This window comes from Ruegeria sp. YTSA075, from assembly GCF_059610245.1.
Window position 1 is genome coordinate 110,053 of the sequence record NZ_JBXWNG010000001.1, and the last position, 222,938, is coordinate 332,990.

Annotated in this window: 226 protein-coding genes, 1 tRNA gene and 2 pseudogenes (2 of these 229 only partly in view); 111 read left to right on the forward strand and 118 right to left on the reverse strand. The window is 58.3% G+C overall.

All coding sequences use genetic code 11. The features are described 5' to 3' along the window. Positions 1-235, reverse strand: the 5' portion of a protein-coding gene (locus AC2FGE_RS00575; protein ID WP_496817276.1) for a primase-helicase family protein. Its footprint begins 107 nt before the window's first position; the window shows 235 of its 342 coding nt (coding positions 1-235); it begins with the start codon at positions 233-235; its stop codon lies off the left edge, out of view. Between the two features lie 40 nt (positions 236-275). Next, positions 276-349: transfer RNA gene (locus tag AC2FGE_RS00580), tRNA-Cys, on the reverse strand. Between the two features lie 227 nt (positions 350-576). Here AC2FGE_RS00580 and AC2FGE_RS00585 point away from each other — a divergent pair. The 3 genes from AC2FGE_RS00585 (at position 577) to AC2FGE_RS00595 (ending at position 3,663) form a co-directional block, all read left to right on the forward strand. Beyond that, entirely contained in the window at positions 577-1,230 is a 654-nt protein-coding gene (locus tag AC2FGE_RS00585; protein WP_496817277.1) for a protein-L-isoaspartate O-methyltransferase family protein, read from the forward strand. A gap of 94 nt (positions 1,231-1,324) precedes the next feature. Next, the gene (locus tag AC2FGE_RS00590; protein ID WP_496817278.1) at positions 1,325-2,743 is read left to right on the forward strand and encodes a TolC family outer membrane protein; all 1,419 of its coding nucleotides are present in this window, start codon (positions 1,325-1,327) and stop codon (positions 2,741-2,743) included. A 74-nt stretch (positions 2,744-2,817) separates the two neighbouring features. Further along, the gene (locus tag AC2FGE_RS00595) at positions 2,818-3,663 is read left to right on the forward strand and encodes a hypothetical protein (RefSeq protein ID WP_496817279.1); all 846 of its coding nucleotides are present in this window, start codon (positions 2,818-2,820) and stop codon (positions 3,661-3,663) included. Positions 3,664-3,667: 4 nt separating this feature from the next. Here AC2FGE_RS00595 and AC2FGE_RS00600 read toward each other — a convergent pair whose 3' ends face one another. Continuing rightward, positions 3,668-5,125 carry a cobyric acid synthase gene (locus tag AC2FGE_RS00600; protein WP_496817280.1) on the reverse strand — a complete coding sequence of 486 codons (1,458 nt, stop codon included), beginning with the start codon at positions 5,123-5,125 and terminating at the stop codon, positions 3,668-3,670. A gap of 59 nt (positions 5,126-5,184) precedes the next feature. Between AC2FGE_RS00600 and AC2FGE_RS00605 the strand changes: the two genes are divergently transcribed. Beyond that, positions 5,185-5,754 carry a cobalamin biosynthesis protein CobQ gene (locus AC2FGE_RS00605; RefSeq protein WP_496817281.1) on the forward strand — a complete coding sequence of 190 codons (570 nt, stop codon included), beginning with the start codon at positions 5,185-5,187 and terminating at the stop codon, positions 5,752-5,754. 79 nt (positions 5,755-5,833) lie between these two features. On the opposite strand, the gene AC2FGE_RS00610 is transcribed toward AC2FGE_RS00605, so the two are convergent. Continuing rightward, entirely contained in the window at positions 5,834-6,154 is a 321-nt protein-coding gene (locus AC2FGE_RS00610) for a DUF6280 family protein (protein ID WP_037310273.1), read from the reverse strand. A gap of 218 nt (positions 6,155-6,372) precedes the next feature. Between AC2FGE_RS00610 and efp the strand changes: the two genes are divergently transcribed. After that, entirely contained in the window at positions 6,373-6,936 is a 564-nt protein-coding gene (efp, locus tag AC2FGE_RS00615; protein WP_480542209.1) for an elongation factor P, read from the forward strand. A gap of 62 nt (positions 6,937-6,998) precedes the next feature. Here the strand turns inward: efp and AC2FGE_RS00620 are convergent, their stop codons facing one another. Continuing rightward, positions 6,999-7,940: an ABC transporter transmembrane domain-containing protein gene (locus AC2FGE_RS00620; RefSeq protein ID WP_496817282.1), complete on the reverse strand. Its 942-nt coding sequence runs from the start codon at positions 7,938-7,940 to the stop codon at positions 6,999-7,001. A 111-nt stretch (positions 7,941-8,051) separates the two neighbouring features. After that, the gene (gene ygfZ, locus AC2FGE_RS00625; protein WP_496817283.1) at positions 8,052-8,789 is read right to left on the reverse strand and encodes a CAF17-like 4Fe-4S cluster assembly/insertion protein YgfZ; all 738 of its coding nucleotides are present in this window, start codon (positions 8,787-8,789) and stop codon (positions 8,052-8,054) included. A 73-nt stretch (positions 8,790-8,862) separates the two neighbouring features. Between ygfZ and AC2FGE_RS00630 the strand changes: the two genes are divergently transcribed. Further along, the gene (locus AC2FGE_RS00630; protein WP_496817284.1) at positions 8,863-9,537 is read left to right on the forward strand and encodes a TIGR04283 family arsenosugar biosynthesis glycosyltransferase; all 675 of its coding nucleotides are present in this window, start codon (positions 8,863-8,865) and stop codon (positions 9,535-9,537) included. Positions 9,538-9,544: 7 nt separating this feature from the next. Here the strand turns inward: AC2FGE_RS00630 and AC2FGE_RS00635 are convergent. From AC2FGE_RS00635 to AC2FGE_RS00650, 4 genes and pseudogenes are all read right to left on the reverse strand, one after another. Then, positions 9,545-10,291: pseudogene (locus tag AC2FGE_RS00635) on the reverse strand (hypothetical protein); the annotation flags it as partial. Positions 10,292-10,583: 292 nt separating this feature from the next. Then, on the reverse strand, positions 10,584-11,315 hold the full coding sequence (locus AC2FGE_RS00640) for a hypothetical protein (RefSeq protein WP_496817285.1): 732 nt from the start codon (positions 11,313-11,315) through the stop codon (positions 10,584-10,586). Next, entirely contained in the window at positions 11,316-13,274 is a 1,959-nt protein-coding gene (parE, locus tag AC2FGE_RS00645; protein WP_496817286.1) for a DNA topoisomerase IV subunit B, read from the reverse strand. Between the two features lie 156 nt (positions 13,275-13,430). Further along, the gene (locus AC2FGE_RS00650) at positions 13,431-14,423 is read right to left on the reverse strand and encodes a Hint domain-containing protein (protein WP_496817287.1); all 993 of its coding nucleotides are present in this window, start codon (positions 14,421-14,423) and stop codon (positions 13,431-13,433) included. A gap of 168 nt (positions 14,424-14,591) precedes the next feature. Between AC2FGE_RS00650 and AC2FGE_RS00655 the strand changes: the two genes are divergently transcribed. Then, entirely contained in the window at positions 14,592-15,200 is a 609-nt protein-coding gene (locus tag AC2FGE_RS00655; RefSeq protein WP_496817288.1) for a carboxymuconolactone decarboxylase family protein, read from the forward strand. A 4-nt stretch (positions 15,201-15,204) separates the two neighbouring features. On the opposite strand, the gene AC2FGE_RS00660 is transcribed toward AC2FGE_RS00655, so the two are convergent. Further along, positions 15,205-16,080: an alpha/beta fold hydrolase gene (locus tag AC2FGE_RS00660; protein WP_496817289.1), complete on the reverse strand. Its 876-nt coding sequence runs from the start codon at positions 16,078-16,080 to the stop codon at positions 15,205-15,207. A 123-nt stretch (positions 16,081-16,203) separates the two neighbouring features. Here AC2FGE_RS00660 and ppk2 point away from each other — a divergent pair, with 123 nt between their 5' ends. Together ppk2 and AC2FGE_RS00670 are read left to right on the forward strand one after the other, a co-directional pair. Continuing rightward, positions 16,204-17,124, forward strand: a complete 921-nt coding sequence (ppk2, locus tag AC2FGE_RS00665) for a polyphosphate kinase 2 (RefSeq protein ID WP_496817290.1) — start codon at positions 16,204-16,206, stop codon at positions 17,122-17,124. A gap of 122 nt (positions 17,125-17,246) precedes the next feature. Next, positions 17,247-18,611 carry an MATE family efflux transporter gene (locus AC2FGE_RS00670; RefSeq protein ID WP_496817714.1) on the forward strand — a complete coding sequence of 455 codons (1,365 nt, stop codon included), beginning with the start codon at positions 17,247-17,249 and terminating at the stop codon, positions 18,609-18,611. Between the two features lie 3 nt (positions 18,612-18,614). Here AC2FGE_RS00670 and AC2FGE_RS00675 read toward each other — a convergent pair whose 3' ends face one another. Together AC2FGE_RS00675 and AC2FGE_RS00680 are read right to left on the reverse strand one after the other, a co-directional pair. After that, positions 18,615-19,016, reverse strand: coding sequence for a hypothetical protein (locus AC2FGE_RS00675; RefSeq protein WP_496817291.1), 402 nt, complete (start codon positions 19,014-19,016; stop codon positions 18,615-18,617). Between the two features lie 12 nt (positions 19,017-19,028). Further along, the gene (locus AC2FGE_RS00680) at positions 19,029-20,231 is read right to left on the reverse strand and encodes a pyridoxal phosphate-dependent aminotransferase (protein ID WP_496817715.1); all 1,203 of its coding nucleotides are present in this window, start codon (positions 20,229-20,231) and stop codon (positions 19,029-19,031) included. Positions 20,232-20,321: 90 nt separating this feature from the next. Here AC2FGE_RS00680 and AC2FGE_RS00685 point away from each other — a divergent pair, with 90 nt between their 5' ends. The 3 genes from AC2FGE_RS00685 (at position 20,322) to AC2FGE_RS00695 (ending at position 21,544) form a co-directional block, all read left to right on the forward strand. After that, positions 20,322-20,714: a helix-turn-helix domain-containing protein gene (locus tag AC2FGE_RS00685; RefSeq protein WP_496817292.1), complete on the forward strand. Its 393-nt coding sequence runs from the start codon at positions 20,322-20,324 to the stop codon at positions 20,712-20,714. Beyond that, positions 20,711-20,968 carry a succinate dehydrogenase assembly factor 2 gene (locus tag AC2FGE_RS00690; RefSeq protein ID WP_496817293.1) on the forward strand — a complete coding sequence of 86 codons (258 nt, stop codon included), beginning with the start codon at positions 20,711-20,713 and terminating at the stop codon, positions 20,966-20,968. The genes AC2FGE_RS00685 and AC2FGE_RS00690 overlap by 4 nt, the downstream gene beginning before the upstream one ends. 78 nt (positions 20,969-21,046) lie before the next feature. After that, positions 21,047-21,544, forward strand: a complete 498-nt coding sequence (locus tag AC2FGE_RS00695; RefSeq protein ID WP_480826752.1) for a MarR family winged helix-turn-helix transcriptional regulator — start codon at positions 21,047-21,049, stop codon at positions 21,542-21,544. Here AC2FGE_RS00695 and AC2FGE_RS00700 read toward each other — a convergent pair. Further along, a complete protein-coding gene (locus AC2FGE_RS00700) occupies positions 21,483-22,286 on the reverse strand; it encodes a DUF1194 domain-containing protein (RefSeq protein ID WP_496817294.1) in 804 nt (267 codons plus the stop codon). The two genes, AC2FGE_RS00695 and AC2FGE_RS00700, sit on opposite strands and share 62 nt — an antisense overlap. After that, complete coding sequence (locus tag AC2FGE_RS00705; protein ID WP_496817295.1) at positions 22,283-22,711, reverse strand: VOC family protein; 429 nt, start codon at positions 22,709-22,711, stop codon at positions 22,283-22,285. The genes AC2FGE_RS00700 and AC2FGE_RS00705 overlap by 4 nt, the downstream gene beginning before the upstream one ends. 176 nt (positions 22,712-22,887) lie before the next feature. Here AC2FGE_RS00705 and thyX point away from each other — a divergent pair, with 176 nt between their 5' ends. Together thyX and AC2FGE_RS00715 are read left to right on the forward strand one after the other, a co-directional pair. Then, on the forward strand, positions 22,888-23,799 hold the full coding sequence (gene thyX / locus AC2FGE_RS00710) for an FAD-dependent thymidylate synthase (RefSeq protein ID WP_480546638.1): 912 nt from the start codon (positions 22,888-22,890) through the stop codon (positions 23,797-23,799). A 56-nt stretch (positions 23,800-23,855) separates the two neighbouring features. Further along, positions 23,856-24,164, forward strand: coding sequence for a hypothetical protein (locus tag AC2FGE_RS00715; RefSeq protein ID WP_480546639.1), 309 nt, complete (start codon positions 23,856-23,858; stop codon positions 24,162-24,164). An 85-nt stretch (positions 24,165-24,249) separates the two neighbouring features. On the opposite strand, the gene AC2FGE_RS00720 is transcribed toward AC2FGE_RS00715, so the two are convergent. After that, on the reverse strand, positions 24,250-24,456 hold the full coding sequence (locus AC2FGE_RS00720; protein WP_008758035.1) for a cold-shock protein: 207 nt from the start codon (positions 24,454-24,456) through the stop codon (positions 24,250-24,252). A gap of 214 nt (positions 24,457-24,670) precedes the next feature. Between AC2FGE_RS00720 and AC2FGE_RS00725 the strand changes: the two genes are divergently transcribed. Together AC2FGE_RS00725 and AC2FGE_RS00730 are read left to right on the forward strand one after the other, a co-directional pair. After that, complete coding sequence (locus AC2FGE_RS00725) at positions 24,671-24,988, forward strand: ArsC/Spx/MgsR family protein (protein ID WP_353006252.1); 318 nt, start codon at positions 24,671-24,673, stop codon at positions 24,986-24,988. Positions 24,989-25,029: 41 nt separating this feature from the next. Beyond that, complete coding sequence (locus AC2FGE_RS00730) at positions 25,030-25,398, forward strand: hypothetical protein (protein WP_496817296.1); 369 nt, start codon at positions 25,030-25,032, stop codon at positions 25,396-25,398. Between the two features lies 1 nt (position 25,399). On the opposite strand, the gene AC2FGE_RS00735 is transcribed toward AC2FGE_RS00730, so the two are convergent. The 7 genes from AC2FGE_RS00735 to AC2FGE_RS00765 form a co-directional block, all read right to left on the reverse strand. After that, the gene (locus AC2FGE_RS00735; protein WP_496817297.1) at positions 25,400-25,918 is read right to left on the reverse strand and encodes a hypothetical protein; all 519 of its coding nucleotides are present in this window, start codon (positions 25,916-25,918) and stop codon (positions 25,400-25,402) included. Further along, positions 25,915-26,676, reverse strand: a complete 762-nt coding sequence (locus AC2FGE_RS00740; RefSeq protein ID WP_496817298.1) for an HvfC/BufC family peptide modification chaperone — start codon at positions 26,674-26,676, stop codon at positions 25,915-25,917. Before AC2FGE_RS00740 ends, AC2FGE_RS00735 begins: the two co-directional genes overlap by 4 nt. Further along, positions 26,673-27,530 carry an MNIO family bufferin maturase gene (bufB, locus tag AC2FGE_RS00745; RefSeq protein WP_496817299.1) on the reverse strand — a complete coding sequence of 286 codons (858 nt, stop codon included), beginning with the start codon at positions 27,528-27,530 and terminating at the stop codon, positions 26,673-26,675. Before bufB ends, AC2FGE_RS00740 begins: the two co-directional genes overlap by 4 nt. 72 nt (positions 27,531-27,602) lie before the next feature. Beyond that, complete coding sequence (locus AC2FGE_RS00750; RefSeq protein WP_170530749.1) at positions 27,603-27,905, reverse strand: BufA1 family periplasmic bufferin-type metallophore; 303 nt, start codon at positions 27,903-27,905, stop codon at positions 27,603-27,605. A 221-nt stretch (positions 27,906-28,126) separates the two neighbouring features. Continuing rightward, the gene (thrS, locus tag AC2FGE_RS00755) at positions 28,127-30,085 is read right to left on the reverse strand and encodes a threonine--tRNA ligase (RefSeq protein ID WP_496817300.1); all 1,959 of its coding nucleotides are present in this window, start codon (positions 30,083-30,085) and stop codon (positions 28,127-28,129) included. 161 nt (positions 30,086-30,246) lie between these two features. Next, the gene (locus AC2FGE_RS00760) at positions 30,247-30,657 is read right to left on the reverse strand and encodes an MAPEG family protein (RefSeq protein WP_496817301.1); all 411 of its coding nucleotides are present in this window, start codon (positions 30,655-30,657) and stop codon (positions 30,247-30,249) included. Further along, positions 30,657-31,394, reverse strand: coding sequence for a metalloregulator ArsR/SmtB family transcription factor (locus tag AC2FGE_RS00765; RefSeq protein ID WP_496817302.1), 738 nt, complete (start codon positions 31,392-31,394; stop codon positions 30,657-30,659). Before AC2FGE_RS00765 ends, AC2FGE_RS00760 begins: the two co-directional genes overlap by 1 nt. Before the next feature lie 131 nt (positions 31,395-31,525). Here AC2FGE_RS00765 and AC2FGE_RS00770 point away from each other — a divergent pair, with 131 nt between their 5' ends. From AC2FGE_RS00770 to AC2FGE_RS00785, 4 genes are all read left to right on the forward strand, one after another. Next, positions 31,526-32,269 carry an alpha/beta hydrolase gene (locus AC2FGE_RS00770; protein WP_496817303.1) on the forward strand — a complete coding sequence of 248 codons (744 nt, stop codon included), beginning with the start codon at positions 31,526-31,528 and terminating at the stop codon, positions 32,267-32,269. Further along, positions 32,269-33,261, forward strand: a complete 993-nt coding sequence (locus AC2FGE_RS00775; protein WP_496817304.1) for an alpha/beta hydrolase — start codon at positions 32,269-32,271, stop codon at positions 33,259-33,261. Before AC2FGE_RS00770 ends, AC2FGE_RS00775 begins: the two co-directional genes overlap by 1 nt. 41 nt (positions 33,262-33,302) lie before the next feature. Further along, positions 33,303-33,917: a hypothetical protein gene (locus tag AC2FGE_RS00780; protein WP_496817716.1), complete on the forward strand. Its 615-nt coding sequence runs from the start codon at positions 33,303-33,305 to the stop codon at positions 33,915-33,917. Between the two features lie 85 nt (positions 33,918-34,002). Beyond that, positions 34,003-34,719, forward strand: coding sequence for an alpha/beta fold hydrolase (locus AC2FGE_RS00785; protein ID WP_496817305.1), 717 nt, complete (start codon positions 34,003-34,005; stop codon positions 34,717-34,719). Here the strand turns inward: AC2FGE_RS00785 and AC2FGE_RS00790 are convergent. Continuing rightward, positions 34,710-35,354, reverse strand: a complete 645-nt coding sequence (locus tag AC2FGE_RS00790; protein ID WP_496817306.1) for a DUF6151 family protein — start codon at positions 35,352-35,354, stop codon at positions 34,710-34,712. The genes AC2FGE_RS00785 and AC2FGE_RS00790 overlap by 10 nt on opposite strands. Continuing rightward, positions 35,299-36,570, reverse strand: coding sequence for a polyhydroxyalkanoate depolymerase (gene phaZ / locus AC2FGE_RS00795; RefSeq protein ID WP_496817307.1), 1,272 nt, complete (start codon positions 36,568-36,570; stop codon positions 35,299-35,301). Before phaZ ends, AC2FGE_RS00790 begins: the two co-directional genes overlap by 56 nt. A gap of 112 nt (positions 36,571-36,682) precedes the next feature. Here phaZ and AC2FGE_RS00800 point away from each other — a divergent pair, with 112 nt between their 5' ends. From AC2FGE_RS00800 to phaR, 3 genes are all read left to right on the forward strand, one after another. Next, positions 36,683-38,485, forward strand: a complete 1,803-nt coding sequence (locus AC2FGE_RS00800) for a PHA/PHB synthase family protein (protein WP_496817308.1) — start codon at positions 36,683-36,685, stop codon at positions 38,483-38,485. Positions 38,486-38,615: 130 nt separating this feature from the next. Then, complete coding sequence (locus AC2FGE_RS00805) at positions 38,616-39,062, forward strand: phasin, PhaP (protein WP_496817309.1); 447 nt, start codon at positions 38,616-38,618, stop codon at positions 39,060-39,062. A 136-nt stretch (positions 39,063-39,198) separates the two neighbouring features. Continuing rightward, a complete protein-coding gene (gene phaR / locus AC2FGE_RS00810; protein WP_496817310.1) occupies positions 39,199-39,750 on the forward strand; it encodes a polyhydroxyalkanoate synthesis repressor PhaR in 552 nt (183 codons plus the stop codon). A gap of 48 nt (positions 39,751-39,798) precedes the next feature. Here the strand turns inward: phaR and AC2FGE_RS00815 are convergent, their stop codons facing one another. The 7 genes from AC2FGE_RS00815 to AC2FGE_RS00845 all read right to left on the reverse strand — a co-directional run bounded on the left by AC2FGE_RS00815 (position 39,799) and on the right by AC2FGE_RS00845 (position 48,674). Continuing rightward, the gene (locus AC2FGE_RS00815; protein WP_496817311.1) at positions 39,799-41,013 is read right to left on the reverse strand and encodes a DegT/DnrJ/EryC1/StrS family aminotransferase; all 1,215 of its coding nucleotides are present in this window, start codon (positions 41,011-41,013) and stop codon (positions 39,799-39,801) included. A 116-nt stretch (positions 41,014-41,129) separates the two neighbouring features. Then, positions 41,130-42,434 (reverse strand): NAD(P)/FAD-dependent oxidoreductase, encoded by a 1,305-nt coding sequence (locus tag AC2FGE_RS00820; protein ID WP_496817312.1) that lies wholly within the window; start codon positions 42,432-42,434, stop codon positions 41,130-41,132. A gap of 19 nt (positions 42,435-42,453) precedes the next feature. Then, positions 42,454-43,812, reverse strand: coding sequence for a glutamine synthetase family protein (locus AC2FGE_RS00825; protein WP_496817313.1), 1,359 nt, complete (start codon positions 43,810-43,812; stop codon positions 42,454-42,456). After that, complete coding sequence (locus AC2FGE_RS00830; RefSeq protein WP_496817314.1) at positions 43,812-44,492, reverse strand: type 1 glutamine amidotransferase; 681 nt, start codon at positions 44,490-44,492, stop codon at positions 43,812-43,814. The genes AC2FGE_RS00825 and AC2FGE_RS00830 overlap by 1 nt, the downstream gene beginning before the upstream one ends. 60 nt (positions 44,493-44,552) lie before the next feature. Next, on the reverse strand, positions 44,553-45,872 hold the full coding sequence (locus AC2FGE_RS00835) for a glutamine synthetase family protein (protein ID WP_496817315.1): 1,320 nt from the start codon (positions 45,870-45,872) through the stop codon (positions 44,553-44,555). 148 nt (positions 45,873-46,020) lie between these two features. Beyond that, positions 46,021-48,207 carry a xanthine dehydrogenase family protein molybdopterin-binding subunit gene (locus AC2FGE_RS00840; RefSeq protein WP_496817316.1) on the reverse strand — a complete coding sequence of 729 codons (2,187 nt, stop codon included), beginning with the start codon at positions 48,205-48,207 and terminating at the stop codon, positions 46,021-46,023. Between the two features lie 2 nt (positions 48,208-48,209). Beyond that, entirely contained in the window at positions 48,210-48,674 is a 465-nt protein-coding gene (locus tag AC2FGE_RS00845) for a (2Fe-2S)-binding protein (protein WP_496817317.1), read from the reverse strand. Positions 48,675-48,810: 136 nt separating this feature from the next. On the opposite strand from AC2FGE_RS00845, the gene AC2FGE_RS00850 reads away from it, so the two are divergent. Beyond that, on the forward strand, positions 48,811-49,419 hold the full coding sequence (locus AC2FGE_RS00850; RefSeq protein WP_496817318.1) for a TetR/AcrR family transcriptional regulator: 609 nt from the start codon (positions 48,811-48,813) through the stop codon (positions 49,417-49,419). Positions 49,420-50,196: 777 nt separating this feature from the next. Here AC2FGE_RS00850 and nhaA read toward each other — a convergent pair. From nhaA to AC2FGE_RS00865, 3 genes are all read right to left on the reverse strand, one after another. Continuing rightward, positions 50,197-51,507, reverse strand: coding sequence for a Na+/H+ antiporter NhaA (gene nhaA, locus AC2FGE_RS00855; RefSeq protein ID WP_496817319.1), 1,311 nt, complete (start codon positions 51,505-51,507; stop codon positions 50,197-50,199). A 102-nt stretch (positions 51,508-51,609) separates the two neighbouring features. Next, positions 51,610-52,623, reverse strand: coding sequence for a fatty acid desaturase (locus AC2FGE_RS00860; RefSeq protein ID WP_496817717.1), 1,014 nt, complete (start codon positions 52,621-52,623; stop codon positions 51,610-51,612). Positions 52,624-52,845: 222 nt separating this feature from the next. Next, positions 52,846-53,088 (reverse strand): hypothetical protein, encoded by a 243-nt coding sequence (locus AC2FGE_RS00865; protein ID WP_263845023.1) that lies wholly within the window; start codon positions 53,086-53,088, stop codon positions 52,846-52,848. Between the two features lie 149 nt (positions 53,089-53,237). Here AC2FGE_RS00865 and AC2FGE_RS00870 point away from each other — a divergent pair, with 149 nt between their 5' ends. After that, positions 53,238-53,972, forward strand: coding sequence for a Crp/Fnr family transcriptional regulator (locus tag AC2FGE_RS00870; RefSeq protein WP_496817320.1), 735 nt, complete (start codon positions 53,238-53,240; stop codon positions 53,970-53,972). A gap of 59 nt (positions 53,973-54,031) precedes the next feature. Here AC2FGE_RS00870 and AC2FGE_RS00875 read toward each other — a convergent pair whose 3' ends face one another. The 3 genes from AC2FGE_RS00875 to AC2FGE_RS00885 all read right to left on the reverse strand — a co-directional run bounded on the left by AC2FGE_RS00875 (position 54,032) and on the right by AC2FGE_RS00885 (position 55,308). Continuing rightward, the gene (locus AC2FGE_RS00875) at positions 54,032-54,220 is read right to left on the reverse strand and encodes a hypothetical protein (protein ID WP_496817321.1); all 189 of its coding nucleotides are present in this window, start codon (positions 54,218-54,220) and stop codon (positions 54,032-54,034) included. A gap of 216 nt (positions 54,221-54,436) precedes the next feature. Next, on the reverse strand, positions 54,437-54,850 hold the full coding sequence (locus AC2FGE_RS00880) for a hypothetical protein (RefSeq protein ID WP_496817322.1): 414 nt from the start codon (positions 54,848-54,850) through the stop codon (positions 54,437-54,439). Continuing rightward, entirely contained in the window at positions 54,847-55,308 is a 462-nt protein-coding gene (locus AC2FGE_RS00885; RefSeq protein ID WP_496817323.1) for a hypothetical protein, read from the reverse strand. The genes AC2FGE_RS00880 and AC2FGE_RS00885 overlap by 4 nt, the downstream gene beginning before the upstream one ends. A 235-nt stretch (positions 55,309-55,543) precedes the next feature. On the opposite strand from AC2FGE_RS00885, the gene AC2FGE_RS00890 reads away from it, so the two are divergent. From AC2FGE_RS00890 to AC2FGE_RS00910, 5 genes are all read left to right on the forward strand, one after another. Further along, positions 55,544-55,858: a hypothetical protein gene (locus AC2FGE_RS00890; protein WP_496817324.1), complete on the forward strand. Its 315-nt coding sequence runs from the start codon at positions 55,544-55,546 to the stop codon at positions 55,856-55,858. Then, positions 55,855-56,199: a hypothetical protein gene (locus tag AC2FGE_RS00895; protein ID WP_299740998.1), complete on the forward strand. Its 345-nt coding sequence runs from the start codon at positions 55,855-55,857 to the stop codon at positions 56,197-56,199. The genes AC2FGE_RS00890 and AC2FGE_RS00895 overlap by 4 nt, the downstream gene beginning before the upstream one ends. A gap of 107 nt (positions 56,200-56,306) precedes the next feature. After that, complete coding sequence (hflK, locus tag AC2FGE_RS00900; protein WP_496817325.1) at positions 56,307-57,374, forward strand: FtsH protease activity modulator HflK; 1,068 nt, start codon at positions 56,307-56,309, stop codon at positions 57,372-57,374. Beyond that, positions 57,371-58,459: a protease modulator HflC gene (gene hflC, locus AC2FGE_RS00905; RefSeq protein ID WP_496817326.1), complete on the forward strand. Its 1,089-nt coding sequence runs from the start codon at positions 57,371-57,373 to the stop codon at positions 58,457-58,459. The genes hflK and hflC overlap by 4 nt, the downstream gene beginning before the upstream one ends. Before the next feature lie 270 nt (positions 58,460-58,729). Beyond that, positions 58,730-59,209 (forward strand): hypothetical protein, encoded by a 480-nt coding sequence (locus tag AC2FGE_RS00910; RefSeq protein ID WP_496716888.1) that lies wholly within the window; start codon positions 58,730-58,732, stop codon positions 59,207-59,209. A 10-nt stretch (positions 59,210-59,219) separates the two neighbouring features. Here AC2FGE_RS00910 and AC2FGE_RS00915 read toward each other — a convergent pair whose 3' ends face one another. Next, positions 59,220-59,345, reverse strand: a complete 126-nt coding sequence (locus tag AC2FGE_RS00915; protein ID WP_496817327.1) for a hypothetical protein — start codon at positions 59,343-59,345, stop codon at positions 59,220-59,222. 231 nt (positions 59,346-59,576) lie between these two features. Here AC2FGE_RS00915 and AC2FGE_RS00920 point away from each other — a divergent pair, with 231 nt between their 5' ends. From AC2FGE_RS00920 to AC2FGE_RS00950, 7 genes and pseudogenes are all read left to right on the forward strand, one after another. Then, positions 59,577-60,383, forward strand: a complete 807-nt coding sequence (locus tag AC2FGE_RS00920) for a transglutaminase-like domain-containing protein (RefSeq protein ID WP_496817718.1) — start codon at positions 59,577-59,579, stop codon at positions 60,381-60,383. 90 nt (positions 60,384-60,473) lie between these two features. Then, positions 60,474-60,644: a hypothetical protein gene (locus tag AC2FGE_RS00925; RefSeq protein WP_496817328.1), complete on the forward strand. Its 171-nt coding sequence runs from the start codon at positions 60,474-60,476 to the stop codon at positions 60,642-60,644. Between the two features lie 74 nt (positions 60,645-60,718). Further along, positions 60,719-61,252, forward strand: a complete 534-nt coding sequence (locus AC2FGE_RS00930; RefSeq protein WP_496817329.1) for a hypothetical protein — start codon at positions 60,719-60,721, stop codon at positions 61,250-61,252. A 326-nt stretch (positions 61,253-61,578) separates the two neighbouring features. Then, positions 61,579-62,819, forward strand: a pseudogene (gene groL, locus AC2FGE_RS00935) (chaperonin GroEL); the annotation flags it as partial. A gap of 337 nt (positions 62,820-63,156) precedes the next feature. Then, positions 63,157-63,345, forward strand: coding sequence for a hypothetical protein (locus AC2FGE_RS00940; RefSeq protein WP_496817330.1), 189 nt, complete (start codon positions 63,157-63,159; stop codon positions 63,343-63,345). 111 nt (positions 63,346-63,456) lie between these two features. Then, positions 63,457-63,705: an EF-hand domain-containing protein gene (locus tag AC2FGE_RS00945; protein ID WP_496817331.1), complete on the forward strand. Its 249-nt coding sequence runs from the start codon at positions 63,457-63,459 to the stop codon at positions 63,703-63,705. A gap of 23 nt (positions 63,706-63,728) precedes the next feature. Beyond that, complete coding sequence (locus AC2FGE_RS00950) at positions 63,729-64,085, forward strand: SPW repeat domain-containing protein (RefSeq protein WP_496817332.1); 357 nt, start codon at positions 63,729-63,731, stop codon at positions 64,083-64,085. Positions 64,086-64,312: 227 nt separating this feature from the next. Here the strand turns inward: AC2FGE_RS00950 and AC2FGE_RS00955 are convergent, their stop codons facing one another. From AC2FGE_RS00955 to AC2FGE_RS01010, 12 genes are all read right to left on the reverse strand, one after another. Next, positions 64,313-64,588 (reverse strand): DUF2274 domain-containing protein, encoded by a 276-nt coding sequence (locus tag AC2FGE_RS00955; protein ID WP_496817333.1) that lies wholly within the window; start codon positions 64,586-64,588, stop codon positions 64,313-64,315. Continuing rightward, entirely contained in the window at positions 64,585-65,784 is a 1,200-nt protein-coding gene (locus AC2FGE_RS00960; protein WP_496817334.1) for a TraB/TrbI/VirB10 family type IV secretion system protein, read from the reverse strand. The genes AC2FGE_RS00955 and AC2FGE_RS00960 overlap by 4 nt, the downstream gene beginning before the upstream one ends. Continuing rightward, positions 65,781-66,761, reverse strand: coding sequence for a P-type conjugative transfer protein TrbG (gene trbG / locus AC2FGE_RS00965; RefSeq protein ID WP_496817335.1), 981 nt, complete (start codon positions 66,759-66,761; stop codon positions 65,781-65,783). Before trbG ends, AC2FGE_RS00960 begins: the two co-directional genes overlap by 4 nt. Then, positions 66,758-67,441 (reverse strand): conjugal transfer protein TrbF, encoded by a 684-nt coding sequence (trbF, locus tag AC2FGE_RS00970; RefSeq protein WP_149884416.1) that lies wholly within the window; start codon positions 67,439-67,441, stop codon positions 66,758-66,760. Before trbF ends, trbG begins: the two co-directional genes overlap by 4 nt. Continuing rightward, positions 67,441-68,727 (reverse strand): P-type conjugative transfer protein TrbL, encoded by a 1,287-nt coding sequence (gene trbL, locus AC2FGE_RS00975; RefSeq protein ID WP_496817336.1) that lies wholly within the window; start codon positions 68,725-68,727, stop codon positions 67,441-67,443. Before trbL ends, trbF begins: the two co-directional genes overlap by 1 nt. 4 nt (positions 68,728-68,731) lie before the next feature. Continuing rightward, complete coding sequence (gene trbK-alt, locus AC2FGE_RS00980) at positions 68,732-69,001, reverse strand: putative entry exclusion protein TrbK-alt (RefSeq protein WP_496817337.1); 270 nt, start codon at positions 68,999-69,001, stop codon at positions 68,732-68,734. 4 nt (positions 69,002-69,005) lie between these two features. Next, the gene (gene trbJ, locus AC2FGE_RS00985) at positions 69,006-69,788 is read right to left on the reverse strand and encodes a P-type conjugative transfer protein TrbJ (protein ID WP_496817338.1); all 783 of its coding nucleotides are present in this window, start codon (positions 69,786-69,788) and stop codon (positions 69,006-69,008) included. Then, entirely contained in the window at positions 69,772-72,252 is a 2,481-nt protein-coding gene (gene trbE, locus AC2FGE_RS00990) for a conjugal transfer protein TrbE (protein ID WP_496817339.1), read from the reverse strand. Before trbE ends, trbJ begins: the two co-directional genes overlap by 17 nt. A 4-nt stretch (positions 72,253-72,256) precedes the next feature. Next, a complete protein-coding gene (locus tag AC2FGE_RS00995; RefSeq protein WP_496817340.1) occupies positions 72,257-72,526 on the reverse strand; it encodes a VirB3 family type IV secretion system protein in 270 nt (89 codons plus the stop codon). Next, on the reverse strand, positions 72,526-72,828 hold the full coding sequence (locus AC2FGE_RS01000) for a TrbC/VirB2 family type IV secretion system protein (RefSeq protein WP_496817719.1): 303 nt from the start codon (positions 72,826-72,828) through the stop codon (positions 72,526-72,528). The genes AC2FGE_RS00995 and AC2FGE_RS01000 overlap by 1 nt, the downstream gene beginning before the upstream one ends. Before the next feature lie 20 nt (positions 72,829-72,848). Beyond that, a complete protein-coding gene (trbB, locus tag AC2FGE_RS01005) occupies positions 72,849-73,784 on the reverse strand; it encodes a P-type conjugative transfer ATPase TrbB (RefSeq protein WP_496817720.1) in 936 nt (311 codons plus the stop codon). A 448-nt stretch (positions 73,785-74,232) separates the two neighbouring features. Next, positions 74,233-74,634, reverse strand: coding sequence for a DUF6841 family protein (locus tag AC2FGE_RS01010; protein ID WP_496817341.1), 402 nt, complete (start codon positions 74,632-74,634; stop codon positions 74,233-74,235). Position 74,635: 1 nt separating this feature from the next. Here AC2FGE_RS01010 and AC2FGE_RS01015 point away from each other — a divergent pair, with 1 nt between their 5' ends. Continuing rightward, positions 74,636-75,571, forward strand: coding sequence for an enoyl-CoA hydratase/isomerase family protein (locus AC2FGE_RS01015; RefSeq protein WP_496817342.1), 936 nt, complete (start codon positions 74,636-74,638; stop codon positions 75,569-75,571). A gap of 16 nt (positions 75,572-75,587) precedes the next feature. After that, a complete protein-coding gene (locus AC2FGE_RS01020) occupies positions 75,588-75,971 on the forward strand; it encodes a DUF6841 family protein (RefSeq protein ID WP_496817343.1) in 384 nt (127 codons plus the stop codon). Positions 75,972-76,099: 128 nt separating this feature from the next. Here AC2FGE_RS01020 and AC2FGE_RS01025 read toward each other — a convergent pair whose 3' ends face one another. The 11 genes from AC2FGE_RS01025 to AC2FGE_RS01075 form a co-directional block, all read right to left on the reverse strand. After that, positions 76,100-76,729, reverse strand: a complete 630-nt coding sequence (locus AC2FGE_RS01025; RefSeq protein ID WP_496817344.1) for an MSMEG_1061 family FMN-dependent PPOX-type flavoprotein — start codon at positions 76,727-76,729, stop codon at positions 76,100-76,102. A 257-nt stretch (positions 76,730-76,986) separates the two neighbouring features. Then, entirely contained in the window at positions 76,987-77,403 is a 417-nt protein-coding gene (locus AC2FGE_RS01030) for a ribbon-helix-helix protein, CopG family (protein WP_496817345.1), read from the reverse strand. Between the two features lie 9 nt (positions 77,404-77,412). Beyond that, positions 77,413-79,407 carry a conjugal transfer protein TraG gene (locus AC2FGE_RS01035; protein WP_496817346.1) on the reverse strand — a complete coding sequence of 665 codons (1,995 nt, stop codon included), beginning with the start codon at positions 79,405-79,407 and terminating at the stop codon, positions 77,413-77,415. 17 nt (positions 79,408-79,424) lie between these two features. Next, positions 79,425-81,182: a relaxase/mobilization nuclease domain-containing protein gene (locus AC2FGE_RS01040; RefSeq protein WP_496817347.1), complete on the reverse strand. Its 1,758-nt coding sequence runs from the start codon at positions 81,180-81,182 to the stop codon at positions 79,425-79,427. 247 nt (positions 81,183-81,429) lie between these two features. Continuing rightward, on the reverse strand, positions 81,430-82,134 hold the full coding sequence (locus AC2FGE_RS01045; protein ID WP_299603412.1) for a lytic transglycosylase domain-containing protein: 705 nt from the start codon (positions 82,132-82,134) through the stop codon (positions 81,430-81,432). Then, entirely contained in the window at positions 82,127-82,648 is a 522-nt protein-coding gene (locus AC2FGE_RS01050) for a S26 family signal peptidase (RefSeq protein ID WP_496817348.1), read from the reverse strand. The genes AC2FGE_RS01045 and AC2FGE_RS01050 overlap by 8 nt, the downstream gene beginning before the upstream one ends. After that, the gene (locus AC2FGE_RS01055; RefSeq protein ID WP_092059643.1) at positions 82,645-83,103 is read right to left on the reverse strand and encodes a DUF2840 domain-containing protein; all 459 of its coding nucleotides are present in this window, start codon (positions 83,101-83,103) and stop codon (positions 82,645-82,647) included. Before AC2FGE_RS01055 ends, AC2FGE_RS01050 begins: the two co-directional genes overlap by 4 nt. 4 nt (positions 83,104-83,107) lie before the next feature. Further along, positions 83,108-83,389, reverse strand: coding sequence for a helix-turn-helix transcriptional regulator (locus AC2FGE_RS01060; protein WP_299603402.1), 282 nt, complete (start codon positions 83,387-83,389; stop codon positions 83,108-83,110). Between the two features lie 176 nt (positions 83,390-83,565). Continuing rightward, positions 83,566-83,985, reverse strand: coding sequence for a DUF2285 domain-containing protein (locus tag AC2FGE_RS01065; RefSeq protein WP_299603399.1), 420 nt, complete (start codon positions 83,983-83,985; stop codon positions 83,566-83,568). A 154-nt stretch (positions 83,986-84,139) separates the two neighbouring features. Further along, positions 84,140-84,310 carry a transcriptional regulator domain-containing protein gene (locus tag AC2FGE_RS01070; protein WP_161861004.1) on the reverse strand — a complete coding sequence of 57 codons (171 nt, stop codon included), beginning with the start codon at positions 84,308-84,310 and terminating at the stop codon, positions 84,140-84,142. A gap of 131 nt (positions 84,311-84,441) precedes the next feature. After that, positions 84,442-84,714: a DNA -binding domain-containing protein gene (locus AC2FGE_RS01075; RefSeq protein WP_496817349.1), complete on the reverse strand. Its 273-nt coding sequence runs from the start codon at positions 84,712-84,714 to the stop codon at positions 84,442-84,444. Between the two features lie 140 nt (positions 84,715-84,854). Between AC2FGE_RS01075 and AC2FGE_RS01080 the strand changes: the two genes are divergently transcribed. Then, complete coding sequence (locus tag AC2FGE_RS01080) at positions 84,855-85,076, forward strand: helix-turn-helix domain-containing protein (RefSeq protein WP_299603374.1); 222 nt, start codon at positions 84,855-84,857, stop codon at positions 85,074-85,076. Between the two features lie 417 nt (positions 85,077-85,493). On the opposite strand, the gene AC2FGE_RS01085 is transcribed toward AC2FGE_RS01080, so the two are convergent. Next, positions 85,494-85,763, reverse strand: coding sequence for a hypothetical protein (locus AC2FGE_RS01085; RefSeq protein WP_299603368.1), 270 nt, complete (start codon positions 85,761-85,763; stop codon positions 85,494-85,496). Positions 85,764-86,192: 429 nt separating this feature from the next. Here AC2FGE_RS01085 and AC2FGE_RS01090 point away from each other — a divergent pair, with 429 nt between their 5' ends. From AC2FGE_RS01090 to AC2FGE_RS01100, 3 genes are all read left to right on the forward strand, one after another. After that, entirely contained in the window at positions 86,193-92,369 is a 6,177-nt protein-coding gene (locus tag AC2FGE_RS01090; protein ID WP_496817350.1) for an NACHT domain-containing protein, read from the forward strand. Next, on the forward strand, positions 92,347-93,027 hold the full coding sequence (locus tag AC2FGE_RS01095; RefSeq protein ID WP_496817351.1) for a hypothetical protein: 681 nt from the start codon (positions 92,347-92,349) through the stop codon (positions 93,025-93,027). Before AC2FGE_RS01090 ends, AC2FGE_RS01095 begins: the two co-directional genes overlap by 23 nt. Positions 93,028-93,225: 198 nt before the next feature. Then, complete coding sequence (locus AC2FGE_RS01100) at positions 93,226-93,909, forward strand: hypothetical protein (protein ID WP_496817352.1); 684 nt, start codon at positions 93,226-93,228, stop codon at positions 93,907-93,909. Positions 93,910-94,077: 168 nt separating this feature from the next. Here the strand turns inward: AC2FGE_RS01100 and AC2FGE_RS01105 are convergent, their stop codons facing one another. From AC2FGE_RS01105 to AC2FGE_RS01125, 5 genes are all read right to left on the reverse strand, one after another. After that, the gene (locus tag AC2FGE_RS01105; RefSeq protein ID WP_021100681.1) at positions 94,078-94,416 is read right to left on the reverse strand and encodes a DUF736 domain-containing protein; all 339 of its coding nucleotides are present in this window, start codon (positions 94,414-94,416) and stop codon (positions 94,078-94,080) included. Between the two features lie 658 nt (positions 94,417-95,074). Beyond that, entirely contained in the window at positions 95,075-95,527 is a 453-nt protein-coding gene (locus AC2FGE_RS01110) for a hypothetical protein (RefSeq protein ID WP_299603322.1), read from the reverse strand. 118 nt (positions 95,528-95,645) lie between these two features. Beyond that, positions 95,646-96,572, reverse strand: coding sequence for a DUF2493 domain-containing protein (locus tag AC2FGE_RS01115; RefSeq protein WP_496817353.1), 927 nt, complete (start codon positions 96,570-96,572; stop codon positions 95,646-95,648). A gap of 251 nt (positions 96,573-96,823) precedes the next feature. Continuing rightward, positions 96,824-97,867, reverse strand: coding sequence for a DUF7146 domain-containing protein (locus AC2FGE_RS01120; RefSeq protein ID WP_496817354.1), 1,044 nt, complete (start codon positions 97,865-97,867; stop codon positions 96,824-96,826). A 100-nt stretch (positions 97,868-97,967) separates the two neighbouring features. Further along, entirely contained in the window at positions 97,968-100,097 is a 2,130-nt protein-coding gene (locus tag AC2FGE_RS01125) for a ParB/RepB/Spo0J family partition protein (RefSeq protein ID WP_496817355.1), read from the reverse strand. A gap of 170 nt (positions 100,098-100,267) precedes the next feature. Here AC2FGE_RS01125 and AC2FGE_RS01130 point away from each other — a divergent pair, with 170 nt between their 5' ends. Both AC2FGE_RS01130 and AC2FGE_RS01135 read left to right on the forward strand, forming a co-directional pair. Next, positions 100,268-100,657: an antitoxin Xre-like helix-turn-helix domain-containing protein gene (locus AC2FGE_RS01130; RefSeq protein ID WP_217779747.1), complete on the forward strand. Its 390-nt coding sequence runs from the start codon at positions 100,268-100,270 to the stop codon at positions 100,655-100,657. Continuing rightward, positions 100,654-101,343 (forward strand): RES family NAD+ phosphorylase, encoded by a 690-nt coding sequence (locus AC2FGE_RS01135; RefSeq protein ID WP_299603303.1) that lies wholly within the window; start codon positions 100,654-100,656, stop codon positions 101,341-101,343. The genes AC2FGE_RS01130 and AC2FGE_RS01135 overlap by 4 nt, the downstream gene beginning before the upstream one ends. Before the next feature lie 74 nt (positions 101,344-101,417). On the opposite strand, the gene AC2FGE_RS01140 is transcribed toward AC2FGE_RS01135, so the two are convergent. Then, a complete protein-coding gene (locus tag AC2FGE_RS01140) occupies positions 101,418-102,608 on the reverse strand; it encodes a DUF932 domain-containing protein (RefSeq protein ID WP_496817356.1) in 1,191 nt (396 codons plus the stop codon). A gap of 89 nt (positions 102,609-102,697) precedes the next feature. Then, positions 102,698-103,786 (reverse strand): site-specific integrase, encoded by a 1,089-nt coding sequence (locus tag AC2FGE_RS01145; protein ID WP_496817357.1) that lies wholly within the window; start codon positions 103,784-103,786, stop codon positions 102,698-102,700. A gap of 113 nt (positions 103,787-103,899) precedes the next feature. Here AC2FGE_RS01145 and dusA point away from each other — a divergent pair, with 113 nt between their 5' ends. The 5 genes from dusA (at position 103,900) to AC2FGE_RS01170 (ending at position 107,818) form a co-directional block, all read left to right on the forward strand. Then, complete coding sequence (gene dusA / locus AC2FGE_RS01150; protein WP_496817358.1) at positions 103,900-104,889, forward strand: tRNA dihydrouridine(20/20a) synthase DusA; 990 nt, start codon at positions 103,900-103,902, stop codon at positions 104,887-104,889. Between the two features lie 38 nt (positions 104,890-104,927). Then, positions 104,928-105,752, forward strand: a complete 825-nt coding sequence (locus tag AC2FGE_RS01155) for a sulfite exporter TauE/SafE family protein (RefSeq protein ID WP_496817359.1) — start codon at positions 104,928-104,930, stop codon at positions 105,750-105,752. After that, complete coding sequence (locus AC2FGE_RS01160) at positions 105,746-106,531, forward strand: hypothetical protein (protein WP_496817360.1); 786 nt, start codon at positions 105,746-105,748, stop codon at positions 106,529-106,531. Before AC2FGE_RS01155 ends, AC2FGE_RS01160 begins: the two co-directional genes overlap by 7 nt. Positions 106,532-106,565: 34 nt before the next feature. After that, positions 106,566-107,294: a SpoIIAA family protein gene (locus AC2FGE_RS01165; RefSeq protein ID WP_496817361.1), complete on the forward strand. Its 729-nt coding sequence runs from the start codon at positions 106,566-106,568 to the stop codon at positions 107,292-107,294. A 302-nt stretch (positions 107,295-107,596) separates the two neighbouring features. Then, a complete protein-coding gene (locus AC2FGE_RS01170; protein WP_496817362.1) occupies positions 107,597-107,818 on the forward strand; it encodes a hypothetical protein in 222 nt (73 codons plus the stop codon). Positions 107,819-107,822: 4 nt separating this feature from the next. On the opposite strand, the gene AC2FGE_RS01175 is transcribed toward AC2FGE_RS01170, so the two are convergent. From AC2FGE_RS01175 to ccmI, 3 genes are read right to left on the reverse strand one after another with little or no spacing between them, the layout of a single operon-like run. Then, positions 107,823-108,056 (reverse strand): DUF1289 domain-containing protein, encoded by a 234-nt coding sequence (locus AC2FGE_RS01175; RefSeq protein ID WP_496817363.1) that lies wholly within the window; start codon positions 108,054-108,056, stop codon positions 107,823-107,825. Between the two features lie 17 nt (positions 108,057-108,073). Next, positions 108,074-108,538: a Holliday junction resolvase RuvX gene (gene ruvX / locus AC2FGE_RS01180; protein ID WP_496817364.1), complete on the reverse strand. Its 465-nt coding sequence runs from the start codon at positions 108,536-108,538 to the stop codon at positions 108,074-108,076. Beyond that, the gene (gene ccmI / locus AC2FGE_RS01185; protein WP_496817365.1) at positions 108,535-109,764 is read right to left on the reverse strand and encodes a c-type cytochrome biogenesis protein CcmI; all 1,230 of its coding nucleotides are present in this window, start codon (positions 109,762-109,764) and stop codon (positions 108,535-108,537) included. The genes ruvX and ccmI overlap by 4 nt, the downstream gene beginning before the upstream one ends. Positions 109,765-109,940: 176 nt before the next feature. On the opposite strand from ccmI, the gene AC2FGE_RS01190 reads away from it, so the two are divergent. From AC2FGE_RS01190 to AC2FGE_RS01215, 6 genes are all read left to right on the forward strand, one after another. After that, positions 109,941-111,185, forward strand: coding sequence for a sarcosine oxidase subunit beta family protein (locus AC2FGE_RS01190; protein ID WP_496817366.1), 1,245 nt, complete (start codon positions 109,941-109,943; stop codon positions 111,183-111,185). Between the two features lie 214 nt (positions 111,186-111,399). Then, positions 111,400-111,729 carry a sarcosine oxidase subunit delta gene (locus AC2FGE_RS01195; RefSeq protein WP_496817367.1) on the forward strand — a complete coding sequence of 110 codons (330 nt, stop codon included), beginning with the start codon at positions 111,400-111,402 and terminating at the stop codon, positions 111,727-111,729. Between the two features lie 67 nt (positions 111,730-111,796). Further along, positions 111,797-114,811: a sarcosine oxidase subunit alpha family protein gene (locus AC2FGE_RS01200; RefSeq protein ID WP_496817368.1), complete on the forward strand. Its 3,015-nt coding sequence runs from the start codon at positions 111,797-111,799 to the stop codon at positions 114,809-114,811. Then, the gene (locus AC2FGE_RS01205) at positions 114,804-115,370 is read left to right on the forward strand and encodes a sarcosine oxidase subunit gamma (protein WP_496817369.1); all 567 of its coding nucleotides are present in this window, start codon (positions 114,804-114,806) and stop codon (positions 115,368-115,370) included. Before AC2FGE_RS01200 ends, AC2FGE_RS01205 begins: the two co-directional genes overlap by 8 nt. A 696-nt stretch (positions 115,371-116,066) precedes the next feature. Next, positions 116,067-116,540, forward strand: coding sequence for a hypothetical protein (locus AC2FGE_RS01210; RefSeq protein ID WP_496817370.1), 474 nt, complete (start codon positions 116,067-116,069; stop codon positions 116,538-116,540). 17 nt (positions 116,541-116,557) lie between these two features. Further along, entirely contained in the window at positions 116,558-117,001 is a 444-nt protein-coding gene (locus tag AC2FGE_RS01215) for a hypothetical protein (protein ID WP_496817371.1), read from the forward strand. A 74-nt stretch (positions 117,002-117,075) separates the two neighbouring features. Here AC2FGE_RS01215 and AC2FGE_RS01220 read toward each other — a convergent pair whose 3' ends face one another. Then, entirely contained in the window at positions 117,076-117,810 is a 735-nt protein-coding gene (locus tag AC2FGE_RS01220) for an FkbM family methyltransferase (protein WP_496817372.1), read from the reverse strand. 122 nt (positions 117,811-117,932) lie between these two features. Between AC2FGE_RS01220 and AC2FGE_RS01225 the strand changes: the two genes are divergently transcribed. Both AC2FGE_RS01225 and AC2FGE_RS01230 read left to right on the forward strand, forming a co-directional pair. After that, a complete protein-coding gene (locus tag AC2FGE_RS01225; protein WP_496817373.1) occupies positions 117,933-118,532 on the forward strand; it encodes a superoxide dismutase in 600 nt (199 codons plus the stop codon). A gap of 272 nt (positions 118,533-118,804) precedes the next feature. Next, a complete protein-coding gene (locus AC2FGE_RS01230; protein ID WP_496817374.1) occupies positions 118,805-119,266 on the forward strand; it encodes a baeRF12 domain-containing protein in 462 nt (153 codons plus the stop codon). A 43-nt stretch (positions 119,267-119,309) separates the two neighbouring features. On the opposite strand, the gene AC2FGE_RS01235 is transcribed toward AC2FGE_RS01230, so the two are convergent. Further along, complete coding sequence (locus AC2FGE_RS01235) at positions 119,310-119,858, reverse strand: LOG family protein (protein ID WP_496817375.1); 549 nt, start codon at positions 119,856-119,858, stop codon at positions 119,310-119,312. A gap of 127 nt (positions 119,859-119,985) precedes the next feature. On the opposite strand from AC2FGE_RS01235, the gene AC2FGE_RS01240 reads away from it, so the two are divergent. Further along, on the forward strand, positions 119,986-121,272 hold the full coding sequence (locus AC2FGE_RS01240; RefSeq protein WP_496817376.1) for a LysM peptidoglycan-binding domain-containing protein: 1,287 nt from the start codon (positions 119,986-119,988) through the stop codon (positions 121,270-121,272). 75 nt (positions 121,273-121,347) lie between these two features. Then, complete coding sequence (locus tag AC2FGE_RS01245) at positions 121,348-123,153, forward strand: ABCB family ABC transporter ATP-binding protein/permease (RefSeq protein WP_496817377.1); 1,806 nt, start codon at positions 121,348-121,350, stop codon at positions 123,151-123,153. Positions 123,154-123,218: 65 nt separating this feature from the next. On the opposite strand, the gene AC2FGE_RS01250 is transcribed toward AC2FGE_RS01245, so the two are convergent. Together AC2FGE_RS01250 and AC2FGE_RS01255 are read right to left on the reverse strand one after the other, a co-directional pair. Beyond that, entirely contained in the window at positions 123,219-126,986 is a 3,768-nt protein-coding gene (locus tag AC2FGE_RS01250) for an efflux RND transporter permease subunit (protein ID WP_496817378.1), read from the reverse strand. Continuing rightward, on the reverse strand, positions 126,983-128,212 hold the full coding sequence (locus AC2FGE_RS01255) for an efflux RND transporter periplasmic adaptor subunit (RefSeq protein WP_496817379.1): 1,230 nt from the start codon (positions 128,210-128,212) through the stop codon (positions 126,983-126,985). Before AC2FGE_RS01255 ends, AC2FGE_RS01250 begins: the two co-directional genes overlap by 4 nt. Before the next feature lie 226 nt (positions 128,213-128,438). Between AC2FGE_RS01255 and AC2FGE_RS01260 the strand changes: the two genes are divergently transcribed. The 5 genes from AC2FGE_RS01260 to AC2FGE_RS01280 all read left to right on the forward strand — a co-directional run bounded on the left by AC2FGE_RS01260 (position 128,439) and on the right by AC2FGE_RS01280 (position 133,808). Beyond that, positions 128,439-129,110 (forward strand): hypothetical protein, encoded by a 672-nt coding sequence (locus AC2FGE_RS01260; protein ID WP_496817380.1) that lies wholly within the window; start codon positions 128,439-128,441, stop codon positions 129,108-129,110. 39 nt (positions 129,111-129,149) lie between these two features. Further along, entirely contained in the window at positions 129,150-130,472 is a 1,323-nt protein-coding gene (locus tag AC2FGE_RS01265; RefSeq protein ID WP_496817381.1) for a PQQ-like beta-propeller repeat protein, read from the forward strand. 48 nt (positions 130,473-130,520) lie between these two features. Then, positions 130,521-131,984, forward strand: coding sequence for a ribosome biogenesis GTPase Der (der, locus tag AC2FGE_RS01270; RefSeq protein WP_496817382.1), 1,464 nt, complete (start codon positions 130,521-130,523; stop codon positions 131,982-131,984). 163 nt (positions 131,985-132,147) lie between these two features. After that, on the forward strand, positions 132,148-133,134 hold the full coding sequence (locus AC2FGE_RS01275; protein WP_496817383.1) for a fatty acid desaturase: 987 nt from the start codon (positions 132,148-132,150) through the stop codon (positions 133,132-133,134). An 86-nt stretch (positions 133,135-133,220) separates the two neighbouring features. Continuing rightward, positions 133,221-133,808: a helix-hairpin-helix domain-containing protein gene (locus AC2FGE_RS01280; protein WP_496817384.1), complete on the forward strand. Its 588-nt coding sequence runs from the start codon at positions 133,221-133,223 to the stop codon at positions 133,806-133,808. A gap of 53 nt (positions 133,809-133,861) precedes the next feature. Here the strand turns inward: AC2FGE_RS01280 and serS are convergent, their stop codons facing one another. Both serS and AC2FGE_RS01290 read right to left on the reverse strand, forming a co-directional pair. Further along, a complete protein-coding gene (gene serS / locus AC2FGE_RS01285; RefSeq protein ID WP_496817385.1) occupies positions 133,862-135,154 on the reverse strand; it encodes a serine--tRNA ligase in 1,293 nt (430 codons plus the stop codon). Positions 135,155-135,240: 86 nt separating this feature from the next. Next, positions 135,241-136,902 carry a mechanosensitive ion channel family protein gene (locus AC2FGE_RS01290; protein WP_496817386.1) on the reverse strand — a complete coding sequence of 554 codons (1,662 nt, stop codon included), beginning with the start codon at positions 136,900-136,902 and terminating at the stop codon, positions 135,241-135,243. A gap of 200 nt (positions 136,903-137,102) precedes the next feature. Between AC2FGE_RS01290 and yajC the strand changes: the two genes are divergently transcribed. The 10 genes from yajC (at position 137,103) to AC2FGE_RS01340 (ending at position 144,096) form a co-directional block, all read left to right on the forward strand. Then, positions 137,103-137,390, forward strand: coding sequence for a preprotein translocase subunit YajC (yajC, locus tag AC2FGE_RS01295; protein ID WP_170449793.1), 288 nt, complete (start codon positions 137,103-137,105; stop codon positions 137,388-137,390). Between the two features lie 33 nt (positions 137,391-137,423). Beyond that, positions 137,424-139,085 (forward strand): protein translocase subunit SecD, encoded by a 1,662-nt coding sequence (secD, locus tag AC2FGE_RS01300; protein ID WP_496817387.1) that lies wholly within the window; start codon positions 137,424-137,426, stop codon positions 139,083-139,085. 1 nt (position 139,086) lies between these two features. After that, positions 139,087-140,055 (forward strand): protein translocase subunit SecF, encoded by a 969-nt coding sequence (gene secF / locus AC2FGE_RS01305; RefSeq protein ID WP_353006374.1) that lies wholly within the window; start codon positions 139,087-139,089, stop codon positions 140,053-140,055. Then, positions 140,048-140,794: a TSUP family transporter gene (locus AC2FGE_RS01310; protein ID WP_496817388.1), complete on the forward strand. Its 747-nt coding sequence runs from the start codon at positions 140,048-140,050 to the stop codon at positions 140,792-140,794. Before secF ends, AC2FGE_RS01310 begins: the two co-directional genes overlap by 8 nt. Before the next feature lie 9 nt (positions 140,795-140,803). Continuing rightward, positions 140,804-141,157 carry an Mth938-like domain-containing protein gene (locus tag AC2FGE_RS01315; RefSeq protein WP_496817389.1) on the forward strand — a complete coding sequence of 118 codons (354 nt, stop codon included), beginning with the start codon at positions 140,804-140,806 and terminating at the stop codon, positions 141,155-141,157. A gap of 146 nt (positions 141,158-141,303) precedes the next feature. Continuing rightward, positions 141,304-141,918 carry a heme ABC exporter ATP-binding protein CcmA gene (gene ccmA, locus AC2FGE_RS01320; protein ID WP_496817390.1) on the forward strand — a complete coding sequence of 205 codons (615 nt, stop codon included), beginning with the start codon at positions 141,304-141,306 and terminating at the stop codon, positions 141,916-141,918. After that, positions 141,915-142,571, forward strand: a complete 657-nt coding sequence (ccmB, locus tag AC2FGE_RS01325) for a heme exporter protein CcmB (protein WP_496817391.1) — start codon at positions 141,915-141,917, stop codon at positions 142,569-142,571. The genes ccmA and ccmB overlap by 4 nt, the downstream gene beginning before the upstream one ends. Positions 142,572-142,632: 61 nt before the next feature. Continuing rightward, complete coding sequence (locus AC2FGE_RS01330; RefSeq protein ID WP_496817392.1) at positions 142,633-143,406, forward strand: heme ABC transporter permease; 774 nt, start codon at positions 142,633-142,635, stop codon at positions 143,404-143,406. Next, positions 143,403-143,561, forward strand: a complete 159-nt coding sequence (ccmD, locus tag AC2FGE_RS01335) for a heme exporter protein CcmD (protein WP_496817393.1) — start codon at positions 143,403-143,405, stop codon at positions 143,559-143,561. The genes AC2FGE_RS01330 and ccmD overlap by 4 nt, the downstream gene beginning before the upstream one ends. After that, positions 143,554-144,096, forward strand: a complete 543-nt coding sequence (locus tag AC2FGE_RS01340) for a DsbE family thiol:disulfide interchange protein (protein ID WP_496817394.1) — start codon at positions 143,554-143,556, stop codon at positions 144,094-144,096. Before ccmD ends, AC2FGE_RS01340 begins: the two co-directional genes overlap by 8 nt. Here the strand turns inward: AC2FGE_RS01340 and AC2FGE_RS01345 are convergent. After that, positions 144,091-144,783, reverse strand: a complete 693-nt coding sequence (locus tag AC2FGE_RS01345) for an SDR family NAD(P)-dependent oxidoreductase (protein WP_496817395.1) — start codon at positions 144,781-144,783, stop codon at positions 144,091-144,093. The two genes, AC2FGE_RS01340 and AC2FGE_RS01345, sit on opposite strands and share 6 nt — an antisense overlap. Positions 144,784-144,930: 147 nt before the next feature. Further along, the gene (acnA, locus tag AC2FGE_RS01350; RefSeq protein WP_496817396.1) at positions 144,931-147,621 is read right to left on the reverse strand and encodes an aconitate hydratase AcnA; all 2,691 of its coding nucleotides are present in this window, start codon (positions 147,619-147,621) and stop codon (positions 144,931-144,933) included. A 226-nt stretch (positions 147,622-147,847) separates the two neighbouring features. On the opposite strand from acnA, the gene AC2FGE_RS01355 reads away from it, so the two are divergent. Beyond that, positions 147,848-148,549 (forward strand): DUF1223 domain-containing protein, encoded by a 702-nt coding sequence (locus AC2FGE_RS01355; RefSeq protein ID WP_496817397.1) that lies wholly within the window; start codon positions 147,848-147,850, stop codon positions 148,547-148,549. Here the strand turns inward: AC2FGE_RS01355 and AC2FGE_RS01360 are convergent, their stop codons facing one another. The 5 genes from AC2FGE_RS01360 to purB all read right to left on the reverse strand — a co-directional run bounded on the left by AC2FGE_RS01360 (position 148,550) and on the right by purB (position 153,064). Next, entirely contained in the window at positions 148,550-149,473 is a 924-nt protein-coding gene (locus tag AC2FGE_RS01360) for a lysophospholipid acyltransferase family protein (protein WP_496817398.1), read from the reverse strand. It lies immediately after the preceding gene. A 126-nt stretch (positions 149,474-149,599) separates the two neighbouring features. Further along, on the reverse strand, positions 149,600-150,694 hold the full coding sequence (locus tag AC2FGE_RS01365; RefSeq protein ID WP_496817399.1) for a flagellar motor switch protein FliG: 1,095 nt from the start codon (positions 150,692-150,694) through the stop codon (positions 149,600-149,602). A gap of 154 nt (positions 150,695-150,848) precedes the next feature. Then, positions 150,849-151,388 carry a tetratricopeptide repeat protein gene (locus tag AC2FGE_RS01370; protein WP_496817400.1) on the reverse strand — a complete coding sequence of 180 codons (540 nt, stop codon included), beginning with the start codon at positions 151,386-151,388 and terminating at the stop codon, positions 150,849-150,851. A gap of 104 nt (positions 151,389-151,492) precedes the next feature. Further along, positions 151,493-151,645 (reverse strand): hypothetical protein, encoded by a 153-nt coding sequence (locus tag AC2FGE_RS01375; RefSeq protein ID WP_496817401.1) that lies wholly within the window; start codon positions 151,643-151,645, stop codon positions 151,493-151,495. A 114-nt stretch (positions 151,646-151,759) separates the two neighbouring features. Beyond that, on the reverse strand, positions 151,760-153,064 hold the full coding sequence (gene purB / locus AC2FGE_RS01380; RefSeq protein ID WP_496817402.1) for an adenylosuccinate lyase: 1,305 nt from the start codon (positions 153,062-153,064) through the stop codon (positions 151,760-151,762). A gap of 89 nt (positions 153,065-153,153) precedes the next feature. Here purB and AC2FGE_RS01385 point away from each other — a divergent pair, with 89 nt between their 5' ends. The 3 genes from AC2FGE_RS01385 to AC2FGE_RS01395 all read left to right on the forward strand — a co-directional run bounded on the left by AC2FGE_RS01385 (position 153,154) and on the right by AC2FGE_RS01395 (position 154,568). Next, the gene (locus AC2FGE_RS01385) at positions 153,154-153,486 is read left to right on the forward strand and encodes a hypothetical protein (protein WP_496817403.1); all 333 of its coding nucleotides are present in this window, start codon (positions 153,154-153,156) and stop codon (positions 153,484-153,486) included. Further along, a complete protein-coding gene (locus tag AC2FGE_RS01390; RefSeq protein WP_496817404.1) occupies positions 153,483-153,905 on the forward strand; it encodes a DUF6314 family protein in 423 nt (140 codons plus the stop codon). Before AC2FGE_RS01385 ends, AC2FGE_RS01390 begins: the two co-directional genes overlap by 4 nt. Before the next feature lie 75 nt (positions 153,906-153,980). Continuing rightward, on the forward strand, positions 153,981-154,568 hold the full coding sequence (locus AC2FGE_RS01395) for a biotin transporter BioY (protein WP_496817405.1): 588 nt from the start codon (positions 153,981-153,983) through the stop codon (positions 154,566-154,568). A 100-nt stretch (positions 154,569-154,668) separates the two neighbouring features. Here AC2FGE_RS01395 and AC2FGE_RS01400 read toward each other — a convergent pair whose 3' ends face one another. Further along, positions 154,669-155,424 (reverse strand): glycosyl transferase, encoded by a 756-nt coding sequence (locus AC2FGE_RS01400; protein WP_496817721.1) that lies wholly within the window; start codon positions 155,422-155,424, stop codon positions 154,669-154,671. Positions 155,425-155,528: 104 nt separating this feature from the next. Next, positions 155,529-156,746 (reverse strand): bifunctional alpha/beta hydrolase/OsmC family protein, encoded by a 1,218-nt coding sequence (locus AC2FGE_RS01405; RefSeq protein WP_496817406.1) that lies wholly within the window; start codon positions 156,744-156,746, stop codon positions 155,529-155,531. A gap of 250 nt (positions 156,747-156,996) precedes the next feature. Between AC2FGE_RS01405 and AC2FGE_RS01410 the strand changes: the two genes are divergently transcribed. Next, positions 156,997-157,191, forward strand: coding sequence for a hypothetical protein (locus AC2FGE_RS01410; protein WP_480542383.1), 195 nt, complete (start codon positions 156,997-156,999; stop codon positions 157,189-157,191). A gap of 8 nt (positions 157,192-157,199) precedes the next feature. Here AC2FGE_RS01410 and dddP read toward each other — a convergent pair whose 3' ends face one another. After that, complete coding sequence (dddP, locus tag AC2FGE_RS01415; protein ID WP_496817407.1) at positions 157,200-158,540, reverse strand: dimethylsulfonioproprionate lyase DddP; 1,341 nt, start codon at positions 158,538-158,540, stop codon at positions 157,200-157,202. A 123-nt stretch (positions 158,541-158,663) separates the two neighbouring features. Here dddP and AC2FGE_RS01420 point away from each other — a divergent pair, with 123 nt between their 5' ends. Further along, positions 158,664-159,407, forward strand: a complete 744-nt coding sequence (locus AC2FGE_RS01420) for a heme-dependent oxidative N-demethylase family protein (RefSeq protein WP_496817408.1) — start codon at positions 158,664-158,666, stop codon at positions 159,405-159,407. Between the two features lie 36 nt (positions 159,408-159,443). Here AC2FGE_RS01420 and AC2FGE_RS01425 read toward each other — a convergent pair whose 3' ends face one another. The 4 genes from AC2FGE_RS01425 to AC2FGE_RS01440 form a co-directional block, all read right to left on the reverse strand. Next, positions 159,444-160,367: a hypothetical protein gene (locus AC2FGE_RS01425; RefSeq protein ID WP_496817409.1), complete on the reverse strand. Its 924-nt coding sequence runs from the start codon at positions 160,365-160,367 to the stop codon at positions 159,444-159,446. Positions 160,368-160,566: 199 nt separating this feature from the next. Beyond that, entirely contained in the window at positions 160,567-161,358 is a 792-nt protein-coding gene (locus tag AC2FGE_RS01430; RefSeq protein WP_496817410.1) for a lytic murein transglycosylase, read from the reverse strand. Between the two features lie 317 nt (positions 161,359-161,675). Further along, complete coding sequence (gene glnA, locus AC2FGE_RS01435; RefSeq protein WP_496817411.1) at positions 161,676-163,082, reverse strand: type I glutamate--ammonia ligase; 1,407 nt, start codon at positions 163,080-163,082, stop codon at positions 161,676-161,678. 33 nt (positions 163,083-163,115) lie between these two features. Next, a complete protein-coding gene (locus AC2FGE_RS01440) occupies positions 163,116-163,454 on the reverse strand; it encodes a P-II family nitrogen regulator (RefSeq protein WP_050602105.1) in 339 nt (112 codons plus the stop codon). Positions 163,455-163,623: 169 nt separating this feature from the next. On the opposite strand from AC2FGE_RS01440, the gene AC2FGE_RS01445 reads away from it, so the two are divergent. From AC2FGE_RS01445 to tig, 3 genes are all read left to right on the forward strand, one after another. Continuing rightward, a complete protein-coding gene (locus tag AC2FGE_RS01445) occupies positions 163,624-165,315 on the forward strand; it encodes an NAD(P)H-hydrate dehydratase (RefSeq protein ID WP_496817412.1) in 1,692 nt (563 codons plus the stop codon). 298 nt (positions 165,316-165,613) lie between these two features. Continuing rightward, a complete protein-coding gene (locus AC2FGE_RS01450) occupies positions 165,614-166,738 on the forward strand; it encodes a porin (RefSeq protein ID WP_496817413.1) in 1,125 nt (374 codons plus the stop codon). Positions 166,739-166,925: 187 nt separating this feature from the next. Next, the gene (gene tig, locus AC2FGE_RS01455) at positions 166,926-168,257 is read left to right on the forward strand and encodes a trigger factor (protein WP_496817722.1); all 1,332 of its coding nucleotides are present in this window, start codon (positions 166,926-166,928) and stop codon (positions 168,255-168,257) included. A 95-nt stretch (positions 168,258-168,352) separates the two neighbouring features. Here tig and AC2FGE_RS01460 read toward each other — a convergent pair whose 3' ends face one another. The 6 genes from AC2FGE_RS01460 to rpsF all read right to left on the reverse strand — a co-directional run bounded on the left by AC2FGE_RS01460 (position 168,353) and on the right by rpsF (position 172,131). Then, positions 168,353-169,207, reverse strand: coding sequence for an acyl-homoserine-lactone synthase (locus AC2FGE_RS01460; protein ID WP_496817414.1), 855 nt, complete (start codon positions 169,205-169,207; stop codon positions 168,353-168,355). Between the two features lie 107 nt (positions 169,208-169,314). After that, positions 169,315-170,016: a LuxR family transcriptional regulator gene (locus AC2FGE_RS01465; RefSeq protein ID WP_496817415.1), complete on the reverse strand. Its 702-nt coding sequence runs from the start codon at positions 170,014-170,016 to the stop codon at positions 169,315-169,317. Positions 170,017-170,252: 236 nt separating this feature from the next. Then, positions 170,253-170,738 carry a transglycosylase SLT domain-containing protein gene (locus AC2FGE_RS01470; RefSeq protein WP_496817416.1) on the reverse strand — a complete coding sequence of 162 codons (486 nt, stop codon included), beginning with the start codon at positions 170,736-170,738 and terminating at the stop codon, positions 170,253-170,255. Positions 170,739-170,886: 148 nt separating this feature from the next. Continuing rightward, a complete protein-coding gene (gene rplI / locus AC2FGE_RS01475; RefSeq protein ID WP_496817417.1) occupies positions 170,887-171,510 on the reverse strand; it encodes a 50S ribosomal protein L9 in 624 nt (207 codons plus the stop codon). A gap of 12 nt (positions 171,511-171,522) precedes the next feature. Then, positions 171,523-171,750 (reverse strand): 30S ribosomal protein S18, encoded by a 228-nt coding sequence (gene rpsR, locus AC2FGE_RS01480; RefSeq protein ID WP_005608650.1) that lies wholly within the window; start codon positions 171,748-171,750, stop codon positions 171,523-171,525. 27 nt (positions 171,751-171,777) lie between these two features. Further along, a complete protein-coding gene (rpsF, locus tag AC2FGE_RS01485) occupies positions 171,778-172,131 on the reverse strand; it encodes a 30S ribosomal protein S6 (protein ID WP_170530602.1) in 354 nt (117 codons plus the stop codon). Positions 172,132-172,415: 284 nt separating this feature from the next. On the opposite strand from rpsF, the gene AC2FGE_RS01490 reads away from it, so the two are divergent. Beyond that, positions 172,416-172,934: a hypothetical protein gene (locus AC2FGE_RS01490; RefSeq protein WP_496817418.1), complete on the forward strand. Its 519-nt coding sequence runs from the start codon at positions 172,416-172,418 to the stop codon at positions 172,932-172,934. 129 nt (positions 172,935-173,063) lie between these two features. Further along, positions 173,064-173,636 carry a YceI family protein gene (locus tag AC2FGE_RS01495; RefSeq protein WP_496817419.1) on the forward strand — a complete coding sequence of 191 codons (573 nt, stop codon included), beginning with the start codon at positions 173,064-173,066 and terminating at the stop codon, positions 173,634-173,636. A 63-nt stretch (positions 173,637-173,699) separates the two neighbouring features. Here the strand turns inward: AC2FGE_RS01495 and AC2FGE_RS01500 are convergent, their stop codons facing one another. Next, positions 173,700-174,926, reverse strand: a complete 1,227-nt coding sequence (locus tag AC2FGE_RS01500; RefSeq protein ID WP_496817420.1) for a cytochrome b/b6 domain-containing protein — start codon at positions 174,924-174,926, stop codon at positions 173,700-173,702. A gap of 166 nt (positions 174,927-175,092) precedes the next feature. On the opposite strand from AC2FGE_RS01500, the gene fabD reads away from it, so the two are divergent. The 7 genes from fabD to mltG all read left to right on the forward strand — a co-directional run bounded on the left by fabD (position 175,093) and on the right by mltG (position 181,346). Continuing rightward, complete coding sequence (fabD, locus tag AC2FGE_RS01505) at positions 175,093-176,031, forward strand: ACP S-malonyltransferase (RefSeq protein ID WP_496817421.1); 939 nt, start codon at positions 175,093-175,095, stop codon at positions 176,029-176,031. Between the two features lie 42 nt (positions 176,032-176,073). After that, positions 176,074-176,811, forward strand: a complete 738-nt coding sequence (gene fabG / locus AC2FGE_RS01510; protein ID WP_496817422.1) for a 3-oxoacyl-[acyl-carrier-protein] reductase — start codon at positions 176,074-176,076, stop codon at positions 176,809-176,811. Positions 176,812-177,021: 210 nt separating this feature from the next. Beyond that, on the forward strand, positions 177,022-177,255 hold the full coding sequence (locus AC2FGE_RS01515; RefSeq protein ID WP_008756330.1) for an acyl carrier protein: 234 nt from the start codon (positions 177,022-177,024) through the stop codon (positions 177,253-177,255). Positions 177,256-177,394: 139 nt separating this feature from the next. After that, a complete protein-coding gene (locus tag AC2FGE_RS01520) occupies positions 177,395-177,934 on the forward strand; it encodes a GNAT family N-acetyltransferase (RefSeq protein WP_496817423.1) in 540 nt (179 codons plus the stop codon). A 121-nt stretch (positions 177,935-178,055) separates the two neighbouring features. After that, entirely contained in the window at positions 178,056-178,799 is a 744-nt protein-coding gene (locus AC2FGE_RS01525) for a 1-(5-phosphoribosyl)-5-[(5-phosphoribosylamino)methylideneamino]imidazole-4-carboxamide isomerase (RefSeq protein ID WP_496817424.1), read from the forward strand. A 123-nt stretch (positions 178,800-178,922) separates the two neighbouring features. After that, positions 178,923-180,188, forward strand: coding sequence for a beta-ketoacyl-ACP synthase II (gene fabF, locus AC2FGE_RS01530; RefSeq protein ID WP_496817425.1), 1,266 nt, complete (start codon positions 178,923-178,925; stop codon positions 180,186-180,188). Then, a complete protein-coding gene (mltG, locus tag AC2FGE_RS01535) occupies positions 180,189-181,346 on the forward strand; it encodes an endolytic transglycosylase MltG (protein WP_496817426.1) in 1,158 nt (385 codons plus the stop codon). 50 nt (positions 181,347-181,396) lie between these two features. Here the strand turns inward: mltG and AC2FGE_RS01540 are convergent, their stop codons facing one another. Continuing rightward, positions 181,397-182,659, reverse strand: a complete 1,263-nt coding sequence (locus AC2FGE_RS01540; protein WP_496817427.1) for a DEAD/DEAH box helicase — start codon at positions 182,657-182,659, stop codon at positions 181,397-181,399. Positions 182,660-183,257: 598 nt separating this feature from the next. Here AC2FGE_RS01540 and AC2FGE_RS01545 point away from each other — a divergent pair. The 3 genes from AC2FGE_RS01545 (at position 183,258) to AC2FGE_RS01555 (ending at position 186,279) form a co-directional block, all read left to right on the forward strand. Further along, positions 183,258-183,590, forward strand: a complete 333-nt coding sequence (locus tag AC2FGE_RS01545) for a hypothetical protein (protein ID WP_496817428.1) — start codon at positions 183,258-183,260, stop codon at positions 183,588-183,590. A 112-nt stretch (positions 183,591-183,702) separates the two neighbouring features. Continuing rightward, entirely contained in the window at positions 183,703-185,973 is a 2,271-nt protein-coding gene (locus AC2FGE_RS01550; protein WP_496817723.1) for a phage tail protein, read from the forward strand. Positions 185,974-185,982: 9 nt separating this feature from the next. After that, on the forward strand, positions 185,983-186,279 hold the full coding sequence (locus tag AC2FGE_RS01555; RefSeq protein ID WP_496817429.1) for a DUF7742 family protein: 297 nt from the start codon (positions 185,983-185,985) through the stop codon (positions 186,277-186,279). Here the strand turns inward: AC2FGE_RS01555 and AC2FGE_RS01560 are convergent. Beyond that, complete coding sequence (locus tag AC2FGE_RS01560) at positions 186,260-186,598, reverse strand: TraR/DksA family transcriptional regulator (RefSeq protein ID WP_496817430.1); 339 nt, start codon at positions 186,596-186,598, stop codon at positions 186,260-186,262. The two genes, AC2FGE_RS01555 and AC2FGE_RS01560, sit on opposite strands and share 20 nt — an antisense overlap. 84 nt (positions 186,599-186,682) lie before the next feature. On the opposite strand from AC2FGE_RS01560, the gene cysE reads away from it, so the two are divergent. After that, entirely contained in the window at positions 186,683-187,492 is an 810-nt protein-coding gene (gene cysE / locus AC2FGE_RS01565) for a serine O-acetyltransferase (protein ID WP_496817431.1), read from the forward strand. Between the two features lie 72 nt (positions 187,493-187,564). On the opposite strand, the gene AC2FGE_RS01570 is transcribed toward cysE, so the two are convergent. The 5 genes from AC2FGE_RS01570 to AC2FGE_RS01590 all read right to left on the reverse strand — a co-directional run bounded on the left by AC2FGE_RS01570 (position 187,565) and on the right by AC2FGE_RS01590 (position 193,071). Beyond that, the gene (locus AC2FGE_RS01570; protein ID WP_496817432.1) at positions 187,565-188,866 is read right to left on the reverse strand and encodes a pyruvate dehydrogenase complex dihydrolipoamide acetyltransferase; all 1,302 of its coding nucleotides are present in this window, start codon (positions 188,864-188,866) and stop codon (positions 187,565-187,567) included. 12 nt (positions 188,867-188,878) lie between these two features. Then, positions 188,879-190,249: a pyruvate dehydrogenase complex E1 component subunit beta gene (locus AC2FGE_RS01575; RefSeq protein ID WP_496817433.1), complete on the reverse strand. Its 1,371-nt coding sequence runs from the start codon at positions 190,247-190,249 to the stop codon at positions 188,879-188,881. Between the two features lie 15 nt (positions 190,250-190,264). Next, complete coding sequence (pdhA, locus tag AC2FGE_RS01580) at positions 190,265-191,254, reverse strand: pyruvate dehydrogenase (acetyl-transferring) E1 component subunit alpha (RefSeq protein ID WP_480826800.1); 990 nt, start codon at positions 191,252-191,254, stop codon at positions 190,265-190,267. Between the two features lie 176 nt (positions 191,255-191,430). After that, positions 191,431-191,730, reverse strand: coding sequence for an FtsB family cell division protein (locus tag AC2FGE_RS01585; protein ID WP_170530568.1), 300 nt, complete (start codon positions 191,728-191,730; stop codon positions 191,431-191,433). A 150-nt stretch (positions 191,731-191,880) separates the two neighbouring features. Next, entirely contained in the window at positions 191,881-193,071 is a 1,191-nt protein-coding gene (locus tag AC2FGE_RS01590; protein WP_496817434.1) for a phosphoglycerate kinase, read from the reverse strand. A 136-nt stretch (positions 193,072-193,207) separates the two neighbouring features. On the opposite strand from AC2FGE_RS01590, the gene AC2FGE_RS01595 reads away from it, so the two are divergent. Both AC2FGE_RS01595 and AC2FGE_RS01600 read left to right on the forward strand, forming a co-directional pair. Next, positions 193,208-193,714 carry a peptidylprolyl isomerase gene (locus tag AC2FGE_RS01595; RefSeq protein WP_496817435.1) on the forward strand — a complete coding sequence of 169 codons (507 nt, stop codon included), beginning with the start codon at positions 193,208-193,210 and terminating at the stop codon, positions 193,712-193,714. After that, the gene (locus AC2FGE_RS01600; RefSeq protein ID WP_496817436.1) at positions 193,707-194,264 is read left to right on the forward strand and encodes a peptidylprolyl isomerase; all 558 of its coding nucleotides are present in this window, start codon (positions 193,707-193,709) and stop codon (positions 194,262-194,264) included. Before AC2FGE_RS01595 ends, AC2FGE_RS01600 begins: the two co-directional genes overlap by 8 nt. 36 nt (positions 194,265-194,300) lie before the next feature. Here AC2FGE_RS01600 and AC2FGE_RS01605 read toward each other — a convergent pair whose 3' ends face one another. From AC2FGE_RS01605 to AC2FGE_RS01635, 7 genes are all read right to left on the reverse strand, one after another. Continuing rightward, positions 194,301-195,590 carry a hypothetical protein gene (locus AC2FGE_RS01605; RefSeq protein ID WP_496817437.1) on the reverse strand — a complete coding sequence of 430 codons (1,290 nt, stop codon included), beginning with the start codon at positions 195,588-195,590 and terminating at the stop codon, positions 194,301-194,303. A 151-nt stretch (positions 195,591-195,741) separates the two neighbouring features. Further along, the gene (aqpZ, locus tag AC2FGE_RS01610) at positions 195,742-196,431 is read right to left on the reverse strand and encodes an aquaporin Z (RefSeq protein WP_496817438.1); all 690 of its coding nucleotides are present in this window, start codon (positions 196,429-196,431) and stop codon (positions 195,742-195,744) included. Between the two features lie 114 nt (positions 196,432-196,545). After that, on the reverse strand, positions 196,546-197,355 hold the full coding sequence (locus tag AC2FGE_RS01615; protein WP_496817439.1) for a M90 family metallopeptidase: 810 nt from the start codon (positions 197,353-197,355) through the stop codon (positions 196,546-196,548). Positions 197,356-197,465: 110 nt separating this feature from the next. Further along, positions 197,466-197,966, reverse strand: a complete 501-nt coding sequence (locus tag AC2FGE_RS01620) for a bactofilin family protein (protein ID WP_480497582.1) — start codon at positions 197,964-197,966, stop codon at positions 197,466-197,468. Continuing rightward, entirely contained in the window at positions 197,956-199,284 is a 1,329-nt protein-coding gene (locus tag AC2FGE_RS01625) for a DUF5930 domain-containing protein (RefSeq protein WP_496817440.1), read from the reverse strand. Before AC2FGE_RS01625 ends, AC2FGE_RS01620 begins: the two co-directional genes overlap by 11 nt. Before the next feature lie 175 nt (positions 199,285-199,459). Then, positions 199,460-200,278, reverse strand: a complete 819-nt coding sequence (locus AC2FGE_RS01630; RefSeq protein ID WP_496817724.1) for a ferritin-like domain-containing protein — start codon at positions 200,276-200,278, stop codon at positions 199,460-199,462. An 87-nt stretch (positions 200,279-200,365) separates the two neighbouring features. Further along, positions 200,366-200,827 carry a peroxiredoxin gene (locus AC2FGE_RS01635; protein ID WP_496817441.1) on the reverse strand — a complete coding sequence of 154 codons (462 nt, stop codon included), beginning with the start codon at positions 200,825-200,827 and terminating at the stop codon, positions 200,366-200,368. Between the two features lie 68 nt (positions 200,828-200,895). Between AC2FGE_RS01635 and AC2FGE_RS01640 the strand changes: the two genes are divergently transcribed. The 4 genes from AC2FGE_RS01640 to AC2FGE_RS01655 all read left to right on the forward strand — a co-directional run bounded on the left by AC2FGE_RS01640 (position 200,896) and on the right by AC2FGE_RS01655 (position 207,443). Beyond that, positions 200,896-204,282, forward strand: coding sequence for a YhdP family protein (locus tag AC2FGE_RS01640; protein ID WP_496817442.1), 3,387 nt, complete (start codon positions 200,896-200,898; stop codon positions 204,280-204,282). A gap of 44 nt (positions 204,283-204,326) precedes the next feature. Then, the gene (queA, locus tag AC2FGE_RS01645; RefSeq protein ID WP_496817443.1) at positions 204,327-205,373 is read left to right on the forward strand and encodes a tRNA preQ1(34) S-adenosylmethionine ribosyltransferase-isomerase QueA; all 1,047 of its coding nucleotides are present in this window, start codon (positions 204,327-204,329) and stop codon (positions 205,371-205,373) included. 113 nt (positions 205,374-205,486) lie between these two features. Then, complete coding sequence (locus AC2FGE_RS01650; RefSeq protein WP_496817444.1) at positions 205,487-206,758, forward strand: MFS transporter; 1,272 nt, start codon at positions 205,487-205,489, stop codon at positions 206,756-206,758. Positions 206,759-206,867: 109 nt separating this feature from the next. Then, positions 206,868-207,443: a DUF924 family protein gene (locus tag AC2FGE_RS01655; protein WP_496817445.1), complete on the forward strand. Its 576-nt coding sequence runs from the start codon at positions 206,868-206,870 to the stop codon at positions 207,441-207,443. Here the strand turns inward: AC2FGE_RS01655 and AC2FGE_RS01660 are convergent. Beyond that, positions 207,440-207,862: a hypothetical protein gene (locus AC2FGE_RS01660; RefSeq protein WP_496817446.1), complete on the reverse strand. Its 423-nt coding sequence runs from the start codon at positions 207,860-207,862 to the stop codon at positions 207,440-207,442. The genes AC2FGE_RS01655 and AC2FGE_RS01660 overlap by 4 nt on opposite strands. A 227-nt stretch (positions 207,863-208,089) precedes the next feature. On the opposite strand from AC2FGE_RS01660, the gene lpdA reads away from it, so the two are divergent. Further along, the gene (lpdA, locus tag AC2FGE_RS01665) at positions 208,090-209,484 is read left to right on the forward strand and encodes a dihydrolipoyl dehydrogenase (protein WP_496817447.1); all 1,395 of its coding nucleotides are present in this window, start codon (positions 208,090-208,092) and stop codon (positions 209,482-209,484) included. Between the two features lie 132 nt (positions 209,485-209,616). Here lpdA and AC2FGE_RS01670 read toward each other — a convergent pair whose 3' ends face one another. Then, the gene (locus AC2FGE_RS01670; RefSeq protein ID WP_496817448.1) at positions 209,617-211,002 is read right to left on the reverse strand and encodes a dipeptidase; all 1,386 of its coding nucleotides are present in this window, start codon (positions 211,000-211,002) and stop codon (positions 209,617-209,619) included. Positions 211,003-211,334: 332 nt separating this feature from the next. On the opposite strand from AC2FGE_RS01670, the gene hemA reads away from it, so the two are divergent. The 4 genes from hemA (at position 211,335) to AC2FGE_RS01690 (ending at position 215,962) form a co-directional block, all read left to right on the forward strand. Continuing rightward, positions 211,335-212,558, forward strand: coding sequence for a 5-aminolevulinate synthase (gene hemA / locus AC2FGE_RS01675; RefSeq protein WP_496817449.1), 1,224 nt, complete (start codon positions 211,335-211,337; stop codon positions 212,556-212,558). 131 nt (positions 212,559-212,689) lie between these two features. After that, complete coding sequence (locus AC2FGE_RS01680; RefSeq protein ID WP_496817450.1) at positions 212,690-213,895, forward strand: helix-turn-helix domain-containing protein; 1,206 nt, start codon at positions 212,690-212,692, stop codon at positions 213,893-213,895. Between the two features lie 71 nt (positions 213,896-213,966). Next, positions 213,967-215,088, forward strand: a complete 1,122-nt coding sequence (gene ispG / locus AC2FGE_RS01685; RefSeq protein ID WP_496817451.1) for a flavodoxin-dependent (E)-4-hydroxy-3-methylbut-2-enyl-diphosphate synthase — start codon at positions 213,967-213,969, stop codon at positions 215,086-215,088. A 28-nt stretch (positions 215,089-215,116) separates the two neighbouring features. After that, on the forward strand, positions 215,117-215,962 hold the full coding sequence (locus AC2FGE_RS01690) for an SDR family NAD(P)-dependent oxidoreductase (RefSeq protein WP_496817452.1): 846 nt from the start codon (positions 215,117-215,119) through the stop codon (positions 215,960-215,962). Positions 215,963-216,019: 57 nt separating this feature from the next. Here AC2FGE_RS01690 and AC2FGE_RS01695 read toward each other — a convergent pair whose 3' ends face one another. Together AC2FGE_RS01695 and AC2FGE_RS01700 are read right to left on the reverse strand one after the other, a co-directional pair. Further along, the gene (locus tag AC2FGE_RS01695) at positions 216,020-216,778 is read right to left on the reverse strand and encodes a DsbA family protein (RefSeq protein WP_496817453.1); all 759 of its coding nucleotides are present in this window, start codon (positions 216,776-216,778) and stop codon (positions 216,020-216,022) included. Then, positions 216,775-218,160, reverse strand: a complete 1,386-nt coding sequence (locus tag AC2FGE_RS01700; protein ID WP_496817454.1) for a M48 family metalloprotease — start codon at positions 218,158-218,160, stop codon at positions 216,775-216,777. Before AC2FGE_RS01700 ends, AC2FGE_RS01695 begins: the two co-directional genes overlap by 4 nt. Here AC2FGE_RS01700 and AC2FGE_RS01705 point away from each other — a divergent pair. The 3 genes from AC2FGE_RS01705 to AC2FGE_RS01715 form a co-directional block, all read left to right on the forward strand. Beyond that, positions 218,159-219,322 (forward strand): pyridoxal phosphate-dependent aminotransferase, encoded by a 1,164-nt coding sequence (locus AC2FGE_RS01705; RefSeq protein WP_496817455.1) that lies wholly within the window; start codon positions 218,159-218,161, stop codon positions 219,320-219,322. The two genes, AC2FGE_RS01700 and AC2FGE_RS01705, sit on opposite strands and share 2 nt — an antisense overlap. 66 nt (positions 219,323-219,388) lie before the next feature. Next, entirely contained in the window at positions 219,389-220,609 is a 1,221-nt protein-coding gene (locus AC2FGE_RS01710) for an N-acetylmuramoyl-L-alanine amidase (RefSeq protein ID WP_496817456.1), read from the forward strand. A 94-nt stretch (positions 220,610-220,703) separates the two neighbouring features. After that, a protein-coding gene (locus AC2FGE_RS01715; RefSeq protein WP_496817457.1) for a penicillin-binding protein 1A crosses the window boundary here: on the forward strand, positions 220,704-222,938 show its 5' portion. The gene runs 255 nt beyond the window's last position; only the first 2,235 of its 2,490 coding nucleotides appear in the window; the start codon lies at positions 220,704-220,706; its stop codon lies off the right edge, out of view.

Here is a 222,938-nt window from a genome sequence, read left to right on the forward strand (position 1 = left end):
GAAGCAAAATCTTTTCTTTGGCGCTGCTGTTGAACTGACCAACTAGCGTATTGGCATCTGCGGTTGTGGCACTGTACCGCTCACCAAGGAGTTCTCGTAGCAGGTCCATGAAGGTGGACTTCCCCGTACCCTGTTCTTCGCTTTGCAGGATAATTGCCGTTCTGCATATCCTGAAAGGGGCAAAAAAGAACGGTTGAAGAACCCTGATTGTAAAATGGAATGTAAAATGGCCCACTCGCGTAGTGGGTCTTTTTCGTTAAGTACTTGAAATTAAATGGAGGCGAGTACCGGAATCGAACCGGTGTACACGGATTTGCAATCCGCTGCGTCACCACTCCGCCAACTCGCCTTTTCAAGCAAAATCAAATACTTGCCGTGGTGTTCGTGGCGTTTTAGCAGCTTTGCGACGGGGCGTCCAGAGGACAGCGGCGAAATTCGGGGGCATCGTGCGAATTACCGCGATTTTGTGTGCGGTCCAATGATCGTTGATGAGGGATTGCGGCAATAGGGGCGTTGCCGGTGACTAAGGGATGTGGCAAAAGCCGAACAGGCTTGAGACTTCAGACGAGAGATCACATGACAGATTTCCCAACGCGGCGCCGTATTATGGTTGATACTCAGGTACGACCTTCGGATGTGACGAAGTTCCCGATCATTGATGCTATGCTCACGGTGCCGCGCGAAGACTTTGTGCCGGATTCGCAGCGCGAAGCCGCCTATGTCGAAGATGTGATCAGTCTTGGGAACGGACGCAGCTTGGTGGAGCCACGGACCCTGGCCAAGATGTTGGATGCGCTGAACATTTGCAATGATGAGGTCGTGCTCGATATCGCACCGGCACTGGGGTATTCGACAGCAGTGGCTGCGCGCATGGCAGAATTGGTTGTTGCCGTAGAAAGCGACGAAGCGCTGGCGGCTGAGGCGCAAGCTGCTTTGACTGAAGTCGCTGCAGACAATGCCGTGGTTCACGTCGGTCCGCTTGAGCAGGGCGCGGAAGAACACGGGCCGTATGACGTGATCATGATTCAGGGTGGCGTGCATCAGATCCCTGATGCTCTGTTGGATCAATTGAAAGAGAATGGCCGCATTGCCTGTTTGTTTGTCGAGGACGGCTTGGGTGTCGTTCGCATCGGGCGCAAAGCAGGTGGACGCGTCAGTTGGCGCGATGCGTTCAATGCCAGTGCGCCGGTGCTTGATAGCTTTTCCCATCAGGGTGCATTTTCGCTATAGTCGTTAGGTAGTTTTGTCTGCCACCTTGATTAGTTGAAAATGGCGGCGCAAATTGCCGACAGAGCAGAAAATTTTGAGTTGAGAGGATTTGGTGATGCGTAGGACTGCGACTGGCAAACTGGTCAGAGCATGTGCATTGACCGCAGGGCTGGCCTTAAGCGTTATGCCGCTGCGTCAGGCATGGGCTGATAACCTTACTGATGCGTTTATCGGAGCCTACAACACCAGCGGATTGTTGGAGCAAAACCGCGCGTTGCTGCGGGCTGCAGATGAAGACGTGGCGATTGCTCTTGCTGCTTTGCGACCAATCATTAACTGGACAGTGAACATAAGCCAGGACTACTCGAAGACGCGAACCGGCGCATCTGTCGCAACAGCCAACCCATCGCGTTTCTTTTCGGGGCTAACGCTTAGCCAGCTTCTATATGATGGTGGGGCGTCTGTGTTGGGGAAGCAGTCAGCGCAGGAAACCGTTTTGTCGACAAGACAGTCCCTGATTGATATCGAGCAACAGGTTCTGTTTCGTGCTGCAACGGCGTATCTTGGCGTGTTGCTTCAGGAAGAGACAGTTCAGATTCGTCAAAACAACGTCGACTTGTCGAGCGAAGAACTGCGTGCCTCGAATGACCGTTTTGAAGTCGGTGAAGTTACACGAACAGACGTGGCGCTGTCTGAATCACAACTTGCAAGCTCACGTGCAGATTTGGCCGATGCGCAGGGGGACCTCAGCACGGCGCAGGCAGAATATGTGAACGCTGTTGGTAAGCTGCCGGGGCGTACATCCGGCCAACCAAGTCTTCCAAACCTGCCGCGCTCGCAGTCCGAAGCTATCAATCTGGCGTTGCGCAACCACCCTTCAATCCTGTCCGCTCAGCACCAGGTGCGAGCTTTGGATCTCATCGTTCAGCAGCAGCGTGCGAATCTTGGTCCTAATGTCAGTTTGAGTGCTGACGTTGGTGTTAGAGAAGACTATAATGATGACGACTATCAAAATACTGCAGGTGTTGCTCTTAGTTTGAGTCAGCCAATTTATGCTGGTGGTCGACTGGCGGCGAGTGTTCGTCGTGCCATGGCGACACGCGATGCATCGCGCGCGAACCTTTTGAATGTTCAAAAAGACATCACACAGGGTGTGACCGATGCTTATGTGCGGTTTCAAACTGCAACGGCCAGCCTGACAGCATCGACCGAACGCGTTCGAGCCTCACAGGTAGCCTTTGACGGGATTCGGGAAGAGGCCACTCTCGGTGCACGAACCACATTGGATGTGCTGACGGCCCAGCAGGATTTGCTGGATGCGCAACTGGCTGAGATCGCATCGCGGACCGAGCGTTCGCTGGCAGCGTATCAGTTGCTTCAGGCTCAGGGCCTGCTGACGGCCGAGCGTCTGGGACTGGCTGTGCAGATTTACGACCCGACACTGTATTACAATCTGGTTAAAAATGCGCCCGCTCAGGTCAGTAAGCAGAGCAAGGATCTGGATCGCGTGCTAAAAGCATTGCGCCGGGACTGACGAGCAATACTATTTGTTGTTCGCTTTGACAGGATTGGCTACACTCTGCTCTGAGCATAGAGCGGTAGAGAAAAATGGCGGATAATGTCGTAAAAGCCGGGATCGAAGACGTGTTGTCTTCGGTCAAACGTCTGGTCAGTGAAGAAGGTAAAGCGGGTGAGGGGGCTGATCAGAGCACCAAGGCGCGCAAGCCGGGTCGTTTGGTGCTGACGGACGCGTTGCGCATTTCCAAACCCGCTGCGGCTGAAACCGCCCCGTTTAAACTGGAACCCGAATACAGCGCTGAAGTTTCGGCCAAGCCGATGCTGCTGCGCGCCTGCGATATCGTGCGAGATGATGCGGGCGCCGATCAGAATGCCCCTCCTGATGCGGCGATGGGTGAGCAGGCAGAGCCGTCAGAAGACCCGACACTCAGCCTGAGTGCCAAGATTGAAGCGCTGGAAGCCGCCATTGCCCGAACTGAAGATCAGTGGGAGCCTGACGGCGACAGCGATGATGCCTATTCAGGTACACCGAATCAAAGCCTGTCCTGGGATACGGGTACGGCATTTGCTGAAAGTGATGGGCAAGCCTCGCTGGATGAACAGCCAGAAGATGCGCAGCCCGAGAGCGATCAAGTTGCTTCCGACGCCGAAGAACCAGTTGTCGAAACGCCTCGACAAGAAGAGTTAGAAAGTGATGAGGCGCAGCCCGCCACATTTATCCGCTCTGCCGAGGCTGCGCCCGTGACCGAGCCTGCGGAACAGGAGACTGCGCAGCTTGGGGAACTGACAATTGACGAAGAGGCGCTGCGTTCAATAATCGCCGAGGTTGTCCGGGAAGAGCTGAAAGGCGCGTTGGGCGAACGGATCACGCGCAATGTCCGCAAAATGGTGCGGCGCGAGATTTATCGCGCATTGGCTGCGCAGGAGCTGGAATAGCCGCTCAGGCGCGTTTTGGTGCTTGGGCCAGTTCCAGCAACTGGTCTAAATCCATAGTCTGCTCCAGGTGATCGGCCAGCGCATCAAGCGTTTGCTCAACCCCGTCCTCATACGCATTTTCAGACGTCACACCCAATGTCGCCAGATATTGGGCGCGGAACGCATCGGATGAGAATATGCCGTGCAGATAACTGCCCAGAATACGGCCGTTTGCGCTGGCGGCTCCTTCTGGGCGGCCAGCGACTTCTAGCCAGGCACGCGCACAATCCGGGCCTTCGGTCCGGCCCATGTGAATTTCATACCCGCTGACAGGCGCACGGTTGGGCAGGGCAACGGCTTCGGTCAGCGTCACGCGTTTCCTGCCTGCCATGACTGTGTCAACGTCCAGCAGGCCAAGCCCTTCAACCGTTCCCGGGTGGCCATCCACGCCATCCGGATCAGCGATGGTTTTACCCAGCATCTGATAGCCGCCACACAGGCCCAGAACGTGTCCACCGCGGCGGATATGTGCCAATAGATCGATATCCCACCCCTGCGCTCTGAAATAGGTCAGATCGCCGATGGTGGATTTGCTGCCGGGCAGCAATACAAGGTCGGCATCGCCGGGCAGGGGGCGGCCTGCCGGGATGATCTCGACACTCACGCCGGGTTCTGCGGAGAGAGGGTCCAGATCGTCAAAATTCGCCATCCGCTCAAGCTGTGGCACCACAACCTTACAGGCACCACCGGTATGGGACCGAATGTCCATCATGTCTTCGGCGGGCAGTTTCCACGCGCCGTCGAACCAGGGCACAACGCCCAAGCACGGCCAACCGGTGCGTTCCGCAATGTCATCACGCCCTTCATCGAACAGGGACACATCGCCCTTGAACCGATTCACGGCGAACCCCTTGATCATCGCCAGATCGCCGTCATCCAGTACGGCCTGGGTGCCAACGATCTGCGCGATCACGCCGCCCCTGTGGATGTCACCGACCAGAACCACAGGAACACCCGCCGCACAGGCAAAGCCCATATTGGCGATGTCGCCCTTGCGCAGGTTGGTCTCGGCGGGGCTTCCTGCGCCCTCGATCAATACCAGATCGGCATCGCTGCAAAGCCGGTCAAAACTCTCCAACGCCGCGCCCAACAGCTTGGATTTGTCTTTGCGATAGTCTCCCGCCTTCATGGTGCCGGCGCGCTGCCCCTGCACGATGATCTGAGCACCAGTATCGGTTTCGGGTTTCAGCAGGATCGGGTTCATATCCGTATGCGTGGCACGTTTTGCAGCCCGCGCTTGCAGGGCCTGAGCCCGACCGATCTCACCCCCGTTCTCGGTCACCGCAGCATTGTTCGACATGTTCTGCGGTTTGAACGGAGCGACACTCAATCCGCGCCGCGTATAGGCGCGCGCCAGACCGGCCACGAGAACCGATTTCCCGACATTGCTGCCGGTCCCCTGAATCATGATGGCACGAACCATGGTCGTCTCCTATGCTGGCGTGCAGATGACCTGATTTGACGCCGAAGGGAAAGCCCCGGATGAACACGCCCGCGCATCTTTTGATCGGCGCCGCCGTTTTTGCTCGGCCCGCACAGGGGCATATTCTGGGGGCCGCATTGCTGGGCTCGTTGCTGCCGGATCTGTCGCTTTACCTGATGGCGGGCACATCCCTCTATATCCTGGGCATCCCACCAAATGTCGTCTTTGATCAGCTTTACTTCTCATCCACATGGCAGACGATCTTTGCGATCGACAACTCGTTTGTTCTTTGGGGGCTGGCCTTGACATTGGGGGTGTGGCGAGGCTGGCCATTCCTGATTGTGACCGCCTCTGCAGGAATGCTGCATCTGGCAACGGATTTCCTGCTGCATGCCGGCGATGGGCGCCCGCAATTCTGGCCTTTCAGCGACTGGGTCTTTCACAGCCCTGTCAGCTATTGGGACAGCACGCATCACGCATTCTGGGTTGTGCCGATCTCAGCCCTGATCTGCGCCGCCGCGTATGCGGTCTTGTGGCGACGGGGTCTTTCGATCACGGCCAAGGTGTTTTTTACTGTATTGCTGGGTGCTGAATTCTGGACTGCTTGGCAATGGTTGCGGTTTTTCTGACCAAATTCTTCTAACCAGACAAAGAAAAACGCGCCCCGGTGACAGGAGCGCGTTTTTTCAAAACCGGCATTTTGCGGGTTCAGGCCGCTTCGGCCTGCTGAGCGGCGTTGCGACGCTCGCTCTCTTCGCGCGACAGTGCCACCGAGGTGCGCACACCGCGGCCGACAAATTCCATCAATCCGCTGACAACGCGTTCATTCGGGTCGATACCGGCGCAGGACAGCACTTCGCGCCCATCGCGCGAACGGGCCCAGCGGGCAATTTGTTCTGGGCCATTGCCGTACTTCTTGTCATCGGCGATAGCATCATCAAGCGCAGCCAACACAACGGCTGCAAAAAGTTTGCGAGCACGATTGCCTTGCTCATTGTTAAAGGCAGTGCCGTCAACGAAATCTCTCATCTCGTCTTCCTTGTTGTTCTTGCTCTTGCATTTTCGGCGTGACGGTCCTTATGACCTATTAGGTGCGATTCGGATACACCTAATTTGCATAGTTGCGTTGCGTCATGTGCATAGCTTGCTGCGGGTGCAGCACTAAGTGTCGTTGTCTTGTCAGGGTTGGTCCTGCCAGATATAGGGACGGCAACTGACGCATCAACCGTTTGTGAAGGAAATATGTAATGCCCAAGATAAATGGGAACGAAATTCGCCCCGGCAATGTGCTTGAGCATAACGACGGGCTGTGGGCAGCTGTCAAAGTGGATCACGTAAAGCCCGGTAAAGGCGGAGCTTTTGCGCAGGTCGAGCTGCGTAACCTACGCAATGGATCCAAGCTGAACGAACGGTTCCGTTCCGCCGATAAGGTCGAACGCGTCCGCCTTGAACAGAAGGATCAGCAGTTCCTGTATGAATCCGATGGCATGCTGGTGTTCATGGATGCCGAGACCTATGAGCAGATCGAACTGCCTGCCGACTTGCTGGGCGAACGCCGCCCGTTTCTGCAGGATGGCATGACAATTGTTGTAGAATTTTATGAAAGCGAGGCGTTGAACGCGACGCTGCCGCAAAAGGTGACCTGCAAGATTGTCGAGACCGAGCCGGTCGTCAAAGGTCAGACCGCTGCGAACTCGTTCAAACCGGCGATCCTGGACAATGGCGTCAAGGTCATGGTGCCGCCCTTTGTTGGGCAGGATGAGATGATCATCGTGAACACCGAGACAATGGAATACTCCGAACGCGCGTAACACTGCATCAAGCGTTCCGGAAATCTGATAGACCGCGTCGGCATCCGCTGCGCGGTCTTTTCTTATGGCTTGCGTGTCTGCCGATAGTGTGACGGGTCGGGGCCGAATAACTCTAGCATCAGTTCATATTTGATACGATTTGCACTGACTTGCCTGTAGAACGCGATCAGGAATGACGTTGGCCCCTGAATGCGGCTGAGCCCGCTGGTTGCGGCCACCACGGTGCCGACATCGGTTCGGCCTTGAAGAACCAGCCAGCCGCCCAGCATCAGAACGCCGACAGTGCCTGCGCAATTGATGACGCTCAGAAGAAATTTCGCTGATAGCTTCCACAGAAACATCCGCCGCCGCGTTTCATAAATGTCGTCAAACATCGCGTTGATATCGTGTTCGGCCGCTTTCAAATCATCAGTGGTCAGAGTGTCAGTGGCCTGGCGCAGAACACGGACACGTTCAGCGACAAAGACGTTCACTTTACGCTGCGATATCAGGACGATAATGATTTGTGGCACGATCATTGAAAACGCAATCATCCCAAGCCCCGGTTGGGTGGACGAGATATAGCCGATCACACTGATCAGGGTACCGATCTGCACCACCGGATCCGAGAACGCACCACCTGCAAATTTCCCGAGCTCCTCCGCTTCGGCCGAAATTGCGGTGCTCATTGCACCCTTGCGCAGCGTTTCACCGGACGCGTTCAAATCGGTCGAACGCCACAAGAGGCGCTGGCGGATCAGGCGGATCAGGTCCTCACCAAGGGTTCCGGCACGATATCCCAAGACCCATTTCAGCGCGAGGCTCAAAAGGATGACACCCATCATCCCAAGGCCCAAAAGAACCAGCCGTTCGATCCCCACATCGGTCGAGGTCAGATGGTTGATGATGTCTCGCTGAAACTCCAGTGGAACCGCAGCCAGCGCTGCAACGGCCAGTGACAGTACGATCAGAACAATCTGCCGCCCTGCGCTGGCGCGCCAGATTGCGGTGTAGAGCTTTAGCATGACGGCACCCGGATGGTTTCGGCGCCCTCAGTTTGGCAGCGGGCGCGCGCAGTTCAAACCTATCGGCAGCGGGTCGCGTACAAGCGTAACGGATCGGCAACAGCGCTTGATCTAGTCGACGCGTGTGATCACGGCGCCCTCGGCGCGCATTTCGCCCTTGGCACGATCAAAGCGCAGATAGGCGATCCCATGCGCCCCGGATTGCGTGAACAGGGTCCCCGCCGGTTTTCCGTCTGCCTTGATCTCGGTTCCTGCTGGCGCGCTGCCTTCGACCCGAACCCGGCACAGCCCTTTGCGCAGCTCGGTCTTGTGTTTCATCCGGGCGGTGACCTCTTGCCCGACATAGCAGCCTTTTTTGAAATCCACGCCGTTCAGGTCTTCGAAACGCGATTCCAGAATATAACTGTCTGGGTGCAGTTCTATCCCGCTTTCGGGAATGCAGAGGCGCACACGGATCGCATCCCAATCGGTCCCGTCATCACCTTCGGGCCTATCGGTGTAAGCGCGCCAGCCCATGTCCACATGGCGCGGATCGGGGAGGGCACCTGCGGGCGCGGGCCCCGTGCCACGCTGGAGGTTCAAGCCCGCGGGCTCAATCGCCACATCGGCGCGCAATTTGTACATGCCCAGCCGTTTTGCCAGCCCATCCCCTAGCGCCTCGGCCACGTCCAACAGCACGGCGTCGCCATCCCGTTTCAGAAAGAAATCGGCCAGGTATTTGCCTTGGGGCGTCAGCAGCGCCGCATAGACCAGCCCTGCGTCCAGCCCGCCGATATCGTTGGTGATCAGGTCCTGCAAAAAGCTCTCGGTATCCGAGCCGATCAGGCGCAGGATGCGGCGATTGGGCATGGCAGGGTCCTCGTCATTTGCTCTGACCTCGTGATATAGGAAATCCTGCTGCCAAGACCAGAGGTTATCAGCTGTGCCCGCGCCGATCAGCATCGTGATCCCGACATTGAATGCAGAACCAACGCTGCCCGCCTGTTTGCAGGCCCTGATGGAAGGCCTGCATGCTGGCCTGATCCGTGAGTTGATCATCAGCGATGGCGGGTCGACCGATCTGACCCTGGACATCGCCGAGGAAGCCGGGGCTGAGCTACTCGACGGACCCGCCTCGCGCGGTGGTCAATTGCAGCGTGGCTGCGCCCTGGCCAAGGGTGATTGGATGCTGATTTTACACGCCGATACCGTGCTGGAACCAGGTTGGACAAAACCTGTGGCGGACCATTTGGCCTTACACTCCCCGGCGGCCTTTCGGTTGTCCTTTCGCGCCAAGGGGTTAGCGCCGCGCTGGGTCGCCGGCTGGGCCAACGTGCGCAGCCGCGTGTTCAGCCTGCCTTATGGGGATCAGGGTTTGCTGGTTCCGCGCGATGTCTACCTGTGCGCCGGGGGCTACAAGGACCAGCCGCTGATGGAGGATGTTGCCCTTGCACGCGCATTGCCGCGGATAACGCTGCTGGAGGCGCGCGTCGTCACGAGTGCCGAGCGTTATGAGCGGACGGGCTGGCTGCGGCGGGGGGCTCGGAACCTGTGGACCCTGATGCGCTATCTTCTTGGGGCTGATCCAAAACGGCTGGCACAGGCGTACCGACGCTGAAGGATGTGCGCAGTTCGACAATAGATTTGCCCAGCCGGAAGGGTGCTGCAAAGCTGACCAGACACAACGCGACGATCTGGAGAACCAGAATATGCGCGTTATCCTGCAGATATTCCCATTCGTCCTTGAGCTTGCCGACCTGCTCGATCAGATCGTCATAGCTCTGGGCAAGGATCAGGTAGTCTCCTGCAATCGCGGGCACTTTGCGGCGCATATTGTCTATGGCGGTCTGCGTGTTGTCATCCAGCGAGGTGAAGACCAGAAACTGATCGATGTCGAACGCATCCGCCTTGGCCGACATCTGCTCCATCTCATCCTTCTCTTGCCGCCCAAAGAGGAAATGCAGACCTTGCAGAGGGGCGACTTCGTTTGTGACCTCGATGAACAGCGGCAGGTCGGCATTGCTGGCGGTGGAGGCCGACAGAAACTCGACCTTTTCGCACAGCACGCTGGTGTCGGGGTCATAGGCCGGATCGCAGAACCGCAACCTGAACCGCGCGGCGTCTCGATCAAAGGCGGATGAGGCCGCATAGGCCACATCGATCTGCCGATCCAGCCGAGAGCTATCGGCCGTATAAAGCCCCGCCAGAACGGCCACCAAAGCACCGATACCGCCCAGCACAACCCAGACCAGATCGGCCAGTTTCCACGCCCGGTGCCCTGCGGGCTTGCGGAACAGAAAGCCGGTTCCGACCAGTCCTAGTACAAAGAACAGGATCAGCAGGGGCAACTGGTTTTCGGTCACAAATGTCATGATGCCAAGTTTAGGCGCTGCACGGCCCCGCGCAACCGGGATCACACGCAGTTGTTGCGTCTTACAGGGGGTGTGTCGGGCGGCGCAATGCGGAGCGGTTGGTGGCGTATCGGTGGTGCCGGGCTGAAGCCCGGCCTACGGGGTCTGGAAGCTTCCCGTGCTATCCGACCAATGCTTGATGCCAAGCATCAAGCACGCGCCCGACCCGCCCCATAGGCGGGCGCGAGGGTTGTGATTGGGTAAGTTGGGTGTTTACACCCATCAAAATCTAAGTTTGAAGAAAGTAAGTTCGTTATGAATCAACAGGTGAAACCGTATAGCTAAATGCGTCACCTTTATCCGACCGAAGTATTTCGAAGTGTTTTTCGAAGGTCTCTTGATCTGCGTCAGTGTAAACGATCGTTGCAGTGATTTTTCCTTCAGGCGGTTCCATTGCTTCGACAGTAACTTGATCGCAGTTTTCTCCATTTTTAAAATGACGGATTGACTTTAATAGGAACAGCTCTTCATCAAAAAAAACACTAATTGAGAACCCAACTACGTCAGCGCCAGTATTGGTAACTGAAATTTGCCACTTTCCCTGACCATTCCCATAGCTAACCTTCGCGCCAAAAATTATGTCAAATACAGGCTGTAAGTTCTTCTTTCGCCTTTCCAGCTCAATGCCGAGTAAGGAACGTTCGTGCTCGAGTGCTTCAGTGGTGACTCTAACCATGTCCTGTTGTGCAATAACCGAGTTCCTTAACTCTTCAGCTTGCAAATTCAGTGCGTCAACACTGTTTTGAAGTTCTCTTCCTTGCTGAAAGAAACCCAACACCAGCCAAAAGATAGCTAGCGGTCCGAAAGCGCCAGCCAGTAAATCGCCAATCTCATTAAGTTTTAGGCTGCCAAGTTCAATCCAACCCAAAAACAAAAATATCGGAATAATGGTGAATAGTGCTATCAGGTAGAGTTTCGTAAATTTTATGCCGAGTTCTTCAAGCTTGGACCCGCGCTGGTCCCGTTTCAATGTTTGCTCTTTCATTCAAACATCCAACTCCTCCACAAACCGCGCGTTCTCCTGAATATACTGGAACCGCAGTTCGGGCTTCTTACCCATCAGGCGCTCGACCAGGTCGCCGGTTTCGCCGGGTTCGTCCTCGTCGATGGTGACCCGGATCAATTTCCGGGACGATGGGTCCATCGTGGTCTCTTTCAGGTCCTTGGCGTCCATTTCCCCCAGACCCTTGAAGCGCGAGACGTCGATCTTGCCTTTGCCACCCAGACCTTTCTCCAACCATTCATCCCGCTCGGCCTCGTCCAGGCAATAGACTCGTTTGGCGCCTTGGGTCAGGCGGTACAGAGGCGGGCAGGCCAGGTACAGGTGGCCCGCGTCGATCATGGGCCGCATCTGGGTGAAGAAGAACGTCATCAGCAGCGCTGCGATATGCGCCCCGTCCACATCCGCGTCGGTCATGATGATGATCTTGTCATAGCGCAGGTCGTCGACGTTGAACTTGGTGCCAAGCCCCACGCCCAAAGCCTGCGTCAGATCGTTGATCTCGGCATTGGTGCCCAGTTTCGAACTGGCCGCACCCAGCACGTTCAGGATCTTGCCGCGTAGGGGCAGCAGGGCCTGTGTTTTGCGGTCCCGGCCCATTTTTGCGGACCCGCCCGCAGAATCGCCCTCGACGATGAATAATTCCGTGCCGTCCCGTGTTGAACTAGAACAGTCCACCAGCTTGCCGGGGAGACGAAGTTTCTTAGTGGCGGACTTGCGTTGTGTTTCCTTCTCGGCCCGTCGGCGCAGGCGTTCCTCTGACCGCAGGATGAGGAAATCCAGAATCGCGCCGGCGGATTTCGTGTCCGCGGCCAGCCAGTTGTCAAAATGGTCGCGGACAGAATTTTCGACCAATCGCTGGGCTTCGACCGTGGCCAGACGGTCCTTGGTCTGGCCCACAAACTCCGGTTCCGAGATAAAGCAGGACACCAAGGCACAGCCGCCGGTGATCAGATCGTCGCGGGTGATCTGACCGGCCTTCTTGTTGTTGATCAACTCACCATAGGCCTTGATCCCCTTGAGGACCGCAGCCCAGAACCCCGCGACATGGGTGCCGCCTTCGGGCGTGGGAACGGTGTTACAGTAAGACTGGATGAACCCGTCGCGCGAGGGCGTCCAGTTGATCGCCCATTCGACCTTGCCGGGGGCGCCGAACTTCTCCTGAAAGTCCACGGTGCCGGCGAAAGGCTGCTCGGCATAGGTGGAGGAGCCGTTCATCGTCTCTTTCAGATAGTCAGAGAGCCCGCCGGGGAAATGGAACGTCGCCTCGGTTGGCGTTTCCCCATCGTCGATGGCGGATTTCCAGCGGATTTCCACGCCTGAGAATAGATAGGCCTTGGATCGGATGGATTTGAACAGCCGCGCCGGTTTGAACTTGTGATGGCCGAAGATGTCGGCGTCGGCATGGAAGGTCACGGTCGTGCCGCGCCGGTTGGGGGCCGCGCCGATTTTCTCCACCGGGCCAAGCGGAACACCGCGTGAGAAGCGCTGTTCGAACAGCGTTTTGTCTCGCGCCACCTGCACGACCATCGAATCCGACAGCGCGTTGACCACGGATGCGCCAACACCATGCAGACCGCCCGAGGTCTGATAGGCCTTGCCCGAGAACTTGCCGCCCGCGTGCAAGGTACACAGGATGACTTCAAGCGCCGATTTGTCAGGAAACTTGGGGTGCGGATCGATCGGAATACCGCGCCCGTTGTCGCGGACGGTCAGGGCGTAATCGGCGTGCAACTCAACCTCGATCCGGTTGGCATGGCCCGCCACGGCCTCGTCCATCGAGTTGTCGAGGATTTCGGCCACCATGTGGTGCAACGCGCGTTCATCGGTACCGCCGATATACATACCGGGGCGTTTTCGGACCGGTTCCAGCCCTTCCAGCACCTCGATCGAGGAGGCGTCATAGGTATTGGTTGCGTCGGGCGTCAACAGATCGTCGGGCATGGGTGCTGCTCTTGTTCTTGAGTTTCCTCCATTATGGCAGGGGATGTGGTTCGGGGGAAGAGGCCCACGAGGTGTTGTGGAGAATTTGCGTGCCTCAATCGCCCTATCGTGCCGTTTCGCGGCAACAGGGTCGCGTGGGATTTGTAAGTGCAACCGCTAGAAGGCGATGGGAACTTCGGTCGGGGCACGAAGTGTTGGCTGTAGCAATTGCACTTCACGCGGTTTCAGAACCGGAAGGACCGTTTCGCCAAATGGCCCATCACGCGACATCAGTTCGGGAAACAGCTCAAAAAGCTCGCGCTTGGTTTCGCGGGCCATTGCGTCCAGACTGGTATCACCGGGAAAAAATGTTTCTGACCAAAGGCCCTCGACCTGCACCAGCTCATGTTGGTCAAACAGGATATGGATGTACTCCACATCCTGATTTGGGGGAACCTGTGTAACAGATTGCCCGTCAACAAGCCCTTTGGCCGGGGCAAGCATCACCCTATCACCAAAATACAGTTGCATCTGGTGTGAGGACACGACGATCCGATGCTGCGGTGAAACCAGCAGATCGCGTGAGGGACATCCCGGCGATAAGCTGTCTTTGGCTATTCGGATCGGGCAAAATCTTGGGGATTGCCTCAACTCAGCCGAGGTGAGGTGCCGCCGACCGATCCAGCGCACAGGGCGGCTGCTGCCATCCGCGACGATCACAGGGTCCCCGGGCCTAAGGGTTTCAATGCGCCGTTCGCCCGATGGAGTCAGAATCAAGGATCCGACCGTAAAGCAGACAAAGGAGGGTAGCGTGTCATAGTCAACGGGCGGAGCAGTGACGATGGTGTTGTTGGTGTTTGCAATCGTATCGCCAACATTTGCATTACCTGAGGTGACGATGATGTATTGCGGGTTCGAAAACTGAAGCAGCGTGAACGTGACGGGTGATCCGCCGACTGTGCCGCTATAGGTCTCAAAGGTCTGAAAATTGGTTGAGTTGCCTCGGAACCCTGGCACGCCCGAAACATCCAGCTGCGGGCCACCATCGGCATCGGGATCTTCTAATGTGTCGTCATTGTCGATGACCGCTACTTGAAACGCGTTCAGGACCGTCACATTGGTCGAGCTTAGCGGGTCGACATTAATTTCAAAGATTGTGACAAATTTCATCTGATCTACTCGCAATGAACAATTTTGATGAAAGTAATTTCCGGATGATACACGAAATAGGTGCAAACGCATAATATGCTGAGTCACAGTGCGTTGATGTGTGATTTCTCTCGATAAGTCAGATATTTACGAATAGCGTTCAGGGGAAAACAATCAGGTAGGTTGCGTATGAGCTGGATTAAAACCGTACCGTTTGAGCAGGCCACAGGGCGGCTGCGAAAACTCTATGACCGGGTGACCGGACCGAACAACAATGTGGACAACATCATGATGGTGCATTCTTTGCGCCCGCATTCGATGGAAGGTCATATGGCCATCTATAAGACCGTGTTGCATCATTCAGGAAACACGGTTCCAAAGTGGTTTCTTGAGGTTTTGGGCGTTTGGGTGAGTTCTCTTAATCGCTGCGGCTATTGCGTGGAACATCATTTCAGCGGTTTGCAGCGGCTGTTGCGCGCCGCGCCGCGCGGGGACGCAATCCGCGCAGCGATTGAGGTAGGGCGTCCTGAAGATGCGCCGTTGGACCCGGCTCAGATTGCTGCGATGCACTATGCCCGGAAATTGACCCAAGCACCGGCGGACATGGTCGAGGCGGATGTGATTGCCCTGCGCGATGCCGGGTGGGAGGATGGTGAAATCCTAGAGATCAATCAGGTCTGTGCCTATTTCTCCTACGCCAACCGGACGGTTTTGGGGTTGGGCTGCTCGACCCAAGGGGATGTTCTGGGGCTGTCGCCAAACAATTCGGATGACCCCGAAGATTGGGGTCATACCTAGGGGTTCAGTCTGCGATCCAATCCCGTATGGCCTGGGCAATACCCTTGGGCCGCTGGTGATGCAGCCAGTGATCTGTGCCAGGAATATCGATGCGGGTCAGGTCAGGGGCAAAAGCCTCAAGCCCGGCCGTGGATTCGGGCAATAACGCTTTATCATCTGCCCCCCAGAGCAACAGATGCGGGCACCGCACTTGTAACCGATCCAAAGGCAGTTCGGGCAGGTCAGTGAGCGGTTTTCCGGGGTCAGCGACCACAAGTGGTGAGGCGCGATACCAGTTCAGCATCGCCTCAAGCCGACCGGGGCGGGCCCATTCTGTGCGATAGTCCTGCATCCGCGCATCAGACAACCAGCCCAGCCCCATGCCGAACCGAAAGAAACGTTCCAGGCGCGCGAAATGGTCTGCGGAATATCGCTGCGCTGCGTCGGGCGCGCGCAGGTCGTTGATATAGGCCGAAGCTTTGGATTGCGCGCCACCCGCCGCCATGGCGCGCTGAAACGGCACAGGGTGGACGCCGTTTGCGATAATCAGTCGGCTGACCAGATCGGGGCGGAACATCGCCAACCCATAGGCCACCGACGCGCCCCAATCGTGGCCCATGACGCATATGGGACCGCCAAGCCGTTCGATCAAAGCCGCCATATCTTTCACCAACTGGGACAAGGTGTAATTGCCGACACCATCGGGGCACCAGCTTTGCCCGTAACCGCGTTGATCTGGGGCGATGCAATGAAAGCGGTGGGCCAGGTGCGGGGCCAGATCGTTCCAAGCCCCGCCGTATTCCGGGAACCCATGTAGCATCAGCAATGGCGGTTTGTCGCTTTCACCCCAGTGACGCAGGAAGAAGGGCTGGCCGTTCAGGTCTGTGAATTCCGTGTCCATTTCTACCCTGATTGTTGAACAGCGATATGATGGGTTTCCCCCACATCTATTTGATGCCGATCAAAGCGCAATTCCGTGCTTTCTGCTAGCCGTGCAGGAACAACGAGGGAAAGGAAACACTGCATGGACGCCGTAACAACAAGCGAAGCAAAGCAATCTTCTGTCAAAATCGTTCCAAAACCCGAGCAGAAGGCGGCTCAACCCAGCCGCGAAAAAATCCGCAAGGCGTTCGAAAGTGGCAGATACCCTTATGGGCACAAGATGGCGCGCAAAAACTATGAGGCTCAGAAGGCTTTGTTGCAGGCGGAACTGCTGAAAGTACAGCTTTGGGCGCAGGAGACGGGGCAGCGGTTCGTGCTGTTGTTCGAAGGGCGCGATGCGGCTGGCAAAGGCGGCACGATCAAGCGCTTCATGGAGCATTTGAACCCGCGGCAGGCGCGCGTTGTGGCATTGAACAAACCCACCTGGGAAGAGAAAGGGCAGTGGTACTATCAACGCTATGTCCAGGAGTTGCCGACGGTCGGGGAAATGGTGTTCTATGATCGGTCCTGGTACAACCGGGCCGGGGTTGAGCGTGTGATGGGGTTTTGCTCGCCCAATGAATATCTGGAATTCATGCGCCAGACACCGGATCTGGAGCGGATGCTGGTCCGGTCGGGTATTCGACTGTACAAATACTGGTTCTCGGTCACTCAAAATGAACAGCAACGCCGGTTCAAAAGCCGTGAAACCGATCCGTTGAAACAGTGGAAATTGTCGCCCATCGACAAGGCCAGCTTGAACAAATGGGATGACTATACCGAGGCGAAAGAGGCGATGTTTTTCTATACCGACACCGCCGATGCGCCCTGGACCATAGTCAAATCGAACGACAAGAAACGTGCGCGATTGAATTGCATGCGCCACTTTCTGGCGTCGCTTGACTACCCGGAGAAAGACGAAGCCATCGTCGGTGAGCCCGACCCTCTGATTGTCGGGCAGGCCCATCATGTGATTCACCAGTCCGAACATATTCTGGGCGCTTCGCTGCATCCCGGCACATGAATTTACAGAATTGAGTTTTGAGGTTGTGAAACCCACAGCCATGCGGCAGCGCATAAGTCTCATGACGATATTTATCTGATCCGCTCTTGCCCCGGCTTCGGGCCGCGCATATGGCTGGTCGGATGAACAAGGTGATGACATATCCGGCCCATTTCAAGGCCATTGCTGTGCTGGGCTTGCCGTTGATCGGCGGGCATCTGGCGCAGTTTGCGATCGGTTTGACCGATACTGTTATGCTGGGCTGGTACGGGGTCGAGGCCCTAGCGGCGGTGACGCTGGCCAGCAGCTATTTCTTTGTTCTGTTCCTGTTCGGGGCCGGGTTTGGTTGGGCTGTGATGCCAATGGTTGCCACTGCGGCAGCCGAAGAGGATGAAACCAGTATCCGTCGCTCGACACGCATGGGGCTGTGGCTATCGCTGCTTTATGCGGCGCTTGTTATGCCGTTGTTGTGGTGGTCCTATCCTATCCTGATTGCTTTGAGGCAAGAGCCGCAAGTGGCGGAAACAGCCGCACAATACCTGCGCGTGGCGGGGTGGGGGCTGTTCCCAGCGTTGCTGGTCATGGTGCTCAAATCCTACCTTGCGGCACTGGAACGCACACAGATTGTCCTGTGGATCACGGTTGTCGCCGCTCTTGTGAATGGCGTGACCAACTATGCCTTGATTTTCGGGAACTGGGGCGCGCCCGAGCTTGGGGTGATGGGCGCGGCCATTGCATCTGTGGTGACGCAGATTGTGTCGCTGGTCGCGGTTGTTGCCTATGCAGTTTATGTCCTGCCCCAATACAACCTGTTTCAGCGCTTCTGGCGCCCGGATTGGGAGATGTTTGGAAGCGTTCTGCGCCTTGGCGTACCGATCGGATTGACAACGCTGGCCGAGGTCACATTGTTCGCCACTTCGGCGGTCATGATGGGATGGCTAGGTCAAGTACCTCTCGCGGCGCATGGGATCGCGTTGAACCTGGCATCGGCCACTTTCATGGTGCATCTGGGTCTATCGAACGCGGCGACCATTCGGGCTGGCAATGCTCTGGGGCGGCGAGATCGGGCACATCTCGAGAAAGGCGCTATCGCAGTGACCATCATGTCACTGGTTATGTCCGTTTTGACGGTGATCCTCTTCCTCACCTGTGCGGAGCCATTGATTTCACTGTTTATGGAATCTGATGACCCGCAGCGTGGCCAGATCCTGGCTATTGGAACTGGGCTGCTCGCCATGGCAGCGCTGTTTCAACTGGTCGATGGTGCTCAGGTCATCGCGCTGGGCCTGCTGCGTGGCTTGCAGGATGCCAAGGTTCCGATGGTCATGGCCGCATTGAGCTATTGGGTCGTTGGCCTGCCATCTTCCTACTATTTTGGTTTTGTCCGAGGCATGGATGGCATTGGCGTGTGGATGGGTCTGGTTCTGGGGCTCGCATGTGCAGCTGTACTGCTGATGGCGCGGTTCTGGATGCGATCCGTGCGTGAAGTGGGCGTTCCGGCTGAGTAACCATCAGTCCTTTTCCAGTCGATCCGCCTTTTTTCGAACCAACACAGATCGCAGATCGTGCATCGCCATCAAAAGCCGGTCGGTGACGTCGTCCAATTGGTCGTCGGTGGCTTTGGATTGAGCCCATTGCGTTGTCACGTTCAGATAATCAACCGCCCGGTGGATATCATCTATGTCACGCCGGGCCAGCAGCGCCTTGCGATCATCCATCCATCGCGCAATCTCAGCCTTGTCGGCATCGGTCAGGCTGCGCTGACCATGCGGCTTGACCTCACCGTTGCGGATGTTGATCACCGCGATCTGGTCCATCTCGATCCGCCGCTGGCGGTTTTCGGTGTCGACCTTGAACACAGCCGCGCCATTCTCGCGGACACGAAAGTAGTATTCAGGCAGTTCCGCTGTCATCAAGGCCTCCGTTCAGATCAGGGCCGCGCAAAAGCGCTGAATGCGGGTGCAGGCCTCTTTCAAGGCCTCATCCGAGGTCGCATAGCTGACCCGGAAATTGGGCGACAGGCCAAAGGCCGCGCCGAACACCACCGCTACGTCGGCCTCTTCCAGAAGAGCCGTTGCAAAAGCTTGGTCGTTTTTTATGACTGTCCCGGCAGGGGTTGTCTTGCCGATCAGCCCCGCGATGGACGGGTACACATAAAAAGCACCTTCCGGGGTGGGGCAGCTGATGCCGTCGATGGCGTTCAGCATATCGACAACCAGATCGCGGCGGCGTTTGAAGGTCACGTTGTTTGGGGCCAGGAAATCCTGCGTGCCGTTCAGCGCCTCGACCGCGGCCCATTGGCTGATTGAACAGGGGTTCGAGGTGGATTGCGACTGTACCTTGCGCATTGCGGCGATCAGCGGCTCGGGCCCGGCGGCGTAGCCGATCCGCCACCCCGTCATGGCATAGGCCTTGGACACGCCGTTGCAGGTCAACGTGCGATCATAAAGCTTGGGCTCGACCTGCGCAGGCGTGCAGAACTCAAACCCGTCATAGGCCAGATGTTCGTACATATCGTCGGTCATCACCCAGACATGGGGATGACGCAGCAGAACATCGGTAAGCTCTTTCAGTTCCGCCTGGCTGTAGCCTGCACCAGTCGGGTTCGACGGAGAGTTGAAGATCAGCCATTTTGTTTTGGGTGTGATCGCGGCCTCAAGCTGATCGGCAGTCAGCTTGAAGTTCGTCTGAATTGAAGTTTCAGCAATCACCGGTGTTCCGCCCGCCAGCAGAACCATATCCGGATAGCTGACCCAGTATGGCGCGGGAATGACAACCTCATCCCCCTTGTTCAGGGTTGCCATCAGCGCGTTGTACAGCGTCTGTTTCCCGCCAGTGCCCACCGAAACCTGTGCCGGAGTGTAGTCGAGCCCGTGATCGCGTTGCATCTTGGCGCAAACGGCCTGTTTCAACTCGGGGATGCCGTCAGGCGCGGTGTATTTAGTCTTGCCCGCCGCAATGGCCGCAACGGCCGCATCCTTGATGTTCTGCGGCGTGTCAAAATCCGGCTCACCCGCGCTCAGGCCGATGATGTCACGCCCGGCGGCCTTCAGCTCGGCCGCCTTGGCTGTCATCGCAATCGTTGGGGAAGGTTTGACGCGGGACAATGTCGCAGACAGGAAACTCATGGCGGCCTCGGTTTGTATGTTCAGCCTGACTGTCATAGGGTGCGCCCGAACGACGATCAAGCGATATGAAACACGGAATTGGAGACCTGAATGAGCGACGAATACGATTGGTTTGGACCAGACGCGGCGACATTTGGGGACCGGTTGGCAGGCGCGCGCGAGGCGGCGGGGATGAACCAGGCAGAGTTGGCCCGTCGTTTGGGTGTCAAGAAATCGACGATTGTTGATTGGGAAAATGACCTGTCTGAACCGCGCGCGAACCGGCTTTCGATGATGGCGGGCATGGTGAATGTATCGATCAAATGGTTGCTGACTGGCGAAGGCGAAGGCATGGACGCGCCCGTAGACGCAGAGAGCAGCAATCTTGATATTGCCGGTGCCGTCGCCGAGCTGCGCGTCATTCGCGGCGAGATGCGCGCCTGTTCGGAACGCGCCGCACGGCTGGAAAAAAAGTTGCGGCTGATGCTGGAATCAGGCCAGTGACCGAGGCGCGCGATATCCGCATCAAACGTATGAAAATGCGGTCGATGCGGCGGGGTATCAAAGAGATGGACCTGATCCTGTCTGCCTATGCTGATCGTAATCTGGACACGATGGATGTGGCGGGTCTGGACCAGTATGACGCCTTGCTGAACGAAAACGATCAGGATCTGTATCAATGGGTGACCGGGCAGGTCCCCCCTCCCGACGCGCTGTCCGACTTGATCGCCGACATCGCTCAGACCTTTCAAAAGTAAGGATAATTCCAGCTTAACTGATTTTTCGGGATTTCGGTTCATCGTGGCGGAAATAACGCGACTGAATCGGAGGGTCGGATGAGTATGGAATTGCAGGTCTCGGCACCGGGCGCCAAAGGGTTCATGAACAGCTACCTTGAGGCGTTGGCACTTGTCGAACGGCTGCACCGGCTGCTTTTGGATGTGATCAAGGATGAGTTTGAGCGGGTCGGTGTGCTGGAAATCAACGCCGTTCAGGCGCTGCTCCTGTTCAATATCGGCGATCATGAAGTGACGGCGGGCGAGCTGAAAAGCCGTGGATACTATCAGGGTAGCAATGTCAGCTACAACCTGAAGAAACTGGTTGAGATGGGGTATATGCACCACCAGAGGTGCGAAATTGACCGTCGATCTGTCCGGGTGCGGCTGACACCACGTGGTCGGGAAATCCGGGATATCGTATCTGAGCTTTTTGCGCGCCATGCAGACGGGTTGCAAAGCCGCGGTGTGTTGGCGCAAGAGGGGATCGAAGATATCACCGGATCACTGCGCCGGGTTGAGCGGTACTGGACGGATCAGATTCGCTATATCTACTGATACGCGACGATTTGTTTTCTGGCGGGTGCGTCAGAACATGTGCCGGGTTAGTCGAAGGAAGATCTCCGAGTTGTAACCCGCTGAGCTCACGTTCCAGCTTTCGGCGCATGGCGCGCTCAAAATCCTCGAACCCCTGCGCTACTTCCAGAAACGCGCCCGGCCCGTGTAAAACATTGTTTTCAAAGAATGGGATCAGGAACAGCTCGCCTTCGAAATCGGCTGCGTTGATGACCAGCCCGTTGACCACGACATCATTGAATGGGAAGTGCCGATAGGCGTTTTGTGGGCCATAGCCGTCATTGTTCGAACCGTCCCCTGACAGGTCAATGGTCTTGAATAGGCAAGGGGGCGCGCGTTCCAACAAGGCGGCGCCAAAGGCCAATGCGTATCCCATCGCAGTGGCGGATTGGGTGTCCGACCGCTTGGACTGGCTGATTTGTGTTGCGGCGGCCAGAACATCGCCACTGTTCTTGATTATCCGCCAGTCCATGATGACATGCTGGACGGACCGTCCACTCCATTCATAGACCGCAAGCGCGACGGGCATTGGCGAGGAAAAGAAGGCGTCATGAACCTCGGGGGCGAGCAGGGCGGCCGCCAGGCCTTGCCGTTGCAGAGCGTCTTCTGCCTCGTCCACCGAAACAGAGATATCCAGCGCCAACGCCAGCGCCAGACGGCAGGGCTCTGCCTGAACAGGGCTGGCCAGGACGGCCAGACCTAATGCTACAAGGGTGCGGATCACCAGTGCCCGGTGCTTTCCATGCTGGCCCAGGGCTCTGCCGGTTCCAGCGCGTCGCCGTTTTGTAGCAACTCGACCGAGATATTGTCAGGCGAACGGACAAAAGCCATGCGCCCGTCACGCGGCGGGCGATTGATGACTACTCCGTTGTCCTGAAGATGTTGGCAAGCCTCGTAGATATTGTCGACGCCGTAAGCGAGGTGCCCGAAGTGGCGACTGTCACTTGGCAATGCGTCATCACCATCCCAATTGTAGGTCAGTTCAATCGGGCGATCCTCTTGCCCCGGAGGCGCCATGAAGATCAACGAAAACCGACCCTGTTCGCTTTCGTATCGGCGGGTTTCTTTCAGGCCCAGAAGTTCATAGAACGCCATGGATTTCTCAAGATCCTTCACGCGAACCATGGTGTGAAGATATGTCAGCGCCATCTTGGCAATCCTTCTTTTTTGAATGAGTTCGCCTCAGCTTAGCGCGCTGCGGGAACGTGTCGAGGGGGTGGGGAACACAATTCCGAAAATCCGCACCTTAGGCCATATCCTGCGGTTCCAGCAGATGATCTGACGATATATAGTGGCAGGCGACTCAGTATCGAAAGGAAGTTTTCATGCCCTTGTCTGCCGACCAACAGGCCGAGATCGAAGCGCAGCGCGCGCAGTCGCATCAAACACGCCGTGTCGTAGCGACGGGGATGGAAGATCACCTGTACACCGCCCACCAGGTGCTGGATCATGGGTTTGTCCGGGTCATCGACTATATGGGCGATGATGCGGCCATCTGTCAGGCGGCGCGGGTGTCTTATGGCAAGGGCACCAAATCGGTTCAGAATGACGAAGGGCTGATCCGCTATCTGATGCGGCACTGGCATTCGACCCCGTTTGAGATGTGTGAAGTCAAGCTGCACGTCAAACTTCCGGTTTTTGTTGCACGCCAGTGGATTCGCCACCGGACTGCAAATGTGAACGAATACTCGGCGCGCTATTCCATTCTGGATCGTGAGTTCTACATCCCTGCGCCCGAACATGTCGCCGCGCAGTCAGAAGTGAACAATCAAGGCCGCGGATCAGCTCTGGAAGGGGAAGAGGCCGCGCGGGTTCTGGAAATGCTCAAGGCGGACAGCACTCGCTGCTACGACAATTATGAGGCGATGATCAGCCAGGACGGGCAGCAGGGGCTGGCGCGTGAATTGGCACGGATGAACTTGCCAGCCAATATCTATACGCAATGGTATTGGAAGGTTGATCTGCACAACCTGTTCCATTTCCTGCGCCTGCGCGCCGATCCACATGCGCAATACGAGATCCGGGTCTATGCCGATGCCATGTGCAAGATCGTGGCCGATTGGGTGCCCTTTGCCTATCGCGCGTTCGAAGATTACCGCCTTGGCGCTGTGAACCTTTCCGCTCAGATGGTCGACAGCCTGCGCCGGATGCTGGCTGGTGAAAGCGTCACTCAGGAAAGTTCAGGCATGACAGCGCGGGAATGGCGTGAGTTCGAGGCCATCATCAAGGAAAACTGATTCAAAAGCATAGCGATTGTCTATACAAACCGTCATGAAACTGTTACTTTGGTTCCATGACCTATGCTTCGTTTTTTTCCGTACTTGGTCTGGTGTCGGCGCTGGCCGGACCGGCTGTTGCCAAAAACCCAATTGCCGAGGTTCTGTGTGAACCAACGCAAAGATTGCATGACAAGTTGCAGGCTCAATTTCGCTCTGCCCGTATTGCAACGGGCATGCGCGGGCCTGAACAGATCATGGAGGTCTGGAGTAGTGATCGGGGCGACTGGACCATGGTTGTGACCTATGCCACCGGCACATCCTGCATCGTTGCGATGGGACAAGACTGGTATTCGCATGCTGAGGATAAGCCAGCACGGGGATAGGGCAGTTGCCAGATAGGGGGCGGGTGACGGCCGGAAATTGGCCGTCATCCTTAATTGGAAAACCCCGCGCGGGGCGGGGGCGTCGTTACAACGGTTTCAAATCAGCTGCCATCTGGCGGCCGTCACGTCCGTCCTGCAACTCATACGAGACTTTCTGATTGTCTGCGAGTCCGGTCAGTCCGGACCGTTCTACGGCCGAGATATGCACAAACACATCTTTGCCCCCTTCGTCAGGGGCAATAAACCCATAGCCTTTGGTGGTATTGAACCATTTCACGGTGCCAGTTGGCATCTCCCGTGTCTCCTTCTACTTTCGCATTGTCCCACAAATTGGTGGGGCCGTGGTTGGCAGAACCGCAATAACAGGCTGTTTCCAATGCTGACGACAGCCGATTTTGCATGTTTCACCTTTTTCAACATTGCACGGTGAAGTAAAAAATCAAGAATAACCGCTGGAAACCGGCTGGTTCGCCTAAAATTGAAACAATCACCGAAGCAGGACAAACATGCGTCTTTATGGGCTAAAAAATTGTGACACGTGCCGCAAGGCCTTGAAATCGCTTCCTAATGCTGAGTTTGTGGATGTGCGCGCAGATGGCGTTCCGGAAAATCTGCTGTCGCAGGCTCTTGCCACGTTCGGCGAGGCTTTGCTCAACACCCGTTCGACAACCTGGCGTGGTTTGGAGGATGCGCAGCGGTCTCGCCCCGCAATGGAGTTGTTGAAAGAACATCCGACCCTGATGAAACGTCCACTGATTGAAAAAGATGGCTCGTTGACGTTGGGTTGGACAGCTGAAACGCGGTCAACGCTTGGCGTCGCCTGATCGGATGCTTATCTGATCTGACGCAACTGCGAGGATAGTTTATGCGAAACGCCGCAATGATTTTAGGTGTCATCGCCGGTTTGATCGGGATGATTGTTGGGTTCTTTGGGTATGGGTATGTCGAGGCGATCAAGCATTTCGGGGATATTGATGGCATCGCCGAGCAGGTCGATAACCCCGGTTTGATTCAAACGGCCTCGATCGTTGCGCCATTGCTGGCGATCGCAGGGGGCGCGATGGCCCATGCGCGTGCTCTGGTCGCGGGTGTCTTGCTGTTGGTGTCTGCGGCGGGGATGTACTACGCGTTTGGGTTTGGTGTCTTCACCATGTTCCCGATTGCGTTTGCGGGCGTTGCCGGGGTGCTTGGGCTCGCCGCTGGAAAACCGGACGAACCCAAGGCGCATTTCTAGCTCATTTCAGCTTCAACAGGCGATCCAGAGACAGGGGGCCCGCGCCATTGAGCACGATCACCAGGAACAGGAAGGTCCACAAAACTCGCTGGTCCAGAATGTCCGGGGCCGCGTTGAACAGACTGCCCAGTTTCACGCCATGGCCTGTTACATCGACCAGAGTCTGAACCCAGACAAAGCCGATCATGCCCAGAGCAGCCAGACGCGTGAGCAGGCCGACCAGCAACAAGGCGGGCAGAACAAACTCGGCCACGGTGCCAAGGAAAACCACGATACGCTGAAACAAGGTCATCTGCGTGACGTCCCACAAAACAGCCTCGGCCGCTTTGGGGAATATTTGTCCAAATGCTCCGCTGGACGGTGAAAAGATTGACCCATCGATCTTTAGCATGGCCGAATTCCAATAGTAGACCAGCAGCACCGCGATAAAGACCAGCCGCGCAAGCGTGGGTGTGAGCCAGCCAGACGCATGGTCCGCCTTACCCAGAACGTTGTTGTGGATTGAGATCAGGGCAGTCATGTTTCCAGCCTTTCGATAATCACAGAAGTTATGGCAGCGCCTTGCAACAGCAACGCCAGTGTGGGTCCAAGATCAAAGTCCAGAGTGTCAGCGGCGGCTCTTTCGAAGGCTTCGCCGATGGTGTCCCCAGATTGTAAGTAGGCGATCCAATCCGCGCCGCCCTGTGGCAGCAGGTGAGGGGCAGGATCGTATTCAGGGCGGGTGATCAGCACATCCTCGACCCCGGTTGAGGGCTTGGGCGCGTCAGCCTCAGTGTTGAAACGCCAGATCGCATGAATGGGCCAATCCGACCGGATGACCTGCATTGAAGGCGCGAATTCCAACCGGGCGCGCATGATTTCTTCGGGCGAAACGGCCAGTGCATCTGCCGGGGCAGGTCGGCTGTCTGCGGCGTGGTAGGACTGGCGCAGCGCCAATTCCAGTCGGGCTACATCCGGCAGGTAGGCCAGATGAGACAGTTGTGGCATGTTGGCCAGAAAGTCGGGAAACGCCTCACCGTAAAACATCATCAAGGGCGAGGTTGGGGGGTGCTGTCGCAGAAAGATGCCGGACAGCCCGTCCATGTTTTTGGTGCCCAGCAGCTTGGTGATGACAGGAAATGCCTGATGCATCGCCTCGGTCAGAGAAACTGCGACATTATTGCGATAGACGCTGAACCGGCGGCCCGCAGGTTGATCGTCCGCATCCGTTAATCCGTCCGGAATTGGCGCTTTGGCATCCAGCAGGGCCGCATGAAATTCCGTTTGGGTAACGCTCATGCGGGGACTCGTTCCAATGCGGATTGCGCGCGTTCCGCTTCGGCGCGCAGAACGGGCCAATCGGGGACATCTGTATCCCATTCAACCAACACGGGCTTGGGCCCTGACCGTTCCAGCACATAGTCCAGCAGCGCCCAAACCGGGTCCACAACCTCGCGCCCATGGCTGTCGATCAGCAGGGGATGGCCATGGTCATCTTCATCCTCATCATGCCCGCCAAGGTGAATTTCGCCCACTTGATCTAGTGGATAAGCGTCGATGTAACCCTGGGGTGAGAAATCCAGATTGGTGGCCGAGACAAAGACGTTGTTCACGTCCAGCAACAGGCCACAGCCTGTACGCTTGGCGATCTCGCGCAGGAAATCGGGTTCCGACCATGTGCTTTCTTCGAACGCCAGATAGCTGGAGGGATTCTCAAGTAGCATCTGACGACCGACTGTCTCTTGCACCTGATCAATATGTGCGCAAACCCGTGCCAGTGTTGCATCCGTATAGGGCAGGGGCAGCAGGTCGTTGAAGAAATGGCTGTCATGGGTTGACCAGGCCAGATGTTCCGAGAAACTGGCGGGATTCAGCCAGCCGACAAGGTGTTTCAGCCGCGTCAGGTGATCTGGGTCCAGCGCGCCTTCGCCGCCGATGGACAGGCCAACACCGTGGACCGAGATTGGAAACTGTTCAGACAGATGGCGCAGTTGCGCCAATGGGCGGCCCCCATCCCCCATGTAGTTTTCGGCATGAACTTCAAGCCAGGCGACGGGTTGGGCGTGCTCCAGTATTTGGGCAAAATGCTGTGGTTTGTAGCCAACACCCGGCGCTGCGGGCAGACGATTGGATCTGAGGGCATCATCCAGCATTTGCACGCTCCTTCTGATCAAAGGAAAGGGCGGGCGAAGGTGCCCGCCCCCTTGAAGTTGTTTGCTCGACGCTTATGCAGGCAGGTCGCGCTTCAGCTCTTCCAGCGAACCTTTGCGCGGTGTGCCGTCTGCCTCTGCAGGCAGTTCGATATCGCCGCAGGTGCCAGCGTCAACCAGGGTCCAGGCGTTGCCCTGATAATCAACGGTTGAGGTGCCCGCACATGTGGTGCCGGGGCCTGCTGCACAATCGTTCTGACCGGCCAGCGAAACGCCATAGCACTTTTCTTTGGCTTGGGCGGTTGCTGTGGTTGCTGCGCCCGATACGGCGGCTGCGACTGCGGTTGCGATAACCAGGGACTTTGCTGTGTTCGACATCTCGGAAATCCTCTTGATGACTGGGTATGTCTGCTTGTGACAATGACAAAGGTAAGGGCAAGTTGGCTATTGTTAAATTCACGAGCCCGTGTCTCACAAGCGCGTCAGGGCGCGGGGTGCGCCCTTGTAAGGTAATCTACTGTTTTTGAAGGGAAAAGGATAGAGTGTTTCAATCCGACCCCAGTTCCGGGGTCGGATTTCCGGCGATATGGTGCCGAATGTTACAGCAGGTCGGGTGGGGTCGCTGCCTGTGACAGCTCATTTGTTACAGCCTCAAGCGGCTGAACCTGCGTTTGTTTTTCGCCAAGGCGTCGCACGCTGACGGTGCGGTCTTCGACCTCACGATGACCAACGGCCAGGATCACCGGTACTTTGGCCAGCGAATGTTCGCGGACCTTGTAGTTGATCTTTTCATTGCGGATATCGGATTCGGCCCGCACACCCGCAGCTCTCAGCGCTTCGACGACCTCCATCACATAGTCATCCGCGTCTGAGGTGATCGACGCGACTGTGACCTGACGCGGGGCCAGCCAGAAGGGCAGCTTGCCTGCGTGTTCTTCGATCAGGATGCCGATAAAGCGTTCGAACGATCCCAATGTCGCGCGGTGCAGCATAACGGGGCGGTGTTTGCCTCCGTCTGCGCCGATATAGGTGGCGTCCAGCCGCTCGGGCAGAACGAAATCAACCTGATGTGTACCGCATTGCCAGTCGCGACCGATTGCGTCGGTCAGAACAAACTCTAGCTTTGGGCCATAAAACGCACCTTCACCGGGGTTGAGTTCCGGTTCGATCCCGGCGGCACGTGTCGCGCTAAGCAGGGCGGCTTCGGCCTTGTCCCAAACTTCATCCGAGCCAGACCGCTTTTCGGGACGATCCGAGAACTTGACCGAGAAATTCTCGAACCCAAGATCCTTGTAAATCTGCGACAGGAAGCGAATGAACTCGGCGGTTTCAGATTCGATCTGGTCTTCGGTGCAGAAGATGTGACCGTCATCCTGCGTGAAGCCGCGCACGCGCATGATACCATGCAGGGCACCTGACGGTTCATACCGGTTGCACGATCCGAATTCTGCCATGCGCAGGGGCAGATCGCGGTAGGACTTCAGTCCCTGGTTGAAAATCTGCACATGGCAGGGGCAGTTCATCGGTTTCAGGGCGTTGACGGCCTTTTCACGCGCATGTTCCTCGTCCACTTCGACGATGAACATATTTTCCTGATACTTGTCCCAGTGGCCTGAGGCTTCCCAAAGCTTGCGGTCAACGACCTGTGGTGTGTTGACCTCGACATAACCACCGCTGCGCTGCTGACGACGCATATAATCCTGTAGCTGTGTGTAGATTGTCCAGCCGTTGGGATGCCAGAAAATCTGGCCGGGGGCCTCTTCCTGCATATGGAACAAGTCCATCTCGCGGCCCAGCTTGCGGTGGTCGCGTTTTGCCGCCTCTTCCAACATATGCAGGTGAGCTTTCAGCTTTTCCTTGCCGGTGAAGGCCGCGCCATAGATGCGCTGTAGCATCTGGCGTGAACTGTCGCCGCGCCAATAGGCACCGGCGATGGACATCAGTTTGAACGCGTCACCCGGCACCTGACCGGTATGCTGCAAATGCGGGCCGCGGCACAGGTCCTGCCAGTCGCCGTGCCAGTACATGCGCAGCGGCTCATCCCCGGGGATGGAGTCGATCAGCTCGACCTTATAGGGCTCATTATTCTGGGTGTAGAAATCGATCGCGCGCTGACGGTCCCAGACCTCGGTGGTCACGGGGTCGCGCTTATTGATGATTTCCTTCATCTTCTTTTCGATGAGGCCGAGGTCTTCGGGTGTGAAGGGCTCGGCGCGGTCGAAGTCATAGTACCAGCCGTTATCGATCACGGGGCCGATGGTGACCTTGGTGTCGGGCCAGATCTCTTGCACGGCGCGGGCCATGATATGGGCCAGATCGTGGCGGATCAGCTCATTGGCTTGTGCCTCATCCTTCATGGTGTGGATGGCGATCTGTGCATCCGCTTCGATGGGCCATTGCAGATCCCAGTGCTGACCATCGACGGTGGCCGAGATCGCTTTCTTAGCCAAAGAAGTCGAGATATCGGCCGCCACCTGCGCGGGCGTGACGCCAGCGTCATAGGAACGTGCATTGCCATCAGGGAAGGTGAGTGAGACGGATTTTGAATCCAAGGCCATGGTCTGGCTCTCCTCGTCGGTTTGGCGCCCACTGAACGCCCGGTTGCGGGTTATGGTGTTCCGGCTATGTGCTATTGGCGTGGCGTGATGTCAACCGCTTTGAAGGCAAATGCGAAAAGCACCACGCAACCATAGGATTGCGTGGTGCGCTGTTGGATTATTCAGACGGAGGCAAAAACCGCGTAACCCATGATCAGGCAGCACACCCATCCAATGGCAAACAGAATGGGTCGCAGGGGCATGCGCGCTATGCCCGTGATCATGCCGATAGCGTGCAGGACGCGCACCCAGAAGAACACAATAGCAGCCCAATAGGTCAACGCCGTAAAGCCGTCCAACGTGTTGACGATCAGAACCAAAACAGCAAACGGCATACCCTGTTCGAGCAGATTCAACTGCGCGCGATGTGCCCTTTGCACCCAGGGGCGCAGGTTTGGAATCTGTGCAGGTCGGGCAAAGGCCTCCTCGCCCGAGGGGTCGGTCGAAACGCCAACCACGTATGGAATCCACATGGAAACAGCGAGCAACATCAGACACGTGAGCACGCCCAGTTCAGTTGGAAACTCAGCCATTATGCGCTCTCCTTCAGGGCATCGCCGGTCTCAAGCCAGCTCTTGAGTGAGGCAGCCAGACGCGCCCAACCTTCGGCAAAGCCTTCCTGGCCAACAGCAAGATCATAATGTTCGATGGTCAACTTGCAGACATCACCTTGTGGTTCGATCAGATAAACCATTGTTGATTGCGGGGCGTCAGGGCCCATGAAAAGAGGCTCAAACCCCATCTCGATCCGGGTTTTCGGGTCCAGCTTTTGCGTCACCTGCCGCAGCATCTCATTGCCGTCAGGGGTAATGAAATGCACTGTTGCACCAGGCGAGACCTCTCCGCGTACTTCGTTGCACAGGAAGTGATAGGCCGCCATCTGATCTGGCTTGGTTAATGCATCCCACAGCGCGTCCTGGGTGCAGCGAATAAAGGTCTGCATCATAAAATCTGGTTTTCCCATACGAGTCTCCGTTTCCAATTTGAGTTTCAGCGCATTGACCGCGCTGGCTTGCGGTTGAAGAAAAGGGGCGACCCAACGGTCCAGCATGTCCTGCAGGGGCAAGGGGTTCAGATAGTGATATTTGAACCGCCCATGTTTGCGGGTCAGGACCAGCCCAGCATCTTCCAGTAGTTTCAGATGCTTCATGACGCCAAAGCGGGTCATGTCGAAATGTGCCTCTAACTGCGACAGAGATTGACCATCTTCCTGTCGCAGCAGGTCCAGAATCTCTCGGCGAGCGGGGTCATTCAGAGCTTTGAATAGCATGTCCATATTTGTCTTATATGTGATTCGATAGTCACGTTACAATATGGTAACCTAAAAAATCTGAAATCAGGTTTAAACTCCCAGCCCGCGCGGGCTAGGGTGTCACAAATCAAAATATGAAGGGCGGCAAGATGAGCGCTTTTTTGACAACCGATCAGGGGCGGCGGATCGCTTATGATCTGAGCGAAGGCCAAGGCCCGACCCTCGTGTTTCTGTCAGGTCTAAAGTCGGACAAAGAAGGCACAAAAGCCGTTCATCTAGAGGCTTGGGCCAAAGCGCGCGGGCAAGCATACTTGCGGTTTGATTACTCCGGCCATGGTGAAAGTTCGGGTGCATTCACAGAAGGCAGCATCGGAGATTGGCACGAAGACACAGTTGCCGCAGTGTCCGCGCTGACGCAGGGGCCATTGATCATTGTGGGCTCGTCCATGGGGGGCTGGCAGGCCTTGTTGCTGGCCAAAACCCTCCCAGATCGTATAGCGGGGATGGTCACAATCGCCGCCGCTCCGGATTTTACGGAAGATGGGTATTGGGCGTCATTTACAGAGGCGCAGAAGGCAGCGTTGGAAACAGCGGGGCAGGTTGAGTTGCCGTCCGACTATATGGAACCTTACATCATCACCAAGCGCCTGATTGACGACGGACGTCAGAATCTTGTGCTGAGAGAAGCGCTGAATCTACCTTTCCCAACACGTTTTCTGCAGGGCACTGCGGATACCGCTGTATCCACTGAAACGGCGGTGCGCTTGCTGGATCATGCCTCAGGCCCTGATATGCGACTGCTGTTGGTGAAAGATGCCGACCACAGATTCTCTGATGACATGTGTCTGTCATTGATCGAACGCGCAATTCTGGACGTAATGGGAGAAGGCTGATGCGGAAATTTGGATGGTTTCTGGGGCGGCTTCTACTGGCGCTGATCGTTGTTGGCGGTCTGGTCTACTGGTTTGGCCCGCGTGAAAAGGTCGATCTTCATCCGCGCTTCGACTCTGCCAAGTTCGGCGAAGGGGTGCAGGTTTATTTTGAAAGCACCGAATCCGCCTTTGATGACATCGTGCCCGGTGTCGAAAAGCGTGTGATCTGGCAGGACGGCTACGAAGAACAACGCACACCTTATTCGGTTTTATACGTTCATGGCTTCTCAGCCAGTTCCGAAGAAATCAGACCAGTTCCCGACAGGGTCGCGGACGCGCTGGGCGCCAATCTGGTTTATACCCGCTTGCAAGGCCATGGGCGCGATGGTGCCGCGATGGGTGAGGCAACAGCCTCGGGCTGGATGCAGGATCTGGCCGAAGGGTTGGCCGCCGCACGGGCCGTGGGTGACAAGGTTGTTGTCATATCAACCTCGACTGGGGGAACGCTGGTTGCAGCGGCCGCGCTTGACCCCGAACTCAGCACCGACGTGGCCGGCATGGTCTTTGTCTCACCAAACTTTGGCGTTAACTCGCCGGTCGCCTTCATTCCCGGCCTGCCATGGGCCCGGTCCTGGCTGCCACTGCTGATGGGAGAGGAGCGGGACGTCTCGGGCCCGGACCCTGAGAAGAACAAATACTGGTCTTCGGTTTACCCATGGGTCGCTGTCGTGCCTATGACTGTGCTGGTGGATACAGTCTACGCACTGGATTTCGAAGGCGCGCAGGTGCCGGCCTTGTTCTGGTTTTCGGACGATGATGAGGTCGTCCGTCCAGATCGTACCCACCAAGTGGCTCTAGGCTGGGGTGCTGATGCAGCGGTTCAACTGGTCACGATGGGCGAGGGGGATGATCCGATGTCTCATGTGGTTGCAGGGCGCCTGATGTCGCCGGGGCAGACCGATGCAGCAGTGACCGGTATTCTGGAATGGTTGAAATCGCAGGGCGTAGAGTAGCCGTTTCGCTTAGGAGCAAGACAATGCGAAAACCGGGCAGCATGTGGAGCCTTGAAACGCTTGGCCGCGTGCGTCTGTCCCCGCACTTTTTCATGCGGGATTTTCTGTATTCCGAGATCGGGAATTTTCACCAGCACCAGAACATCCCTGAAAACCCTGATCTTGCGATCGAGACTGGCCGTGCCTTTTGCCAGACTTTGCTGGACCCGCTTGAGGAGACATTCGGGCGCGTTGCGGTCCGCTCGGGCTATCGCTCGCCGTCTCTGAACCAGTTTGGAAATGAAAACCGGCTGAATTGCGCGCGCAACGATAACCCTTTGGAATGTCACATCTGGGACCGAGGCGTAGGAGATGCGCGTATCGCAGGGGCGTCGATTGTGATCCCGTGGTTCGCGGATCAGTTTGAGCAAGGCCGGGATTGGCGTGATCTTGCCTGGTGGATGCATGATCATCTGGACTATTCAGAAATCTGGTTCTTTCCCAAGCTCTGTGCCTTTAACCTTGTCTGGCGACCTGCGCCGGTGCGCCGGATTGACAGCTATATCGCGCCACGCGGGTGTTTGTTACGCCCCGGGGCCGAGCCGGGCGAAAGCCAAACGGCCAGACAGGCCCGTTATGCCGATTTCCCGGCTTTTCGGGGTAGCCGCTCCCCTTGAGTTTTCTGCTTGCCGGGGCCTGAAAAAACTCTCATCCTGAGGGAAAAAGAAGGGGTTCGGAAGCCCGAACTGATGGAGGCCCCGCGTGATCGAGCCGCTGGTATTGCTACCCGGTTTTATGTGTGACGCCCGATTGTTTCATCCTCAGATCGACGCGCTGTCGCGCGATCGGGCTGTGATGGTTGCCCCAATTTCATCAGGCGAACGGATCGAAGAGATCGCGTCTGGCTTGCTCGATCAGTTACCGCATCGATTTGCCCTGGCGGGGCTAGGTCTGGGCGGTGTTGTCGCGCTTGAGATCATAAGGCGCGCGGCGGATCGGGTGTCACGCCTCTGCCTGATTTCGACCGATGCGCAGGCCGATACGCCACAGATGGCCGCTGCACGCGAAGAATTAATCATTGGTGCGCAAGCCGGGCGGTTGGAAGAAGTGATGCGCAAGGTGATCGGATCGGACGCGCTGGCCCCCGGGCCGCAACGTATCCCGATTTTGAACCGGCTGCTCTCGATGGCCGTCGATCTGGGCCCCGAAGTATTTGTGCGTCAAATGCGGGCCTTGCAGCGGCGACCGGATCAGCAGAGCATCCTTTGCCGGGTCAAAGTTCCGGGTCTGATCCTTGGCGGAACGCATGATACACTGATCCCTGCGCGCAAGCATGAGTTTATGGCCGAGATGATCCCCGAAGCCCAATTGCAGATGATAGAACGCGCAGGCCATCTTCCGACATTGGAAAACCCGGATGAGCTGAATGCAGCCATGCAAGACTGGCTGAACTTCAACCCAAGACCCAGCTATGGATAAAGCGCGTCGCGTTCGGATTTGTCGATCAGTTTGGGGCTGACCACCGGCTCACCGGTTGCGGTGTCAAAGAATGGTGTTTGCTTCCACTTGCCAGACAGGCGCGATTTGGCAACACGCTTGAGCATTGCGACAATTGCCGCACGAATGCCTTCGTGCTTATGTTTGCCACCCGATGTGGGGATGTAGCCCCGCGTTGTGATGGGGCCAAGGGCCGTCGTGTCGCTGAAACGGGCCGCAATGAACCCGACAAATGGGAACTTTGGCGTGTTTGGCGTTGCCGCAAGCGGTGCGTTGCAGCATTTCGCATACCACCGCAGCATGCCGTTGGGGCTCAGCTTTATCGCGGCCAGATTTTCACTGCCTGTGTCAAAGATGAGCTCGTCCGGGGCAATCTGAAACACTTCTACTGGGCCGGGCGCAGGGTCGGGTTGTTTGAAATACAATTGCCCCGCACGACAATCGGCGCAAAAGCACACGGCATGCGAGCCGTGTTTAAGACCCTGAGGTTTGATGCGCCCTGTAACCTGACCGCAGGTGCAAGAGAACGCGAGACCGGATTGATCGCTCTCGCCCATCGTCTTAGGCCACTTTGTTTCGGTTCGCCGCCCGACGTAGCGGCTTGCGGCTGTTTTCATTCATGAAATCAATCACAAGCGGACGAATATTATCGCGCCAGCTGCGGCCGGCGAAAATGCCGTAATGGCCCGCATTCGGCTCAACATGGCTGGCCTTTTTGCTGTCCGACAGGCCGGTGCACAGATCAAGCGCGGCAATGCATTGGCCGGGGGCCGAGATATCATCATTCGCCCCCTCAACGGTTTTGACCGCGACATCGGTGATCTTACTAATGTCGACTTTGTGGCCTGCGACAACAAATTCGTTGCGCGCAATCTCACGCCCTTTGAAGATACGTTCTACTGTGGATAGGTAGAACTCGGCGGTCATGTCCATGACGGCCAGATACTCATCGTAGAACCTGTTATGGGCATCATGATCGGACGCCTCATCCCGGATCACGCGCTGGATCTGGTCTGAAAACGCTTTAGAGTGCCGTTCGGCATTCATCGACATGAAAGAGGCCAGTTGCAGCAGGCCGGGATAGACCATGCGGCCTACACCTTTGTATTTGAACCCAACCCGTTGGATCATGGTTTCTTCCAGCTGGCCCATTGTCACGCGGCGGCCGAAATCCGTGACATCCGTCGGTGTCGCATCGGGGTCAACCGGACCGCCGATCAGGGTCAGGGTGCTGGGTTGTGCCTTGGGTTCAACCTCGGCCAGATAGGCGGTTGCCGCCAAGGTTAGAGGCGCGGGCTGACAAACAGCAACAACATGCGTGTCTGGCCCCAGCTCCTTCATGAAATCGACAAGGTAGAGGGTGTAGTCCTCGACATCGAACTTGCCTGCAGACACAGGAATATCGCGCGCGTTATGCCAGTCGGTGATGTAAACTTCGCAATTGACAAGCAGGCTTTTGACGGTCGAGCGCAGCAATGTCGCGTAGTGCCCCGACATCGGCGCAACCAGCAAAACCTTGCGCGGTTGCTTTTCTCGTCCGTTTACCTTGAAATGGACGAGATCGCCAAAGGGGCGTTCCAGAACCGTGGTAACATCAACAAGATGATCTTTGCCGTCTTCGCAGGTAAACGTATGAATACCCCAGTCGGGTTTGACGACCATGCGCTGGAAGGTGCGCTCGGTCACCTCACCCCAGGCGGCCATCCAGCTGAAGGCCGGGTTTGGTACCATCGAAAACAACGGATAGGACGCCATCGCGCTGGCGGTCGAACCAAGCCATTGGTTCGTGTTGCGCATGGTCTCCATCAAGTCGTAGGTCATCATGTAGCGCATGGAAGCGGCCTCCAGAGTCTAAGGCTGTTCGGTTCGGACCATTCGCCGCTTTGTCCCCCGACACCCACGACGTTATTCTGCATAGCAGCGAGACTAGGCGGGAATTGTTAAAATGACAACAAGCGAAGACCAAATGCCTGAAGCGACTGAAGAGCATATTGAAAAGCTTAAAGAAAATATGGAGAAGGTCGAAACTCTGTCCAAGCGGCTTGTCGAAGTTATGGCGTCTAAAAAGCCTCATACCTCTGCGCTGGACGGTCCGAATCAAGAGCTTTTCGCACGAGCAGCAACAGCCTATTTTGCTGAGGCGTGGCAAAACCCCGCCAAGCTGCTGGAGCAACAGATTCAATACTGGGGCAAGTCGGTTCTGAACTTTGCCGAAGCGCAGCAAGCACTGACCACAGGTGAAGTTGATGAGGCGCATGACGCGCCTGCAGACCGCCGGTTTTCCAACCCGATGTGGGACACCAACCCCTATTTCCGCCTGATCCGCCAGCAGTACCAGACCAACGCACAGGCCATCACTCAGGCGGTCGCCTCGGTTGATGATCTCGACGCAAAGGACAAGCGGCGCCTCAGCTATTTCTCGCAGCAGATCATCGACATGATGGCGCCAACCAATTTTCTGGCTACAAATCCTGATGCGTTGCAAAAGGCGGTCGAAACCGAAGGCCAATCGCTGATTGACGGGTTGGAGAATCTGGTATCCGACCTCGAAGCAAATGATGGCGAGCTTGTGGTCAAGCTGGCTGACGAAAACGCGTTTGAGGTTGGCGGCAATCTGGCGACCACCCCGGGCGACGTTATTTATCGCAACCGTATGATGGAGTTGATCCAGTACAAGCCTGCAACAGAAACGGTGCATGAAACACCCATTGTGTTGTTCCCGCCATGGATCAACAAGTTCTATATCCTTGACCTGAAGGCCCAGAATAGCCTGATCAAATGGATCACGGAACAGGGGTATTCCCTGTTCGTTGTCAGCTGGGTCAACCCGGATCAAAGCTATGCCGAAACCGGGATGGAGGACTACATTCAGGATGGTTTCCTGACTGCAATTGATGTCGCGAAGAATATCTGCAAGGTCAAACAGGTCAACGCGATTGGCTATTGCATTGCAGGCACGACTCTCAGCCTGACATTATCCTTGATGAAAAAGCGAGGCGACAAGTCGATAAAATCGGCAACGCTTTTCACCGCACTGACGGATTTCTCGGAGCAGGGAGAATTCACGCCGTTTCTGCAAAATGACTTCATCGACGGGATCGAGGAAGAGGTAACAAAAGAGGGCGTGCTGCGCTCGTGGATTATGGGGCGGACGATGTCATTCCTGCGCTCGCGCGATCTGGTGTATGGCCCGGCCATCCGCAGCTATATGATGGGAGAAGTGCCTCCGGCCTTTGATTTGTTGTTTTGGAATGGCGATGGTGCGAACTTGCCTGCGAAGATGGCGGTCGATTATTTGCGCGGCCTGTGCCAACGCAACGAATTTGCTTCGGACGGGATCGAACTTTTGGGGCACAAGCTGACGCTGGCCGATGTGGATGTCCCTTTGATGGCGATCACCTGCGAAACTGATCATATAGCCGCCTGGAAAGACTGCTATCGCGGTGTGCAAAAGATGGGGTCACGCTCAAAGACCTTTGTTGTCTCGGAATCCGGCCATATAGCAGGGATCGTGAACCCGCCCAGCAAGAAGAAGTATGGCCATTACACAAACCCCGATCTGAAATCAGATGCAGACACCTGGCTGAAACAGGCGGATTTCCATGAAGGGTCCTGGTGGCCCATGTGGGAGGCCTGGCTGAAGAAGCGATCGGGCAAACAGGTGCCCGCACGGGAGGCAGGCGATTCGACCCATCCAAGCCTTGCACCGGCGCCCGGGACATATGTAGTCGCCAATCCAAACGTCTGATTTCATTTTGAAACCACAGTTTTTCTGCATTGCAGCAAGAAAAAGCTTGCAATGCTGCAATGCAGAAACCATATTGTTCTCAAGCTGACGAAAGCCGGGGTGGGCCCGGCTCAGCAAAAGGATTAGAACGATGGCAAAGACTCAAGACTTTTCCGCGATCATGAAAGACATGATGGGCGCGTTCCCTGTGGACACCACCGCGCTGGAAGGCGCATTCAAATCGACTGCTTCGCTGAACGAAAAGCTGTCGGGCGTTGCTCTGGAAGCTGCTGAAAAATCGGCTGAGATCTCGAGCAAATGGACCAAGGAGACCTTGGCCAAGATGACCGAGATGTCGAAAGCAAAGGCAGAGCCTGCTGACTACGCCAAAGCAGCAACCGATTTCGCAAGCGCGTCGGCAGAAGTTGCAGCTGAAAACCTGGCTGCTTTCGCTGAAATCGCGAAAAAAGTTCAGACAGAAACCGTTGAACTGCTGATGGCGGCTGGCAAAGACGCTGCTGAAGAAGCAACCGCAGCTGTCAAAAAAGCAACCAACGACGTGACGACTGCCGCCAAGAAAGCCGCAGCCGCCAAGTAAGAGCTTCGCGATAAGCGCACCTTATTCCTCCCAATAGGTGCTTTCGCGTTGGGCAGGTCCATTGACCTGCCCTTTCTTTTTGTGCTGCACTCGCATAACCTGTGCTGCAACGCATCATCCTTGGGGAGGGTACTAGGTGTCGGACAACGAAAAACCGCTGCTTATCAAGCGCTACGCCAGCCGTCGGCTGTATAACACCGAGACCAGCGATTACGTGACGCTTGAAGACATTGCGGGGTTTATCCGCGACGGGCGCGAAGTTCAGATCATTGACCTGAAAACCGGCGACGACCTGACGCGGCAATATCTTCTGCAAATCATTGCAGAACACGAAAGCCGGGGCGAAAATGTTCTGCCGGTGAATGTGCTGAATGATCTGGTGCGCAGCTACATGCTGCCGGGCGGGGGCATGATGCCTCAATTCCTGCAAAGCTCGTTCGAAATGCTCCGCGAAAGCCAAAGCAAGATGATGGAGAACATGAGCGCGATGAACCCGATGTCTCAGATACCAGGGTTCGACGCGTTGCAGGCGCAGCAACAGGCGTTTCTTAAGGCCATGACAGGTGGCTTATCCGGCGGCTGGTCCGGGCCGGATCAGGAAGAGAAAAAGCCAGAAACGAATGAAGATCTGGACGACATCAAAAAGCAGTTGGCTGAGTTGCAGAACAAGCTGTCCAAACTCAACTGATCTTGGACCATGGAAAAGATGGCCCGCTTTGCGCGGGCCTTTTTTGTGTCAGGTTCCGTATACCGGGACCGGGCCTGTGACCTCACCGACTGATGCCAGCAGGATATCAGCGATCACGTCCAACTCTTCGCGCGTCAGGCGTACGGGCAGGCGCACATCGCAGGCTTTCATCAACATGTCGCGTGTCTGTGGCAGGTCGAACTTTTCGGGCAGGAACTGCCAGTTCCAGAACGCCCGGGCGTTGTCCTCGCTCAGGCCAAAGACCTGAACCTTGACACCGCGCACCTCGGATGCAGCAGCGAAGCCGCGGATTTCAGCCTCATCCATGCCGACCAGATTGAACTGGATCGAATCCGGCGCACGGCGTTCCGGCGACAGTGGGGCAGGGACGTTGATATAGGGTGAATTGTTCAGGCGTTCCGCCACATAGTCATGGTTCGCCAATCCATCCTGAACCCGGCGCGCCAGCTCAGGGATTTGCGGGCGGATGACGGCGGCGCTCAGGTTGCTCATCCGCAAGTTATAGAGCGGCAGTTGGTTCTGCCAGCGTGCAAAGGCCTGCTCTAGCTCAGGTGAGTTGTCGCTGTGTGGGGTTTTGTGCTTTTTCCAGTTGTGTTCATACGCACCCGACATGATCACAGCACGTGCGACCAGATCGGCGTCATCTGTGATCAAAATACCGCCTTCGCCGGCGTTGATCATCTTGTAGGACTGGAACGAAAAGCAGCCCACCTTGCCGATGGTGCCAATGTTCCGTCCATGCCAGGTTGTTCCCAGTGAATGCGCAGCGTCTTCAATTACTGGGATGTCGCGCGCATCACAAAGCTCCATGATCGCGTCCATATCCGAGGTGTGGCCGCGCATGTGGCTGATGATAACGGCTTGTACATCCTCCAGTTTGGCTGCGAAATCATCCATATCGATGCGGTAATTCCCGCCCACCTCGCACAGAACCGGAATACAGTCTGCATGCACGACCGAGGATGGAACAGCGGCAAAGGTAAAGCCCGGGATCAGCACCCGCGCATCCCGCGGCAGGTCCAGCGCCTTCAACGACAGGAACAACGCAGCCGAGCAGGAGGAGGCAGCAAGCGCGTATTTAGTGCCCAGCAGCGCCGCGAACTCAGCCTCCAGCAGGGCAACCGGCGCGTCTTGTGGTGCGGTGTACCGAAACAGATCACCGGACTGCATCAGGGCGTCGATGGCGTCTCGTGCGGCGGCGGGGATGGGTTCGGCGTCATGGACGTTGGGGGGCAGCGTCATATTTGGAATTCCCGAATTCTAACTTTCGTTTATTTAAATCAGACAGGCAGGCCGTGCCAAGCCCCCAATCGAAAGATCGGCAAAAATTCACCAAACTGTCGCAAACAAAACGCGTGTCAGATGCCCAGGCGATCCCGCATCGCAAACCATGTCATCGCCAGTACCAGCAGCGGGCTACGCAGGGCCGGGCCGCCGGGAAAAGGCAGGGCAGGAACGCGGGACATGGTATCAAACCCCTCGGCCTGTCCCTGAACCGCCAAAGCCATAAGCTGCCCCGCATGGGTTGCGGTGCCAACGCCGTGGCCGGAATATCCCGATGCCGAAAGAATATTGGGGGCAAGTCGTGCAAGATAAGGCATTCGGCGCATTGTGATCGCCAATGTGCCACCCCACACATAGTCGATCTTTACGTCTTGCAGATGCGGGAAAATCTCAACCATCGGCTTGCGCACTTTGGCGGCGATGTCGGATGGGAAGCGATAGCCATAGCTCTCGCCGCCGCCAAACAAAAGTCGCTTGTCTGCGCTGAGGCGGAAGTAGTTCACCACGAATTTTGTATCCGCTACGGCGACATCACGGGTCAAAACGCGGGCGGCGTCATCGCCAAGTGGTTCTGTCGCAGCAATGAAGTTGTTGATCGGCATGACCCGCGATGCCACCTGCCGGTTCAGCGCGCCAAGATAGCCGTTGCAGGCCAGTATTAGATGTTGGGCGCGTACCGTCCCGTTTTCGGTGCGCACGACCACTGGATCGCCCTCTTCGATCCCCAGAACCTCGGTTCTTTCGTGAATGCGCGCACCTGCGTTTTGCGCCGACCGCGCCAGCCCCAGCGCATAGTTTAACGGATGCAAATGCCCGGCACCCTTGTCCAGATATCCACCCTTGTAGGTGGGCGAAGGGCACAGCGCATGTCCCGCCGCCTCATCCAGAAGCTCTATTTGATCGTAGCCATATGTGTTCGACAGATGCTCGGCATGGGCGTGCAGCTCTTTCTGGTCCGAGATCGACAACCCCAGGTCAGCCACACCGGGTTTCAAATCGCAATTGATCTGGTGTTTGGCGATCAGGGATTTGACCAAACCCTTTGCATCCTCGGCCAAATCCCACAGCTTTGTGGCATCATCCTGTCCGACCAATCGCTCCAGACTTTCCTGATCCATGCGCTGGGCGCTGCCCAACTGCCCACCATTGCGACCCGAAGCCCCAAACCCGACGCGGTGCGCTTCAAGCAGCACAACATCCAGCCCGGCCTCGGCCAGGTGCAGCGCGGCTGACAACCCAGTATAGCCGCCGCCGACAATACAGACGTCGGCGCGGGTTTCGCCTTCGAACGCAGGGAACGGGGCCAGAGTATTGGCCGTCGCAGCATACCAGCTTGCCGGATATTCAGCCTTGCGGTCGTTGGAATACAGAAGGTTCATGGCGAACGGCTCCGCTGGTTCAGACGTTCAGCAACAGATGCTCGCGCTCCCAAGGAGAGATCACCTGCAGGAACTCCTCGTATTCAGCCCGCTTCACGATGCCATAGACGCGGGCGAAATCCGGGCCGAGAACCTCGTGTAGCTCCGTGGCTTCATCAAACAGATCCAGCGCATTGCCCATGACCTGCGGGATATCGCCATCGCCTTCATACGCATCGCCATAGAACTGACGACGGGGGCGTTCCTGCTGGGTCAGACCCAGATAGCCGCAGGCCAGCGACAGCGCGATGCCCAGATAGGGGTTGCAATCCATGCCGGCGATGCGGTTTTCAACCCGCCGCGCCTCGGGGCCGGACAGGGGTACGCGGATACCCGTTGTGCGATTGTCGCGCGCCCATTCCAGATTGATCGGCGCGGCATGGTCTTTGACATAGCGCCGATAGGAATTCACGTAAGGTGCCATTACGGCCAGACCTGCGGGCAGATGGTTCTGTAGTCCCGCGATATAGTGATAGAACGCATCCGTCTCGCCGCCTTGCGGACCTGAAAAGATGTTTTGCCCTGTCTCCATCTCGATGATCGAATGGTGGATATGCATGGCGGAACCGGGCTCATCCTCGATCGGTTTGGCCATGAACGTGGCGAAACAATTGTGTCGCAGCGCAGCCTCGCGGATCAGGCGTTTGAAATAGAACACCTCATCCGCAAGCTTCACCGGATTGCCGTGGCGCAGGTTGATCTCAAGCTGGCCTGCGCCGCCTTCTTGGGTGATGCCGTCGATTTCGAACCCCTGATGTTCGGCGAAGTCATAGATGTCATCAATCACCGGGCCGAATTCATCGACTGCAGTCATTGAATAGGCCTGACGTGCAGCCGCCGGGCGGCCCGAGCGGCCCATCATAGGCTTGATCCCCTGCGCCGGGTCCACGTTTGGGGCAACCAGAAAGAACTCCATCTCGGGGGCGACAACGGGCTTCCACCCTTTGGCGTGATAGAGCTGTACGACACGCTTCAACACGTTGCGCGGGCTGAACGGGATCGGCTCGCCATCCCGGTCATAGGCGTCGTGGATCACCTGCAAAGTCCAATCCCCAGTCCAGGGCGCGGCGGACGCGGTCGAGAAGTCAGGTTTCAGGATCATATCCCGTTCAATGAACCCGTCTTCGCCCGCAGCTTCGCCCCAATCCCCGGTGATGGTCTGATAAAAGATACTGTCGGGCAGGTGGAAATAGGATTGCCGTGCAAATTTCGACGCGGGAACCGCCTTGCCGCGTGCAATGCCGGGCAAATCGGAAATGATGCATTCAACCTCATCCAGCCGGTGCCCTTCGATGTAAGCTTGTGCTGCCTGCGGCAGTGCGTCTGTCCAATCGGCCATCAGGCCCTCGCTTTCTTCAGGAAATTCGCCATAAGATCCGCGATCTGCGCGTTGTGATCCGGTGTCGATTGCCGGTTCGCAGCACTCTGCATCAGATCATCGGGCACCACGCCCTTGCCACGGGTTTGCATCAGCCCGGTTACAAAGTCGTTGGAAAACTCAGGATGTGCCTGAACGGTCCAGATCTGATCACCATATTGCAGCATCGCATTTTGGCAGAAATCACTTTGGCCTGTCACCTTGGCCCCCTCGGGCAGGGCAACCACCTGATCCTGATGCCAGGCATTCAGCCAGACCTTTTCGCCGTCAAAGTCATATTCGGTGCGTCCGACGGACCACCCGCCATCAAACTTCTCGACCTTGCCGCCAAGGGCCTGCGCGATGATTTGATGACCAAAACACACGCCGACCATGGGCTTGCCGCTTTGTTGGATTTGGCGGATCAACTTTTCGAGACGTGGAATCCACGGCAGATCCTCATAGGCTCCATGTTTGGACCCTGTGATCAGCCATCCGTCTGCCTCATCCGCACTATTTGGAAATATCTCGTCCACAACGGCGAAGGTTTCAAACTCTAGCCCGTGACCTTTCAGGAGGGCAGGAAACAACGAATCGTAGTCTCCGAATTCGTCTTTAAGTACGTCTGGAGTGTGGCCGGTTTGTAGGATACCAATTTTCATAAGTCACCGAATTTGATCAAATTCAGAAATACCCGAGTCGTGTGGACCGGGCAAGGGGGCTCAGACAGCTTCGAGATAACTCAGCCAATGCTGATCCTCGGGGCGGTCAGCAAAGCGCGTAATCTCTTGCCGTTTGGTCAGGGCCATGTTGCGGACTAACGCGGGTGGAAACAGACGGGTCATGATCGGGTCGGCCTCGAATTGGTTAATGGCTTCGGAGCAGCTGCTTGCAAGCTGTGGCAGCCCGTCCACCTCATAGGCATTCCCGGTGATCGGGGCTGGCGGCTTCATATCATCTTCGATCCCGATCAGCGCAGCACCCAGTACGGCGGTCAGCATAAGGTAAGGGTTGATATCACCGCCGGCAACACGATGTTCGATACGCCGGGCGGCTGGTGCGCCGCCCGGTATCCGGATGGCTGCGGTCCGGTTTTCATAGGCCCAGCTTGCGCCTGTGGGTGCATGTGCGCCGGGCACCAGCCTTACGTAGGAATTGCCGTGTGGTGCGAAAATCAGGCTACTGGCTGGCATGGCCGCCAGACAGCCTGCAACGGCCGCGCGCAACAGCGCGGTGCCTTCGGGGCCGCCATCATCAAAGATGTTTCGCCCATCAGCATCCACCACCGAGAAATGCACATGCATCCCGTTTCCCGCATCGCCAGCATAAGGTTTCGCCATAAATGTTGCGGCAAACCCATGTTTGCGGGCAAGGCCACGTGTCAAGGCTTTGAAAAGCCACGTATCGTCTGCACAGCGCATCGCATCCTGATGGTTCAGGTTGATCTCGAACTGGCCGATACCGCTCTCGGATATGGCAGTTTGTGCCGGAATGCCCATCGCGGCGCAGCCATCATAGAGATCGGTAAAAAACGCCTCGAACGTGTCCATTTCCGCGACCGACAACACCGCTTCATCCGTCAGGCGACGACCGGTCACAGGGTTCAGAGGAGGCTGGGGGTGAGGGCCGGAAGAGTCCAGCAGGGTGAACTCCAATTCAGTGGCGGCAATGACGGCCCAGCCGCGCTGGGCATAACGGGACAGTGTGGCCGACAGGGCATGCCTTGGATCACCCGCGAACGGAGTACCTGCATCGTCGTAAAGGCACATGGGAACCAATGCTGTTTCCGCGCCCAGCCAAGGGATCGGGACAGGCCCCCGTTCCGTTGGCAGCAGAACGCCATCTGCATCGCCACTTTCAAACACCAGCGGGCTGCCTTCGATATCTGCGCCCCAGAGGTCGACATTCAGGGCCGAGAACGGCATCCTTACCGCTCCCTTTGACAGCTTGTCCGCATAGCTTGGTGGAACCCGCTTGCCGCGCATTTGACCGTTCAGATCGCAGGCCGCGACGCGAAAATTATGCAATGTGCTCAGGTCCATTTAGCAGTTCCGTTCTTCAGACTACTTGAGGTGTATCCGAGCGAGTTGTTGAAGTCACGAAATTTGATCAAATTATTCAAGGAGGCATTGTAGAAAGAAAAACGCCGCCCAAAGGGGCGGCGCAGTTTGCGATATGTGATCAGTAAGATCAGACGAAGCTGATGCCGTCCTCTGTCATCGGATGCGCCGCAATCTGAACGCCGGACAGAGTGTTGATCGCGTTGGCCAAAGCAGGCGCGGCCGGGGGCGTTCCTGGCTCACCCACACCCGTTGGGGCTTCGGCTGATGGTACGATGTGCACATCAATGGCGGCAATATCACCGATCCTCAGCGGCTCATAATCGGGGAAATTGGATTGATCCACGGCCCCGCCGGTCAGTGTGATCTGACCGCGCATCACGTGACCGATGCCATAACCGATGCCGCCTTCCATCTGGGCACGGACAACATCAGGGTTCACGGCGATCCCGCAATCCACCGCACATGTGACCTTTTCGATCTTGATCCCTGCTTCAGGGTCACCGGACACTTCGACAACCTGTGCCGCGTAGGAGCCAAAGGATTTGTGCACAGCGATACCCTGAGCCCGTCCTTCAGCAGGATTGCCCCAATTGGCCTTCTCTGCCGCCAGTTTCAAGACGCCTGCTTTGCGCGCCTGATCTGGATCATCACCATCAGCCAGGTAAGAGAGACGGAATTCAACCGGATCACGACCCGCTGCCTTAGCCGCCAGGTCCATCATGACCTCCATGACGTATCCGGTATGGGTGTGCCCCACCGACCGCCACCACAGAACCGAGGTTGCCTTGGGCGTATCCGTCAGGCCAAGAGCCATGCTAGGAATATTGTAGGGGCTGTCCGCGATACCCTCGACCGAACTGTGGTCGACGCCGTCATGAACCGAGAAGGATTCGAACGGCGTGCCCTTCATGATCGACTGACCAGCTACTTGATGCTGCCATCCGACGATGTTTCCAGCCGTGTCCAGACCAACCCGCGCCTTGTGGCCAAAGGCCGGGCGATAGTAGCCGCTGCGGATGTCATCCTCACGCGTCCAAACCAGTTTTACCGGGCGCGACCGATCAGTGACCACAAAGGCCAGCGCAGCTTCGACCTGATAGTCTGCATCCGGTGTCGCACGGCGTCCGAAGGACCCGCCCGCCAGCATTGTCTTGATCTGGATTTTCTCTGGCGGCAGTTGGAAGATCTGTTGGTAGGCCATGTGCGGGCCGGTCGGCATCTGTGCGCCATCATGCAGAATGATGTCACCTTCGGCGGTCTGTTCGATGGTGCAGTTCAGTGGCTCCATCGGCGCATGGGCCAGCAGCGGGAAGTAGAACGACTGTTCGATGACGGTGTCCGCATCATCAATGGCTGCGGTGATCGCGGCGGTGTCGGCCTGGTTCACGTTGAACTCTGGCTCTGCCTCCAGTGCGGCCATGATCTCGGCTTTGATCTGGTCCGAGTCACGGGTTTCTGCCGCTGACATGTCCCATTCGACCTCAAGCATGTCTCGCGCCTGAATCGCAGCCCATGTGTTTTCGGCGTAAACAGCGACACCGGCCTGATTGGGCAGAACAGCTGCGTTGATATAGCCTTTGATCTCTTTCGATGCGTTGTCGTCAAAGCCCAAAGCGATGCCACCGCGCGACTCTGGCCGCTTGATCATGGCCACCATCTGGTTTGGCAGATGCACATCCATCGCGAACTTCGCCTGGCCATTGCCCTTGATCGCTGAATCCTTGCGGCGCACGCTGTCATTGCCGATCAATCGGAACTCTGACGGGTCTTTAAGGCGGGGCTCTGCGGGCACCTCCAGTTGAGACGCGTCGGCCACAAAATCTGCAATCGGGGCGGTCTTGTCGCCAGCAGTGAGGATCCCGTCCTTGATGGTGACACCGCTTGGGTCAACGCCCCAGCTTTGAGCAGCAGCATTGATCAGCATCTCGCGCGCGGCGGCACCTGCCTGACGGTATTGCATCCATGAGTTTGCAATCGCAGTCGAACCGCCAGTTCCCTGGAACGGGCCGAACAGTAGGTTGTTGTAAACCTGCGGATCAGACGGGGCGAATTCGTATTCGATCTGATCCATCGTCACGCCAAGTTCTTCGGCAATGATGGTTGGCAGGCCGGTTGCCGGGCCCTGTCCCATCTCAAAGTGCTTGACGATTGCGGTCACGGTGCCATCCGCGTCGATTTTGACAAATGGGTTTAGCTGAGCGCTATCAGATGATGCAGCGGCAAGCGCGCCATCGGGGCGCGCGCCGATAATCAAAACGGCGCTGGCTGCTGCGGCGCCTTTCAGGAACCCGCGGCGGGAGGTGTTGATGGTCATGATCAGGCCTCCAGAATTTCAGATGCGCGCTGAACACCAGCACGGATGCGTTGATAGGTGGCGCAGCGGCACGCATTGCCCCACATGTATTCGTCGATTTCTTCAGCACTGGGTTTTGGGTTTTCAGACAAAAGACCCACAGCTGACATCACTTGACCGGATTGGCAGTATCCGCATTGCACCACATCCAGCTCGACCCAGGCTTGCTGCACGGCCGCGCCGATTTTGTCGTCGCCGATGGCTTCGATTGTGGTGATCTCGGCATCCTCCACATCTTCGACATAGGTCTGGCAGGACCGAACAGGCTCGCCGTTAACGTGAACAGTGCACGCGCCGCATGAGGCAACGCCGCAACCGAATTTGGTTCCGGTTAGCTTAAGCTCATCCCGGATTACCCACAGCAGGGGGGTGCCGGGTTCGGCGTCAACCGTATGGGTCTCGCCGTTCAGTTTCAGTGAAAGGGCCATGGGGGTCGTCTCCTGTTGGCTGTTACCTGAGTCGGTAAACTGGCGCGTTTACATGTGGCACAGTAAGCGCTCTCTGTAAACTGGTGAGTTTACGTAGTGTTTGACCTGCGCAGGTCAATGGGTCTATAGCTCTGCCATGAACGAATGCAGCGCGCCGAATGCGTCAAAATACGCGCAGATTATCGACGCAGCCGTAGCCGAATTCCTTGAAAAGGGATTTGCCGCGTCCAGTATGGATCGCATCTCGGCACGGGCTGAGGTTTCCAAGCGGACACTTTATAAGTACTTTGAAAGCAAGGAAAATCTCTTTCGATCCATTGTCGTGGAGTTGTCAAGCAGGTTCGCGGAAGTGGTCGAAATCAAGTACGATTCAGACCGGGACATACGCGAACAGATGACAGAGCTGGCCTGGGCCGAAGGGCGCATTCTGATGCTGCCCGAGGTCATCGCCATGTCGCGCATGGTAATAAGCGAAACATTGCGCAACCCGAGGCTTGCGGCCGAAGCGCAAGGCAAGCTGGACAAAACAGCGGCCTTTGTCGACATGCTGAAAGGCGCGGCAGAGGATGGCAAACTGAATATTGATGATCCTGAACAGGCAGGCAAGGAGTTCATCGGCCTGATCAAGGCGCGTGCGTTCTGGCCCTTGTTGTTCAGCGGTTCCGTGCTCAGCGAGGCCGAGATGGCCGAGACGATAGAGAGCAGCGTTGAGATGATGATTAGCCGATATGGGATTCCTGACTGAGGGCCTTCTGAGCCGATTAGATGTCCGTTGGCAATCCGGATAAATACAGGTTAGACCCAGCAGGCCGTGCGCAAGATGCGCGTTCTCATGCTGGCATTCCCAATGCTGGTCATACAGAAATTGACGGGGGTTTTGCTGTGACAGGCAAGGCAATAAACGCAGCGCGACTGTCTGTTGCGCCGATGATGGATTGGACGGGTTAGTTAGTAAGTTCAGTATCTTAATCGGTTCTGTGTGCACTATGTGCGCAACAAGAAATCGCGTTCTGGCGCACTCTGTCGGGCGTTTGGCGATTGTGTGGATTTGGCTAAATTGAAGCGAGTTGACCTTGGAACGGCCTAGAGATCTCACCAAGTCTGCAACGGCACTTAGTCATTTGTCCCTTGTCGTGCCCATCAAAGAGTTGGTGAGTTGAAGGTCGGCGTTTTCCCGTGTCGGTGGCGGTCGTGGCCATCTTCCTGCTAGCCGCCGCGATCACGCCTGCGGCGATCGAGCGTGCAGTGCTCCATGCGACAGCCACAGACGTCGGCTGAATGTACCTCTTGGTCACGACGGGATTTCTCTTTTTCGTGCTGTTCCTTGCACTGACATGGATCGGGAGCAGGGGACTGAGCGCCCGGGATCAGAAGGATGCTGTGCCCTCGAACTCGATAGTCCTGCCCGTTGCGACGTGCGGCACGTGGTGGCAATGCCCATCCAGCGCGTAGCGTCGACATCGACCATGGACATTGGCGGTAGATGAACGAGGTCGCGCATCGTACCAGCGGTGAGTTGTTGTCACGTCCTTCGCAGTGTCAGCCAGATCAGCAGTGCGACTCCGAGCATCGCGGAGAGAGCTGATCCGCTGAGAATGCCCAGCTTCGCCGCATTCAGGACAGACCAGTCGAATGCGAGGCCCGCAATGAACAGCGACATCGTGAAACCGATTCCCGTGAGAAACGAGCCGGCGATGATGAATGGCCACGACAGCCCTGGCGCGAGCACAGCCAAGCCTGAGCGGACCGCAAGCCAGCTGAACCCGAGGACGCCAATCGGTTTTCCCAGCACCAGGCCGACAATGATCGCAACGGAAACCGGTTGTCCGAAATCGCCACCGCCAATCGTGATGCCAGCATTTGCCAGCGCGAAGATCGGCATGATTGCAAAGCCGACCCAAGGGTGCAGCATTATCTCAAGACGTTCGACCGGCGAGAGCGATTCGGTGAGCGCTCGGCCCGCCTGACGAAGGTCATGATGGCCTGCAACATCCCCTTGCCGATGGTCGCCGTTCGGAGCGGCGAGTACGCGCCCGAGGATCACACGCAGGCGAATATCGCTCACCCAAATTCGGGTAGGGGTCATGAGGCCCAGAATGACACCGGCGATGGTCGCGTGAACGCCAGAGGCATCGAAGCACAGCCAGACTGCCGCTCCCATGAAGAAATAGACCGGGATGCTTCTGATCCCGAGGCGCGAGGCGGTTGCTACAATACCAATTCCCAGCAGGCCCAACCCGAGGGCCGACCAAGTCAACGCTTCCCCGTATCCAAGGGCGACCACGAGTATCGCGCCGACATCATCAAAGATAGCGAGGGAAAGCAGGAACAGACGCAAGGTTGGAGGGATCCGGTTTCCGAAAAGGGCCAGGCATCCGATCACGAACGCCGTATCTGTCGCCATCACGGTTCCCCAGCCGTGCATCCCGGGTTGCCCGTACATCATCGCAAGAAACAGGGAGACCGGTACAACCATGCCACCCACTGCGCCTGCAAACGGCAGGGCGGCCTGACGAGGGTTTCGCAATTCGCCCAGCACGATCTCCCGCTTGAGCTCCAACGAAAGCACAAAGAAGAAGAGCGTCATCAAACCGTCATTGATCCAGTGTCGCAGCGAGCGGGTGAAATCCAACGAGCCGAGTGTCAGGCCGATTGGCGTCTCCCAAAAGCCTAGAAAGGCCTCTTGCCAAGGTGAATTTGCCAGCGCCAAGGCCAGTAGAACCGCCAGAAGCAGGAGCCCTCCTGCCGCCGCTTCGATTTTCAGAAAGCGCACAAATGGCTTTGTTATTCTGTCGGCGGCCTCATGGGGCAAAGTCTGGGGATCGTCGATCATGGGATGAACATGCCTTTTCCAATGACGATGCACCGCTCTCACATCGCAGCCCTGTAGGCACCTTCGCGCGTCTCTTTGCCCAGACAGCATATCATGAAAGGTTCAGGCGGACAGAGCGCGTGCCTCGGCGAACGACAAAAGTCTGCGGCGTCTCTCATCCCAGAGGTGGAGGTGCGCGCAGCGGAGACTTTGCCGAAGCGTGATGCGTTTGGTCTGTGCCAGAACCTCGTGATCCTCGATCACCTCGGGCAGGCGATAAAACGGAATTCGACTGGCCAAATGATGAACATGGTGGACACCGATATTGCCAGTGATCCAACGTAGAACGCTCGGAAGCTCGTAATGTGAGCTTCCGTAAAGTGCTGCTTCGTGGATGTTCCAATCTTCTTCGTGCTGCCAACTGGTTTCTTCGAACTGATGCTGGACATAGAAGAACCACATGCCGGCGACCGCACCTAAGAACATGGTTGGCAGGAAGACGAACAGAACAACGTCCCATCCACCCAGCCAGACGATCAAGGTCAGCGCCGAACCAATGGCAGCATTTGTTCCCATTGCGCTCAGCCAGTATCGCCAGCCCGACCGCATTAAGTGAACGGGCAGTCGGTTCTGCAAAAAGAACGTATAAAACGGCACCACCCCGAACAGGAAAATTGGATTGCGGATAAGCCGATAGAGCGCCCGGCCGAGCCACCCCTTTTCTCGGTACTCCGTGACTGTGAGAGTCGGCATATCTCCGACACCCCGCCGGTCGAGGTTTCCGGTCGTGGCATGATGGATTGCGTGCGTTTTGCGCCAGACGTCATAGGGCGTCAGCGTGATCACGCCGATAACGCGACCGATCCAGTCGCATAGGCGCCGATTGCGAAACAGGGACCCGTGACCGCAATCGTGCTGGATCATGAACAGTCGGACGAGGAACGCCGCATTCACCAGTGCCAGGGCCATTGCCAACGCAGTACTGATCGAGAGCATCCACCAGGCGACCGCCCATATTGCCACGAACGGGGCCACTGTCACAGTCAGCTCGAAGATGCTGCGCGAATGGATTGGCTGTCGGTATTTCGCCATCGCCCGCGACCAGTCTGACGGAGCCAAATTGGGCTCTTCCCGCATCAGATCAGTCTGACCGGCAGCATTTTGCGTGCCCGGCTCCTTACCCGTAATGGACGAGGCCCGCGCTTGTACTGGGGGCTGCGGCGCGCTCAGAGGCTGAGCTTTGCGGACTTGGTTGGTGGTCTGATCCGGTAACTCTTCTCGATCCCGCCCTTGGCGACGACTGTTGGTTGAATAGGACGAAAGCTTTATCGGCAATAGAAATCCTGTGTGATTGAGCGTTTACACTTGCGGCCTCCGAACGGAGTTGCCACCAGCGATGATCTGGTTGATGAGTGCCGCAACAGATCGGTGCGTTTCCGTTTCGGCCTCTGATCCCTTTGCGTTCTCATGGGTTGCTGCGGCGTCGCGAAGAACACCTACGATCTCATGCTCCGGCAGCAGTCCGCCATCGTTCATCGCAAGCAGAAGTGCTTCGCAGATTGAAAGGGCGGCCTGTCCTGAATGCTCGTTCGCCGTAGACATCTTCGGAATTCCCTTCTTGTTTCGCGATCTGGCCCGAATTCGCACCGGACCTACCCATACTTCTCGCACGATATGAGCTATGCTGGACTGATCGAGAGCAGTCGAAGGAACGATTTCCACACGGCTGACGGACCTGTCAGGGAGAAGCTATGACACCATTCGCGACCAGCCCGCTCACCCGCAAGCTTTCTGCCTTTGTCGCTTTGTCAAAGGCGGAGTTGGATGTGCTCGAGCGCCTGCACCAGCGCCGCCGCTCCTTCGTCGCTGGGCGCGATATGGTGCATCAGGGGCAGTCGGATCAGGCTGCCTATATCCTGTCGGAAGGATGGGTTTGTTCCTACAAGCTCCAGCCTAACGGGACACGCCAGATTGTCGATTTTCAGGTGCCCGGAGATTTCCTCGGCTTGCGCAGCTTGCTGTTGCGCACCTCTGATCACAGTTTCGAACCCATCGTGGAAATCGAGGCTGCCGAAGTGTTGAAGAGCGACCTCCTGGCGGCCTTCGCGCAGACGCCGCGGCTTGCGACAGCCATTCTCTGGGCGGCGTCGCGGGACGAGGCAATGGTGGTCGAACACCTTGTCGGGATCGGCAGGCGCGACGCGGACGCCCGGATGGCACATTTTCTGCTGGAACTGGGATCGAGGCTGGCACTGGTGGGTATGGGATCCAAGGAAGGATACGATTGCCCACTGACCCAGTATCACTTGGCCGATGTGCTGGGGTTAAGTGCCATTCATGTGAATCGCGTCCTGCGACAGCTGCGCGAAAGGGGGCTGGTGACCTTTCGAGACGGTCGTGTTTCCTTTGAAGATCATACCGGGTTGGTGGAACTGGCTGAGTTTGATTCGGCGTATCTGGATCAGACCGGTCCGCTCTTGAAATAAGAAGGGCCGCCGGCCATTGATCGGCGGGCGACCCCGGTGTTCAGGTCAGACGCTGGACATCAAGCGAGGGCGTGGGTCGCCGCATCGAGTTCCTTGTTTGTTTCCGCGTCGTTCTTCGCCGTATGTGCTGTCTCGGCCGCGCGGTAGTGCTTCAATGCCGCATCTTTCTTCGGGCCGGAAGGTGCCTTGTCCCACGCGGCTTTGACAGATGTCATCATTTCGGCAGTCTTGGTCTGTTCGGGTGTCATTGGAATTGTCCTTTCATGGACTTTCCGAGAAATAAAAAGCGTGCCGACATGCCGATCTTTTTGGGATCGACACGCCCACACGCTTTTCAGGAACTTGGAAATTTACAGTGCCGCCAAATATTCGGCGGGCACGCCTTACCTAGCCGATGTCAACCCTCGCCGCACTGACACAGGTTAGTCCCGGCGTCTGTGGCGGGTCGATTGCCTTGTCGGCCTTCAAGTCACCGCTGTTTGCTGGTGGGAAATCCTCAGCCATTTGCCGTCGTCGTTAAGATAGGTCGAGGCGCAGAGCGCCTTGTAGATCGGCACGTCGGTTTTTTCAGCCGAGACCCGGTAAGTGAGGATCGCGATGTCACCGCATCGCGTCACGCGCCGTTCGGCCATGACGACGGAACGCCAGCCGGTCCTTTCGCGAAGATGGGGCCAGATCTGGTCACCCTGGAGGATGCCGGGCGGATAGGGGAAGACCATAACGGCGTTGGTTGCTGTGGTCGCCTGCGCACTGTCGGCGCCGCTGGTCCAGAAGTCTTCCTCCATGTCCCAGAGAACGCCCTGTTCACGCGGCGATAGAGTTCCGGACTCGTGCGCTGCATGACCCGGTGTCCTCTCGGTCTCAGTTAAGACAGTCATTCGCCTGACCCCGAGCCGCCAACAATAAACATCTGAAACAGCAGAAAGATAATCGCGAGCACTGTCCAGATCGCTCCGCTTGCTCCCGGGCGGCCGTCGGCGACCGTCGAGGCAGCTCGCTTCAGGCTGCCTGACGTCTGGCCTTCGGGAAGCAGCTGGCTCAGGTCTCGTGCGATCTTGCCGTGATCGCTTGTGAGCGCGGGTACGTCCCGAAATCCGGAAAGCAGCGTTCCCAATCGTGCCCGCGCGTCGTCGCGCCCCAGCGTGACCAGGTCAGCGGTTTCTTTCCATGGATCGAGACCGAGGCGCGCGAGCGTGGAGAGGACCGTCACGACATATCCGTTCCGGTCTTGGCCGACCGACGCATAGAGAAATCGTTCGAACTCGGGCGGGTGCGGGTTGAGAACATTGGGTTGGGCCATCGTGCTTCCATTCTTGGTTGCAGGAATGCAGATCATCCCTGTTTTCCAAAGGGTACGCGCAGGTCGGTCCCCGCGCCCTTACACAGGTCAGTGCCCGCAAACCTCTCCAGGGCGTTCGCTACCCGCGCGGCGCCCGGGACTAACATGTGTCAGCACCGGTCGAACGTTTCCGAAGTACAAGAGGAGAAATCGTTCGACTGGTCAGGTCCGGAATCCAAAGGGCCGTCAACAGCGGCGAGCGACGGATCTGCCAAAATCGTGGAGGCCAGAGATGAGCGTGCGGTCGACCAGATCGACGGTGACGTTTTCAAACCCGTTCACCTTGCCGGGATACCCGGGCGATTTGCCCGCGGGCGACTATGAGGTTCTCGTCGAAGAGGAGCTTCTCCAGGGGCTGAGCTTCGAGGCCTACAGACGAACGGCGACCTACCTGACGGTGCGCGGAAGGGGCGGTCATGCGGGACATACAGAGTTACGGTCGATTTCCGACAGCGACCTGAAAGAGGCGCTGGGCCGGGATGCGGCCACGACCGAAACGAACAATCACAGCGAAGCGGCGCTTTCTCCGCAGGAGGACTTGAAATGAATACTCCCGAATGGCTCAAACCTGGCATCTATGGTGCCGTGATCGGTGCTGTTTTTGTTGGTGTCGTCGGATTTACGTGGGGCGGCTGGGTAACCGGCAGCACTTCGAATGACCGGGCGATGGCGATGTCCCGTGACGATGTCGTCGCCTCAATGGTACCGGTCTGCCTCGACATGGCGCGGTCGGACCCGGCTAGGGCGGACAAGCTTGCGACGATCCGGGCAGCCTCGACCTACCAGAGGCGCGACGCTCTCATGACAGCCGGCTGGGCGACGATGCCAGGAACAGATGCCCCAGACCGAGACATTGCGCAAGCCTGCCTGAAGGAACTGGACCTCTGAGGTCATGCTGTTCAGAGCCGACGATGTGATGGCGCAAAACGGATCGCACCGTCAAACGCGCGAGCCACGCATCACCCCGAGTGCCAAAACCGAGACAGGAGCTTGCGATGCCTTCTGATAACAATGGACCGGAAGATCGCGGACCTTGGAAAAACAAGCAGACCCGCGTTCCCCCTGATGTTGACGCAATTCTCAGGCGGGGCCGGGATCGGCTGCACGGCATCCTGCCGGACGGTCTGCCACCGGTGAAGCGTCTTGCAATCGGGGCCGCCATTGCGCTTGCGGCATTTGGGGCGTTCTCCTCATATTACACGGTGCCGAGCGACTCCGTTGCGATTGTCCAACGGTTCGGGAAGTACGCGGCCGAGGTCCCTCCGGGGCTGCACTTCAAGATCCCGTTCGGGATCGACGTGACCACGTTGGTCCCGGTCAAGCGCCAGCTGAAGCAAGAGTTCGGGTTCACGACTCCGGGTGCCTCCGATCCCTATCAGAGCCCGACGGACGGTCGCCGCGAGACCGAGATGGTGACTGGCGATCTCAACGCCGCGCTCGTGGAGTGGGTGGTGCAGTACCGGATTTCCGAACCCCGGAAGTTCTTGTTTGAAGTGCGCGAGCCAAGCGCGACCCTGCGTTACGTCTCGGAGTCCGTCATGCGCGAAGTTGTGGGAGACCGCACAGTCGACGAGGTGATCACCGTCGGGCGCCAGGAAATCGAAAGCGAAGCCCTGATGAAGATGCAGGCACTCGCGACCAAATACGCGATGGGCATCAGCATCGATCAGGTACAGCTGAAGAACATCAATCCGCCCCAGCCGGTTCAGGCCTCGTTCAACGAGGTCAACCAGGCACAACAAGAGAAGGAGCGGATCATCAACGAGGCCCGCCGCGAATACAACCGCGTCATACCTCTGGCCGAAGGCGAAAAGGACCAGCGCATCCGCGAAGCCGATGGTTATCGCCTGAGAAGGATCAATGAAGCCGAGGGCGATGCGGCCCGATTCACGGCCCTCCTGACGGAATACCGTCTGGCGCCCGAAGTTACCCGGCGCCGGATCTACATCGAAACCCTTCAGGATGTTCTGCCGGGAATTGGTTCCAAGATCATTGTCGACGGGTCCACAGCAAGCATCCTCCCGCTTTTGAATCTGGATCGACAGACAGGAGATCAACCATGAAGACCCTTTCGCTTATTGCCTCGGGAATCGCGGTTGCCGGGGTCGTCGCTGTGTCATCCGCCGTCTACACGGTCGGCGAGGTCGAACAGGCCATCATCACCCAGTTCGGCAAGCCGGTCGGCGCGCCGATCACCGAGGCTGGTCTCAAGTTGAAAATCCCCTTCGTTCAGGAGGTTAACCGGATCGACAGCCGGGTTCTGGAGTGGGACGGCTCGCCATCGGACATGCCCACCAAAGACAAGCTCTATATCTCGGTCGATCTCTTCGCGCGCTGGAAGATTACCGATCCTCTGCAGTACTTTCTGCGCCTGCGCGACGAGCGCAGCGCCCAGTCGCGCCTCGATGATATCCTCGGTAGCGAGACGCGGAACGCCGTCGCCAAGCACGAACTCATCGAGATTGTGCGCACGACCAGGGGCCGGACGCCGCTTCGGGACACGCTTCTGACTGATCAGGAGCTTGCGCAGGACATTGGCGCACTGGTTCCCATCACGAAGGGGCGGGCGCTGGTCGAGCAGCAGATCTTCGAGGCGGCGGCGGAGAAGGTGCGCGTTTTCGGGATCGAGCTTCTCGACATTCGTTTCAAGCGCATAAACTACAACGAAAGCGTGCGACCCAAGATCTATGACCGCATGATCTCGGAGCGCCGGCAGATCGCCGAACGCTTCCTGTCTGAAGGCAACGGCGAAGCGGCCCGTATTCAAGGCAACCGGGTGAGGGACCTGAACAAGATTCAGTCCGAAGCCTATCGCGCTGTCGAGGAAATCCGCGGTGCCGCCGATGCCGCAGCAGCGGCAATCTATGCGGGCGCCTACAATGTCGATGCCGTTTCGGTGGAATTCTACGATTTTACCCGAACCATGCAGGCCTACGGCGACATGATCTCCGACGACACGACGCTTGTCCTGACGACGGACAGCGATCTGTTCCGGTTCCTGCGCGGCATGCAGGGCGAGGCAGACCCACTCCGCGATCCCGGCAGCGACCCGGGCGACGGTGGCGTGGCGTCAACCGGCAGGGCCCTACCAGCGCAAGACCCCGCGACGCCAATCTTGACACAGACGGAGGTCGAAGCAGGCCGATAGGTTCATGTTGGAGGGTTTCAAGCATGAATAGAGGGTATCAAGCGGGAAGCACGTCAATGACACCGGGACCACCGAGGTCGGTTTCTTTCCGCTTCTGAGCAAGACACACCCACTTACTTTCCGTGCCCCTAACCTGCGTCAGCGCACGATTTGCGCTTGGCTGGTAGGTGGATGGCAAGAGATGGGTCGCGATGAGGCGAGGGCCTGCCTGCCCCCACTCGAGGACACGACATCCAACGTCGCACCGCGCAGCGAGGAGGACAATACGCTATGACATCAGTCAAACATCTAACCAGGACAGCCGCAGAGACCACCGATCTCGAACGGCGTGTGCTCGCCCATGAAAAGGTGCTTCAAGCCCTGATCGCCTTCATGGCCCGCACCGAGCCGCGATTTATTGATCATCTGAGAGAACGGTTCGTCGAGCCGATGCGCATGGCGCGGCATGAACATGACTACCGCGAAACCGATGATTATGCGGAAGAATTCATTCGCGCTGTGATGCTCCTCGGAGACGCGCGCGTGCCAAACGAGAGGGAGCCGGAAATGACCGACATGAAACCCGTGCCGCCGAAAAGCAGAGGAGCACAAGATTCTTCCATGAACCGGCCGACGCAGCGCAATGGGGTTCAGGTGCGCGAAAGAAACGGCATCTGGGAGGTGCAGGTCGATGGCAAGTTCCGGGGCGACTACCACCAGAAGGAACATGCCCTTGCGGCTGCGGCCCTGCACAAGTTGTCGCCCCGATGACCGGTAGCTCTCATCCGACAGTTCCGCCGGACTTCGCGATCCAGGTGGCCGAGAACGAAGGAATGCCATCCAGATCGAATTCCAGGGGCTCCCCGCCGCCGCCCGCGCCCACGCGACGGCTGACTGGAACGCTCATGCTTGGGCTATCGAAGACTCGCGCTGCAACCGGCGGACTCTGGTCCGCCAAGGAGCAAGCGGCGATGAGACACCCGCTGGCAAGGTTGATCTCGAGGCTGGCCATCGTGGCTGGAGTGATAGCGTCCCTGGCCTTCCCCGTCCTTGCGCAGGATGGCACCGGCCCGATGCCTCGGAACGCTCATCCTTGCAAGATACTCATGACATGACCAGGCGCGGCCGTGTGTCTGGCATGCGGGTCAGCATCGGGTGTCGTCTGCGATACAGCTTCCCGCAGCCGACGCCGCTGATTGCGATGCTGAATGTCCACTACTCGCGCTTTGGCGATCTGGAGCGTGCCGACTATCTTGTGACCTCGCCCAGCGTGTCGCTTGAAAGCTACCGGGATGGCTTCGGCAACTGGTGCACGCGCGTCCTGGCTCCGGCGGGCGACTTCTGCCTGTCGACGGATGGCATCTTCCGCGATACGGGCCACCCTGATCCCTCCATGCCCGGCGCGCGGCAGCACGAGGTTCAGGATCTTCCTTTCGAGACGCTCGTGTTTCTGCAGGGGAGCCGGTATTGCGATACCGACCTTCTGTCAGAGGAGGCGTGGCGCCTTTTCGAAACCACGGACCCCGGATGGTCCCGCGTCCAGGCGATCTGTGACTTCGTGCACGGACATGTCCGCTTCGACTATATGCAGGCAAAGGCGACGCGCACCGCGTCGCAGACCCTCGCCGAGGGGCAGGGTGTCTGCCGCGACTTTGCACATCTCGCCATCGCCCTGTGCCGATGCATGAACATTCCGGCCCGTTACTGCACCGGATACCTGAGCGACATTGGCGAGCCTCTCCCTTATCCACTCGGGGATTTTGCCGCGTGGATGGAGGTTTTCCTTGCTGGAGAATGGCAAATGTTTGACCCGCGGAACAACAAGCCGCGGTTTGCGAGAATTCTGATCGCGCGGGGCCGCGATGCCGCTGATGTCCCTTTGACCCAGACATTCGGTCAGAACATTTTGATGGAATTCAAGGTCTGGACGGATGAATTGGCCTGACTGACCTTGGCTTTCTCTTCGATGCGCCATCGTAAACCGGGTCGCCAATCCCCATATAGTTAGTACTGGCGCCAAGCATCCCGGTCCGTCATGGACGAGGAGTTGGCACCGGCCAATCAAAGGATCGATCATATGTCCTTCAAGGACCTGACAGCCAGGGCTGCGGCCGCAATGAAGCTGAAGCCTGCGAAATCCCCTGCAAAAGAGAACGAGTCCAAGGCCGTTGGCAAGGAAGCACCAGCGAAATCCAAGACATCTTGAGATTTGCACCGGCCACGCGCCCCATTCTTAACGGGCGCGGACCACCCACAGCAACAAGGGAAAGGGCCATACTAATGGAAGATCTGACGAGCAAGACCGTTGCGGTTTTTTCCCGGCCCTTCACCGTTCCGGGCTTTGACGAGACGCTCCCGGCGGGAGAGTACGAGATCGAAACGGAATTGGCTTCACCCCCTGATCAACGGGATCCCGCAGCCTGGAAAGCCTCCGTCCTTGTGAAGCTTCATCCCCGGATATCTCATCCGGGACTTGCACGGACTCTGACTGTTTCCCTTGCCGACCTCGACCAAGCACGCGCCAGGGACAAGCTGACGGGCCGGGCGTTGTCCGACTTCTTCCTTGAGGAAATGCTGGCTGATCCGATGGTACAGCTCGTGATGAAGGCCGACGGCGTCTCCGAGGCGCATCTGAGACATCTCTACTCCGGGCACGGGACGCCCCAGTCTGACAGGGATGTCCTGGACCGGAACCCGGCGCGACAAGGTGCACGTGACATTGCGCCAATCCATGCTGCTGAAAACGAGGGCATGCCTCCACGACCGACAGGGACGTCGGCTATGCGCACGGAAGTCAGCGCGGATTCGATATGATCACGAACAAAACCTCGGTCGACATAGCATTTCCGGACATCGCCCGCGGAAGGGCCTTTGGCGACGTACCTCGAAACCGTCCTTGTCTGAGATGCGATGCTGTTTTCTGGAGTGAAGGCTTTGGAGAACGGATCTGTCGGCGCTGCAAGGGGTTGAACGCCTGGCGGAACGCCGTGCCCGTCAGCCCAGGTGCATCTCGCCGCCGCTAATCTCTATCGGTGCCCGCGCCGTCTTCCCAGTACCGTACCGGACCCGTCAATTCGCCCTGTCTAGACGTCGCTCGCATCACGCCGACCGATGTCTTATGGGGCGAAGAGGGCTGGGAACTCAAGGCAATGTCGCGGCCAGTGGGCGATACGGCCGAGATCGCCAAAGTCGGCACAATCTCCGCAAACGGTGAGGCTGCTATCGGTCAGCAAATCGCGGACGCGATGGCCAAGGTCGGCAACGAAGGCGTTATCACCGTCGAAGAGAACAAAGGTCTGGAGACCGAGACCGAAGTGGTCCAAGGCATGCAATTCGCGGCTATCTCAGCCCGTATTTCATCACAGATACCGCCAAGATGACGGCGACCCTGGAGGACTGCGTCATCCTGCTGCACGAGAAGAAACTGACGTCTCTGGCCCCCATGGTGCCTTTGCTTGAGGCTATCATGCAGGCGAACAAGCAGCTCTTGGTGATGGCCGAAGACATTGACGGTGAGGCACTCGCAACGCTCGTGGTAAACAAGCTGCGCGGTGGACTTAAAGTGGCCGGTGTCAAAGCACCTGGTTTTGGGGATCGCCGCAAAGCGATGCAGGAAGATCTTGCCGTCCTGACAGGCGGACAAGTGATTTCCGAAGAAATGGGCATCAAGCTCGAAAATGTCACGATGGACATGCTTGGCGATGCCAAAAAGATCACAATCACCAAGGACACAACAACTGTGATCGACGGCGCAGGCGACAAAGAGGCTATCGCTTCTCGAGTCACCCAAATCCGTACACAGATCGAAGAGACCACCTCAGACTACGACAAGGAAAAACTGCAGGAGCGGCTGGCCAAATTGGCGGGCGGCGTTGCGGTGATCAAAGTTGGTGGCGTGACCGAGATCGAAGTGAAAGAGCGCAAGGATCGGGTTGATGACGCCTTGAACGCAACACGTGCGGCCGTCCAGGAAGGCGTCGTACCAGGCGGTGGCCTCGCACTTGTCCATGCAGGCAAGGTTCTGGAAGGTCTCAAAGGAGACAACGCGGATCAGGATGCGGGTATCAAGATCATCCGCAAAGCCCTTCAGGCACCGTTGCGCCAGATCGCAGAAAACGCCGGAGTTGATGGCTCGGTCGTTGCTGGAAAAGTACTTCAGAACGCCAGCAAGACGTTCGGCTATGATGCGCAGCTGGACCGGTACGACGATATGTTGAAGGCCGGTGTCATTGACCCGACAAAGGTCGTTCGGATCGCGCTAGAATATGCCACATCGGTTGCCGGCCTGCTGGTCACCACTGAAGCGATGGTGGCTGACAAACCTGCCAGGCCGAACCGCCACGGCATACCCGACATGGAGGGTATGGAAGGCATGATGTAGAAGCGAACTTTTGCTCGCGGCATCGGAACCAATCATTATGAGCCGCGAGTAGCATTTTCCTGAAGACGGCTCGCACCAACGCCCCGGCTTTTTCCAGTCGCTCTTCCCCCTGAGTAGACCATGTCTGAAGGCTCCGCTTTCCAACATCAAATCGCTCCAAGCTGATCTGTGTAAGCGTCGAAAACTGGAATGTAAGTTAGTTAGATAGTGCCCGCTGAAAATTCAGCAGGAAGTGTGTTTTCGAGTTTTAAAGCGGCGCGCAAGTGGCAGTTCCCTAAAAAGAATTTCTTCTTTCGCGCCCCGCTCTTTCTCGAAGTGCCTAGGAAAGGACACCACAATGAAACTCAAACCCAATACCATCTCGGAAAAGATGAAGTCCGTTAAAGCCAGCTGTGGAGGCGCACCCTTCGGTGAAAAACGAACGCAGGCCTGGAGACATTACAACGCTGCTGAAGCCGCGCATAAAGCGAATGACGACATCAAGACGAAATACGAACTCGACGCAGCCAGGAAAGCCCTTGCGTAATTAATAACGGCCGCGTGAAAAAGCGGGCCAGTTTGAGCAAATGCGGAATGCAATACGCCGGGACCTGAACCGCAATCCATGATGGATTGCCCTACCTTGATCGGAAAAAACGTGAAAAATGTAAGTCTCGTAGCTGCCCTCATGACATTCGTCGCATTCTCCGCCAATGCAATGTCTGCCGAAATTGATACTGACGGCGACGGCATGGCGTCCTTCGCTGAGCTTCAGGTTTCATATCCTGAACTCACCGAGGAATTGTTCGGCGAGATCGACACAAATGGTGATGGACTCGTCGACGACGAGGAAATGGCTATCGCCGTCGAGCTTGGCAATCTCGCGGATCCTGAAACCGATGCCTGAAACCAAGGATTGGAGTGCGCGCTATGCAGAATCGTGAAGCTTTCAGATGGACCTTCACCGCCTCGGGGCTCTGGCTGATGTTGTCGCCATTCATGCTTCTCGGCGGCCCATCGGCTCTTAGCAATGCCCTCGTTGGAGATGCAGGACTGCTCATTCTCTCGGGGCTTTTGGCATTGACCGTAGCGGGTTACGGCCACAACAAACATTACCTGGTCCAGACCTATCTGGGAGTTTCCTACGGTTTGGTTTTGGTAGCGGCTCCTTGGCTGTTCGGATTCACCGAACCTATGACCGCTTGGAATGCCGGCGTGGTCGGAACGGCTTTGGTTCTGGCGGGCCTTTATGTGGTGTTTCAAAAAATGCCGAAACACCACGCATAGTGAAGACACTGTGTGGGGCGGCAAACGCCCCACACTTCTAATCGTTTTCCTTGCCAATATGAACCGCCCTAGGTTTACCGGAGATGGCTATTGGCCACTGACCGCGAGTCGAACGCTTCGCTTATGGAGGATCGGACTGACTCCGTAGCGACCTGAAGCGGCTAGGGCGTGCCGATGTGCGATCCGTGTGCAAATCGATCCGCCTCAGGATCTACGACCAAACATGCTTAACCCTGCTCGCCATCGGGTTGCGCTTGCGCATCCGGCGGCTTCTTGCGGCTGGCCCGCGACCCCGTTTTGCGCGCTGTGGCGAAGCCACGGTCGGTTGACATGAAGCGGGCGAGCATGGGGGCGACGAGGCGCGCAGGCTCCAGGTCTTGTCCGGTCTGGTGGCCCAGGACCGCTGCGTAGTCGCTGAGGTCACGGTGGACGTCGGCGGGAAGCTCCACTGTCAGCTTGACCGGTTTGTCGTCATGGATCGGACCGAGCTTCAGCTTCGTCATCTCACTTCTCCCAAAGGCTCGAGGATCAGGTCGCGGGTGACCATGACGCGGACGGGGAAGCCAGGGCGGATGGTCAGTGTCGGCGGGATGGCGAGTTGCTGTCGCACGATCTCGTCCCCGGTCTGCCCGATCGTGTCCTGTGCGGCCTCGCGGATGGCGCGGGCGACGTCATCCTCGCTGTCGGCCCCGCTTTCCAGGCCGAGGTTCAGGATCGTGGCGAGGCCTGCGGCGAGAAAGACGCGACCCCAATGATAGTTGACCCGGTCCTGCAGGCCGGACGCGCCTGTTCCGTCAGTGCCGGGCGCGCGTTCCAGCACAATGGAGCGACCATCCGGAAGGATGAGGCGGGTCCAGACGAGGAGCAGGCGGCTTTGCCCGGACGCGATGCGGCTGTCATATTCTCCCAGAAGCCGAGCGCCTTGCGGGATCAACAGGTATCGTCCTGAGGGGCTGTCATAGACATTCGAAGTCACCTGGGCCGAGATCTGGCCAGGTAGGTCGGAGCGCAGGCCGGTGATCAGGGCGGCCGGGATCACGGTTCCGGCCTGCAGGATGTAGGGGCTGGGCGGCGGCACCATGCGCTGCGCACTGACGGTGTCCGTGTCTCCGGGACGGGTGAGGAACGTCTCCCGGTTTGAGACCGGATCGTTTGCCGTCGGGCTGCCCAATGTGGAGGGGAAGAGTGTACCGGTCGCGGGGGGCGTCGGTGTGGCCTGGGCTCCGCCGCGCGGCACGGTTTGCGCCTCCGCGAAAAGGGCGCTCAGCCGGGCGGCGTCGAGTTCCTGAAGGCGGCGTTGTTCCTCCGGATCGACTGTGGGGGCCAATGGACCGGAAAGGGGCGGTGCCGGGACCGGCTGGCCGCGATCTTGCGCTCCAAGGATGGCGCGGCCCAGTTCACCGGGCAAGGGTGGGCCGAGACGCGGGACATCGGCGTAATCCCGAGGCAATGTGGACAGCCCTTCAGCCGCCTGAATGCGTTCGGTGGAAAAGAGCTCGGTCTGGTTGACCTCCTGCCGGTTGTTCTGCAGTGCCACGATCAGGACCGCGCCCAGACCCAGACCGCCGATTGCGGTGGCAAAGGCAATGGCCCCGCGGGACAGGCGCATGACACGGGGCGGATCGGGCCTGAGGCGAAGCTCGTGGGCGATGTCTTCCTCGGTCCGTGGCGGCTCTTGGATATCAGGGTTTTGTGTCATCGCTCCACCTCTGGCTGGGGCGCGCGCGGCGGGCGTTGATCGCCATCTGTCCGCACGATCCGCACGACCTGCTGTCGTCTTTCGCCGAGACGCAGTTCTGCGGCCCCGAACAGGCGGTCCACGATCAGCACATTGCCGAGCACGCGGGTGTTGACGATCTGGCCGCGTCCATCCGCGCCTATCACGAAGAGCGGGGGCATTTCGCCCTGGGCGATGCCGGGCGGGAAGACGACATAGACACGGCGCCCGTCGTCGAAGACCGAGACTGGACGCCAGGGCGGGGCGTCGCCCTGCAGGCCGTAGCGATAGTGCCGGTCGGCCTCGGGCGGGATCGCCGGGCGGCGAATTGTCGGGGCGCGGGGCGTGGTTCGCGCCTCTGGATAAGCCCATGCGACGCTGGGCATCCAAGCCTCCTCATTCGCACGCAACTCGATGTGGTAGCTGCGCCTGTCGGTGTTGACGACGAGATTGCTGGTGATGTCGGGGCGGGTGGGTTTCACGAGGATATGGACGCGCTCGGTGCGGCCTGCGCCGCTGGTGGTGTCGCCGATGATCCAGCGCGCGGTGTCGCCGGCCGCGATCGGGCCGGGGCCGGTAAGCCGCTCTCCGGGTTCGAGCGCTATATTCGTGATCTGTCCGGGTGCGGCATAGACCTGGTAGAGCGCACCTTCGCTCCACGGAAATACCTGCATGGCATTGTAATAGCCCTGCTGGCGGGGTTCGACCCGGGCTGCGGCATTGGCGGCGATGATGCGGGCTTCCGGCGTGTCCGCTACCGGATTGCCGCCGCGGGAGGGCGTCCAGGCTGGCGGCGTGTGAACCGGGCGGGGCGGCCCTTCTTCCGGGGGCGGTGCCGGCGGCGGAGCGAGGGCCGGAACGTTGTCGTCATAGGCGATTTCGGGCGGGCGTTGTCCGCTGCAGGCGGTCAGCGCGGTGGCCGCGAGGAGAAGAACGGGGATGGGGCGAAGTCGTCTCATTGGGCATTCTCCCTCGACCAGTTGATGGCATGGACATAGACGCCGAGCGGGTTGGCCCGCAGGCGCTCTGCATCGCGCGGGGGCTGGATCACGACGGTCAGGATGGCGGTCCAGCGCTCGGTTGTGGCGAGCTGACCGTTTTCATAGCGGCGCTCGATCCAGGCGACACGGAAGCTCGACTCTGATGCACGGATGACGCTCGAGATCTCGACGGAGACCTGCGTGTCGCTGACCAAGGCGAAGGGATCGTTCAAACGGGCATGGTCATTCAGCGCGACGGCGCCGCGATCCGTAGCGAAATCGTAGGCGCGCAGCCAGTTCTGGCGCAGCACGATCGGATCGGCCGGGACCTGCCGGACATGCTCGACGAAGCGGGCGAGGTGCCAGGCGATCTGCGGATCGGTCGGGCGATACTCGGCGAGCGCCGGGGCGACGGCCTGTGCCGCACCGAGACTGTCGACCTCGACCACGTAGGGGACGACGCTGCTGCGCGTCGATTGCCAGGTCAGCACCGCGCTGAGCCCGGCGGAGAGGGCGAGGCAACCCAGCGCCATAAGGCGCCAGTTGCGGGCCTGAACGCGGGCCGAGCCGATCCGCTCGTCCCAGACCTGGGCGGCCTTTTGGTAGGGGGTGACGGGTTCGGGTGTGGTGCCGTAGCGGACGCTGGGTCGTCGGAACATCAGGAGGACCTTTCGGAGAGGCTGACGACCGTGCCGCCGCCGCCATGATCGCCGGAGCGGACGACATGGGCGGCGGTCGAGAGGCCGTGTTGAAGGGATTGCTGGCGCTTCATCCGCCGCGCCCAGTCCGGTGGGCCGTCATTGGCCGGGGCGAGCAGGGTGCCACCCGCCATCCGTCCCCCGGTTGCGGCATAGGCTGCGCGGGCGCCGGATTGCGCACCGCCGGAGATCGCGCGCCGAAGCGGACTGAATGCCGCGACGGCACCGGTCTTTCCGACTGCGGCCACGCCACCGACGGACTTGCCCAATGCCGTGCTGCGCGATGCTGCGCCAAGCTGGTAGGCAGTAGCGGTTCCGCTGCCGACAGCGCTGGCACCGCGCAGGGCGGCACCGCCAGTGCCAAGGGCCATCCGAGTTCCGGCGACACCGGCGACCGCGGCCCCGCCCACGGCGATACCGGTGCCGACCGCGGCCCCTGCGCCAAGTTGCGGCCCACCCGAGACAATGCCATTGGCGATGCCGGGACCGAAGATGCCGAGGGCGAGGAGCGCCAGCGCGCCAAGGACCACGGACATCGCGTCGTTGATTGTGGGTTCACCCGCAAACCCGGCGGTGAACTCGCTGAAGATGGTGGAGCCGATACCGACGATGACGGCCAGCACCAATACCTTGACGCCTGAAGAAATGACGAGGCCCAGCACACGTTCGGCCATGAAGGCGGTCTTGCTGAACAGGCCGAAGGGCACGAGGATGAAGCCTGCCAGCGTGGCCAGCTTGAATTCGATCAGGGTGACAAAGAGCTGGATTGCGAGGATGAAGAACGAGAGCAGGACCACCAGCCAGGCGAAGAACAGGATCCCGATCTGGACGAAGTTTTCGAAGACGGCGACGAACCCGGAGAGGTCGGCGATGGAGGCCAGGATCGGCTGGCCCGCCTCGAGCCCCACCTGCGCGATGCGCCCCGGCTGCAGCAGTTCACCGGCGGAGATCGTGCCACCGGTGGCGACCAGCCCAAGCCCCGCGAAACTGTCAAAAACGATCCGGGCCAGCGTGTTCCAGTTGCCGATGATATAGGCGAAGATCCCGACAAAGAGGGTCTTTTTCACCAGCCGAGCAATGATGTCGTCATCCGTACCCCAGGCCCAGAACAGCGCGGCCAGCGTGATGTCGATGACGATCAGCGTGGTGGCGAGAAAGGCGACGTCGCCGCCGAGAAGGCCGAAGCCGGAATCGATATAGGAGGCGAAGACCTCGAGAAACCGGTCAATGACACTGACGCCGCCCATCGCCTTACTCCGTCCCGGCCGGCTCTGGAGCCAGATCGAAGAAGCGCTGCCGGGCCGCCTCCCAGGCGGCGCGGCATTCGGTGTCGCTGGCGTAGTCTTCGGGTGTCAGGTCACGGCAATGCGCGAGGGTGCTGCGCAAAGCGTCATCCCTGACCACATGCCCGGTGTCGGTGGGCAGGACCGTGCGTGTCAGTTCCACCACGGCGGCGAGGGCGGCAAGGCCGCCGATACAGAAAGCGACAAGGCGCAGAGTTCGCGGGGTGTCGAGTGCCATACGCTCAATCCCCGAAGTAGCGCACGGTGCCGGGCGTGTAGCCGCCGCCGTAATCGAGGAACCGGGCGAGGTTCTCGCGGCCCTGCGCCTCGGCGGAGGCGATGCGGGCAGCTTCCAGCGCTTCGGCGCGGTTCTGCGCCGCAATGGCGGCGGTCAGATCGGCGATCTGTGTCGACTGCAATGCGAGGAGCTGGTTCCCGGCTTGGGCCACCTGTAGGGCGCCGACAGCGCCCTGGCTTTCGCGGATGAGTGCGTCCATCTGGTTGCGGGCTCCGTCGATATTGCCGACGACGCCCGCCTGCATGCGCAACGCGTCCTCGAAGCCCGCGACGGAGGTCTCCCACCGCTCGCGCGCACCGACGATCATCGCGTCGAAATCACCTTGCGCTGCGGCAGCACCGTAGTCCTGCGCGAAGGCCTGTTCGATGGTGGCTACGTCGAAGGCGAGGCTCTGGGCATCGGCCAGGAGGCGTTGGGTTTCACTGATGGCGTTCTGCAGCTGCGCCAGCGAGGAATGCGGCAGGTTCGCAAGGTTCAGCGCGTCGTTCATCAGCATCTGCGCCTGGTTCTGGATCTGCGCGATCTGGTTGTTGATCTGCTCCAGCGCGCGGGCGGCCGAGAGGATGTTTTCGGCGTGGTTCCGCGGGTCGTAGACGATCCGGCCACCGCCTCCGAAGAAGAAGGCCTGGGCCGGTGTCGTCAGGACCGGTGTGAGCACAAGGGTGCCGACCATCAGCGCGGTTGCGAGTTTCAGGGAGTGGGCAGGGCGGTCAGGGTTGCGGGTCATTTTCGGTCTCCTTCTGGTCGGTGGGTTGGGCGTCTGGAGCGGGTGGAGCCGTGGCGCTGCCAAGCAGCTCGACCGCCCAGTCGAGGCCGCGATGGCGCAGCCAGGCCGCGGCGAAGCCGTCGCGGCCAGGGTTGGCGAGCATCTGGGTCGTGGCGGTCTGGTCTGCCTTGGAGGAAGCCGCGGTGAAGGCCAGCGCCACCTCACCGAGGCCTAGGGAGAAGAGCCGGTTTCCGTGGCGCGACTGGCAGTAGTAGTCCCGCTTCGGCGTTGCGCGGGCGAGGATGTCGATCTGGCGGTAGTTCAACCCGAAATTCTGATAGATGCGCGCGATCTGCGGCTCGAAAGCGCGCTCATTGGGCAGGAAGATCCGCGTGGGGCAGCTCTCGATGATGGCGGGCGCGATGAGAGACCCGTCGATATCGGCCAGCGACTGGGTGGCGAAGATGACGGAGGCGTTCTTCTTCCTGAGCGTCTTCAGCCATTCGCGCAGTTGCCCGCCGAAGTTGGCGTCATCGAGGGCGAGCCAGCCCTCGTCGATCAGCATCATCGTGGGGCGCCCGTCGAGCCGGGCCTCGATCCGGTGGAAGAGATAGGCCAGCACGGCGGGAGCCACGGGCGAACCGATCAGCCCTTCGGTCTCGAAGGCCAGCACATCGGACGACCCGAGTTCCTCCGTCTCGGCATCCAGAAGCCGGCCGAAGGGGCCGCCGAGACAGAAGGGCTTCAGCGCGCGTTTGAGTTCGGTCGATTGCAGCAGGACCGAGAGGCCGGTGAGTGTGCGCTCCTCGCGCGGGGCCGAGGCGAGCGAGGTCAGCGCCGACCAGAGATGGTCCCGCGCTGTCGGGTCGATCGCCGCGCCTTCACGCCCGAGGATTCCCGCGAGCCAATCCTGCGCCCAGGCGCGTTCCGACGCCTCATCGATCCCTGCGAGCGGTTGCAGCTGCACCGCTAGTTCCTCGTCGGCCAGTCCATCGCCGAGATTCTCCCAATCCCCGCCCATGGCGAGCGTGGCGCAGCGGATCGAGCCGCCGAAGTCGAAGGCGAAGACCTGCGCGCCCGGGTAACGGCGGAATTGCAGCGCCATCAATGCTAGCAGGACTGATTTGCCCGCCCCGGTCGGCCCGACGATCAGGGTATGGCCGACATCGCCAACGTGTGTGGAGAATCGGAACGGGGTCGTGCCTTCGGTCTCACCGTGGAACAGCGGTGGACCGTCGAGGTGGTCGTTCCGATCCGGACCCGCCCAGACCGCCGAGATCGGGATCATATGCGCGAGGTTCAGCGTGGAGATCGGCGGCTGGCGGACATTGGCGTAAATATGGCCGGGCAGGGAGCCCAGCCACGCTTCGAGCGCGTTCAGGGATTCGGGGATGCAGGTGAAATCGCGCCCCTGCACGATCTTCTCTGCTGCCTTGAGCTTTGCCTCGGCCGCTCGGGGGTCTTCGTCCCAGACGGTAATCGTGGCGGTGACGTAAGCCGCGCCCGCCACGTCCGCGCCCAATTCCTGCAGCGCTTCGTCGGCATCTGCCGCCTTGTTGGCCGCATCACTGTCGAGCAGGGTCGAGGCTTCGTTGGTCATCACCTCTTTCAGGATCGCTGCCACGGACTTGCGCTTGGCGAACCACTGCCGGCGGATGCGGGTGAACACCCGGGCGGCATCTGTCTTGTCGAGGCAGATCGCGCGCGTGCACCAGCGATACTCGAAACCCTGCGCGTTCAACTCGTCGAGTAGTCCGGGCCAGGTGGCGCTTGGTAGCCCGACGATGGTCAGGGTCTTGAGATGCGCTGCTCCGAGCCGGGGTGTCAATCCACCCACAAGAGGATCATCGGCCAGAACCGCGTCGAGATGCATCGGCACCTCCGGCACGCGCACGCGCTGGCGTCGCGTTGAAACTGTCGAGTGCAGGTAGGTCAGGGTCTCGGCGTCCGAGAGCCAGGCGATTTCCGGCATGAACCCGTCGAGCAGATCGGTCAGCCGGTCGGCGCGGCTGACAAAGCTGGAGACAAGATCCTGCGGCTTGGTGCTGCGATCCGGGGCGTTCTCCAGCAACCAGCCTTCGGCGCGGCTCGCGTCGTCAGCGGGCGGCAGCCAGACCAGCGTCAGGAAATACGCACTCTCGAAATGTGCACCCGCTTCCTCGAACTGCGCGCGGCGTTCGGCATCGACAAGGGCGGAGACCGGATCTGGAAACTCGGAGGCGGGGTAGTCCTGCGCTGGTATCCGCTGTGCCTCCACGAAGACAGTCCAGCCCGAGCCAAGCCGCCGTAACGCGCTGTTGAGCCGGGCCGATGTGGCGACCAGTTCGGCTTTCGTTGCGGAGTCCAGGTCCGGTCCCCGGAACCGTGCCGTCCGCTGCAGGCTGCCGTCCTTGTTCAGGATGACGCCCGGTGCGACAAGCGCCGCCCATGGCAGGAAATCGGCGAGAAGCGCAGGTTTGGACCGGAATTCGGCGAGGCTCATCACCAGCTCAGACCCCGAACCAGGACGGGTAGCGCATGTGCCTGCGCGCTACTTCCGCGATCTGCGAATCCCGCTTGGCGGCCCAGACGGCGAGGAGATGACCAATAATCCAGAAAGCGAGGCCAACGAGCCAAAGCCGCAAACCGAGACCGATGGCGGCTGCGAGAGTGCCGTTGGCGATCGCGATCGTGCGGGGGGCACCGGCCAGCAGGATCGGATCGATCAGGGCCCGGTGGACCGGCGCATAATAGCCGGGGATGTCGGTGTGGTTCTCCATCAAATCAGCGCTCCACCGCCAAAGGAGAAGAAGGAGAGAAAGAAGCTCGAGGCGGCGAAGGCGATGGATAGCCCAAAGACGATCTGCACCAGCCGCCGGAACCCGCCGGAACTGTCGCCAAAGGCCAGAGTCAGGCCCGTGACAATGATGATGATCACCGCGACGATCTTGGCGACCGGGCCTTCGATGGACTCCAGGATGGTTTGCAAGGGTGCTTCCCAGGGCATGCCGGACCCGGCGGCGAGCGCCGGCTCGGGCAGGGCGAAGGCCAGAAGGGTCAGCGCGGCGGTGCCGAGCAGCAGTTGGGGGGATCGAATGAGGGTCACGGACGGTCTCCTGAGTTTGGCGGAAGAATGTGGGTGAGGGCGTAGTCGCCGGACGAAGTGAGACCGGTGACTCGGGCAAGTTCGGAGAGGCGACGCTCAGCGCCTCGGCCTGACAGCACGGCGATCATGTCGATGGTCTCTGCGATCAGGGCGCGCGGGACGGTGATCACCGCTTCCTGGATCAGCTGCTCGAGCCGCCGCAGCGCACCGATTGCGGAGCCGGCATGGATCGTTCCGATCCCGCCCGGATGGCCGGTACCCCAGGCCTTCAACAGGTCCAGTGCTTCCGGGCCGCGCACCTCGCCGATGGGGATGCGATCGGGGCGCAGGCGCAGCGACGCGCGCACGAGATCGGACAGGGTCGCAACGCCGGCTTTCGTGCGCAGGGCCACGAGGTTGGGGGTCAAGCATTGCAGCTCGCGCGTGTCCTCGATCAGGACCACACGGTCGGAGGTCTTGGCGACCTCCGCCAAGAGCGCGTTGGTTAGCGTTGTCTTGCCGGTCGAAGTCCCACCCGCGACGAGGATATTGGCCCGGCCAGTGACACCCTCGCGCAAATGGTTGGCGGCGTCGGCCGAAAGAATGCCGCTCGCGACATAGTCTTGGAGGGTGAACACCGCGACGGCGGGCTTGCGAATGGCGAAGGTTGGAGCGGACACGACCGGCGGCAGCAGCCCTTCGAAACGCTCGCCGGTCCCCGGCAACTCCGCTGAAACACGCGGAGTCTCGGGATGCACCTCAGCGCCGACATGATGCGCGACAAGCCTGATGATGCGCTCGCCATCGGCAGAGGACAGCACCGCGCCGGTATCAGCCAGCCCATCGGCCAACCGGTCGACCCAGAGCCGCCCGTCCGGGTTCAGCATAACTTCGACGACGGCGGCATCTTCGAGCCAGGTCGCGATGCCGGGGCCGAGGGCTGTGCGCAGCATCCGCGCGCCGCGGGAAGACGTGTCGGTTTTGAAGGGCGTAACGGTCATGATGGTTCTCGCGATAGATCATGAGACCGATCAAGAAGACCGCTATTTGGCTCCGGGCAACAGTTATGAAGGCGTAGTAGTGCGGGGGCGTATGGAGACAGGGAGCTGGCGAAACGGAACCGACGAGATATCTAACCGCACCAAGCGGTTATTGACTTCGATCGCAGCGAATGCCCGCTCGGAGCCCATTTTGACCAATGCTGCAGTGCGTCCGAATGTCGGCTCTTTCGTGGGGTGGTCAAAAACATGTCAAAACCTTTGAGGTTTTGAATAGGGGTTGTGACACGGCTAAGCCTTTGATCCAACGTGGCGCAGAGCGGTATGTCAAAACCTACCGTTTTTGGCGCACTGGTTCTGGCAAGGGGTTTTTGTCACAACCGTTAGTCACTAAGAGCTTTGACTATGCCCCAGTTTGGAAAGCCGAAACAACGATCGTCGGTGCAGCGTTATCTCTGTTATCCAAAATTGTGTAGTAGTGCCTCCAAGCGCGCTCAAGTGATCCATTCGCCTTTGTGAGTTCCCAGTTTACGACCGCGAGGCTCAGGTGTTGCCCTTGGCTAGACAGGTCCACGGCGCGAAGGGAAGCGTTTTGGACTCCTCCGGCGCGGAAAGCATCAAGCCTTGTTTGATTGAAATCCGTGATCTCTGCCTGAGAGGCGTAAAGCGTCATTTGGCCATCCAGTGAAACCATGAAGCATGGGACGTTAAAAAAACGGTCTAATGCGTCAAGCGGCGCATCCCCCCGAATTACATTCTCCCAAGTCTGTCGGTAGTCTGAAACAAGCTGTCTGGCTGTTTGCACGATGCTTCTCCGTCGATTCTGTCATGGTTTTCAGTCATTCAAGCCTATCCGTACGGTTACTGAAGGGGAACATAATCAGACCAACGCCCGCGAGTTGAAGGCTTTATTATTTTTCCCATTCGCACCATACTGCCTTGTGAAAAACCATCTTGGATATGCAGTGCCAAAGCTCGCTCACATCGTCACAGAAGTGACCGCCGGGGTCGCTTGGCTTCGTTTTGACCGTCCTCGCGTCAATGCTTTTGACCGCCAAATGCTCAACGAAACAGAACTTGCATTTGATACGTTGACAGCCAGTACAGAGGCACGCGTTATCGTTCTGGGCTCCACCAATCCCAAGTACTTTAGCGCCGGTGCCGATCTGGAAACCTTTCGGGATATTTCATCGGACGGAATGAGTGACTGGATCACCGTTTGTCACCGGCTCGCTCGCAAGATACGAACCGGACCGAAACCAGTATTTGCTTGCCTTCAAGGCGTCGCTGTTGGCGGTGGGCTTGAAATGGCTCTGCACACTGATCGTCGCTTTGCTTCTCGTGACGTTCAACTCGGTCAGCCGGAAATCAAAATTGGCTTCGTTCCACCTGTCGCAGGGACGCAAGCTCTTGTTCGACTGGTAGGAAGGAGCGCCGCTTACAAGATGCTTTACACTGGTGAACTACTGGACGCTGAGGCGGCTTTGGATATGGGCCTTGTGGATGAAATTTATGAACTCGGTAAAGTCGAAAACGCCGTTCAAGAGTTTGGCGAGATGATAGCAAGCAAACCAGCCAACGCGCTCGCTGCGATCCGTCAATGCGTCGCGAGTGGTGGGGATGCGACAATGGCTCAGGGAATGGAGATTGAGCAACGGGAGGCAAACGCGCTCGCTGCGCACCCAAATTTTGCGGAAGGTATCCAGGCGTTCTTGGAACGCTACTCTCCAAAATGGACATGAGAAGAGATGCACATTAATGCTGTCCGACTTTGACGAGCAAGCCTTCGTCGAAAGCTACATCCGTGCTTTCGAAGCCCTTGATGGTCACCGTGTTGGTGCATTCTACAACGTACCTTGCGTCACTGTCCGACCTGATGGCTCAACTCACGGTTTTGTTCAGCGCAACGAGATTGATAACTTCTTCATGTCCGTCCTGAAAACCTACGCAAATGAAGGCATGACTACCTTTTCCGCTGCGGCGACATCAGTCGAACGCCTTGGGGCTGGTTCTTGCCGATTTTCCTGTGCCTGGACAATGAAACGCAATGATGGAAGCGTTATTAGAGACTGGCAGCAAACATATGTCTTTCAGAAGGCAGTTGATGACTGGAAAATCATCGCATCGATCTTCCACCTCTGAACTCCATCGTTTACCACTGTTCTGGGAAAATTCTGCCAAAACTCATATGTTTCTGTCTCAGGCGAAAACGACCGTTTTTGGCACGTTGGTTCTGTCACCAGGTATTTGGCATTGCTCGAACGGCGGCATCAATACAGCCGTGTTTCCCGATCTCGATCATGGTTGCCTTGCACCTGTTCCAGGGTTTCCTCTGTGTCGACGGTTGATTTGACCCACTGAGCCAAGCTGGGAGCACCCTGTGCGTGCTCCCATGTGTCTGGCGACCAGAGCTTTGAGCGAACCAAAGACTTCGAACAGTGCATGAACACCTGTTCCACATCGACCACCAAAACGAGGTCAGGCGCTCGTCCGTTGATTGCGAAACGTTCGCGCAAGGCTTCATCAGCGGCAATGCGCCCTCGCCCGGCAATCCGAAGGGTTTCCTTGTGGCCCGGAACGAGGAACAGCAATCCAATCCGATCGTCAATCAACAGGTTTTCGAAGGTATCGACGCGATGATTTCCCAAACGATCAGGCACGAGGAGTGTCTTTTCGTCGAAAACATGCACAAAGCCTGGCGCATCGCCTTTTGGTGACACGTCGTGACGGTCGTCTACTCCAGCAGAGGAAATGATCGCGTAAGGCGACCTCGCGATGAACTCCCGCGCAACCTCGTTGACACGGTCGAGGTCCTTCTTGCTCGCATTGCCATCCCACTCCGGGATGATCTCTCTGAGCCTTTCCTGGCTCACTATGGGGTCTGACAGTTCAAGCGGCATCCGGCACTCCTATGGCTTTCCAAGGAGTGTCCCGAATTATTCGGCACTTGTCACGTGGTGCGCCGATTTGGCCAAAACTCAACCGTTTCTGTCACCGGCGAAAATGACCGTTTTTGGCACCGCCTCTTCTTGAAAGCTGACGTTGGCGCAACTGCAGCGAAAGCTCACTTCGTCCGCGCAATCGACATTGATAGTCGGTGCTGGGAACGGCGGCTTTCTTTCGTCGTGAGTCAGTTAGTGTTTCGGCTGCTCTCTCGCTAGTCTGCAGATGCTGACAGGTCACGTGAAAGCTCTTTGGTGAGGGTTGATCCCTTGGTCAGCCGCCTCGCCAGCGTCTCCACGAAGCCGCCATAACGCTCCTTGCCCTTCGCCTTGGCCGCTGCGTAGGTGTCATCGGGCAGCGGGGGCGTCGTCGTCAGCCAGAAGCGGACGAACAGTGCTAATGCCTCGGTCGTGATCTCGTGGTCACGTTCCAGCCTCTCAAGCGACCGGGTCAGACGGTCCAGCCGGCGGACGATCGCGGCTTCGCTCTGTTCGGCACTGTCTGGTGAGAGGAACGACGCCAGCGCCGCCTCGATGATTTGCGTTTTGGGGACGCGTCGCCGCGCCGCCAGTGCGTCGATTTCGTCGAAGAGGGCTGCGTCGACATAAGCGGTGATCTTGGCTTTCTTCATCGCGTCACCTCACAGTTCGATGCCGTCGTCGGGATCGAGGGCAGCTTGACGCGCGACGTTGCGGAAGCGGGTCTGCATCGCACGGGCGCGTTGGGCCTCGTCGTCGGGTTCGTCTTCGAGAGCCGCGAATTCCTCGCGCGGGAACGGCAACTCAGGTGCCGCATCCTCATGCTCGGGGATCTCAGGCTCTCGTCGGATGCCGCCATCTGCATCGGCAGTGGGCTTGTTCATACTAGATGCCTTAGATGGCACGATCGGTTGAAGACTGCTCCAGTCGTCGGTTCCCGCCGTGCCGATTGCTGCAGATGCTTCTACGCTAGGCGACTTGTGGATCCTTGCCGTTAGTTGCGCATCGCGGAAGTACCGCACTTTTTGTGCTCGGATCGGGGCTGCGCCCGACACGAGGATGATTTCGTCGTCGGGTGGCAGCTGCATGATCTCACCGGGCGTGAGCAAGGCGCGGGCGGTTTCCTGGCGCGAGACCATCAGATGCCCGAGCCAAGGTGACAGGCGGTGCCCGGCATAGTTCTTCATCGCGCGCAGCTCGGTCGTGGTGCCTAGGGCGTCGGACAGACGCTTCGCCGTGCGCTCGTCATTGGTCGCGAAGGCGACGCGGACATGACAGTTGTCCAGAATGGCGTTGTTCTGGCCATAGGCCTTTTCGATCTGGTTCAGCGACTGGGCGATCAGGAAGGCCTTGAGACCGTATCCCGCCATGAAGGCCAGCTGACTTTCAAAGAAGTCGAGACGGCCGAGGGAGGGGAATTCGTCGAGCATGAATAGAAGGCGGTGCTTGCGGTTGGTGTTGTGCAATTCTTCCGTCAGGCGGCGGCCGATCTGGTTCAGGATTAGCCGGACCAGCGGTTTCGTGCGGGAAATGTCCGACGGGGGTACTACGAGGTAGAGGGTGAGCGGCCGCGCATCCGAGACCAGATCATCGATCCGCCAGTCGCAGCGCCGGGTCACGGCGGCGATCACGGGGTCGCGGTAGAGGCTGAGGAAGGACATGGCCGTGGACAGGACGCCGGAGCGTTCGTTCTCGGATTTGTTCAGCAGCTCGCGGGCGGCCTGAGCGACAACAGTATGCGGGCGATCTCCGAGATGGGCCGTGCGCATCATTGCCGTCAGTGTGGCAGCGATGGGACGCCGCGGATCGGACAGAAAGGCGGCGACGCCTGCCAGTGTCTTGTCCTTCTCAGCATAGAGGACATGCAGGATCGCGCCCACCAGAAGGGAATGGCTCGTCTTCTCCCAATGGTTCCGTCGCTCGAGCTGGCCTTCGGGATCGACGAGGATGTCGGCAATGTTTTGGACGTCGCGCACTTCGCGCTCGCCGCGACGGACCTCGAGGAGCGGATTGTAGGCGGCGCTGGCCGCGTTGGTCGGATCGAAGAGCAGGACACGCCCGAACCGTGCCCGCCATCCGGACGTCAGCTGCCAGTTCTCGCCCTTGATGTCGTGAACAATCGCGGAGCCGGGCCAGGTCAGCAGGCTTGGGATCACCAGGCCGACACCCTTGCCGGAGCGGGTGGGCGCGAAGCACAGCACATGTTCTGGTCCGTCATGCCGGAGGTAGCGCTTGTCGAGACGGCCCAGCACGACGCCGTCGTCTGCGAACAGCCCAGCGGCGGTGATATCCTTGAGGCCTGCCCATCTGGCGGAGCCATAGGTAGTCACATCGCTCGCCTCGCGCGCCCGCAGGACCGACAGCAAGATCGCGACGGCAATGGCGGCGATGCCGCCTGCGCCGGCGATTGCGGCCCCTTCCATGAAGACGCGCGGCGCGTAGACGTCGTACCAGTACCACCAGGTGAAGACCTGCCACGGGCGGTAGATCGGCAGGCCGAACAGGGCGGTGAGAGGCGCGCCAAGCTGGGGTTGGAACCCCAGACGAAACGCGACCCACTGCGTCGCTGCCCAGACGAAGAGCAGCACCACGATGCTGACGATGATGATCTGGCCCCAGAGGATCTTGGTGGCCAATGACGTGTCCTGACGGCTCATGGTGATGTCCTTTCTGATCAGAGGCTGAGCCCGCGCTTGCGTCCTAGGCTCCAGTCGATCCCGCCGCCGGGCGTCATCGTGCCCGTAACAGTCTGGCCGAGATGGCGTTCGAGTTGCGGGGTCCAGGGGACGAGCGAGAATCCAAGGCCATCGTCGATCATGGAGAAGCGGCCCGAGGCGAGATCGAGGCGTTGGCGAAACGTGCCCACGACATGCTCGCCCTCGTTTGGCTTGTGATGGGGAAGTCCGGTTTGGGCGCTGAGGTCCTGGGCGATGGCGTCCAGTTCGCGGTTGCGCAGGGTGGCCAGCAGATCGCGGGCAAAGGTCACGCGCTGGCCTTGCCGTCGGGCGAGACCTTCGGCGACAAGGTGATCCGAGCGGCGCACCAGCGCCTGGCGAACCTCCGCGCCAAATCCGGCACCACTCAGCGGTGCGCGGTCCCGGGCCAGATGCAGGCGGTCGAGCCAGGTCGCGCCATCGGCGTCGATCTGTGCGGCAAGCGGCAGATCGGAACGACCGACAAGAGACAGTTGCGCTGTCCCGTCCGTCGTCCCTGTCCAGAGCCGGGTTTCGACGATACCACCTTGTGGCGTGTCGCCGGTCGCATCGAGATCCCGGAAGCGCAGGTGATGAACGCGACCATCAACACCGTCGATGATCGCGTAGCCGGTCCCGGCGTGGTCGTCATGAAAGCCGCGTTCCATGAGCCGCCCGAGGATCGGGGCCGTGGGCGTGCCTTCGATGGCGAAATCACCCGCTGCGCGGTGGCGGTCGGCGCCCATGGCCCGGTGCATTCTCTTGATGATGTCGCCGCGCATCCCAAGTTCGCGCAGAGTGTCTTCGGCACTCGGTTTCAGCTCCCAGGCGGCAGGGGCGATCTGTTCGGCCAGCCCGAGCCTCTCCAGTGTCTGGGCGCGCCCGATCATCAAGCGACGCAGCTCCGGATCGCGTGGCTCCGGCGTGCCGCGGCGCAGGTCGGCGATGCCGACATGATCGTCCGCCAGCGATCGCAGGCCGCGGTCGAGATCGGTCCAGCGCTCCGCCGTGACCTGCGTTTCCAGGGCTTGGGAAATCTCGCGCGCGCTGCGGGGGCCCAGCTCCAGTTGTACGAGGTCTTCTGCGCGCGCTCGAAACCCCCGGCCGATGTAATCGCGCGAGATGACGAGATCGCGCCCATCGTCGGCTTTGCCGCGCAACAGGATGTGCACATGCGGGTTGTCGGTGTTCCAGTGATCAACCCCGACCCAGTCCAATCGGGTGCCGAGATCCCGTTCGGCACGGGCCATCAGATCCCGGGTGAAGGCGCGAAGGTCCTCGAGGTCGCCCGCGTTTTCCGGCGAGACGATGAACCGGAAATGATGCCGGTCGTCTTCGCAGCGCGCCGCAAAGCCGCCCCGGTCGAGGTCATCGCGTTCAGACCCGAACAAGTCGGCGTCGCGCCCGTCCTGACCGACGCCATCGCGCTGCAGATAGCCGAGATGCTTGACCATGGGCGCGGAGCGAAAACGCTTGCCCTGGTGGCGCACGACGCGGGCCTTCACGACAACGCGCCGGGAGGTGCGGGTCAGGCCCTTGGCGGTTCGGGCAAATTGTCCGCGCCCGAAAGAGGTGTTGCCGGAACGCCTGCTGACCCCGCCGATACGATAGCCCGTATGTCCGGATTTCCGCGCGGCACGCATAACCTCGTTGACGAAACGTGTCGCTTGCTTCGAGGTCCTGCCGCCGCCGCGGATGCGTCCGGGGCGGATGCGCAGGTCATTGTCGCGCCGGGTCATGGCGACACTCGCTTGCAGGGCCAGCTGCCGCTTGAAAAACCCCCATAAATCAGCTTTCTAGGTGAAGTCCTGCGGCATGCGGCTTGGATGTGCCGCGCAAATCCTCGCAGAGAAACAACAGCTTGAGGTCCGCTTGCGGCACCTCTTTTATCTCGCGCTCTTTCTGTTGAGACCGTGCGCGTCGATCCTCTCCGGCACATTCCTCCGACCGGGCTTTCCAGACCTCGCCATGGTGCGATTTCGCGGATCATGGTGTTCGCCTCTGGCTGAGAGGCACGAAAATCCCGTTCTGAGACGCGTCAGACGCAATCCGTTGAGTGTCATCACCCGGTGTTTGACCCTCCTCAGCCGTTGCCACGAACAGCGGGGCGTCGCGCCAGTCCTGTGTCCTGCGCGGGCGGCTGACTGCCTGCGCAACGTTGGTCCCGTCGCCGATGAGTGGCGCGAGGATGGCAAGGTAATTGCGGGTTTCACGCGGCAAGTCGCGACCGGTATCAAGGTGCTCTTGGTAGCGCGCAGGCCCGGCATTGTAGGCCGCGAGAAAGCCGGGCGATTCGAACCGATCATACATCTGCCGCAGATAGGCGGTACCGGCGAGGATGTTGTCGCGTGGATCGAAGGGATTATCGCCAAACCCATAAGCTGCGCGCAACTCGGCCCAGGTGCCGGGCATGATCTGCATGAGCCCCATGGCGCCTGCGTGGCTGACCGCACGTGGATTGCCCGCACTCTCGACCTCCATGACGGCACGGAGCCAGTGCTGCGGGATGCCGAACCTGCGCGAGGCTTCTGCGATATAGTTGTCGATCGCTTGCTGTTCAGATGCAGGAGCAGTGCGGTCCTGAGCGATCACGGCGGACGGTGCCACGGTCATCGGCATGCAGAGGATCAGTACAAGCGCGGTCGTGACGCCCGCGTGCCGACGGCTGTGACCGCGTTCAAGACTACGCATCTTCCGCCCCTCCAAATGTCCAAAGAGGGATGGCGCGTCCGAGGATCGTGTCCCCTGACAACGGGCCGAAATACCGTCCATCGAGGCTGTCCGCGACACCTGCGACGAGCAAGAAAACCTCGTCCGAGCCGATGGTGACACATCCCGTCCATCTGGGAAGCGGGCGACCCTGCCGGTCATTCGATGCTGCTTGGGCAACAACGGTGCCGTCGATGGTGATATCGAGATCGTGGCGACAGGCGGTCATGCCCGAGACGGCTGTGACGCGTTTCAACAGCAAGGTATCCGCACCGACATAGCCGCGCTCAACCACCCAGGATGACAGGTCTTCCGGCAGGCGCACGGCAACGAGATCGCCCAGCGATGGCCCGTGTGACGCTCGAGCGACGTAGAGGCCGATCGGCACGCTTGCTTTGGCATTCCAGATCAGGCGCGGTGCGCGGTCGATCTGTGCAGCTGCGAGAAGACTAAGGGACAAACCGGCCGCGAGGAGGGGAGAGACCGCCGCGCTCATGTCGTCACCATGCGACGCTTGAGCCAGGCCGCATGCCGGGCAGGCGTGTAAGGCCGGGGCTCCAATGCCGCGGTCAGGCGGTTGTGGACGTGCCGCCAATGATCGGGACAGACATCTTCCGGTGCGATGCCATAGCTTTCCACGATGTCGACGGACCGCAGCGCCGCCTCGACCTTGGGCCAGCCGGAGAGGCGCAGCAAAAGCTCTCCGCCTGGCGTGACACAGGGCACCGTGGAGCAGGGCTCGCCAGCGCCGACGGCGCGCAGAATGTCGATCCGGCTTTCAACGGTGCCGTGGTCGTTCGACGACCAGCGGACGAGCGCGAAGATCGCGCCGGGAGCGAAGGCCACGCGCTTTTCCGTGCGCGTCAGGATGGTTTCCCCGGCCATCTGACCGAAACGGATCCAGCGCTCGATACGCCCTTCGATCCAGGTGAGGTGGACAAGTGTCTGCATCGGCTCAGCGCCCCCGCCGCAGATAGGCCGGCGAAACGGCGGCATGGCGTTTGGCGGGCAGAACGCTGTCTTCGGTCTCGTCTGAGGTCGAGGTCTTCTCGCCCCTGGTGACCCAGGCCTGCAGATCGTCGACCGCATAGACGACACGCCCGCCGATTTTCGAGTACCGCGGGCCGGTCCCGTAGGTCCTGTGTTTTTCCAGAGTGCGTCCGGAGAGGCCGAGAAAGCGGGCGGCTTCCGGGGTTCTGAGGTAGCGGGGCGGGAGTCCTTCATTTGGGTCGGGCATTTTAGCATCTCCGGTGGCTAGGCCGCGCGACGGCGCGTCGCGGGCTGTCGGAGGTCATGAAAACGGAAGAGCGCCGTGAGGAGGGATGACGAAGATCGCGCCGTGAAAACGTCACCCCCAAAGGCCAACAGGATCAGGGATTGATGGGAGTTCGATTTTCGGAGATCGCACGGTGATCACTTGCGCGGCTTGGAGCGCCCCGTGGGTCCTTTGCCGAGAAGGAGATAGCGATAGCCTTTGGTGGTGAGATGCGTACCATGGGCTGACAGTCGGGTGATCTGGGCCTTGAGGGAGCTGGTCTTCCAATGCTCGCGCGACACAGCCTCGGCGCCGTACAAGTGCCGCGCGATCGTCTGGTAGCTGGCATCGTCCCGGCGCGCGTCGAGCGTGCGCAGTGCAAGCTGGATGCGCCGTCGCTGCTGCGACGTCAGGGGCGGAGGGGATCGTTTGCGGTACAACAGCTGCGCGCGAAGCGCCTTGAGTATGTCCACTCGTGCCGCCCAATGTTCGTCCAACGGCAGCAGAATCCCAATCGGGCGTTGGAGGTTTTTGGCATCCAGCACAAGCAATGCGCCTGTTGCGAGGCGCACATACATCAAACCGCCCTGCGTTCCGATGACGGTCAGATCATCTGCATCAATGTGCGGCGCGGTGGTGTCGCCGCCGGGGACCGGTACAGCATACCCGACCGCCGCCGGGGCGGTTGATGGCTTCCAGAATACGGGTGCATCGGGTGCGTCGATGTCCGGGTCAACCGGGAAATCGCAACCCCCATGCGGCCGGTGATTTCAATCCATCCCGCATTTGCGGGTAATTGGCGCGATAGTCGGAATTACGGCGTAAGCACTCCCAGGCCAGCCCGGACAGGTCGAGACTGTCGAAATGCTTGTACGCCGTTTCGTCTTGCCAATCCTTGGTCATGGCGAAGCTCCGCGTCAGCTGTTTCGATGAACAATGAGTATAGCTTGGTGATGCGTCAAAACGACGGCAGGAACGGTTGCTTTGCGCAACCTGCGCGGGTGTTCGCCTATCTCAGATGGATCGGGCAAAGTTCAGCCAGTCCGGCCTTCAAGCAGCTTGCGATAGCCTTGCTCCGTCATCCAGCGGGCGCGGGCGAGGTGGCTGTCGTACATCTTTTTGGCACGCTCTGGTTCTTCGGCGGCATCTATACCGAATAGAATCTCACTAACTTCCTGCAGGCTGGCTCCGCTTTCAGCGGCATCAAACAGGCGCAAGTACAGCGTCATGTGGGCGTGGTCGTAATCGGTCAGCTCATCGCTTTGTGGTGCGAGATCAGCGATCGGCGTGGTGCCGGTGGTAGACATGATTCCCCCTCGCCGTTGGGCGTTAAGGCTCATAACAGCACATCAGATTGCATGTGCAAGGTCGGATTGCGGTCAGTCAAACTGCAGATGAGCATTATAATACGTCGCACCAAAATACGCGATAGGTTCTTTACTCGCGGATGGACATCCGCGTTGTTTTTGCAAGGAATCTCAAGCACTACCGCCAATTGCGCGGGCTGACACAGGCCGCGTTGGCGGCGGCGATGGATGTCGACCGCGCGCATGTCAGCGCGATGGAGCGCGGTCAGCAGAATGTCACCTTGCAGACCCTGCAGCGGGTCGCAGCGCATCTGGATGTGGCCCCAGCGAAGCTGATCGAAGAACACTCGGAATCCGAATAGATTTCCAGGATCACCAAGTCCCTATCTGATTTGGGCGGCTGGATTGGACGACGGCGCTCGGCTGCTTGGTGGCACTGGTTTCGTTGGCTGCCCGAGGTGTGCACTTTCGCCCGCGTGCTTTTCTGCGCCTTATCCAGTCGGCCCCGGCATAGGTCACGGCGTGGATATACACCTCGCGTGCATCATCGTCGATAGTGAAGGCGATCACGGCCTTGCGGCCTGCAGGAATGCCGCGCAGCCCGGGCGCAATCCCATCCCGACAGCTGCCCTCTTGGGGCAGTTCGGTAAGGCTAGCGATAGCTGCTTCGATCTCGTCCAACCTGCGCGCTGCCTATTGAGGGCCGGCATAATCGTTCAGCCAGCGAATAATCGCGTCTAGATCCTCCGCAACCGCCGGATGGAACCGGATGCGATGGCTCACGCCTCGCGCGCGGTCTGAAGGCGGGCCCGGGCGTCGGCAAAGGCTTTCTCCGCCGAGACATAGTCGGTTTGCGGCATGTCGAGCCGCGCCCGAATTTCTTCGGCCATCGCGCCGAGGGCCAGCTCGCGTTTCTCTTCATCGCGCATCATCTGCTCCAGAGCCGCTGCCACAGCCGCGCTTTGCGACGCGAAGACGCCTTGGCCCACCTTGTCGGTCAGGAACCGATGGTGGCGGTCGGTGAAGCTGATGGTTGTCTTGACGGTCATGCTGGGCTCTGGGGTATGGCTTAGTCATATAGGCGAAGGCTTGAAGACCAACAAACTCTTCGAGGAGGGGCGGAGTCCGGACTTTCGCTGCAGCCGCGATGTGAAGATGCGAGAAAGCTGGGAGCGGACATTTAGCCAATCGTCACTCAGGCGCTGGCCAGATCGACATGATGGGCGGAAAGCGGTCGTTCGCTGCTCGAGCGATATCGAGTTCAAAGCTTGTTGAAAGCTGACGTTAGACTGCAGGGGCGAGAGAGTCTCATGAAAGAATCTATGTTGTTGTATGTCAATCACAATATATAGTGCCCATGCAGCAGTAACTTCGAGCATTTAGCGTAATTTGATATGCGACTTGACCCCGTCCGACCCAGTAGAGCCGGAGACCAATTTCACTACCTTTGGGCCGCCAGACGCAGTCTGCGTCTTCTGATGCCTGCGTCGGATTTGGTCGCAATCTCGATCGAAGGTGTTTCAGACTCCGAGACCGGTGAGCTGAGCGAAACGAACGGCGAGGAAGTTATTGATGTAGCTGAGTACTTTGGAAGCGAAGAGCTCTCCAAATGCAACAAAGTCACTTATCTCCAGCTCAAACATTCTACCCTGAATGTAGAGAAGCCCTGGGTTCTAAGTGATCTCAAGAAGACTTTGGTTGGCTTTTTCAAAAGATACCATGCATTCCGGTCGGGCATTGAGGATCAAGAAAATCAGCTGGTAGAGTTTGTGTTTCTCACAAACCGGCCCGTTGCTGACTGGGTTCACACTTTGTTGGAGAGGGTCAAATCAAGAAGACTTCTGCCTAGCGACAACACAAAATGGCAGCAGATCAAACGGTACCTTTCGGCAGACGATGAAGCGGCATACGACTTCCTTGGCCATTTCAGTATTGCCGACACGACGGATGGGTATTGGGAACAGCGAAACATCCTGCACCAAGAATTGACCGGGTATCTTCCTGGTCCAGATCAAGACGGGGCGGACCAACTCCTGCTGTTGGTAACCAAGAAGGCGTTGCCCGAAAGCGCTGGAAATCCTTCCATTAGAAAAGAAGATGTACTTCGTGCTCTGAAGACCGACGAAGAGCGACTTTTTCCTGCGCCATGTCTTATTGAAGATGCAGCTGAACTGCTTCCTCGAGAGCAAGAAGATGAGTTCGTCGATGCTATTTTGAGTGAGCGCCATGATCCAATCATAATTCACGCTGGCGGCGGCGTTGGAAAAACAGCGTTAGCCCGTAGGGTGTCGAACCGGCTGCAAGACGAATGTGAAGTCGTGCTGTACGATTGCTTTGGAAACGGCGGATACCGAAGCACAATCAGTCCCAGACATCGACACGAAGTTGCATGCTGTCAGATAGCCAACGAATTGGCCGCAAGAGGTTTGTGTCACCCACTTATCCCATCAAACCTCGCAAATGCGGCGGATTACTTAAGAGCCTTCAATCGTCGCCTGACTCAGGCAATGGAAGTACTGGCCGTCGAAAATGCACACGCCAAAATCGTCATTATAGTCGACGCTGCTGACAATGCTCAGATGGCAGCACAAGAGTGTGATGAACGAACGAGTTTTCCTCGTGATCTATTGAGGCAGAGCCTACCCAAGGGCGTTGTTTTGGTATGCTTGAGCCGATCGCACCGCGTCGCCGAATATCTCGCTCCGCCTCTGGACTGTAAAACCCTTGAACTAGCGTCTTTCTCACAGGCGGAGACAAAACAGTTTCTCCACAAGACCTACCCGAAAGCGTCCGGGCATGATTTGCTAGAGTTTCACCGGCTGACTTCCCAAAACCCAAGGGTTCAGGCAACAGCTCTTGAAACAACTTCGTCTCTCAGTGAAGCCTTGGAGGCATTGGGTCCCACAGCAACTACCGTCGAAGATACTATCCGCCAGTTGTTCGCTCGATCAATTGAAGCATTGAGAGATCAATCGCCCAACGCAGAATCGGCTCAGATTCAGTTGTTTTGCGAGGCGTTGGCAGCGCTCAGGCCGTTTGTTCCAATCAAAGTTCTATCGCTCGCTTCGGGCCTGCCAGAAGAAGCAATCAAGAGCTTCGTCGTGGACATCGGTCGCCCTCTACAGATCCGGTCCGATGCTGTTCAGTTCATAGATGAACCTTCCGAGACTTGGTTTCGAGAGACCTACAAACCGAGCCGCAGTGAAATGTCAGATTTTGTCGACAAGGTCATGCCACTTGCGACGAGCAGCAGCTACGTAGCATCAGCTTTACCGCAACTCCTGCTTGAAGCCGGTAGATACAACGACTTAGTGGAGATGGTCTTATCAGAGGCCGCGCTTCCTCAAGGCACTCCAGCAGAAATGCGGCAGGCGTCACTCAGCAGACTTCAGTTTGCTCTCAAGGCGGCGCTGAGAGACAAGCGTTTGGCGGATGCAGCGAAGTTGGCATTGAAAGCTGGCATTGAAACGGCAGGGGACGATCGTCAGCAGCAATTGTTTCAAGACAATGTTGATCTAGTGGCGCATTTTCTGTCGGACGATCAAGTGCGTGAAACAGCCGCAAACAACGGATTCTCCACTTCTTGGCATGGAGGTCAGCGCGCCTACGAGGCAGCCTTACTCGCAAACAATGAAAGCACAATCTCAGAAGCAAGAAACACTCTCCGCGTTGCGAAGAGATGGCTGAAAGCATGGGCTGGTCTCGGCCCAAAGGCACGTGAAAAGGAGGAGATGTCGGATAGTGACATCGCTGCACTAGCACTCGCTTCATTGAAGGTCTCTGGAGCCGCCGCCTTCGTAGCGGAGCTTGAGAGTTGGACTCCAAAAAGCGTGGCTTATCGTGCGGGGTTTATTGTTGCCGAGAAGCTAGTCGATCTCGGCTACTACGAACTCCTAGATGAGATCAGCAACGCGGCAAAGGATAACCTTTGTATTCTGCTCGCAATAACCCGAGCGCAGTCGAAGGTACTGCGGTTCCCACCGAAGGACGCCGTGCTACGTGCCTTCAACGGTGTGGCTTCTTCGCCGAAACGTTTGAAAAAATTTGAGAACCAGCATGACTACAGGCAGCCGCTCCTATCGATCGTACGAGATGTAGCACTTGCTGCTGCCCACCACGGCGTCGCCCCCCGTGCAGCTATTGCAGCCATGCTCACGAAATACATTCCTGATCCGTCCAAAACCTACTTCAGCAATTTTTCATCCGAGCCGAAGTCGACCATAATTTCTGCTCAGTGCCTAAGAGCCAAACTAGCTGGCGACAATATCAAGTTGGAAGACTTGGCGAAATCAGAAATTCGAGAAGAGCTGGCTAAGGACCGACAGGTACATAGTAGAGAGGCGCGAGAGTTTCTTGACGAAGTTGGACCAGTGTTTCGGTGGCATATGCTTTGGGCCAGCGTCCAGCTTGGCGAAGCAATCACAGACCAACTCAACGACGAGATAACTCTCTGTATCGAAGACTATAACAAGAACCTAGAATACCGAGATCGCGATCGACGCCACATTGCCGGCGAAGTATCGAGACTCTGGGTGCAGGTCCTCTCTCGGATCGATGATCCTGCTCCCTACATGTCTCGGTTCATCGAGTGGAAAAACGGCTTAAAGCGTCAGTTGTTCACGCCCGACCTGGGTCTCCTCGCACGTGTCTGTTCGAGTTCGAACCCGCTCAAAGGCTATGCGATAGACTTTGCGGTGGAAGCCGCCGACATCCTCCAGAACGAGCGTATGGAGGCTGAGCAAAAAGTTGAAGGTTTCTGCGAAATATCACGCTCTATCTTTGTTCTAAGTCCCGGTGAAGCGAATTGCTATTTTGACCAAGCAGTCGAGGTTGCAGGTAGGATAGGCCAAGAGCACCTAGACTATTGGAAAGCAATCATAGAGCTGTCTGAGCAATCAGCGACGATAGATTCACCCCAAGCCGAGCTAGCATATCGTGTCTCTCGCGGAGCCGAGGTCGCTTATGAGTACGTCGCCCGCGACAAGTACTTTGACTGGGAAGGTACCGTTGAGGCAATCACGATGCTCTGTCCTGCATCGTCGCTCGCAATACTAAGCCGCTGGAGAGATCGAGGTTTTGGGTGGCAGGAGCGAATTCTACCGATCGCTTTGTCGAAGCTGGTTGATATGGGCGAAATCAGCCGCTTGGGGCAACTATCCACGATCGGATTTGATATTCACTCAAGGACACCCGAGTTACTTGAGGCGGCTTTGGCCACCTGTGAAAATGAGTATCTCCGACGGAGGATCTTTGATGAGACCGCAAAATATACATTAGTATCAGGCGCTTCGTCATCTCACCTCAGCAGTTTTGTTCAAATTGGCCAGTCAAATGGCTGGCCGGTTGAACGGTTGAGTTCACATTTGTCCGTGGCAAAGTGCAGGGAAGCAAAATCCGACAACAACAGTGGTTTCGCGGGAATAGGCGGGAGAAACGAAGAAAAGGATTGGAACCAAATCTTCTCCGGAATGCGGTTAGATGATCCGGTTACCGTCCGAGGGTGTTATCAGCGGTTTAGGGACTCTGAACCTCCGTACCATTTATCGAGCTTTTCTGCTCGGTTTTTCGAGCGCACCAGTATCGGGAAAGAGGCCGACGCACTGAAGTCGCTGTTCTTGATGAAGGACATCAGCCTCTATGACGTGCAAGGTATATTGGAGGCGGTTCCTGAGGATTGGAAAAAGCTTCAAAGCGTAAGACGAGCGCTAAGAGAAATCATAGAAGAGGTGTGCCGAACCCACTTTTATGAAATAGCAAAGAGCAGATACTATCAACCTTTGCCCTTTGAATTTATTACTGAAGTGACGGGAATATCAACATCAGAGGTGTTTGCCTTTGTCGTGGACGAAAGTGCGAAGCATCCAGATCTTTTCGGTTCTCAGCGCTTGTTGACCCTTGTGGGGCTGATAGCAAGTCAGATCTCACCGCAAGAAGCACAAGATACCTTGAGCTACGGTTTGGCTCTCTTTGAGAAGGAAATGAACGAAAGTGATGGAGACGGGGAATGGAAGACTGAGCTCTTCCCACCTTCTGATGCGACAACTGGCTTAGCTGGGTACTTATGGTCCAGTTTGGCAGCTCCCGAAGTATCAACCAGATGGCAAGCGGCACACGTCGTTTGCCTATTGGCCAGTTTCGGTGAAACAAAGGTTTTGGGAGCTCTCGGTCGGCTGGCAAATGCCGAACAACCCAACGTTTTCTTTGATTTTTCGTTACCGTTCTACAAACATGCCGCTGAGCAATGGTTGTTGATCGCACTTTGGCGAACGCTCAGTGCTGGCCATGGTATCCCCCAGGAGTTGATAGAGTTCATCATGAACTCCTGTTCGCCAACGGTGACCCACACAATCATACGCGGGGTCGCCTCTCAATGTGCGTTGTTGTTGAACAATAGCGGTACCGTAACGCTTGATGAGAAAGAGGTTGTCAGGTTGCAGCGGATCAATGCATCCGATTTTGCTCCAGTCTCTAAGCAGGACACGGCTACTGAACCAACGAGCCAAAACAAGCTGTTAAGTGAAGATGACCGTTACTACTTTGGTATTGATCTGCCTCAGTATTGGTTCAGCCCTTTGGGGCGGGTTTTTGGAATTTCGCAAAACGAAATCGAACGACGCGTTCTGGGTGTCATTCGGAACAAGTGGTCGTCAGCAGATACCGGTGCTTGGGTTGAAGATCCACGAGGTAAACGGGGCCATTATCGAGACATGATTGCTCATCACTCGCACGGAAGCTATCCGCGAGTTGAGAGCCTAAGCTTCTATCGCGCATATCACGCGATGATGGAGGTCGCTGGTACTCTGATCGATGAAGTTCCGGCACTTGAGAACCCAGATTACTATGATCGACTTGAAGATTGGATTGAACGACATTGGATCACCCGGCCCGATGGCAACTGGTTGGCCGATCGTCGCGATCCAAAGCCTCCTTATTGGCCCGATTGGAAAGACACCGAAGAGACGGATGAATGGCCAACTTCGGTATCGAAGGACGTTCTGCTTAGGCAAATCGAGCATCGAGATTTCATTCCGATTTGGGGCAGCTGGAGGGAAGTCGCCGGAGACAGAGAGCAGTTCGTCCGTATTTCTTCCGCACTTGTTTCGCCGGAGCGGTCAGGATCGCTGGTTCGAGCCCTGCAGACCGCCACAAATCCAATGGATTATCGCATTCCGCCGGCGGATGATGAATTTGAGGTCAATGCGGGTGCGTTCCAGCTCCAAGGTTGGGTGGCCACGGATTCAAGAAGTGAAGGAATTGATGAGTTTGATCCTTGGGCTGGGGTTGTTCATTTTCCAAGCCTTCGTCCGGCGAGTTGGCTTTGCGATGAGTTTGATCTGTCTCCAGATAGTGAATGTCGTGTCTGGCACAACCGCTCTGACCCAGATGGTGTTCAGTTCAGATCGCTGACATGGGGTCGAAAGGAACAAGAACGGGAATTCCGGACCGCAGAGACGGGCTCTCGCCTCGAGATGCAACGAGAAGCACTCTTGGCGTGTTTAGAGCGGCTAGATCGAGAACTAGTTTTTGAAGTTCAAGTTGAACGAGAATTCAGGAGAGACTCCTATCGAAATCGCGAAAGATCGATAGAGACTTACACTCCACCATACACACTCATTCTAACCATGGGCTCCGATGGAACATTCCGAACAACATAAGAGGGTAATTGAGCTTGGGAAAAGGATTGTCCAAGAACTGGAACTCGATAGGAGCTGCGATACACTAGGTCGCTGGATGGCTCATCATTTGGCCCAGCTTATTGCGGAAGCTGAGCAAGGACCTGAAGACGACGCGAGCGCGGCACAGCAGGAATGTAGGGCAGCAATCTTTGAGCTATGGGAGCACATACTCTCTGTTCCAACTGCGACCAGACCGTTTCGCGACCTGGAACCTATCGTTGAGACGATTAGAGCCCTGGACCCCGACGAACGCAGTTACTTCTATCAGACCCGCGCTCAGGAAGTCGCCGATAACTCAGATTTGCCTGTGGCGGCCAAGGATTGGCTAAAGTTATCCAGGGGGATCGATTATAGCGCAAGGCTCCTAATCCAGATGTGCTTCGACCGCGTCGCCAATGAGACTTCTGGAAAACTTAAAGAATGGATCGAACTCGCGTCTGATGCAGGGGCACGCGACCTACCAATCGTAAGAGTGATTCATCAACTCGAAGGTCAGCGCTCTAGCAGTGAGCGAAGTGTGGAGGAGGAAAGAGAAAAGCTTCGAGAACGCCTCGAGCGCCTACACAGCATGGTTCGGCTATCTGAGTTGCTCGCACGCGACATTCAGCATCAGCTTGATGAACTGAACGATAGTTAAGCCGCTTTCTGTTGGGGGCTATCCTAACCAATCTGCCCCGCCCGCTACACCGGCCTTTTGCGCTCGTGGCGAACGTCAGTTCTGGTGGGCCGCACCGCAGGACCTGCTTGAGTTAGCGAACGGCAGGTTTGGGCCGCCTGGTTGATATCACGATACAATCCTGAGAGGCTACGCTGACCGGTCTGGAAGAATTGATAAATGCTAAAAGAATTTGATGATGCGATGCGTTCCGCTGCTGAACTTGTGGCAAACGTTGATAGAGATGTCAGAAAAAAGCTTGTTAGAGTAGCTGGCCGGGAAGAACGCTACTCAGAAAAATTTGTCACCCTTTTGGATGAGCGACTGGACGGTTTCGCGGACGGCGGCCTATCGTGGAATGTAGCGACCCATGTAAGCGACAAACAGTCGGGACAAGAGACTGCAACAGGTGCCGACTTGTTTGTCAGTGTAACGATGGATTTCAGAGGCTTGTATGTACAGAAGGGATTTCAAGCACAGGCCAAGATCAATAAAAACAAGAAGTTTGGCCTGACCGTCGACTCTAAACCACGTCTGCTTGGGCAGTGTGAGACAATGCTATCGAATAGCGATAGTTCTTTTGTTTTTGCTTACGGAGAAAAGGATACAAAAATCCTAAGCGCCCGCAGCGTTTTAGAGGCCGGCGATAACTCGCTGACGACTCTAAAAACCCAGCGTACAGATGATTTCTACTATGATTTCTTCATTTGTCGCACAGGAGATCGAAACCTCTATGCCGAGAACGAGGCGGACCTTCAGTCACTGGTTGACGAGATCCACTATGGTTCGGCTGCACTAATTTCTGTCTCCGACGCAGAAACTGCTCCCCGCATTCGACGCCGGACGCGGAAACGGAGATCTTAGTGATTGAATGTCAGCTTTGCGGGGTGCACGCGCAGAATTCGGGGCCCTGTTCAAGGTCGACTCTGGGCCGGACCCGTTGCGGTCAAGTATAACCGCGAGTCGCTCGCGGTCAGCACAAGATGAGTAAAGGTCACCCCGCCCGGTGATCCCGGGCGGGGCGGTCTGCTATCAGTCGCCGTTGCGGCGGGTGTTGGGGCGTGACCAGATGAGGCTGAAGGTCTCTTCGCCGCCTTCGATCACCGTATCGTCGAAGAGGTTTGCATAGATCGGCTGGGTGAAGCTCGGGTCGTCGAGCTTGAGGCTCAGGTAGTCGCGGCCCTCGGTCGAGCGCTTGGACCATGCGGCGCCGATCTCAGCACGGCCCACGAAGACGCGGTGGGAGGGGGCGTTGTCGTTCGGGGTGCTGTCCTCGGGGACGATGCGGACGGCTTTCGCCTGAACGCTCAGGGTGACGATTTCGCCGACGTATTCGCTGCCGGTCTTCTTGAAGGTTCCGATGGTGGCCATGTCATATCTCCTTTTGGCTTGTCCGAGCCCGCGCCCTTCGCGGCCTCGATGGCGATCGTCAGGACCGGGACGATCCGCCGACGCAGCCCCTGTGGCCCGCAGCGCCAGCGGAGGACGGCAAGGCGGGTCTTTCTTGCTCCGCGAGGAATGGCGGACCCGATACTTTTCGGGGGCGCCAGGGGAAGAAAGTCCGGACCGGCCGTTGCGGCCAAGGCGGTCGAGGCGTCAGCCGATCCCGGTCAGATCAGCCGCTGAGAGGCCCGCAAGGGACGCGTGGCGTCATGCCATGGAAGAGGGGATGACAGGCTACCTTTGGACCGCGCAAGACCCCGGCAGTATGCATCGTTCAAAGACAGGTTCTGGCGTGCAGGCGGAAACGGTGCATGTCCCGGACGTGCCTCGCTACTCCGGGATTGCCCCCTCTCGCCGTGTCTGCGTTTGTCTGCCGTAATTTTCGGTCTGCCGTTGTTGCAAGTGCATGCGCGACCGGGGCCATGCGCCACAACGTGGGTCTCAGTGGTCTGGCTTTGCTCAGCCGGTCCTGCCCAACCGCAACGCTGCAGTGACGGCGAGGATCGAGACCTTTTGCAGCAATCGGTTGCGGCGCATTCTGACGATGTGGCGGACGGCAAGCACCCGCGCAAGCTTCACAGGGCGTTCAGTGTTCGTTGAAAGACCTGTGCGGATGCGGGTCGGACACGGCGTTGACCTCGGACCAGCCCGATACACGCGCCCATGCGGTCCCACCCACGACCAGTGCGCCCAGCCAAGACAGGAAGGTGATGGTCACAGCGCCCGCGCTGCCGAACTCGGCAAGACCCTTTGCCGCATGAAACCCGGCGATCCCGGCGGGGACCGCGTAGATCAGACCGATGGCGAGTTTGAGCGGGACCCAACGGATGCGGTCAAAGGCGAATTCTCCGAGAGCCGCGATGAATCCGCCGATGAAGAGGCCCGCAATGATCGACAGGAAGACGCCTTGGCCCGTTTCAAACAGATACATGCCGGACGTCAGTCCGATCGCGAAGGGCAGGGCGTAGACGGCCAGGTTGAACAGGATCCAGCAGAGGGCACCGAGGCCGAACAGCGTGAAGAGGGTGGAGAAAAACATGAGGCACTCCTTTCGAGAACAAGGATCGCGCCGCCACCTCCTCCATTGGCACGGGCAGATCATAGCAGAAAACGGCCCGCCCCGGGAGAGTCCGGGGCGGGCGTCGGCGGAAATCCGGTCATGCCGGTGGGGCGGCTTTCGGCCGGAAGTCGAAGAGGGGAATGCCCATCGCGCGGGCCTTGTCGGCGAGATTTTCGGTGATACCCGAGCCCAGGAAGACGATGAGCCCGATGGGCAGGGTGTCGAGCAACTGGTCGTTGCGCTTGAAGGGGGCCGATTTGCCGTGCCGCGTCCAGTCGGGCTTGAAGACGATCTGTGTCACGCTGCGGTTGTCGGCCCAGGCTGCAGCGATGCGTTCGGCCCCGCGTGGCGCGCCGCCGTGCAACAGGACCATGTCGGCGTGTTTCGCATGGACGCGGTCGAGAGCCGCCCAGATGGCCGCATGATCGTTGCAGTCCAGCCCGCCGGTGAAGGCGATTTTTGTGCCTTGGGGGAGCAGCGGTTCCAGATCGGCCCTGCGTTTTGCGGTCAAGTGATCGCGGCTGTCGATCAAAGAGGCGGTTAAGGTACGCCGGTTCACGTGGCTGCCCGTGCGCGGGTGCCAGGTTTGGCCGAGATGGGTTTCGAACAACTCGGCAGCGAGATCGCGGATGGCCTCAAAGGCATTGCGCCGCTCGATGAGCGTGATGCCCTCCGCGATCAGGGTTTCCAGTTCGACGGACCGGACCTCGGATCCGTCCTGTTCGCGCTGTGCGCGTTTTTGTGCCTGCTCGTTGCTGTCGAGATCCTGGCCTGTCCGCGTCGCCATGCGGTGAAACAGGTTCGTGGTGGACCAGAGCAGATCTTCGAGGTCGGGTTCCAGCCGCGTGTCGGACAGGGTCGAAACGAGCGCGTCGAAGATGTCGGCGACGGCGTTGAGAATGGCGTCAGGCTCCGGCAAGGGGCGGGGATCGGGCTCGTCGGTGAAGGGGCGCCAGCCGTAGAGCTGCAGTTCCTCGAGCACGACGGCGGTGGAAGATCGGGTTTGAAGATGTGTGTCGGTCATGATGTCGTCTCCGGTTGTCGAAGACCGCGCCTCTCGCGGCCTTCCCGGGCAACGGAAAAGCGGGGGCGGGACGGGTCTGCATTCTCAGGGGTCCCCGTCGCGCCCGCGCGATGGGGTGGAACCGAAGCGCAGCGGAGGACGGCCATGGCCGTTGCGGGCCCGTCTGGGCTCTGCTCCGTTTTGCCCGCTCTCGGAAGGCCGGAAGGCGTGGCTCTGATCGCGGAGGCGCTGGCCGGCTGCGCCGATCCCGATCAATCCTCGGCGTGGTCGAGGAAGGTCACGGCATCCTCGGGCGCCAGTTGCGGACGCAGATGCGCACGCAACGCGTCGCGGCCATTGGCCCGCAGATCGTCATTGAAATCGCCGAGACAGGGGGAGAGATGGACGGCGTCGATCCCGGCCCCGATGGCCCGATGCGCCAGTTGGTCCGCGGCGGATAGGCCCGCCGGGTCGGCATCGACGGCGATGTAGAGGCGGCGAAGATCGGCGGGCAGCTGCAGGGCTGCGAGATGGTTGGCGGAAAGAGCCGCCACAACAGGAAGCTTCGGCAGGGCCTGATACAGGGAGAGCATGGTCTCAAGCCCTTCGCCTGCGGCCAGTACGCTGACCGGTTTGCCGATGCGAACACCATGCCCGAGGAGATTGCCCATCGCTTTGCGTGCTGGATTGACCGGGGCCTTGTCCGCAGTAGCAGGATCGAGCCAGGTGCGGTGCAGGCCGGTGAGCCGTCCATCGAGATCAGTCACCTTGGCGAGCAGGGCGGGCCAAGTCTCCGGCGGGTCTGTCAGCGCATGATCCTCGCGCCAGTAGAAGCAGTTCGGGTGAAACCGAAGACTGTCGAGTTGGCCCAGCCCGGTGACGCCGCGCCTTGCGAGATAGCGTTCTGCCAAGGTGCCGGAAATCGGCTGGCCCATGGCCCAGAGCCGCCGCGCCGCCTCAGGTGAGCCACGACTGGCTGGCGGTTTGACGGCGCGGTGCCTGTCTGTCTGCGGCAGGCTGAGAAACCTGCGCGCTTCGTCCAGCGTGTCCCTCAGGGTGGTGATCCCCATGTTCAGGGCGATCAGGTCCAGAAGGTCCCCGTGCTGCCCGGTCGCGGAATCGGTCCATTTTCCAGCCGCACCGGGACCAGAGATCGGACCGGTCAGCCGAACGTAGAGGCTGCGGCCCGGCGTATTCTGCACATCGCCCACGATCCAGTATTGGCCCTGTTTGCGCCCGTTCATGAGGTAGTGACGGCAGACGGCCTCGGCATCCTTGGCCAGGCGGCGGGCGATGTCGGCGGCGGGGCTGTGCATGCTTTCTGCCTCCTGTCGTGGATAGAAAAAGGGGCCCGCCATTTCTGGCGGACCCCGGCTGCCGGAACTCGGGGGGAAGGAGCTCCGACCTGCTCGAAGGTCACTCGGCGGCAGTTCGGGCGAAGGCGTCACCGGCGACGGGATCATCTTCCTCCATCAGGTCGGAGTCTCCGATAGCCGGTTCGCCACCGTCTTCCGCCGATTGCGCTTCGCTGCTGTCGGGATCGTCTTCCGAAGGGTCATCGTCGGAGCGGTCCGCCTCGTCGACCAGCTCGATCTCCGGGGCATCCTCTTCCAGCAGCCGCGGCGTGCGCAAAGGTTCGGGCAGCCAGCCGGTGCCCAAGAGCAGGTCCTCGGCAGCCGTCACCATCTCGGCCTTCTTCAGCCCGGCGATCCGGTCAGCGGCGTCCTCGCCCTTCGCCTCGCGCACGGCTTCGAGGATGCGCGCCTTGGTCACGCGGCCGAGGTAGCTGTCGCCCGTTGCCGTCCAGCCCGCCTTCACCATGTCGAGCCCGACGGTCCCGGCCAGCACATCCGCGTGCGCGATTGCACGCGGTCGGCGCTGGTAGGGATCGTGGACGGCATTCACGCTCATCGCCACGCAATGGGCGAAGAGCGCCTCGCGGCTGCAGCTGTCGAACTCGGTTAGCGCCTCCCAGAGATCCTCCGACGCCTTGGGCAGGTTCCATGCCCAGGTCTCGTGACGCTGGTCGATGGCCTGCGCGTAGGGCGTATCACCGAGGCCCGGCACCTGCGATCCGAAGGCGGCATTGCGCGGTTCGATTTCAATGCAGCTGTCGACGGCGTAGCGATAGAAAAGCCGCAGGACCATCGCGTGCAGCGCCGCGAGGAAGGCGACCTGCGGATCCTGCGCGAGTGCATTGCGCAGAGCCAGGGTGCGATGGGCCGTCAGTTCCATGACGAGGCGATCGGAAAGCGGCTTGAGGCCGTCATCCTCTTCCTCCTCGTCCGTGGTAGACACGACGGTGTCATCGGCGTCCTCGACCGGCGCCGCTTCCGGTGCGACTTCGCCGGTGTCCTCCACCTCCTCGATCGGCTCATCTTCGGGCCGCACATAGCCCCGTTCGACCCTCAGCCGCCCGGAGCTGTCGATGCTGACGAAAGCTCCGGCTAGCGCAAGGTCGCCTGCCTCGAACCGGATCGGACGCGCCTCGAGTGCCTCCATCGCCACCTCGATCTCGCCCAACCGGGCATCGACCTCCTCGGGCAACTCGTCGGCCTCCGCATGCTCGGCCTCGAGCGCTTCGTATTCGGCCTTCAGCGCCTGGTAGCTGGCAGCCTCCTCGTCGCTCATCGGCACCGCCTCGCCATGGACGCGGCGCATCCCGAAGGTGTGGCCATAGGGGAACTCGGTGTCGACCTCGACCCATTTCCAGCCCTCGCTACGCACCGCTTCAGCCTCTTCGGCGAGCTTCTCGCGCACCATGACGTCGAGCAGCGCGGCATCCTGCAGCCAGCCACCGTCGTCCTGCTGGAACAGGTCGCGCAGGATCTCGCCCCCGGCCTCGACGTAGTCGTCAAGTCCGACGAACTGCGCACGCTTGTCCGAGGCCCGCACCGCACCCTCGGTCAGCATGCGGCGGATCTCGTAGGGTTGCCGCGAATAGTGCCGCTGCAACGCCTCCCAGACCTGCTCCTGCCGCGCATGGTCGGGATTGACCGTGAAGGCCATGAGCTGGTCGAGCGTCATCTCCTCCTCGGCATAGGCGTCGAGCAGCGATGGCGCGACCGCGGCGAGCTTCAGCCGCTGCTTGACCACACTGGGCGAGACGAAGAAGGCGGCCGCGATCTCCTCCTCGGTGCGACCCTTCTCGCGCATCGCCTGGAAGGCGCGGAACTGGTCGAGCGGATGCAGGGGTGCGCGCTGGACGTTCTCGGCCAGGCTGTCCTCCTCGGCGAGCCCATCGGTGCGGACGATGCAGGGCACGAGCGCGGTCTTGTTCATGCGCTTCTGCTTGACGAGCAGTTCGAGCGCCCGGAACCGCCGCCCACCGGCGGGGATCGTGTACATGCCGGTCTCGGCACCATTGTCGTCCAGCACGGGCCGCACGGTGATGGAGCTGAGGAGCGTCCGCCGCGCGATGTCCTCGGCCAGTTCCTCGATCGACACGCCGGCCTTGACGTGACGCACGTTCGATTGGCTGAGCATCAGCTTGTTGAAGGGGATGTCGCGCGAGGCGCTGAGGGTGATCTTCTGTTGCTTGGTCATCGGGATATCTCCGCGACGGGCCAGCCGGGAGCCTCTCTCCCGACCTCCAAACCCGTCACGGAAAACTCGGCACCCCTCTTACTCTGGGGGCACCATTCGGGTCATATGGACTTGCAATGGAATCCATATGACCTTATATCATCAGTCAACCTATTAAGGAGCGCCAACACATGGAAAACCTTGTTCTGGAACGTCCGGCGCCGGATCGGCAGGGTGTCGCTCTCAAGGCCTTCGCGCGGATCGCGGAGGCCTGGTCGCTCACCCTGCGTGAAGCGGCGGCGCTGGCGGACATGTCTGAGTCGACCTGGAAGCGAGCGAAGAAGCCCGATTTTGCGGGGGATTTGACACGGGACCAGATGCTGCGCCTGAGCGCGCTGATCGGCCTCTACAAGTCGCTCGAGCTCTACTTCAACGAGCCGATCTCGCGGGAATGGGTGAAGCTGCCCAACCGGGGTCCTGAGTTCGACGGCGCGCGGCCCGTGGACGCGATGATCGAAGGGGGATTGCCCAAGATCCTGCGCGTGCGCAGCTATGTCGATGCGCTTAGGGGCGGGGTTTGAGGATCACCTCTGTCAATGACCGCGCCCTTGTCCGGCTGATTTCCGAGACCCATCACAAGCCCCCGGTGCTGCGAGGGCTGGTCGACAGCGACGAGGAAGCAGACATCTTGGCCGAGATCGAAGGCGAGACGAGCGCCCGCCTGATCGCCGAGCGCGAGGGAAGCCCCGCACTCGACCGTCGCGAACTGGCCTTCGCGCGGCGGTCTCATGACCTGACCCTCTATGGACAGAGCCATATCAACGCGGCCTTCACGTACACGAGACCCTCGGGCAACCGCTTCAATACTGGTGACCGCGGTGCCTGGTATTGCGCCTGGGAGATGCTGACGAGCGCGCAAGAGGTCGGGTTTCACCGGACCCGCGAACTGGGCTTCATAGGTCGCTACGAGGACGAGGCCCGTTACGTGGAACTGCTGGCGGATTTCATTGGGGACTTCCCCGATCTGCACGGGGAGGCGCATCAGGCGCTCGATCCGGATCCGGAACGCGGTTATCTGGCCGGGCAGCACCTCGCGGCGGATCTGAGATCAGAGGGGCATCGCGGGCTGATCTACCCCTCCGTGCGCCACCCGGGCGGACGGTGCTTTGTCGCCTTCGATCCCGGGATCATCCAGAATGTCCGCCCTGGCGCGAGCTGGAAGCTGGTTTGGCAAGGTGCGCCCGAGTTCACGATCGAGGGGCTATAGCGCCCCTCGAAATCTTTATTCAGTGCGTGAGCTTATCTCTGCAGGGCATTGAATGTATGTTATATTAAACGCAATCATGCTTTCTCCAGCAACGCCTTCGCCTTGCCCTCCATCACCAACCGCGTATCCTGCTGCGGCTTTGACCGGGCCACCGCGGTGATCCCCTGCACGAAGTCGAAGACGCTCTCTGGCGGGCGGCCTTCCTCGGCCAGGACCGTCTCGACGATTCGCCCCGTCTCCGCCTTCGAAAACCCGCGCTTGCGCAGGAAGTCCTGCCGGTCCTCGTCTGAGCGTGCGACGATCTTCTCCCGCGCCGCGCGGATTCCGTCGATGAACGGCGCGGGCGAGGACTCGGCGAAGCGGCTCAGCGCCGGGGCGGCCTCGTGCGCGAAGCGGGAGGCGGCGTATTTCGAGTGCCGGATCGTGATCTCCTGGAAGTCCTCGACGCCCCAGAGGTTGCGGTTCTGGCAGACGGCGCGCAGGTAGAAGCTGGCGATGCCGAGCGTCTTGGCGCCCACCTCGGAATTCCAGCAGTAGAACCCACGGAAATAAAGGTCGGGTGAGCCATCGGGCAGCAGCCCCGCCTCGATGGGGTTGAGGTCATCGACAAGGAACAGGAACACGTCGCGGTCGGAGGCGTAGAGCGTCGTCGTCTCCTTCGTCACGTCCACGCACGGGTTGTAGATGCCGGTCGACCAATCGAGGACGCCCGGCACCTTCCAGCGCGTGTCGCCCGTGCCGTTGCCTGCGATCCGCTGCACGGCGGATACCAGTTCGTGGTCGTAGATGCGCCCGTAGTCGGGGCCGGTCACGGCGCGCAGCTCGGTGCGGCCATTCGCGACCTCCATGGTCTTGATCTGCTCTGCCCGGTGGTTCGTCAGCCCGTATTGCAGGTTGATGCCCGCCAGCGGCGCAGGCAGTTGCCGAAGATAGGCCGCGGGCGCGCCGACGAGGCTCGAGAGCTGACCGAAGGACCAATGCGTCGGCGCGATCGGCTCATCCGCCCCCGGCAGGACCAGCCCCAGCCTCTCCGGGTTGTCGCGATGCGCTTCGACCCGGATCGCCGCGCTCTCCACCGTGCGCGTCCGGCTGCGTTCCGCCCGGCCCTTGACCGAGGCGAAAAGATCGTCGAGCGACAGATACCGCTCGTCATCCGGCCGCGAGAACCACTCGGACGACACCCGGTCGACATTCGTGCCGCGCGACACATCCACCTTGTAACCGCCGCTCATGTCACGCCCGGCATCGATGATTTCGGTATTCATGGGTTTTCTCCCGCGACGGGCGGCCGAAAGCCTCTCTCTCGACCTCCAAACCCGTCACGGGCCGGGACGGCACCCCTCTACCTCTCGGATCACTCGGCTGCGCGGGTCTCGAGCGGGGAAGGGGCGCGCGACGCGGCGAGCCGGTGCAGCGTTTCCGGGCGGATATGCGTGTAGCGGCGCAGCATTTTCCAATCCTTGTGGCCGGTGACCAGTGAGACCTGTTCGATCGCGAATCCGGCCTCGAACAGGCGGCTTGTGCCTTCGTGGCGTAGATCGTGGAAATGCAGGTCCTTCACGCTGACCTCGGTGCAGGCGCGCCGGAAGGCTGTACCGACCGATTTCGAGTTATAGGGAAAGATCCGTCCGTTGGTGTGACCCAGATGCTTGGCCTGTTCAGTGACCAGCGCCCAGGCATCGAAGCCGGTGGCAGCGAAAAGGGGGATCCGCTGGTCGTTGCCGGTCTTGTTGCGTGGGTCTTTTCGGTCGCGGATCATGAGCATTCGGCGGTCGACGTCGAGATCGGTCCATTCGACGCGGCAGATCTCGTCGAGCCGCATGGCTGTGGCCACCGCGAACTTCACGATCCGTGTCATCGGCAGGGTCAGGCGATCGTTGTCATCGAAGCAGCGAAAGAGGCGGTTCAATTCGTCCGTGGTGGGGCGACGATCCCGCTCTGTGCCTTTGCCGATCAGACCGAGACGCTTGAGCGCGACGCGCGCCAGATCGACGGGTTCCGGAGAGATATCGAGCCCGTGCACGGCCGCCGCATGGGTGATGATCATCTTGATCACGCCGATATCGATCCCGAGGGTCACCGGTCCCGCGCCTTGCTCGGCGCGCATCTTGCCGTAGTCGATCAACTTCTGCCGGTCGAGGTGCCCGACCTTCTCCTTGCCCAGATCGCGCTTGAGCGTCGTTAGCGTGGCGGCCTTGCTGCGACGCGGCGGTTTCCCTACCTCGCACATATCGGTTATATGAAGGTCGATGAGGTCGCCAAAGGTCTGGAGGCGGGAAACGGACGACTTGTTCGGCGCCAGCCCCTGATCGACCCGGGTCTCCGCCTGGCGGGCCCAACGATGGGCGTCGTCGCGGCGGAGGAACGTCTCGCTCGCGTAGCGGCCCTTTCGTCTGATCTGGACCCGGTAGGCACCGGAGGGGAGCTTGGTGATGGAGGCCATTTTCGTGTGCGCTGTGTGTGCAATGAGTCGTCGTAGAGGGGCAAATTCGGGGATATTGGGGCGTATTACAGCGTAGCAGCATCCGCCGCCAACAGTTTGAAGATACACAAAAAATGCAAATAAATCAACACGCTAGATTATCCTGTGCCCCTATGATGGACTGGACGGATCGTCACTGCCGGTACCTGCATCGGCTGCTCAGTCGCGAGACCTTGTTGTACACAGAAATGGTGACTGCACCCGCTCTGGTAAGGGGTGGGGCATTGCATTTACTCGACTATACTCCCGAAGAACATCCCGTGGCGCTGCAGCTTGGCGGCTCCGATCCTGAGGAGCTGGCACAGGCGGCGCGGCTTGGAGCAGATGCGGGGTATGATGAGATCAATCTGAATTGCGGCTGCCCCTCGGATCGGGTGCAATCCGGAACCTTTGGTGCGGTCTTGATGAAAGAACCGGGTCGCGTGGCCGAATGCGTTTCAGCGATGCGGACATCGGTGGATGTTGATGTGACGGTCAAGTGCCGGATCGGAGTCGATGATCAGCAGCCGCAAGAGGTTCTGCCGGATTTTCTGACCCAAATCCGCGCGGCAGGATGTATGCGGGTGACGATCCACGCCCGAAAGGCCTGGCTGCAAGGTCTCAGCCCAAAGGAAAACCGGGATATCCCTCCGCTTGATTATGATCTGGTGCATCAGGTGAAGGCCGACTTTCCGGATATGCATATTTCGATCAATGGTGGGATCACCTCGCTGGATCAGGCAGAGGCGCATCTTGAGGCAGGGTTGGATGGCGTGATGATCGGGCGTGCGGCCTATCATCAGCCAACCGATATTCTGGCTCAGGCGGATATGAGGATTTACCGGACCGGCGCGACTGTGGATCCAATTGCCGTTGTTCAGGACATGGTGCCATATGTCGAACGCCACCTTGCCAATGGGGGGCGTTTGCACCAGATCACCCGGCATATGCTTGGCCTGTTTGCTGGCCGCCCGGGGGCCCGGGCGTGGCGGCGGTCCTTGTCCGAAGGGGCGGTGCATGAGGGGGCCGGGCCCGAGGTGATGCTGAGGGCTTTGGACCACGTCGCGCTGTTGGCCGAGGTTTAAAAAGATAACACCGGCGCTGCCGGTTCTTGGGGGGAAGTATGCCCGATACGATGTTGCTGGCGCAGATGCTGGGCCTTTTGCTTGTGATCGGAGCATTTGCGGGCGTTCTGGCCGGGCTTTTGGGGGTAGGGGGCGGCATCGTGTTGGTGCCGGCGTTCTTCTATGCCTTCCAGACACTGGGATATGGCGGGCCGCAGTTGATGCAGCTGTGCCTGGCCACGTCGTTGGCGACGATCATCGTCACCTCTATCCGTTCGGTCCTGGCCCATAACAAAAAGGGTGCTGTGGATTGGGATATCCTGCACGGCTGGGGGCCGGGCATCGCCGTGGGGGCGGTTTTCGGTGTTCTGGTCGCGTCAGCCCTGCGGACCGAGGCGCTGCAGGCGTTGTTTGGGGTGTTGGGCATGGTGATCGGCGCCTATCTGGGGTTGGGAAAATCCGATTGGCGGTTGGGCGATGCGATGCCCAAGGGGATCAAGCGCGCGGCTCTTTCGCCCTCGGTTGGGTTTCTGTCCGTCCTGATGGGGATCGGAGGGGGCAGTTTTGGTGTCCCGCTCATGAGCCTCTACAACACGCCCATCCACAGGGCCGTTGCGACGGCGGCCGGTTTTGGCGTGATCATTGCGGTCCCATCCGTTCTGGGGTTTCTGTTCCTGGGTATCGCGCCCGAACATCGCCCGCCCTTGACCATCGGCGCGGTGAACCTTGTCGCCTTTGGCATCGTTGTGGCGATGACCATGATCACCGCGCCCTGGGGGGTGAAGCTGGCTCACGCGATGGACCCGAAGCCGCTTAAGCGTGTCTTTGCGGTTTTCCTGACGCTGGTGGCGCTGAACATGTTGCGCAAGGCGCTGGGATGGTAGGTGATTTCTGGTCGCGCGGATGGGTGAAGTTCCCTTATGACCCGGTGTTGGCTGACTGGGTCGAACATGCCCTGCCTGCCGCGCAGCAGTCGGTGCGCGACCCCGCCCTTGCAGATTGGCTGGATTGCGAAGGAACTTGGTTTGTTGGCGTTGATGCGCTGCCGAATGATACCGAGGGTCGCGTTGGAAGCTCAGCGCCGCTTGCGGGCAATGCCGTCTCTTTTTTGCAGGATCACTTTGGGCGGCTGCCATTACACCGGGGACAGGTATCGGTCATCCACCCCGGATACCCACGCCCCCGACGGGGTGAAAGCGAGGCTGCCGCGCGGTATCGGCGCAATCGGGATGCCGCCCATGTGGATGGATTGCGCCCCATGGGGCCGGATCGCCGACGCCGGATTGACGAACCTCATGCTTGGATATTGGGCATCCCGCTAACCGAGGCCAGCGATGAGGCCGCGCCATTGGTTGTTTGGGACGAAAGCCACAGGGCGATGGGCGCGGCCTTTCGGGATGCGCTGGCGGACCACGCGGGCGATGTTTTGCACACCGTCGACATCACCGATATCTATCAGGCTACGCGCCGCACGGTGTTTGAAACCTGCCCCCGGATCACTCTGCCTGCCAAACCGGGTGAGGCTTATCTGCTGCACCGCCACTGTCTGCATGGGGTTGCCCCATGGGGTGATGGGGCCTTGGCCGGGCCAGATGGACGGATGATCGCCTATTTCCGCCCCGAATACGCAGGGGGAGTGGCCGAATGGATCGAATCTCCATAACCTCGTGTCATATTTTGGGTGGAGGTTTCGAACCATGATTACGGTTCATACGAATTCAGACGGCGCGTTGATCGAAGTCGAATTGTCAGGTGAAGTTACCAGCGCTGATTATTCCGAAACACTGGTTCCTGCCATAGAAGCTGCCTTGGCCGAGCATGAAGCGGTCAGGTTGCTGGTCATCGTTCAGCCTGAGTTCAAAGGCTATGACCTGGGCGCCGCGTGGTCCGATACCAAGCTGGGGCTCAGCCATTGGCGCGGGTTTGACCGGATCGCCGTTGTTGCCGATCAGGGTTGGGTGCAAACCAGCATCCGGCTGGCCGCCCCAATCCTACCCTGTCCGACGCAGGTGTTCGAGATGGCGGAACTGGAACCTGCACGGCGGTGGATGCGTGAATCTCTGGGGTCGATCCATGTCACCGATCTGGGCGGGCCTTGTGTTCAGATCTGCCTGTTGGGCAACCTGGACCCGGATGAATACAGCAAAGCCGAACAGGCATTGGATGCGGTTCTGCAAGGGCGCGACAGCTTTCGCCTACTGATTGACCTGCGCGAGTTTGACGGCTGGCAGGGACTTTCGGCCCTGGCCGCGCATTTCCGTCTGGCTCGAAATCACATCCGTATGTTGGATCGCGCGGCCATCGTTGGCGATGCAGCGTGGCAGCATATCGCACAACGCGTGGCCAGTCATATCCTGGGGGTTCGCACGCAGTTTTTCCCCTCTACTGAGGTGGAAAACGCCAAATCCTGGCTCGCTGCTGGCTGAGATATGCACAAATTCGATTCGAATGCAGGCATTGGTGTGCTCTTATTGGCGCGCTTGGTGTCGATAGGCGTCATTTGTGACGTAAGGGAATTTGTGGGTATTTGTTTGAAATTTCGACTTTGGGCTCAAAAGCGATCAAAATTCGAGAGTTTTCCCCGTAAAATTGAGGATCGAACTGGCTACCTCGGCGCTGTCGCCGCGGGTTACCACTCACGCCGGAAACGTTCTTGAGCACGACCCCTCTCAGCTCGAACGCTGCCCGCGGCGACATTAATTATTTAATTCACTAAAGGATGCTCGAAATGACGTTCAGGACTGTCTTAAACAATTTCTTTCTCTCACGCGGCGTTGTTCTGTCGCTGCCCGGTGATCTGGCTGAGGATCATGAGGTCACGGCGCCAGATCAACCCAAAACCAGCCAATCCGAGATCGCGGGTCTATTTGCCGAGGAACTGCGTGGCCGCCATCAAATTCACGATGTAGCAAGTACGAAACTGCCAGAGCATCACGACACGGCGAACTGACGGGCTACAACCCGTTCAGACGCGCAGCCCGACCGCCGCGACGTTTCGCAAGACGCGGCTTTCGGTTGGGCAGGTCTTCCATGATTTCCGCGCGCTCTGTGCTGTCCATTTTTGACCAGCGAGAAATCTCGTCAATGGTGCGGTAACAGCCGGTGCAAATCCGCTCAGTAGGGTGGACGACGCAGATTTGGATACAGGGGCTTTCCACCTCGTTTCGTTTCCAAACCATGTTTGTCATTTGCGGTCTCCGACCCGTTACAAAAAGCGCAACCTGTCGAGCGCTCCCTGAAGGATATAACCCGCTGCGACATGATCAATAACCTGTCCGCGACGTTTTCGTGTCGTATCCGCCTCTAACAGTGCCTTTTCTGCCGCAACAGTGCTGAGGCGTTCGTCCCAGAACCCGATGGGGCATTCGGTCAGACGCGACAGGTTGCGGGCAAAGGCGCGGGTCGATTGGCACCTGGGCCCTTCGGTTCCGTCCATGTTTTTAGGCAGGCCCAGAATGATGCCACCGATCTCACGGTCAGCAATCAACTCTAGCAATCGGGCGGAATCGAGTGTGAACTTCTTGCGGCGCACGGTTTCAAGCGGGCTTGCCACGCCGCGCATGCGGTCTGACACGGCGACACCGATTGTTTTTTCGCCAAGGTCCAGACCCATCAGCGCCGTCATCGGCGACAGTGAGGCAGCAAAACCCTCGAACTCATCATGGATCATTGCGCAATTCCCGCCTGTAGCGCTGCGGCCTCGATCAGTTGCAGGGCGGCGGAGTTGCCGGCAAACAGGCGCACGGCTTCGTCGCGGATATCAATGGCGCGCTGGGCTTGCCCCAAAACGCCTAGGGCCGCGATCAGGCGCGCCCATTCCTCGGGGGTGCCGCCTTCGGTCGCCAGACGATCTGCCAGTTGGCTCACCATGCCCTGGATCATCTCTTGTCGCTCCTCAGATGTCAGTTCCTCTGCGGCTGCGACGTCTTCCTGGCCTGGACCAGGTTGTCCGGCTGCCGGGCCAATTTCCGGGGCATTAAACACACCGGCGCGCCAGGCAAGATCATCCAGTTGAGACCGGATCGCCCCGGCCCAGGGGGCACCAGCGGGGGCATCGCGCAAGGTTTCAAGCCAGAGGCGGTAAGCGATGTCTGGTCGACCGACCTGCGCCAGCATTTGACCCCAATAGTACCGTGCAGGGCCATGGTGCGGATCTCGGTCCAAAGCTTGGGTCAAGGCCTGCTCGGCCTCGGGCGAGACATAGCCATTGGCCGCCAGGATCATCATCTCGGCAAGATCCGCATGAGCGTCGGCTGTTGCCGCGTCGCCCGACAATGCTATCACACGCTCTTGCGCTGTGTACCCAGCGCGAAAATTGCCTGCGTTGGTTTCATGTTGCGCCAGAAGCATTTGCCCTTGCAGATCATCCGGGCGCGCTGCAACAGTTTCGCGCAACTGACCGAGAAGACGGGTATAACTTTCATCCAGTTGCCTGGGCGGCGGCGCGGGGGTCAGTTCTTCTGCCACCGCTTGCGAGGGCCGGTTTTCACGGACATCTTTCGCCAGTTCGATCCGAGCTTGAAGCGGCATATCCGGCAGACCCACGGCGCCCAGACGCTGGTACATTAATGCCGCACCGCCGACCAGTACCAGTGTCAGTCCACCGATCACCGCCGCAGAAACCACCCGTGACGGTCCTGTCTGAGAGGCCTTGCTGTTCATCTGCGCATCTGCCGCCAGAATACGGCGCGAGATTTCTGTGCGTACCCGCTCGGCATCCGCCTCGCCGATCACGCCGCGCGCCAAGTCACGGTCAACGCCGGCCAGCTGCTCTCGATAGACCCGCAGGTCATAGGCGGCGGCGGGCTCGGCATCGCGGCGACCGCGCAGCAAGCTGTAGCTTAGGAAGGCTGCGATCAGCAGCGCGATGGACAGTATCAGAACCCAGAACGTCATGGCCCCTCCGCAGTGGTTGCTCTGACTTAGACCCGCTGGTCGCTTGACAAAAGGGACAAATGGCCGCGAATGGACGACATGTCGCAATAGTGCGATATTGTGGCGTTGTATGGCAGAGATATTTTGCGGCTTCACGGCATATCTGCGCCCAATCACCGAACCGGATGGATTCGCTTATGAAACACTATTCAGCCTTTGCTGTTGCGCGCGAAGCGTTGCGCTATCACACAGGATGGGAACGCGCGTGGCGGTCTCCTGAACCCAAGAAACGTTATGACGTGATCATTGTCGGTGCGGGCGGGCATGGTCTGGCGACGGCCTACTATCTTGGCAAGAACTATGGCATCCAGAACGTGGCGATCATCGAAAAGGGCTGGCTGGGCGGTGGCAATACCGGTCGGAACACGACCATCATCCGGTCGAACTATCTGCAGGACCCATCGGCCGCTTTGTATGAAAAGGCCCGCAGGCTCTATGAGGATCTGAGCCAGGACCTGAACTACAACGTCATGTTCAGCCCGCGTGGCGTGATGATGTTGGCCCAGACCCAGCACGAAATTCGCGGCTACCAGCGCACGGCGCATGCGAACGCCCTGCAAGGGGTGAAAACCGAATGGATCGGGCCTGAGCGGGTCAAGCAGCTGGTGCCGATCATCAATATCGACGGCCCGCGCTATCCGGTTTTGGGCGCGCTCTGGCAGGAACGCGGCGGTACCGCGCGCCACGATGCGGTGGCCTGGGGCTATGCGCGTGCGTGTTCGGCCATGGGCATGGACATCATCCAGAAATGCGAGGTCACCGGGGTTCGGTCAGAAAACGGCCGCGTCGTTGGTGTCGACACCACCAAGGGTGCGATCGACTGCGACAAACTGGGTATCGTGGTTGCTGGCCATTCCGGGCAACTGGCCGATATGGCGGGCTTCCGTCTACCGTTGGAGGCCGTGGCGCTACAGGCGCTGGTGTCCGAGCCGATCAAACCCTGCATGGATGTGGTCGTGATGGCCAACACTGTGCATGGCTATATGAGCCAGTCCGACAAGGGTGAGATGGTGATCGGCGGCGGCACTGACGGGTTCAACAACTACACCCAACGCGGCAGCTTCCACCACATTGAGGAAACGGTGCGCGCGCTGATCGAAACCTTCCCGATGATCTCGCGCTTGAAAATGCTGCGTCAGTGGGGCGGTATCGTGGACATGACCGGCGACCGCTCGCCCATCCTGTCGACCACGCCGCTGGGCAACTGCTTTATCAACTGCGGCTGGGGCACTGGTGGTTTTAAGGCCATTCCGGGTTCAGGCTGGGGTATGGCACAGCTCATGGCCACCGGCCATTCACCGCTGACCGAAGCCTTCACGATGGAGCGTTTCAAAGAGGGCCGCTTTATCGACGAAAGCGTCGCCGCCGGGGTGGCGCACTGATGTCAGTCTTCAAAACCTGCTTCGTGGGCGCTACCCGAGCATTTTGGTGCTGTGGATATCGGTTTGATAGCTTTCTTTTCCTCAGATCGGAAAACAAGGAAGGCGATCATTCCAAAAAAGATGAATGTGCCCAATACGGTCAAAACGATTGTCAAAATACCCATGTATTGAAGTTGGGTGCGTGGGTTGGAAATTGCAAGTTAGGAGTGGCAAGATGCTGACACTCAAATGCCCGTTCACTGGCGCGATGCTGGATGAGACCGAACTCCATTGTGGCGGTGAAGCGCATCGTAAGCGTTTCGGCCCGGGTTCCTCGGATGAGGATTTTGAAAGCTACATGTTCACCCGCGAAAACGCGCGCGGTGTGCATTTCGAACTTTGGCTGCATGCCTATGGCATTGGCAAATGGTTCATTGCGGCCCGCGATACGGAAACGCTTGAGGTCTACGGAACCTATCCGGCCCAGACCACTGAGCCACCGCAAGAAATCAAAGACGCCATCTCAGCCAAACGTCCCGGCTGGTCGTGGAGAGAGTTCTCCTGATGCTTCACCTGTTCAAAAATACTCCCGCCGGAGGCTCCGACGTCTCCACCCGCGAAAGGTCCGCACCATGAGCACCCGTCTCGCAAAACAAGGCCGGCTGATTGACCGGTCGAAAAAGGTTACCTTTTCTTTTAACGGCACCTCGATGCAGGGTTTTGAGGGCGATACGCTGGCCTCCGCCCTGCTGGCCAATGACCAGATGATGGTGGGCCGGTCGTTCAAATATCACCGCCCGCGCGGCATGGTCGCCAGCGGTGCGGAGGAACCGAACGCGCTGGTCGGGTTGGGGCAGGGCAACCGTTTCGAACCGAACCAGCGTGCCACCACGACCGAGCTGTTCAATGGGCTGACCGCGATCTCGCAGAACCACTGGCCGAACCTGGAATTTGATATCGGTGCGGTGAACACCGCTCTGGCGCGGTTCCTGCCTGCCGGGTTCTATTATAAGACGTTCATCCACCCGAAACCGTTCTGGAAACACGTTTACGAACCGTTCATTCGCCAATCCGCCGGTCTGGGCAAAGCGCCTGACAAGGACAGCCGCGATGCGGATACGTACGAGCATTTCTACGCCTTCACCGATGTGCTGGTGATCGGCGGTGGCGTGGCAGGCCTGCAAGCGGCCAAGGTGGCGGCTGCGTCTGGTGCCAAGGTCATGCTGATCGAGCAGACCATGCATTGGGGTGGTCGTGCTCCGGTTGATGGCGGTTCGATCAATGGTGAGCCTGTGGATAAGTTCGTGGAACAATTGGTTTCCGAGCTTGAAACGATGGACAATGTTACCATGCGCACCCGCTGCATGGGCGCGGGGGTTTACGACCATGGTTATGTGCTGGGTTATGAACGTCTGACTGACCACAAACCTGGCACCCAGGGCCCGCGTCATCGCCTGTGGCGCATCCGTGCCAAGCAGGTCGTGACTGCTACGGGTGCGATTGAACGCCCCTTGTCTTTTGCGGGCAACGACGTTCCGGGTGTGATGCTGGCCTCGGCCATGCGTGATTACGTTGTGAACTGGGGCGTGACCCCTGGCCAGCGCGTGATCGTGGCCACCAACAATGACGACGCCTACCGTACCGCGATTATCCTGAAACAGGCGGGTGTCGACGTGTTGCGCGTGGTCGATGCCCGCGCCGCGGCGGGTCCGCTGGCCGAAGAAGCGCGCCAGTTGGGCATCCGTGTCGATCCGGGTAAAGCCATCGCCAAAGTCAAAGGCGGCAAGCGCGTCAAGAAGGTTGCCATCTGCAATCAGGAAGGCATTGGCGGCGCGCGTGAAGAGGTCGAGGCCGATGCGGTGGCGATGTCCGGTGGCTGGTCCCCGGTTGTGCACATGTGGTCGCATTGCGGTGGTAAGCTGATTTGGGATGATGCAAATGCCCATTTCCGTCCCGATCCCTCCCGGCCCCCGCTGGGTGCGGACGGCGAAGGTTTTGTTCTGGCGGCAGGCAGCTCGAACGGGCCGCTTGCGCTGGGTGACGTTCTGACTGACGCGGATGCGGCAGGCAAGGCTGCGGCGAAAGCGGCCGGGCACAAACCCAAACGCACCAAGGCCCCTGAGGGTGAAACCACCGCTGAGGCACCGATGGAACCCGTCTGGCTGATGCCTGCCAATGCGGAAATCCAACTGCGCGCCAAATCCTGGCTGGACTTCCAGAACGACGTGAAGGTCTCGGACGTTCAACTGGCCGCGCGAGAAGGGTACGAAAGCGTTGAACATACCAAGCGGTACACCACGCTGGGCATGGCGACCGATCAGGGTAAGCTGAGCAATATCAATGGCCTGGCGATCCTTGCTGATGCGCTGGACTCCGAGATTTCGAAGGTCGGCACCACCACTTTCCGTCCACCCTATACACCGATCTCGCTGGCCTCGATCGGGGGCGAAGCGCGCGGCGAAATCTTCCAGCCGATCCGCCAAACCCCGATGCACAACTGGCATGACAAGAACGGCGCCGATTGGGAGCCGGTCGGCCACTGGCGCCGCACCTATGCCTACGTCCGTCCCGGTGAATCCGTGCATGACGCGGTGAACCGTGAGGTGAAGAACACGCGCGAAAACCTCGGCCTGCTGGATGCATCGACATTGGGCAAGCTGATCATCAAGGGCGCCGATGCGGGCAAGTTCCTGGACATGATGTACACCAACATGATGTCCACGCTGAAGATCGGTAAATGTCGCTATGGCTTGATGTGTTCCGAGAACGGCTTCCTGATCGACGATGGCGTTGTGGCCCGGATCGATGAGGATACTTGGCTGTGCCACACCACCACCGGAGGAGCCGAGCGTATCCATGGTCACATGGAAGAATGGCTGCAGACCGAGTGGTGGGACTGGAAAGTCTATGTCGCCAACGTGACTGAGCAATATGCGCAGGTCGCCGTGGTCGGCCCCAACGCCCGTAAGGTGCTTGAGAAACTGGGTGGCTTGGACGTCAGCAAAGAGGCCCTGCCGTTCATGGAATGGCGCGATGGCAAGATCGGTGACTTCGATTGCCGCGCTTATCGCATCTCATTCTCGGGTGAGCTGTCCTATGAAATCGCTGTCCCTGCCAGCCAGGGTCAGGCCTTCTGGGATGCGCTGATAGAGGCTGGCAAGGAATTCGGCGTGATGCCTTATGGCACCGAATGTCTACACATCCTGAGGGCCGAGAAGGGCTTTATCATGATCGGGGATGAGACCGACGGCACCGTGATCCCTCAGGATCTTGGGCTGAATTGGGCTCTGTCCAAGAAGAAAGAAGACTATCTGGGCAAACGCGCTCATTCGCGCAGCCACATGGCCGACCCGGACCGCTGGAAACTGGTCGGGCTGGAGACTGTGGATGGTTCCGTCATCCCAGATGGCGCCTATGCGGTGGGCGAGGGCGTTAATGCCAACGGTCAGCGCAACATGATCGGGCGCGTGACCTCGACCTATTACTCGGCCAATCTTGGCAAGGGCATCGCCATGGGCCTGATCAAGCATGGGCCCGACCGGATGGGCGAGATTGTCGAGTTCCCGGGAACGGACGGCAAAACCTACAAAGCCAAGATCGTGGACCCGATCTTCTATGACAAAGACGGGGAGAAGCAGAATGTCTGAACCCATCAGCGCACTGAACCACGTAAGCTATCAGGGCATCGCCAAGGTCGAAGAATGCGGTCTGCAGGGCATGATCACCCTGCGTGGCAACCAATCCGACAAGGTGCTGGCCAAGGCGATCAAAGACGCCACCGGTCAGAAAGTGCCCGGCCAGCATGAGGCATTGGTCAGCGGTGATACCGGCGTCTGCTGGATGTCCCCGGACGAATTGCTGGTGCTGGTCCCATATGCTGAGGTCGAGGCCAAACTGGCCGCCATGACCAACGCTTTGGGCGGAACGCATGCCTTGGCTGTCAACGTCTCGGATGCCCGCGCGGTGTTTCGCGTATCCGGTGCAACCGCGCGCGAGGTGATGGGCAAGGTCGCTCCGGTCGATTTCTCGGGCGACGCCTTCCAACCCGGCCAAATCCGCCGCTCGCGTCTGGCACAGGTGGCAGGAGCATTCTGGATGGATGACACCGAAAGCTTCCGCGTGGTCTGCTTCCGCTCGGCCGCTGACTACGTGTTCAAACTGCTCAAGGTTGCAGCACAGCCCGGCAGTGAGGTCGGCGTTTATTGACCAACCCGCAGATCTGAAGTTTTGATCCATGGCCGCCTTGTCCCGGACAGGTGGCCATGGTTTTTTGTTCTTATGCAAAGCGAATTGAGTGTGAGGTGCGCAACAGATTTTGTCGCGACTGCCTCCACGAGATTTCTCCTATTGCGGGTGTCAGCAGACTAGGGTAGCGATCTCTAAAAGGCTAAAATACAAGAACTTTGTTGTGAAATTCTTTAGACTATTCGTAAGCGGCTTAATCGCCATTTCAACTATACCTAACGTGACTATCGCCGAGACCTATTCCGAGACATTTGAATGTGTTTTTGGAAAAGGCTTGGCAAATCGGCCAACTCCGACACGTGTTGTTTTTTCAACTGATGCACGAAGGCAATCAGCTCTTCTACATGAAGTCGAAATGCGGGGTATAGACACGTCGAAACGATCGGCCTCAATCAACAGAAACAGCTTTCGGGTACTTTCGATCAGTTGGCCGGGCGACACCTATACGTTTTCACGAACCGGCAGGCGAACCAGAGGTGGTGACCCTCGCAGGATGGTTCTTGATTTAGGTCGCCAAGAATTTTCGATTTTCCTGGATCGTCAGACGATGAAGGCAATAGCCAGTTCGAAATCGAATGTACAAGCTTCGCATGACGGGAATGCCAATGGCGCGTGTGTTGAAGTGCAGTTTATCAATTAGAATGATGGAGTAAGGTATTGAAAAAGATATTATTTGCACTGGTACTTGGGCTGACCTTACCGGCTATGTCATCCGCTCAAACGTTCAAAGAAACCTATGAATGTAAGTTTGGCCGTGGTCTCGCGAACAAACCTACGCCGGAGTTTCTGGTGTTTTCGGTCGATGAATACGGTCGTTCGGCCTTTATTCACGAGATCTGGATGCCGGATATCGACACGCGACCGGGGCCCGCCAGGGTTAAGCGCGACAGCATACGAAATTTGTCAGTTGCCTGGGTCGGTCAAGACTATGTCTATACCTCGACCGGCAGAAGCTATGCGTCGAACGAGTCGCGCATTGATGCGATCGACCTGCTCACTCAGGAATTCACGGTGTTTCTGGATCGCAGAACGATGAAGGCGACGGCGCAATCCTCTTCGCAAACCGCATATCTGCCGCGCGACGGTTTTGCGCGGGGCAAATGCACACAGGTTCCAACACCATCCAGTTAACGAAACAGGTGCTTAAAATGAAAATGAAACTTCTTGCGATTGGTTTGTCTATGTTCGCCGCTGCGGCTCAAGCCGAAGTTGTGAACTATGAATGTAAGCTTCATAGTATGGAAGCTCGGGGATGGATTCCCCCCGAGGTTTGGCTGAGCGTTGATGCTGCAAACAAGCGTGCTCGGGCTTATGATGGAGCGATCCGCGAGGATAACAGAGCGGCGGGTCGGAACGAGCAGCAGCCCAAAGACACCAAGTTCAAGGTCAATCGTCGCGGTGAGTACCAGATGAATTGGCGGGTCAGCCTGATGGCCAGCGCGGGTGGCCAAGTACGTCTTTCCTACACCGCTATGTTGGACCCGCAGACCAATAAATTTGAGATGGTCGCACGCTTCCCGCAGGCGAATGTGACGAACCGACCCAGTGGTGTCGGTAGTTGCAAAGTGGTGAATACACACTCGTTGTACTGATATGCTGGTCGTTGACGGAGGAGCGTTTTTGGGCGCTCTTCCCGATGATCCGCCGCTGGCGGTTTCTCATCGCACTAAGACGTGAACAGATAAGTCTGGAAACCGTTCAAAGCACTCTCATCTTTCATCGAGTGATCGGACCCAGTGCCCTCTCTCTGGCAGGTATCATAGAAGGACAACAGATCGGCCAGATGCTTCATCCTGTCTGATCTCTCTTCCTCGCTCAGCAATGGCGCATGTGTCGACAGCAGCAACGTCGGGCGGTGCTGTTTGAGCCAGGGTATCAGCGTTGGCAGTACAAAAAACTCTGCCCCTTCAATATCCATTTTGACCAGTGAAACCCTCGACAGGTCACAGGTCGACTGGAATTGCTCCCATGTGATCGTCAGCGCGTCACTCCCATGCGTTTCGTCGTGCAGCAGGGATGTGGTCGAATCTCCGGGTTCGCCAAAAACCGAAGCCATTCGGGCCATGCCGAACCTGTCAGACAGGGCGACCCCGAAGGCCGAGACGTTCCTGATCTGGTTCAGGTCCAGATTCCACGCCAGAAACCGATAGGCCGAAGGGTCCGGTTCAAAGCAAAAGACATGCCGGGCTTTTCGGGCGCCATACAGAACAGTTGGTCCGACCCAGGCGCCGATATCCAGATAGTCACTTTCGGGCGACAGATAGTTGTCTAGAACCGCAAAGGTTTCGGGTTCCCATTTGCCGACTGACGCTTTGCGCCAGAACTTGGAATGATAGGGATCAAGACGAAATGCTTCGCCATTCAGGTTCCCAGCATAGTATCCGCGGGCGCGGTAAAACATTTTTCGCGCCTGTGTCAGCATCGCGGGTCTCCGGGTTTTCTTGTCGCAGCTCTTGACCTGCGGCGCTTGCCAAAGCATTTAACCTTTGGAAACCGCAACATTCATTTCAACAGGGGGCCGACATGGCTTTTGAACTTCCTGATCTTCCTTATGCACATGACGCGCTGGCAGCCAAGGGTATGTCTGCCGAAACACTGGAATTTCACCACGACCTGCACCACAAGGCCTATGTCGACAATGGCAACAAGCTGATCGCCGGCACCGAGTGGGACGGCAAGTCGCTGGAAGAGATCATCGTAGGTACCTACGATGCAAACGCCGTCGCGCAGAACGGTATCTTCAACAACATCAGCCAGCTGTGGAACCACAACCAGTTCTGGGAGATGATGGGCCCCGATGGCAACGCGATGCCGGGTGAGCTGGAAAAAGCACTGGTTGAAAGCTTCGGCTCGGTCGATGAGTTCAAATCGCGGTTCAGCGCCGCGGGTGCCGGTCAGTTCGGTTCTGGCTGGGCGTGGCTGGTCAAGAATGCTGACGGATCGCTGGCCGTGACCAAAACCGAAAACGGCGTGAACCCGCTGTGCTTTGGTCAGACCGCGCTGTTGGGCTGTGACGTGTGGGAGCACAGCTACTACATCGATTTCCGCAACAAGCGTCCGGTTTACCTGTCGAACTTCCTGGACAATCTGGTGAACTGGGAAAACGTCGCATCGCGGATGTGACCCAACGATCCGATAAAGGGTCATCAAGGGCCTGCTGGCGGAGACGTCGGCAGGCCTTTTTGCTGCGAAAAACCGTTCATGAACGAAGTTTCATCCTGAGACGGGATTGAATGCGGCCCTGCAATGCTTACCTAAGGTGAAGCGGTCCGGGAGAGCCGCAAACCACATACCAACAGACAGGCAACGCGTCGGATGCGTCCGGCAACGTGGGAACCAACCCCGCCTGATTGACGAGGGATGCGCCACAAAGAACATCATAACAGGAGATCTCGATGGTCGCACTTTCACAGGGAACTTGGGTCATTGTCGCAGATGGGGAGAAGGCATTGTTCATGGAGAACATCACCGATGCCGAAGATCCCAATCTGGTTGTTGTTTCAGTCGAAGAAACAGACATGCCCGCCGCACCGCCTTCTGACCGGGCAGGGCGGCGCAATGATGGCGGACCCAACCAGAAGTCGGCCTTGAATGATCCATCTTGGAAGGCCCATGCCAAATCTCTGTTTGTGCAGGAACTCGCGACCCTGCTGAACCGCAAAGGGCTGAAGGGTGCCTATAAGCGCCTTGTTCTGGTCGCAAGCCCGCATGTTCTGGGTCTGCTGCGTCGGCGGTTGCACAGCGAGGTACTGGCCAAAGTTGTGGCCGAGGTTGACAAGACTCTGACGAACCACCCGCTCCACAAGGTCGAACAGGTTTTGAGGCAGAGTCTTAAGCCCACACACCGTTTAGCGTAGCCCTGTTTGGGCGGCGCATGCCGCCCAGCCGTGCCGCGTGCGGTTAGATTTGTTCGCGCAAGGCGGCTATTGCCGCATCGGCGCTGTCGACCCAGGTGACAAACGCGGCAAGCGACTGTTCGGCAAAGCCCTGATCTACGACCTGATCCAGCAACGTTTTTAAAGCGTCCCAATATCCATCCACATTCACCACAACAATGGGTTTGTCGTGCAAGCCCAGTTGTCGCCATGTGAGCGCTTCGAACAATTCGTCCAGCGATCCGGGGCCGCCGGGCAAAACTACCACCGCGTCAGCGTTCATGATCATCACTTTCTTACGCTCGTGCATTGTTTCGGTGATCACGAAATGGGTTAGGTCGGTTTTGCCGACCTCGCGTTGAACCAGATGCACGGGTATGACGCCAAAAGTTTCTCCGCCTGCGGTTTGGGTTGCGCGCGCAACCTCTCCCATCAGGCCGACATCACCGGCGCCATAGACCAGGCGCCAGCCCTCTTCGGCCAGCAGAGTTCCAAGCGATCGGGCCGCGTTGGCATAGGCTTTGTTAGCGCCATCGCGTGACCCGCAATACACACAGACAGACTTCTGAAACATGAATTTGGCGCTCCGGGGTTGTGTCAGAGGTTTTGACCCGTGATAGCGGGATTGATAAATTGGCTCAACTGCCCGCCTGAACACATTCAGAAACCATGTGTTTATGCTGCGGGGTGAAAGGAAAACAATGGACGCCAAGTCGGGAAACGGAAGTTCGGGCAATTTCATTTGGGGGGTGGTTGTCGCAATAGTCGCGCTGTTGGGCTTAGGTGGGGCATACCTGTCCGGCACCTTTAGCCGCGCGCCGGAACAAGCGGATGTGCCTCAGGAACAAGCGGCAGATACCCCTGCGCCAGAAGCGGCAGAGCCGAACACCGAGACGGCAGAGACAGACACCCCTGCCGAACCAGACGACTCGACAGAGGTCGCGGCTGACACCGAGGCAGACAACTCCGTCGCAGATACACAGCAATTGGCCGCACCTGTCCTGGATCAGATCTTTGTTGAGAAAGATGGCAATGCGTTGCTGTCGGGTGAGGCCGAGCCCGGGAGTGAGATTCGGGTTTTGCTGGATGGTGAAGCTGTGCACAGCTTTACGGTCGACAATACCGGTCAGTTTGCCGAATTTGTTTCGATCCCGTTCAGTGAGGCCGCGCGGGGATTGGTGTTGGAAACGTCGGATGGAGAAACCACGGCACAATCCGACGACTACTTGATTGCGGCCCTGCCGAAACCTGTTGAAGAAGAGCAGGTCGCCAGCGCCGATCCTGCGGTAACACCCGAGGACAACGAGGCTGACACTCCGGACTCGTCTGACGCCTCTGACACCACAGACGCCGGGGAACAGCCCCAACAGTCTGCGGTTGCTGAGGCTGCGGCCGAAAGCACGTCACCGGCTGAAACCACATCAGATGATCAGCAAGTGGCCGTGTTGCGCTCGGGCGAGGAAGGGGTTGAACTGGTTCAATCTCCTTCGACGGAACCGACAGCGCCAGAGCAGGTGGAACTGGATACGATCGGTTATTCCGATACGGGTGATGTTCAGCTGACAGGCCGGGTCACCGACGGCTCCGCCGTGCGTCTTTACCTGAACAACCGTCTTGTTGCGGATGTCGCACCAGAGGCAGGTGGCAATTGGCGGGGTGAGTTGCAGGGGATTGAACCTGGTGTCTACACCTTGCGCGTGGATGAGGTCGCCACCGATGGTACCGTTGTCAGCCGCCTTGAGACTCCGTTCAAGCGCGAGCCTGTCGAAGTTCTGCAAGCGGCAGACGCTGCGACAACCGCGGACGCCGCCGCTGAAACACCCCCTATCCGTCAGGTTACTGTGCAAAAAGGGGATACCTTGTGGGCGATTTCGCGTGAACGTTTTGGCGATGGCGTCCTGTATGTGCGCCTGTTCGATGCCAACCGCGATTTGATCCGTGATCCTGATCTCATCTATCCGGGGCAGATTTTTACGATCCCCGAATAAAAAACGTCTGGCCCTTTTGGGGCCAGACGATATCTCTGACCGCAGATAAGGCACGTGATGAGACGGACGTCCCCTATGACTTCTGACGAAATGGCCGAGATCGACGAACGCCGCTCGGGCTGGCGGACGGTCCGGAAGGTCACGCCCTATTTGTGGCCCGAGGATGAGCCTTGGGTGAAACGCCGGGTTGTGATTGCGATGGCTATGCTGGTGCTGGCCAAGCTGATCGCTGTGTACACGCCGATCCTGTACAAAGGGGCGGTCGATGCACTGGCCGGGGAAGGGGTGCCGCCCGTGGCGCTGGGCGCAGTCGGGTTGACCGTCGCCTATGGTGTTGCCCGGATGCTGACGGTGGGCTTTCAGCAGCTACGAGATGCAGCCTTTGCGCCGGTGGGTCAGAGGGCCTTGCGTGCGCTGGCGCTGGAGACGTTTCAGCATATCCACCAGCTTTCGATGCGCTATCACGTCTCGCGCCGTACCGGTGGGCTCAGCCGCATTATCGAGCGTGGTGTTAAAGGCGTCGACTTTCTTCTGCGGTTCTTGCTGTTCTCAATCGGGCCGCTGATTCTGGAACTGTTGCTGGTCGCCATCATCCTGATGTGGCTGTTTGACGTTTGGTATCTGGTCGTCGTGGCCGTGACGATCGCACTCTATATCTGGTTTACCTTTGCTGTCACCGAATGGCGCGTAAAGCTGCGGCGCGAGATGAATGATCAGGATACCGAAGCGAACCAGCGCGCCATCGACAGCCTGTTGAACTTTGAAACCGTCAAGTATTTCAACGCGGAAACGCGTGAGGCTGAGCGATACGATGTGTCGATGAAAGCCTATGCCGGTGCAGCGTTGAAAACGGCCTATTCATTGGCATTTCTGAATTTCGGACAGTCCTTCCTGATCACCTGCGGTCTTATCGGTGTCATGGTGTTGGCCGCCATCGGGGTGCAAAACGGCTCACTCACCGTGGGTGATTTCGTGATGGTGAATGCCTACATGATCCAGATCACCGTACCATTGAACTTTCTGGGCACTGTTTATCGTGAAATCCGGCAGTCTTTGGTTGATATGGGGCAGATGTTCGATCTGCTGGAACAACCTGCCGAGGTTGAAGACAAGCCAGCAGCGCCGGACCTTCAGGTCAACGGGGGTGAGGTTACCTTGCAGGATGTGCGTTTCGGCTATGAGGCTGAACGCGAAATCCTCAAAGGTGTGTCCTTGACCGTCCCGGCCGGGCAGACAGTGGCCATTGTGGGTGCGACCGGCTCGGGCAAGTCGACGATAGGCCGTCTGCTGTTCCGGTTTTACGACGTTACCGGCGGATCGCTGAAGATTGATGGCCAGGATGTGCGCGATGTGACACAGGACAGCCTGCATGCCTCTATCGGTGTGGTGCCGCAGGATACTGTCCTGTTCAATGACACCATCCGCTACAACATCGCCTATGGTCGGGATGGCGCGACGCAGGCAGATGTGGAAGAAGCCGCCCGCGCAGCGCAGATACATGAATTCATAATCTCTCTGCCCGAGGGGTATGATACCAAGGTTGGTGAGCGCGGGTTGAAACTGTCTGGTGGTGAAAAGCAACGCGTTGGCATTGCCCGGACGCTGCTTAAGAACCCGCCCATCCTGCTGCTGGACGAGGCGACCTCGGCCCTGGATACGGACACCGAGCAAGAGATCAAGGATGCCCTGGCCCGCGCGGGTGAGGGCCGCACGGTCATTACCATTGCCCATAGGCTCAGCACGATTGCCGAGGCGGATCAGATTGTGGTTCTGGAAAGCGGTGAGATTGTCGAACAGGGTGCGCATGATGCGCTTCTGGCACGGGAAGGGCGCTACGCGCAGCTTTGGAGCCGCCAGCAATCCGACACTCAGGCTGCCTGATAGTATCGTTGCTTAGCTGTTGTCGGGCGCAACAAAAAAGGGCCGGATGATCCGGCCCCTTTGACTTATTCCGCAGCTTTCAACGGGGCACCGGGCGGTGCCTCTGGCGTATCGTGATCCGGTGCGGGCGGATCTGTCCAGACAAGCTCGGTTGCTTGCATGGCGCGCGCGCTGCGTCCGATGGCCATATCCTGCGCAATCTGGCTGGAGTGGCCCGCAGTTACACGTGCCAGCACTCTGCCCAACCAGATCGCGTAGGTGGTAAACCACACCCGCAGTGCCAGCATCGAAGGTGTCACGATCAGTGTCAGAACAGTTGCGATGCCCAACCCGAAGACCACGGCGGTGGCAAGCTGCTTCCACCACAGCGCGGTTGGGCTGTCGATTGTGTAGCCGCCATTGATGAAGTCCAGAGACAGGCCAAACATCATCGGCGTCAGGCCCGCCATCGTGGTCAGGGTGGTCAGCAGAACCGGGCGAATCCGGGCCTCGGCCGTGCGGACAATTGCATCAATGCGCGGCATATAGCGGCTGTATTCCTGATAGGTATCGATCAGAACAATGTTGTTGTTCACCACAATCCCCGCCAGCGCCACGATCCCGGTGCCGGTCATGATGATCGAGAAGGGTTGCTCCATCACCAGCATCCCGATCAGCACCCCGGTGGTGGACAGGACCACGGCCAGCAGAACCAGGATCGAGTTGTAGAAGCTGTTGAACTGCGCCAGCAAGATCACAAACATCAGACCCAAGGCACCGGCGAAGGCGTTCATCAGGAAGGCGCCGGATTCGGCCTGGTCCTCCTGATCGCCGGTCCATTCCCAGCTGATCGCGGGATCGAACGGGCTGGTGTCCAGCCACTCGGTCAGAACCGCGATCCGCTCGTTCGGGTTGATCAGGCTGGTCCGCGCATCACCATCGTCGATGGCTGTGCGCAGCTCGTCAACCGAAGCTGCACCCGTCAGCATCACCAGATCGAACCGCTTGCCATCCGGCATGGTCAGGGTTGATGCGGTGGGCTCTGCACCATCCTCAAGCGCGCGGACCACAGCCAGACGCTGTTCGGTGCCGTCATTGCTGTCCACAAACAGTTTGCTCAGCCCCGGTTCAACATCCGCTTTGACGTCATAGTAACGTTCCTGATCAATGCGGTTGATCTCTGCCAGTTTGGGCACTGGTTGGCGCGTGACAAAGTTCGACAAGGGCACCAACCCGTCAGGAGTACGAACCTTCAATGTATCCAGTGTGGACAGGACCCGGTCTTCCTCGGGCAGGCGAACGCGGATTTCGATCTCCTCATCCGTGCTGTCCGGGCGCATCTCACCCAGCAGAATGCCACGTGTGACAAGCTGAACCATCGCTCCAACGGTCGCCACATCGGCACCGAAGCGGCCCGCTTTGGCAACGTCCACATCGATCTGCCAGTCGATGCCGGGCAGGGGCAGCGTGTCTTCAACCTTGATCAGGCCAGGTGTCGTATCGAACTGCGCGCGTGCGGCGTTGGTAGCTGCGTTTAAGCTGTCCCAATTGTCACCCTTGATCCGCAGATGCACGGGCTTGGCCGAGGCGGGGCCTTGTTCGAGCGCCGCTATTTCGACGACAAACCCCGGCAGCTCGGCCAGTTGGGCGTTCAGCTCTTCCAGAACAAAGTCGCCGTCATATTCGGGGGCGACGGAATGGCGGTCAAACAGGCCTCCCAGAATAGGTTCGTGTACATTGGGGCGATCTTCCCATGGGATGATCTCGAATTGAACTCGACCAATGGTATCCGCCGGCGCGTCGGCCCCGCCAGTATTCTGGTTCAGGCCACCTTCCCCCGCGAACGAGAACACGTTGATGACCGCCGGATGCGCAGAGATAACCCGTTCGGCAGCGAGTACCATGGCGTCCTTTTCATCAAGCGAAAGGTTCCCGCGCGCGCGCACAAAGGCGGTGGCCTGTTCCGGTTCGCTTTCGACGAAGAACTCAACACCGCGATTGTTTTCGCCGAAATACGAGACAACCATCATAACAGCAAATCCTACTGCGACGATCGAGACGATCGGCATGATCGGATTGCCGACCAGGAACTTAATCGCGTAGCCAAAGGGTGTGTGTTCTTTCGCTGTATGAACGGTGGTGTCGGGGGCACGTTCGATCTTGGCCGCGCCCAAGGTTACTGACCCGGCAAATGCGCCAAAGATCATCAGCACGGCGCCGGCAAATGATCCACCAACCGGCAGCAGGTATCCCGGGTTCAGGACCTGCATAGCCCCCAGGAACACAAGGTAGAATGACGGCGCAACCAGGACAGCACGCAACCACCATGGCGTACGCGCGCGCAACCAGTTGGACGAACGGTCGAAGATACGGCTCAGCCGTCCCGACACGCCGCCCATCACCGGCAGGTAGATCAGCGCGACGATCAGCGAGGCTGACAGAACAAAGATCAGGGTGACCGGCAGCATCCCCATGAATTCACCTGGAATGCCGGGCCAGAACAGCATCGGCAGGAAGGCACAAAGCGTTGTGGCGGTTGACGAGACGATAGGCCAGAACATGCGTTGCGCCGCCTGCACATAGGCATGCATCGGCCCAACGCCTTCCTTGATGCGCTTGTCCGCGAATTCGACCACCACGATTGCGCCGTCCACCAGCATACCCACGGCCAGGATCAGGCCAAACATCACGATGTTCGAAATACTGACGCCCATCACCGCAAGGAATGCGAAACACAGCAGGAACGACGTCGGGATCGCGAAACCCACAAGCAGGGCCGCACGAGAGCCCAACGAGGCCAGCACGACGATCATCACCAGCGCAATCGCTGTTAGAACCGAGCCTTCCAATTGGCTGACCATCGAGCCGACAATGCGGCTTTGGTCATTGGATGTGCCCACATCAACCGCGGCTCGCAATTCAGGCGGCCATTTGCTTTGCGCCTCGGCCACAGCGGCTTTGACCTGATCGACGGTGTCGATCAGGTTGAACCCTTTGCGTTTGACCACCTGCAAAGCGACGGTTGGCACATTGTCGAAACGGGCCGTTCCTTCGCGATCTTCAAAGGTATAGTTGATCTCGGCCAATTCGCCCAAGGTGACAACCCGGTCGCCATTGACCTTGATCGGCAGGCCATAAACGTCTTGTGCGGTTTTGAATGACGACGGGATTTTGACCGAGAATGTGCCTTGTGCCGTGTCGACTTCACCCGCAGCGATTAGCTGGTTGTTGTTTCGAACAACATTGATCAACTCAGCCGCGGTAACGTTGTAGGCCTCAAGTCTTAAGGGATCGATGATGACTTCCAGCAGTTCGTCCCGATTTCCGGCGATCCCGGCCTCGAGCACCGAATCCAGGGCTTCCAAATCATCCTGCAAGTCTTTGGCAACGCGTGCCATCGTGCGCTCCGGCACCGCGCCGGTCAGGTTGACGATGACGATCGGGAATTCTGAAAAGTTTATCTCGAACAGTGAATATTGTTCGGCCCCTTCAGGGAACTCGGCCTGTGCGCTGTTCATGGCATCGCGTACATCGGCCATGATCGCGGTTTTGTCCCACCCGAAATCAAATTCGAGCGCGATACCGGCATAGTCTTCGGCAGCCGTGGCGGTCATTTCTTTCAGACCGTCAAGATCAGCAAGTTCCGTCTCCATTGGCTTGACCAGCAAGTTTTCGGAATCCTCGGCGGAAATGCCCGGAAACTGGACCGAGACAAACAGGGCCGGGATTTCAATATCCGGCTCGCCTTCTTTCGGCAGATTCACATAGGCAAAGCCGCCAATGACCAGTGAAATGGCGATAAAGGCCAGAACCATTCGGGCCCGATCAGCGGCCCATGCGACAACACCTGTCATTGCGACACTTCCTGATAGGTTGGGGCAACAGTGACGCCCCGGATCACGAATTCCTGTCCGACAACGACAATATCAACGGTTTCTGCCAATCCGCCAACCCAAACGCCCTCGGCCGTGTCGCGCAGCACGCGGATGGGTGCAAAATCGACAATATTCCCCGCTCCGACCGTCCGAACGCCCAATTGGCCCTCGTTATTCAGCGTCAGGGCCGACTGAGGCAGCAAATGCGCCTTGGCCCCTTCGGCGGCAATGCGAATCGTGGCGGTTTGGCCATCGCGGATGGTCAGGTCCGGGTTGGGCACGGTGATTTCCACCTCGAAGGTGCGGGTGGTCTCGTCCGCCGAACGGCTGAGGAATGTCACGCGACCTTCAACCTGTCGGCCCGTGACCAGTTGTGCGGAGGCCTCGGCGCCAACTTGTACGCGGTTGACCTCGGTCTCGGGCACGAACCCGACCAGCTTGATCGGGTCCAGCTGAATTACCGTGGCACAAAGAGAGCCAGGCTGCATCAGGCTGCCCAGTTCCGCGGTGTCGCTTTCCAGCAGGCCCTGAAACGGGGCTTCGATGGTCAGGCGTTTGATCTCACGCTCGGCGGCTTCGACCACTGCCGAGGCTGCCTCGATACCCGCGCGGGTGGCTTCTAACCCCGCTTCGGCGGATTTGATACCGGCTTCGGCGGTACTCATCGCAGCTTCGCTGGAAATACGACGGGTCTCTGATCCGAACCCGGTTTCTGACAACTTCTGAGCCGCGGTCAGGTTGATTTGCGCTTCGGCAACTAGGGCGTGCGCCTCTTCCAACCGCGCCTCGGATTCGGGCACACGGCTTTCTGCTTCCAACTTCCGGGCCATGGCCTCGGCGAGGCTTGCAGGGCGGCTGCCAGGATCAAGTTCGCACAGCAGATCGCCGCTTTCGACAAAGGTGCCGCGCCGCTTGGGTTCTGACACAACGGTCGATGTGGTTTCGGCCAGCACTTCGACCTGACGGTTCGCTTGTGTTTCACCACGCAGCAGAACAGCGCTGTCGATCTCGCGCGCTTGTGAGCGGATGGCCACCACGCGCACCGCGTCGTCGGCTGCGGCGGTGCCGTCGGGGTTTTCACCCTCAGAGGCAGGTGCATTCGCGTCGTCGCGCCCGGCAAATGCAAACAACGAGTCGCGCTCGAAAACCAGAAAATACAAGGCAACAATCACCAGAAGGGCGTTGATGAATGAAATCAACCGCATAAAGTGGTACTCCCAGAGTTCCGCATCAGAAAATATCTGACATTCATGCCTGTAGATGGGGGGTGGCATGTGGATTTTCTACGCTGAACTGAATAGTTCGGTTCACTTTTTTTCGCAAGGGCGGACTCTTACTGCAAGATCGTGCAAAATCCGGCTCTTGGCTTGGCCGTGGTGGCGGGGTATGACATGGCGCACGAATGCAAGATAGAACAGCCCGGGGGCAGGGATGAGCGATACTGACAGTTTCATCGATGAGGTCACAGAAGAGGTCCGGCGCGACCGGATGTACCTGCTGTTGCGCCGCTGGGGCTGGGTTGGTGTTGTTGCTGTCATTCTGATCGTGGGTGGTGCGGCCTTTAACGAGGTTCGCAAAGCGCGCGAGACTGCCCGGGCGCAGTTGCTCGGGGATGAGATTCTTTCGGCGTTGTCCGAGAATGATTCCGCCGCGCGGGCTGCTGGTTTGCAGGGGATTGAGCCGCAATCTGCGGGTGGTGAGGCGGTTCTAAATATGTTGCTGTCCGCATCGCAGATCGAAGCCGGTTCTGAGACGGATGCAGTATCCAGCCTGAATGCAATCGCTGTGCAAGGTGATCTGCCGGAAATCTATCGCGCCATTGCAAGCTTCAAGGCGCTTTTGCTGCAGACAGATACGATGCCAGTCGCGGATCGGCGTTTGCAGTTTGAAGCGTTGGCCGCTCCGGGTGCACCGCTGCGTTTGTTGGCGGAAGAACAATTGGCGTTGATCGACATTGCCGAAGGCAATGTGGATGCGGCGCTGGATCGTCTGCAAGCGCTGCGACAGGATGCCGAGATCGGGATCGATATGCAGCAGCGTGCCACGCAATTGATCACCGCTTTGGGTGGCGATCCGGACCCGTTGGTGGCACAACAGGGCTAAGCTGACGGGAAGACAAAGGACAGGCGAGTTCGGATTGATATGGTAACAAATTTTTTCTCCCGCATGGGGCTGCCCGCTGCGGCGATTGCCCTGACCACGCTGGCTGCATGCCAGGAGCCCGAGATTATCCTGCCCGGCGCACGCGAAGACATTCGGCCCGCTTCCGATACCGAAACTGTGGAAACGCAAGGGTCACAGCCCATCAGCCTGCCTGCGCAAACCGCGAACAGCAGCTGGTCGCAAAGCCCCGGTACGCCAGCCTTCAGGACAACCCATGCCGCGTTGCGCGCCACCCCGCAACGGGTGTGGTCGACTTCGATCGGCGCGGGCGACTCGCGCAAGCAGCGCATCACTGCCGAGCCCGTTGTTGCCGGTGGCCTGATCTATACGCTTGATGCGGCCAGCACCGTTTCGGCGGTGACGCCCCAGGGGCAGATCGCTTGGACTGCGGATCTTATCCCTGCCACCGACAAAGACGGCGATGCCACGGGTGGTGGCATGGCCTATGCGGATGGGGTTCTTTACGTGTCATCCGGTTTTGGCCGTCTGACAGCGTTGGACGCCAAAAGTGGCGCCGTTCGCTGGCAGAATCGCCTGAACGCTACAGGTAGTGGATCGCCCTTGGTGTCGGATGGGCTGTTATATCTGGTCGCAGGCGACGAAACCGGCTGGACCATCTCAACCAAGGATGGGCGCATCGCCTGGCAGATCGAGGGCACCCCGAGCGTCGGCAATGTTCTGGGTGCGCCTGCGCCCGTCATTGCCTCGGACCTTTCGGTGTTTGCGTTCGGATCAGGGGACATCGCGGCCACCTTCCGACGCGGTGGCATCCGCCGTTGGAACGCCTCGGTTGCTGGTGGGCGCCGGGGGCGGGCTGCTGCTCAGATTGTGGACGTCACGGGATCACCCATGGTGGTCGGCGATACGATCTACATCGGAAATCACTCGGGCCGCACGGTTGCGTTTGACGCCGCATCGGGCGAGCGGAATTGGACAGCAGATGAAGGCGCGGTCGATACGGTTTGGCCTGCAGGCAATAGCGTCTTTCTGATCAGTGACCGCAGCCAGTTGGTACGCCTGAGTGCTGCTGACGGTTCGGTCATCTGGGCGCATGACCTTCCGGGCTTTGTGAAAGATCGCCCAGGACGGCGCGGGCCGATTGTGGCCCACTATGGCCCGATTTTGGCCGGTGGGCGTCTTGTGGTGGCTTCCAATGATGGCTATCTGCGGTTCTTCAATCCGGTTGACGGATCGCTGATTAATCAGGTCGAGGTGCCGGGTGGCGCAACAACAACGCCTGTTGTGGCCAACCAGACATTGTATGTCGTTTCGACCAAGGGTGATCTACACGCTTTCCGTTGACCTAAAGATGCGCTAAAGGGCGCATCTTGAGTCTTGAAAGTTGAGAACATGTCACTGACCCTCGCCATCGTGGGGCGCCCGAATGTGGGCAAATCCACCCTGTTTAACCGCCTTGTGGGCAAGCGTTTGGCCTTGGTCGACGATCAGCCCGGCGTGACGCGCGACCTGCGCGAAGGCGAAGGGCGGCTGGGCGATCTGCGGTTCACCGTGATCGACACGGCCGGCCTTGAGGATGCGACCGATGACAGCCTTCAGGGCAGAATGCGCCGTTTGACCGAACGTGCGGTGGATATGGCCGATGTGTGCCTGTTCATGATCGACGCGCGTACGGGGTTGACCCCGACGGATGAGATGTTTGCGGAGATCCTGCGCAAACGCTCGAAACACGTGATTTTGGCTGCCAACAAGGCCGAAGGTTCGGCGGCGGATGCGGGTGTGTTGGAAGCATACAATCTGGGCTTGGGTGAGCCAGTGCGCCTATCAGGAGAGCATGGCGAGGGGATGACGGACCTTTATGCTCAACTGATGCCCTTGGCAGATGCGGCTGAGGAAAAGGCCGAGGATGACGCGCCCGAAACCGATATCGAAATTGATGAGGATGGAGAGGGCGAAACACCTCTGATCACTGCGGCGAAGCCCTTGCAGGTTGCCGTGGTAGGTCGCCCGAATGCGGGTAAATCCACGCTGATCAATAAGATTATTGGTGAAGACCGCCTGCTGACCGGTCCCGAAGCCGGGATTACCCGCGACGCGATCAGCTTGCGGATTGACTGGGCCGATCCCGATGGCGACAGCACTCCTATGCGGATTTTCGACACGGCGGGGATGCGCAAAAAGGCCAAGGTTCAGGAAAAGCTTGAAAAGCTCTCGGTCTCGGATGGCCTGCGCGCGGTCAAGTTTGCCGAGGTCGTGGTGGTTCTTCTGGACGCAGCGATTCCCTTTGAACAGCAGGACCTGCGCATCGCTGATCTGGCCGAGCGTGAAGGGCGCGCCGTGGTGGTTGCCGTCAACAAATGGGATATCGAAGAGGACAAGCAGGACAAACTGCGTGACCTCAAGGAGTCGTTTGAGCGTTTGCTGCCGCAACTGCGCGGTGCGCCGTTGATCACCGTATCGGCAAAGACGGGTCGCGGGCTTGAGCGCTTGCGCGCCGCGATCCTGCGTGCGCATGACATCTGGAACCGGCGTGTACCCACCGCGGCGCTGAACCGCTGGCTGACCGCGATGCTGGAACAGCACCCGCCACCAGCGCCCCAGGGGCGTCGGATCAAGCTGCGTTACATGACCCAGGCCAAGACCCGCCCGCCTGGATTTGTGGTGATGTGTTCACATCCCGACAAGATGCCCGCCAGCTACACCCGCTATCTGGTGAACGGCCTGCGCGAGGATTTTGATATGCCCGGCACGCCGATCCGCCTGACCCTGCGGGGGCAGGGCGACAAGAACCCATATAAGGGACGGCGCAAGAAAAACGCCGGTGCTTTGGCCAAACATCTCAAGGGCAAGGCGTAACTGCGCCAATTTTCAGTGTTTTTAGCCTGAGGGCGTGACAGCGCCTTTTCCCCGCGCTAGCATTCTACTGCGCGCATATGTTTCATGCGCGTGGCTTGTGCATGTGCAAGTCGCGCCTATTTTTTGGTTCAAATTTAACCGGGCCTCGTGGGGAGCGCGTTGGATGGATCTGAGGGAATATACAAGACAATACGCCGTTCAGGATAATAGGCTGGCAGCGTTAAGCTATTTCGGAACTTTTGCGGTGTACTTTGCATCGCTGGCTCTGGCGATCGGCTTTGTGGATCGCTGGTATATCATGGTCCCGGCGGGGATCGTTTTTGCCTTCTCAGCCGTGCGTCTGTACGTGTTGCAACATGATTGCGGACATCATTCACTGTTTGAGACACGGCAACAGAATGAATGGGCGGGACATGGGTTGTCTCCGTTCACCTTCGCCCCGTTCGAGGTGATGAAGCAGAACCACAATCTGCATCACTCGGGGATCGGCAATCTGGAACACCGTGAAACCGGAGAAATCCACACGATGACCCTGCGGGAGTGGTCTGAAGCAGACTGGAAGAAACGCCTGTTTTATCGCCTGTATCGCAACCCGTTCATCCTTGTGCCGGTCGGGGCGTTGTTCACCTACTTCATCCGCTATCGCTGGCCCAAGAACACTGTGCGGTTCGGCGTAACGGGTGTTCTTTTGCATAACCTGTCGATCATCGTGTTTCTGGGTTTACTCTGGCTGATCGCAGGCACAACGGGCATTCTGATCTGGCTTGTGTTTTCGTTTATCGGCGGAATGCTGGGTGTGTTCCTTGTCTATCTTCAGCACAATTTCGAAGACACCTATTGGGATCGGCGGCCTGATCTCGATCCTAAAATCGCGGCGCTACAGGGATCTTCTGCTTTGGACTTTGGATGGTGGTTCGACAATGCTGTGGCCTGTATCACCTTGCATGATATCCACCATTTCAATGCCCGCATCCCGTCATATCGGTTGCGCGCCTGCCACTATAATTTGCCGCCCGAATACACCCCGCGCCGGATCAAGTTCCCCGAGGCGGTGGCGGCGTTGAACCTGAAACTTTGGGACGAAGATGCAAAGCGTCTCGTGCCTTTTCCAAAGAAAGGGCACACGGCCAATCTGGCCCATAGCAGTTGAGATCGCAGCAGGTGGGCCTCGTGACTTGAAGGGTTGTATATCTGGTGTATATACGTATGTGCAGGGAATGAGAGAAAGGACCTATAATGACCGCAGTGACCAACGTAAAAGGTGTGGGAGACGTGCTCGCCACAGCCTTGGCAGCCAATGGCTTTAAGACAGCCGAAGCCATGGCAAAGGCCAAGCCCGAAGATCTGGTCAAGGTCCCCAGAATTGGCCTGGCGCGCGCGGCTGTTCTGATCGCTGCCGCCAAAGAAGCAATCGCCGCGAAACCCGCCACCGCGAAACGCGCTCCGGCAACGCGGCGTGCTACGACACGCAAACCGGCAGCCCGCAAACCTGCGACCCCAAAGACCGCTGCGCGCAAAACAGTCGCTGCCGCTGCCGCCGAAAAACGTGCGGAAGAGGCCGCGAAGAAAGCCGCCGAGGAAAAAGCCGCTGCAGAAGCTGCCGAGGCGAAGGCAAAGAAAAAGGCCAAAGCAAAAGCAAAGGCTGAGAAGGCTGCCAAGAAACGCGCCGAGATGGAGGCCGCGTTTTCGAAAGCCAAGGACAAGGTGAAGGCCAAGTCCAAGAAGGACAAGAAGTCCAAAAAGGACGATAAAAAGAAAGACGCTGGTAAGAAAGACAGCAAGAAGGAAGATAAGAAAAAAGATAAGAAAAAGGCGAAGAAGTGAACCCTCTTCGCCCATTTGTCTGAAAGACCGGCGCTTAGCGAAGCGCCGGTTTTTTATGCCAGTGTCCCGTCGGTTTGAAGCGTCAGCTTACCGCCCAGATAGGGGCTTAGAACCTTTGGCAAGGTGACGCTGCCATCTTCGTTCTGACCGTTTTCAAGTACGGCGATCAGGCAGCGGCCCACAGCCAGCCCAGAGCCATTCAAGCTGTGCACATATTCCGGCTTGCCGCCCCCATCGGGGCGGAAACGGGCGTTCATGCGGCGGGCCTGGAAATCCCCGGTGGTCGAGACCGAGCTGATTTCGCGATAGGTGTTCTGACCTGGCAACCACGCTTCGATATCAAAAGTGCGCCGCGCGCCAAAACCCATGTCGCCGGTGCACAGAACGACGGTGCGATAGGGGATGCCCAACTGTTCCAGCAGATCCTCGGCACAGCGCAGCATGCGTTTTTGTTCCTCATCCGATTTGTCCGGATGGGTAATCGAGACCATTTCGACTTTTTCGAACTGGTGTTGGCGCAGCATACCGGCGGTGTCCTTACCGGCGCTGCCGGCCTCGGACCGGAAACAGGCGGTGTGGGCGGTCATGCGGATGGGCAGGGCGGATTCGTCCAGAATGTCACCGGCCACCGAATAGGTCAGCGTTACTTCAGAGGTGGGGATCAGCCACCAGCCATTGGTGGTTTGATAGCTGTCGTCACCGAATTTCGGCAATTTGTCGGTGCCGTACATCGCCTCATCCCGCACCAAAACGGGGGTTTGCATTTCGGTCAGCCCATTCTGGTCGATATGGGTGTCCAGCATGAACTGGGCCAGTGCCCGGTGAATGCGCGCCACGCCTTTGGACAGGTTTACAAAGCGGCTGCCGCTGGTTTTGGCGGCGGTTTCAAAATCCATCGCGGCGGCAACGGCGGGGATGTCATAGTGCTCTTTCGGGTCAAACTCGAAGTTGCGCGGGTTTCCCCAGCGGTTCACTTCGACATTGTCATCCTCATCTGCGCCCTGCGGTACGTCGTCAGCGGGCAGATTGGCAATGCGGGCCAGTTGGTCGGTCAGCAGGGCGTCAAGATCCTTGGCCTCGTTCTGCATCTGGGCGATTTCGGCCTTTTTCTGAGCCACAAGCGCGCGCAGGCGTTCGAATTCAGCCTCATCCCCGCGGCCCTTGGCGGCGCCGACCTCTTTGCTGGCCTTGTTCTGTTCGGCCTGAGCTGTCTCTGCGGCCAGAATCTTGGCGCGGCGACTTTCATCCAGCCGCAGCAGATCTGACGACACCGGCGCGTCCCCACGGCGCGCAAGGGCGGCGTCGAAAGCGGCAGGGTTTTCGCGAATGGCGCGGATGTCGTGCATGGTTCAGATCCTTACTGCGTGAATCACTAACGCCGCTTATGCACCATATGGCGGCAAGGGTGTAGCACCGGTTAAGCGATTTCCGCCTAAGTCTTTTCATCCCCATCTTCTTCATGCGCCAGATGCCCGTCCCACCCTTCGGTCGGAATTTTGGGTTCTGGCGGATCGGCGATGTACGACGGTGTCATGATCTGGACGTTGTTCTCGTTGAACACAGCCACGATGTTACGGTGCAGATCAGATTTGATCTTCGGAATGATGCTGCCGCGCGTGGTATATCCATTGATCTGATAGTTGATCGCATAGTCAGCCAGCGCGGTCCACAACACAAAAGGCTCTGGCTTTGTTTTGATGCTCTTGGTGCGATGCGCGGCTTCGATCAGCATCGCCTCGATCTTTTCGGGCGGCTCCTCGTATCCGATGCCAACCGTTGTATGCAGCAACAGGCCGCTGCCATCGGTCTTCTTGGAAAAATTCACCACATCCGAATTCATCAGCTGGGAATTGGGGATCGAGATCAATTCGTTCTTAATGGATTTCAGATGGGTTTCCATCAGCTTGATCTGAACCACGTCGCCAATGTGATCACCGATCTGAATACGGTCCCCGATCGATGTGGAGCGGCGATAGATCACAAACAGCCCGGCCAGCATGTTCGACACGACCGAATTCGCGCCCAACGACAGCATGGCCCCCACCAGGATGGTCAGCCCTTGAAAGGCTGCCGAATCCGAGCCAGGAATATAGGGCACCGCAAAGACCAGCGCGATCAGCACGATGACAACACGGGCGATGTTGAAGGTTGGATTGATCCAGTGCCTTTCGAAGTCTTTCATCTCAAAAGAACCGGCCTCGACCGCGTCGAAAAACACCCGCATCCCCCGGATGATATAAAGCGTGATCCATGTGATCAGCGCCAGCATGATAAGGTTGGGAATGTAGCTGACGATGCCCCGGAAGATCAGCAGGACCGGCTCGGTCAGGTAGGTCAGCAGCAATTGGGCAAAGTACCGTGTCTCGGCAAACGACAGCAGCACGAAGGACAGGTAATAGTAAAAACCCAGAAAGAAGAGGACCAGCAGGATAAAGTTCAGACCATAGCGGATCAGGGCGGCAATCGCTTCGGCCTGTACGCTTTTGGCCGTCACGGTTTCGACGTCTTTCAAATAGCCTTGTACGATCTCCAGCGTACGCCGCCTGATCCGGCGGTGCAGCCAAAGGATAAACACAATGAAGACGACAAACCCAAAGGTCCATCCCGCCGCCTCGATTGCGCCCGAAACGCGGGCCTCATCGCTTCGGCTGGCGCGATAGGTGACGATTGCTTCGCGGATCGCATCTCCCTGCAACACGCTGATAATATCGATCTCCATCTGGTCCAGTTCAGCATCCGCTTCGGTTGCCACGGACACAATAACGCCATCTGCAAGAATCTCAGTTCCGAGCTCGCTGTCCCGATAGGTGATCTCGACATTCAGGCTTTCTGATGATTCAGCGATTTCAATGATCCTGTTCTGGACCCGCTCAGCCCGTTCATTGGCGGGCAGGGCAGAGGAGCCGCGCAGGAAGAAAAGCGGATCGCCGTCGATGACCACAGGCGCCTTGAACACTTCAGAGCTATCCGCATCAGTCTCCGACGGTTCAGCGGGGGCGTCCTGCGCCTGTCCTGCGGTGGATAGAATGGTGATCAGCAGCAGCGTGGATAGCAAAAGCTTCAGTAGCTGCAAGTATTTGTAGAGAAATCTCATCACGCCCCCCTAGGGCCAACTATACCCAAGATACCTCGTGTTCCTAGGGCATATCTGCAACGCTCTGTTCCGTCTTTGGGGCGGCAAAGGCAGTGCAGGTGGGTCACACCGCCGCCTTTGCTTGCAAACAGGCATATCAGCGCATAGGTTCCCGCCAAATTTGCGGAACGGTACCGCAGCACAAAGCAAAGGAATATCCCATGGAAGGTGGCGCAATCGCCCAGTTTCTCCCGCTGATCCTGATCTTCGCGATCATGTATTTTCTGTTGATCCGTCCGCAGCAAAAGAAGATGAAAGAACATCAGGCCATGGTCGAAGCGGTGCGTCGCGGTGATCAGGTTGTCACTCAGGGCGGTCTGATTGGCAAAGTGTCGAAGGTCAAGGAAGGCGAGAACGAGATCGAGGTCGAGATCGCCGAGGGCGTCAAGGTTCGCGTGGTCAAGTCGACCATCGCTCAAGTTCTGAACAAGACTGAACCTGCGAAATAAATTCGCCTGACAACCCCTTGAAAAGGCAGGGTTATGCTGCAAATTGATACCTGGAAGCGGGTTCTGATCGGGCTGGTCTGCGTGACCGGCCTGCTCTTGGCCCTGCCGAATGCGTTCTACACGCGGGTCGAGCTTTCGAACGACGCCAAAGCCGCCATCGAACTGGGTGCGGATACGCCAGACAACCAGGCTGATGCCGCGCTATGGCCGAACTGGCTGCCGTCGTCGCTGGTCAATCTGGGCCTTGATCTTCGGGGTGGCGCGCATCTGCTGGCCGAAGTGAAGGTCGAAGATGTTTACGAGGCGCGGATGGAAGCGATGTGGCCTGAAATCCGCGATGTGCTGCGGGATGAACGGGCCACTGTTGGCACGATCCGCAGACAGGATGCAGCGCCCGGAGAGATTCGTGTACGCATCAGCCAGCCCGAAGGCATGCCCCGCGCGCTGGAGGTTGTTCGGGGATTGGCCCGCCAGGTGCAAACCCTGACCGGAGTAGGTGCCACGGATATCGAGGCCCGCGCCGATGGGGACACGATCATAGTGCAACTGTCTGAGGCTGAAAAACTGGCCTCGGACGACCGCACCGTGCGCCAATCGCTTGAGATCGTGCGCCGCCGGATTGATGAGGTCGGCACCCGTGAACCAACCATTCAACGTCAGGGTTCGGATCGTATCCTGATCCAGGTGCCGGGGATCGGCAGCGCCGGAGAGCTGAAGGATATCATAGGAACCACGGCGCAGCTGACCTTTAACCCGGTGGTAGGGCCTGCGAACAGTTTGGACCAGCCTGTAGGAGTTGGTCAGACGGTCGTGCCTTCGGTCGAAGAGGGTGGACGAATATACATCATCGAATCCGCGCCGGTTGTAACAGGTGAGGAACTGGTAGATGCGCAGCCCTCCTTCGACCAGAACGGTCGCCCGGCCGTCAGCTTCCGCTTTAACACTTCAGGTGCCCGGAAGTTTGGTGATTACACTCGCGACAATATCGGCGCGCCTTTTGCGATTGTGCTGGATGATGAGGTCATCTCGGCCCCCGTCATCCAAAGCCACATCCCGGGTGGATCGGGGATTATCACCGGCAATTTCACCGTTGAGGAAAGCACCAACCTAGCGATCTTGCTGCGCGCAGGTGCCCTGCCGGCCGAGTTGGTCTTTCTGGAAGAACGCACAATCGGTCCCGAGCTGGGCCAAGACAGTATTGATGCGGGTAAGGTCGCAACCATTGTGGCCTTTGTGGCAGTGCTGGCCTTCATGGCGCTCAGCTACGGATTGTTTGGTCTCTTCGCCAACATCGCGCTGATCATCAACGTAGGCCTTCTGTTCGGCCTTCTGTCCCTGATCGGAGCCACGCTAACCCTGCCGGGTATTGCGGGCATCGTTCTGACGGTGGGTATGGCGGTAGACGCCAACGTGCTGATCTTTGAACGAATCCGAGAAGAACTGAAATCCGCCAAAGGCCCGGCGCGTGCGATCGAGCTGGGCTATGAAAAGGCGCTGTCGGCCATTGTGGACGCCAATGTTACCACCTTCATCACCGCCGTGATCCTGTTTGCCATGGGCAGCGGGCCGGTCCGCGGATTTGCGATCACACTGGGGCTGGGCATTCTGACCTCAGTCTTCACGGCGATCTTCGTAACGCGCCTACTGGTTGTCATGTGGTTCGAACGCCGCCGCCCGAAAATGATCGAGGTTTGACATGAGACTGAAACTCGTACCCCAGAACACCTCGTTCGATTTCTTCAGCCGCTGGAAGCTTTGGCTGGGTATCTCGGGCCTGATGATGGTCATCGCCTTCACCTCCTTCCTGTTGCAGGGGCTGAACTTTGGTATCGACTTCCGAGGTGGTACAACCATTCGGACACAAAGTGCGGTTGAAATTGACGTGGGCGCCTATCGTGATGCCATCGCGCCCTTGGGGCTTGGCGATGTGACGATCACCGAGATTTTTGACCCGACCTTTGGCCCGGACGAAAACGTCGCAATGATCCGCATCCAGGCGCAGGCTGATGCCGAAGCGGTCGAAGCTGCGACAATCACCGCCGTCGAAGAGGCGTTAAAAACCGTGATCCCGGATATTCAGTTTGTCTCAGTCGAATCGGTCGGCCCGAAAGTGTCTGGCGAATTGATCCAAACGGCGATCATCGCCGTGGCATTGGCCATCGGGGCAGTGCTGGTCTACATCTGGTTGCGCTTTGAATGGCAGTTCGCACTGGGGGCGGTTGCGGCCCTCGTGCACGATGTGATCCTGACCATCGGCATCTTCTCGGAACTGCAAATCCGCTTTGATCTGGCCATCATCGCAGCACTGCTGACCATCGTCGGTTACTCACTAAACGACACAGTGGTTGTATTCGACCGGGTGCGCGAGAATCTGCGTAAGTACAAAAAGAAAGACCTCAAAGAGGTTCTGAACATCTCGATCAACGAAACGCTTAGCCGGACGGTGATGACCTCGGTCACGACTCTGCTGGCGCTGATCTCGCTCTATGTGCTGGGCGGTGACGTGATCCGCGGCTTTGTTTTCGCAATGATCTGGGGCGTGATCGTGGGAACCTATTCCTCGGTCTTCGTGGCTTCGACCATCCTGTTGTGGCTGGGGGTCAAGCGCGATTGGTCCAAACCGTCAAACAACGCGGGCAACCAGTTTGCCAACGTGGATGCCTGAGCTGTTCGGCCAGTCGCCTCAGGGGCTGGCCATCATTGTCTTTGCCGCAGGTCTCAGCGGTGTAGTGCGCGGGTTTTCGGGTTTTGGAACTGCGCTCATCTTCCTTCCCCTCGCAACACCGCATCTGGGTCCGTTTGGTGCCCTGATCGGTTTGACGATCATGGATATCTTCGGCCCGCTGCCCAACCTGCGTCGGGCCTGGAGGTCCGTGAATCAGGCCGACCTGAGGCGCCTCGTAGTAAGCTGCGCCTTAGTCTTGCCTGTAGGCCTATGGGTGCTCACCCAAGTTGACCCAGATGTGTTCCGCTATGCGGTCAGCGGCCTTGCGCTGGCCATGCTGGCGATCTTGATCCTGGGTTTGCGCTATCACGGTCGCATCAGTCGCATGATGGTCAGCGCGATCGGTGCCACAGCTGGGTTCCTGGGGGGCGTTGCAGGCTTGCCGGGGCCTGCTGTGATTCTGTTTTATATGTCACGCCCGCTGCCGGTTGAGGTGATCCGGGCAACAATCTTGTTGTTCCTCCTTGCCTTTGATTTCCTGCTACTGGGTTTTCTGACGGCTATGGGGCAAGTCACCTATGCAACCGCTGGCCTTGGGCTTGCGCTGGCCATACCCAATCTGCTGGGCAATTGGCTGGGCGGCTGGCTGTTCCGACCCGGGCGAGAGCGCCTGTACCGCAACGCGGCCTATTTGGCGATTGCCTTTGCCGCCTTGTCCGGCCTGCCGCTTTGGGGGTAAAGAATACCCATGCGATTGAATGAGATCACCTACACAAATGCCCAGCCTGTCGATGGATATGGCCCTGGTTTTTTCCGCATCGGTGGTCAAGTGCATCACGGTGGCGTGTTGACCGGCCCAACAGGAACAACACCTTGGGGCGGCTACGCGCAGGTCGACGATCTGCTGGCACTCACAGACATGGTCGATGTCCTCTTCATCGGCACGGGTGCTGATCTGACCCATATCCCCACCGACCTGCGCAATACTCTGGAAGAGGTGGGGCTGGGCGTCGAAATCATGAACTCAGCCGCCGCCTGTCGCACCTATAACGTGCTGCTCTCCGAAGGTCGCCGTATCGCGCTCGCCCTGATCCCCGTGTAACCGGGTCCCCCTTCATCTGGCCCAAAATATCCCGGAGAGCGCGAGAGGCTGGCCTCTCGCTCCCGCACTCGCCAGATATGCAAGCTTGTGAACCCTGCGGCAAATCCCTCCTTTTGCCTGCCTCTCCAATCAGATAAGCGAGGGATATGACACTCACGGTGACAGATCTGGCGATTGTGCGTGGCGGTATTCCGGTGCTCGAAGGGCTGAGTTTTTCACTCAACTCCGGTCAGGCACTGATCCTGCGCGGGCCGAACGGGATCGGCAAAACGACGTTATTGCGCACTTTGGCAGGGTTGCAACCGCCACTCTCCGGACGCATCGACGGGGGTGAAGATCAGATCGCATATGCTTCACATTCGGATGGGCTGAAACCAACCCTGACTGTGACAGAGAATCTAACGTTCTGGGCTGCAGTCTTTGGAACACATGACATCCAGCCCGCATTGGATGCCTTTCAGCTGAATGCGCTTGCAGATCGCCATGCGGGTAACCTGTCAGCAGGACAAAAGCGGCGGCTGGGCCTTGCGCGTATGCTGGTGACGGGACGACCCATCTGGGCCTTGGATGAGCCTACCGTGTCACTGGACAAAAGCGCGGTGCAGATGTTCGCTTCAACCGTGCAAAGACATCTGGGGCAGGGTGGATCCGCCCTGATTGCCACTCATATCGATCTGGGTCTCGTGGCCGAGGTCATGGATGTGGGCCCTTACAAAGCCAGGTTTAATCCTATCGATGACCTGGACGGAGCGTTCCTGTGATCGCTCTGCTGCTGCGTGACCTGAAACTGGCCTTTCGGGCCGGGGGCGGCTTTGGCCTGGGCTTGGCCTTTTTCCTGATCGTGACCGTTCTGGTGCCCTTTGCAGTAGGTCCGCAATCGGCGCTGCTGTCCACCATCGCGCCCGGCATCCTCTGGCTTGGGGCGCTCCTGGCCTGTCTTCTCTCTCTTGATCGTCTCCTGGCTCTGGATTGGGAAGATGGGTCACTGGATCTTCTCGCAACGGCCCCATTGCCGCTTGAGGCGATTGTCTCCATCAAGGCGCTCGCACATTGGATCACCACAGGCTTGCCATTGGTCTTGGCAGCCCCTTTCCTGGGCATCTTGCTGAACCTGCCAGTACCGGGCTTTTCGTGGCTGGTGATCTCGCTGCTGCTGGGCACCCCGGCCATGAGCGTGATCGGTACCTTCGGCGCCGCCCTGACCGTTGGGCTCAAGCGCGGAGGTTTATTGCTGTCACTGCTGGTGTTGCCGCTCTATGTTCCGACCCTGATTTTTGGGGCAGAGGTCGCCCGTCGTGGTGCGACCGGAATGGATACACAGACCCCGCTGCTGATGCTGGCCGGGATCACCGCAGCCACCATTGCCTTGCTACCATTTGCCAGCGCGGCTGTGCTACGGATCAATCTGCGGTGAAGCGCCACATTCTTGACGGAGGTCAATTGAGAAACTGCCCGTTTCAGACTAGATATCAGCCATGACAATCGCAGCCAGAGCCAACGCCCTTTGGGAATATGCCAATCCGCGCAAGTTTCTTGCCACCAGCGAACGCGTCTTGCCGTTTTTCTGGATCACGTCAGCGCTGTGTCTGATGGTCGGGCTTGTCTGGGGCTTTTTCTTCACGCCGGACGATTACAAACAGGGATCGACCGTCAAGATCATCTATCTGCATGTTCCTGCGGCATTGATGGCCATCAACTGCTGGCTGATGATGCTGGTGACCTCGCTGATCTGGCTGGTGCGCCGCCACCATGTCAGCGCCCTGGCCGCGCGGGCGGCAGCCCCGGTGGGTATCGTCATGACACTGATCGCGCTGGCAACCGGGGCGATCTGGGGTCAACCCATGTGGGGCACATGGTGGGCGTGGGATCCGCGCCTGACCTCATTCCTGATCTTGTTCCTGTTCTACCTTGGCTATATGGCGCTTTGGGAAGCCATCGAAGACCCTGATACGGCCGCTGACCTGACCTCAGTTCTGTGTCTGGTGGGCTCGGTCTTTGCGATCCTCAGCCGATATGCGGTGAATTTCTGGAATCAGGGCCTGCATCAGGGCGCATCCGTTATGCGGGCCGGAGCCATCACAGGCACAGATACCGAGGAGAAGGTGAGCAACATCTTCTTCTACCCATTGATGGTTTGCATCATTGGTTTTGTTTTGCTGTTCATCGCGCTGGTTCTATACCGCACAGGCACTGAAATCCGCGCGCGGCGCGTCAAGGCTCTGCTGGCACGGGAAAGGGTGGGCGGATGATCCCCGATCTTGGAAAATATGCAGATGCAGTCCTGTGGTCTTATGCTGTTTCAATCGGCTTGCTGCTGGCGCTTGTTGCATTCAGCGTGATACGCGGCCGCAAGGTGCGGGCCGAGATGGAAAAGGTCGAACAAAGAATGATGCGCAATGGCTAAGATTTCACCTTTGATGATCGCGCCGCCACTGATCTTCGGTGCTTTTGCAGTTCTTGCCGGAATTGGCATGTTCCGTGAGGACCCCGACGCGCTGCCCTCTGCACGCCAAGGGCAGCCCGCGCCACCTGTTATCCTGACCGAGTTTCCCGGCAAAACGTTGTTCGATGATGAAACGCTAAGGGATGGCAAGGTTAAGCTGGTCAACTATTGGGCCAGCTGGTGCGCCCCGTGCCGGGCCGAGCATCCCAACCTCGAAGCGCTGTCTGCCGAAGGCATACCCGTCTACGGCATCAACTACAAAGATCAGTTGGATAATGCCGAAAGCTTTCTGAAAGAACTGGGTGACCCCTATTCAGGCATAGGCCGAGACGAGCAGGGGCGTATGGCGCTGGACTGGGGCCTCTACGGTGTGCCCGAGACCTACGTGATTGACGGCGACGGTACAGTGATCCTGCGCTTCGCCGGGCCGATCACGCAGCGTGTCATCGAAAGCACGATCCGGCCTGCTCTGGACCAGGCGGCAGGCGGGTCATAACCGATACCCGCCGGTCACGCCCAGAACTTCACCCGTGATGAAACTGGCGTCATCAGAGGCCAAAAACCGAACGGCCTTTGCAATATCTTCTGGCCGGCCTACGCGTCCAACAGCGGTATCCTTGACGAATAGGGCGGTCAGGTCGTCCGGGCGCGGGGCCTCGGGGATGTTGATCGCGCCAGGAGCCACAGCATTCACACGAATACCCTTCGGGCCCAGCTCTTTTGCCATGCCGCGCGTCCACAGGTTCAGTGCGGCTTTGCTGGCCCCATAGGTCACCGCATCCTTGGGTGGCAGAACGGCATTCATCGAAGAGATGCTGACAATCGCGGCGCCCGGTTTCAGATGCGGTAAAGCTGCGGTCAGCAAAGCAGCGGGCACCAGCAGGTTCAGGTCCAATATGGAGAGGTGATCATCCTTATCGAACACGTCTTTCGGGGTCATCGTAACCGCCCCGGCATTGTTCACGATCAGATCGAGACGTCCGAACTTTTCTAAGACCTGCTGAACAACGGTCTCGGGCTGCCCCTGCGCTGTCAGGTCAGACCGCAGGGCCAGGCACTCGCTTTTCTCCTCTGGTTCGCTCGTCAACCAGGTGAACGCCACATGGTGATCGCCGCGCAATTCGTCCACGATTGCCCGCCCAATTCCGCGCGCGCCGCCCGTTACCAATGCCACTTTGTCCATAATCGCCTCCTTGCGCTGACCAGACCCGGAATGCGCGCGATATTCAACTTCTTCTGTTCACAAATACCTCGGAGCGCGAGGCAGAGCCTCGCTGAAAATGAAAAAGGACGCCCTCGGCGTCCCTTTAAGGTCATGTAAAATCCGATCTCAGCCAGATTTGGCAAGGTTGCGCAGCACATAATGCAACACACCGCCGTTTTCGATGTATTCAATCTCAGGCGCGGTATCGATGCGGCATTTCAGAGTAATGGTCTTCTCGGACCCATCGCCATAAGTGATAGTACAGGGTACCTCTTGCAGCGGCTCGACCGTATCCAACCCATGGATCGACACTGTCTCATCGCCTTTCAAGCCCAGCGTCTTACGCGTGTCCCCGCTCGTGAATTCCAGCGGAATAACACCCATGCCAACAAGATTTGACCGGTGAATGCGCTCAAAGCTTTCGGCGATCACGGCCTTCACACCCAACAAGGCGGTCCCTTTGGCTGCCCAGTCGCGGGACGAGCCCGCGCCATATTGCTCGCCGCCGAACACCACCAAGGGCGTGCCCTGTTCCTGATAGGCCATCGACGCCTCATAGACCGAGGTCTGTTGGCCATCAGGTCCTTTCGTGTACCCGCCTTCGACGCCATCCAGCATCTCGTTCTTGACGCGGATATTGGCAAAGGTACCGCGCATCATGATCTCGTGATTGCCCCGGCGTGATCCATACGAGTTGAACTCGCGTGGCTGCACCTGCCGTTCGATCAGATACTTCCCGGCAGGGGTGGTGGTCGCGAACGACCCGGCGGGCGAGATGTGATCAGTGGTGATCATGTCCCCCAGGATCAACAGCACTTTGGCCCCATCGATATTCGAGATGGTACCCGGTTCAGCCCCCATACCCTGGAAATAGGGCGGGTTTTGGATATAGGTCGAGGTTGGCGGCCAGTCATAGGTTTCCTGTTGCGGCACCTCAACGCTCTGCCATTTCTCGTCGCCTTTGAAGACGTCGGCGTACTTCGACTGGAACGCTTCGCGAGTCACGGTCGCCTGAACCAGTTCCGCAATCTCGGCTTGGCTGGGCCAGAGGTCTTTCATGTAGACATCGTTGCCATCCTTGTCCTGACCGATGGGGTCCGAAGTCAGGTCAATATCCAGCGTACCAGCCAGCGCATAGACCACGACTAGCGGCGGCGAGGCCAGATAGTTGGCGCGTACATCAGGTGAGATGCGGCCCTCAAAGTTGCGGTTGCCCGACAGTACCGACGTTGCGACCAGATCGCCTTCGGCTATGGCGTCGCTGATTTCTTTCTGGATCGGGCCCGAGTTCCCGATACAGGTGGTGCAGCCATAGCCCACAAGGTTAAATCCAATCTTGTCCAGATCATCCTGCAAGCCAGCAGCCTCAAGATAGGCCGAAACGACCTGTGATCCTGGCGCCAGAGAGGTCTTGACCCAAGGTTTGCGATCCAGACCCAGAGCTGCCGCTTTGCGTGCCACAAGCCCAGCCCCAATCATCACATATGGGTTCGACGTATTGGTGCAGGAAGTGATCGAGGCGATCACAACCTTGCCCGATTCCATCGTGTAGTCTTCACCTTTGACAGCGACTTCCTTGCCCATGGGGCGTTTGAACGTCTCAGCCATTTCCTTTGTGAAGGCGGCCTTGGCATCCGTCAGCGCAACGTAGTCCTGCGGACGTTTTGGGCCGGAAATCGCAGGTACGATGGTGCCCATATCCAGCGTTAATGTATCGGTGTAGATCGGTGCGTAATCCGAACCGCGCCACAACCCGTTTTCCTTGGCATAGGCTTCGACCAGCGCAATGCGGTCTTCGTCGCGACCTGTATTCCGCATATAGCGCAGGGTCTCCCCGTCGATGGGGAAGAAGCCACAGGTCGCACCGTATTCAGGTGCCATATTGGCGATGGTCGCGCGATCCGCCAGCGGCAGATGGTCCAGACCTTCGCCGTAGAATTCAACGAATTTGCCGACTACGCCTTTTTCACGCAGCATTTCGACAACCTTCAGAACAAGGTCGGTGCCGGTGGTGCCTTCGACCATGGACCCGGTCAGCTCAAAGCCCACAACCTCGGGGATCAGCATCGAGATCGGCTGACCCAGCATCGCGGCCTCGGCCTCGATCCCGCCGACACCCCAACCCAGCACGGCCATGCCGTTGACCATGGTGGTGTGGCTGTCGGTGCCAACCAGCGTGTCAGGATAGGCGACCTCCTCCCCGTTCTGATCGGTATCGGTCCAGACGGTCTGGGCGAGATATTCCAGGTTCACCTGGTGGCAGATACCGGTGCCGGGGGGCACAACGCGGAAGTTATTGAACGCGGTCTGACCCCATTTCAGGAACTGATACCGCTCCATATTTCGCTCATATTCGCGGTCCACGTTCATCTGAAAGGCGCGCGGGTTGCCGAACTCATCGATCATGACCGAGTGGTCGATGACCAGGTCCACGGGGTTCAACGGGTTGATCTTTTGCGCGTCGCCGCCCAGGCCTTTGATCCCGTCGCGCATCGCGGCGAGGTCGACGACCGCCGGAACACCGGTAAAATCCTGCATCAGAACACGGGCAGGGCGATAGGCGATCTCTCGCGGGTTCTTACCGCCATTCGCACCCCATTCGGCGAAGGCCTTGATGTCATCGACCGAGACCGAGAAACCCTCATCCTCGAACCGCAGCATGTTTTCGAGCACTACTTTCAAGGCGGCGGGCAGGTTCGAGAAATCGCCGAGACCGGCCTCTTGCGCGGTTGGGATCGAATAGTAGGAAATGGATGTGCCATTCACACTCAGGCTGCGGCGGGTTTTGGCGGTGTCCTGTCCGACTTTGATGGGCATCTTCTGGCCTCCCTCTCAAATAACTTGGATTATGGGGTCGCTACGCTTTATCTGCATCACCAGGGCTGTCGGTTCAAGGGCGATCAGCGCGTTTGATGTGTATTTTGTATACTATTGTACACAATAACCCAAGGACATTCTTACCGCGTTTCAAGAAACCTTGATTGGAGGTTGAACGTCAAAGCAGCTAAACCTTCTGAGCAGCCAAACTAGCCAAGGCCTACCGATGTTTAAAGCCACTATAGTCACAACCGCTCTTGCTCTTTTGCTCGCGACCCACGCTGCGGCCGAAGAAGACCCGGTTGTGATCGAGCTGTTTACCTCGCAGGGGTGTTCATCCTGTCCACCAGCTGACCGGATCATGCAAGAACTCGTGAAACGCGACGATGTGATCGGTCTGGCGCTGCATGTGGACTATTGGGACTATATCGGCTGGAAAGATGAATACGCGGATCCTGATCACACGGTGCGACAGCGCGCCTATGCGCGTCAGGGCGGGCGGTCGATGATCTATACACCTCAGATGGTGATCAACGGGCAAGAGGATGTGGTCGGTGCCAAAGCAGGCGAGTTAAACCAGCTGATCGAGACTCATTTGGCTGCCGTGCCCCAGGCCACGGTTCGGGCCCGTCGTGATGGGGATGCTGTACTGGTCGATGTTTCCCCGGTCACATTGTCCGATGGGCAGATATATGATGTGCGGGTGGTTCAATATTCTCCGATGCGGCATGCTTCGATCCGTCGGGGTGAGCTGGCGGGCCATGACCTGGACTATGCCAACGTTGTTGAAAGCTGGCAGATCGCAGGTCAGTGGGATGGCACAGCGCCGCAAAGTTTTGAGACCGCGCTGAGCGCAGATTTTCCTGCCGTCGTGCTGGTGCAACAGGTTGGTCACGGACCCATTGTCGCCGCCACCAATGTGAAATGATCAGGGCATTTCTTCAAGGCTGACGCCCAGGCCGTTCCAGTGCTTCCAGCGGCGGTGAATCCAGAACCACTGGCCCATATGCTGGCGAACGACCTGCTCCAGATCATTGTTGGTGAACTGTGTCATCTCTTGCGGTGTCGTGTGCGGAACGGGGTCGTGCAGAATGATCTCAAAATCCAGCCCGTTGGGCTGACGAACCGCGTAGCAGGGGATCAGGACCGCTTTGTATTTTATCGCCAGTTCAGCATTCAGGACCGATGTGATCGCCGGTTTGCCAAAAAATTGTAGCTGTTCGCCACCTTGCGAATGCAGGTCCGAGACGATGGCGATAATACCGCCATTCTTGAGAGACCTGACCATCTCGACCATGCCGCGCCGACCTTGTTCGAACATGGGTGAGCCGGATTTGTAGAAGGCTTCGACATATGCGTCGTTGAAATAAGGATTTGCCATCCGGCGATACAGGCAGCCAATCGGTTTGTCACTGCGGTGCTGCAAAGCAACGCGCGCGGCCAGGTAGTGCCCGAAATGCGCGGTGATCATCATGACCGGACGACCTTCGGCAATTGCTGCGTCAAAGGCTTCGATCCCGGGCCCGCTTATTTTTGCGTGTTTCTGACGTTCGATGAACCCCTCGGGCGAAAAATGCTCCATGATCGCGCGCCCGGCGTTGTCAGAGACATCGCTGCTGATCTTTCTTGCCTCGGCTTCCGAAAGTTCTGGGCAGGTGAGGTTCAGGTTTCGCAGAACCCGTCGGCGAAAGCCGACAATGGGGGCAAGGCCGCGCACGATCGCGCCCATTGCGGGGATGCGCCGCTCGTAAGGCAGCAGGCGCATGGTGCCGATGACCCCCTTCAGGAACAGATTGGCGACATAGTACTTTGCAAGCTCACTTCGGCTGAGCTTTGACTTTTCGACGGGCATGAATGCGTCTCACCGCGTTTTGCGAATTTTGAGATCAGACATATAGGTCAAAACCCGCAAGCTCAAGCGGTCAGCCGCGGTTGATACGGACCGGTTGGTTACACCCGGGTTTGCAGGGCACAGGGTCTATTCGTCCTCGTCCTCGGTTTCGACCAGAACGATCGTGCCTGCGTCAACCAGCGTCCGCACGGCGCCGACGATTTGGGTCATTGCCTCTTCGGCTTCGGCCTGTTTGACGCGCCCGCGTTCACCCATTTCTTCGCGCAGGTTATCGGCCATGCGGGCGGAGATGTTCGACAACAGAAACTCAACCGATGCCTTGTCATCATCTGCCGCAGCGCCCGCCAAGGCGGTGATGAGAACCGGTTGTTCAACCTCGCGCAAGACCGCTGGGATATCGCGTGCCTGAATGCGGGTCTGGATATGCGCGAAGGTGAAAATGGATTGACGAACAACGCTGGCGAAATCGGCATCTTCGGCATCCAAAGCATCCAGCAAACCGTCGCGGGTTGCAGCAGCGGATTGGTTCAGGATGGCCCCGACACGCGCGCCCGGGCCATCGCTGAACGCTTGGGCCGGGCGTTGATCCAATTGTGAGGCCAGCGACCACCCGATACGTTCCACCGCTTCGGGTGTGACGCTGGCGGTTTTTGATATCGCGTAAGTTATTCGGCGCGCGACCGGGCCGGGCAGGTGACCCAGCAGCTGCGCTGCCTGCGCCGTATCGAGCTTGGACAGCATCACTGCGGCCACCTCGGTGCTTTCGGCTTGCGCCATGCCTGCCAGTTCTTCGGTTGGGATTTCCCGCAACCGCTGCCAAGGGTCCCCGATCTGCCGAACACCGGCGACCTTGCGCAAGCGTGCTGCCGTCGCAGGGGCAATTTTACCGTTTATGGCATCCAACGCGCCTGCCAGCCCGTGGGGAAAGGACAGCCCAATGTTATCAAGCGCATCACCGAATTCTCGCGCAACAGAATCCAGTGTCACGCGATCCACCAAACCCATCTGGCCAAGCTGATGTGTAAGTCTTTCCTGCAGATCGTCTGGCAGTTCCTCCAGCGGGATATCCGCGCCTTCGTTCAGCAACAGCCGCACAACAACGGCCGCTTTTTGCAAACTGCTCAGCGATCTGGGGACGATCTTGGCAGCGTTGCTTTCAGTGCCCGCAGCGGGCGGCGTCGCCCCCGGTGCCATTTGTATCAGTGCGTTTGTATCCTGCATGTGCCTGCCGAGCCGTAGTCAGTTCCACAGGCAGAATAGCAAGTGTCGGGTAAAGAAAGGCTGAAGCCCAATGCACTAAAACAAGCGCATCGCCAGCCCCGGCTGATGTTTTTGCATATCCGGGATGCTGGCGATGTGCCGCTGTTCAAAGGCTTTAGTAGCTGTACGTCAGCCCGGTCCGGATGGCTTCGCGCAATGAGGCCTCGGCCCAGGTGCCTTCGCCGCCGCGGGCCTTGATCTCGCGCCACTGTTCAATGGCCAGATCGGTTTTGCCCTCGGCTACGAAACCCTGCCCCATATAGCTGCGGGCCAGAATGTTGTCAGGGTTGACATCAATGGCTTTTTCATAGAACAGGTTCGCCAGCTCAAGCTCACCCATCTTGCGGTAGGTGAAGCCCCAGTAGGTCTGAACACGATCGTCGCGCTGATCCATGATGCGCAGGATACCCTGAGCGTTTTTGTACTGGCCGTCATAGGCCAGCTCACGAACCGCATCGTAAAGCTGATCGTCAGAGAAATTGCTTTTGTTCGGCTTTACGCATTTGCCGGCCGCTTCGTCATACACGCGGCCGAACAGGCACTTCTTAGTTGTGTTCGTGGGTTTTGGCGGATTGCTATCACCGCCAGCGGCATGGACGGCAGGGGCAAAGGCAAAGGCTTGAAACGCGATTGCGGATGCTAGGACAAGGCGCATTATTCTACTCCGTTCTCAGGACTGCTTTTTGAAATCATAGTGTGATCTTCCAAAAAGCTAACACCGGATCGGTCGCATTTATTCACAAACAGGAAAGAATTTCCTCAGCTGTTGATGATTTTCAGGCAGCTTTGGGTTTCCTGGTCCCAGGTCGTGCCTTCGATACAGGACTGGGTTTGCTTGGTATGGGCGCTGCAAGCCAGGCTGGCTGAGGCCATGCAGACAAGTGCGATTGAGTAAAATACGGTTCGGATCATGATCTGTCCTTTTCGCGGAAACATCGCCACCAGACTACCCGATTCCCGTAGATTCACCAAAAGCCCGGCCAGCATCAGGCTAGCCGGGCTTTTTTTTTGAGTTACCGCAGGTGCTTATTCCCCAAACACACGTTCGAAAATCGTATCGACATGTTTGGTGTGATAGCCGAGGTCGAATTTTTCTTCGATTTCCTCGGCGCTCAGCGCAGCGGTGACATCGGCGTCCGCCAGCAATTCTTCTTTGAAGTCGGTCCGATGTTCCCAGACCTTCAGCGCGTTACGCTGAACCATGGCATAGGCGTCTTCACGGCTGACGCCTGCCTGGGTCAGGGCAAGCAGAACACGTTGGCTCATGACCAGTCCGGGGAATTTGTTCATGTTTTCCAGCATGTTTTCCGGGAAGATCAGCATCTTGTCGATCACGCCGGTCAGACGGGCCAGCGCAAAATCCAATGTGATCGTGGCATCGGGGCCGATCATACGCTCGACCGAGGAATGCGAGATATCGCGTTCATGCCACAGCGCCACATTCTCCATTGCCGGGATTACGGCGGCGCGGACCATGCGGGCCAGACCCGTCAGGTTTTCGGTCAGAACAGGATTCTTCTTGTGCGGCATCGCCGACGAGCCTTTTTGACCCATCGAGAAGAACTCGGCCCCTTCCAGCACCTCGGTCCGCTGCATATGGCGGATCTCGATGGCGATGTTTTCGATACTGCTTGCGATGACGCCCAGCGTGGCAAAAAAGGCTGCATGGCGGTCGCGTGGAATGACCTGCGTGCTGATCGGCTCGGGGACCAGACCCAACTGGTCGCAGACATGTTCTTCGACGCGCGGATCGATATTGGCGAAGGTGCCGACCGCGCCACTGATCGCGCCGGTGGCAACTTCCGCGCGGGCATCGCGCATGCGGGATAAGTTGCGATCCATTTCAGCATAGAAGCGCGCAAAGGTCAGGCCCATGGTGGTGGGTTCCGCATGGATGCCGTGGCTGCGGCCGATGCGGACGGTGTGTTTGTGTTCGATTGCACGGCGCTTCAGGGCCGCCAACAGACTTTCGAGATCCGCGATCAGAATGTCAGCGGCGCGGGTCAGCTGCACGTTCAGGCAGGTGTCCAACACGTCTGATGAGGTCATGCCCTGATGCACAAAACGCGCCTCTTCGCTGCCGACATGTTCAGCCAGATGGGTCAGAAAGGCGATGACGTCGTGTTTGGTGACCGCCTCGATCTCATCAATCCGCGCCACGTCAAATTCCACATCCTTGGCTTTCCACACGGCCTCGGCGTTTTCGCGCGGGATCACGCCCAGATCGGCCATGGCGTCGCAGGCATGGGCCTCAATTTCGTACCAAATGCGGAATTTGGTTTCAGGCGACCAGATGGCGACCATATCGGGGCGGGAATAACGTGGAATCATTGGCAGCATCGCCTTATTGTGATTGGGCAGTGGGTGATGCCGCGGGGTTTAAACCTGCGCAGCCAGCGGAACAAGACGAGAGTACGGATATGAGACGGTTTGCCCTGATTCTAGCGATCTGGCCGGGTGTTTTGGCCGCCAGCGAATTCCGTGCGTTGTCAGGTCCCGAAATCCGAGCCGCATTGACGGATCAGAAGCTGGATTATGGAAACGGTGCTTGGCAGACCTTTGAGGCCTCGATGCTGACGCAGTATTTTTTGGGCGAACACAGTGCAGGCCGGTGGGCCGTTCGGGAGGGTCGCTATTGCTCGCTCTGGCCGCCCTCGGACCTGTGGGCCTGTTATGATGTTCAACAGAACGGCCAGACGATCCGGTTCATTGATGATGCGGGCAACACAACGGATGGGGCGTTTGCGGAATGACCCTGCCACGCGAACTGAAGGATTTCGCGGGAACCTGGTCGCTGATGCGGAAAATCCGTGATGACAAGGCCGGGCAGATTGTGCAGGCCGATGGCCATGCTAATCTGGTACCGGATGCCGATGGTCTGATCTATAGCGAAGAGGTGACGGTGCGCATGCCCGGCCAGCCGCCGATGAAGGGCACGCGGCGCTATCTCTGGCAGCCAGATGGCGATCGCATTGCCATTCATTTTGAAGACGGTCGGTATTTTCATGCGCTGAAGCTGGGTGCAACCACCGCGGCCGACCATCATGATTGCCCCCCTGACAGCTATGATGCACATTATGATTTCTCGGGATGGCCGCGCTGGACAGTCCGCTGGACCGTGTCTGGGCCGCGAAAATCCTATGAAATGGAAACCAAATACACGCTGCGATAGCGTAATCATCTTGCAGCAGACGCCCGGAACAGGCATTGCTGCAGGTGCAAACAAGTCCGAATGTGGAGATATGAGATGAACGCAAACGTATTGGCCAACGCATTTGGCCCGCGCGAAGGGACGGCGCTGCGCGTCAAACAGGTGGCTCTGGTTGTTCTGGGCATCGTTGCATTGGCCGTTGCCGCAAAGATCAAAGTGCCGATGTGGCCGGTTCCGATGACAATGGGTACCTTTGCCGTTCTGACCATCGGCACAGCCTATGGGGCACGTCTGGGTCTGGTGACCATGATGGGATATCTGCTGGTCGGCGCTTTGGGCTTTGACGTTTTCGCCGGCTCCTCGGCTGAGAAATTCGGCCTGACCTATATGATGGGTGGCACGGGTGGCTACCTGGTTGGCTATCTGCTGACCACCGTTTTGCTGGGCTCTCTGGCCGCACGCGGCTGGGACCGGTCGGTTGGCAAACTGGCATTCGCACTGCTTTTGGCCAACGTGCTGATCTATGTTCCCGGTCTGCTGTGGCTGGGCCAATTGTATGGTTGGGACAAGCCGATCCTTGAATGGGGTCTGACACCATTCCTGGCAGGGGATGCGATTAAGCTGGCTCTGGCTGCTCTGCTGATCCCTGCGGTTTGGAAACTGGTCGGAAACGCACGCGGCTAACCGCGATTGCCATTTTCAATCTGAATGACCCGCGCCGGAGAGATCCGGCGCGGTTTTTTCGTTTTTGAGATTTTGCATAGCTTACGAAAGCGAGTCGAAACTAGTTGCGTTCGGCCCGATCCCAGATCCGGGCAACCCAGCTTGCAGGTCGAAAGTACTGCCGTATCGCGCGGAGTTTGTGCTTTGACCTGAGCGCCCGCAGAATATGCTGCTTCGGGGGCAGGTGCGGAACCGCGTCGTTATATTGCCCCTTGATCGCGTCCGGCGGGCTCAACGATCCGGCAAAGACGACCACGCGGGTGCCTTTGGGCGGGCGTGTGTCCTTGAAGTAGTTCAGCGGGAAAGTCGGAATGCATTCAATGCGGAAATGGCGAACCCATCCGGTTGGCCAGAACTTCACCCCGTTTGGCGCATTCTTCGTGACGAAATGCTGCTCGAACCGATATTTGTCGGCCACGCCCTGAGGGTCGGCGGCAAAGACATCCTGAAGCGAGGCGAGCGCACCAACCGGCATACGGTAGATTGAGGTCTGCCCCAACCGGTTCAACGGTTTGGCCACGTTGCGCGCCAGAACAACATCGTCCGCATCGCCAAACTCAAAGAAGGGATCCAGCGACCCTGTGATTGCAACATCCAGATCCAGGAACAGAAATGGCCCCTTTAGATCGGCCAGTTCAGCAGCCCAAAGCCTGGATTTCGGCCATTGGCCGATGGTGCGTTCGGGCATGAATCCCGGCATTTCGGGCAGGTCAAAGCATTCAACGCCGGTGTCGACCCCTTCGCGCGTGTCAGTAAACGCGACAAACCGAAACGGCGGCGTGGTGTTGGCACAGACCATCCGGTACAGACGGTTGATTTAGGGGGCACCGTAGCGCGTGCCCCAGTTGATGCAAACGATCTGTTTGTCCATGCGCCCGCCGCTTACTGCCTGATAGAGCGGCCTTGTGGCAGCTATTCCAATCAGTTGTCAATCAGTATGGTCGTAACAAGTGCCGAGCCTTCCAGCGTTCTGTGCACGGGGCATTTGTCGGCAATTTCCAGCAGCCGCTCTTTTTGTTCCTGGGTCAGAGGACCCTGAAGCCGGATTTTGCGATTGAACTGGTCCACTTTGCCTTCATTTGCCAGCCCAGCATCCTGTGCATGAACTTTGTCATGACACACGTCCACACTGATGCCGGTCAGAGGCCACCGTTTGCGTCTTGCATACATGCGAATGGTCATCGACGTGCAGGCCCCAAGCCCGGACGAGACGAACCCATAAGGCGACATTCCGCGATCTGTGCCGCCATATGACACAGGTTCATCCGCCACAGCATGATGGCGCGGCCCGGCCTGAATATCCTGCAAAAACCCACCCGGGTCTGCTTCGGTCACACGAATAACGCCTTCTGGCGCGCCGGGAGGTGGGGCCGGGGGGCGCAGGGGCACATATCGTGACACCCACGCAGCGATCACATCTGCCGCATATTCCGCATCCGCGGCACGGGTGATCAGGTGATCAGCGTCATCAAGCGTCACAAAGCTTTTGGGATGCTTGGCGGCCAGAAAGATGGTGCTGGCGTTGTCGATGCTGACTGTTTCATCCAAGGGTGCATGAAGGATCAGCAAGGCGGCTTTCAACTCTGCCACCGAGGGTGTTAGGGCCGTTTCAGCAATGTCGTCCACAAACGCTTTGCCAATGCGGAACGGTCGACCACCCAGCGAGACCTCGGCGCTGCCTTCCTGCTGTATCTCGGTCAGGGCCTGTTCGAAATGGTGCGAAACATGGCTGGGATCCGCAGGGGCCCCAAGCGTGACCACCGCTTTGACCGATGGGATACCCGCGCGAGCGCGCAGCACAGCGGCTCCCCCAAGTGAATGGCCAATAAGCAGGGCCGGGGCCATGTTTCGGCCAGCCAGATACGTCGCCGCCGCAATCAGGTCTTCGACATTCGATGTGAAAGTGGTGTTGGCAAACTCGCCCTCGGAATGCCCAAGCCCTGTGAAGTCGAACCGAAGCACAGCGATTCCCATCGCCGCCAATCGGGCTGAGATACGGCGCGCGGCAGGGATATCTTTGGAACAGGTGAAGCAATGGGCAAACAGGGCCGTCGCCAGAACCGGACCATCGGGTAAATCCAGCCGAGCGGCAAGTTGGCCGCCATCATGACCGGCAAAGGTGATGCGTTCCGTAGGCATTTCGGCTCCTTCCATTGGGGGCGTTTGCAATATTGCGATCATGCAGGGCCTGCCACAACCTATATGTCAAAGGCGTCACGGTAAGGTGAGGGACTGCCGTAAGGTTGGTGACGGGTTTGTGGTCCGTCATCGAAACCGGAAGATAAGTCATACATTCCGTTTTGTGATGTATAGTCAGTCAAACATTCGTTTTAATTATTTCACATAAAGACCCATCTACCCGCTATCGAAACCATAGCCGGAGGGAAACATGGTAGATATTACAGCAAAGCCAAATGCACCCTGGGTTGGCATGGAACGGCTGGTCGCACTTATTCTGGCCGTCGTCTTGGGGTTCGCACTGGGCCAGTCCTTGCCACTTAGCGAGAATGAGCACTCTGATACAATCAGCCCGCCCGTCGAAGACTGGCATGGCAACGTGCGGCGGTCGAACTGGCCTGACTAACCGGGTTGCTATAGCCCCATAAGCTGGGCATCAAACGGATATCGCGTCAGGTTCTCATAGCCGTCTTCGGTTATGAGAACCTGATCTTCCAGCTTGATCGAGAAATCGCCGCCCACCTCGCCAACCGCAGCCTCGACACACAAAACCATGCCGGGTTCCAGCGGATAGTCATAAGCGCCTGCAACCGCCTTGTCCGGGTAGGCGACCAGAGGCCATTCATCGCACAGGCCAACGCCGTGCATCAAGCAGCCATATTTCTGGGCCTGAAACTTATCATCCAGCCGGTGCGAATTCGCTGTCAACTCGGGGATCATGACGCCGGGTTTCAGCATCTCCATATTGGTCATGATATGCTCATGGGCATGTTGCATCGCATAGATCATGTCGGCACGCGGTTTCTGATCCCCGATCCACCAAGTGCGTGAAATATCGACGCAAATCCCGTAGGAACCGACCAGATCGGTGTCAAATGCGATGATTTCATTCTGCTGCGTGATCCGGGGGCCGCATTCCTGGAACCAGGGGTTTGTGCGTTGGCCCGACGCCAAGAGGCGCGTCTCGATCCACTCACCACCGCGGCGGATGTTTTCGGCATGCAGAACGGCCCAGATGTCATCTTCGGATGTCTTTCCATCGCCCACATTGGCGCGCGCAAAGGCTTCCATCTCGGCCACGGCGGTTTCACAGGCATGGCTGGCACAGCGCATGGCCAGGATTTCATCGGGTCCTTTGATGGCGCGGGTTTTCTCGGTCAGCTCTTCGCCTTCCATGATCTCGAAACCCTGTGCCTCAAGCGCGCGCAGCCCGTGCAGCATGATTTTGTCGACGGCTAGACGTTTGTTGCCGCCGCCATGTTGCTCGATCAGCACCCGCACCTCGTTCGAGAACACATCGGCGGCCACATCCACCTTGTCGCCACGGTCAAAGTAAAACAGATCTGCGCCAGAGCGCTGTTCGCGGACCAGAGGGTTAAAGGTGGAGAGGAAAGGGGAGTTCTTATAGTCCCAGATCACCATATAGCCATCAGCACACAGCAGGACTGCACGGAATGGGTTGTGGGTGTTCCACAGCTGCATATTGGTGCTGTCGGTTGCGTAGCGGATGTTCAGGGGGTCGAAAATCAGCAAACCACCATAACCGCGATCCACGATGGCCTGGGTTAGGCGTTCCCAGCGAAACGCGCGCATCTGGTCCAGATTGGGCAAGATCAGCCCTGCGGCTGACCATTCGTCAAAGGCCAGCTGCGTGGGCCCGATCTCGATTCTGTCGTTGTCGTTCGGTGTGCCATCGCCCAGCGTTTCGCCGCGGGTTGGGTCGATTTTACGGGTATCCCGATAGTGCTGATTCACAACGCGCCTCCCTCTGTTTGAGGTAATCTTGTTAAGACGGTCGAAAGACGTCGCAGAAGATTGCGACCGCCCGCTTGTCGTTTTTTGACCGACATTCGGGAAATTCAATGATAGCTGGTTTTTATGAGTGTGATCCTGCAAAAGAAAATTCCGTATGATCCGACGGACTTACGTGCCTTACCGGGTATTCAGTCCACGAAAATGCAGGATTGGCTGTATCAGGATGATGCCTTTGCAGCGCAGATGGATAGGCGCGCGGCGCTGCTATATGAACGTCGTGACGATGTGCTGGTGCTTGATCCCCAGGCAGAAGAGGCCGCGCAGGAGTTGTTGGCACTGGTTCTGACAACAGCTTACCCTAGTGCCACTGATCACGTAATTCGGCCTGATGGGGCGCGCGTTGAAATTGATACGGCACGGCCATTGGATACGCTCTGCCTGCTGGTTCAGGAGGATTTTTGCATCCTGCAAAAGCATGGCGACCAGCATGTCCTGACGGGCGCGATTCTGTGCTTTCCGGCCAGCTGGCGCCCGTCGGAAAAGTTCATGCGGCCTTTGGTGGATATTCACATCCCAGTCGACAGCTGTGACGACAACATTGCCCGGCGCGTTCAACGCCTGTTCGATGGGATAAAGCCTGACCGTCCGCTGTGGCGCTTCAATGCGCTTTGGTATGAAGACCCCGAGCTTTATCAGCCCCGCAGCGCTAGCACCCCGCGTGAAAAGCCCCAGGAGGGGACAACCTCGTATCTACGCAGCGAACGCCAAACCTTGATGCGTTTGCCGGGCACCGGGGCGGTCGTGTTTTCGATCCACACCTATGTTCTGGCCGCAGACAGCCTGCCAGAAATGGAAAACCCCGCCTGACGGCGGGGCCTCCAAGGAGGGTCTTCGGTAATTCTGTTACATGCCGAGGACGTTGACCACGTCGGCAAAGGCATTGCTGGTGTTCAGCGCAACGATGGCAGAGGAAAAGACCAGAACCTGCGTGTTCAGCCGGAAATCTTCACCCCGGATCAGATTGACGGCCGCCATCGAACAGGCGATGGGCATGGAAACGCTGGCGATCACGCCCGTTACACACCAACTGCTGAGCCGCAGGATGTCGCTTGGGCGGTCTTCGTCTTCGGTATTGTCTTGGACCTGTTCAAAAGGTTTGTTTTCGTTTGAGGCCGGCTCCAACGTTTCATCTGCGCGAAACGCGATGCTCAGTAGTTGGTCATCGGTCAGTTGGATCGGGCGGGCAGAGGGGTTCAAGACCGCGATCTGTTCTTTGGGCTCGGGTATATCCACCCCCGCGAACTGACCGGATATCGATTGGAAGATTTGTTTTCGGTCTCGGGATTTTCCGGGCGCCAGGGTGTCAAATGCACTCATGAACTGTTCGAGCGTCAGAACAGTACGCGGCGATAGCCATTCGACCCGACGGGTCGAGCAGATATCGACCATACGATACAGCATTACCGCCAGCATCAGCTCAGAAATCTCAGGATCGTCCAGCACAGGAGAGACCGGTGAGACAGTGATCTGCAACTTGTTCTGCGGGCGTGTGGCGATACGGCGGCGCGGGGCTGATTTCAGCCCCACCACCCGATCCAGGCGGTCATGATGGGTGTCAGCGTTCGCGGTCTCGCGCTTAAGCGTCAGGCGCACCAGATACTGGCTTGAGACGATGCTGGCCTCTGTGTGATTCAGCATCGCTTTACGCTCGATCAGATGACCGTAATCCTCAAGTGTTGTCGCGACGATCGAACCAAACCGTTCGATCGCGCCATCGGCGTCGCCATCGAATTGCAGGCCGCCATGATAACTGCGGTTCTGAGCCACGGGAGTTTCCTTTGTCGCTTTCGTTGCAAATCAAAGGTTAACAACCGTTTTTGGGTAGAATTTGACGAAAAGTGCAAAAAAATCAGAAAACCGGATGATTGATTACGCTTTGGAAACCAATAAAATAAGGGGTTTTTGCGACTGCTATGGCGACATTGTGGCGAAATTGCGCAAATCACGTGTTGAGCGCGTGACTGGGCTATTGATCGATTCGGGCGGCCATGATGGCAATGGATTGCTGGTAAACCGTGGCTGCGTTCCATTGTTCGATAACCGCGAAATTGGGTTGCCCCGGCTGATATCCGCGCCCCGGTTTCCACCCTTTTTTGCGCAGGAAATTGGCGGTTGAGGCCATAGCATCTGTCAGGTTGTAAAAATCCACGCGGCGGTCTCCGGTAGCATCCACGCCATATTTCAGTGCATTGCCCGGGAGGAACTGGGTATGGCCCAGTTCGCCATGTTTTGCCCCTTTTGTCGCCATGGTGATACTGCCCTGATCGACCAGTTTGAGTGCCCCAATTGCATGCGGAACAAAGAACTCGGATCGGCGACAATCATAGGCCAGAGTGGTTATTGCTGACACAACCTGACTGTCGCCCATGAAATTTCCAAAGCCGGTTTCCATACCATGAATGGCAATCAGAACCCCGGCTGGCACGCCATATTGCTGTTCAAGCGCGGCGTAGAACTGTGGGTTCCGGGCTTTGCGCTTGCGTCCTTGGGCGACAATCGTATCTGCGCCGCGCACGCGCATGAACTTGTCCAGCGAGTATCTGAAACTCTTCTGGTTTCGGTCCGCGGCGATCGTTCTTGTGGCATATTGCGTCTGGGCCAACGCTTGAAGGCCCTTTTTTTTCACACCTGCCTTACGGGCTTGTTTGGCGAAATCGGCCTTCCAGGCCTCGAACCCTGCACTTGAGTTCCCGCAAGGTGCCGCAGTGCCAAGTGTTGGCATGATCAGGACAAAGGAAATCAACAATATACGCAACATTGGGGGCAATCCGATATGGCTGTGGTGTCTAGAGCGTAGATGGTCCGCAGGATTTCGCAATGTAATTTGCAAAGGCCGAACTCGCTGGTTCTTCTTAAACTTTCGAACCGTTCCTCGAAAGCTTTGGGTCCACGCAAATCTGCGCCGGTAGTGTGTTCGAAACCTTTAATCGACGAAACTATGGCTGGGAAGCGAGAAAAGGTGGTATCGGATGACATGCGATCTCTCCTACCCGGATGGTGCGGGTTTCGAAGATCGGAAAAAACGAAACAAGGGCGCCCGTATGGACGCCCTTGCAGATGTAACCCTGTGACGGATCAGCAGCTGTAGTACATACCGTACTCAACCGGGTGCGGCGTGTGCTCGTAGGTTTCGACCTCTTCCATCTTCAATGCGATGTAGCCGTCGATCTGGTCTTTGGTGAACACGTCGCCCTGCAGCAGGAAGTCGTGATCCGATGCGAGTGCTTCCAGAGCTTCACGCAGCGAGCCGCAAACGGTTGGGATGTCGGCCAGCTCTTCGGCAGGCAGATCATACAGGTTCTTGTCCATGGCTTCGCCTGGATCGATCTTGTTCTTGATGCCGTCCAGACCAGCCATCAGCAGGGCTGCGAAGCACAGATAGGGGTTTGCAGCCGGATCGGGGAAACGAGCCTCGACGCGCTTGGCTTTCGGGCTTTCCGTCCACGGAATACGGACACAACCCGAACGGTTACGGGCCGAGTAGGCGCGCAGAACAGGGGCTTCGAAACCGGGGATCAGGCGCTTGTAGCTGTTGGTCGCCGGGTTGGTGAAGGCGTTCAGGGTCTTGGCGTGCTTCAGGATGCCGCCGATAAAATACAACGCCTCATCCGAGAGATCAGCGTATTTGTCGCCCGCAAACAGCGGCTTGCCGTCTTTCCAGATCGACATGTTCACATGCATGCCGGTGCCGTTGTCGCCTGCGATCGGCTTCGGCATGAAGGTTGCCGATTTGCCGTAGGCGTGGGCGACGTTGTGGATGACGTATTTGTATTTCTGCAGCTCGTCGGCCTGTTTGGTCAGGCTGTCGAAGATCAAACCCAGCTCGTGCTGACAGGATGCAACCTCATGATGGTGCTTGTCGACCTTCATGCCCAGACGCTTCATGGTCGACAGCATTTCCGACCGCAGGTCCTGGCTTTCATCAATCGGGTTGACCGGGAAATAACCGCCCTTGACGCCCGGACGATGGCCCATATTGCCCATCTCGTACTCGGTGTCGGTGTTCCACGACGCGTCGGTGGCATCCACCTCGTAGGAAACCTTGTTGATGCTGTTCGAAAAGCGGACGTCGTCAAACAGGAAGAATTCAGCTTCGGGCCCCATATAGGCAACATCACCGATACCCGAGGATTTCAGGTATGCTTCGGCTTTCTGGGCCGTGCCGCGCGGGTCACGATCATAGGCTTCGCCAGTATCGGGCTCAACAACCGAGCAGTGCACACAGATGGTCTTTTCGGCATAGAACGGATCGACATAGGCGCTGTCGGTGTCAGGCATCAGTTTCATGTCCGACGCTTCGATTGATTTCCAGCCCGCGATGGATGACCCGTCGAACATGAAGCCTTCTTCGAGGAAGTCTTCGTCAACCTGATCGGCCATAATGGTCACGTGCTGAAGTTTGCCGCGCGGGTCGGTAAAGCGGATGTCGACATATTCTGCGTCTTCATCGCGGATCAGCTGAAGAACTGCGTCCTTGCTCATTCTCTTGTTTCCTCTGGTTTGAAGATAGGTATGTTACAGCGCGTCCGAGCCGGTTTCGCCGGTACGGATGCGGATGGCTTGTTCAACGGGCGAGACAAAGATTTTACCGTCGCCGATTTTGTCGGTTTTTGCGGCCGAAACGATGGCTTCGATGGCTGCATCGACCTGATCGTCGTCCAGCACCACCTCGACCTTCACCTTGGGCAGAAAATCGACCACATATTCGGCACCACGGTAGAGCTCCGTGTGACCTTTCTGGCGGCCAAAGCCCTTAACCTCGATCACGCTGAGGCCCTGGACGCCAACGTCCTGCAATGCCTCTTTCACTTCGTCCAGTTTGAACGGCTTGATGATCGCTTCGATCTTTTTCATCCCGGCTCACCTCGCATGGTTGTCAGAACCGCAGTGATCACGTCTAAATCAGGGGGGCAATGTGATTGCGGATTTGGCCTGTTTCGGATGGATGGAATCTTGGTGGCGGGTTAAGTTTTGTGCGCTTTGCACAAAAAGTAATCGGAATTGAATCGCGTGAGGGTTCGGGATGGTGGAATTGCTGACAGCGGCGCAAATGAGGGCGGTTGAGCAGGCGGCTATCGAGTCCGGTAAAGTCACCGGGCTGGAATTGATGGAGCGCGCCGGGCAGGGCGTTGTTGAAGCGATCATCGAGGAATGGCCGGAGTTGAAGGGCCGAGGAGCCAGCCCGTCGCCATCGGGTGTTCGAACCGATGGCGCAAACGATCAAGACCGCTCCCCGGCATATTTGGGGCCAGATGAAAGGGATCCCCTGCGTGCACTGGTGTTGTGTGGGCCGGGGAACAATGGCGGTGACGGGTTTGTAGTCGCGCGGTTGTTGCGAGAGCGGGGATGGGAGGTTGAGGTATTTCTGTATGGCGATCCAGAGAAGCTGCCGTCGGATGCACGGGTGAATTACGAGCGGTGGGCAAGTATCGGAGAAGTGTACCCCCCATCAGAGTTACCAGCTCATACACGCCTTAAGTTGATCGATGTTTTTGCTAAGTCGGAAGTTCCAACGGTGATCGTTGATGCTGTGTTCGGTACGGGGCTGTCAAAGCCGCTGCCAAACAACATTTTTGAGTTCGATTTGCTTATGCAAAACCTGATGTCACATGAGAACATCAAACGCGTAGCCGTCGATGTTCCTTCGGGTCTATGTTCGGATAGCGGAAAGCAAATTGGACACAGCTATCGCGCAGAATTGGTTGTTTCGTTTCATGCTTTGAAGGTTGGTCATTTTCTTGGAATGGGGCCTGATCTTTGCGGAAAAGCGGTCGTTAGATCTATCGGCCTTGGAAGCTGCGAACTGTCTGAAAGCGATTCACATCTGGTGCAGTTGACCCAAGTCGATGCGAAGGCGGACGGTTACGTTTCTTCGGACCCGCGAGAACTCGTCAAGTTTGTGTTGTCACACAAATACACCCACGGCCATGCACTGATCCTCTCCGGCGGGCCCGGCAAAACCGGAGCGGCACGGTTGGCGGCGCGGGGGGCTTTGCGGATCGGGGCGGGGTTGGTGACGCTGGGCGTTCCTCCATCGGCGCAGATGGAGGTTGCGGCGCAGGTGACAGCCATCATGTTGCAGCGGATTGACGATGCAAACGGCTTATCCGAGCTGTTGCAGGACGAACGGCTTGACGCTTTGTGTCTTGGCCCCGGTTTGGGTTTGGCGCGTGCGCGCGAACTTGTGCCGCTTGCTTTGGAAGCTGGTCGCGCAACGGTTTTGGACGCGGATGCTTTGACCGCTTTTGCAGACGACCCTGCTGCTTTGTTCGCGCAACTGCACAAGAACTGCGTGCTGACGCCACACGGGGGGGAGTTCGCGCGGTTGTTTCCGGACATCTCGGACAAACTAAACGCTGTGCCAACCAAAGGCCCGGCCTATTCCAAGGTTGATGCGACGCGAGAGGCTGCCAAACGGGCAGGGTGCGTTGTGCTGTTCAAAGGGCCAGACACGGTGATTGCCGACCCGAACGGGCGATGCTCGATCAATGCCGCAGTTTACGAGCGCGCGGCCCCTTGGCTGGCAACAGCGGGGTCGGGCGATGTACTGGCCGGGTTTATCGCTGGTTTGCTTGCGCGCGGTTTTGGCCCAATGCAGGCCGCAGAAAGCGCGGCCTGGCTGCATGTGGAGTGTGCCCGACAGTTTGGGCCAGGTCTGATCGCCGAAGACTTGCCAGAACAACTTCCTGCCGTGTTCCGGGCGCTGGAAATGTAACGACGATCAGCGGGTTTTGGCCGAGAACACTGAGAAATTGCACGTTCACAGTGCAGCTGACGGCAGAGCGCTGCTCTGGGAATTGCAAGACACGAGGCCAAGGTGCAAACTTGCCTTGGTGGATCAAAAGATACGCCACGCAATTCCTAGTTTATGATCAAAACAATAATGACGCCCACCTATGTGGGATTAGGCAGCTGAATCGACGGCGGGCGATCCGGAAACCCCATCACAGGAAACACATGTTTTTGTGATTGTCTGGGCAGTACCAGAACCTAAGCCATTGATGGTGATTGATATGAACTCTTATTTCAAACCAACGTCCGCTGCGGCCCTTGTGGTCACAGCCACTGCCACCTCGGCAATCGCCGAATTGAAGTATGAAAACAACAGTGGCGGCTATGTCGAACTGTACGGTCAGTTCAACCCGGCGCTTATCTCAGTCGATGATGGGCAGGAAACCGAAACCCGCGTGCTGGACAATGATCTGTCCAACAGCCGGGTTGGCCTGCGTCTTATGCAGCCCTTTGGGACCAACGAATTCACGTTCCGGTTTGAAACCGCGCTGGGCCTGCCAAATTCTGCCGAAGCAGATCAGTTTGGCACCAACTCGGAAGGTTGGTCACGCGAAGATATCCGGCATGTGGATTTTGCGCTGAAGGGCGACTGGGGTAAATTCTCGGCCGGACAGGGCAGCATGGTTTCCGATGGTGCGTCCGAGGTGGATCTGTCCTATGTTGGAACTGCCCTCTACTCGTTCACGAATGATGAAAACTCGAGCTTCTTCTATCGGGGCACCGATGGTGTTCTGAGCGACATTACCGTCGGCGATTCGAGCAGCAACTTTGACGGCTCGCGCCGTGGCCGCGTTCGGTATGATACGCCCAGTTTCAACGGATTTTCGGCAGGTATCGCATATGGTCAGAACATCCTGTCCAGCAGCGATGATGATGACTATTTCGACGTGGGTGTGAATTATGAAAATACGCTCGCCGGTGGTATCGAGCTTGCGGCGGGCTTGGCTTATGCGGTTCGGTCGCGCGATGACAATTCAGGGGATCGCAAGGATACCATCGGGTCAGCCTCGATTCTGTTGCCCAGCGGGTTTGGCTTTACCTTTGCGGCCGGTACCCGAGACGATGAACGCAGCGGGTCGTCAGACCCCAGCTTCTGGTATGGGAAGCTGTCTTATGAAGGCGATTGGATCGCCTGGGGAAAGACCGGTGTAGGCATCGACTACTATGATGGTTCAGATTTTGAAACCGACGGCTCCAGCACCGAATCCTGGGGGATCGCCTTGGTGCAGCGGATCGACAGCATCAACACGGATGCTTACCTAAAATACCGCAGTCACGACTTTGACGATGGTACATCGTTTGACAAAAACGAGGCCTGGGTATTGGGCGCACGTTGGAGGTTTTGATTTAATCACCCCACGTGGATTTGAAGCGCCCCGGTCAGATCCGGGGCGTTTTTTGAACGGATGCAGCGCAAATGAAGCGTGTTCCGGCCTTTGCCCCCTTGCACGCGGGCGGCTGTGCAAATAGAAGGCGTCAAATTTGCCCGGCGCGCCCGTGTTGCGCGCCCCGAATCCTATGGGGACTACCACAATGCAGGTTACCGAGACGCTGAACGAAGGTCTGAAACGCGGCTACAACATCGTTGTGACCGCAGCCGAACTGGACGACAAGGTCAACGAAAAACTGACCGAAGCGCAGCCGGAAGTCGAAATGAAAGGTTTCCGCAAAGGCAAGGTGCCGATGGCGCTGCTGAAAAAGCAGTTTGGCCAGCGTCTGTTGGGCGAAGCCATGCAGGAAACCATCGACGGTGCGATGAACAAGCACTTTGAAGACAGTGGCGATCGTCCTGCGTTGCAGCCCGAGGTCAAGATGACCAATGAGGACTGGAAAGAAGGCGACGACGTCGAAGTTGCGATGTCTTACGAAGCCCTGCCCGAGATCCCAGAGGTTGATCTGAAATCAGTTGAGCTGGAAAAGCTGGTTGTCAAAGCTGATGACGCAGCCGTCGAAGAGGCGCTGAACAACCTGGCTGAAACCGCGCAGGATTTCAAAGCGCGCCGCAAGGGTTCGAAAGCCAAGGACGGCGATCAGATCGTGTTCGACTTTGTCGGTAAGGTCGATGGCGAAGAGTTCGAAGGTGGCTCGGCTGAGGATTACCCACTGGTTCTGGGCTCGAACAGCTTTATCCCCGGCTTTGAAGAGCAGCTGATTGGCGTGAAGACCGAAGAAGAAAAGGACGTGAACGTCACTTTCCCGGAAGAATACGGTGCTGAACACCTGGCCGGAAAAGATGCGGTTTTCAGCTGCACAATCAAAGAAGTGAAAGAACCGGTTGCCGCTGAGCTGAATGACGAGCTGGCCAAGAAATTCGGAGCCGAAGATCTGGAAGCCCTGAAAGGTCAGATTTCTGAGCGTCTGGAAGCTGAATATGCTGGCGCTTCGCGCGCCGTTATGAAACGCGGCCTGCTGGATGTGCTGGACGAGAAAGTCTCGTTTGACCTGCCCCCGTCGTTAGTTGAGGCCGAGGCCAAGCAGATCGCGCATCAGCTGTTCCACGAAGAAAACCCGGATGTGGAAGGCCACGACCACGGTGAGATTGAGCCGACCGACGAGCACAACAAGCTGGCCGAACGCCGCGTGCGTCTGGGCTTGCTGTTGGCTGAACTGGGCCAAAAGGCCGAGGTTGAAGTGACTGACGCCGAGATGACTCAGGCCATCATGAACCAGGCGCGTCAGTACCCGGGCCAGGAACGCCAGTTCTTTGAGTTCGTGCAGCAGAACGCTCAGATGCAGCAGCAGCTGCGCGCGCCGATCTTCGAGGACAAGGTTGTCGACTATGTGTTCGAACTGGCCACAGTTGCGGACAAGGAAGTCAGCAAGGACGATCTGCAAAAGGCCGTTGAGGCACTGGAAGAGGAGTAATCCTCTTCCCCCTTTGTGGGGGCTAAAATAGAGCGGAGCCGCCTCTGCACAGGGCGGCTCCGCGTGGGTGGCTTTTGTATTATGAGGTGAGGGGGTCAGGCCTCATGAGCAAAAGCACGGGGGGTATGTAGCAGAGCGTTTCTTTGCTCTGGCGTGAAGGTATCGGTCAGCGTCTCGATCAACCGAAGAACATCCTGACGTTCTTCTTCGGTGCGCGCTGCGCTCATCTGCTCGACAAAGTACTTCTCAAGATCAGTGAGCGGTTTGTGGTCGCGGTTCGCAGGCTGTTTCTCGACCAGTTTTTTCGAGTTGAACAGGGCGAGCGCTTCTTCGTCCTCCAGGAACACATCTTCACGGATCCCGGCGAACTCTCGAATGCCCTGGATGCGTTCGTCCGTGCAATCAAGCAAGGCGGCCAGCGCCGACACTTTGCCCATTGGAACGGTCTTTCCCACATAGTCGTAAGGTGCACAGTTCGAGCGTTTCAGAACCCGATCCATGACTGGATCAATGACGGTGATAATATCATCCATACCGGCATTTTTGGCGTATTCGAGTGAGCCAATCATCAGTTCGCAGGTAGCGTAAGAAACCGAGTTCTTCTCTTTCCCGCGGCTGAGCCGTTGCGTGTCGACGCAGAAGCGGGTGGATTCCCACATTCTTGCGCTGCGGATCGGTGCTTCGCCGTCGAGAATGGCCGAGAAGACGTCAGCCAGCATGTGAGGTCCGGTGGTCTGTAGGGCACGCACGGCTGCGACGACATTCCCCCCGTCGTCGAGTCCGATTACATATGCCGGGTCCAGATGATCAAATTCGTCGATCTCTTTTCCATCTTCGATATTTACATCCCAGCCGAGGCGTCCGCCAAAAACGCGTGCACGCAGCTGGAACATTTCGTCGAGAACTTCGCCGAACAGGTGTCTGTTCAGCCCATCAACAACAACAATCATTTTTTCCCCCTTCGAGTGGTTGTTCGGTAAACTAGACGTTACCGTTTTGCTGGGGGTTTTCTATTGGGGGTTTCCCGTATTTTGACGGAATTTTGGGTTTTTTGTGTCTAACTAGGCGTAATCAGACCAATGGCTATAGCCCGACCAACCGCTTGCGGCGTGGTCAAAGCGCTCAGCTTTTCGCGGCTGGAGCGCAGGTGCACTTCGACAGTGCGGTGCGAGATTGATAGAATATCGCCGATATCTTGTTGTGATTTGCCTGCTGCAACCCATTGCAGGATCTCGACCTCGCGGGTTGAGAGATTGGGGTGGTAGAGCGCGCTAGTGAGTTCGTCGGATGACACGACATGGTCGTGAATATGGACTGCCATGGATTGCAGGTCGCCGATCACATGGGTGTAGAGCTTGCGCCACTCGTCCTTGCTGCAGTCGCGCGAGGCGCTCAGCAGCCCTATATCCCCGAACGGCCCGCGTACCGGTATCGTAACGCCTTGGTTTGATATGCCAAATTCACTGGCGTCATTGAACATGCGCTGGAATTCAGGGCCACGTTCCAAGCGGCTCCAATCCACGGGCGCGATACTGCGGCGGGCCATGTGGATTGTCGGGTCGATCATGATCAACCCCTGATTCTGGTAGTGTTCGGTCCAGGCATCATCATAGGTTACGAAGCCCGCAACCGTACCAGACGCAGGATTCATGCCTGCATAGGCGGCATGATCCATGTCATGCTTTTCGCACACTTGTTTGAGAAACTCGGTGTACCGAGTTTCTGCATCCGGCAGAGTGCTCAGATCAACAATTTCCATGCGGCGTCTACCAACTGCGGCCCATCCCACAGGTCCGATGGTGTCTTCGGACCAGTAGTAAACTTAGAGCGGAACCCAAATTACCTCACCAAGAAAACACAACATACTTTTGGGAATATGACAAGGCGAGGTGCCAATTGTCTGCACATTTGAGTATAACTTGCGTAGACTAGAACATTTTTATCACTATCACCAAATTTCCAAACCACAGGCCGTGTTCGGGATTTGGAACGGTGTCAGGGTGCCGATTTTAAGCCGGTTTCAACCAGCATTCCGCGCGCTTTCGCTTCGGGATAAAAGCCTTTTGCGTACAGGAAAATCGCCCGTTTCTGGTCGCCATCGGACAGTAGCCACGCGCCCCGCAGGTACTTGCCTGCGAACTCCAGATTGGTATCCGCATCCAGAAGACCCTGAGCGTTGCCCTGATAGCCCATTGAGCGCGCTGTGGCCGGCAGGATCTGCAACAGGCCGTAATAGGGCCGGTTCACGGCCCAGGGCCTGTGCGTGCTTTCACGGATTGCCAGCTTATGCACCAGATCGCGAGGCAGCTCGTAATAATCGGCCCATTTGTTGATCGATGCGCGCAGTTCTGGCGTCTCATTGGGGTAGAGCGGAGGATCGAATGCTTCGGTGTCGTTGCGCGATACCTCGGCGCCGCTACACGCACTGAGGGCCGAGATTGCGATCAACGTGATGAGGCCACGACGGGAGAAGATTGCCATTAATGTACTCCAAACTCAGAAACGCGATGATATGGATCGCATTGGGTGTCGCAACCGTATCGGCGAATTTGGGCTGAATTTTGCTGGTTGGAAACAAAAAAGGGCCGCGCGGAAGGCGCAGCCCTTTGATGCGTTCAGCGTGGCCTGATCAGGCTTTTGCGTCGTCTTCTTCAGCAGCGGGTGCTGCGTCAGATGCTAGGTCGTCATCATCCGATGCGGCCGAGCCGATATCGTCGAACAATTCGGCGATTTCGAATTCAGCAGCGGCTTCTTCTTCAGCGGCCAGTTCCTGAATCGATTTGCCCGAAGCTTGCAGTTCGGCTTCTTCTTCCGAACGGGCAACGTTCATCTTGATCTCGACTTCAACCTCAGGATGCAGTTTGACTGCGACCGAGTGCAGACCCAGTTCCTTGATCGGAGCGATCAGGGCAATCTGTTTCTTGTCGACAGTGAAGCCAGCCTCAGTCGCGGCGTCGGCGGCGTCACGCGGGGTGACCGAGCCGTACAGCGCGCCAGCATCCGATGCCGAGCGAATCACGATGAACTGCTGACCGTCCAGCTTTTCAGCCAGTGCTTCAGCTTCTTTCTTGGTTTCCAGGTTGTGCGCTTCAAGCTGCGCCTTGCGGGCTTCGAACGACGCGATGTTGGCGTTTGATGCGCTCAGGGCTTTGCCTTGGGGCAGCAGGAAGTTGCGGGCGTAACCGGACTTGACGTCAACGACGTCGCCCATCTGACCCAGTTTCGCAACGCGTTCCAGAAGGATAACTTGCATGTCAATCTCTCCTTACTTCACGGCGTAGGGCAGCAGGGCGAGGAAGCGGGCGCGCTTGATAGCACGGGCCAGTTCACGCTGCTTTTTTGCCGAAACGGCGGTGATGCGCGAAGGTACGATCTTGCCACGCTCAGAGATGTAGCGCTGCAGAAGACGAGTGTCTTTGTAGTCGATTTTCGGCGCGTTCTCACCCGAGAACGGGCAGACCTTGCGGCGGCGGAAAAATGGTTTTGCGGCCATGGTTTATGTCCTTTCGTCAGGCGTTGATCAACGGCGCTCGCGGCGGCCTTCGCGCTCATCGCGCTTTTGCATCTGGACCGAGGGGCCCTCGGCATGCTCGTCGACCTTGATGGTCAGAACGCGCATTACGTCATCATGCAGGCGCATCAGGCGCTCCATTTCCTGAACGGCGCCGGCGGGGGCGTCGGTCTTCAGGAAAGAGTAGTGACCCTTGCGGTTCTTGTTGATCTTGTAGGCCATTGTCTTAACGCCCCAGTACTCGCTGTCGATGACGTTGCCGCCATTGTCAGCCAGAACGGTGCCGAAGTGTTCGACAAGGCTTTCTGCCTGCGCGTTGGACAGATCCTGACGCGCGATCATTACATGCTCATACAGTGGCATGTTCACTCCTGTTTATATCAAGGCGCATTTCAAAGGCGGGGCCATCTGGTCCTTCGCGACCCTGCCACGAGAGGCTGCGCGATTCATGCTTAGTGCGAAGGATGGCCCCGTATACACGTTTCCGCGTGCGGGGCAAGGCCTGCCTTAGGTGCCTTGGTGAAGCCGCCCAAATTCCTTTGCTGTGCCCAATTCCTGACGCTTTTCGGCTCAAAGTTGTTTACCAAGCCGGGGAGGACCCGGAAAGCAAAGCCGAGTAAAGGCGACCTATTCAGGGTGAACATGTTATGACCGCGATGAACACAAATACACTTGCCAAGCAGACATCCGGCGCAAGCTTTGAGCATTCGGTACCGGTAAAGATCGCGTTCAAGGCGAATTGGCAGGCGCGGGTCATTCTGGCCCGCGTTGTGGGCGCGTTTCTGATTGTTTCGGCCTTCTCCATGTGGCTGATGCCAGGGTCAGTGATTGGCGCCGAGGTCTGGCCGATCAAGCTGGCCGCATCCATGTTGTTCCTGATTGTCGGGGTCAGCCTGTTGACGATCGAATTGATGGACCCACGTCCAGACGCCTATTTTGATCCAATCCGTCGCGAAGTGCGCATTCTGCAAAAGAATGAAAACGGTCGCCCACAGACCGTGCTGCGCCGCAGCTATGATACCCTGGGCGGAGCTCGTTTCGACGACGATGAAGTGGAACTCTATGACGTCGACGGTAGTCTTTTGATGAAGCTGCCCCTGCAATCGGCGGATGTTAGCCGAGCGCTCAAAGCGCAATTGAGCCAAACAGTAACAATTTTCGCCTGATTTTTATTCTGTTCAAAAAGGCACAGAGTTTGTGAATCAAAACTACTTGTGTGCCGCCCTTAGGCGGCACATTTTTGTTTCCGAGCAAACGTACTAGTTTGCATAGTGTTCACAAACCCGGAGACTGTCATGAAATCCACACTTCTTGCCGCCGCGATTGCACTGTCGGCGACCTCAGCGTTCGCCAGTGCCGAGAAATATGTTCTGGATCCAAGCCACAGCCAAGTGATCTTTAGCTATAACCACCTGGGCTTCTCGACCACCTATGGCATGTTCTCGGGCTTTGAGGGCGAGATCATGTTTGATCAGGAAAACCCTGCTGCCTCGACTGTGTCGGTATCCATGCCTGTGATGTCGATGTTCACTGGATGGGAAGCGCGGTCGGATCACTTCATGACCGAAGATTTCTTTGGAGCCTCCGAGGGCGACATGGTCACCTTTGCCTCGACTGGTATTGAAATCACCGGGGATGACACTGCAAACATCACCGGCGACCTGACTATGAACGGTGTCACCAAATCGGTTGTTCTGGATGCAAAGCTGAACAAAGTGGATCAGCACCCAATGGCAAACAAGCCATGGGCAGGTTTCAACGCGACCACAACGCTCGTTCGCAGTGAGTTCGATCTGGGCCAGTTCGCCCCCTTCGTCAGCGATGAAGTGGAGGTTCAGATCTCGGTCGAAGCACAGAAAGCCGACTAAGATCTGATCTAACTTTGGAAACGAAACCGCCGGCGGCTTTGCCCCGGCGGTTTTTTTACTGCCTTATTCGCCCCGGATCGCAGTCATTTCAATCGCTACCGATACGGCAAAGGCCAGTGAATCTTCGGCTGGCATCGTCGCGCCGATATCGAAATCGAGACGGTTTAGCTCCAGCCGCCCTGAAACGGTAGCCGTGTTGTCCTGAAGTTCCAGGTCGAACGGCAAGACCACATCCATCGTTTTATCCCGAATGGTCAGTGGGCCGCGTGCCTCGTACCCGGTTTCGGTTTTATACAGGTCGGCTGCAAAACGCGCGGTTGGAAACTGGCTACTGTCAAAGAAATCGGCGCCCATCGCCTGATCCGTGACTGTTCCAAGGGTAAGCGATCCGATGGATACATTTACATCAACAGATCCCGCCAGGCCGGGTTCAGATGGGTCCTCAAAGGTAATGGCTGCTGTCCAATCCGCGAAACTGCCGGTGACCGGGCTGCCCAGCTGAGTGATCGTGATCGACAAACTGCCTTCCTGCACCTGCCAATCCGATTGCACCTCGGCCAGCTCGGTTGTGTCGGTATGTGCGTTGGAGTGATCCGCAAAGATGCCCATCATCCCCCCCCCGATCAGAACCGCGCCCCAGACGCAAAGCGCTGCGAAGGCGGGCAGGATGGAATGGTGCTGGGCCGGAGGCTCCGGGGCACCTGATTTGCCGGGCAACATCCGACGCAGGGTGCTGTCCTTATCAACCACATGGTGTTTCAAAGCGCCCATGATGTGCAGCGCCAAAGACCCTGCCAGAACCCAGATGAACAGCCAGTGTAGCCCGGCCGTTACCTCGGCCAGATAGGGTGATTTGGGGACATAGGGAAGATTTTGGCCAAAGGGCCAGAAGATCGGAGCAAACCCTTCGGCAGCGGCGTGATGTATCCAGCCCGTCAGCGGGACAAGAACCAGAGAGGCATAGAGCATCCAATGCACCGTCTCGGCGGCGAAGGCTTCGGGCCTGTTTTCGGCATTGAGCAGCCCGGGTTTGGTTTGCGAGACGGCCCAGAGGATGCGCCCCAGAGCGACAAAGAACACCGCGATCCCAATGGTCTTATGAATTGAGAACAACTGAGCAGCGCGGGCGATATCCTCTTCGGTAGTCGGGATAGCGGGATCGTAGATCGCATGGGCAAGTTGGTTGGCGAACCATCCCAAGGGAAGTGCTGTGAAAATCAGCAATGCTGTCAGCCAGTGAAAGGCTTTTGTGACGCTGCCATAGCTGGAGAAAGTGTTGCGTGCGGACATCGAACAGGGGCTCCGGATTAGGTTAGCTGCGTCCAACCTAAAGCCACAGCGTGCGCGCGCAAGTGACAGCTTGCGCACATTCATGGTGCCGTTATGCACCCTACTTGTGCCGCGCCGCGTGTCAGTTTACACCCCGCCGCAACCTAACGTCATCCATGAGGTTGCAATGACACGCGCGTTCGTTTTCCCGGGGCAGGGTGCCCAGACCATCGGAATGGGCAAAGCACTGGCCGAAGCCTATCCGGCCGCCCAAGCCGTTTTTGATGAGGTCGACGACGCGCTGGGCGAAAAGCTGAGCCATCTGATCTGGGAAGGCGACATTGCCGAGCTTACGCTGACCCAGAACGCGCAGCCCGCGCTTATGGCCACTTCGCTGGCCGCAATGCGCGCGTTGGAGGCTGAGGGTGTCGCTGTCACCGACGCGGCCTTTGTTGCGGGGCATTCGCTGGGCGAATACTCGGCGCTGGCGGCGGCGGGCGCTTTGTCGGTCGCCGATACCGCGCGCCTTTTGCGTAAGCGCGGTCAGGCGATGCAAAGCGCCGTTCCCGTCGGCGAAGGCGCGATGGCGGCGATCCTTGGTCTTGATCTGGATGGCGTGCGTTCAGTGGCTGAAGAAGCGGCACAAGGTGATGTTTGCCAAGCTGCCAATGACAATGACCCGACACAGGTTGTTGTCTCTGGTGCCAAGGCGGCGGTTGAGCGAGCGGCAGAGATTGCGAAAGAAAAGGGCGCAAAACGCGCGATTTTGTTGCCTGTAAGTGCTCCATTTCACTGTGCGCTGATGCAACCTGCTGCAGATGTAATGGCAGAGGCCCTGGCGGCGGTCGAGATCAAAGCTCCGGCAGTGCCTCTGGTCGCCAATGTGCGCGCCGAGGCGGTCTCGGACCCTGATCTGATCCGGCAGTTGCTGGTCGAACAGGTCACCGGTTCCGTGCGCTGGCGTGAAAGCGTGCAGTATATGGCGGCGCAAGGGGTGACCGAAACTTGGGAGATCGGTGCAGGCAAAGCGCTGTCCGGCATGGTGCGCAAAATCAACCGCGACATAGCCGGCAAGGCGGTCGGCACACCTGACGATGTCCAGAAGGCCATTGGCACCGAATCGTAAGCATAGAATGCGCCCGCAAGGGCGCCTCACGAGGAAAACAGAATGTTTGATTTGACTGGTAAGAATGCGCTGATCACGGGCGCGTCAGGCGGGATCGGAGGCTACATTGCGCGCGCGCTGCATGGTGCGGGCGCTACGGTTGGCCTGTCCGGCACACGGGTAGAGCCCTTGCAAGCGCTGGCAGACGAGTTGGGCGAGCGTGCGCATGTCCTGCCCTGCAACCTGAGTGATCCCGAGTCTGTTGTGGCGTTGCCGAAACAGGCAGCAGAGGCCATGGGATCGGTGGATATTCTGGTCAACAATGCCGGGATCACCCGCGACAATCTGTTCATGCGCATGACCGATGAGGAATGGCAGAGCGTAATTGATGTGAACATGACCGCCACAATGAAGCTGTGCAAAGGCGTGATCCGTGGGATGATGAAAGCGCGCTGGGGGCGGATCGTGAATATTTCATCTGTTGTCGGCGCGATTGGTAATCCAGGGCAGGCGAACTATGCGGCGTCCAAGGCCGGAATGGTGGGTTTTTCCAAAGCACTTGCGCATGAGGTTGCAACGCGGGGGATCACTGTTAACGCGGTTGCACCCGGCTTTATTACGACAGCAATGACTGAAAAGCTGACCGATGATCAGAAGGCCGGTTTGCTACAGCAGGTTCCGGCGGGGCGCATGGGCGATCCCGAGGAAATCGCGGCGGCGGTTCTTTATCTGGCCAGCCCCGAAGCGGGCTATGTCACTGGAAGCACCTTGCATGTGAATGGCGGTATGGCCATGTTGTGAGCGCATAGCAGGGCGGGCGCGAAAGCGTTTGCCTTGTGCGCCGACTATGTTATAGGCGGCGCATCTATGCAGAGGCCGGTTGTTCAGATCGGCCTTCTACTTTCCCGGTCAACCGGGACCCAAACCGCCCGGAATGGGCAAACTAAGGCCAGCCTGAGCGGGCAAGGGCAGAACCGGGCAAACCGCCCTGAATAGGAATGAGGAATAGACATGAGCGACGTCGCAGATCGCGTAAAGAAGATCGTTGTTGAGCACCTGGGTGTTGAAGAAGATAAAGTCGCGGAAAACGCGTCCTTCATCGACGATCTGGGCGCAGACAGCCTGGACACTGTTGAGCTGGTTATGGCCTTCGAAGAAGAGTTCGGCATCGAGATCCCTGATGACGCAGCCGAGACCATCCAGACCTTCGGCGACGCGGTCAAATTCATCAGCGAAGCGTCTTAAGCGTTTCATTTCTGATCGAAAGCGGCGCTTCCGGGCAACGGAGGCGCCGTTTTTTATTGTCTGCCCGCAATTCTGTCTTGCGTCAGTGCTTTTTGCTGAGCACTGTTTCCATTGAGGCATAATTCCAAGTGGGCAGGCTATGATAAGATCCACTCCCATGATCAATACGGCGCGGCTGACATTATGCGCAATGCGGCCCGAGGATTTCGAGCGCTTTGCCGAAATCTGGCGTGATCCCTGTGTGGTCGAACATATCGGCGGCTCGCCCCGGTCACGTGGGGAATCCTGGGATTCGTTTTTGCGAAATGCCGGGCATTGGCAAATGGCTGGCTTTGGCCAGTGGGGCATTCTGCAGCAATCGAATCGCAAGCTGATTGGTCAGGCCGGGTTCTTCTACGGAAACCGGGGCCTGGGTGAGGATTTTGATGCCTATCCCGAAGCGGGCTGGGTGTTGGCCACCGAGGCACAGGGGCAGGGGTTGGGGTATGAAGCGGCACTGGCCGCGCATGACTGGTTTGATCGGATCATGCCGGGCGTTTTGGTCGCCATGGTGAATGCGGCCAATGAGTCTTCGCAGAAGCTGGCTAAGAAGCTTGGATATGTGCGCATGCGCGCGGCGCAGTTTAACGGCACCGATGTTCACCTTTTGCGCCGCAACGGCCCCCCTGCGCGGGCATAAATTCGCCGAAACCCGGGTATGCCGCAAAACGACTAAACTGTGCCGATCCCAGTCGAACGGGCGCGGTTCCTGTCGTTATGCTACACTCTGTCTTAGAGCGATTGGGCGAAGGAGCGTGCTCATGAGGATTTACCCCACTATGGAATTGCAGAACGGCCGGTGCGTGACACTGGACAAGGGCCGTCTGGACGAGGCGATGATCTGGCACGTGAATCCGGTTGAAACGGCACGCGGCTGGTCGGCTGCGGGTGCAGAGTGGATGCATCTAACGGATTTCGATGCCATAGAAGGGCGCGACACCAATACCGAGCTGGTCGAGGAGCTGATCCGCACCGCTGAGATGCCGGTACAATTGGCCGGTGGCATGCGAAGCCGCGAGCAGATTGAAAACTGGATCGACAAAGGGGCGGGCCGGATCGTCATCGGAACCTTGGCAGCACGGGACCCGAATTTGGTGAAGGAATTGGCGAAACTCTACCCGGATCAGATCGTTCTGGCGGTAGATGTCTGGAAAGGGTTTGTCATGACCGAGGGGTGGCGCAGCCAAAGCGCGTTCACGCCCGAGGCGTTCATCGACGCGTTTGATGGCACACCCTTTGCCGCCATTCTTGTGACCGATATTGATAGCGATGTGGAAGATGTCGAAGCCCAGCTTGGGTTAATTTCCGGGCTGGCGCAGCATTCCCGGACACCGGTTATTGCCAGCGGGGTTGTGCGCACGGCGGACGATATCTCGCGCCTAAGCTACGTACCCAATATCGCTGGGGCCTTGGTGGGCCGGGCGCTGTTCCGCAAGACCGTGGACCTGCCAGATGTACTGGACGTTGCCGCATCGGCGCGGGAACCCGTCGCGCAGTTCCAGTAATACGGCGTAGATTGACAGCAAGGCGGTAAGTGGCATGCGCCGATTATCGCCTTGCTCTTGCCCCCGGACCCCGGGCCGGGGTATGAGCGTTTCTCATAACAGCAAGCAGGCAAGAGGCACTACATGCGCAGAGTCGTCGTAACCGGTCTGGGATTGGTCACTCCTTTGGCCAGCGGGGTCGAAGAAACCTGGTCGCGCCTGCTGGACGGTGAGTCCGGCGCAGGCCCCATCACGTTGTTTGATGCCGAAGCAAGCGGTGTCACCACGACATATGCATGCGAAGTTCCCCGTGGCGATGGAACAAACGGCACATTCAATCCTGACGATTGGATGCCGCCGAAAGAACAGCGTAAGATCGAAGACTTTATCCTATATTCCATCGCGGCGGCCGAGATGGCCTGCAAGGATGCAGACTGGACCCCGGAAGGTGAGGAAGATCGCCTGCGGACCGGGGTTCTGATTGGATCCGGGATTGGTGGTCTGGGCTCGATTGCCGAAACCGCCAATCTGATCCGTGACAAGGGCCCGCGCCGCGTGTCGCCTTTCTTTATTCCGGGCGCTCTGATCAACTTGGCTTCGGGTCAGGTGTCGATCCGGTTTGGGTTCAAGGGACCGAACCATTCTGTTGTGACCGCCTGTTCCACGGGGGCCCACGCGATTGGGGACGCCAGCCGGATCATCCGTGCAGGGGATGCGGATGTGATGATCGCTGGTGGTGGCGAAGGCTGTATTTGCGAGATCGGGATCGCCGGTTTCAACGCGTGTAAGGCGCTGTCGACCAAATATGCCGACGATCCGAAGAAAGCCAGCCGCCCGTATGATATCGACCGCGACGGGTTTGTCATGGGCGAAGGATCGGGCGTTGTGGTTCTGGAAGACTATGAACACGCCAAGGCGCGCGGTGCCAAGATTTACGCCGAGGTGCTGGGCTATGGCATGTCGGGTGACGCCTATCACATCACCGCGCCGTCCGAGGATGGGGACGGGGCCGAGCGTTCGATGAAGGCCGCCCTGCGCAGTGCAGGTCTTGAGCCGAAGGATCTGGACTATATCAACGCGCATGGCACATCGACCATGGCGGACACAATCGAACTTGGCGCGGTTGAGCGCCTGCTGGGTGATCATGCCGCGAATGCGACCATGTCCTCGACCAAATCGGCCACAGGCCACTTGTTGGGCGCTGCGGGCGCGATCGAGGCGATATTCTCGATCCTGGCGATCCGGGATCAGGTTGCCCCGCCGACGATTAACCTGGACAATCCGGCGGTCGAAACGCCCATCGATCTGGCGCCCAACGCGAAACGTGAGCGTGAGATCAACGTTGCCCTGTCTAATTCGTTCGGGTTTGGCGGCACCAATGCCAGCGTGATCTTCGGAAAGGTCAGTTAAATGTGGCGGGCCATTGCATCAAACGCGCTGACCATTCTGGTGGTTGGCCTGTTTCTGATGGGCGGTCTGATCTTGTGGGGCCAAACGCAGTACAAGGCCCAGGGCCCGCTGGAAACTGCGATCTGCCTGCAGGTCGCAGGCGGATCGAACATGACCCGTGTCAGCCGTGAGCTGGAAGATCAGGGCGCTATCAGCAGTGCAACGATCTTTCGTATGGCCGCGGATTACACCGACCGGTCGCAACAGTTGAAGGCTGGTAGCTTTCTGGTGCGCGAAGGTGCGTCGATGGAGGAGATTATCGACGAAATCACCAGCAGCGGGGCCAGCACCTGTGGGTCCGAGATTGAATACCGGATCGGTGTGACACGTGCACAGACGCGGGTGCGCGAGCTGAATCCGGCGACGCTGGATTTCGTTGAAATTGCGTCATTCGATGCGGCGGAAGAAGAAGCGCCAGAGGCTTACGCCGAGAAACGTGGCGAAGCGGATACTCGCTATCGTGTGTCGCTGGCCGAGGGTGTGACCTCGTGGCAGGTGGTCGAGGCGTTGAAGGGTTTTGAAGCGCTGAGCGGTGAGGTGACTGAAATTCCCGCCGAAGGGTCGTTGGCGCCGGACAGCTATGATGTCGCTGCCGGGCAGGATCGGAACGAGATCCTTCAGGCCATGCAGGACAAGCAGCAGCTGCGTATCAATGCCGCCTGGGAGAGCCGTCAGGACGGTCTGCCGCTGCAAAGCCCAGAGGAGATGTTGATCCTTGCGTCGATCATTGAGAAGGAAACCGGTGTTGCTAGCGAACGTGGGCAGGTAGCAAGCGTGTTTGTCAACCGCTTGAATCAGGGCATGCGGCTGCAAACGGACCCGACTGTGATCTATGGCGTCACCAAAGGGCAGGGGACGCTGGGGCGTGGGCTACGCCGCAGCGAATTGAACCGCCCAACACCTTGGAACACCTATCAGATCGATGGTTTGCCGCCGACACCAATTGCAAACCCCGGTCAGGCGAGCCTTGAGGCTGCCGTGTCTCCGGACAACACGGACTACATCTTCTTCGTTGCCGACGGCACCGGGGGCCACGCTTTTGCTGAGACATTGCAAGAGCACAACCGCAATGTCGCCAAATGGCGCGAGATTGAGGCCGAACGGAACTCAGGCAACTAACCCAGAACATAAAAAACAGCGCCGGTTAGGGCGCTGTTTTTTTGTCAGGATCATGCTGCCGGTTTGCGGCCGGGGCGCCGACGCTTGGATTGCGAGGGCTTTGACGTCCCATTGGCCGGTTTCGGCTTGAAGCCACGGCGTCTGTTGCCTTGTCGCCGACCGGGGCGTTCCACTTGTACAGCTTCAGGCATCGTTCCGCTGGCGACGGGGATGTCGATTTTCATCAGTTTCTGAATCTGACGTAGCAGATCAACTTCTTCCGGTGAGCAGAAAGCGATGGCCTCACCTTCCCGGCCAGCCCGTGCGGTGCGTCCGATGCGGTGGACATAGTTGTCGGGAACTTCAGGCAGATCGTAGTTGATCACATAGGCCACGCCCGGAATGTCGATCCCGCGTGCTGCCACATCGGTTGCGACCAATACGGTGGTCTCTCCGGCGCGGAAAGCTTTGATCGCGCGATCCCGCTGCCCCTGACTTTTGTTGCCATGGATCGAGGCTGCGTTGTAGCCATCTGCGACAAGGCCTTTCATCAGCTTCTCGGCCCCGTGTTTGGTGCGTGAGAAGACCAGGGTCAGCGCGTTCGTGTCCTTGGACAGGATTTCACGCAGTTTGCCAGGTTTTCCCGGTTTACTGACGAAATGCACCGATTGGGTGATCTTGTCCGCCGCCTTGCCCGGAGGCGAGACCTGCACACGCTGCGGGTCGGTCAGATAGGCCCGGCTAAGCTCTTCCATCTGCTTGGGCATGGTGGCCGAGAACAGCATGGTCTGGCGTGGAGTGCCCAGTGCGGGTGCGATCCTGCGCAGCGCGTGGATAAAGCCCAGGTCCAGCATCTGATCCGCCTCGTCCAGCACCAGATGGCGCACCGCGCCGAGGTCTACGGCGCCACGCTCCATCAGGTCGATCAGGCGGCCAGGGGTGGCGACGAGAACATCGGTTCCGCGCGCCAGAAAGGCGATCTGTTTGTTGATCGATTGGCCGCCCACAACAGTGGCAACGCGCAGTTTGGTCTTCTTGGTCAGATTGCGCAGGCTATCGGCGATCTGGTTCACCAACTCGCGCGTTGGGGCAAGGATCAGGGCCTTGGCGGTTTTGGGATCGGGCTTGCCCGGTTGGGCCAAGAGGTGATCGATCAAAGGCAGGCCAAACGCCAGCGTTTTGCCGGTTCCCGTTTGGGCCAGGCCGAGAATGTCATGCCCGTTCAGGGCCAATGGAATGGCCTGATTCTGGATCGGGGTCGGTTCAGAGAAGTTCGCGCGTTTCAGCGCGTCGTTTAGAGCTGGGGCCAGGCCCAGCATGTCAAAGTCGAACAATGTCTATCCTTTTTTCTCCCCTGCAAAACGCAGAAGGGAAGCATTTGAAACAGGTCACGCGGAAACCACGTAACCAGCAGGGTTTTGCGCAGCCTCGGGATACACAGGTGAATCCTGTGTCATCTGGCCGTCGCGTCAAGAACCCTGCGTGAATGGGAACTGGAGAGTGTTTATGGGGCGCTGTGGGGCGGTTAAGGCCCATCTGTGCTCACGCATCAGCGCTGATTGAAGGGCACATGCGGTGTTGCAACACGAATGTCAAGCCTTGGGCGCTGCTATTCATCCGGCGATGTGTTCTGAAGGATCGTCTGTGTGCCGAGACATTTGGGAGTACACTGGCATGGCTTTGCAGTTTGTACAGCGTAGTGCATTGGTCGGGCGCGTAGTATCCAAAGCGGCGATCTGAGTTCTGTAAATGAGTTAACAAAGCGTACGGTGCCTGTTGCGTCCATGTTGCGCAAGATATTGACATTGCGTACTATTTTCCGTATCTATTGTGCCATGCTAGAAGAAGTGGGCAACGGCCCCGGGGCGACCCGGTGGCCGCTTTTCATTTCTGTCGTGCGGAGAACACTCACGCATGAGGTCACAGGCAAACATGACGTTAATTACCCCGGAAGAGCGGATTTCTCAGACGGCAGAGTTGTTGCGGTCGCTTGAGGTGTCCATTCGCAGTTTGCGGCAAGCGGCGGAAGACCTGCGCAAGCAAATTGGTGCCGGGGAGGATGCAGATCTTGCTGGTTCAGCCAAGCAACTCGGGCAGTTAGAGGGGCTGATCCGCAGTTGTCAGAAAGTGGAGACAAGCTTTGTCGAACAACATCACAGACAAGCCGGAATTGCCCAAGGGGGCTATGCGCTCGACCTTGACAGGGCTCGGTTTGAGGTCGGGTGCAGGCTGGCTCGCCTCCGCACCTGTTGCGGTGCAGGATAGATTTCTGAGTGAGATCGGGGAGGGAGGGCTGTGTGCCCTCCCTTTCCTGTTTGAGTTCTGGGCGCTGCCGCATCAATTGCCGCCAGAGGGCGACTGGCGGTCCTGGGTGATCATGGGCGGGCGCGGGGCAGGTAAGACACGGGCTGGGGCCGAATGGGTGCGGTCGATGGTCGAAGGGGCCAAGCCTTTGGATAAAGGCGCGGCCAGTCGCGTGGCCTTGGTCGGTGAAACCTTTGATCAGGTGCGCGACGTGATGATCTTTGGCGATAGCGGGATATTGCAGTGCTCGCCGCCGGATCGGCGGCCGACGTGGAAGGCATCGGAACGCAAGTTGATTTGGCCCAATGGGGCCGAGGCACAGGCGTTTTCGGCGCATGATCCCGAGGGGTTGCGCGGGCCACAATTTGATGCGGCCTGGGTGGATGAACTGGGCTGTGCGGCCATCGACAAGGGCACCAATCAACCAAACAAGTTTCTGGATCCCAAATCGTCTGAATCTCGGCTGCCTGCCTATTCCAACGGCATGCGGGATGATTTCATTCAGGTTCAGTATCTGAGGGCGATGCTGAGCTATTGGGGTGATCCGCAGATCAACCCGACCTCAACGGTCTATGGCGGTCCGATGGTGGATATGTCCAACGCCTATGTCTGGGCCTGGGATGCGCGGCCGTTTCCGGCTTTCCCCAACCAGGGCGCGAAATGGAGCGACGGTGGCAACTATGCGCGCGGTCACTGGCTGAACGGGCGGTCGGGCGCACGCACGCTGGCCTCGGTCGTGACTGAAATCTGCTATGGCGCCGGGGTGACTGATATCGATGTTTCGGGCCTCTATGGCGTTGTGCGCGGCTATGTCATCGAAGACGTGACCAATGCGCGCTCCGCCTTGCAACCACTTATGCTGCGCTATGGGTTCGACGCCATCGAACGTGACGGCGTGTTGCGGTTTCAGATGCGGGATGGCTATGGCGCGGTCGATCTAAACCCAGATCTTCTGGCGGTCAGCCCTGATCTGGATGGCACAGTCGAATACCGCCGCGAGGCCGAAGCCGAGATGACCGGGCGCGTGCGCCTGCGCTTTGTCCAATCCGATGCGGACCACGATTTCGTCGCCGAAGAGGCAGTGCTGCCCGATGTCAGCACCCATTCCGTTTCGGTCAATGAGATGCCCCTGTCGATGACGCGCGGCGAAGGACGGCAAACTGCCGAACGCTGGCTCAGCGAGGCGCGCGTTTCGCGCGATAGCACCCGGTTTGCGCTGCCCCCTTCGATGATGCATCTGGGGGCTGGGGATGTTGTTCGACTGTCGGGCGAGGCCAAGGGTGCGCTCTACCGGATCGACCGGATGGAGACGGCAGAACTGCAACTGGCAGATGCTATTCGGGTTGAGCCGGGGGTCTATAAGCTGTCGGATATTGATGAGGATCCGGTCTCGGTAAAGCCCTATCTGGCGCCTGTTCCGGTGCTACCGGTCTTTATGGATTTGCCGCTGATTACGGGGGCTGAGGTTCCGCATGCGCCTTATCTGGCTGTGTCGGCTGATCCATGGCCGGGGAATGCGGCGGTCTATAGCTCAGCGACCGATCAGGGCTATACGCTGAGCGATGTGATCACCGCACCTGCGACCATGGGCCGGACTGAGACGCCGCTGCTGCGCGCCAGCACCGGGCTTTGGGACGATGGCCCGGTCCTTCGGGTCAGGTTGATTGAGGGCCAACTCGAATCGCAACCGCGCGAGGCACTGTTGAATGGTTTGAACCTTGCGGCCATTGGTGATGGAACACCCGGAAATTGGGAAGTGTTTCAGTTTTCGAATGCGATGCTGGAAAGCCCCGGTGTTTACGCGCTGTCTGGGCGGCTGCGCGGGCAGTTGGGGACGGATGCCCTGATGCCCGATGCCTGGCCAGACGGGTCGGTTTTTGTGCTGCTGAACGACAGTGTTTCGCAGATCAACCTGCTGAGGACCGAGCGGCGGATAGACAAACACTATCGCATCGGACCCGCGACCCGAGGGTATGACGATCCGTCTTATACGCATCTGGTTCAAGCATTTGAGGGCAATGGGCTTCGACCGTATTCGCCGGCACATCTGGCGGCAAGGGCGGCAACTGATGGTTATGCGATCAACTGGGTACGTCGCACCCGTGTGGACGGCGATGACTGGTCCGGTCTGGACGTACCGCTGGGCGAAGAAACCGAGACGTATCTGGTGCGGGCATTGTCCGGCTCAACGGTTCTGCGCGAAGAGGTGGTGACCCAACCAAGCTGGGCCAATACAGCGGCGATGCAGGCGGCAGATGGGGTGTCCGGGCCGTTCGAAGTAGAAGTTGCTCAGGTTTCAGCCATCTACGGTCCGGGTGCCCTGGCCCGCGTATTGGTCGGGTAGACTGTTCCGATGCGTCCTTTGCTACATGGGGACCTTAGCGCTGCGGCGCGCGCCTTGTTGGCGGTGCCGCAGCCTCAGCGAAAGATTCTATGTTTGAAGATGATCGCCGAAGCGGAACTGGCAGACGCGCATATCAAAGCTTACGGGCGTTTGCATCCGTTGTATGGAAATGGATCGCTGATGGCAGCGGCGCGAAACCGAAAACTTGCGGATGAACCCGGGTTTGATGATGTGCAGTATTGCCAATGTTTTGAACTGGTTCTGCGCCAGCTGGTCCGCTTTCACCTCAGCCAGAGGCGCAGCTGACGCATTTGCTGGCCGCCAGGTCCAGTTTTAGACGGCCATCCGGGATTCGATCGCCGCAATCCTCGCAATATCCGTATTCGCCGTCTTCTAAACGTTGCAACGCCGCTTTGAAGCGGTGCGTTTCGATATCCCGGTTCGTTTGCTGCGCTTTGGCCATCGCCTGATGTTGCAAGGCATCCATGCGGCTGAGGCGTCCGACGGCCTGCTGGTCCAGCTCAACGACAGCCTGTGCTTGCTGTGATGATGCAGAAAGCACTGAAATCTCCTTCAAACGGGCGCGGATCAGGGTGTCGAAATAGCTGCGTTCTGTTTCATTCATTTTTGTTGAAGGGCCGATCACGGGTTTGCGTTTGGTGTTTTTGTCACTAAATGGCATTCTAGGCGCAGCAGAGGATCAAAAGCCATGTTTGAAAATCGCAGCCATATAACGCCGGTCGATCCGGTTTGGACCCGCATCACCTCAGAGGCGACCGAGGCCGTGGAAAAAGAACCGCTGATGGGCGGGCTCGTCCATGCTTGTGTCTTGCATCACCGCAGTCTTGAGCGGGCTTTGTCCTATCGTATCTCGGCCAAACTGTGTTCGAATGAGATGTCGATGATGGTGCTGCGCGAGATCGTGGATGAGGCTTATGCCGACGATTCCAGCCTGATCGAAGCGGCGCGTGCCGATCTGATGGCCGTCTATGAACGTGATCCAGCCTGCCACCGCCTCTTGCAGCCGATCTTGTACTTCAAAGGCTATCAGGCGATGCAGGCCTATCGCGTGGCGCATTGGCTGTGGCGGAAGGGCCGGCATGATCTGGCCTACTTCTTCCAGATGCGCTCATCCGAGATTTTTGGAATCGATATTCATCCGGCCGCCAGGATCGGCAAAGGGATTATGATTGACCATGCCCATTCGATTGTCATTGGTGAGACTGCGGTTGTCGGTGACAATGTTTCGATGCTGCATTCGGTGACGCTGGGCGGGACCGGCAAAGAAGAAGAACAGCGCCATCCGACCATTGGCGATGGCGTTCTGATCGGGGCCGGGGCTAAGGTTCTGGGCAATATCGAGGTCGGCCATTGCAGCCGCATCGCTGCTGGGTCTGTGGTTTTACAACCTGTGCCATCTTGCAAAACCGTTGCTGGCATACCTGCCAAGATCGTAGGCGAGGCCGGGTGCGATCAACCTTCGATCTCGATGGATCACATGCTGGGTAAAGATCAGTAGTTAGATAGTGACAAAAGCAAAAGGCCGCCTCGGGTATCGAAGCGGCCTTTTGCTTTTGATGATCGGCTTGGCTTAGGCCAGCATGACCATCGGGTTTTCCAGATTACAGACGATAGCTTGCAGTAGTTCTGCCCCCAATGCCCCATCGATGACCCGATGATCGACAGACATGGTCACGGACATGACGGTGGCAACGGCCAGTTCTCCGTCATCGCCCACAACCGGTTTCTTGATGCCTGCACCGACCGCCAGAATACCTGCATGCGGCGGGTTCACGATGGCGTCGAAATTGTCGATGCCGAACATGCCGAGGTTTGAGACCGCGAAAGTACCGCCCTGATATTCATGCGGGGCCAGCTTGCGTTCGCGGGCGCGGCCGGCAAGGTCCTTCATCTCGGTCGACAGGGCCGACAGAGACTTGGTGTCGGCGTCTTGTAGCACCGGAGTGAACAGACCGCCTTCGATCGCAACCGCGACGGCAACGTCCGAGGGTTTCAGCTGTAGCACCCGGTCGCCTGCCCAGACGGCGTTGCACGCTGGAACCTGTTGCAGCGCGTTGGCGACGGCTTTGATGATGAAGTCATTGACGCTGAGCTTGACGCCCCGACCTTCGAGTTGCTTGTTCAACTGGCTGCGGAACTTGAGCAGAGCATCCAACTTGATATCGCGGCGCAGGTAGAAATGCGGGATAGTCTGTTTGGCCTCGGACAGGCGTGCAGCAATGGTCTTGCGCATACCGTCCAGTGCGATTTCCTCGTAGTCGCGACCTTCATACATCCGCGCGACCATGTCGGCGGATGGGCCAGTCGGAGCGGCGGCAGCAGGGGCCGTAGCGGCGGCAGGCGCAGGGGCAGCAACCGGAGCCGTCGCAGTAGCGCCTTCCACGTCCGCCTTGACGATACGACCATGGGGGCCAGAGCCGGTGATCTGCGCCAGGTCGAGACCTTTTTGTGCCGCGATACGACGAGCCAGAGGCGAAGCAAAGATGCGTACGCCATCGGCCTTGACCGGAGCCGCCGGCGCAGGGGCGGGCGCCTCGGAGGCCGCTGAGGCGGCGGCCTCGTTGACCGCTGCGGCTGGCGCCGCCTCAGGAGCCTTGGCAGGCGCAGCGGCGATATCATCAGCGCTTTCGCCATCTTCCAGCAGAACCGCAATCGCGGTGTTGACCTTGACGCCTTCGGAGCCTTCGGGGATCAGGATCTTGCCGATGGTGCCTTCATCAACGGCCTCGAACTCCATCGTGGCCTTGTCGGTTTCGATCTCGGCCAGCAGGTCGCCGGACGATACGGTGTCGCCCTCTTTGACCAGCCATTTTGCAAGCGTGCCTTCTTCCATAGTCGGAGACAGGGCTGGCATCAGAATTTCTGTGGGCATCTGTCTCGCTCCTTACCGGTAGGTCACTTGTTTGACGGCGGCGATCACCTCATCGGTGGTGATCAGGGCCAGCTTTTCGAGGTTCGCCGCATACGGCATCGGAACGTCCTTGCCGGTGCAGTTGATGACAGGCGCGTCGAGATAATCGAACGCTTCTTGCATCACCACCGAACTGATGTAGCTGCCAACCGAACCCTGCGGCCAGCCTTCCTCAACCGTGACCAGACGGTTGGTTTTCATCACCGAGTTGATGATCGCGCCGGTGTCCATCGGGCGGATCGTGCGCAGGTCGATGACCTCGGCGCTGATGCCCTCTTCGGCCAATCTGTCAGCGGCCTCCAGCGCGTATTGCATGCCGATACCAAAGCTGACGATAGTGACATCTGAGCCTTCGCGCCAGATGCGCGCCTTGCCCAGCGGGATGCTCAGATCATCCACTTGCGGCATGTCGAACGAGCGGCCGTAGAGGATTTCGTTTTCCAGAAAGATCACCGGGTTGGGATCACGGATTGCCGATTTCAGCAGGCCTTTGGCGTCAGCAGCCGAATAGGGCATGACGACTTTCAGGCCGGGTATCTGCATGTACCATGCCGCATAATCCTGAGAGTGCTGGGCTGCCACACGGGCGGCGGCGCCGTTGGGACCGCGGAACACGATGGGACAGCCCATCTGACCGCCGGACATATAAAGCGTCTTGGCTGCAGAGTTGATGATCTGGTCAATCGCTTGCATGGCGAAGTTGAAGGTCATGAATTCGACGATGGGTTTCAGGCCACCGAAGGCAGAACCAACCGCGATACCAGCAAAGCCATGCTCGGTGATCGGGGTGTCGATCACGCGTTTGGGGCCGAATTCGTCCAGCAGACCTTGGGAGATTTTGTATGCGCCTTGGTATTCGGCAACTTCCTCGCCCATCAGATAGACGTCTTCGTCGCTGCGCATCTCTTCGGCCATCGCATCACGCAAGGCTTCGCGGACGGTTTCGGATTTCATCTCGGCATCGGCGGGCCAGTCAGGAGACAGATCCACCACCGGTGCAGCCGGGGCAGAGGCAGGGGCGGGGGCCTCAACCGCCGCAGGGGCGGCCTCGACCACCGCTGCGGCTGCGGGTGCAGCCGCAGGCAGGGCGGAGGCGTCTTCGCCTTCTTCGACCAGCACTGCGATGGGGGTATTGACCTTGACCCCTTCGGTGCCTTCTTCGATCAGGATTTTGCCGACGATACCTTCATCGACCGCTTCGAACTCCATCGTCGCCTTGTCGGTTTCGATCTCGGCCATGATATCGCCCGAGGATACGGTGTCGCCTTCCTTGACCAGCCATTTGGCCAGCGTGCCCTCTTCCATCGTGGGCGAAAGGGCGGGCATGAGAATTTCGGTTGCCATGTCTTAGTCGTCCTCTCAGGCGTAGATATCTGTCCAGAGCTCTTCAACGGAAGGCTCGGGGCTTTCTTTCGAGAATTCAGCGGCCTGGTTGACGACCTCTTTGATCTCTTTGTCGATCGCTTTCAGGTCATCCTCGGTCGCGTGTTTGCCGGTCAGCAGCAGTTCGCGCACATGTTCGATCGGGTCGCTTTGTTCGCGGACCTTCTGAACTTCTTCACGGGTGCGGTACTTTGCCGGGTCAGACATTGAATGGCCGCGGTAGCGGTAGGTCTTGACCTCAAGGATGTAAGGCCCCTTGCCAGCGCGGCAGTGAGCAACAGCCTTTTCACCCGCTTCCTTGACCGCCAGAACATCCATACCGTTGACCATTTCACCGGGAATGCCAAAGGCCTGACCGCGATGGTAGATATCGGCGGAGGAGGTCGAGCGCGCCTGCGCGGTGCCCATGGCGTATTGGTTGTTCTCGATCACGAACACCACCGGCAGCTCCCAAAGGGCGGCCATGTTGAAGGTTTCGTAAACCTGGCCTTGGTTCGCGGCACCGTCCCCGAAATAGGTGAAGGTTACACCACCGTTCTCTTTGTACTTATCCGCAAAGGCCAGCCCGGCACCCAGCGGGACCTGCGCACCGACAATGCCGTGGCCGCCGTAGAAATGCTTCTCTTTCGAGAACATATGCATCGAGCCGCCTTTGCCCTTGGATAAGCCGCCCTCGCGCCCGGTCAGTTCGGCCATCACGCCGCCCGGGTCCATGCCGCAGGCCAGCATATGACCGTGATCGCGGTACGAGGTGATCCGCTTGTCACCTTCCTTGGCCGCTGCTTCCAGACCGACAACAACCGCTTCCTGTCCAATATAGAGGTGGCAGAACCCACCGATCAGACCCATTCCATAAAGCTGACCAGCCTTTTCTTCGAATCGGCGGATCAGAAGCATTTCGCGGTAATATGTCTTAAGTTCTTCCGCAGAAACATTTGGTTTCTTTGTGGTTTTTCGCGCAGCCATCGTGGCGACCTCTCCCTTTCGGACAGATAGTTTAGCGTTAAACTATCTCATAAAGCATTTCTGTCTTTCTGGCGAGGGGAAATCTGACGCAGCGTCGCAAGGTGCAGAAACTGGCCGGGGTGCAACCGGTCAGCTAGCCGTAAAAGATAGGATTTTCGACGAAAGCTTGGTCCGCCTTAACGGATCACAATCTCATCTGCGCGGATCATGCCCAGGATCGACCGCGCCTGTTGGTCCAGCAGATCGAGATCCAGATAGGTATCTGACAGGCGACGCGTCAGGTTTTCCATCTCGACGATCTCGGTTTCGAGCTTGGCCAGGTCGCGTGACAGAGCGTCCCGTTCCGCTGCAATCTCGACCCGCCGGAACAGGCCATAGTCGCCCTGCACGGCGGCAAAGGTGAAATAAACACCCAGCATGAAAGCCACCGAGAAAAAAGCAACTGAGCCCAAACCGGGCCGATTGGAACGGGACACTCTGTTTACCGCCGTATGAAAACTTGCCTCAATAACGGGTTCTTTGCGAACCTCTGACAGCACTATGTCACAGGTGATTCGGGTTGTGAATCCCCTGATTCGCAAAATCTTGCGGAAGGGTCAGATTATTCGACCGCCCGCAAAACCGCGTTATTGCTCCAGCGCGGCAACGCCGGGCAGGGTTTTGCCTTCCATCCATTCCAGAAACGCACCACCTGCTGTCGAGATATACGAGAAATCCGCAGCAGCACCGGATGCGTTCAGGGCGGCAACTGTATCGCCCCCACCGGCGACCGAGACCAACTGGCCTGCGCGCGTCAACGCGGCAGCTTTCAGCGCGGCTGCGTTTGTGGCCATATCAAACGGTTCCAATTCAAACGCACCCAGAGGGCCGTTCCAGATCAGGGTCTGGCTTTTTGCGAAGATCTCGGAAATTGCCGCAACGCTGTCGGGCCCGGCATCCAGGATCATGCCGTCTTCGGTGCATTGATCAGCAGGCAGCACCTGATGCGGTGCATGAGCCGCGAAGCTTTCAGCGACAACGATGTCAGTGGGCAGAACAATGGTGCAGCCCGAGGTTTCGGCCTTTGCCAATATCTCGGCTGCGGTGTCTTTCATATCGCGCTCAGCCAGCGATTTACCGACATTGATCCCTTGGGCGACAAGAAAGGTGTTAGCCATTCCTCCGCCAATCACCAGATAGTCCACCTTGTCGATAAGGTTGCCCAACAGTTCCAGCTTGGTCGACACTTTCGCGCCGCCCACCACGGCGGTCACAGGGCGTTTGGGGGCGCCCAACGCGCCTTCCAGCGCTTGCAACTCGGCCTGCATAAGACGGCCTGCGCAAGCAGGCAGAAGACGGGCCAGCGCTTCGGTCGAGCTATGGGCACGGTGTGCGGCAGAGAACGCATCATTGCAATAGATGTCACCCAGCTTGGCCATGCCTGCGGCCAGATCAGCGTCATTCTTGGTCTCTGCTGCGTGAAAGCGGGTGTTTTCCAGCAGCAGAACCTGACCGGGCTGCAGGGCGTCTGCGGCCAGTTCGGCCTCGGTGCCGACGCAATCGGCGGCAAACAGGACCGGTGTGCCAAAGGCGCTTTCTAGTGTTGGCACCAACTGTTTCAGCGATAGGTTCTCGCGTCGCTCACCACTCGGGCGCCCGAAATGCGCCAGAAGGATCGGCTTGCCGCCCACAGCCAAAATATCGCGGACGGTAGGCACGATCCGCTCGATCCGGGTGGCGTCGGTGACAACGCCATCCACGACCGGCACGTTGATGTCCACACGCACCAAGACGCGTTTGCCGTTCAGGTCCATATCGTCCAGCGTTTTCCATCCCATCGCGCATTCCTTCGTGAGTTTGATACCGATTTAGGCGGTTCTTTTCCTTCATTTCGTCGTCAGGTCAATGCGTCACTTGGCTTTCACGCGCCCGGCGCATAGGTATTTGCGCAAGATAAAACGACAGGAGGGCCAGATGGCCGAAATCAAGGATCCCGAAAACACCATCATCATCGAGTTGAAAGACGGCAATGTCGTCATCGAGCTGCTTCCCGATGTGGCCCCTCAGCATTCTGCGCGGATGAAGGAACTGGCCCGTGGTGGTGAGTATGACAACGTGGCGTTCCATCGTGTGATCGACGGCTTCATGGCACAAACCGGCGACGTTCAGCATGGCGATATGGAAGACGGGTTCAACATTCGCATGGCGGGCACTGGCGGTTCATCTCTTCCGAATGTTCCGGCAGAGTTCTCAAAACTGCCGCATGATCGCGGCACATTGGGCGCAGCCCGGTCGCAGAACCCTGACTCGGCAAACTCGCAGTTCTTCATCAACTTCAAGGACAATCACTTCCTGAACGGTCAGTACACCGTCTATGGTCGTGTCATTGAAGGCATGGAACATGTGGACGCCATCGTGCGGGGGGAGCCGCCAATGCAGCCCGATCGCATGATCAGCGTGAAAGTGGCCGCAGATGCGTAAGCTTGCTGTTGCTTTTACCCTGCTGGCAAGCCCGGCGCTGGCCACTGGTTTGCAGATCGAGGTCGAAGGGGAAGGGGCCAACGGCACCATCCTGGTCGACCTGTTCGAAGACGTGGCCCCACAGCATGTCGAGCAGATCACCACTCTGGCCAGCGAAGGCCAATATGATGGCGTGGTGTTCCACCGCGTGATCGACGGGTTCATGGCACAGACCGGCGACGTGCAATATGGCGACCAAAGCGATCAGGCGTTTGACATGCGCTATGCGGGCCGTGGTGGTTCGGATCGCCCGGATGTACCGGCAGAGTTCTCGGATGTCAGCTTTGATCGCGGTGTCGTTGGCATGGCACGGTCGCAGGACCCCAATAGCGCCAACTCGCAATTCTTCATCATGTTCGAACCTGGGCCGTTTCTGAATGGTCAGTACACGGTTGTCGGTCAGGTCACCGAAGGCATGGATGTGGTTGATGCGATCAAGCGCGGTCATCCTGAATCGGGTGCTGTTTCCGGCCAACCGGATGTGATGAAAACCGTCACTGTAACCGACTAAAAGATTAGCCCGGCGCGCCAAAGCGCCGGGCTTAGCCTAGTTCAGCTTTTCTGACGCCTGCTGCGTTGTTGGGAACACAACGCGCCTGATCCGGGCCAGCAACCCGTTTTCCCTGATATGCTGTTGATAGGCCCGGTAGGATGGGGCCTGCGACAAGCACCGCTCTTCATGCCAGGCGCGCATGAAGTAAATGAAGTTCACCCCCAGCAGGGCCATGCAATTGGCCACACCGGTCCAGAAATCAACCGCGATGAATGGGATCGAAACCAGCCACCAGCTGATATTCTTGCTGATGTATGAGGGGTGTTTGCTTAAATTATAGGGGAAATCACAGGCCAGCCCGCGATAGGTGAGGTTCGAAAACCTTAACCCCATACGGGCCGCTGTGAGGCAGTATATCCCAAGGAAAAACAGGATCGTGCAGCCCCAGATCGTGTAAAGGACCGGATAGTCCCACAACCACGCACCCCAAGCGAACCCCTCTTGGGTGTAGTTGAAATAGTCCCGCGACAAAACCTGCCAGAAGGGCGCATAGCAGGCCAGGCAGACTAGCCAGCCGCTGACGGTGGTTTCTGTCCAACGGATATGGGACATCAGCAGCCGGGTGGCCGTTGCGTAGCCGATGACAACAACAGTCAGATCAAGGAAGAATGAGAAGCGGAACAGGTACTCATAGACTTGGGGGAAGCTTGTCATCTCCCACAAGGATCGGGACTGAAAAAATGTCCAGTCATAAACCAGATAGCAGAACATTAGTGGCAGAAAGTAACCTTTGACCAACAGGCCCAGCAGATAGACTTTGAGGCCGCGCGTGCGGGTGGATTGCTGTCCAAAGGTCAGAACCACGCGCCCCAGATGCCACATCCCATCCCGCGGATGCCGCATCATGAAATGCACCGAAGTGACAACTGTCAGAACGACGGCCAGTATTAGCCACCAATAGTCGGCGAGCAGCGAAAAGAAGGGCGAATACCAATCCCCGCGATAAAGGTCCGCCGACCAGTAGAACAAGGCAAGCAATCCTGCGCTGGCTGCCAGCCCGACCAGTTTGACCTGAAAATCCTGAATATAGGTCGCATCGCGAAAGTTCCGCGCGTCGAAAACCAGCCCACTGCCGGGCATGCGGTGAAGCTTGGCAAAAGCGAATTCAGACACGACCATCAAGCCAAATACGGTCAGGGCGAACAGCACGGTTTGATCGCGGTCTGAAACGCCGGGCATCTGAGGCCACAGGTAGTGCAGGATCGGGATACTGAAGATCGCAACCAGCCCGGTTGAGGCCGGGATCGCCGATGCGGGACGCTTAAAGCCGGTTTGCGAGGTCATTGAGAGAAACTCTTACACATGCGCAGCGATATTCGCGGCTTTCGGTCGGAATTCAACCGGTCAGTTATCAGGGCGGGAATTCCGACGGAATGTGTGTCTTGTATCAGATCGAACGGCGCGGCCCCTTGGTCGCGCCGTGTACTTTTCGGATTCAATCGTCGGGTGACATCACCTTCCAGATCAATGCACCAACTGCAGCACCAATCAGCGGCGCCACCCAGAACAGCCACAACTGAGCAAGGGCCGGGCCATCGGCAAACAGCGCAACACCGGTCGACCGTGCCGGATTCACCGATGTGTTGGTCACCGGAATCGAGATCAGGTGGATCAGCGTCAGGCACAAACCGATGGCAATCGGGGCAAACCCGGCAGGCGCGCCACTTGAGGTCGCACCCAGGATGACCAGCAGGAAGAACGCGGTCAGCACGATCTCGATCACCAAGGCGGACATCAGGGAATAGCCTTGGGGCGAGGCGTCGCCATATCCGTTCGAGGCAAATCCGCCGACGCCCTCAAAACCGGGCGCGCCACTGACGATCAGATACAGAACGACGGCTGCCGCGATGGCGCCGATGACCTGAGCGACCCAATAGGGCAACAGGTCTTTGGCCGGAAACCGCCCACCGATCATCAGCCCCAGGCTGACCGCCGGGTTAAAATGCCCGCCCGAGATATGGCCAACCGTATAGGCCATGGTCAGTACTGTTAGGCCAAAGGCGAAGGATACACCCAGCCATCCGATGCCCACATCTGCCACACCAGCGGCCAGAACTGCGCTGCCGCATCCGCCCAGAACCAGCCAGAATGTGCCGAAGAACTCGGCCATAAGTTTTGATGACATGAAAACTCCTCCGATAAACCAATGGGTTTGAGTTTAGTCCAGAAAATGCCCTTTGTTAAATTTGCAGGCACGGGGAGATTTCCGTGGAACTTGTCACATGTAACGCGTAGTTCGCTAAGTCCAACTGACTGGGTCCAGATGAAACAGCAGTGAGAGCTGTTCGTAGACCTCGGGCACACTGTCTTTCAGCGCGTTTGGGCGTTCAAAGAACACTTCGACCGAGACCGCGAAAAACTCTTCATGCCCTTCGGCGCCATAGGGATCGATGACAGTGGGCCTTCCGGTTTCAACCGCGTGGACATGGGCATCGTAGGCGGTGACAAAAACGCGCTCCCAATCGGCATAGCTCTGCCCTCGGCTCAGAACGGGTACGCCATCTGTGCCGCCGGACAGATCATCGATTTGATGCGCAAATTCATGAAAGACAACGTTGTGCCCGTCGTGATCATTCATCGCGCCTTGCTGGCTGTGCGCCCAGGATAGGATCACCGGGCCCCGGTTCCAGCTTTCTCCGGTGCGAACGATTTCTTTCTCCGTCACGACGTAGCCGCTGCGCCTGTGTTGGCGGGATTTGAAGGCGTTCGGATAGATCAGAATAGTCGTCAGATTGTCGAACCACATCTCGGTGTTCACAACCAGAAGGCAGGCCTGAGCCGAAATCGAAAGGCGCATCTCTTCGGTGACCTCAAGCCCGTCACAGCCAAAGAAGCGGACCTGATCCTGAAACAGGGTCATCTTGCCGTCCAGCTTGCTGCGCAAATCGGGTGGCAGCCGCCGTACTATTGGCACCATGGTCTCGAGCACCTGACGTTCCGAGGCGGTCAGCGTCGTGGCCAGCAGCCGGGCGCGGGCTTGACTGCGCGACCACAGGTAGAAGGCGATGGCACAGGTGATCAGGGCGACAAGGCTCAGGAAAATCAACATGATCCGACCCTATGCCAGTTCCTGCCCGGCGGGAAACGCAAATCGAGTGCCAAAAGAAAAACGCCGCGGGATCGTCCCACGGCGTTTCAGACATCTGTTTCGCGTCTGGCTTACTGCTTGACATCCGCCGCAGGGTTGCCGCCAGATTTGCCGCTGCGACCGGGGTTCAGCGGATCGTCCTGACGCTGGACCGAACCTTCGAAATGCGCGCCGCTTTCGATGGCGATGGTCTTGTGAATGATGTCGCCTTCGACACGTGCGGTCGATGTCAGGCGCACCTTCAGACCACGCACGCGACCCACGATACGGCCATTGACCACAACGTCATCGGCGGTGACTTCGCCCTTGATGGTCGCGGTTTCACCAATGGTCAGCAGATGCGCGCGGATGTCGCCTTCGACAGTGCCCTCAACCTGAATGTCGCCGGTTGTCTTGATGTTGCCCGTGATATGCAGGTCCGAAGACAGAACCGATGCGGGCGGCTTTGGTTTGGGCGCGGTGCTGGCCTTGGTCTCGGATGGGGCAGGGGCCGCCGGGGTCGCCGGAGCAGCAGGTTTCGCCGCCTCAGTTTCCTTGGATGCGGGCTCGTTGATTTTGCTCTTAGAAAACATTTCTCGCAGCCTTGATGTAAGTCATTGGGTTTACAGGTTTACCGTTCACGCGCACTTCATAGTGCAGATGCGTGCCGGTGGACCGTCCGGTGCTACCCATATCAGCAATATGATCCCCGCGCGAGACCCTTTGGCCGACCTTCACGTTGATCTTGGTGTTATGGGCATAAAGTGTCTCAATCCCGAAGGCATGTTTGATCTTCACAAGGCGGCCAAAGCCCGATTGCCAGCCGGCATGGGTGACCACCCCATCGGCCGTCGCAAAGATATCGGTGCCCTGCGGACCTGCAAAATCGACGCCATTATGCATCCGGCGACCGCCGGTTTTTGGATCGCGGCGCGAGCCGAAACCGCTGGTAAAGCGCACGGCGGAATGCACGGGATTGGCAAATGGCGCTTTTTCGGCAGCCAGACGGTACAGGTTCAACTGATCCATCTGTTGCAGCAGTTTGTTGGCCCGGATTTCGTCAGCCGTCAGCTCTTCATCGCCGCGGCTGCTGAAGGATAAAGGGGTCAGCGGACCGCCCATACCGCTATATCCGCGCCGGACCTCTTCGATGATACGATCTGTTGGCATGCCTGCCTGACGGAACATTTTGTCCAGAGGCTCGACCGAGATCACCATCGCCTCTTCCAATTGGCGGAAGATCTCGTCGCTGCGTTCCTGCATCAGGCGGATTTCAAGTTCCAACTCGTCGCGCTGATCCAGTGCGGTCTGCGCGTCGGCGGCGATCTGGTCGCGTTCTTCGGCGGTGCGTGCCAAAGCGTCGGTCATGAATTCCATCTGCGCCGGGTCGCCGACCGACGCCAGATACATCCCTGTTCCGTCGCTGTCCTTCTTCAGCTCGGTCAGTTCGGTGCGTACCTCTTCGCGCTGTTTCATGGTCGAGCGCAAGGTGGTCTGGATCACCTCGATCCCGGTTTCCAATTCGCGGCGGCGGTTTTCTGAAGCCAGCAGTTCCGATTGCATTGCTGAAATCTGCGCAAGGGCCGCATTGAACCGGTCCTGTGCGGCCAGCGCTTCCTGTGCGCGGGCGTCCCGTTCAGCCGATAATATGTTCAGCCGTTCCTGATAGGTGGCCTGATCGCGTTTCGCCTGTTCTCGGAAGTTGCCTGAACCAATGCTATCCATCAGCAGGATCGCGGTCGACAGGGCGGTCCAGCCAACAATCACTGCAACACCGGCAACGGCAATCACCTGCGTTTCGGAGCTGAGCCGGATAAACCGGGTGTCCTGATCTGATTTAAGAAAAACCCGACGTTCCGGGAAACGGCGTTCAAGCCATGAGTGAAACTTTATTGCCAGACGTGTTCTCACGCGTCTTACCTCTCATCCCCAAGATCGGGACCGGTCGTGGTGCAATCTCCGTCCCTTGGGGGGATTTCATAAAGCGGACCGGGACATCGGGCAAGTTTGCTGACCAATTTGATGCGAAGCTTGCGGAATTACCCCGTGTCATCGGCAGGAATTTGCCGAAATTAACCCCTTCGGATCAATCTGAGACGGTGCCAGGCTGGGGTAAGTCTTCGGTGAGGGGCCAATAGAAATCCGGTGGCAATCCGGCCTCGGCGCGTTTCTCTTCGTTGAAGGGCGGTTTTAGGGCGCCGTGGAAATAACGTCGTACCAACGTGTGGAACACATCCTTGGGGTCTGCATTCTCGCGCCCGCAAAGGAAATGGAACCATTTGGACCCATAGGCCACATGCCCGACCTCTTCTGCGTAGATCACTTCCAGCGAAGCGATGGCCTGATCCGCCTTGGCCTTGCGGAAGATGTCGATCATGCCTGGTGTCACGTCCAGCCCGCGGGCTTCCAGCACCATGGGCACGACGGCCAGACGCCCCATCAGGTCCTCTGCCGTGTCTTCGGCCGCACGCCACATGCCCGCATGGGCGGGCAGGGCGCCGTAAGAGCTGCCCATCTGTTCGAGGCAGTCGCAGACCATTTCAAAATGGCGCGACTCTTCCTCGGCGCATTTCACCCAATCGTCATAGAAACCGATGGGCATAGGGACATGTCCGAACCGGGCGATGATATCCCAATGCAGATCAACCGCGTTCAGTTCGATATGAGCTACGGCGTGCAGCAGGGCGATCCGCCCGGCCTCGGTTCCTGGTTTGCGCTTGGGCACTTCGCGAGGAGACAGCAATTCGGGTTTGTCCGGGCGCGCAGGTTGCAACGGGGGCGTTGTGGTGCCGATCTCGATCGCCTCGGCCTCACCCTTGCGGGCGTCAAACCAGGCCGCGGCGTGGCGTTTCGAAAGGGCGGTTTTTTCTCGCCCATCCGCTGTTGTCAGAACCTCGGTGGCCATCTGGGTCAGTGTTTTTGGCACGGGAACGCTCCGCCTGATAATTGCAGGGCTGCGGCATAAACCGGATGGCCGCCGGGGTCGAGGGGCTTACATCGCCCGAACAGCATCCAGCACGGCATCAACATGGCCGGGCACTTTGACCTTGCGCCAAAGCTGCGCGATGCGGCCTTCGCCGTCGATGATGAATGTGGACCGTTCGATGCCCATTGATTTGCGGCCATACATATTCTTTTCAACCCAAACGCCATAGTCTTCGCAGACGATCGAGTTTTCATCGGACAAAAGCGGCGTCGTCAGCCCGTGCTTGGCGACAAACTTGTCATGTTTGGCAACACTGTCGCGCGAGATGCCAAAAACTTGAGCACCCGCATCGGCAAAGGCCTGAAGGTGTTCCGAGAAACCGATGGATTCCTTGGTGCAGCCCGGCGTATCATCGCGGGGATAGAAAAACAAAACGACGGTTGTGCCACGCAGGTCCGATAGGGTGACTTCGCCGCCTCCGTCACGAGGCAGGGTGAAATCGGGGGCCATGTCTGAAATGTCGGGCATTGGAAACTCCGCAGTAGGGTTTTAAGGGCTGCCCGACATCATAGGGCGATATCAGCGGGTTAAAAGGCGTGGACAGCAATTTAGCGCAGCAGGAACAGCAAGGGGGCGATCCGCCGGAACCTGCCCCGCGTCGCCGCTCGCGCCGCAGGGTTACAGGGCTCTGGGCCATGCGCGGGGCCGTGCTGCTGGTGGTGCTGGCGCTGGTTGCAGGCTTTATGCTGATCGGTCAGCGTGTGCACGCCCCGGCCTGGGTGCGGGATCGGGTCGAAGCGCGGCTAGAACAAAGCCTTGGCGGGCTGCAGGTTCGGTTTGGCGATGTCAGTTTTATCATCAATGAAGGCTGGCGCCCACGCCTGCGCCTGACCGATGTCAGCATCGCGGATGCGGCAGGCCAGCAAATCGCGCAAGTGTCGGACATGCGGGCGAGCCTGGCCATGCGCCCGCTGCTGCGCGGCAATGTACGTCCCAAGCGCATCTTGCTGAGCGGTGCTCAGATTTCGTTGACGCGGGGGCTGGATGGGGCGCTGACCCTCACGGTCGGCACGGACAGTTCACCGGTTCAGCAGGCCCCCAATCTGGCGCAGCTGATCGAAACCTCGGATGATGTCTTTTTGTCTCCGATGCTCTCAGCGCTGACATCTGTCCGGCTGGATGCGATTACGCTGGACTATCGGGATCTGCGACTGGGTCGGTCCTGGATCATGGATGGCGGGCATATCCAGATCACCCGCAACGACAACGAGATGCGACTGGCAACCGGGTTCTCGGTGCTATCTGGGCGCGATTTTGTCAGCGGGATCGAGGCCAATTACACGAGCGTTCTGGGCACACCCGAGGCGCGGTTCGGGGTCACGATCACGGATCTACCTGCCGAAGATGTCTATGGCCAAAGCCCTGCGCTGGCATGGCTGCAGGTCTTACGCACGCCAATCTCGGGCGCTTTGCGTGGCAGCATCGATGGCGACGGCGCGGTGGGCCCGCTGTTTGCAACGCTCAATCTCGGCGCCGGTGTGGTGCAGCCGACACCTGAAACGCGCCCGGTTCCGTTTGACTCGGCCCGGACCTATTTCACTTATGAGCCCACGCGACAGGAGATCGATTTTAACGAAGTATCGGTTGTCTCGGCTTGGGGGTCGGTGCAGGCCTCCGGTAAGGCCTATTTGCAAGGCGTCGAAAACGGTACGCTCGACAGCCTTGATGCGCAGCTCCGCTTCACCGGCATAGATGCCAACCCGGCGGGGCTGTTCCCCGAGGCATTGAAGCTGCGGCAGGCGGATCTTGATTTCAAAATGACCTTTGCGCCGTTCAAGCTGCGCCTTGGGCAGATAACCGTCGAAGACGGCGAACATCGCGTGCGCGCATCAGGTGAGCTAATCGGCCTTGAGGATGGCTGGTCTGTCGATCTGGACGCTCATCTGGATCGCATGACTTCGGATCAGGTGCTTGGCTATTGGCCTGAACGTCTGGCCCCGAAGCCACGCGAATGGGTCACGAAGAACCTGTATCAGGGCAAGCTCTCGGATATGGATTTCGCGCTGCGCCTGCGACCCGGATCGAAACCGGACCTTTATCTGGATTTCGGGTTCGAAGACGCAACGATCCGGTTTGTCAAAACGCTGCCCCCGATTGAAAACGCGCAAGGACAGGCCATCCTGATAAACAACAGGTTTACCGCGACGGCACAGAGCGGGGTTGTCGTTGCGGATGCAGGTGGCGCGGTGGATGCGTCAGGGACGTCCTTCATTATTCCGGATACGGATATCAAGAAATCCGCCCCGGCCATCGCCCGGATCAAGGCATCGGGCAGTGTGACAGCCGCGCTGTCGCTGCTGGATCGACCGCCGCTGTCTTTGCTGAGCAAAGCCAATTTGCCGGTTGATCTGGCCGGTGGTTCCGTTGCACTGAGTGGCACGTTATCCTTGCCGTTGAAAAAAGAGCTAAAGTTTCAGGACACTCAGTTCCATTTCGATGGCAATCTGGACAACCTAAGCAGCGACCGGCTGGTTCCCGGATTTTCCGTTACCGCTGATACCCTGCGCCTCAGTGGCGATCAAACCGGCGTTCTGATCGCAGGACCGGGCCGGTTTGGCGATGTGCCGATCGAGGCTATCTGGCGGCAACCCATCGATGGCGAAACTGCGCAGCGCAGCGAATTGACCGGTCAGATTGAGCTGTCTCCCAAACTGATGGAAACGCTGAAGGCGGGCCTGCCACGCGGGATGCTGACAGGCAAAGGCACGGCCGATATCACGCTTGGGATCGGTGCGGGGGAACCTCCAAAACTGTCGGCCAGGTCTGATCTGCGGGGTGTTGCGCTCGCCATCCCGGAACTCAGCTGGCGCAAAGCGGCGGGCAGCACCGGAACGCTGAGCGCCGACGCGACCTTGGGGGATCAACTGAGCGTCAACAGCTTGCAACTGGATGCGGCGGGGTTGCGGGCCAATGGTGCGATTTCCTTCCGCGAAGACGGGGCGTTTGATCGCGTCAGCTTTAGCTCGTTTGACTTAGGCGATTGGCTGGCCGTCCCGGCGGTGCTGATCGGGCGCGAGACGGGGCCGCCCGATATTCGCGTGTTGGGGGGCGTGCTGAACCTGGGCCGCGCGCAATTCGGCGCGAGCAACGGGGCCGAAGGCGGTTCAGGCCAGGGTTCACAGGTGGATGTCACGCTGGATCGGTTGCAGGTCACCGAAACCGTGGCGTTGACCGGATTTAAGGGGGTGTTTCAAACCACCGGCGGGGTCAATGGACGCTTTCGGGCGCGCGTGAACGGGGACGCTGCGGTTCAGGGGCAGGTGACGCCGCGCGGCAATCGCAGCGCTGTGAGCCTGACCTCTGACGACGCAGGGGCCGTTTTGCGCGCTGCCGGGGTGCTGACGCAAGCAAAGGGGGGCGAGCTGAACCTGCAACTTGAGCCGGTGACCGCGCCCGACAGCTATGACGTAATCCTCAAGATCGTGAACACTCGCATCACCGACGCCCCGGCCATGGCGGCGCTGCTGAATGCTATCAGCCTTGTTGGCCTGCTGGATGAGATGGCGGGGCAGGGCATCTTCTTCTCATCCATCGACAGCCGGATGCGGCTGACACCGACCGAAATCAAAGTGCTAAGCGGCAGCGCCGTCGGCCCGTCCATGGGGCTGTCTTTTGACGGCATCATTGACACGGTGAACGGCAGGCTGAATTTGCGGGGTGCAATCTCACCGATCTATCTGGTGAATGCCATCGGCAGCGTGTTGACCCGCAAGGGTGAGGGGATCATCGGTTTCAACTACTCTCTCACCGGCCCACTAAGCGCGCCGAAAGTGTCAGTGAACCCGTTGTCCGGATTGGCCCCGTTGTTCCTGCGCAATCTGTTGCGTCCGCCGGCACCCACCGTGTCGGACGGGCCGAATGCGCAGCGCCAGAAACCGGATGAGCCAAAGCGGACCTTTGGATCGCCGCCTCGGGACAACTGATCCGGGATATGGCCGAATCTGTCCTGGCCTTGTAAGGCGCCGCCATGAAACTCAGCGATTTTGATTTCCACCTGCCCGAAGACCTGATTGCCACACGGCCCGCCATTCCGCGATCTTCAGCGCGTTTGCTGATCGCGCAAGGGGATGTCGTCACTGATAGCCATGTCTTCGATCTGCCCGATTGGCTGCAGCCCGGCGATCGCCTTGTACTGAACGACACACGGGTGATCCCGGCGCGGTTGAGCGGTCGCAGGCATCGTGACAGTGCGCAGGGTCCAGTCTCTGCCGCGATCGAAGCAACCTTGCTGGAGCCGCAGTCAGATGGCTGCTGGACCGCGTTGGTCAAACCTTTGAAAAAGGTGAAACCAGGAGAGGAGATTGTCTTTTCAGATGATCTGTCAGCGGTGTTGGATCGGGTTGAGGATGGTCAAGCCTGTCTGCGGTTCAACCTGACAGGCGATGACTTCGACGCGGCTTTGGAACAGGCGGGTGCGATGCCACTGCCGCCTTACATTGCCGCCAAACGCCCGGCGGATGAGCAGGACAAAACCGACTACCAGACCATCTGGGCCCAAAACGCGGGTGCCGTGGCCGCACCAACCGCCTCACTGCACTTTGATGACGCGCTGATGCAGGCTTTGACCGTGCGCGGTGTCACCTTCAGCCATGTGACATTGCATGTGGGCGCAGGTACGTTTCTGCCGGTAAAGGTCGAGGACGTGACCACCCACAAAATGCATGCGGAATGGGGCAGGGTCAGCCCCGAAGCCGCTGCTGAGATCAGGGCGACCAAAGCCGCAGGCGGACGCGTTATCCCGGTGGGCACCACAGCCCTGCGTCTGATCGAAAGCGCCGCGCGCGGCGGACAGATCGCAGCCTGGGAAGGTGAGACCGACATCTTCATTTATCCCGGTTTCAAGTTCCATGTGACTGACGCACTCATGACCAATTTCCACCTGCCTAAATCAACGTTGTTGATGTTGGTTTCTGCGTTGATGGGGCAGGACCGCATGCGTCGGGTTTATGATCATGCAATCGCTCGGAGTTACCGTTTTTTCTCTTATGGGGATTCGTCGCTTTTGATCCCGTGAGGGCCGCGTTTCAGACGGCAAGCGACAGGAATGTCGTAGACAAGCGCGACTGTGGTGGTTTTTGATTCCACCAACGAATCCAATATCTGATCGGCATTTCATCGGAGGCCCCAATGTTTCAGGTCCTGTCCAGCGCTTGGGCGCTGTTGCTCGGAATGGGGTTGCTGATGATCGGCAATGGCCTGCAGGGCACGATCCTGGGTGTGCGAGGCGAGATCGAAGGGTTCTCGACGCTTGAGATGTCTTTTGTAATGTCCGCCTATTTTGTGGGCTTTCTGGGTGGATCGCGTCTGGCACCCGAGATGATCCGCCGTGTTGGCCATGTGCGGGTCTTTGCGGCGTTGGCCTCGTTCATCTCGGCGGTCATGATCATGTATCCGATGCTGACCGACCCGATTGCGTGGGTGCTGGGCCGCGTTGTGATCGGGTTCTGTTTCTCGGGCGTGTATGTGACCGCCGAAAGCTGGTTGAACAACGCGGCCAGTAATGAAAACCGCGGTCAGGCTCTGTCTCTATATATGATCGTTCAGATGACCGGCATCATCAGTGCGCAAGGTCTGGTTCTGCTCGGGGATCCGGCTGGTTATCAGACCTTTGTCATTGCCTCGATTTTGGTTTCCATCTCTTTTGCCCCGATTTTGCTGTCGATCTCGCCAACGCCTGCGTTTGATTCAACAAAGCCGATGACATTGCGCGAGTTGCTGGATAAATCACCCCTGGCCTGTGTAGGCATGTTCCTGTTGGGCGGCGTGTTTTCGGCCCAGTTTGGCATGTCGGCGGTTTACGGCGCGCGGGCCGGTTTGTCGCTGTTCGAAATCTCGACCTTTGTGGCCTCGTTTTATGTGGGCGCGGTTGTCTTCCAATACCCGCTCGGCTGGTTCTCGGATCGGATGGACCGCCGCCTGCTGATCACGCTGGTTTCGGTCGCTGGCGGAGTAGGTGCCGCGGTCGGCATGATCTATGGCGTGACCTATCCTATTCTGCTGGGCTCGGCCTTTGTCATAGGTGGGCTGTCAAACCCGCTCTATTCACTACTGATCGCACATGCGAATGATTTTCTGGAACATGAAGACATGGCCGCCGCGTCCGGCGGACTGGTGTTCATCAACGGCTTGGGCGCTGTTACAGGCCCGCTGATCACCGGTTGGCTGATGGGCGATGACGTCTTTGGCCCGCAGGGCTTTTTCCTGTTCCTTGCTGCTTTGCTGTTCATGACCGCGATCTATGCGCTCTACCGGACCACGCAACGCCCGACTGTTCCTGTCGACGAGACCGGTTCGATGTCGCCGCTTTATCCCACAGCCTCGCCCGTGGCGTTTGAAGTTGCACAAGAAGTTGCCATCGAAGCCGCCGAAGCCGAACAGGATGCGCAAGAAACGGCTTAGGACACGAAAATATGTCGCAAATGTTGCAATATTTTACTGTCACAAATCTGTAAAATGGCCATAAATGACGTTACGTCCCTGGGGAGGGCACAAGACGGAGTTAAGGGCAATGGTAGGGCCTGAAGACGTACTGAGTTTTTGGTTAGATGAAGTTGGTCCAGATGGCTGGTATCTGCAGGATGACGCCTTGGACGCAAAAATCCGCGACCGCTTCCTGAAGACATGGGAAGCATCGAGCGAAGGCAAGTTCTCGCTTTGGCTGACTTATCCCAGCGGTTCCTTGGCATACATCATTCTGACCGACCAGTTTCCACGCAACATGTTCCGGGGCAGTGCCCGGGCCTTTTCAACCGATCGGGCAGCGCTGGCCGCAGCCAAATGCGCGGTAGATAAAGGCTGGGACCTTAAGATCGACGAACCGGCGCGGCAGTTCTTCTATCTGCCGATGATGCATTCGGAAAACCTGTGTGATCAGGAACGCTGTGTCCGCCTGATTTGCCAGAACCTTAGCGGCGACCCAAGCAATCTGCTGCACGCGCGCGCCCATCGCGAGGTGATCCGCAAATTTGGTCGCTTCCCTTATCGGAACGAGGCTTTGTCGCGCCACTCCACCGAACATGAAATGGCATATGTCAGCATGGGCGGCTACGGCTCGACGGTGCGGGAGTTGCAGGCCGGGGGTTAATCCTCGGGCACGCATCCGCGAATGGCCAGAACCTTCTCGGCGATCACATCGCCTGCGGTGGTGATGGCCGTCTCTACCAACACATCAGGTTCTTCGGCCAGGTCGGAGAACCGGGTCTGAGCAGATTTCAAATTGTCTTCAATCGCGTCCAAACGGTTCAGGGTCGCGGAAATACGCTGCACGGTGGCTGTATCCAATGCGCTGCCATCCGTTGGCAGAGCCGCCAGTTCGCTGCGCAGGGCTGCAAGCTCTCCGCGAATGCCCTGCGCTTCGTCGCGCAGTGGCGCAACGATTTGAGTGACATCCGAAAAATTCGCCGAGATGTTTTCCACACTCGAAGCCAGCTTCCAGCCCAGGAACAGGCAAAGTGCCACCAGGATTAGGGTGGCATTGAGCAGTGCGAGCAAAAGATCTTTCAATGTTTTGGCCATGGTAAGCCTTTCGAATAAACTGGGGTTGAGACTGTGAAACCGCCCAAGGCTCTTCTGTTCTAGCCTTTGGGCAGTCCCGGGTATAGGCTGAAAACAGCGCCTTTCCGCTGCTGGTTCTCCGCGTCGCTTTTGTCGCGGATGTGCTGTGTTGATGCGCTTTGAAAAGTAGTTTAATGGTAAACTAAATTTCGTTCGACCTGCGCCGAGAGGGACACATGGCTGCACAATCTTTTGATCTGATCGTTATCGGGGCTGGTCCGGGAGGCTATGTCGCTGCAATCCGCGCCGCGCAGTTGGGTCTGAAGACCTGCGTGGTAGAACGAGAGCACCTGGGCGGCATCTGCCTGAACTGGGGCTGTATCCCGACCAAGGCGCTGCTGCGCTCGTCTGAGGTGTTTCACCTGATGGAGCGCGCCAAGGATTTTGGCCTGAAGGCGGACAAGATCGGATATGATCTGGACGCAGTCGTCAAACGGTCTCGCGGTGTAGCGGGGCAGCTTTCGGGCGGCATCGGACACCTGTTGAAGAAAAACAAAGTGACCGTCGTGATGGGGGAGGCGACGATCCCCGCCAAAGGTAAGGTCACTGTCAAAACCGACAAAGGCACCGAAGAGCTGACGGCCAAGAATATCGTGCTGGCCACCGGCGCGCGTGCGCGTGAATTGCCGGGGTTGGAGGCCGATGGTGATCTGGTCTGGACATACAAACATGCGCTGCAACCGCCGCGGATGCCCAAGAAGCTGCTGGTTATCGGGTCCGGCGCCATTGGTATCGAATTCGCCAGCTTCTACAATACACTGGGTGCGGATACGACCGTGGTCGAAGTGATGGATCGCGTGCTGCCTGTCGAAGATGCCGAGATCAGTGCCTTTGCCAAGAAAGCCTTCACCAAACAAGGCATGACCATCATGGAAAAGGCGATGGTTAAGCAACTAGACCGCGCCAAAGGCAAAGTCACCGCGCATATCGAGGTGAAGGGCAAGATCGAGAAACACGATTTCGACACCGTGATCTCAGCTGTTGGTATCGTCGGCAATGTCGAAAACCTTGGGCTTGAGGCTCTGGGTGTGAAAATCGACAGGACACATGTGATCACGGATGAATATTGCCGCACCGGCGTCGAGGGTCTCTATGCCATTGGCGATATCGCAGGCGCGCCTTGGCTGGCGCATAAGGCGAGCCACGAAGGCGTCATGGTCGCGGACCTGATCGCGGGCAAGCATGCGCATCCGGTAAAGCCCGAAAGCATCGCAGGCTGTACGTATTGCCAGCCTCAGGTCGCCTCGGTCGGATATAGTGAGGCCAAAGCCAAAGAGTTGGGCTACGACATCAAAGTCGGTCGCTTTCCCTTCATCGGCAATGGCAAGGCCATCGCATTGGGCGAACCCGAAGGTCTGATCAAAACCGTCTTTGACGCCAAGACGGGAGAACTGCTGGGTGCGCATATGATTGGTGCAGAAGTCACGGAACTGATACAGGGCTATGTGGTTGGCCGCCAGTTGGAGACCACGGAAGAGGACCTGATGAACACCGTCTTCCCGCATCCGACCTTGTCAGAGATGATGCACGAAGCCGTGCTGGATGCCTATGGGCGCGTAATCCACATGTGAGGGAAGGGGGCTCTGCCCCCGTCGCGGCAAGCCACGACTCCCCCGAGGTATTTTCAAACAGAAGAAGCAGGGTATCCGAACTTCTTCTGTTCCCAAATACCTCGGAGCGCGAGGCAGAGCCTCGCAAAAGACTTACTTATTCAAAGCGTCCAGAATGCGCGCCCAGGAACGGATGCCCTTGTGGAAGCTTTTGACGTCGTATTTTTCGTTGGGTGAATGGATGGCATCATCGTCATTGGCATAACCAACCAGCATGGAATCCAGCCCAAGCACGGTATTGAAGTAACCGACAACGGGGATAGAGCCGCCCATCCCGGTAAAGACCGCCTCGCGGCCCCATTCGTCAGACAGCGCGCCGCGTGCGGCTTCGAATTCAGGCCGGTTCAGATTCATGACCGAGGCTGGCGATCCTTCCAGATCGCTGTCCCATACGACCTTGGCATCTGGTGACAGGCGATCTTCGACATGTTTGCGGATTTTGTCACGCAGCGCGTCCGGATCCATGTCACCCACCAGGCGGCAGGTGATCTTGCAATGCGCCTCGGATGGGATGACCGTTTTTGAACCTGCACCGTTGTAGCCACCCCAAAGCCCGTTCACCTCGAGCGTTGGCCGGGCCCATTGCTGTTCAAGCGTGGAATAGCCCTTTTCCCCATGCGGTTGGCTGTAGCCGACCGAATTCAGGTACTCGGCTTCGTCAAACCCGCAATTCTGCCATTGGCGCAACTGCTCGGCAGGCACTTCGTGGACGCCTTCGTAGAAGCCTTCCACGGCAACGCGGCCGGTCTCATCGTCGTAGAATGAATCCACGATTTTCGAAAGCTCGCGCAGCGGGTTCAGGCCGGGACCGCCATAGTGGCCCGAATGCAGGTCGATACGCGGCCCCACGATAGTGAATTCATCCTTGAGCATCCCGCGCAGTTGCGAAGCAATCGACGGCCCCCCCCGCGACACCATCGAGGTATCGCAGACCAGTGCCAGATCGGCCTGCAATTCGTCCTTGTTGGCTTCCAGAAACGGCACCAGAGAGGGTGAGCCGGATTCCTCTTCACCCTCGAAGAAAAATGTGATGCGGCAGGGCAGGGTGCCGTGAACCGCTTTCCAGGCGCGGCAGGCCTCGACAAATGTCATCAACTGGCCCTTGTCGTCCGAGGATCCGCGCCCGCGGATGACCTGCCCATGCTCTGTATCTTCGAGGGCCGGATCAAACGGATCTCGATTCCACAAGTTCAGCGGATCGACAGGCTGCACGTCGTAATGGCCATAGAACAAAACATGCGGTCCGTCTTGCCCTTCGCCCACATGGCCTACAACCATCGGATGGCCTGGTGTTTCTCGTTTTTCGGCTTGAATACCAATGCTTTGCAAATCCCTGACCAACCAATCGGCAGCCTGATCAACCTGCTCCTTGTAGGCAGGATCGGTCGAGATCGAAGGGATGCGCAGCAGTTCCATCAAGCGGTCGATCGCGCTTTGCAGGTCATCGTCGATCCGGTTGAGCACTGAGTCTAAAGACATGAAGGGTTCCTTTGTGGTGCACTGTTTGTGCGGAAATCTATCAGTGTCGTCGCCAAGGTCCAGTCAACCGGCTGCGTAAACTGACCTTCATATCAGAAACTGTCCAAAAGATCGCATGGTGCCTGCGTCGTTTCCTCGCGCCAGATATCCGCAACTTTACTTGTCGAGGCGGGAACAAGGCTGTATTTGATGCAAATCAAAGTTGGGTTTACCCGTTGGCGATAGGCCGACTAACAGGTGAATGAAAACGCGTCCTAGACAGTGCAAGCTGTGACGCTGGAAAGAATATGCCCGGTTTTCTGACCGTTCACCGGGCGGCCAAGGAGGGTCCTTTGGACTATACTGCTCAGCTCGATACAGCGATTGCCAGGCTGCATGACGAAGGACGTTACCGGACTTTCATCGACATCGAACGCCGCAAGGGACATTTCCCTCATGCGGTGCGTACGCGTCCGGATGGGTCAACGCAGGATGTTACTGTGTGGTGCGGCAATGACTATCTGGGTATGGGGCAGAACGCGGTAGTTCTGGATGCGATGCACGAAGCCGTTGATGCTGCTGGCGCAGGGTCTGGTGGAACCCGCAATATCTCGGGCACCACGGTCTATCACAAGCGGCTTGAGGCCGAGCTTGCCGATTTGCATGGCAAAGAAGCGGCCCTGCTGTTCACCAGTGCCTATATTGCGAATGATGCAACACTCAGCACACTGCCAAAGTTGTTCCCGGGCCTTATTATCTATTCCGACGCGCTGAACCATGCCTCGATGATCGAAGGCGTACGCCGCAACGGCGGGTCCAAACGCATCTTCCGCCACAATGATGTGGAGCATCTGCGTGAGTTGCTGGAAGCGGATGATCCCAACGCCCCCAAGCTGATCGCGTTTGAATCGGTCTATTCCATGGATGGTGATTTTGGTCCTATTGAACACATTTGCGATCTGGCCGATGAATTCGGTGCGCTGACTTACATTGATGAGGTCCATGCGGTTGGCATGTATGGTCCACGTGGCGGTGGCGTGACCGAGCGGGACCGTCTTGCTCATCGTATCGACATCATCAACGGCACGCTGGCCAAGGCCTATGGCGTGATGGGGGGCTATATCGCCGCCAGCGAAAAGATGTGTGACGCGGTACGCTCTTACGCACCGGGATTTATCTTCACCACGTCTCTGCCGCCAGCGGTTGCCGCGGGGGCTGCTGCCTCGGTGGCCTATCTGAAAACCGCGCCCGAGTTGCGCGAGCAGCATCAAACCCAGGCCAAGATCCTCAAACTGCGGCTGAAAGGGATGGGACTGCCGCTGATTGATCATGGCAGCCACATTGTGCCCGTGATCGTGGGCAACCCGGTCCATACAAAAATTCTGAGCGACCGGTTGCTGGATGACTATGGCATTTATGTGCAACCGATCAATTTCCCGACTGTTCCGCGCGGGACCGAACGGTTGCGGTTTACGCCGTCTCCTGTGCATGGACCGGGCGAAATGAACCGCTTGGTTCAGGCGATGGACGAACTTTGGTCACATTGTGCGCTAAATCGCGCCGAACTTGCCGGATAATCTTACGCCAAAGTGTGCAACTTATTTGCCACGTGTTAAGCTTACGCTAACAAAAGTAGCGGACGAATCGTCTATGGGGGATGATTCGGCGTTAGCGCGAAACGCGTGACAGGCAGAATGGGGCGGCAGGCATGATTGGGCGCAGATCACAGCGCGAATCTGAGGAATGCGTGGAGTTCAGGCCAAAGGGCTTTGACGACTACGAAGTGCGTCTGGGTGACCAGATGCGCGGTGAACGCGCCACCATGGGCAAGTCTCTTCTGGATGTGCAGCGAGAGCTGCGGATCAAGGCCAATTACATCGCTGCCATCGAAAACGCCGATCCTGACGCGTTTGATACACCCGGCTTCATTGCCGGGTATGTTCGTTCCTACGCCCGCTATCTGGGCATGAATCCGGATGAGACCTTTGCCAGCTTCTGCGAAGAAAGCGGTTTTGAGGTTGCGCATGGAATGTCGGCCGAGGCCTCGGTTGTGCGTAAGCCTTCCGGTGATGTGCTGGCACGCGGTCCGATGGGACGTGACCCGTTCATCTCGCCAAATACGCCTTATATTCCGGGCAAGGAATCTCTGGTCAGCCAGATTGAACCGCGCGCGATTGGCTCGTCGCTGGTGCTGTTGGCAGTGATTGCAGGCATCGGTTATGGCGGTTGGTCTGTTCTGAACAAAATTCAGCAGGTGCAGGTCAGCCCGGTTGAACAGGCGCCGGTTGTTCTGTCGGATCTGGACCCGCTGGATGCGGCCCGGACCAATACAGCCGAGATCGAAACGGCGGCGGTCAATACCGAAGCGCTGGATCGCCTGTATCGCCCGCAAGCCTTGGATGTTCCGGTTCTGGTCGCACGTGATGCGCCGATCTCAACGCTCGATCCGCGTGATGTGGGCACCTTCCGCCCACCGGAATTGCCCGAAGTTGTTGTGGCTGACATTCATACCGTCGAGCGCCCAAGCCTGCCACAGGTTGTTGAACAGATCGACACAACCCTGAAAATCGTGGCCGTTGATCCGGCTTGGATGCGCGTTACGGCTGCCGATGGCAGCGTGATTTTTGAAGGCACACTGGGCACGGTCGAACAGGGCAATGTGTTCGAAGTACCCCTAACTGAAGAGCCGCCACAGCTGCGGGCAGGGGCGTCCGGTTCGGTCTATTTCTCGATGGATGGCCAACATTTTGGCCCGGCAGGTGCCCCTGGTACTGTCGCCAAGGGTGTCGTTCTATCCAAGGACGCCGTGTCGGATGTCTATGCGGTGGCCGATCTTGAGGCCGAGCAGAACAGCGCCCTAAAGCAGTTGGTCGCTGAGCTGCAGACAGACGTGGCAGAACAGCCCTCTGAGTGATCTAGCCATTGCGGTACCCCGGTTGGCGGACTATCTAAAGACGCAACTCAGGCAGATGCGGACCGGTCCCAATGTCCCTCAATCATGTACGCCCCTGGCGGAATATCTATCGTCGTAAATCTCGTCAAATCATGGTGGGGAACGTGCCGGTTGGCGGTGACGCTCCGATTGCGGTTCAGACCATGACCAACACGCTGACCACGGATGTGGCGGCGACGGTGGCGCAGGTTCAGGCAGCGGCAGAGGCAGGTGCAGACATCGTCCGCGTGTCGGTGCCGGATGAGGCGTCTTCCAAAGCGCTGAAAGAGATCGTGCGCGAAAGTCCTGTGCCGATCGTGGCTGATATCCACTTTCACTACCGGCGCGGGATCGAGGCAGCCGAGGCAGGTGCCGCCTGCCTGCGGATCAACCCGGGCAATATCGGCAGTGAAGAGCGCGTGAAAGAGGTCATCCAGGCCGCGCGCGACCACGAGTGTTCCATCCGGATCGGCGTGAATGCGGGCAGTTTGGAAAAGCACCTGCTGGAGAAATACGCAGAACCCTGCCCCGAGGCGATGGTTGAAAGCGGGTTGGAACATATTCGCATTCTGCAAGACAATGACTTTCACAATTTCAAGATCAGCGTAAAGGCCAGCGATGTATTCCTGTCGGCAGCCGCCTATCAGGGCATTGCCGAAGCCACAGACGCGCCGATCCATCTGGGCATCACCGAGGCCGGAGGGCTGGTCAGCGGCACCATCAAATCCGCCATCGGCCTAGGCAATCTGCTGTGGATGGGCATCGGGGACACGATCCGCGTCAGCCTGTCTGCCGACCCGGTGGAAGAGGTCAAGGTGGGGTATGAGATCCTGAAATCCATGGGGCTACGCCATCGCGGGGTGAACATCATCTCGTGCCCGTCCTGCGCGCGTCAGGGCTTTGACGTGATCAAGACGGTTGAAGCGTTGGAACAGCGGCTGGAACATATCAAGACACCGATGTCCCTGTCGATCATCGGTTGCGTGGTGAATGGCCCGGGTGAAGCGCTGATGACCGATGTGGGCTTTACCGGCGGTGGGGCCGGGTCCGGCATGGTCTATCTGGCGGGCAAGGCCAGTCACAAGATGTCCAACGATCAGATGATCGATCACATCGTGGAAGAGGTTGAAAAGAAAGCGGCGGAACTGGACGCCGCGGCTGAGGCGGCGGCGTAACACCACACCAAACCCGAGGAGGCTCGGCATGTATCTCAAGGCAATTGAACAAGGCGGTATCGCAGTTGTCACCGGAGCTGCCAGCGGCGTAGGCCGCGTCGCGGCGAACCGCTTCGCGCAGGCGGGGCTGAGCGTCGTTCTCGCGGACCTTGACGGTCTTGCTTTGGACGAGGCAATCGAAGAGGTTCGCGCTCAAGCAAAAGGTGGCGCTGAGGTCTTTGGCGTTCCTACCGATGTCACCAAACAAGAAGACGTCAATGCATTGGCAGACAAGGTATTCGCAACAGGACCAGTTGCCGTTCTCATGAACAATGCCGGGATCAGCCTGCCGACCAATACCTGGTCTGAATGGGAGAATTGGCAAAAAATTTTAGAAGTCAATTTGCTCGGTGTTCTCCGCGGCGTACAGGCGTTTGTCCCACGCATGATAAAGGCAGATCGCTCTGCTGTGGTGATTAATACAGGTTCCAAACAGGGTATCACTACACCGCCTGGTAATCCGGGTTACAACGTCAGCAAAGCAGCGGTGCGCGTTCTCAGTGAACAATTGGCCCATGAACTGCGGCAGGCGGAGGCTCCAATCTCGGTTCACCTGTTCGTTCCTGGCTTCACCTACACTGGTATGACTGCTTCGTTTTTTCCTGAGAAGCCTGCAGCTGCTTGGACGAGCGAACAGACAGTTGACCATTTCGTTGATCGCATGTCGAAGGGTGAGTTCTATATTCTTTGTCCGGACAACGACGTGGATAGCACGCGCGACAATCGACGGATCGAGTGGAATGCAGTCGATCTGATAGAAAATCGGCCTCCGCTTTCTCGCTGGCATCCAGACTATGAAGCGAAGTTTGCCATTTTTGAGAAGACCGGCAAATAGATCACAAAAGGCCGCCAAAGCAGCCTTTTACGTGTTTAATGATCGCGTACCTGAGGTTCAGCCCCGGTCCGCGCGTACCCCATCCGCAATTTGCTGCATCTGATCGGCGGGCAGGAAGCCGCGCAACATTTCTGTGCCAAGAACAAAGGACGGTGTGCCCGAGATCTGCATCCGTTGCGCCAATGCGCGCGTGCGGGTGATCTCATCGGTAACCTGCTCGTTGTCCATGGCGGCCATGATCGCATCGCTGTCCAGCCCCAGACCGTCCGAGATGCGGCGCAGGGTGACTTCGCTGGGCTCACCCGTGAATTCCAGCAGGGCGTCGTGTACCTGCTTGTAAGCTTCATCCCCGGCCACATGTTTGGTGGCCACGGCAAAGCGTGACGACAGAACCGAGGCATCGCCAAGGATCGGGAATTCCTTAATCACCAAACGGATGTTTCCATCAGCTTCCAGCAACTGCGCGACCTCAGGAACTGCGCGTCGGCAATAGCCGCAGCGGTAGTCCATAAACTCGACCAAAGTGATGTCGCCATCCGGGTTGCCACCCACCCAGCTGTAGCCGTCATTGAACAGCTCATCCACATTTGCGGCGACCAAATCCTTGTCTGCGGCGGCTTCGGCGGCGGCGTTGCGCTGTTCCAGAATGTTGATCGCCTCCAGAATAACGTCGGGGTTCTCCAGAAGATATTCGCGCACTTGCGCACCAAATTCGGCGCGTTCCGCATCGCTCATGGCGTTCAGGTCCAGTGCCTGCGCGGGACCTGCAATGAGGGAAAGCCCCAGAAGGGCGGGGGCTGCGTGTCTGAGGATCATTTCCGTTTCCTTTTTGAGTTCTTCTTTGCGCGTTCCGACGCAATCAACACATCCTGTGCCCTTTGCCAACCCGGAGACCCCTCGGGCAATTGCCCGACGGCGCGCCTTGCGTGGATCCCCGCATCAGCCAACCGGCCTTGCAGGGCATATCGTTCAGCGGTGACAGCAGAGGCCATCCCGTTATTGCCGACCTGTGCATAGGCCAGTCCCAAATCCCGCATCAGGCGGGCATTGCGAAAGTCGCGGGCACGTGCCTTTTCAAGTACTTTCAGGGCGTCCTTGGTCTTGCCTTGCGCCAACAGGGCACGCCCATAGCCTGCCAGGATCAACGAGTCATTCGGTGCCATTTCAACCGCTTGACCATAAGCTTGAACTGCCTCAGACAATTGTCTGTTTTCCAACAGGATTTGGCCTTTGAGTTCATAGTAGAACGGATCATCCGGGCGAATGGCCAGCGCTTTATCAATGGCGGCGCGGGCACTGGCCAGATTGCGGTTCTGATGGTGGGCCGACGCCTCACGCATCATGCGGATATCGCGGTCGGTTTCTTCCTTGGCGCGGCGCAGGGTCCAGGACGGGGTGCGCAAAAAGGCCGACAGCTTGCCTTTGATCCGTGCAAACCAATAGTCGGCATTTGCGTTGGGCTGGGCCCTGTCGCCGAATTCTTCCAGAAACGACTCGGCCGCGCGCAAGCGTTCGCGGCTGGTGGGGTGCGACCGCATATAAGGGTCCTGATTGGCCGTGCTCAGCAGTTCCTGTCCGGCGAATTTGCGGTGCAGCGTGACCATCCCACTGGGGGAGATACCAGCCCATCGCAAATAGCTGGCCGCGCTGCGATCGGCCGAGGCCTCTTCGGCCCGTGTATGCCCCAGAAAGCTGCGCAAGGCAGAACCCTGCACACCTGCCGCGATCCCGGCAGCGGCCTCTCCACCCCCCGCCGCAGCTGCGATCAGCGCCAGCGCGGTGCCAAGGCCTGCATTGCGTTGCGCCGCGCGCAGGTTTTCTGAGCGCCGCGCCAAATGCCCATTGGCGATATGCGCGGCTTCGTGTGCGATCACAGCTTGCAGCATCTCAGGGCTGTCGACGCCCAGAATCAGGCCGTAATTCAGATAGATCGCGTTGTAGTCGATCACAAACGCGTTGAACGTGCGGTCATTGACCACCAGGATCTGCACCCGGTTGGTGTTCAGTCCGGCAGCGCGCAGAACGGGAAAGGCCAGTTCTCGCAGGCCGTATTCGATATCGGGGTCGCGGATCAGGCTTTGCGCATGGCTCTGCACTGCGGCCGTCAGCCAAAGGACAGCCGCAAGTATCAGGGCCGGGATTGACGCCAACCGGGATACGCGTTCAAAAGCCATGGCTGCAACATGGGAGATGGGCATGAGAAACTCAACCCGATCCGGGGTCGATCCTTTTATTGTGATGGACGTGATGGAGGCCGCGCGCAAAGCGGAGGAGGCCGGGCGTCACATCATCCATATGGAGGTTGGCCAGCCCGGAACCGGCGCACCGACAGGCGCGACCGAGGCATTGGCCCAGGCGATGCAGCAGGGTCCGTTGGGCTATACGGTGGCTTTGGGCCTGCCCGCGCTGCGCCAGCGCATCGCGCGGATGTATGGCGATTGGTATAATGTCGATCTGAACCCCGAACGCGTGGTGATCACTCCGGGGTCGTCGGGCGGGTTTCTGCTGGCATTCACGGCGCTGTTCGACAGCGGAGATCGCGTCGGAATCGGCGCGCCGGGATATCCGTCCTACCGTCAGATTCTGAAAGCGCTGGGATTGGTCCCCGTGGACTTGCCGACCGCGCCCGAGAACCGATTGCAGCCTGTGCCATCCGATTTCGCAGGGCTGGACCTGCAAGGCCTGATGGTCGCGTCCCCCGCCAACCCGACCGGCACCATGCTGGATCACGCAGCCATGGGCACGCTGATCGACGCGGCGCAGGGTCAGGGTGCATCCTTCATCAGCGATGAAATCTATCATGGGCTGGAATATGAGGCCAAAGCCGTCACCGCGCTGGAACTGACGGATGAATGCTACGTGATCAACTCATTCTCCAAGTATTTCTCGATGACCGGCTGGCGTGCCGGCTGGATGGTGGTTCCCGAAGATCAGGTGCGCGTGGTCGAGCGTATTGCCCAAAACATGTTCATCTGCGCGCCCCACGCCAGTCAGGTGGCAGCCTTGGCGGCGATGGAGTGCGAGGAGGAATTGCAAGCCAATCTGGATGTCTATCGCCGGAACCGGGCATTGATGCTGGACGGTCTGCCCAAGGCGGGGTTCACCAATATCGCGCCGCCCGATGGGGCGTTTTATGTCTATGCCGATGTGTCGGACCTGACGGATGACAGCCGCGCCTTTGCGGCTGAGATTCTGCACAAGGCGGGCGTTGCGGTCACGCCGGGGCTGGATTTCGACCCCAAACGCGGGCACACGACCCTGCGGTTTTCTTACGCACGCGCAACTGTCGATATCCAAGAGGGGCTGTCACGGCTACGGGCGTTCATGTCCGAGCGTGGCGCGTTGGCCCATCAGGCCTGACCCGTTCACAAAAGCTGCGGATTGGTATAGGCTGCCCGCCAAACGATCTCGGGAAAACTTGAGGCCATGAGCAGGATTCTCTATTGTATCGCGCTGATCTGGGCGCTGTCTGGTGCTGCGGTCGCGCAGGATTTCAGCGCCCTTGCACGCATTCAGCCGGACCAAAGCCGCATTGTCGACACCGGTCGCACCGGTGTGCAAATCGATCTTGGCCTTAGCCAGGGGGTGCCTTACCGCATCTTCACCCTGCGTGATCCCTACCGAATGGTGATGGATTTTCAGGAGGTCGACTGGAGTGGCCTGAACAGTGCAGACTTCCTGCAATCCGAGCTGATCAGCGGCGTTCGGTTTGGTGCTTATGTTCCCGGCTGGTCTCGAATGGTGCTGGAACTTGGTGCGCCGATGGCCGTGGATACGGCCGAGATGCAGATTGATCCGAATGCTGGCACGGCCTTGCTGACGCTCAACCTCAAGGGCGTTGATTTCGACGTGTTCAACGCCTCAGCAGGTGAGCCCAAGAATCCCGGTTGGGATCTCCCCGAACCTTCGCTGACCGGTCAGGTGACCCCTCGCAAGTCAGACGGACCGTTGCGCGTGATGCTGGACCCCGGCCATGGCGGTATCGATCCGGGGGCCGAGGTGGGCGGGATTACCGAGAAGACCATGATGCTGACGTTTGCGCGCGAACTACGGGAAATGCTGTTGCGTTCCGGCGGGTATGAGGTGGTCATGACCCGTGTGGACGATCAGTTTGTTTCGCTGGAACGCCGCATCGCGCTGGCGCATCGGGCGGGTGCGGATGTGTTCATCTCGCTGCATGCGGATTCGCTGTCTGAAGGGCAGGCCCATGGTGCGGCGGTTTATACCTTGTCGGATGAGGCCTCGGACGTGGCCAGTGCAAAGCTGGCCGAACGCCACGATCGCGCGGATTTGCTGGCGGGTGTTGATCTGAAAGGCGCTGATGATGAGGTCACGGATGTGCTGCTGGATCTGGCCCGGCAAGAGACAGAACCCCGTACAGATGCGCTGGCGCAGGCCCTGGTCAATGGGATGGCACAGCAGGGCGGACCGATGAATCGCAAGCCTTTGCGCACCGCGTCCTTTTCGGTGCTGAAGGCCGCAGATATACCTTCGGTTCTGGTGGAATTGGGATTTTTATCCAGCCCCAGAGACCTGGAAAACATCAAGAACCCCGATTGGCGGGCCAAGATGGCCTTTGGGATTTATCAGGGGCTTGAGGACTGGAACCAGCAGGATGTGATCAGGCGGTCCCTGATTGGACAGTGACCTGACGCCTCAAAACGGCTAGAATGCGCCTGTGGTTTTGACCCTTGGGCGGTGCGCCCCTATATAGGCGGCAGCGCGAGAAAAAGGCAGTAACGTGATCCGGTTTGTTCTTTCGATTTTCGGGGCGATCTTCAGCCTCGTGACATTGGGTATTTTTATGGCGGCGCTGGTGGTTGGTGCCGTGTTCTGGATGTATGGCCGTGACCTGCCCAGCCATGAATCACTGGCCCAGTACAAACCGCCAACAATCAGCCGGATTTATTCAGGCGAAGGCCAGCTGATCGACGAGTTCGCGCAGGAACGTCGTCTGTTCACCCCGTCCGAAGAAATCCCTGATCTGGTGAAGCAGGCGTTTATCTCGGCAGAAGACAAGAATTTTTACAGCCATCAGGGCTATGATCCGCGCGGGATCATCGCGGCTGGGGTTGAGGCGGTGCGGTCAAAGGGTGAAACCGTGCGCGGGGCCTCGACCATTACGCAGCAGGTTATGAAGAACTTCCTGTTGTCCGGCGACCGCCGGGCCGAGCGCAAGATCAAGGAAATCATCCTCGCCACCCGGCTTGAGGATACGCTGGACAAGGAACAGATCCTCGAACTCTATATGAACGAGATTTTCCTGGGTCAGAACTCTTATGGTGTAACCGCTGCCGCCCAGACCTATTTCAACAAGACCTTGCAGGAACTGGCCCCACACGAGGCGGCAACGCTGGCCTCGATGCCCAAGGCACCGTCCGATTATCACCCGGTCCGGCAAAAAGAACGCCTGCTCGCGCGCCGCAACTACGTGCTGCGTGAGATGAACCAGAACGGCTATATCGATCAGGCGACTTATGAGGCCGAGGTCGAGATGCCGCTGCGGTCGGTCCAGAACGGCGATTTCGAAAGCTTCCGCACCGCGCTGCCGCCGCGCGATTATTTCACCGACGAGATCCGCCGCCAGCTGAGCGAGGATTTTGGTGAGGGCGAATTCTTCACCGGTGGTTTCACTGTCCGTGCCTCGGTTGATGAAGAGATGCAGGTGGAAGCGGCCCGTGCGCTGCGCGAGGCTTTGCAGAAATACGACCTGTCCCGCGGTAAATGGCGCGGAACCGGCGAGGTGATCGCCGAAGAACAGCTGGCGGATGAGGCGCAGTGGCGCGAGGTGCTGTCTCTGATGGAAATCCCGCGCGATGTGGTGCTGCCGACCCAATGGTATCCGGCGGTGGTGCTGGACGTGGCCGAGCAGCAACTGACGGTCGGGATCGAGGCTGGGCCATCCGATGGCATTATCCCACGCTCGGACATCAAGTGGATGCAGGGCAATTTCTTCGACAATTTCAAACGCGGCGACGTGATCCTGGTGATGGCCGGAGAAGAGGGCCAATGGTCTGCCCGTCAGGTGCCCGAAGTGCAGGGCGGCTTTGTCGCGATGGACGTGAATTCAGGCCGTGTACTGGCGATGCAGGGTGGGTTTTCCTATCAGGACACGGTGTTCAACCGTGCGACCCAGGCGCAGCGTCAGCCGGGGTCATCTTTCAAACCCTTTGTCTATGCGGCTGCGCTGGACAGCGGGTACAGCCCCGCAACCATCGTTGTGGATGCGCCGATTGAAGTGAACACGCCGCAAGGTCTGTGGCGGCCCAAGAACTCGTCGAACAAGTTCTATGGCCCGACGCCGCTGCGTACCGGGATCGAACAGTCCCGGAACCTGATGACCATCCGTTTGGCGCAAGAGGTGACGATGCCTGTTGTCGCCGGTTACGCGGAACGGTTCGGCGTCTATGACCGCATGGGCGCTTTCCTTGCGAGTTCGTTGGGGTCCGAGGAAACCACGCTTTACAAGATGGTTGCGGCTTACGCGATGTTCGCAAATGGCGGTGAGCGCGTCGAACCCACATTGGTTGACCGCATTCAGGATCGGTTCGGCAAGACGATCTATCGCCATGATGATCGGCAATGTCTGGATTGTAACTCCAGCTGGCTAGAGCCGGATGAATCGCCCACGATTGAGACCAACCGCTCGCAGGTCATGGATGCGGTTACGGCCTATCAGCTGACTTCGATGATGAAAGGCGTTGTGGATCGGGGCACCGCCTCGCGTTTCGTGAACCTTCCGGTGCCGACCGCGGGCAAGACCGGCACGACCAACGATTCGAAAGACGCCTGGTTCATCGGTTTTACCTCGAATATCGTGGCGGGTTGCTATATCGGCTATGACCGCCCGCGCCCGATGGGCCGGGGGGCCTATGGCGGCACCATGTGCGGCCCGGTGTTCCAAAGCTTCATGGAAAAAGCGGTCGAGAAATATGGCGGGGGGCCGTTTGACGTGCCGCCGGGTGGTCATTTCATC

What these genes read in the sequence shown, in the direction of transcription:
- thyX (WP_480546638.1), top strand. Translation starts at nt 22,888, where the DNA reads ATGCCCTTGTCTGCCGACCAACAGGCCGAGATCGAAGCGCAGCGCGCG.
- AC2FGE_RS01695 (WP_496817453.1), bottom strand. Translation starts at nt 216,778, where the DNA reads ATGATCCTCAGACACGCAGCCCCCGCCCTTCTGGGGCTTTCCCTCATT.
- secF (WP_353006374.1), top strand. Translation starts at nt 139,087, where the DNA reads ATGAGACTGAAACTCGTACCCCAGAACACCTCGTTCGATTTCTTCAGC.
- AC2FGE_RS00895 (WP_299740998.1), top strand. Translation starts at nt 55,855, where the DNA reads ATGAATACTCCCGAATGGCTCAAACCTGGCATCTATGGTGCCGTGATC.
- AC2FGE_RS01500 (WP_496817420.1), bottom strand. Translation starts at nt 174,926, where the DNA reads ATGTCCGCACGCAACACTTTCTCCAGCTATGGCAGCGTCACAAAAGCC.
- AC2FGE_RS01125 (WP_496817355.1), bottom strand. Translation starts at nt 100,097, where the DNA reads ATGACCAAGCAACAGAAGATCACCCTCAGCGCCTCGCGCGACATCCCC.
- AC2FGE_RS01160 (WP_496817360.1), top strand. Translation starts at nt 105,746, where the DNA reads ATGGTAGGTGATTTCTGGTCGCGCGGATGGGTGAAGTTCCCTTATGAC.
- AC2FGE_RS01340 (WP_496817394.1), top strand. Translation starts at nt 143,554, where the DNA reads ATGGCTAAGATTTCACCTTTGATGATCGCGCCGCCACTGATCTTCGGT.
- AC2FGE_RS01550 (WP_496817723.1), top strand. Translation starts at nt 183,703, where the DNA reads ATGGGCGGGCGCGGGGCAGGTAAGACACGGGCTGGGGCCGAATGGGTG.
- AC2FGE_RS01560 (WP_496817430.1), bottom strand. Translation starts at nt 186,598, where the DNA reads ATGAATGAAACAGAACGCAGCTATTTCGACACCCTGATCCGCGCCCGT.
- AC2FGE_RS00815 (WP_496817311.1), bottom strand. Translation starts at nt 41,013, where the DNA reads ATGACGCTGCCCCCCAACGTCCATGACGCCGAACCCATCCCCGCCGCC.
- trbK-alt (WP_496817337.1), bottom strand. Translation starts at nt 69,001, where the DNA reads ATGGCACTCGACACCCCGCGAACTCTGCGCCTTGTCGCTTTCTGTATC.
- AC2FGE_RS01575 (WP_496817433.1), bottom strand. Translation starts at nt 190,249, where the DNA reads ATGGCAACCGAAATTCTCATGCCCGCCCTTTCGCCCACGATGGAAGAG.
- AC2FGE_RS00600 (WP_496817280.1), bottom strand. Translation starts at nt 5,125, where the DNA reads ATGGTTCGTGCCATCATGATTCAGGGGACCGGCAGCAATGTCGGGAAA.
- AC2FGE_RS01655 (WP_496817445.1), top strand. Translation starts at nt 206,868, where the DNA reads ATGGTAGGGCCTGAAGACGTACTGAGTTTTTGGTTAGATGAAGTTGGT.
- AC2FGE_RS01220 (WP_496817372.1), bottom strand. Translation starts at nt 117,810, where the DNA reads ATGTTTTACCGCGCCCGCGGATACTATGCTGGGAACCTGAATGGCGAA.
- rpsR (WP_005608650.1), bottom strand. Translation starts at nt 171,750, where the DNA reads ATGGCCGCAAAACCATTTTTCCGCCGCCGCAAGGTCTGCCCGTTCTCG.
- ccmA (WP_496817390.1), top strand. Translation starts at nt 141,304, where the DNA reads ATGACACTCACGGTGACAGATCTGGCGATTGTGCGTGGCGGTATTCCG.
- AC2FGE_RS00875 (WP_496817321.1), bottom strand. Translation starts at nt 54,220, where the DNA reads ATGACACCCGAACAGACCAAGACTGCCGAAATGATGACATCTGTCAAA.
- AC2FGE_RS01635 (WP_496817441.1), bottom strand. Translation starts at nt 200,827, where the DNA reads ATGCCCGACATTTCAGACATGGCCCCCGATTTCACCCTGCCTCGTGAC.
- AC2FGE_RS01050 (WP_496817348.1), bottom strand. Translation starts at nt 82,648, where the DNA reads ATGAGCGCGGCGGTCTCTCCCCTCCTCGCGGCCGGTTTGTCCCTTAGT.
- AC2FGE_RS00715 (WP_480546639.1), top strand. Translation starts at nt 23,856, where the DNA reads ATGACCTATGCTTCGTTTTTTTCCGTACTTGGTCTGGTGTCGGCGCTG.
- trbG (WP_496817335.1), bottom strand. Translation starts at nt 66,761, where the DNA reads ATGAGACGACTTCGCCCCATCCCCGTTCTTCTCCTCGCGGCCACCGCG.
- AC2FGE_RS00605 (WP_496817281.1), top strand. Translation starts at nt 5,185, where the DNA reads ATGAACACGCCCGCGCATCTTTTGATCGGCGCCGCCGTTTTTGCTCGG.
- AC2FGE_RS01025 (WP_496817344.1), bottom strand. Translation starts at nt 76,729, where the DNA reads ATGCCGCTTGAACTGTCAGACCCCATAGTGAGCCAGGAAAGGCTCAGA.
- ruvX (WP_496817364.1), bottom strand. Translation starts at nt 108,538, where the DNA reads ATGATCCATGATGAGTTCGAGGGTTTTGCTGCCTCACTGTCGCCGATG.
- AC2FGE_RS00660 (WP_496817289.1), bottom strand. Translation starts at nt 16,080, where the DNA reads ATGGACACGGAATTCACAGACCTGAACGGCCAGCCCTTCTTCCTGCGT.
- AC2FGE_RS01145 (WP_496817357.1), bottom strand. Translation starts at nt 103,786, where the DNA reads ATGGCCTCCATCACCAAGCTCCCCTCCGGTGCCTACCGGGTCCAGATC.
- AC2FGE_RS00775 (WP_496817304.1), top strand. Translation starts at nt 32,269, where the DNA reads ATGCGGAAATTTGGATGGTTTCTGGGGCGGCTTCTACTGGCGCTGATC.
- AC2FGE_RS01465 (WP_496817415.1), bottom strand. Translation starts at nt 170,016, where the DNA reads ATGGAAATTGTTGATCTGAGCACTCTGCCGGATGCAGAAACTCGGTAC.
- yajC (WP_170449793.1), top strand. Translation starts at nt 137,103, where the DNA reads ATGGAAGGTGGCGCAATCGCCCAGTTTCTCCCGCTGATCCTGATCTTC.
- AC2FGE_RS01375 (WP_496817401.1), bottom strand. Translation starts at nt 151,645, where the DNA reads ATGATCCGAACCGTATTTTACTCAATCGCACTTGTCTGCATGGCCTCA.
- AC2FGE_RS00735 (WP_496817297.1), bottom strand. Translation starts at nt 25,918, where the DNA reads ATGACTGCCCTGATCTCAATCCACAACAACGTTCTGGGTAAGGCGGAC.
- AC2FGE_RS01365 (WP_496817399.1), bottom strand. Translation starts at nt 150,694, where the DNA reads ATGCAGGATACAAACGCACTGATACAAATGGCACCGGGGGCGACGCCG.
- phaZ (WP_496817307.1), bottom strand. Translation starts at nt 36,570, where the DNA reads ATGCGCTACATGATGACCTACGACTTGATGGAGACCATGCGCAACACG.
- AC2FGE_RS01605 (WP_496817437.1), bottom strand. Translation starts at nt 195,590, where the DNA reads ATGACCTCGCAAACCGGCTTTAAGCGTCCCGCATCGGCGATCCCGGCC.
- AC2FGE_RS01225 (WP_496817373.1), top strand. Translation starts at nt 117,933, where the DNA reads ATGGCTTTTGAACTTCCTGATCTTCCTTATGCACATGACGCGCTGGCA.
- AC2FGE_RS01105 (WP_021100681.1), bottom strand. Translation starts at nt 94,416, where the DNA reads ATGGCCACCATCGGAACCTTCAAGAAGACCGGCAGCGAATACGTCGGC.
- AC2FGE_RS01290 (WP_496817386.1), bottom strand. Translation starts at nt 136,902, where the DNA reads ATGAGATTTCTCTACAAATACTTGCAGCTACTGAAGCTTTTGCTATCC.
- AC2FGE_RS01370 (WP_496817400.1), bottom strand. Translation starts at nt 151,388, where the DNA reads ATGCGCCTTGTCCTAGCATCCGCAATCGCGTTTCAAGCCTTTGCCTTT.
- AC2FGE_RS01710 (WP_496817456.1), top strand. Translation starts at nt 219,389, where the DNA reads ATGAGCAGGATTCTCTATTGTATCGCGCTGATCTGGGCGCTGTCTGGT.
- AC2FGE_RS01200 (WP_496817368.1), top strand. Translation starts at nt 111,797, where the DNA reads ATGAGCACCCGTCTCGCAAAACAAGGCCGGCTGATTGACCGGTCGAAA.
- AC2FGE_RS00955 (WP_496817333.1), bottom strand. Translation starts at nt 64,588, where the DNA reads ATGACGAAGCTGAAGCTCGGTCCGATCCATGACGACAAACCGGTCAAG.
- ygfZ (WP_496817283.1), bottom strand. Translation starts at nt 8,789, where the DNA reads ATGCCCAATCGCCGCATCCTGCGCCTGATCGGCTCGGATACCGAGAGC.
- AC2FGE_RS00850 (WP_496817318.1), top strand. Translation starts at nt 48,811, where the DNA reads ATGAACGAATGCAGCGCGCCGAATGCGTCAAAATACGCGCAGATTATC.
- AC2FGE_RS00650 (WP_496817287.1), bottom strand. Translation starts at nt 14,423, where the DNA reads ATGAAATTTGTCACAATCTTTGAAATTAATGTCGACCCGCTAAGCTCG.
- AC2FGE_RS01155 (WP_496817359.1), top strand. Translation starts at nt 104,928, where the DNA reads ATGCCCGATACGATGTTGCTGGCGCAGATGCTGGGCCTTTTGCTTGTG.
- AC2FGE_RS01275 (WP_496817383.1), top strand. Translation starts at nt 132,148, where the DNA reads ATGGATCTGAGGGAATATACAAGACAATACGCCGTTCAGGATAATAGG.
- fabD (WP_496817421.1), top strand. Translation starts at nt 175,093, where the DNA reads ATGACACGCGCGTTCGTTTTCCCGGGGCAGGGTGCCCAGACCATCGGA.
- AC2FGE_RS01205 (WP_496817369.1), top strand. Translation starts at nt 114,804, where the DNA reads ATGTCTGAACCCATCAGCGCACTGAACCACGTAAGCTATCAGGGCATC.
- AC2FGE_RS01345 (WP_496817395.1), bottom strand. Translation starts at nt 144,783, where the DNA reads ATGGACAAAGTGGCATTGGTAACGGGCGGCGCGCGCGGAATTGGGCGG.
- AC2FGE_RS00805 (WP_496817309.1), top strand. Translation starts at nt 38,616, where the DNA reads ATGGCAAAGACTCAAGACTTTTCCGCGATCATGAAAGACATGATGGGC.
- parE (WP_496817286.1), bottom strand. Translation starts at nt 13,274, where the DNA reads ATGCCCGACGATCTGTTGACGCCCGACGCAACCAATACCTATGACGCC.
- AC2FGE_RS01070 (WP_161861004.1), bottom strand. Translation starts at nt 84,310, where the DNA reads ATGACCAAGGATTGGCAAGACGAAACGGCGTACAAGCATTTCGACAGT.
- AC2FGE_RS01130 (WP_217779747.1), top strand. Translation starts at nt 100,268, where the DNA reads ATGGAAAACCTTGTTCTGGAACGTCCGGCGCCGGATCGGCAGGGTGTC.
- ccmI (WP_496817365.1), bottom strand. Translation starts at nt 109,764, where the DNA reads ATGACGTTCTGGGTTCTGATACTGTCCATCGCGCTGCTGATCGCAGCC.
- ispG (WP_496817451.1), top strand. Translation starts at nt 213,967, where the DNA reads ATGTCCCTCAATCATGTACGCCCCTGGCGGAATATCTATCGTCGTAAA.
- AC2FGE_RS01590 (WP_496817434.1), bottom strand. Translation starts at nt 193,071, where the DNA reads ATGGGATGGAAAACGCTGGACGATATGGACCTGAACGGCAAACGCGTC.
- AC2FGE_RS01355 (WP_496817397.1), top strand. Translation starts at nt 147,848, where the DNA reads ATGTTTAAAGCCACTATAGTCACAACCGCTCTTGCTCTTTTGCTCGCG.
- AC2FGE_RS01650 (WP_496817444.1), top strand. Translation starts at nt 205,487, where the DNA reads ATGTTTCAGGTCCTGTCCAGCGCTTGGGCGCTGTTGCTCGGAATGGGG.
- trbB (WP_496817720.1), bottom strand. Translation starts at nt 73,784, where the DNA reads ATGCTGCGCACAGCCCTCGGCCCCGGCATCGCGACCTGGCTCGAAGAT.
- queA (WP_496817443.1), top strand. Translation starts at nt 204,327, where the DNA reads ATGAAACTCAGCGATTTTGATTTCCACCTGCCCGAAGACCTGATTGCC.
- nhaA (WP_496817319.1), bottom strand. Translation starts at nt 51,507, where the DNA reads ATGATCGACGATCCCCAGACTTTGCCCCATGAGGCCGCCGACAGAATA.
- rplI (WP_496817417.1), bottom strand. Translation starts at nt 171,510, where the DNA reads ATGCAAGTTATCCTTCTGGAACGCGTTGCGAAACTGGGTCAGATGGGC.
- AC2FGE_RS01080 (WP_299603374.1), top strand. Translation starts at nt 84,855, where the DNA reads ATGGACATCCGCGTTGTTTTTGCAAGGAATCTCAAGCACTACCGCCAA.
- AC2FGE_RS00770 (WP_496817303.1), top strand. Translation starts at nt 31,526, where the DNA reads ATGAGCGCTTTTTTGACAACCGATCAGGGGCGGCGGATCGCTTATGAT.
- cysE (WP_496817431.1), top strand. Translation starts at nt 186,683, where the DNA reads ATGTTTGAAAATCGCAGCCATATAACGCCGGTCGATCCGGTTTGGACC.
- tig (WP_496817722.1), top strand. Translation starts at nt 166,926, where the DNA reads ATGCAGGTTACCGAGACGCTGAACGAAGGTCTGAAACGCGGCTACAAC.
- AC2FGE_RS00840 (WP_496817316.1), bottom strand. Translation starts at nt 48,207, where the DNA reads ATGACCATCAACACCTCCCGCCGCGGGTTCCTGAAAGGCGCCGCAGCA.
- AC2FGE_RS01115 (WP_496817353.1), bottom strand. Translation starts at nt 96,572, where the DNA reads ATGACCGACACACATCTTCAAACCCGATCTTCCACCGCCGTCGTGCTC.
- AC2FGE_RS00730 (WP_496817296.1), top strand. Translation starts at nt 25,030, where the DNA reads ATGCGAAACGCCGCAATGATTTTAGGTGTCATCGCCGGTTTGATCGGG.
- bufB (WP_496817299.1), bottom strand. Translation starts at nt 27,530, where the DNA reads ATGCTGGATGATGCCCTCAGATCCAATCGTCTGCCCGCAGCGCCGGGT.
- AC2FGE_RS01095 (WP_496817351.1), top strand. Translation starts at nt 92,347, where the DNA reads ATGGAACATTCCGAACAACATAAGAGGGTAATTGAGCTTGGGAAAAGG.
- AC2FGE_RS01015 (WP_496817342.1), top strand. Translation starts at nt 74,636, where the DNA reads ATGCTTCTCCGTCGATTCTGTCATGGTTTTCAGTCATTCAAGCCTATC.
- AC2FGE_RS01260 (WP_496817380.1), top strand. Translation starts at nt 128,439, where the DNA reads ATGAGCGATACTGACAGTTTCATCGATGAGGTCACAGAAGAGGTCCGG.
- AC2FGE_RS01360 (WP_496817398.1), bottom strand. Translation starts at nt 149,473, where the DNA reads ATGCCCGTCGAAAAGTCAAAGCTCAGCCGAAGTGAGCTTGCAAAGTAC.
- AC2FGE_RS00610 (WP_037310273.1), bottom strand. Translation starts at nt 6,154, where the DNA reads ATGAGAGATTTCGTTGACGGCACTGCCTTTAACAATGAGCAAGGCAAT.
- AC2FGE_RS01255 (WP_496817379.1), bottom strand. Translation starts at nt 128,212, where the DNA reads ATGCGGTTGATTTCATTCATCAACGCCCTTCTGGTGATTGTTGCCTTG.
- AC2FGE_RS01230 (WP_496817374.1), top strand. Translation starts at nt 118,805, where the DNA reads ATGGTCGCACTTTCACAGGGAACTTGGGTCATTGTCGCAGATGGGGAG.
- AC2FGE_RS01525 (WP_496817424.1), top strand. Translation starts at nt 178,056, where the DNA reads ATGAGGATTTACCCCACTATGGAATTGCAGAACGGCCGGTGCGTGACA.
- AC2FGE_RS01065 (WP_299603399.1), bottom strand. Translation starts at nt 83,985, where the DNA reads ATGTATGTGCGCCTCGCAACAGGCGCATTGCTTGTGCTGGATGCCAAA.
- efp (WP_480542209.1), top strand. Translation starts at nt 6,373, where the DNA reads ATGCCCAAGATAAATGGGAACGAAATTCGCCCCGGCAATGTGCTTGAG.
- AC2FGE_RS00845 (WP_496817317.1), bottom strand. Translation starts at nt 48,674, where the DNA reads ATGGCCCTTTCACTGAAACTGAACGGCGAGACCCATACGGTTGACGCC.
- trbJ (WP_496817338.1), bottom strand. Translation starts at nt 69,788, where the DNA reads ATGACCCGCAACCCTGACCGCCCTGCCCACTCCCTGAAACTCGCAACC.
- AC2FGE_RS01395 (WP_496817405.1), top strand. Translation starts at nt 153,981, where the DNA reads ATGAACGCAAACGTATTGGCCAACGCATTTGGCCCGCGCGAAGGGACG.
- AC2FGE_RS00910 (WP_496716888.1), top strand. Translation starts at nt 58,730, where the DNA reads ATGACATCAGTCAAACATCTAACCAGGACAGCCGCAGAGACCACCGAT.
- AC2FGE_RS01085 (WP_299603368.1), bottom strand. Translation starts at nt 85,763, where the DNA reads ATGACCGTCAAGACAACCATCAGCTTCACCGACCGCCACCATCGGTTC.
- AC2FGE_RS01630 (WP_496817724.1), bottom strand. Translation starts at nt 200,278, where the DNA reads ATGGCCACCGAGGTTCTGACAACAGCGGATGGGCGAGAAAAAACCGCC.
- AC2FGE_RS00675 (WP_496817291.1), bottom strand. Translation starts at nt 19,016, where the DNA reads ATGACAGCGGAACTGCCTGAATACTACTTTCGTGTCCGCGAGAATGGC.
- AC2FGE_RS00930 (WP_496817329.1), top strand. Translation starts at nt 60,719, where the DNA reads ATGGAAGATCTGACGAGCAAGACCGTTGCGGTTTTTTCCCGGCCCTTC.
- AC2FGE_RS00860 (WP_496817717.1), bottom strand. Translation starts at nt 52,623, where the DNA reads ATGCGGGAAGAGCCCAATTTGGCTCCGTCAGACTGGTCGCGGGCGATG.
- AC2FGE_RS01030 (WP_496817345.1), bottom strand. Translation starts at nt 77,403, where the DNA reads ATGAAGAAAGCCAAGATCACCGCTTATGTCGACGCAGCCCTCTTCGAC.
- AC2FGE_RS01165 (WP_496817361.1), top strand. Translation starts at nt 106,566, where the DNA reads ATGATTACGGTTCATACGAATTCAGACGGCGCGTTGATCGAAGTCGAA.
- AC2FGE_RS01520 (WP_496817423.1), top strand. Translation starts at nt 177,395, where the DNA reads ATGATAAGATCCACTCCCATGATCAATACGGCGCGGCTGACATTATGC.
- AC2FGE_RS01240 (WP_496817376.1), top strand. Translation starts at nt 119,986, where the DNA reads ATGGACGCCAAGTCGGGAAACGGAAGTTCGGGCAATTTCATTTGGGGG.
- AC2FGE_RS00920 (WP_496817718.1), top strand. Translation starts at nt 59,577, where the DNA reads ATGCGGGTCAGCATCGGGTGTCGTCTGCGATACAGCTTCCCGCAGCCG.
- secD (WP_496817387.1), top strand. Translation starts at nt 137,424, where the DNA reads ATGCTGCAAATTGATACCTGGAAGCGGGTTCTGATCGGGCTGGTCTGC.
- AC2FGE_RS00680 (WP_496817715.1), bottom strand. Translation starts at nt 20,231, where the DNA reads ATGAGTTTCCTGTCTGCGACATTGTCCCGCGTCAAACCTTCCCCAACG.
- AC2FGE_RS01570 (WP_496817432.1), bottom strand. Translation starts at nt 188,866, where the DNA reads ATGCCCACAGAAATTCTGATGCCAGCCCTGTCTCCGACTATGGAAGAA.
- AC2FGE_RS01175 (WP_496817363.1), bottom strand. Translation starts at nt 108,056, where the DNA reads ATGACAAACATGGTTTGGAAACGAAACGAGGTGGAAAGCCCCTGTATC.
- AC2FGE_RS00960 (WP_496817334.1), bottom strand. Translation starts at nt 65,784, where the DNA reads ATGACACAAAACCCTGATATCCAAGAGCCGCCACGGACCGAGGAAGAC.
- AC2FGE_RS01090 (WP_496817350.1), top strand. Translation starts at nt 86,193, where the DNA reads ATGCCTGCGTCGGATTTGGTCGCAATCTCGATCGAAGGTGTTTCAGAC.
- AC2FGE_RS00590 (WP_496817278.1), top strand. Translation starts at nt 1,325, where the DNA reads ATGCGTAGGACTGCGACTGGCAAACTGGTCAGAGCATGTGCATTGACC.
- AC2FGE_RS00780 (WP_496817716.1), top strand. Translation starts at nt 33,303, where the DNA reads ATGTGGAGCCTTGAAACGCTTGGCCGCGTGCGTCTGTCCCCGCACTTT.
- AC2FGE_RS01555 (WP_496817429.1), top strand. Translation starts at nt 185,983, where the DNA reads ATGCGTCCTTTGCTACATGGGGACCTTAGCGCTGCGGCGCGCGCCTTG.
- AC2FGE_RS01445 (WP_496817412.1), top strand. Translation starts at nt 163,624, where the DNA reads ATGGTGGAATTGCTGACAGCGGCGCAAATGAGGGCGGTTGAGCAGGCG.
- AC2FGE_RS00880 (WP_496817322.1), bottom strand. Translation starts at nt 54,850, where the DNA reads ATGACTGTCTTAACTGAGACCGAGAGGACACCGGGTCATGCAGCGCAC.
- AC2FGE_RS01545 (WP_496817428.1), top strand. Translation starts at nt 183,258, where the DNA reads ATGACGTTAATTACCCCGGAAGAGCGGATTTCTCAGACGGCAGAGTTG.
- AC2FGE_RS00585 (WP_496817277.1), top strand. Translation starts at nt 577, where the DNA reads ATGACAGATTTCCCAACGCGGCGCCGTATTATGGTTGATACTCAGGTA.
- AC2FGE_RS01100 (WP_496817352.1), top strand. Translation starts at nt 93,226, where the DNA reads ATGCTAAAAGAATTTGATGATGCGATGCGTTCCGCTGCTGAACTTGTG.
- aqpZ (WP_496817438.1), bottom strand. Translation starts at nt 196,431, where the DNA reads ATGTCATCAAAACTTATGGCCGAGTTCTTCGGCACATTCTGGCTGGTT.
- AC2FGE_RS00760 (WP_496817301.1), bottom strand. Translation starts at nt 30,657, where the DNA reads ATGGCTGAGTTTCCAACTGAACTGGGCGTGCTCACGTGTCTGATGTTG.
- AC2FGE_RS01110 (WP_299603322.1), bottom strand. Translation starts at nt 95,527, where the DNA reads ATGTTTTTCTCCACCCTCTTCACGCTGTTCGGCCTCGGTGCCCTCTGC.
- hflC (WP_496817326.1), top strand. Translation starts at nt 57,371, where the DNA reads ATGAAGACCCTTTCGCTTATTGCCTCGGGAATCGCGGTTGCCGGGGTC.
- AC2FGE_RS00750 (WP_170530749.1), bottom strand. Translation starts at nt 27,905, where the DNA reads ATGTCGAACACAGCAAAGTCCCTGGTTATCGCAACCGCAGTCGCAGCC.
- AC2FGE_RS01035 (WP_496817346.1), bottom strand. Translation starts at nt 79,407, where the DNA reads ATGAGCCGTCAGGACACGTCATTGGCCACCAAGATCCTCTGGGGCCAG.
- AC2FGE_RS01170 (WP_496817362.1), top strand. Translation starts at nt 107,597, where the DNA reads ATGACGTTCAGGACTGTCTTAAACAATTTCTTTCTCTCACGCGGCGTT.
- AC2FGE_RS01280 (WP_496817384.1), top strand. Translation starts at nt 133,221, where the DNA reads ATGACCGCAGTGACCAACGTAAAAGGTGTGGGAGACGTGCTCGCCACA.
- AC2FGE_RS01450 (WP_496817413.1), top strand. Translation starts at nt 165,614, where the DNA reads ATGAACTCTTATTTCAAACCAACGTCCGCTGCGGCCCTTGTGGTCACA.
- AC2FGE_RS01250 (WP_496817378.1), bottom strand. Translation starts at nt 126,986, where the DNA reads ATGACAGGTGTTGTCGCATGGGCCGCTGATCGGGCCCGAATGGTTCTG.
- glnA (WP_496817411.1), bottom strand. Translation starts at nt 163,082, where the DNA reads ATGAGCAAGGACGCAGTTCTTCAGCTGATCCGCGATGAAGACGCAGAA.
- AC2FGE_RS01235 (WP_496817375.1), bottom strand. Translation starts at nt 119,858, where the DNA reads ATGTTTCAGAAGTCTGTCTGTGTGTATTGCGGGTCACGCGATGGCGCT.
- AC2FGE_RS01615 (WP_496817439.1), bottom strand. Translation starts at nt 197,355, where the DNA reads ATGTTGATTTTCCTGAGCCTTGTCGCCCTGATCACCTGTGCCATCGCC.
- AC2FGE_RS01600 (WP_496817436.1), top strand. Translation starts at nt 193,707, where the DNA reads ATGCGTAAGCTTGCTGTTGCTTTTACCCTGCTGGCAAGCCCGGCGCTG.
- AC2FGE_RS00940 (WP_496817330.1), top strand. Translation starts at nt 63,157, where the DNA reads ATGAAACTCAAACCCAATACCATCTCGGAAAAGATGAAGTCCGTTAAA.
- AC2FGE_RS01075 (WP_496817349.1), bottom strand. Translation starts at nt 84,714, where the DNA reads ATGTCTACCACCGGCACCACGCCGATCGCTGATCTCGCACCACAAAGC.
- AC2FGE_RS01310 (WP_496817388.1), top strand. Translation starts at nt 140,048, where the DNA reads ATGCCTGAGCTGTTCGGCCAGTCGCCTCAGGGGCTGGCCATCATTGTC.
- AC2FGE_RS01440 (WP_050602105.1), bottom strand. Translation starts at nt 163,454, where the DNA reads ATGAAAAAGATCGAAGCGATCATCAAGCCGTTCAAACTGGACGAAGTG.
- AC2FGE_RS01385 (WP_496817403.1), top strand. Translation starts at nt 153,154, where the DNA reads ATGAGACGGTTTGCCCTGATTCTAGCGATCTGGCCGGGTGTTTTGGCC.
- AC2FGE_RS01690 (WP_496817452.1), top strand. Translation starts at nt 215,117, where the DNA reads ATGTATCTCAAGGCAATTGAACAAGGCGGTATCGCAGTTGTCACCGGA.
- AC2FGE_RS01045 (WP_299603412.1), bottom strand. Translation starts at nt 82,134, where the DNA reads ATGCGTAGTCTTGAACGCGGTCACAGCCGTCGGCACGCGGGCGTCACG.
- dusA (WP_496817358.1), top strand. Translation starts at nt 103,900, where the DNA reads ATGCAAATAAATCAACACGCTAGATTATCCTGTGCCCCTATGATGGAC.
- AC2FGE_RS01040 (WP_496817347.1), bottom strand. Translation starts at nt 81,182, where the DNA reads ATGACCCGGCGCGACAATGACCTGCGCATCCGCCCCGGACGCATCCGC.
- AC2FGE_RS00870 (WP_496817320.1), top strand. Translation starts at nt 53,238, where the DNA reads ATGACACCATTCGCGACCAGCCCGCTCACCCGCAAGCTTTCTGCCTTT.
- AC2FGE_RS00790 (WP_496817306.1), bottom strand. Translation starts at nt 35,354, where the DNA reads ATGAAAACAGCCGCAAGCCGCTACGTCGGGCGGCGAACCGAAACAAAG.
- mltG (WP_496817426.1), top strand. Translation starts at nt 180,189, where the DNA reads ATGTGGCGGGCCATTGCATCAAACGCGCTGACCATTCTGGTGGTTGGC.
- AC2FGE_RS01470 (WP_496817416.1), bottom strand. Translation starts at nt 170,738, where the DNA reads ATGGCAATCTTCTCCCGTCGTGGCCTCATCACGTTGATCGCAATCTCG.
- AC2FGE_RS01140 (WP_496817356.1), bottom strand. Translation starts at nt 102,608, where the DNA reads ATGAATACCGAAATCATCGATGCCGGGCGTGACATGAGCGGCGGTTAC.
- AC2FGE_RS01190 (WP_496817366.1), top strand. Translation starts at nt 109,941, where the DNA reads ATGAAACACTATTCAGCCTTTGCTGTTGCGCGCGAAGCGTTGCGCTAT.
- AC2FGE_RS00620 (WP_496817282.1), bottom strand. Translation starts at nt 7,940, where the DNA reads ATGCTAAAGCTCTACACCGCAATCTGGCGCGCCAGCGCAGGGCGGCAG.
- AC2FGE_RS01315 (WP_496817389.1), top strand. Translation starts at nt 140,804, where the DNA reads ATGCGATTGAATGAGATCACCTACACAAATGCCCAGCCTGTCGATGGA.
- AC2FGE_RS01215 (WP_496817371.1), top strand. Translation starts at nt 116,558, where the DNA reads ATGAAAATGAAACTTCTTGCGATTGGTTTGTCTATGTTCGCCGCTGCG.
- AC2FGE_RS00950 (WP_496817332.1), top strand. Translation starts at nt 63,729, where the DNA reads ATGCAGAATCGTGAAGCTTTCAGATGGACCTTCACCGCCTCGGGGCTC.
- AC2FGE_RS01705 (WP_496817455.1), top strand. Translation starts at nt 218,159, where the DNA reads ATGAGAAACTCAACCCGATCCGGGGTCGATCCTTTTATTGTGATGGAC.
- AC2FGE_RS01495 (WP_496817419.1), top strand. Translation starts at nt 173,064, where the DNA reads ATGAAATCCACACTTCTTGCCGCCGCGATTGCACTGTCGGCGACCTCA.
- AC2FGE_RS01700 (WP_496817454.1), bottom strand. Translation starts at nt 218,160, where the DNA reads ATGCCCATCTCCCATGTTGCAGCCATGGCTTTTGAACGCGTATCCCGG.
- AC2FGE_RS01670 (WP_496817448.1), bottom strand. Translation starts at nt 211,002, where the DNA reads ATGTCTTTAGACTCAGTGCTCAACCGGATCGACGATGACCTGCAAAGC.
- AC2FGE_RS00765 (WP_496817302.1), bottom strand. Translation starts at nt 31,394, where the DNA reads ATGCTATTCAAAGCTCTGAATGACCCCGCTCGCCGAGAGATTCTGGAC.
- AC2FGE_RS00725 (WP_353006252.1), top strand. Translation starts at nt 24,671, where the DNA reads ATGCGTCTTTATGGGCTAAAAAATTGTGACACGTGCCGCAAGGCCTTG.
- ccmD (WP_496817393.1), top strand. Translation starts at nt 143,403, where the DNA reads ATGATCCCCGATCTTGGAAAATATGCAGATGCAGTCCTGTGGTCTTAT.
- AC2FGE_RS01420 (WP_496817408.1), top strand. Translation starts at nt 158,664, where the DNA reads ATGAGTGTGATCCTGCAAAAGAAAATTCCGTATGATCCGACGGACTTA.
- AC2FGE_RS00685 (WP_496817292.1), top strand. Translation starts at nt 20,322, where the DNA reads ATGAGCGACGAATACGATTGGTTTGGACCAGACGCGGCGACATTTGGG.
- hflK (WP_496817325.1), top strand. Translation starts at nt 56,307, where the DNA reads ATGCCTTCTGATAACAATGGACCGGAAGATCGCGGACCTTGGAAAAAC.
- AC2FGE_RS00800 (WP_496817308.1), top strand. Translation starts at nt 36,683, where the DNA reads ATGACAACAAGCGAAGACCAAATGCCTGAAGCGACTGAAGAGCATATT.
- pdhA (WP_480826800.1), bottom strand. Translation starts at nt 191,254, where the DNA reads ATGGCTGCGCGAAAAACCACAAAGAAACCAAATGTTTCTGCGGAAGAA.
- acnA (WP_496817396.1), bottom strand. Translation starts at nt 147,621, where the DNA reads ATGCCCATCAAAGTCGGACAGGACACCGCCAAAACCCGCCGCAGCCTG.
- AC2FGE_RS00640 (WP_496817285.1), bottom strand. Translation starts at nt 11,315, where the DNA reads ATGAAAGAGCAAACATTGAAACGGGACCAGCGCGGGTCCAAGCTTGAA.
- AC2FGE_RS00885 (WP_496817323.1), bottom strand. Translation starts at nt 55,308, where the DNA reads ATGATCTGCATTCCTGCAACCAAGAATGGAAGCACGATGGCCCAACCC.
- AC2FGE_RS01195 (WP_496817367.1), top strand. Translation starts at nt 111,400, where the DNA reads ATGCTGACACTCAAATGCCCGTTCACTGGCGCGATGCTGGATGAGACC.
- AC2FGE_RS01330 (WP_496817392.1), top strand. Translation starts at nt 142,633, where the DNA reads ATGACAATCGCAGCCAGAGCCAACGCCCTTTGGGAATATGCCAATCCG.
- AC2FGE_RS01405 (WP_496817406.1), bottom strand. Translation starts at nt 156,746, where the DNA reads ATGCCTACGGAACGCATCACCTTTGCCGGTCATGATGGCGGCCAACTT.
- AC2FGE_RS00595 (WP_496817279.1), top strand. Translation starts at nt 2,818, where the DNA reads ATGGCGGATAATGTCGTAAAAGCCGGGATCGAAGACGTGTTGTCTTCG.
- serS (WP_496817385.1), bottom strand. Translation starts at nt 135,154, where the DNA reads ATGCACGACATCCGCGCCATTCGCGAAAACCCTGCCGCTTTCGACGCC.
- AC2FGE_RS01595 (WP_496817435.1), top strand. Translation starts at nt 193,208, where the DNA reads ATGGCCGAAATCAAGGATCCCGAAAACACCATCATCATCGAGTTGAAA.
- rpsF (WP_170530602.1), bottom strand. Translation starts at nt 172,131, where the DNA reads ATGCCACTGTATGAGCATGTAATGATCGCGCGTCAGGATCTGTCCAAC.
- fabG (WP_496817422.1), top strand. Translation starts at nt 176,074, where the DNA reads ATGTTTGATTTGACTGGTAAGAATGCGCTGATCACGGGCGCGTCAGGC.
- AC2FGE_RS00835 (WP_496817315.1), bottom strand. Translation starts at nt 45,872, where the DNA reads ATGGACCTGAGCACATTGCATAATTTTCGCGTCGCGGCCTGCGATCTG.
- AC2FGE_RS01245 (WP_496817377.1), top strand. Translation starts at nt 121,348, where the DNA reads ATGACTTCTGACGAAATGGCCGAGATCGACGAACGCCGCTCGGGCTGG.
- AC2FGE_RS00915 (WP_496817327.1), bottom strand. Translation starts at nt 59,345, where the DNA reads ATGAGCGTTCCAGTCAGCCGTCGCGTGGGCGCGGGCGGCGGCGGGGAG.
- AC2FGE_RS01680 (WP_496817450.1), top strand. Translation starts at nt 212,690, where the DNA reads ATGATTGGGCGCAGATCACAGCGCGAATCTGAGGAATGCGTGGAGTTC.
- AC2FGE_RS01460 (WP_496817414.1), bottom strand. Translation starts at nt 169,207, where the DNA reads ATGATTGTTGTTGTTGATGGGCTGAACAGACACCTGTTCGGCGAAGTT.
- trbF (WP_149884416.1), bottom strand. Translation starts at nt 67,441, where the DNA reads ATGTTCCGACGACCCAGCGTCCGCTACGGCACCACACCCGAACCCGTC.
- AC2FGE_RS01515 (WP_008756330.1), top strand. Translation starts at nt 177,022, where the DNA reads ATGAGCGACGTCGCAGATCGCGTAAAGAAGATCGTTGTTGAGCACCTG.
- AC2FGE_RS00925 (WP_496817328.1), top strand. Translation starts at nt 60,474, where the DNA reads ATGGACGAGGAGTTGGCACCGGCCAATCAAAGGATCGATCATATGTCC.
- AC2FGE_RS01390 (WP_496817404.1), top strand. Translation starts at nt 153,483, where the DNA reads ATGACCCTGCCACGCGAACTGAAGGATTTCGCGGGAACCTGGTCGCTG.
- AC2FGE_RS00890 (WP_496817324.1), top strand. Translation starts at nt 55,544, where the DNA reads ATGAGCGTGCGGTCGACCAGATCGACGGTGACGTTTTCAAACCCGTTC.
- AC2FGE_RS01410 (WP_480542383.1), top strand. Translation starts at nt 156,997, where the DNA reads ATGGTAGATATTACAGCAAAGCCAAATGCACCCTGGGTTGGCATGGAA.
- lpdA (WP_496817447.1), top strand. Translation starts at nt 208,090, where the DNA reads ATGGCTGCACAATCTTTTGATCTGATCGTTATCGGGGCTGGTCCGGGA.
- AC2FGE_RS01620 (WP_480497582.1), bottom strand. Translation starts at nt 197,966, where the DNA reads ATGTTTTCTAAGAGCAAAATCAACGAGCCCGCATCCAAGGAAACTGAG.
- fabF (WP_496817425.1), top strand. Translation starts at nt 178,923, where the DNA reads ATGCGCAGAGTCGTCGTAACCGGTCTGGGATTGGTCACTCCTTTGGCC.
- AC2FGE_RS00705 (WP_496817295.1), bottom strand. Translation starts at nt 22,711, where the DNA reads ATGGCGCTGACATATCTTCACACCATGGTTCGCGTGAAGGATCTTGAG.
- AC2FGE_RS00825 (WP_496817313.1), bottom strand. Translation starts at nt 43,812, where the DNA reads ATGGCCGATTGGACAGACGCACTGCCGCAGGCAGCACAAGCTTACATC.
- AC2FGE_RS00655 (WP_496817288.1), top strand. Translation starts at nt 14,592, where the DNA reads ATGAGCTGGATTAAAACCGTACCGTTTGAGCAGGCCACAGGGCGGCTG.
- thrS (WP_496817300.1), bottom strand. Translation starts at nt 30,085, where the DNA reads ATGGCCTTGGATTCAAAATCCGTCTCACTCACCTTCCCTGATGGCAAT.
- AC2FGE_RS00995 (WP_496817340.1), bottom strand. Translation starts at nt 72,526, where the DNA reads ATGGAGAACCACACCGACATCCCCGGCTATTATGCGCCGGTCCACCGG.
- ppk2 (WP_496817290.1), top strand. Translation starts at nt 16,204, where the DNA reads ATGGACGCCGTAACAACAAGCGAAGCAAAGCAATCTTCTGTCAAAATC.
- AC2FGE_RS00670 (WP_496817714.1), top strand. Translation starts at nt 17,247, where the DNA reads ATGAACAAGGTGATGACATATCCGGCCCATTTCAAGGCCATTGCTGTG.
- AC2FGE_RS00740 (WP_496817298.1), bottom strand. Translation starts at nt 26,676, where the DNA reads ATGAGCGTTACCCAAACGGAATTTCATGCGGCCCTGCTGGATGCCAAA.
- AC2FGE_RS01020 (WP_496817343.1), top strand. Translation starts at nt 75,588, where the DNA reads ATGCTGTCCGACTTTGACGAGCAAGCCTTCGTCGAAAGCTACATCCGT.
- AC2FGE_RS01490 (WP_496817418.1), top strand. Translation starts at nt 172,416, where the DNA reads ATGACCGCGATGAACACAAATACACTTGCCAAGCAGACATCCGGCGCA.
- AC2FGE_RS01265 (WP_496817381.1), top strand. Translation starts at nt 129,150, where the DNA reads ATGGTAACAAATTTTTTCTCCCGCATGGGGCTGCCCGCTGCGGCGATT.
- AC2FGE_RS01120 (WP_496817354.1), bottom strand. Translation starts at nt 97,867, where the DNA reads ATGCACAGCCCCGCCGCCGACATCGCCCGCCGCCTGGCCAAGGATGCC.
- AC2FGE_RS00830 (WP_496817314.1), bottom strand. Translation starts at nt 44,492, where the DNA reads ATGAAAATTGGTATCCTACAAACCGGCCACACTCCAGACGTACTTAAA.
- AC2FGE_RS01430 (WP_496817410.1), bottom strand. Translation starts at nt 161,358, where the DNA reads ATGTTGCGTATATTGTTGATTTCCTTTGTCCTGATCATGCCAACACTT.
- AC2FGE_RS01055 (WP_092059643.1), bottom strand. Translation starts at nt 83,103, where the DNA reads ATGCAGACACTTGTCCACCTCACCTGGATCGAAGGGCGTATCGAGCGC.
- AC2FGE_RS01060 (WP_299603402.1), bottom strand. Translation starts at nt 83,389, where the DNA reads ATGCCCGACCCAAATGAAGGACTCCCGCCCCGCTACCTCAGAACCCCG.
- AC2FGE_RS00865 (WP_263845023.1), bottom strand. Translation starts at nt 53,088, where the DNA reads ATGTCTACGGCGAACGAGCATTCAGGACAGGCCGCCCTTTCAATCTGC.
- trbL (WP_496817336.1), bottom strand. Translation starts at nt 68,727, where the DNA reads ATGGGCGGCGTCAGTGTCATTGACCGGTTTCTCGAGGTCTTCGCCTCC.
- AC2FGE_RS00720 (WP_008758035.1), bottom strand. Translation starts at nt 24,456, where the DNA reads ATGCCAACTGGCACCGTGAAATGGTTCAATACCACCAAAGGCTATGGG.
- AC2FGE_RS00820 (WP_496817312.1), bottom strand. Translation starts at nt 42,434, where the DNA reads ATGAACCTTCTGTATTCCAACGACCGCAAGGCTGAATATCCGGCAAGC.
- purB (WP_496817402.1), bottom strand. Translation starts at nt 153,064, where the DNA reads ATGATTCCACGTTATTCCCGCCCCGATATGGTCGCCATCTGGTCGCCT.
- der (WP_496817382.1), top strand. Translation starts at nt 130,521, where the DNA reads ATGTCACTGACCCTCGCCATCGTGGGGCGCCCGAATGTGGGCAAATCC.
- AC2FGE_RS00695 (WP_480826752.1), top strand. Translation starts at nt 21,047, where the DNA reads ATGAGTATGGAATTGCAGGTCTCGGCACCGGGCGCCAAAGGGTTCATG.